Annotated in this window: 206 protein-coding genes, 2 tRNA genes, 1 pseudogene and 2 riboswitches (2 of these 211 running past the window's edge); of the genes and pseudogenes, 87 read left to right on the top strand and 122 right to left on the bottom strand. The window is 67.6% G+C overall.

Annotated features, from left to right (window positions below; genetic code table 11):
* Positions 1-2,543, top strand: partial view of a PAS domain-containing hybrid sensor histidine kinase/response regulator gene (locus GO999_RS01480; protein ID WP_211906495.1) — the 3' portion only. 442 nt of this gene lie to the left of the window's left edge; 2,543 of the gene's 2,985 nt are visible here — the last part of the coding sequence; its start codon lies off the left edge, out of view; its stop codon occupies positions 2,541-2,543.
* A gap of 254 nt (positions 2,544-2,797) precedes the next feature.
* On the opposite strand, the gene GO999_RS01475 is transcribed toward GO999_RS01480, so the two are convergent.
* Positions 2,798-3,619, bottom strand: a complete 822-nt coding sequence (locus tag GO999_RS01475; RefSeq protein ID WP_211906494.1) for a MerR family transcriptional regulator — start codon at positions 3,617-3,619, stop codon at positions 2,798-2,800.
* Here GO999_RS01475 and GO999_RS24575 point away from each other — a divergent pair.
* Positions 3,618-4,808 carry a hypothetical protein gene (locus GO999_RS24575; RefSeq protein ID WP_249215049.1) on the top strand — a complete coding sequence of 397 codons (1,191 nt, stop codon included), beginning with the start codon at positions 3,618-3,620 and terminating at the stop codon, positions 4,806-4,808. The two genes, GO999_RS01475 and GO999_RS24575, sit on opposite strands and share 2 nt — an antisense overlap.
* 22 nt (positions 4,809-4,830) lie before the next feature.
* On the opposite strand, the gene GO999_RS01465 is transcribed toward GO999_RS24575, so the two are convergent.
* Positions 4,831-5,244 carry a surface-adhesin E family protein gene (locus GO999_RS01465; RefSeq protein ID WP_011002976.1) on the bottom strand — a complete coding sequence of 138 codons (414 nt, stop codon included), beginning with the start codon at positions 5,242-5,244 and terminating at the stop codon, positions 4,831-4,833.
* Positions 5,245-5,418: 174 nt separating this feature from the next.
* The gene (locus tag GO999_RS01460; protein WP_011002977.1) at positions 5,419-6,303 is read right to left on the bottom strand and encodes a c-type cytochrome; all 885 of its coding nucleotides are present in this window, start codon (positions 6,301-6,303) and stop codon (positions 5,419-5,421) included.
* Between the two features lie 349 nt (positions 6,304-6,652).
* Here GO999_RS01460 and GO999_RS01455 point away from each other — a divergent pair.
* Positions 6,653-6,728: transfer RNA gene (locus GO999_RS01455), tRNA-Arg, on the top strand.
* Between the two features lie 642 nt (positions 6,729-7,370).
* Here GO999_RS01455 and GO999_RS01450 read toward each other — a convergent pair.
* A complete protein-coding gene (locus tag GO999_RS01450) occupies positions 7,371-7,709 on the bottom strand; it encodes a DUF1484 domain-containing protein (RefSeq protein ID WP_011002978.1) in 339 nt (112 codons plus the stop codon).
* A 770-nt stretch (positions 7,710-8,479) separates the two neighbouring features.
* On the opposite strand from GO999_RS01450, the gene GO999_RS01445 reads away from it, so the two are divergent.
* Positions 8,480-8,791: a high-potential iron-sulfur protein gene (locus GO999_RS01445; RefSeq protein WP_011002979.1), complete on the top strand. Its 312-nt coding sequence runs from the start codon at positions 8,480-8,482 to the stop codon at positions 8,789-8,791.
* 82 nt (positions 8,792-8,873) lie between these two features.
* Entirely contained in the window at positions 8,874-9,578 is a 705-nt protein-coding gene (gene kdpE / locus GO999_RS01440) for a two-component system response regulator KdpE (RefSeq protein ID WP_011002980.1), read from the top strand.
* Between the two features lie 3 nt (positions 9,579-9,581).
* Here the strand turns inward: kdpE and GO999_RS01435 are convergent, their stop codons facing one another.
* Positions 9,582-10,607: a Bug family tripartite tricarboxylate transporter substrate binding protein gene (locus GO999_RS01435; protein ID WP_016721987.1), complete on the bottom strand. Its 1,026-nt coding sequence runs from the start codon at positions 10,605-10,607 to the stop codon at positions 9,582-9,584.
* A 130-nt stretch (positions 10,608-10,737) separates the two neighbouring features.
* Positions 10,738-11,868 carry a porin gene (locus GO999_RS01430; RefSeq protein ID WP_011002982.1) on the bottom strand — a complete coding sequence of 377 codons (1,131 nt, stop codon included), beginning with the start codon at positions 11,866-11,868 and terminating at the stop codon, positions 10,738-10,740.
* 489 nt (positions 11,869-12,357) lie between these two features.
* On the opposite strand from GO999_RS01430, the gene GO999_RS01425 reads away from it, so the two are divergent.
* Entirely contained in the window at positions 12,358-12,636 is a 279-nt protein-coding gene (locus GO999_RS01425; protein ID WP_011002983.1) for a hypothetical protein, read from the top strand.
* A 172-nt stretch (positions 12,637-12,808) separates the two neighbouring features.
* On the opposite strand, the gene GO999_RS01420 is transcribed toward GO999_RS01425, so the two are convergent.
* A complete protein-coding gene (locus GO999_RS01420) occupies positions 12,809-14,119 on the bottom strand; it encodes a M20/M25/M40 family metallo-hydrolase (RefSeq protein ID WP_058908056.1) in 1,311 nt (436 codons plus the stop codon).
* A 197-nt stretch (positions 14,120-14,316) separates the two neighbouring features.
* Here GO999_RS01420 and GO999_RS01415 point away from each other — a divergent pair, with 197 nt between their 5' ends.
* Positions 14,317-15,111: a DUF1835 domain-containing protein gene (locus GO999_RS01415; RefSeq protein WP_011002985.1), complete on the top strand. Its 795-nt coding sequence runs from the start codon at positions 14,317-14,319 to the stop codon at positions 15,109-15,111.
* A gap of 304 nt (positions 15,112-15,415) precedes the next feature.
* Here GO999_RS01415 and GO999_RS24570 read toward each other — a convergent pair whose 3' ends face one another.
* Complete coding sequence (locus GO999_RS24570) at positions 15,416-15,676, bottom strand: hypothetical protein (RefSeq protein WP_249215048.1); 261 nt, start codon at positions 15,674-15,676, stop codon at positions 15,416-15,418.
* Here GO999_RS24570 and GO999_RS24565 point away from each other — a divergent pair.
* Positions 15,675-16,091: a hypothetical protein gene (locus GO999_RS24565; RefSeq protein ID WP_019718942.1), complete on the top strand. Its 417-nt coding sequence runs from the start codon at positions 15,675-15,677 to the stop codon at positions 16,089-16,091. The genes GO999_RS24570 and GO999_RS24565 overlap by 2 nt on opposite strands.
* A 21-nt stretch (positions 16,092-16,112) precedes the next feature.
* Here GO999_RS24565 and kefC read toward each other — a convergent pair whose 3' ends face one another.
* Entirely contained in the window at positions 16,113-18,011 is a 1,899-nt protein-coding gene (kefC, locus tag GO999_RS01405) for a glutathione-regulated potassium-efflux system protein KefC (protein ID WP_071507736.1), read from the bottom strand.
* Positions 18,012-18,044: 33 nt separating this feature from the next.
* Complete coding sequence (gene kefF / locus GO999_RS01400; protein WP_020425264.1) at positions 18,045-18,593, bottom strand: glutathione-regulated potassium-efflux system oxidoreductase KefF; 549 nt, start codon at positions 18,591-18,593, stop codon at positions 18,045-18,047.
* Between the two features lie 399 nt (positions 18,594-18,992).
* Between kefF and GO999_RS01395 the strand changes: the two genes are divergently transcribed.
* The 3 genes from GO999_RS01395 (at position 18,993) to GO999_RS01385 (ending at position 20,920) form a co-directional block, all read left to right on the top strand.
* Entirely contained in the window at positions 18,993-19,688 is a 696-nt protein-coding gene (locus GO999_RS01395) for a GNAT family N-acetyltransferase (RefSeq protein ID WP_011002989.1), read from the top strand.
* Between the two features lie 218 nt (positions 19,689-19,906).
* Entirely contained in the window at positions 19,907-20,395 is a 489-nt protein-coding gene (locus GO999_RS01390) for a cupin domain-containing protein (RefSeq protein ID WP_011002990.1), read from the top strand.
* Between the two features lie 129 nt (positions 20,396-20,524).
* Positions 20,525-20,920, top strand: coding sequence for an SgcJ/EcaC family oxidoreductase (locus GO999_RS01385; RefSeq protein ID WP_011002991.1), 396 nt, complete (start codon positions 20,525-20,527; stop codon positions 20,918-20,920).
* Between the two features lie 62 nt (positions 20,921-20,982).
* Here GO999_RS01385 and GO999_RS01380 read toward each other — a convergent pair whose 3' ends face one another.
* Complete coding sequence (locus GO999_RS01380) at positions 20,983-22,977, bottom strand: S8 family peptidase (protein ID WP_211906492.1); 1,995 nt, start codon at positions 22,975-22,977, stop codon at positions 20,983-20,985.
* Between the two features lie 330 nt (positions 22,978-23,307).
* Positions 23,308-23,796, bottom strand: a complete 489-nt coding sequence (locus tag GO999_RS01375; RefSeq protein ID WP_011002993.1) for an Lrp/AsnC family transcriptional regulator — start codon at positions 23,794-23,796, stop codon at positions 23,308-23,310.
* A gap of 160 nt (positions 23,797-23,956) precedes the next feature.
* Between GO999_RS01375 and hppD the strand changes: the two genes are divergently transcribed.
* Positions 23,957-25,060: a 4-hydroxyphenylpyruvate dioxygenase gene (gene hppD, locus GO999_RS01370; RefSeq protein ID WP_211906491.1), complete on the top strand. Its 1,104-nt coding sequence runs from the start codon at positions 23,957-23,959 to the stop codon at positions 25,058-25,060.
* A 90-nt stretch (positions 25,061-25,150) separates the two neighbouring features.
* Here hppD and GO999_RS01365 read toward each other — a convergent pair whose 3' ends face one another.
* Both GO999_RS01365 and GO999_RS01360 read right to left on the bottom strand, forming a co-directional pair.
* Entirely contained in the window at positions 25,151-25,735 is a 585-nt protein-coding gene (locus GO999_RS01365; protein ID WP_011002995.1) for an EF-hand domain-containing protein, read from the bottom strand.
* Between the two features lie 132 nt (positions 25,736-25,867).
* A complete protein-coding gene (locus GO999_RS01360; protein WP_020832927.1) occupies positions 25,868-26,554 on the bottom strand; it encodes a general secretion pathway protein GspC in 687 nt (228 codons plus the stop codon).
* A 172-nt stretch (positions 26,555-26,726) separates the two neighbouring features.
* On the opposite strand from GO999_RS01360, the gene gspG reads away from it, so the two are divergent.
* From gspG to GO999_RS01295, 13 genes are all read left to right on the top strand, one after another.
* Positions 26,727-27,197: a type II secretion system major pseudopilin GspG gene (gene gspG, locus GO999_RS01355; protein WP_011002997.1), complete on the top strand. Its 471-nt coding sequence runs from the start codon at positions 26,727-26,729 to the stop codon at positions 27,195-27,197.
* 36 nt (positions 27,198-27,233) lie between these two features.
* On the top strand, positions 27,234-27,731 hold the full coding sequence (locus GO999_RS01350) for a GspH/FimT family pseudopilin (RefSeq protein WP_011002998.1): 498 nt from the start codon (positions 27,234-27,236) through the stop codon (positions 27,729-27,731).
* Complete coding sequence (gspI, locus tag GO999_RS01345; RefSeq protein ID WP_019718950.1) at positions 27,728-28,135, top strand: type II secretion system minor pseudopilin GspI; 408 nt, start codon at positions 27,728-27,730, stop codon at positions 28,133-28,135. The genes GO999_RS01350 and gspI overlap by 4 nt, the downstream gene beginning before the upstream one ends.
* Complete coding sequence (locus GO999_RS01340; RefSeq protein WP_211906490.1) at positions 28,116-28,838, top strand: PulJ/GspJ family protein; 723 nt, start codon at positions 28,116-28,118, stop codon at positions 28,836-28,838. The genes gspI and GO999_RS01340 overlap by 20 nt, the downstream gene beginning before the upstream one ends.
* A gap of 1 nt (position 28,839) precedes the next feature.
* A complete protein-coding gene (gspK, locus tag GO999_RS01335) occupies positions 28,840-29,898 on the top strand; it encodes a type II secretion system minor pseudopilin GspK (RefSeq protein WP_011003001.1) in 1,059 nt (352 codons plus the stop codon).
* A gap of 141 nt (positions 29,899-30,039) precedes the next feature.
* The gene (gene gspL, locus GO999_RS01330) at positions 30,040-31,470 is read left to right on the top strand and encodes a type II secretion system protein GspL (RefSeq protein WP_211906489.1); all 1,431 of its coding nucleotides are present in this window, start codon (positions 30,040-30,042) and stop codon (positions 31,468-31,470) included.
* Between the two features lie 11 nt (positions 31,471-31,481).
* Positions 31,482-32,060 (top strand): type II secretion system protein M, encoded by a 579-nt coding sequence (locus GO999_RS01325; RefSeq protein ID WP_011003003.1) that lies wholly within the window; start codon positions 31,482-31,484, stop codon positions 32,058-32,060.
* Between the two features lie 3 nt (positions 32,061-32,063).
* Positions 32,064-32,915: a type II secretion system protein N gene (gene gspN / locus GO999_RS01320; RefSeq protein WP_058908063.1), complete on the top strand. Its 852-nt coding sequence runs from the start codon at positions 32,064-32,066 to the stop codon at positions 32,913-32,915.
* Between the two features lie 33 nt (positions 32,916-32,948).
* A complete protein-coding gene (gspD, locus tag GO999_RS01315) occupies positions 32,949-35,369 on the top strand; it encodes a type II secretion system secretin GspD (protein WP_021154965.1) in 2,421 nt (806 codons plus the stop codon).
* Between the two features lie 34 nt (positions 35,370-35,403).
* Positions 35,404-36,960, top strand: coding sequence for a type II secretion system ATPase GspE (gene gspE / locus GO999_RS01310; RefSeq protein WP_028853770.1), 1,557 nt, complete (start codon positions 35,404-35,406; stop codon positions 36,958-36,960).
* Position 36,961: 1 nt separating this feature from the next.
* Positions 36,962-38,173: a type II secretion system inner membrane protein GspF gene (gene gspF / locus GO999_RS01305; RefSeq protein WP_011003007.1), complete on the top strand. Its 1,212-nt coding sequence runs from the start codon at positions 36,962-36,964 to the stop codon at positions 38,171-38,173.
* Positions 38,174-38,480: 307 nt separating this feature from the next.
* The gene (locus GO999_RS01300; RefSeq protein ID WP_020832936.1) at positions 38,481-39,764 is read left to right on the top strand and encodes a hypothetical protein; all 1,284 of its coding nucleotides are present in this window, start codon (positions 38,481-38,483) and stop codon (positions 39,762-39,764) included.
* 75 nt (positions 39,765-39,839) lie between these two features.
* On the top strand, positions 39,840-41,126 hold the full coding sequence (locus tag GO999_RS01295; RefSeq protein WP_020371584.1) for a hypothetical protein: 1,287 nt from the start codon (positions 39,840-39,842) through the stop codon (positions 41,124-41,126).
* Between the two features lie 160 nt (positions 41,127-41,286).
* Here the strand turns inward: GO999_RS01295 and pdxR are convergent, their stop codons facing one another.
* Positions 41,287-42,753, bottom strand: coding sequence for a MocR-like pyridoxine biosynthesis transcription factor PdxR (pdxR, locus tag GO999_RS01290; RefSeq protein ID WP_211906488.1), 1,467 nt, complete (start codon positions 42,751-42,753; stop codon positions 41,287-41,289).
* Between the two features lie 96 nt (positions 42,754-42,849).
* Here pdxR and GO999_RS01285 point away from each other — a divergent pair, with 96 nt between their 5' ends.
* From GO999_RS01285 to GO999_RS01275, 3 genes are all read left to right on the top strand, one after another.
* Complete coding sequence (locus GO999_RS01285) at positions 42,850-43,533, top strand: pyridoxamine 5'-phosphate oxidase family protein (RefSeq protein WP_211906487.1); 684 nt, start codon at positions 42,850-42,852, stop codon at positions 43,531-43,533.
* Positions 43,534-43,626: 93 nt separating this feature from the next.
* Positions 43,627-43,857: a hypothetical protein gene (locus tag GO999_RS01280; RefSeq protein ID WP_016724403.1), complete on the top strand. Its 231-nt coding sequence runs from the start codon at positions 43,627-43,629 to the stop codon at positions 43,855-43,857.
* A 285-nt stretch (positions 43,858-44,142) separates the two neighbouring features.
* Positions 44,143-47,706, top strand: a complete 3,564-nt coding sequence (locus GO999_RS01275; protein ID WP_064047853.1) for an indolepyruvate ferredoxin oxidoreductase family protein — start codon at positions 44,143-44,145, stop codon at positions 47,704-47,706.
* A gap of 205 nt (positions 47,707-47,911) precedes the next feature.
* Here GO999_RS01275 and GO999_RS01270 read toward each other — a convergent pair.
* From GO999_RS01270 to exaC, 5 genes are all read right to left on the bottom strand, one after another.
* A protein-coding gene (locus tag GO999_RS01270; RefSeq protein WP_089190850.1) for an IS3 family transposase occupies positions 47,912-49,278 on the bottom strand; the annotation gives its coding sequence in 2 pieces (ribosomal slippage) (positions 47,912-48,804 and positions 48,804-49,278; 1,368 coding nt in all).
* 113 nt (positions 49,279-49,391) lie between these two features.
* The gene (gene sbcB / locus GO999_RS01265) at positions 49,392-50,861 is read right to left on the bottom strand and encodes an exodeoxyribonuclease I (protein ID WP_071012367.1); all 1,470 of its coding nucleotides are present in this window, start codon (positions 50,859-50,861) and stop codon (positions 49,392-49,394) included.
* A gap of 26 nt (positions 50,862-50,887) precedes the next feature.
* The gene (gene eutC / locus GO999_RS01260) at positions 50,888-51,700 is read right to left on the bottom strand and encodes an ethanolamine ammonia-lyase subunit EutC (RefSeq protein ID WP_211906486.1); all 813 of its coding nucleotides are present in this window, start codon (positions 51,698-51,700) and stop codon (positions 50,888-50,890) included.
* An 8-nt stretch (positions 51,701-51,708) separates the two neighbouring features.
* Positions 51,709-53,103, bottom strand: a complete 1,395-nt coding sequence (locus GO999_RS01255; protein WP_211906485.1) for an ethanolamine ammonia-lyase subunit EutB — start codon at positions 53,101-53,103, stop codon at positions 51,709-51,711.
* A gap of 83 nt (positions 53,104-53,186) precedes the next feature.
* The gene (exaC, locus tag GO999_RS01250) at positions 53,187-54,707 is read right to left on the bottom strand and encodes an acetaldehyde dehydrogenase ExaC (RefSeq protein WP_016724410.1); all 1,521 of its coding nucleotides are present in this window, start codon (positions 54,705-54,707) and stop codon (positions 53,187-53,189) included.
* 250 nt (positions 54,708-54,957) lie between these two features.
* Between exaC and GO999_RS01245 the strand changes: the two genes are divergently transcribed.
* From GO999_RS01245 to GO999_RS01215, 7 genes are all read left to right on the top strand, one after another.
* Positions 54,958-56,871 (top strand): sigma-54-dependent Fis family transcriptional regulator, encoded by a 1,914-nt coding sequence (locus GO999_RS01245; RefSeq protein ID WP_211906484.1) that lies wholly within the window; start codon positions 54,958-54,960, stop codon positions 56,869-56,871.
* A gap of 67 nt (positions 56,872-56,938) precedes the next feature.
* Positions 56,939-57,964, top strand: a complete 1,026-nt coding sequence (adhP, locus tag GO999_RS01240; RefSeq protein WP_011003020.1) for an alcohol dehydrogenase AdhP — start codon at positions 56,939-56,941, stop codon at positions 57,962-57,964.
* A 64-nt stretch (positions 57,965-58,028) separates the two neighbouring features.
* On the top strand, positions 58,029-59,024 hold the full coding sequence (locus GO999_RS01235; RefSeq protein WP_020832947.1) for a 2-hydroxyacid dehydrogenase: 996 nt from the start codon (positions 58,029-58,031) through the stop codon (positions 59,022-59,024).
* A 103-nt stretch (positions 59,025-59,127) separates the two neighbouring features.
* Complete coding sequence (locus GO999_RS01230; protein WP_019718969.1) at positions 59,128-59,757, top strand: helix-turn-helix domain-containing protein; 630 nt, start codon at positions 59,128-59,130, stop codon at positions 59,755-59,757.
* A gap of 79 nt (positions 59,758-59,836) precedes the next feature.
* Positions 59,837-60,385, top strand: a complete 549-nt coding sequence (locus GO999_RS01225) for a GNAT family N-acetyltransferase (RefSeq protein ID WP_016724414.1) — start codon at positions 59,837-59,839, stop codon at positions 60,383-60,385.
* A 190-nt stretch (positions 60,386-60,575) separates the two neighbouring features.
* A complete protein-coding gene (locus tag GO999_RS01220) occupies positions 60,576-61,829 on the top strand; it encodes an MFS transporter (RefSeq protein WP_211906483.1) in 1,254 nt (417 codons plus the stop codon).
* A gap of 221 nt (positions 61,830-62,050) precedes the next feature.
* Entirely contained in the window at positions 62,051-62,851 is an 801-nt protein-coding gene (locus GO999_RS01215; RefSeq protein ID WP_064478147.1) for a ferritin-like domain-containing protein, read from the top strand.
* 21 nt (positions 62,852-62,872) lie between these two features.
* Here GO999_RS01215 and GO999_RS01210 read toward each other — a convergent pair whose 3' ends face one another.
* From GO999_RS01210 to GO999_RS01200, 3 genes are all read right to left on the bottom strand, one after another.
* Positions 62,873-64,858 carry a methyl-accepting chemotaxis protein gene (locus tag GO999_RS01210; RefSeq protein ID WP_028853783.1) on the bottom strand — a complete coding sequence of 662 codons (1,986 nt, stop codon included), beginning with the start codon at positions 64,856-64,858 and terminating at the stop codon, positions 62,873-62,875.
* 121 nt (positions 64,859-64,979) lie between these two features.
* Complete coding sequence (locus tag GO999_RS01205; RefSeq protein ID WP_211906482.1) at positions 64,980-67,946, bottom strand: bifunctional glycoside hydrolase/polysaccharide deacetylase family protein; 2,967 nt, start codon at positions 67,944-67,946, stop codon at positions 64,980-64,982.
* A 335-nt stretch (positions 67,947-68,281) separates the two neighbouring features.
* On the bottom strand, positions 68,282-69,070 hold the full coding sequence (locus GO999_RS01200; protein WP_019718973.1) for an SDR family NAD(P)-dependent oxidoreductase: 789 nt from the start codon (positions 69,068-69,070) through the stop codon (positions 68,282-68,284).
* A 269-nt stretch (positions 69,071-69,339) separates the two neighbouring features.
* On the opposite strand from GO999_RS01200, the gene GO999_RS01195 reads away from it, so the two are divergent.
* Entirely contained in the window at positions 69,340-69,819 is a 480-nt protein-coding gene (locus GO999_RS01195; protein ID WP_011003029.1) for a MarR family winged helix-turn-helix transcriptional regulator, read from the top strand.
* A gap of 233 nt (positions 69,820-70,052) precedes the next feature.
* On the opposite strand, the gene GO999_RS01190 is transcribed toward GO999_RS01195, so the two are convergent.
* From GO999_RS01190 to GO999_RS01175, 4 genes are all read right to left on the bottom strand, one after another.
* Complete coding sequence (locus tag GO999_RS01190) at positions 70,053-70,244, bottom strand: hypothetical protein (protein WP_127592106.1); 192 nt, start codon at positions 70,242-70,244, stop codon at positions 70,053-70,055.
* A gap of 137 nt (positions 70,245-70,381) precedes the next feature.
* On the bottom strand, positions 70,382-71,413 hold the full coding sequence (locus tag GO999_RS01185) for a S1C family serine protease (protein WP_049800464.1): 1,032 nt from the start codon (positions 71,411-71,413) through the stop codon (positions 70,382-70,384).
* Positions 71,413-71,967: a hypothetical protein gene (locus GO999_RS01180; protein ID WP_019718975.1), complete on the bottom strand. Its 555-nt coding sequence runs from the start codon at positions 71,965-71,967 to the stop codon at positions 71,413-71,415. Before GO999_RS01180 ends, GO999_RS01185 begins: the two co-directional genes overlap by 1 nt.
* A 258-nt stretch (positions 71,968-72,225) precedes the next feature.
* Entirely contained in the window at positions 72,226-72,825 is a 600-nt protein-coding gene (locus tag GO999_RS01175; RefSeq protein WP_029240415.1) for an undecaprenyl-diphosphatase, read from the bottom strand.
* A gap of 315 nt (positions 72,826-73,140) precedes the next feature.
* On the opposite strand from GO999_RS01175, the gene GO999_RS01170 reads away from it, so the two are divergent.
* Positions 73,141-74,520 (top strand): sensor domain-containing diguanylate cyclase, encoded by a 1,380-nt coding sequence (locus GO999_RS01170; RefSeq protein ID WP_011003033.1) that lies wholly within the window; start codon positions 73,141-73,143, stop codon positions 74,518-74,520.
* A 53-nt stretch (positions 74,521-74,573) separates the two neighbouring features.
* Here GO999_RS01170 and GO999_RS01165 read toward each other — a convergent pair whose 3' ends face one another.
* The 4 genes from GO999_RS01165 to GO999_RS01150 form a co-directional block, all read right to left on the bottom strand.
* Complete coding sequence (locus GO999_RS01165; protein WP_011003034.1) at positions 74,574-75,479, bottom strand: DUF4123 domain-containing protein; 906 nt, start codon at positions 75,477-75,479, stop codon at positions 74,574-74,576.
* Positions 75,480-75,809: 330 nt separating this feature from the next.
* Positions 75,810-76,202 (bottom strand): hypothetical protein, encoded by a 393-nt coding sequence (locus GO999_RS01160; RefSeq protein WP_011003035.1) that lies wholly within the window; start codon positions 76,200-76,202, stop codon positions 75,810-75,812.
* A 127-nt stretch (positions 76,203-76,329) separates the two neighbouring features.
* A complete protein-coding gene (locus tag GO999_RS01155) occupies positions 76,330-77,478 on the bottom strand; it encodes an ABC transporter substrate-binding protein (protein WP_011003036.1) in 1,149 nt (382 codons plus the stop codon).
* Positions 77,478-77,921, bottom strand: coding sequence for a hypothetical protein (locus GO999_RS01150; RefSeq protein ID WP_173941460.1), 444 nt, complete (start codon positions 77,919-77,921; stop codon positions 77,478-77,480). Before GO999_RS01150 ends, GO999_RS01155 begins: the two co-directional genes overlap by 1 nt.
* A gap of 146 nt (positions 77,922-78,067) precedes the next feature.
* On the opposite strand from GO999_RS01150, the gene GO999_RS01145 reads away from it, so the two are divergent.
* The 3 genes from GO999_RS01145 (at position 78,068) to GO999_RS01135 (ending at position 82,747) form a co-directional block, all read left to right on the top strand.
* Positions 78,068-78,409, top strand: a complete 342-nt coding sequence (locus GO999_RS01145) for a helix-turn-helix domain-containing protein (RefSeq protein ID WP_011003038.1) — start codon at positions 78,068-78,070, stop codon at positions 78,407-78,409.
* Between the two features lie 1,043 nt (positions 78,410-79,452).
* Entirely contained in the window at positions 79,453-79,884 is a 432-nt protein-coding gene (locus tag GO999_RS01140) for a hypothetical protein (RefSeq protein ID WP_011003039.1), read from the top strand.
* Between the two features lie 739 nt (positions 79,885-80,623).
* Positions 80,624-82,747, top strand: a complete 2,124-nt coding sequence (locus tag GO999_RS01135) for a flavin monoamine oxidase family protein (protein WP_071507824.1) — start codon at positions 80,624-80,626, stop codon at positions 82,745-82,747.
* A 217-nt stretch (positions 82,748-82,964) separates the two neighbouring features.
* Here GO999_RS01135 and GO999_RS01130 read toward each other — a convergent pair whose 3' ends face one another.
* The 5 genes from GO999_RS01130 to GO999_RS01110 form a co-directional block, all read right to left on the bottom strand.
* The gene (locus tag GO999_RS01130; protein WP_071623932.1) at positions 82,965-83,807 is read right to left on the bottom strand and encodes an SDR family oxidoreductase; all 843 of its coding nucleotides are present in this window, start codon (positions 83,805-83,807) and stop codon (positions 82,965-82,967) included.
* Positions 83,804-85,492 (bottom strand): GTP 3',8-cyclase MoaA family protein, encoded by a 1,689-nt coding sequence (locus GO999_RS01125; protein WP_230076408.1) that lies wholly within the window; start codon positions 85,490-85,492, stop codon positions 83,804-83,806. The genes GO999_RS01130 and GO999_RS01125 overlap by 4 nt, the downstream gene beginning before the upstream one ends.
* Before the next feature lie 683 nt (positions 85,493-86,175).
* A complete protein-coding gene (locus GO999_RS01120; RefSeq protein ID WP_011003043.1) occupies positions 86,176-87,012 on the bottom strand; it encodes a c-type cytochrome in 837 nt (278 codons plus the stop codon).
* 436 nt (positions 87,013-87,448) lie between these two features.
* Entirely contained in the window at positions 87,449-88,627 is a 1,179-nt protein-coding gene (locus GO999_RS01115; protein WP_071507821.1) for a Vgb family protein, read from the bottom strand.
* Positions 88,628-89,214: 587 nt separating this feature from the next.
* Positions 89,215-89,421, bottom strand: coding sequence for a hypothetical protein (locus GO999_RS01110; protein ID WP_019718985.1), 207 nt, complete (start codon positions 89,419-89,421; stop codon positions 89,215-89,217).
* Between the two features lie 327 nt (positions 89,422-89,748).
* Between GO999_RS01110 and GO999_RS01105 the strand changes: the two genes are divergently transcribed.
* Positions 89,749-89,952, top strand: coding sequence for a cold-shock protein (locus tag GO999_RS01105; protein WP_011003045.1), 204 nt, complete (start codon positions 89,749-89,751; stop codon positions 89,950-89,952).
* Between the two features lie 174 nt (positions 89,953-90,126).
* On the opposite strand, the gene GO999_RS01100 is transcribed toward GO999_RS01105, so the two are convergent.
* Both GO999_RS01100 and GO999_RS01095 read right to left on the bottom strand, forming a co-directional pair.
* Positions 90,127-90,351, bottom strand: a complete 225-nt coding sequence (locus GO999_RS01100) for a hypothetical protein (protein ID WP_249215047.1) — start codon at positions 90,349-90,351, stop codon at positions 90,127-90,129.
* Between the two features lie 32 nt (positions 90,352-90,383).
* Positions 90,384-91,220: a class I SAM-dependent methyltransferase gene (locus GO999_RS01095; RefSeq protein ID WP_011003046.1), complete on the bottom strand. Its 837-nt coding sequence runs from the start codon at positions 91,218-91,220 to the stop codon at positions 90,384-90,386.
* A gap of 285 nt (positions 91,221-91,505) precedes the next feature.
* On the opposite strand from GO999_RS01095, the gene GO999_RS01090 reads away from it, so the two are divergent.
* Positions 91,506-92,783: a BaiN/RdsA family NAD(P)/FAD-dependent oxidoreductase gene (locus GO999_RS01090; protein WP_211906481.1), complete on the top strand. Its 1,278-nt coding sequence runs from the start codon at positions 91,506-91,508 to the stop codon at positions 92,781-92,783.
* A 40-nt stretch (positions 92,784-92,823) separates the two neighbouring features.
* Here the strand turns inward: GO999_RS01090 and GO999_RS01085 are convergent, their stop codons facing one another.
* The 3 genes from GO999_RS01085 to GO999_RS01075 all read right to left on the bottom strand — a co-directional run bounded on the left by GO999_RS01085 (position 92,824) and on the right by GO999_RS01075 (position 96,973).
* The gene (locus tag GO999_RS01085) at positions 92,824-93,954 is read right to left on the bottom strand and encodes a methyltransferase (RefSeq protein ID WP_197361427.1); all 1,131 of its coding nucleotides are present in this window, start codon (positions 93,952-93,954) and stop codon (positions 92,824-92,826) included.
* A 326-nt stretch (positions 93,955-94,280) separates the two neighbouring features.
* A complete protein-coding gene (locus GO999_RS01080) occupies positions 94,281-96,212 on the bottom strand; it encodes a sensor histidine kinase (protein WP_211906480.1) in 1,932 nt (643 codons plus the stop codon).
* Between the two features lie 65 nt (positions 96,213-96,277).
* Complete coding sequence (locus GO999_RS01075) at positions 96,278-96,973, bottom strand: response regulator (protein WP_011003050.1); 696 nt, start codon at positions 96,971-96,973, stop codon at positions 96,278-96,280.
* Between the two features lie 164 nt (positions 96,974-97,137).
* On the opposite strand from GO999_RS01075, the gene GO999_RS01070 reads away from it, so the two are divergent.
* The 5 genes from GO999_RS01070 to cysC all read left to right on the top strand — a co-directional run bounded on the left by GO999_RS01070 (position 97,138) and on the right by cysC (position 105,091).
* The gene (locus tag GO999_RS01070; protein WP_211906479.1) at positions 97,138-100,176 is read left to right on the top strand and encodes an autotransporter outer membrane beta-barrel domain-containing protein; all 3,039 of its coding nucleotides are present in this window, start codon (positions 97,138-97,140) and stop codon (positions 100,174-100,176) included.
* A gap of 162 nt (positions 100,177-100,338) precedes the next feature.
* A complete protein-coding gene (locus GO999_RS01065; RefSeq protein ID WP_165591108.1) occupies positions 100,339-102,441 on the top strand; it encodes a tetratricopeptide repeat-containing sulfotransferase family protein in 2,103 nt (700 codons plus the stop codon).
* Positions 102,438-103,601, top strand: coding sequence for a glycosyltransferase family 9 protein (locus GO999_RS01060; RefSeq protein ID WP_165591107.1), 1,164 nt, complete (start codon positions 102,438-102,440; stop codon positions 103,599-103,601). Before GO999_RS01065 ends, GO999_RS01060 begins: the two co-directional genes overlap by 4 nt.
* A gap of 12 nt (positions 103,602-103,613) precedes the next feature.
* Complete coding sequence (locus GO999_RS01055; protein WP_019718992.1) at positions 103,614-104,516, top strand: alpha/beta hydrolase family protein; 903 nt, start codon at positions 103,614-103,616, stop codon at positions 104,514-104,516.
* On the top strand, positions 104,513-105,091 hold the full coding sequence (gene cysC, locus GO999_RS01050; protein WP_011003055.1) for an adenylyl-sulfate kinase: 579 nt from the start codon (positions 104,513-104,515) through the stop codon (positions 105,089-105,091). The genes GO999_RS01055 and cysC overlap by 4 nt, the downstream gene beginning before the upstream one ends.
* A gap of 178 nt (positions 105,092-105,269) precedes the next feature.
* Here the strand turns inward: cysC and GO999_RS01045 are convergent, their stop codons facing one another.
* The 4 genes from GO999_RS01045 to GO999_RS01030 form a co-directional block, all read right to left on the bottom strand.
* A complete protein-coding gene (locus GO999_RS01045) occupies positions 105,270-106,973 on the bottom strand; it encodes a tetratricopeptide repeat protein (RefSeq protein WP_240924105.1) in 1,704 nt (567 codons plus the stop codon).
* A 606-nt stretch (positions 106,974-107,579) separates the two neighbouring features.
* Entirely contained in the window at positions 107,580-108,080 is a 501-nt protein-coding gene (locus GO999_RS01040; protein WP_071012418.1) for a hypothetical protein, read from the bottom strand.
* 372 nt (positions 108,081-108,452) lie between these two features.
* A complete protein-coding gene (locus GO999_RS01035; RefSeq protein ID WP_019718995.1) occupies positions 108,453-109,817 on the bottom strand; it encodes an amidohydrolase family protein in 1,365 nt (454 codons plus the stop codon).
* 320 nt (positions 109,818-110,137) lie between these two features.
* Positions 110,138-111,472, bottom strand: coding sequence for an aminotransferase-like domain-containing protein (locus GO999_RS01030; RefSeq protein WP_211906478.1), 1,335 nt, complete (start codon positions 111,470-111,472; stop codon positions 110,138-110,140).
* Positions 111,473-111,613: 141 nt separating this feature from the next.
* Here GO999_RS01030 and cynS point away from each other — a divergent pair, with 141 nt between their 5' ends.
* Genes cynS through GO999_RS01015 form a run of 3 tightly spaced genes read left to right on the top strand, consistent with a single transcriptional unit; the run spans position 111,614 to position 113,077 of the window.
* Positions 111,614-112,057: a cyanase gene (gene cynS / locus GO999_RS01025; RefSeq protein ID WP_016725375.1), complete on the top strand. Its 444-nt coding sequence runs from the start codon at positions 111,614-111,616 to the stop codon at positions 112,055-112,057.
* Positions 112,058-112,093: 36 nt separating this feature from the next.
* The gene (locus GO999_RS01020) at positions 112,094-112,711 is read left to right on the top strand and encodes a DJ-1/PfpI family protein (RefSeq protein ID WP_016725374.1); all 618 of its coding nucleotides are present in this window, start codon (positions 112,094-112,096) and stop codon (positions 112,709-112,711) included.
* A gap of 30 nt (positions 112,712-112,741) precedes the next feature.
* A complete protein-coding gene (locus GO999_RS01015) occupies positions 112,742-113,077 on the top strand; it encodes a cupin domain-containing protein (protein WP_211906477.1) in 336 nt (111 codons plus the stop codon).
* Positions 113,078-113,102: 25 nt separating this feature from the next.
* On the opposite strand, the gene GO999_RS01010 is transcribed toward GO999_RS01015, so the two are convergent.
* The 15 genes from GO999_RS01010 to GO999_RS00940 all read right to left on the bottom strand — a co-directional run bounded on the left by GO999_RS01010 (position 113,103) and on the right by GO999_RS00940 (position 123,828).
* A complete protein-coding gene (locus GO999_RS01010; RefSeq protein WP_211906476.1) occupies positions 113,103-113,927 on the bottom strand; it encodes an IS5 family transposase in 825 nt (274 codons plus the stop codon).
* Positions 113,928-114,130: 203 nt separating this feature from the next.
* Positions 114,131-114,206, bottom strand: a tRNA-Ala gene (locus GO999_RS01005).
* 37 nt (positions 114,207-114,243) lie between these two features.
* A complete protein-coding gene (soxB, locus tag GO999_RS01000) occupies positions 114,244-115,962 on the bottom strand; it encodes a thiosulfohydrolase SoxB (protein ID WP_211906475.1) in 1,719 nt (572 codons plus the stop codon).
* On the bottom strand, positions 115,959-116,477 hold the full coding sequence (locus GO999_RS00995; RefSeq protein ID WP_016722445.1) for a TlpA family protein disulfide reductase: 519 nt from the start codon (positions 116,475-116,477) through the stop codon (positions 115,959-115,961). The genes soxB and GO999_RS00995 overlap by 4 nt, the downstream gene beginning before the upstream one ends.
* An 8-nt stretch (positions 116,478-116,485) precedes the next feature.
* Entirely contained in the window at positions 116,486-117,139 is a 654-nt protein-coding gene (gene soxX, locus GO999_RS00990; RefSeq protein WP_016722444.1) for a sulfur oxidation c-type cytochrome SoxX, read from the bottom strand.
* Complete coding sequence (gene soxA, locus GO999_RS00985) at positions 117,136-117,948, bottom strand: sulfur oxidation c-type cytochrome SoxA (protein ID WP_249215046.1); 813 nt, start codon at positions 117,946-117,948, stop codon at positions 117,136-117,138. The genes soxX and soxA overlap by 4 nt, the downstream gene beginning before the upstream one ends.
* Before the next feature lie 21 nt (positions 117,949-117,969).
* Positions 117,970-118,428, bottom strand: a complete 459-nt coding sequence (locus tag GO999_RS00980) for a DsrE family protein (protein WP_011003142.1) — start codon at positions 118,426-118,428, stop codon at positions 117,970-117,972.
* A 10-nt stretch (positions 118,429-118,438) separates the two neighbouring features.
* Positions 118,439-118,750: a thiosulfate oxidation carrier complex protein SoxZ gene (soxZ, locus tag GO999_RS00975; RefSeq protein WP_211906474.1), complete on the bottom strand. Its 312-nt coding sequence runs from the start codon at positions 118,748-118,750 to the stop codon at positions 118,439-118,441.
* 19 nt (positions 118,751-118,769) lie between these two features.
* Positions 118,770-119,261, bottom strand: coding sequence for a thiosulfate oxidation carrier protein SoxY (gene soxY, locus GO999_RS00970; protein ID WP_016722440.1), 492 nt, complete (start codon positions 119,259-119,261; stop codon positions 118,770-118,772).
* Positions 119,262-119,269: 8 nt separating this feature from the next.
* The gene (locus GO999_RS00965; protein ID WP_211906473.1) at positions 119,270-119,617 is read right to left on the bottom strand and encodes a c-type cytochrome; all 348 of its coding nucleotides are present in this window, start codon (positions 119,615-119,617) and stop codon (positions 119,270-119,272) included.
* Positions 119,618-119,774: 157 nt separating this feature from the next.
* A complete protein-coding gene (locus GO999_RS00960) occupies positions 119,775-120,671 on the bottom strand; it encodes an EamA family transporter (protein WP_019717202.1) in 897 nt (298 codons plus the stop codon).
* 127 nt (positions 120,672-120,798) lie between these two features.
* Positions 120,799-122,094, bottom strand: coding sequence for an NAD(P)/FAD-dependent oxidoreductase (locus GO999_RS00955; RefSeq protein ID WP_211906472.1), 1,296 nt, complete (start codon positions 122,092-122,094; stop codon positions 120,799-120,801).
* A complete protein-coding gene (locus tag GO999_RS00950) occupies positions 122,091-122,441 on the bottom strand; it encodes a c-type cytochrome (protein WP_019717204.1) in 351 nt (116 codons plus the stop codon). The genes GO999_RS00955 and GO999_RS00950 overlap by 4 nt, the downstream gene beginning before the upstream one ends.
* A gap of 124 nt (positions 122,442-122,565) precedes the next feature.
* Positions 122,566-123,381 carry a BON domain-containing protein gene (locus GO999_RS00945; protein ID WP_019717205.1) on the bottom strand — a complete coding sequence of 272 codons (816 nt, stop codon included), beginning with the start codon at positions 123,379-123,381 and terminating at the stop codon, positions 122,566-122,568.
* A gap of 54 nt (positions 123,382-123,435) precedes the next feature.
* Positions 123,436-123,828 (bottom strand): YraN family protein, encoded by a 393-nt coding sequence (locus tag GO999_RS00940; protein ID WP_011003150.1) that lies wholly within the window; start codon positions 123,826-123,828, stop codon positions 123,436-123,438.
* 35 nt (positions 123,829-123,863) lie between these two features.
* Between GO999_RS00940 and rsmI the strand changes: the two genes are divergently transcribed.
* The gene (rsmI, locus tag GO999_RS00935; protein WP_021154659.1) at positions 123,864-124,766 is read left to right on the top strand and encodes a 16S rRNA (cytidine(1402)-2'-O)-methyltransferase; all 903 of its coding nucleotides are present in this window, start codon (positions 123,864-123,866) and stop codon (positions 124,764-124,766) included.
* On the opposite strand, the gene GO999_RS00930 is transcribed toward rsmI, so the two are convergent.
* Positions 124,763-125,467 (bottom strand): septal ring lytic transglycosylase RlpA family protein, encoded by a 705-nt coding sequence (locus GO999_RS00930; protein ID WP_011003152.1) that lies wholly within the window; start codon positions 125,465-125,467, stop codon positions 124,763-124,765. The genes rsmI and GO999_RS00930 overlap by 4 nt on opposite strands.
* Before the next feature lie 201 nt (positions 125,468-125,668).
* On the opposite strand from GO999_RS00930, the gene GO999_RS00925 reads away from it, so the two are divergent.
* From GO999_RS00925 to GO999_RS00915, 3 genes are all read left to right on the top strand, one after another.
* Positions 125,669-126,325, top strand: a complete 657-nt coding sequence (locus GO999_RS00925; protein WP_016722434.1) for an MBL fold metallo-hydrolase — start codon at positions 125,669-125,671, stop codon at positions 126,323-126,325.
* The gene (locus GO999_RS00920) at positions 126,322-127,002 is read left to right on the top strand and encodes a PolC-type DNA polymerase III domain-containing protein (RefSeq protein ID WP_011003154.1); all 681 of its coding nucleotides are present in this window, start codon (positions 126,322-126,324) and stop codon (positions 127,000-127,002) included. The genes GO999_RS00925 and GO999_RS00920 overlap by 4 nt, the downstream gene beginning before the upstream one ends.
* Before the next feature lie 274 nt (positions 127,003-127,276).
* A complete protein-coding gene (locus tag GO999_RS00915; protein WP_011003155.1) occupies positions 127,277-127,546 on the top strand; it encodes a hypothetical protein in 270 nt (89 codons plus the stop codon).
* Positions 127,547-127,662: 116 nt separating this feature from the next.
* Here GO999_RS00915 and arsC read toward each other — a convergent pair whose 3' ends face one another.
* Positions 127,663-128,019: an arsenate reductase (glutaredoxin) gene (gene arsC, locus GO999_RS00910; protein WP_211906471.1), complete on the bottom strand. Its 357-nt coding sequence runs from the start codon at positions 128,017-128,019 to the stop codon at positions 127,663-127,665.
* A 310-nt stretch (positions 128,020-128,329) separates the two neighbouring features.
* Here arsC and GO999_RS00905 point away from each other — a divergent pair, with 310 nt between their 5' ends.
* Positions 128,330-128,794: a type III effector protein gene (locus GO999_RS00905; protein WP_211906470.1), complete on the top strand. Its 465-nt coding sequence runs from the start codon at positions 128,330-128,332 to the stop codon at positions 128,792-128,794.
* A 4-nt stretch (positions 128,795-128,798) separates the two neighbouring features.
* On the opposite strand, the gene GO999_RS00900 is transcribed toward GO999_RS00905, so the two are convergent.
* From GO999_RS00900 to alc, 3 genes are read right to left on the bottom strand one after another with little or no spacing between them, the layout of a single operon-like run.
* On the bottom strand, positions 128,799-130,073 hold the full coding sequence (locus tag GO999_RS00900) for a M20/M25/M40 family metallo-hydrolase (RefSeq protein WP_016725579.1): 1,275 nt from the start codon (positions 130,071-130,073) through the stop codon (positions 128,799-128,801).
* A 19-nt stretch (positions 130,074-130,092) separates the two neighbouring features.
* On the bottom strand, positions 130,093-130,635 hold the full coding sequence (locus tag GO999_RS00895; RefSeq protein ID WP_016722429.1) for an ureidoglycolate lyase: 543 nt from the start codon (positions 130,633-130,635) through the stop codon (positions 130,093-130,095).
* Positions 130,632-131,642 (bottom strand): allantoicase, encoded by a 1,011-nt coding sequence (gene alc, locus GO999_RS00890; RefSeq protein ID WP_011003159.1) that lies wholly within the window; start codon positions 131,640-131,642, stop codon positions 130,632-130,634. Before alc ends, GO999_RS00895 begins: the two co-directional genes overlap by 4 nt.
* A gap of 313 nt (positions 131,643-131,955) precedes the next feature.
* On the opposite strand from alc, the gene GO999_RS00885 reads away from it, so the two are divergent.
* Genes GO999_RS00885 through GO999_RS00875 form a run of 3 tightly spaced genes read left to right on the top strand, consistent with a single transcriptional unit; the run spans position 131,956 to position 134,611 of the window.
* Positions 131,956-133,296, top strand: a complete 1,341-nt coding sequence (locus GO999_RS00885; RefSeq protein ID WP_016722428.1) for a C4-dicarboxylate transporter DctA — start codon at positions 131,956-131,958, stop codon at positions 133,294-133,296.
* 30 nt (positions 133,297-133,326) lie between these two features.
* A complete protein-coding gene (locus GO999_RS00880) occupies positions 133,327-134,016 on the top strand; it encodes a GntR family transcriptional regulator (protein WP_011003161.1) in 690 nt (229 codons plus the stop codon).
* Between the two features lie 7 nt (positions 134,017-134,023).
* Positions 134,024-134,611, top strand: coding sequence for an IMPACT family protein (locus GO999_RS00875; RefSeq protein ID WP_011003162.1), 588 nt, complete (start codon positions 134,024-134,026; stop codon positions 134,609-134,611).
* 40 nt (positions 134,612-134,651) lie between these two features.
* On the opposite strand, the gene relB is transcribed toward GO999_RS00875, so the two are convergent.
* From relB to GO999_RS00860, 3 genes are all read right to left on the bottom strand, one after another.
* A complete protein-coding gene (gene relB / locus GO999_RS00870; RefSeq protein ID WP_118871939.1) occupies positions 134,652-134,984 on the bottom strand; it encodes a type II toxin-antitoxin system RelB family anti-toxin in 333 nt (110 codons plus the stop codon).
* Positions 134,962-135,222, bottom strand: a complete 261-nt coding sequence (locus tag GO999_RS00865; RefSeq protein ID WP_011003164.1) for a type II toxin-antitoxin system RelE family toxin — start codon at positions 135,220-135,222, stop codon at positions 134,962-134,964. Before GO999_RS00865 ends, relB begins: the two co-directional genes overlap by 23 nt.
* Positions 135,223-135,349: 127 nt before the next feature.
* On the bottom strand, positions 135,350-136,261 hold the full coding sequence (locus tag GO999_RS00860; RefSeq protein ID WP_016725578.1) for a LysR family transcriptional regulator: 912 nt from the start codon (positions 136,259-136,261) through the stop codon (positions 135,350-135,352).
* 347 nt (positions 136,262-136,608) lie between these two features.
* Between GO999_RS00860 and gcl the strand changes: the two genes are divergently transcribed.
* The 3 genes from gcl to glxR all read left to right on the top strand — a co-directional run bounded on the left by gcl (position 136,609) and on the right by glxR (position 140,725).
* Positions 136,609-138,384, top strand: coding sequence for a glyoxylate carboligase (gene gcl / locus GO999_RS00855; RefSeq protein ID WP_019717210.1), 1,776 nt, complete (start codon positions 136,609-136,611; stop codon positions 138,382-138,384).
* A 29-nt stretch (positions 138,385-138,413) separates the two neighbouring features.
* On the top strand, positions 138,414-139,196 hold the full coding sequence (gene hyi / locus GO999_RS00850) for a hydroxypyruvate isomerase (RefSeq protein ID WP_011003167.1): 783 nt from the start codon (positions 138,414-138,416) through the stop codon (positions 139,194-139,196).
* A gap of 617 nt (positions 139,197-139,813) precedes the next feature.
* Entirely contained in the window at positions 139,814-140,725 is a 912-nt protein-coding gene (gene glxR / locus GO999_RS00845; protein ID WP_019717212.1) for a 2-hydroxy-3-oxopropionate reductase, read from the top strand.
* A 37-nt stretch (positions 140,726-140,762) separates the two neighbouring features.
* On the opposite strand, the gene hemN is transcribed toward glxR, so the two are convergent.
* Entirely contained in the window at positions 140,763-142,229 is a 1,467-nt protein-coding gene (gene hemN / locus GO999_RS00840; protein ID WP_016725558.1) for an oxygen-independent coproporphyrinogen III oxidase, read from the bottom strand.
* 244 nt (positions 142,230-142,473) lie between these two features.
* On the opposite strand from hemN, the gene GO999_RS00835 reads away from it, so the two are divergent.
* A complete protein-coding gene (locus tag GO999_RS00835) occupies positions 142,474-143,571 on the top strand; it encodes an ABC transporter substrate-binding protein (RefSeq protein ID WP_028861170.1) in 1,098 nt (365 codons plus the stop codon).
* 19 nt (positions 143,572-143,590) lie between these two features.
* On the opposite strand, the gene solI is transcribed toward GO999_RS00835, so the two are convergent.
* Positions 143,591-144,205 carry an acyl-homoserine-lactone synthase SolI gene (solI, locus tag GO999_RS00830; protein WP_211906469.1) on the bottom strand — a complete coding sequence of 205 codons (615 nt, stop codon included), beginning with the start codon at positions 144,203-144,205 and terminating at the stop codon, positions 143,591-143,593.
* 391 nt (positions 144,206-144,596) lie between these two features.
* Between solI and solR the strand changes: the two genes are divergently transcribed.
* Complete coding sequence (gene solR / locus GO999_RS00825; RefSeq protein ID WP_011003172.1) at positions 144,597-145,307, top strand: transcriptional activator protein SolR; 711 nt, start codon at positions 144,597-144,599, stop codon at positions 145,305-145,307.
* A gap of 23 nt (positions 145,308-145,330) precedes the next feature.
* Here solR and GO999_RS00820 read toward each other — a convergent pair whose 3' ends face one another.
* The 4 genes from GO999_RS00820 to GO999_RS00805 form a co-directional block, all read right to left on the bottom strand.
* Positions 145,331-145,870 (bottom strand): AidA/PixA family protein, encoded by a 540-nt coding sequence (locus GO999_RS00820; RefSeq protein ID WP_016722419.1) that lies wholly within the window; start codon positions 145,868-145,870, stop codon positions 145,331-145,333.
* Positions 145,871-145,975: 105 nt separating this feature from the next.
* Complete coding sequence (locus GO999_RS00815; protein ID WP_016722418.1) at positions 145,976-146,479, bottom strand: inclusion body family protein; 504 nt, start codon at positions 146,477-146,479, stop codon at positions 145,976-145,978.
* A 99-nt stretch (positions 146,480-146,578) separates the two neighbouring features.
* Positions 146,579-146,923 carry a fucose-binding lectin II gene (locus tag GO999_RS00810; protein ID WP_003270632.1) on the bottom strand — a complete coding sequence of 115 codons (345 nt, stop codon included), beginning with the start codon at positions 146,921-146,923 and terminating at the stop codon, positions 146,579-146,581.
* A gap of 305 nt (positions 146,924-147,228) precedes the next feature.
* Positions 147,229-149,346, bottom strand: coding sequence for a UvrD-helicase domain-containing protein (locus GO999_RS00805; protein ID WP_019717215.1), 2,118 nt, complete (start codon positions 149,344-149,346; stop codon positions 147,229-147,231).
* A 171-nt stretch (positions 149,347-149,517) separates the two neighbouring features.
* Here GO999_RS00805 and GO999_RS00800 point away from each other — a divergent pair, with 171 nt between their 5' ends.
* Both GO999_RS00800 and xopG read left to right on the top strand, forming a co-directional pair.
* Positions 149,518-149,799 (top strand): hypothetical protein, encoded by a 282-nt coding sequence (locus GO999_RS00800; protein WP_016725555.1) that lies wholly within the window; start codon positions 149,518-149,520, stop codon positions 149,797-149,799.
* Positions 149,763-150,317 (top strand): XopG/HopH/AvrPtoH family type III secretion system effector, encoded by a 555-nt coding sequence (gene xopG / locus GO999_RS00795; RefSeq protein ID WP_328517100.1) that lies wholly within the window; start codon positions 149,763-149,765, stop codon positions 150,315-150,317. Before GO999_RS00800 ends, xopG begins: the two co-directional genes overlap by 37 nt.
* A gap of 136 nt (positions 150,318-150,453) precedes the next feature.
* On the opposite strand, the gene GO999_RS00790 is transcribed toward xopG, so the two are convergent.
* Entirely contained in the window at positions 150,454-151,464 is a 1,011-nt protein-coding gene (locus GO999_RS00790) for an acyltransferase (RefSeq protein ID WP_016722415.1), read from the bottom strand.
* 474 nt (positions 151,465-151,938) lie between these two features.
* A riboswitch (glycine riboswitch) is annotated at positions 151,939-152,036 on the top strand.
* Between the two features lie 13 nt (positions 152,037-152,049).
* Positions 152,050-152,173: riboswitch (glycine riboswitch) on the top strand.
* 129 nt (positions 152,174-152,302) lie between these two features.
* Here GO999_RS00790 and gcvT point away from each other — a divergent pair.
* The 5 genes from gcvT (at position 152,303) to GO999_RS00765 (ending at position 161,154) form a co-directional block, all read left to right on the top strand.
* Positions 152,303-153,430, top strand: a complete 1,128-nt coding sequence (gene gcvT / locus GO999_RS00785; protein WP_016725552.1) for a glycine cleavage system aminomethyltransferase GcvT — start codon at positions 152,303-152,305, stop codon at positions 153,428-153,430.
* A 46-nt stretch (positions 153,431-153,476) separates the two neighbouring features.
* The gene (gene gcvH, locus GO999_RS00780; RefSeq protein WP_011003178.1) at positions 153,477-153,860 is read left to right on the top strand and encodes a glycine cleavage system protein GcvH; all 384 of its coding nucleotides are present in this window, start codon (positions 153,477-153,479) and stop codon (positions 153,858-153,860) included.
* A 63-nt stretch (positions 153,861-153,923) separates the two neighbouring features.
* Positions 153,924-156,872 carry an aminomethyl-transferring glycine dehydrogenase gene (gene gcvP, locus GO999_RS00775; protein ID WP_211906467.1) on the top strand — a complete coding sequence of 983 codons (2,949 nt, stop codon included), beginning with the start codon at positions 153,924-153,926 and terminating at the stop codon, positions 156,870-156,872.
* Positions 156,873-157,010: 138 nt separating this feature from the next.
* A complete protein-coding gene (locus GO999_RS00770) occupies positions 157,011-158,387 on the top strand; it encodes an L-serine ammonia-lyase (protein ID WP_019717220.1) in 1,377 nt (458 codons plus the stop codon).
* Between the two features lie 715 nt (positions 158,388-159,102).
* Positions 159,103-161,154: an OPT family oligopeptide transporter gene (locus tag GO999_RS00765; RefSeq protein WP_211906466.1), complete on the top strand. Its 2,052-nt coding sequence runs from the start codon at positions 159,103-159,105 to the stop codon at positions 161,152-161,154.
* Between the two features lie 163 nt (positions 161,155-161,317).
* On the opposite strand, the gene GO999_RS00760 is transcribed toward GO999_RS00765, so the two are convergent.
* The 7 genes from GO999_RS00760 to GO999_RS00730 form a co-directional block, all read right to left on the bottom strand.
* Positions 161,318-162,451 (bottom strand): YbdK family carboxylate-amine ligase, encoded by a 1,134-nt coding sequence (locus GO999_RS00760; protein ID WP_021154649.1) that lies wholly within the window; start codon positions 162,449-162,451, stop codon positions 161,318-161,320.
* A gap of 5 nt (positions 162,452-162,456) precedes the next feature.
* Positions 162,457-163,680: a cation:proton antiporter gene (locus tag GO999_RS00755; RefSeq protein ID WP_211906465.1), complete on the bottom strand. Its 1,224-nt coding sequence runs from the start codon at positions 163,678-163,680 to the stop codon at positions 162,457-162,459.
* A gap of 204 nt (positions 163,681-163,884) precedes the next feature.
* Complete coding sequence (locus GO999_RS00750; protein ID WP_011003184.1) at positions 163,885-165,018, bottom strand: branched-chain amino acid ABC transporter substrate-binding protein; 1,134 nt, start codon at positions 165,016-165,018, stop codon at positions 163,885-163,887.
* 129 nt (positions 165,019-165,147) lie between these two features.
* Positions 165,148-169,125, bottom strand: a complete 3,978-nt coding sequence (gene putA, locus GO999_RS00745; protein WP_211906464.1) for a trifunctional transcriptional regulator/proline dehydrogenase/L-glutamate gamma-semialdehyde dehydrogenase — start codon at positions 169,123-169,125, stop codon at positions 165,148-165,150.
* A gap of 161 nt (positions 169,126-169,286) precedes the next feature.
* A complete protein-coding gene (locus GO999_RS00740) occupies positions 169,287-171,593 on the bottom strand; it encodes a primosomal protein N' (RefSeq protein ID WP_211906463.1) in 2,307 nt (768 codons plus the stop codon).
* Between the two features lie 582 nt (positions 171,594-172,175).
* Complete coding sequence (gene hemE, locus GO999_RS00735; protein ID WP_011003187.1) at positions 172,176-173,270, bottom strand: uroporphyrinogen decarboxylase; 1,095 nt, start codon at positions 173,268-173,270, stop codon at positions 172,176-172,178.
* Positions 173,271-173,411: 141 nt separating this feature from the next.
* Positions 173,412-173,879: a cupin domain-containing protein gene (locus tag GO999_RS00730; RefSeq protein ID WP_011003188.1), complete on the bottom strand. Its 468-nt coding sequence runs from the start codon at positions 173,877-173,879 to the stop codon at positions 173,412-173,414.
* Between the two features lie 164 nt (positions 173,880-174,043).
* Here GO999_RS00730 and GO999_RS00725 point away from each other — a divergent pair, with 164 nt between their 5' ends.
* Both GO999_RS00725 and GO999_RS00720 read left to right on the top strand, forming a co-directional pair.
* A complete protein-coding gene (locus GO999_RS00725) occupies positions 174,044-174,391 on the top strand; it encodes a GFA family protein (RefSeq protein ID WP_011003189.1) in 348 nt (115 codons plus the stop codon).
* Positions 174,392-174,419: 28 nt separating this feature from the next.
* On the top strand, positions 174,420-174,800 hold the full coding sequence (locus GO999_RS00720) for a hypothetical protein (protein ID WP_019717224.1): 381 nt from the start codon (positions 174,420-174,422) through the stop codon (positions 174,798-174,800).
* Here GO999_RS00720 and GO999_RS00715 read toward each other — a convergent pair.
* Positions 174,797-176,596: a methyl-accepting chemotaxis protein gene (locus tag GO999_RS00715; RefSeq protein WP_043876687.1), complete on the bottom strand. Its 1,800-nt coding sequence runs from the start codon at positions 176,594-176,596 to the stop codon at positions 174,797-174,799. The two genes, GO999_RS00720 and GO999_RS00715, sit on opposite strands and share 4 nt — an antisense overlap.
* A 259-nt stretch (positions 176,597-176,855) precedes the next feature.
* Entirely contained in the window at positions 176,856-177,740 is an 885-nt protein-coding gene (locus tag GO999_RS00710) for a LysR family transcriptional regulator (RefSeq protein ID WP_028853832.1), read from the bottom strand.
* Between the two features lie 109 nt (positions 177,741-177,849).
* Between GO999_RS00710 and gstA the strand changes: the two genes are divergently transcribed.
* From gstA to GO999_RS00695, 3 genes are all read left to right on the top strand, one after another.
* Complete coding sequence (gene gstA / locus GO999_RS00705) at positions 177,850-178,458, top strand: glutathione transferase GstA (RefSeq protein ID WP_016722371.1); 609 nt, start codon at positions 177,850-177,852, stop codon at positions 178,456-178,458.
* A 253-nt stretch (positions 178,459-178,711) separates the two neighbouring features.
* On the top strand, positions 178,712-179,773 hold the full coding sequence (gene pstS, locus GO999_RS00700; protein WP_211906462.1) for a phosphate ABC transporter substrate-binding protein PstS: 1,062 nt from the start codon (positions 178,712-178,714) through the stop codon (positions 179,771-179,773).
* Between the two features lie 164 nt (positions 179,774-179,937).
* The gene (locus tag GO999_RS00695) at positions 179,938-180,135 is read left to right on the top strand and encodes a DUF3562 domain-containing protein (RefSeq protein ID WP_011003195.1); all 198 of its coding nucleotides are present in this window, start codon (positions 179,938-179,940) and stop codon (positions 180,133-180,135) included.
* 4 nt (positions 180,136-180,139) lie between these two features.
* Here the strand turns inward: GO999_RS00695 and GO999_RS00690 are convergent, their stop codons facing one another.
* The 3 genes from GO999_RS00690 to GO999_RS00680 are packed head-to-tail and all read right to left on the bottom strand — an operon-like array spanning position 180,140 to position 182,784.
* Positions 180,140-181,108 carry an alpha/beta hydrolase gene (locus GO999_RS00690; protein ID WP_019717227.1) on the bottom strand — a complete coding sequence of 323 codons (969 nt, stop codon included), beginning with the start codon at positions 181,106-181,108 and terminating at the stop codon, positions 180,140-180,142.
* A 56-nt stretch (positions 181,109-181,164) separates the two neighbouring features.
* On the bottom strand, positions 181,165-181,626 hold the full coding sequence (locus GO999_RS00685) for a CoA-binding protein (protein ID WP_011003197.1): 462 nt from the start codon (positions 181,624-181,626) through the stop codon (positions 181,165-181,167).
* 15 nt (positions 181,627-181,641) lie between these two features.
* The gene (locus GO999_RS00680; protein WP_019717228.1) at positions 181,642-182,784 is read right to left on the bottom strand and encodes an RsiV family protein; all 1,143 of its coding nucleotides are present in this window, start codon (positions 182,782-182,784) and stop codon (positions 181,642-181,644) included.
* 596 nt (positions 182,785-183,380) lie between these two features.
* On the opposite strand from GO999_RS00680, the gene GO999_RS00675 reads away from it, so the two are divergent.
* Entirely contained in the window at positions 183,381-185,747 is a 2,367-nt protein-coding gene (locus GO999_RS00675; RefSeq protein WP_118871934.1) for a DUF6600 domain-containing protein, read from the top strand.
* A 96-nt stretch (positions 185,748-185,843) separates the two neighbouring features.
* Here GO999_RS00675 and GO999_RS00670 read toward each other — a convergent pair whose 3' ends face one another.
* The 16 genes from GO999_RS00670 to GO999_RS00595 form a co-directional block, all read right to left on the bottom strand.
* A complete protein-coding gene (locus GO999_RS00670; RefSeq protein ID WP_011003200.1) occupies positions 185,844-186,257 on the bottom strand; it encodes a F0F1 ATP synthase subunit epsilon in 414 nt (137 codons plus the stop codon).
* 89 nt (positions 186,258-186,346) lie between these two features.
* The gene (gene atpD / locus GO999_RS00665; RefSeq protein WP_011003201.1) at positions 186,347-187,750 is read right to left on the bottom strand and encodes a F0F1 ATP synthase subunit beta; all 1,404 of its coding nucleotides are present in this window, start codon (positions 187,748-187,750) and stop codon (positions 186,347-186,349) included.
* 36 nt (positions 187,751-187,786) lie between these two features.
* A complete protein-coding gene (atpG, locus tag GO999_RS00660) occupies positions 187,787-188,662 on the bottom strand; it encodes a F0F1 ATP synthase subunit gamma (protein ID WP_011003202.1) in 876 nt (291 codons plus the stop codon).
* Positions 188,663-188,726: 64 nt separating this feature from the next.
* Positions 188,727-190,268 carry a F0F1 ATP synthase subunit alpha gene (gene atpA, locus GO999_RS00655; protein ID WP_011003203.1) on the bottom strand — a complete coding sequence of 514 codons (1,542 nt, stop codon included), beginning with the start codon at positions 190,266-190,268 and terminating at the stop codon, positions 188,727-188,729.
* Between the two features lie 71 nt (positions 190,269-190,339).
* Positions 190,340-190,876, bottom strand: coding sequence for a F0F1 ATP synthase subunit delta (locus tag GO999_RS00650; RefSeq protein WP_011003204.1), 537 nt, complete (start codon positions 190,874-190,876; stop codon positions 190,340-190,342).
* A gap of 2 nt (positions 190,877-190,878) precedes the next feature.
* Positions 190,879-191,349 carry a F0F1 ATP synthase subunit B gene (locus GO999_RS00645; protein ID WP_011003205.1) on the bottom strand — a complete coding sequence of 157 codons (471 nt, stop codon included), beginning with the start codon at positions 191,347-191,349 and terminating at the stop codon, positions 190,879-190,881.
* Between the two features lie 106 nt (positions 191,350-191,455).
* Positions 191,456-191,722 carry a F0F1 ATP synthase subunit C gene (atpE, locus tag GO999_RS00640; RefSeq protein ID WP_003262709.1) on the bottom strand — a complete coding sequence of 89 codons (267 nt, stop codon included), beginning with the start codon at positions 191,720-191,722 and terminating at the stop codon, positions 191,456-191,458.
* Between the two features lie 80 nt (positions 191,723-191,802).
* Positions 191,803-192,684 carry a F0F1 ATP synthase subunit A gene (gene atpB, locus GO999_RS00635; protein WP_028853836.1) on the bottom strand — a complete coding sequence of 294 codons (882 nt, stop codon included), beginning with the start codon at positions 192,682-192,684 and terminating at the stop codon, positions 191,803-191,805.
* 231 nt (positions 192,685-192,915) lie between these two features.
* Entirely contained in the window at positions 192,916-193,467 is a 552-nt protein-coding gene (locus GO999_RS00630) for an ATP synthase subunit I (protein WP_223259673.1), read from the bottom strand.
* A gap of 368 nt (positions 193,468-193,835) precedes the next feature.
* A complete protein-coding gene (locus GO999_RS00625; protein ID WP_011003208.1) occupies positions 193,836-194,747 on the bottom strand; it encodes a ParB/RepB/Spo0J family partition protein in 912 nt (303 codons plus the stop codon).
* 26 nt (positions 194,748-194,773) lie between these two features.
* Complete coding sequence (locus GO999_RS00620; RefSeq protein WP_011003209.1) at positions 194,774-195,559, bottom strand: ParA family protein; 786 nt, start codon at positions 195,557-195,559, stop codon at positions 194,774-194,776.
* Positions 195,560-195,599: 40 nt separating this feature from the next.
* A complete protein-coding gene (gene rsmG, locus GO999_RS00615; protein ID WP_211906751.1) occupies positions 195,600-196,271 on the bottom strand; it encodes a 16S rRNA (guanine(527)-N(7))-methyltransferase RsmG in 672 nt (223 codons plus the stop codon).
* A complete protein-coding gene (mnmG, locus tag GO999_RS00610) occupies positions 196,271-198,214 on the bottom strand; it encodes a tRNA uridine-5-carboxymethylaminomethyl(34) synthesis enzyme MnmG (RefSeq protein WP_016722365.1) in 1,944 nt (647 codons plus the stop codon). The genes rsmG and mnmG overlap by 1 nt, the downstream gene beginning before the upstream one ends.
* A 237-nt stretch (positions 198,215-198,451) precedes the next feature.
* The gene (locus tag GO999_RS00605; protein WP_167798323.1) at positions 198,452-199,600 is read right to left on the bottom strand and encodes an ABC transporter substrate-binding protein; all 1,149 of its coding nucleotides are present in this window, start codon (positions 199,598-199,600) and stop codon (positions 198,452-198,454) included.
* Positions 199,601-199,731: 131 nt separating this feature from the next.
* Positions 199,732-200,280, bottom strand: coding sequence for a hypothetical protein (locus tag GO999_RS00600; RefSeq protein WP_058907448.1), 549 nt, complete (start codon positions 200,278-200,280; stop codon positions 199,732-199,734).
* A gap of 59 nt (positions 200,281-200,339) precedes the next feature.
* On the bottom strand, positions 200,340-200,945 hold the full coding sequence (locus GO999_RS00595; RefSeq protein WP_019717238.1) for a short chain dehydrogenase: 606 nt from the start codon (positions 200,943-200,945) through the stop codon (positions 200,340-200,342).
* Between the two features lie 107 nt (positions 200,946-201,052).
* On the opposite strand from GO999_RS00595, the gene crgA reads away from it, so the two are divergent.
* Together crgA and GO999_RS00585 are read left to right on the top strand one after the other, a co-directional pair.
* Positions 201,053-201,949 carry a LysR family transcriptional regulator CrgA gene (gene crgA, locus GO999_RS00590; RefSeq protein ID WP_011003215.1) on the top strand — a complete coding sequence of 299 codons (897 nt, stop codon included), beginning with the start codon at positions 201,053-201,055 and terminating at the stop codon, positions 201,947-201,949.
* A 213-nt stretch (positions 201,950-202,162) separates the two neighbouring features.
* Positions 202,163-202,378, top strand: a complete 216-nt coding sequence (locus GO999_RS00585) for a DUF3820 family protein (RefSeq protein WP_011003216.1) — start codon at positions 202,163-202,165, stop codon at positions 202,376-202,378.
* A gap of 9 nt (positions 202,379-202,387) precedes the next feature.
* Here GO999_RS00585 and GO999_RS00580 read toward each other — a convergent pair whose 3' ends face one another.
* Positions 202,388-203,284, bottom strand: a complete 897-nt coding sequence (locus tag GO999_RS00580) for a LysR family transcriptional regulator (RefSeq protein WP_197361296.1) — start codon at positions 203,282-203,284, stop codon at positions 202,388-202,390.
* A 100-nt stretch (positions 203,285-203,384) separates the two neighbouring features.
* Between GO999_RS00580 and GO999_RS00575 the strand changes: the two genes are divergently transcribed.
* Positions 203,385-204,341 (top strand): SDR family oxidoreductase, encoded by a 957-nt coding sequence (locus tag GO999_RS00575; protein WP_019717240.1) that lies wholly within the window; start codon positions 203,385-203,387, stop codon positions 204,339-204,341.
* On the opposite strand, the pseudogene GO999_RS00570 reads toward GO999_RS00575, so the two are convergent.
* From GO999_RS00570 to GO999_RS00560, 3 genes and pseudogenes are all read right to left on the bottom strand, one after another.
* A pseudogene (locus GO999_RS00570) lies at positions 204,327-204,835 on the bottom strand (HD domain-containing protein). The gene GO999_RS00575 and the pseudogene GO999_RS00570 sit on opposite strands and share 15 nt — an antisense overlap.
* Before the next feature lie 100 nt (positions 204,836-204,935).
* Positions 204,936-205,694, bottom strand: coding sequence for a sulfite exporter TauE/SafE family protein (locus GO999_RS00565; protein WP_011003220.1), 759 nt, complete (start codon positions 205,692-205,694; stop codon positions 204,936-204,938).
* A gap of 39 nt (positions 205,695-205,733) precedes the next feature.
* Positions 205,734-206,177 carry a hypothetical protein gene (locus GO999_RS00560; RefSeq protein ID WP_211906461.1) on the bottom strand — a complete coding sequence of 148 codons (444 nt, stop codon included), beginning with the start codon at positions 206,175-206,177 and terminating at the stop codon, positions 205,734-205,736.
* Positions 206,178-206,296: 119 nt separating this feature from the next.
* Here GO999_RS00560 and GO999_RS00555 point away from each other — a divergent pair, with 119 nt between their 5' ends.
* A complete protein-coding gene (locus GO999_RS00555) occupies positions 206,297-206,515 on the top strand; it encodes a hypothetical protein (protein WP_011003222.1) in 219 nt (72 codons plus the stop codon).
* 257 nt (positions 206,516-206,772) lie between these two features.
* Here GO999_RS00555 and GO999_RS00550 read toward each other — a convergent pair whose 3' ends face one another.
* The 9 genes from GO999_RS00550 to GO999_RS00510 form a co-directional block, all read right to left on the bottom strand.
* Positions 206,773-207,759 carry a branched-chain amino acid ABC transporter permease gene (locus GO999_RS00550; RefSeq protein ID WP_011003223.1) on the bottom strand — a complete coding sequence of 329 codons (987 nt, stop codon included), beginning with the start codon at positions 207,757-207,759 and terminating at the stop codon, positions 206,773-206,775.
* 21 nt (positions 207,760-207,780) lie between these two features.
* Entirely contained in the window at positions 207,781-208,665 is an 885-nt protein-coding gene (locus GO999_RS00545) for a branched-chain amino acid ABC transporter permease (RefSeq protein WP_019717243.1), read from the bottom strand.
* A gap of 73 nt (positions 208,666-208,738) precedes the next feature.
* A complete protein-coding gene (locus tag GO999_RS00540) occupies positions 208,739-209,947 on the bottom strand; it encodes an ABC transporter substrate-binding protein (RefSeq protein WP_071014129.1) in 1,209 nt (402 codons plus the stop codon).
* A 65-nt stretch (positions 209,948-210,012) separates the two neighbouring features.
* Positions 210,013-210,753, bottom strand: a complete 741-nt coding sequence (locus GO999_RS00535) for an ABC transporter ATP-binding protein (protein WP_011003226.1) — start codon at positions 210,751-210,753, stop codon at positions 210,013-210,015.
* An 89-nt stretch (positions 210,754-210,842) separates the two neighbouring features.
* Entirely contained in the window at positions 210,843-211,613 is a 771-nt protein-coding gene (locus tag GO999_RS00530) for an ABC transporter ATP-binding protein (protein WP_011003227.1), read from the bottom strand.
* Positions 211,614-211,848: 235 nt separating this feature from the next.
* Positions 211,849-213,483, bottom strand: a complete 1,635-nt coding sequence (locus GO999_RS00525; protein ID WP_029240169.1) for a GMC family oxidoreductase — start codon at positions 213,481-213,483, stop codon at positions 211,849-211,851.
* A 64-nt stretch (positions 213,484-213,547) separates the two neighbouring features.
* On the bottom strand, positions 213,548-214,408 hold the full coding sequence (locus GO999_RS00520) for an alpha/beta hydrolase (protein ID WP_016722356.1): 861 nt from the start codon (positions 214,406-214,408) through the stop codon (positions 213,548-213,550).
* A gap of 56 nt (positions 214,409-214,464) precedes the next feature.
* Entirely contained in the window at positions 214,465-214,944 is a 480-nt protein-coding gene (gene cueR / locus GO999_RS00515) for a Cu(I)-responsive transcriptional regulator (protein WP_011003230.1), read from the bottom strand.
* Positions 214,941-217,187 carry a heavy metal translocating P-type ATPase gene (locus tag GO999_RS00510; protein ID WP_028853845.1) on the bottom strand — a complete coding sequence of 749 codons (2,247 nt, stop codon included), beginning with the start codon at positions 217,185-217,187 and terminating at the stop codon, positions 214,941-214,943. The genes cueR and GO999_RS00510 overlap by 4 nt, the downstream gene beginning before the upstream one ends.
* Before the next feature lie 149 nt (positions 217,188-217,336).
* On the opposite strand from GO999_RS00510, the gene GO999_RS00505 reads away from it, so the two are divergent.
* Positions 217,337-217,537, top strand: a complete 201-nt coding sequence (locus GO999_RS00505; RefSeq protein WP_011003232.1) for a heavy-metal-associated domain-containing protein — start codon at positions 217,337-217,339, stop codon at positions 217,535-217,537.
* Positions 217,538-217,601: 64 nt separating this feature from the next.
* On the opposite strand, the gene GO999_RS00500 is transcribed toward GO999_RS00505, so the two are convergent.
* The 4 genes from GO999_RS00500 to GO999_RS00485 all read right to left on the bottom strand — a co-directional run bounded on the left by GO999_RS00500 (position 217,602) and on the right by GO999_RS00485 (position 220,874).
* Entirely contained in the window at positions 217,602-218,327 is a 726-nt protein-coding gene (locus GO999_RS00500; protein ID WP_011003233.1) for an OmpW/AlkL family protein, read from the bottom strand.
* Positions 218,328-218,520: 193 nt separating this feature from the next.
* A complete protein-coding gene (locus tag GO999_RS00495; protein ID WP_071014848.1) occupies positions 218,521-219,525 on the bottom strand; it encodes a delta(1)-pyrroline-2-carboxylate reductase family protein in 1,005 nt (334 codons plus the stop codon).
* Positions 219,526-219,560: 35 nt separating this feature from the next.
* Positions 219,561-220,322, bottom strand: a complete 762-nt coding sequence (locus GO999_RS00490) for a lysoplasmalogenase (protein WP_028853847.1) — start codon at positions 220,320-220,322, stop codon at positions 219,561-219,563.
* Positions 220,323-220,397: 75 nt separating this feature from the next.
* The gene (locus GO999_RS00485; protein WP_011003236.1) at positions 220,398-220,874 is read right to left on the bottom strand and encodes an Lrp/AsnC family transcriptional regulator; all 477 of its coding nucleotides are present in this window, start codon (positions 220,872-220,874) and stop codon (positions 220,398-220,400) included.
* Positions 220,875-221,013: 139 nt separating this feature from the next.
* Here GO999_RS00485 and phhA point away from each other — a divergent pair, with 139 nt between their 5' ends.
* Together phhA and GO999_RS00475 are read left to right on the top strand one after the other, a co-directional pair.
* Positions 221,014-221,955, top strand: coding sequence for a phenylalanine 4-monooxygenase (phhA, locus tag GO999_RS00480; protein ID WP_211906460.1), 942 nt, complete (start codon positions 221,014-221,016; stop codon positions 221,953-221,955).
* 47 nt (positions 221,956-222,002) lie between these two features.
* Complete coding sequence (locus GO999_RS00475; protein WP_011003238.1) at positions 222,003-222,308, top strand: 4a-hydroxytetrahydrobiopterin dehydratase; 306 nt, start codon at positions 222,003-222,005, stop codon at positions 222,306-222,308.
* 15 nt (positions 222,309-222,323) lie between these two features.
* Here GO999_RS00475 and GO999_RS00470 read toward each other — a convergent pair whose 3' ends face one another.
* Together GO999_RS00470 and GO999_RS00465 are read right to left on the bottom strand one after the other, a co-directional pair.
* The gene (locus GO999_RS00470; RefSeq protein ID WP_011003239.1) at positions 222,324-222,551 is read right to left on the bottom strand and encodes a DUF3717 domain-containing protein; all 228 of its coding nucleotides are present in this window, start codon (positions 222,549-222,551) and stop codon (positions 222,324-222,326) included.
* 101 nt (positions 222,552-222,652) lie between these two features.
* On the bottom strand, positions 222,653-223,192 hold the full coding sequence (locus tag GO999_RS00465) for an SET domain-containing protein (RefSeq protein ID WP_020833118.1): 540 nt from the start codon (positions 223,190-223,192) through the stop codon (positions 222,653-222,655).
* A gap of 640 nt (positions 223,193-223,832) precedes the next feature.
* Between GO999_RS00465 and GO999_RS00460 the strand changes: the two genes are divergently transcribed.
* From GO999_RS00460 to GO999_RS00445, 4 genes are all read left to right on the top strand, one after another.
* Entirely contained in the window at positions 223,833-224,111 is a 279-nt protein-coding gene (locus tag GO999_RS00460; protein WP_011003241.1) for an HU family DNA-binding protein, read from the top strand.
* A 149-nt stretch (positions 224,112-224,260) separates the two neighbouring features.
* Positions 224,261-225,214, top strand: coding sequence for a DUF2272 domain-containing protein (locus tag GO999_RS00455; protein WP_211906459.1), 954 nt, complete (start codon positions 224,261-224,263; stop codon positions 225,212-225,214).
* A gap of 116 nt (positions 225,215-225,330) precedes the next feature.
* Positions 225,331-225,504, top strand: a complete 174-nt coding sequence (locus tag GO999_RS00450) for a hypothetical protein (RefSeq protein WP_019717252.1) — start codon at positions 225,331-225,333, stop codon at positions 225,502-225,504.
* Positions 225,504-225,703 carry the 5' end (the start) of a 2-dehydropantoate 2-reductase gene (locus GO999_RS00445; RefSeq protein ID WP_016722715.1) on the top strand. Its footprint extends 778 nt past the window's final position, so only the first 200 of its 978 coding nucleotides appear in the window; the start codon lies at positions 225,504-225,506; its stop codon lies beyond the right edge, outside the window. Before GO999_RS00450 ends, GO999_RS00445 begins: the two co-directional genes overlap by 1 nt.

Here is a 225,703-nt window from a genome sequence, read left to right as displayed (position 1 = left end):
GACACACCCCCGCGCATCTCGGATGGCGTTGCGCACACACGGCCGCACGCGCGCAGGACATCGACCGCCGCGCGACCGCTGCCGGCCAGGGCGCGTGCGAGGCACTGACCATCACGGCCGCAGACGGCCGCGAACGCCACGTCCTGTACTGGGTGGCGCCGGTCCACGGGCTCGATGGCCGACCGGGCGGCACGGTGGCATCGCTGATCGACATCGACGGGATCCGTGACGCGCAGGCGCCCGCCGAACAGCGGGCGCAGCGCCTGCATGAGCTCACCGAATCCCTGCCGGCGCTGGTGTGCCAGTTCGAGATGCGACCGGGCACGGCGGCGCGGGGCCGGATGCGCCATCTCGCCGGCAACGCCAGCGAGACGCTGGGTGCACCGGCCGGCAAGGCGCGGGGCCGCCTGCCCTCGCCCGCGCGGTTGGTCCATCGGGATGACCGCCAACGCATGCGCGGCACCGCGCTGCAATCCGCCGCGCAGCTCACGCTGCTCGATCAGCAGTTCCGGCACGGGAACGGCGACGGCCCGGTCCGCTGGCTACATATCCGTGCGCGTCCCCGTCGCGGAGCCGACGGATGCACGGTCTGGAACGGCTACCTGCGCGACGTCACCGCAGAGCGCGCGCAGGCCGATGCGCTGGTGTCGGCCAGGCAGGCGGCCGAATCCGCGCTGCGCGCCAAGGACCGCTTCCTGGCCACGATGAGCCACGAGATCCGCACCCCGATGAACGGCGTGCTCGGCCTGGTGGAACTGCTGCTGCAAACCCGGCTGGAACGCGAGCAGCAGCGGATGATGACACTAGTGCAAGAGTCGAGCCGGGCGCTGTTGCACGTCCTCGACGACATCCTCGACTACGCAAAGATCGAGGCCGGCCGCCTGTCCATCACGCCCGCGCCGACCGACCTGCGCGCACTGCTCGACAGCACGGTCGGCCTGCTGGCAAGCCGCGCCCATGAACGGTCGCTGGCGGTACGGGTGGACGTGGATGCAGCCGTGCCGGCCACGGTGTCGGTGGACGGTATGCGCCTGCGCCAGGTGCTGTCCAACCTCCTGTCCAATGCCATCAAGTTCACCGAACACGGCAGCGTGCGCCTCAGCGCCAAATGCATGGAAACGGCCGCCGACACGGTCCACCTCATCATCCGGGTCACCGACACCGGTATCGGCATTGCGCCGGAAGCCCAGGCCACGCTGTTCACGCCATTCGTACAGGCCGACAGCACCATCACACACCGCCAGTGCGGCACCGGCCTCGGTCTGGCCATCTCGCGCCAGCTCGCCCGGCTGATGGGCGGTTCGCTCGACATGGACAGCACGCCGAACGTCGGCACGACGCTCACGTTGCGACTGGAGGTGCCGGTCGTCGACGCACGCTATCGGCTGCCGCGCCTGGCGAGCGCAACGGTGCGCGTGGCCGTCGACGACGACACCTGCCGCCACGGGCTTGAGCAGTTTGCCGTCGCGGCCGGGTTGCGGGTCGTCCATACAGGCACTGCCGATCTCACTCTGGTCGACAGCGTACGCGTGCCAGCGGATGCGCCCCGCATCGTGCCCGTCACCGGAGACGCGCCCTACACCGGGCCCGGCCGCAGCATCCCGCGGCCGGAGGCCCTCAGCACCAATCCGCTGAACTGGCAGGCGTTCGTGCAGGCCTGCGATACCGCGCTCGCCCGGCCCGCCGATGGCCACGCCGCCAACGGCATGCCCAAGAGCCGCACCGTGCCGGAGCCGGCACCCGCTGCCGAAACCCCGGGCATGCACATCCTGGTCGCCGAAGACCACCCGATCAACCGCGAGCTGATCACCAGGCAACTGCGGCTGCTTGGCTACCGCGTAACCCTGGCCGAGGATGGTGCCGCCGCACTGCAGCGCCTGTGCGAGACCCGCTTCGACGCCCTGCTGACCGATTGCTGCATGCCGCGGCTGGATGGCTTCGATCTCGCCCGGCAAATCCGCCAGCGGGAACAGCAAGCGCCCGGCGGTCGACGCCTGCCGATCCTCGCCATCACGGCAACCACGCTGGCCGAGGAACACGCCCGCTGCCGCACGGTCGGCATGGATGGCTACGTGCTCAAGCCCACCACCCTGGCCACCCTGCAGGATGCCCTATCCAGGCTGGGGAACGCCGCAGTCTCGCCCGATGCGGCCAAGGCCCCGGCAACCGCGCCGGACAACGCGCTCGCGTTCCGCCTCGACGACCTGCGCCAGACCTTGGGCGATGGCCCTGCTGCCGTCAGCCTGATCCGCGTGTTCACCACCGCACTGGGAGACGACGCGAGGCAACTGGGCGGGTTGCTCGCCACGGCGGACCGCCCCGCCCTGCGCAAATGGACACACCGGACCGGTGGTGCACTGGCGCTGCTGCACCACACCGCCGTCGATGCCGAGATGTCAGCGTTCCGGCACGCCGTGCATAGCGCTGATGACACTGGGCTCCGGCAGGCCGGCGCCCGCATGCTGCAACTGCTCGCGCACCTGCAAGGCGTCATGCGGCTGGCCGAAACCCCCTCGCCGGGCACCGCCCCCACATGCCAATGACGGATTCACGAGCGCCATCCATTTCAAACGCATCCCGCGACACTTCTAGACAGGTTGTTCCAATCGCCCGCCTGCCCAAGCTGATCTCGGAGATCGAGGCCTATGCGGCGGCCAACGGCGAGGCGCCGTCGCCTTCGATCCGGCGCAAGCGGTCGACGGCAGCCGGCGCAGCCGGGTCCTGACCCGGCCCCCTACCGTGAAAGCAACGTAAAAATGGATGACGCGCGCCCCATGACCGGGCGCGCCAGGAGACACTAAGACCTGTTCGGGGGCCCGTTCGGTGCCGGCGGTTCGTGCAGATGCTCGATGACCTGCGCCACGCGCTCGCCCAGGTACTTGTTGGCGGCCAGCTCCAGCGCACGCATCAGCTCCACCTCGACCGCCACTACCGCCAGCGGCCGGATGCGCCAGATCACATCGACCAGCCGGGGCACGTCTTCCGGTGGCGGCAGCTGACCTTTCTCGTACTTGTCGAGCTCGCGCACAACCATGGAGACGAGGTCATCGGCAACGGCCTGCGTATGCGGACGGGCCCGCTCGATGATGTCGAGCACCTCCTCGAGCGGAAAGCCGGCCTGGGCCATCTGCGCGCCGGCCATCAGCAGCTTGGGATTGCGGGCCAGATAGCCGAGGCCGTCCGGCTCCAGCAGGCCGAGCCCGATGGCACGGGCCAGTGCCTGGCGCGAGATCGAGCACCCGAACAGCTTGGCCAGCGCCAGCAGCGAGAAATGCTTGGGGAACGCGTCCGACCACGGGCTACTGATGGCGGCTTCGAGCCCTAAGATGGAACGCAGGTCATGGCCTTCGACGAGGGCCTTGAGCAGTTCCTGGATGTTGGCGAGCGTGTAGCCGCGCGCCAGCAGATGATTGATCAGTTTGAGCCGGCCCAGATGTGCCTGCGTATAAATGCCGACGCGGCCGCGCCGCTCGGGCGGGTCGATCAGGCCGCGGTCCTGGTAGGAGCGGACGTTGCGGACAGTGGTGGCGGCCGCGCGCGCCAGTTCATCGATGGTGAACTCGCTCACGAGCGGAACAGCAGGCGGACCGGCATCGCCGGTTGGTTTGCGGGCAGGCATGCAAAAAATTCTACACGAGCGCTACGAGACGACCGCGCTGGCGGCCGGGCCATTCCGGCCGGGCACGGCGAGGAGACCGTCGATGTGCGAGCTGACCTTGCGTCAACGATTCTGGGCCATCCGGGTGGCGGGCGGGCTGTTCGCAGCTCTGTCGCTGCAGAGCTGCGCGAGTGCTGGTGACGAAACGGCCGGTGGCATCGCAGCAGCCAAGGCGAAGCAACTGGAGACGGCCCGTCAGCAGGCACGCGCGCCATTCTCCGCCGGCGAGATCGCCACGCGCGAGGTCCGACCCACCACGCTGCGCGACTCCGACCAGTCCGATACCATCGGCTACCTGCGCCACGTCGACTTCCGCTTCGACGGCGGCGTCGGCTTCCTGGTCAACCAGCTGACGCTGCGCCTGGTCCCGCGCCGGCCGGGCGATCCGGTCTGGCTCGACGACGTGTCGTCCTACGCGCTGCAGCCCGTCAGCGGTACGGTGCGCGTGACGGCCGACCACATGGCGGCGTTGTTCAATACGGTGGTGTTCGCGCGGGGTCCGGGCAACGATCCTCCCCTGCGCCGCTTTGCTTTCGCGCTCGACGACAGCACGCTGACGATGCACGCCGAGATGCGCCGCCGCGGCGCGTGGGTGTCGATCGAACTGCGCGGCCCGGTCATGCTGCGCGATCCGCAGACCCTCGTGTTCCATCCCAATGGCGTCAAGGTCCGCGGGCAGGACGCCGGCCCGCTGCTGGACGCCGCCCACATCGAGCTGGCCGACCTGCTGCCGGTCTCCACGCCGGCCGTGCAGTTGATCGGCAGCGAGATCGTCATGCACGTGCCCGCGCTGTTTCCACCCCCGGCGATCCAGCTGAAGCTGACCGCGATCCGCGTCGCGCACGACGGCCTGGCCATGCAGTTCGGCGACGGGGCCCCACCGCTGCCGCCGCTGGCCAACGCGGCCGACGCCCGGCACCCGGCACCCGGCACCCGGCACCCGTTCATCCTGTTCCGCGGCGGCGACGTCCGCTTCATGCGCTCAATGCCGATGAACACCCGCATCGACATCGTGGTCGCCGATCCCGCGCGGCCGTTCGTCTTCAACCTGTACCACTACCGCCGCGAGGCCGCCGCGCGCGGCATTACCCGCATGGACGCGGACGGTACGCTGCGCGTCGACCTCGCCCCGGTGCCGGCCGTGCAATAGGCCGGCGCGACGTTCCGGCCCGCTATTTCTTGCAGACGGCGCGCAGGATCGCCTCGCCCTCGGTACGTGGCACGACGGCCTCCCAGCTTGGCGCGTCGATGGTCTTGGCCAGCACCGTGCCGTGCTGGCCGTCCTGGATCAGCGCGCTGACCGGCAGGATGCGATCGTTCTTGCAGTCGTACACCGAAGTGCGCGAATCGTACTGGTAGGCCTTGCCGTCCGAGAGCTTGCGCGGCGCATCGTAGGCATCGCGCGTGGTGGCGCGCACGGTGCCGTCGGCATTGCGCTCGACGGAATCCTGGTCGAGGTAGAGCGTGCCGGCATTGTCAGCCAGCGGGGCAAGCTTCACCCAGTTGTCTGCGGCCAGCACCGGGAAACCAGCCATCATCAGGGCGACGGCCATCCAGCAGGCCACCATGGTTCGATCGTGTTGCATTGCCAACCTCCGTTCGCGTCGTCCAAGGCGCACGCGACCGCGGCGCCGCTCCGGCATCGCGTGCCGCACATCCGCACAGGGAATAGCAAGCGGCGTACCGCGGCGATCCCGCCCACCGTGCAGGCAACAAAAAGCCCGCTCGCGGCGGGCTTTCCTGGAGCGCGACGGGGCGCGTTACTTGGCAGCGGCAGCCATGAAATCGACGGCGGCCTTCACGTCGTCATCCGAACCGGCATAGGTGCCCTTCGGCGGCATGGCACCCTTGCCGTGCAGCGCGATATCGTACATCTTGGCCTTGCCCTCGGCGATGCGCGGCGCCCAGGCAGCCTTGTCGCCAAACTTGGGAGCACCGGCCACACCGGCGGCGTGGCACATCTGGCAGGTCGAGTCGTAGACCTTCTTGCCGATGTCGCCGGCGGCGGCTTGCGGCGCTGCCGCAGCGGCGGGCGCGGCCGGGGCTGCGACTGCGGGGGCCGCAGCAGGTGCGGCAGCCGGAGCCTCCGACGCCTGCGGTGCGGCCGCCGATGCCGGCGCCGCAGCACCGGCGGCCGGCGCGGGCGGTTCCTGCAGCTTGCCGCCGCCCGAATTGGCCATGTAGACGATCGCGCGCTCGATCTCGTAGTCGCTCACGTCATCCGGCGAGGTACCGCCGCGCGCGGGCATGCCACCCTTGCCGGCAAGCGCCACCTTGGTCAGGCCGTCCAGGCCTTGCGGCAGGCGCGATGCCCAGCTGGCCGCATCGCCAAACTTGGGCGCGCCGGCCACGCCCGCTGCGTGACAAGTCGCGCAGACTTCCTTGTAGAGTTGCTCCCCGGTCTTATAGACGTGCGGCGCGTTCACGTCCTTCAGCTCGAGATGCGCAACCGGCTTGATCCGATCATTGACGGCCTCTTCCGACATGCCGGAACTGCCCGCGCCCTCCTTGACACCAAGGCCGACATAGTTGGCCAGCAGGATGATGACGAGAATCGGAACAGCAAACGCGGCGATCACCGCGATGATCAGTTGCTTGGGGGTCTTGATCAGGGGCTCGTGTTCGTCGTGCTGCGCGTCGCTCATGCTCAACTCTCAGGATGGTGGAACCGCTCACAGCGACCGTCTGGACGCTACCGGCTTCAATCACGAGCATCGCCGGCAACGCGTGGGGCCGCGACGGAGGGCAGGAAGACCGTGCGATGCCGCCGCATGGGTCCGGACAGACCTGTCCCCGCATATTTTCTTGGCAAATATCGCGCGATTATAGCCGTAATGCCTGGCCGTTTGACACGCGGGAGAGCCCGTAGCATCACCCTTTCGACGTGGATCAAATCGGCGACGACGTGCACGCCGTCATCCGGACACGATGGACGGCCGCGGGCAAACACGCTATCCTATGCGACTTGCCTGCCGGCACGTTCTGTGCCGACTTGCGCCCGTAGCTCAATGGATAGAGTACTGCCCTCCGAAGGCAGGGGTTGCTGGTTCGATCCCAGCCGGGCGCGCCAAACCCTTCAAGGGTTTCCGCTGTTTCTGCGTCACCTCCCCTTTTTGTACGGCCGAAGACGGCCATGTCACCCCAAGCTGCGCCAGTGCCGGTGTCGTAAGCAACCGCATCCATTGCACGAGATGGCCCACCGGCAGGTGCGCATGGCACCCGCCGCACGCTCGCCACATTTCCCGACCACCCGACGCCTTGCTGACTTGCAACGGCTTGCCACGCTCCGCATGTCCGCATGCGATGCCGATCGGGCGGTTCGGCTGCACAGGAACATCCACGCCAGTGTCTTTCCAGGGAGGCCGCATCGTAAATGTTTACTTGTTTCTTTATGTATACAAATAGTAGTAATAAATAACACCCCATCCTTTCTGTGGGCAACGCCAGAAAACACTTTGATTTCAATAGCTTGCCGGATGTAAAACCGGATGGACGGCATGTGGTGTCGCGTGGATGGCGTTGATGGCTGGCTCCGCGACCGGTCGACAGGCCCGCAAGTTGTTCTGACGCCATCGACAGGCAGGCCACAAACAGCAAACAAGCTTTCCCGGTAGTTGCCCACAGCCGCAGGGCGAGTTATCCCCAATGCGGAAGCGGCCTACCCCGCGGAATTCACTGCGCGCCGGGTTTTCCGTCCGCTTCCGCGCGTTCCTCAGAGCATCTTCTGAACGTCGTTCAGTGATCGGTCCAGTTGCCTCTTCAGCGGCGCCAGCAGGCAATGCAGGCTGTGGCATTCCGCCGACCGCTCGCTCCGCAGATCCAGCAGTTGCAGGATGCCCGCGAGACCCGCGCTCACGTTCAGCAGTTGCGAACACGCCTGCTCCGTGGTCTCGCAGATCAGTTCGCTCACGACATCGAGTTGCCGCACGGCATCCGCGTCCGGTGCCTGCACGCGCTTACCGGCTTTCCCGGCCTGCGCGGCGAGCTGCGCGATGAGCTGGCGTTGGCGCACGAACGCCAGCAATTGCGGGGAACAGTTCGGCTCACGCATACCCAACCTCCGCAGGTGAGGGTGAGATGGCGGCGTCCAGCACGGCGGTACGGCGGATGGAAAATGCGACTCGCCCGGGACGAGCGCAGGCATCAGGCATAGCAGCCTCCTAGAACGGGGATGGAGGCCCGTCGCTCATTTCCACGTGAGGGTGGCGGGCCCGGCGGCGGGGGTGGAAAAACCGGCGTTCTAGGAAACCGGCCAGCACACGGCTGCCCCGCCCGGCCCGCCAGAGACTGCATGGGCGTGCGCGTGCACAACGGACAAAAAAAGCCGCGAGCGCGGCGTCCGCCTAGAACTCGTCGGGCTTCCACACCCGGTCACCGCTGTTTCGATGACGAGCCCATTCTTGGTGATCGGCCCGGAGGGTGTCAACCTGACGGCACAACAATTTACGACTGCGTGCGCCCGCTCATCCCGCATCCGCGGCGCATAGCGATGCGATTGCAGGTTTCCCTCCCCGAGACGGAGATCTGCAGGAACAGCTTGGGCACGCCGTCCGGGATCTCCCCGTCGACCGGGATGCCATAGCGGCGCAGCGCGTCGAGGTCCAGGCTGCGTCGTTTCGTGGTAACGCGTCGGCCCGACAAAGGCGACGCCGATGATGGAGAACATTGATGCGGCGCAGATGCCGCCCGCCCGGTGCTGTGCCAGAATGCATGAGCGGAAAACGGCGCACCGACGCCGTCCGCAGTCCCCGAAGCCTACCGGTGCTTGCACGGGCAAGCGTCGAGGACGACCAACAACACACTCCCACAAAGGAATCAGCAATGTCCAACCGTCGTCTATTCCTGAAGAGCATCCCCATCATGGCCGCCGCGGGCGCCGTCGGCATGGCGGGCCTGGCCCGCGCGGCGAATCCGATGGTCGCGGAGACCGATCCGCAGGCCGCCGCCCTCGGCTACAAGGCCGACACGACCAAGGTGGACCAGGCCAAGTATCCGAAACACGCCCCGGACCAGCACTGCGGCAATTGCGCGCTCTACCAGGGTGGCACGGCAGCCCAGGGCGGCTGCCCGCTGTTTGCCGGCAAGGACGTCGCAAACAAGGGCTGGTGCAGCGCCTGGGCGAAGAAAGCCTGAGCGCCGTCCACCCGCGCGGCAAGCGACAACGGACCCTGCGGGGTCCGTTGTCATTGGTGCGCCGGAAAGGGACGGATTTACAATGCGTGCCATGGCCTTCACCTTCACACCCACCGTCCTGGTCATCGATGACGAACCGCACATCCGGCGCTTCGTACGCGCGGCGTTGGAGGCCGAAGGCTGCGAGGTGTTCGAGGCCGACCGCGTCGCGCGCGGCCTGATCGAGGCCGGCACGCGGCAGCCCGATGCCGTGATCCTCGATCTCGGCCTGCCCGACGGCGATGGCATGTCGTTGATCCGCGACCTGCGCACGTGGACGGAAGTGCCGGTGCTGGTCCTGTCCGCCCGTGTCGACGAGCGCGACAAGATCGACGCCCTCGACGCCGGCGCCGATGACTACCTGACCAAACCCTTCGGCGTGGGCGAGCTGATCGCCCGCCTGCGCGTGCTGCTGCGCCGCCATGCCAAGCGCGGCGAAGACGGCGGCAGCATCATCGCCTTCGGCGACGTGCAGGTCGACCTGGCCCGCCGCCTGGTCAGCCGCAACGGCGAGCCGGTGCACCTGACGCCGATCGAATACCGCCTGCTGGCCGTGCTGCTCGGCCGGCGCGGCACCGTGATGACCCATCGCGAACTGCTGCGCGAGGTCTGGGGCCCGGCGCATTCGGACAGCAGCCACTACCTGCGCATCTACATGGGCCACCTGCGCCACAAGCTGGAGCGCGACCCGGCGCGCCCGCAGCACCTGCTGACCGAAGTCGGCGTCGGCTACCGCTTCGCCGCCTGAGCCTTACTGCTCCCGGATACCGGCCGCGTGCACGATGCGGCCGTTGCTGTCGTATTCCGCGCGGATGGCGGCGGTGAACTGCTCGGGCGTGCCGCCCACCGGCACCACCGAAGCCTGCGTGAGTCGATCGCGCAGGTCCGGCGCGGCCAGCGCCTTGTTGATCTCGGTGTTGAGCCGCGCAATGATCGGTGCGGGCGTCTTGGCGGGCGCGAACACGCCGAAGGTCGAGGCCATGTTCGCCTTGGCGTAACCCAGTTCGGCGAAGGTCGGCACCGTAGGCAGCGCATCGAGCCGGTGCGGTGCACCCACCGCCAGCGGCCGCAGCTTGCCGCTGCTGATGTGCTGCATCAGGGTCGGGCCGACGTTGGTCGACATCACCTCCACCTGCCCGCCCAGCGCGTCGGTCAGCTGCTGGCCGCCGCCCTTGTACGGAATCAGCGTGATGTCTACATGCGCCTGCACCTTGACCTGCTCCAGCGCCAGATGACCGACCGTGCCCATCCCCGAGGTCGACCAGCGGATCGTGCCCGGCTTGGCGCGCGACTGGGCCAGCATGTCGGCAAAGCTCTTGCCCGTGAAGGAAGACGTGCCCAGCAGGATCATCGGCGCGTACATGACGTTGACCACCGGCGCGATGTCCTTCTGCGGGTCATACGGCAGCTTGCCGAAGTGCGGATTGAGGGTAAGCGGGCTCACTGCGGAAAAGCCCAGCGTATAGCCGTCGGGCGCCGATTTGGCCACCGCATCCATGCCGATGCTGCCGCCGGCGCCGGCACGGTTCTCCACCACCACCGGCTGGCCGAGCTGGGCCGCCAGCTTCTCGCCCAGCGCGCGCGCGACGTTGTCCGAGATGCCCCCGGTCGGGTACGCGACGATGATGCGGATCGGCTTGGTGGGGTAGTCCTGTGCCAGGGCAGGCGCGGCGGACAGCAGTGGCGCGCCCAGGCATAGCAGCATGGCGGCCGCACTCAGGCGGCGACGGGTGGAGCGGACAGCGACAGCGGAAGTGACAATGGCGTCAGACGTCATGGCGCAATGGTGAGAGGTCAGCGGAAAACCAGCATTTTAGGCGGATGCCCGGGCCGGCACGCTTGGCGTACCCAAAGAAAAAGGCGCCCGAAAGGCGCCTTTTCCATTCCTGATCGAGAAACTGCGCCGATCAGAAGATGTGACGGATGCCTGCGCCCACACCGATTTGGTTGGTCTTGGCGTTGATGCCCGTGCCCGTGCCGCCCGGCTGTTCCGGAATGGCAGCGTTCTTGACCTTGTCGTAGGCCACGGTGCCGTACACCTGGGTACGCTTGGACAGCGAGTACTCGGCAAGCAGGACACCGGTGTAGCGCTTGCCGTCGTTGCCGGCGTCCAGCGCAGCGTTGCTGATGCTGTCGTAGTAGAACGCACCCGTCAGCGCCAGCGCCGGCGTGACCTGGTAGGTCAGGCCAGCCAGACCGATGTGGTCGCGACGCTTGGTGGCGCCCGGGGTCAGACCAGGACCCGATGCGTTGTTATACAGGTTCAGGCCAAAGGTGCTGCGGTCGCCCGCGCAGGTGCTGCTGTTCACGCAGCCCGTGTTATCGCTGCTGTCGATGTAGCCCGCGAACAGCTTGGCAGCACCAATGGTGTAGTTGCCGCCGATACCCCACACCTTCTGCTTGTTGCCGGCGGCGGTGGAATCCTGCTGTTGCTGGTAGAACGCGCCGATCAGGGCCGGGCCGAATTCATACGACACCGCGCCGCCCATGTAGCGGTTGTTTGCCGTGCTGCCGGCCTGCTCGCCGAAGCCGTAGCCCAGGCCAACGTACAGGCCGTTCCACTTGCCTTCGTACTTGAGCATGTTCGACACGCGCAGACCCGTCACGCCGTAGTAGAGCCACGAGTTTTCGTCGTAGTTGCCCACGCCCAGCGGGTCGAAGTTGCCGCCCATCGTGAAGCCGAAGTTGTATTGGCGGCCCATCGTCAGCGTGCCGTAGTCCTTGTTGGACAGGCCCACGAAGGATTGACGGTTGAACAACCCGCCGCTGTTGACGCGGCCGGTGTCCGGATCAAAGCCGCTTTCCAGCACGAACAGCGCCTTGTTGCCGCCACCCAGATCTTCCGAGCCTTTCAGACCCCAGCGGCTGTTGGACACCGCGCCGTTGTCCATACGCAGCAGGCTGTTGCCGGCTTGGTTCGCGTTGGTGGTGTAGTGAATGGTGGCATCGACAATGCCGTACAGCGTCACGCTCGATTGGGCGTAGGCCGAACCTGCGAACAGGGCGCCGACTGCAACCAGAATGGCAGACTTTTTCATGTGGGCTCGTTGAAAAGAAAGTGTGTCAAACGCCCGCTCCCGTGTGCATGAGGCGGGCTCCTCCAGATTTCCCGTGTTTCCTTGTTGGAAACGCCGGGGAAATTTAGCAAATGGCATTAAGTGCGGTAAAGCAATTCACAGAATGATTCGCCCAAGTGTGGTAAGCGCGCATCGTTCCTAATGCATCGCACCAAAACGGCCTCCGGCAAGGCTTGCCGCCTCGTTATGCCCTGCTGTGGTGCACAAAAATAAAGGCTGATTTGAAAAGCGGCGAGAATTAAACAAAAGGGTCGAGAAGCAATCCTGTTAAACCCTGAAATTGAGCGTCATTCACACCGGCTTGCATCGTTTCAGCGCTCACAACAAACCGTTCGTCGCACCACCGTGGATACGTCCGCCCCCCTGGCCTACGCTTCAGGCCGTGGCAGGGCATCGACAAGACCACGCACTCAGAACAGCACCGAAAATCCGTTGAAGAAGGAGTTCGCCATGCGACTCAGGCAGATTGGTATGGCCGCCCTGCTGACGGCGGGCGCCCTGGCGGCGGGCAGCGCATGGGCGCAGGCCGCACGCATCGAGGTGTTCGGCCAGGCGGCGCGGGAAGCACGTGATGTCTACAGCGATGGTGGGCGCACCGGTCGTTTCGATACCTACACCGAAGGTGCCCGCGCCCGTTTCGACCCCTATACCGAAGGCATGCGCAGCGACCCGGCCGGCCGCGCCCGCGAAGCCGGCGGCACGGTTTACGGCTACCCGGTGCCGAACTGATACGGTCACCGGTGGCGCGACTCAGGGCATCCTCAATTTCCCGCTCTTGGCCCGATCGAGCCCTGCCGGCGTTGCGCCGGCAGGGCTTTTTCATGGGAGCCGATCGCGGAGACTTGTCCGGCGTGATCGGCGGCGCGCATGGGCGGGCCCCGTGTGCCGCCTCGCCGCGATGTTACCGGGCGCCGCCCACGCGGTCGCGCGAGACGTCCATGATCATGCGCGACAGCAGATACAGGCGCGGCACGATGGAGTTCAGGTCGACATATTCCGCCTCGTTCGAGTGCGCGCCGGCGCCGGCCAGGCCGAAGCGCTCGAGAACCGGCGCCTGTGTCCTGGAGGCGGCGAATGCGGCGTCGGTGCCGCCGCCCTCCGCCTTGTCGTCGATCTCAAGCGACTTGCCGAGTTCGCCGTAGATCTTCTGCGCATGTTCGCCGAGACGATGCGACGCCGGCGTCGCCTCCAGCGGCGGCCGGCGGCGTTCGAACCGGACCGTGACCAGCGTATCGGGGATCAGCCGGGTCTTGATGCGCTCGTTGATGGTGTCTTCCAGCTTGTCGGCGTCGGCCGCGCGTAGCAGGCGCACATCGGCCTGGGCGCTCGCGGTGGCGGGGATCACGTTGCGGTTGGTGCCGGCCTGGGCCAGTGTCCAGTTGACCTTCAGCCCCGTCTGCGGGTTGGACAGGTCGCGCAGTTGCAGCACCTGGTGAGACAGTTCATACAGGGCGTTGCGGCCCTGCTCCGGTGCGCCGCCCGCATGGGATGCCTTGCCCTTCACATCCAGCAGGATCGCGCCGATGCCGCTGGTGGCAAGCGACAGCTTGTCGGTGCTGGCACGCGTGCCCTCGCACGAGAACACCGCATCCTGCTCGGCGCCCAGCTTGGCCAGCAGGGTGCGTGCGCCGGGCGAGCTGATCTCTTCGTCGCCGTTGATCAGCACGGTCAGCGTGCCGTACTGCTTGAAGCCGACCGACTGCAGGATGGACACCGTGTGCAGGATCACCGCCACGCCGTTCTTGTCGTCGGCAATGCCCAGACCGTAGGCGCGGTCGCCGTCGATGCGGAACGGCTGCTGCGCCAGCATGCCCTTGAGGTACACCGTGTCCATGTGCGCGATCAGCATGATGTTGCGCTTGCCCTCGCCCTTGAAGCGCGCCAGCACCATCTTGCCGATCTTCTCGGGGGTGTCGGCCATGCGGTAGGCGTGGTCGGTGGGGTCGACCAGCTTCACGTCACCGCCCAGCAGGCGCAGGCGGTCGGCGATCACGCCTGCGATCCTGTCCAGGCCCTCGAGGTCCCTGCTGCCCGATTCGATCGACACCAGCGTCTTCATGGTGTCGATCAGGGCCGGCTTCTCCTGCTGGGCGCGCTTGTAGATCTCGGCCGGCGGCACGGCGGCCGCCTGGCCCGCGGCCAGCGCGCCGGCCGCCACCAGCAAGGACAGCATGACCGGGCGCACTCCCCGCGCGAACGACGTGGCTCTCATGGAAGTTTCCTCACCTGTTCTCTTAGTTATGGTTTGCAACAAAGCACCGATTTTCGCACGGCGGCCCGGGGGCCATCGGCGGTGCCATCCCCTGTTCGGATGGGGATGCGCGGGAAGATGACGCACCTCAAATGGAATATCGGCCGTGCTGAGCAAAACGACAGCATGCCCCCTGCACAGTCGCTACAATTGCCGCCATGCAATACATCCATGTCGTCAACGGCGATGTCGCCGGCGCCGCGCTCAAGCAGGCGCTTGCCCAGGCCGGCCGCCCCGATTCCGTTGTGGTTCTGCGCGACGATCTCGCCGTCGGGCCGCTGGCCGACGTCGACGGCGTTGCCATGGCGCGCTCCGGTTTCTGGCAGCGCGTGGCGCCCAACAGCAATATCGATTTCGCCAGCGAGATGCACGGCGCGCTGGCGTCGCTGGCCGAGCTGCGCGAATCGACCACCGAAGTGGCGATCTGGCACGGCCAGAGCGCGTCGGACCAGCTGATGCTGCGCCGGGTGGCATTCCACCTGCACCAGGCGCCGCAGCGGATCAACGAAATCGGCATGGACGTGCGTGAGCTGGACCTGCCCGGCGCCCAAGGCGCGCTCACGACCATCGGCATGTATCCGGGCGCCCGGCTGGCCCGGCGCTTTTCCACGATCGCGCCGGTGTCGGTGCTGCGCATCGGCCGGCTGGCCTACGAATGGCAGCAGACCGTGCGCGAAAACGCCGACGTGCGCCTGTGGAAGGGCAACACCCTGGTGCCGGTGTCGTACGCCACCGTGGACGAAGTGATCCTGGAGCACGTGCCGACGGACTGGGCCTCCGCGCGCGACGTGGTCGCCAGCATCATGGGCGCCATCGACGGGCTGCTGGCCAGCGACTGGTTCGTGTTCTGGCGCTGCCGCGAACTGGTCGGCAGCGGGCAACTGCTGCTGCGCGGCGAGGCCGACTCGCTGACCACCTGCGAACTGCGTCGCAACGTCAGCGTCGCCGTCTGAGCCCGATCCGTTCAAGTCCGGCCGGCCCGGGCCGTTGAAGGAAGAAGTCCGGCGCGCCGGCGCGCTGCTTCACGCCCTCCTTCATTCTTCACCGACTCTCCTCATTGTGTGCCTTCAGGCCGATGCGCTTCGGCCGTCAATCCGGAAGCAACACCAACTATCCCGATCCGGGGGGACACATCGTGAGCATCTCATCTGTCAGCAGCAGCAGTTCGCTCTATACCAGCGCGATCCTGTCGTCGACCAGCACCAGTTCGACGTCTTCCACCAGTGACGCATCGAGCACGACGCCGGTGCGCCGCCATCATGGCGGCGGCGGTTTCATGCAGGCGATCGAGCAGGCGCTGAGCCAGCTTGGCTTGTCGACCTCGTCCACGTCGTCGACCTCGTCCGCTTCGTCGACCAACAGCACCAGCAGCACCAGCAGCACCAGCAGCACCACGGGCACCAGCAGCACGACCAGCGCCTCCGCGCCGCCGCCTCCGCCCGGCGGCATGCCGCCCCCGCCGCCCGGCGACGATGGCGACAGCGACGACAGCAGCAGCTCGACCGTCGGCCAGGACATGCAGAAGCTTACGCACGACCTGTTCTCCGCCCTGCAGAGCGCCAGCAGCAGCTCCACCTCCAGCAGCAGCGACAGCTCGTCGTCCAGCACCAGCAGTACCAGCAGCACGTCGGGCTACGGCTCCGACCTGGCATCGGGCCTGCAGAGCCTGATCTCGCAGCTCAAGAGCGGCGATACCTCGTCGTCGAGCAACAGCGCGCTGTCGACGCTGCAGTCGGACTTCCAGAAGCTGGTCAGCGACATGCAGGGCTCGGGCAGCAGTTCGAGCAGCGCCAGCACCACCGGCAGCACGTCTTCGTCGAGCAGTTCCAGCACGCCGTCGCTGACGGATTTCCTGGAAAAGCTGGCGCAGAGCGTGGCCGGTCAGTCGGCCTCGTCGATGGCGGTGGGCAGCAACATCAGCGTCTACGGCTGACACGCGGGCAGGCGCACGGGGTCAGCCCTCGTGCGCCGCCGGTGTCCCGGCGGCGTCGCCGTCGCCGGCATCCTGCGCATCCGCTCCGGCGGTGTGCGGGCCGCCTTCGCCCCAGGGCATGCCGCTCTCGCGCAGGCGCTTGCGCTGGAGCCGGTCGCGCCGGAACATCTCGGCCAGTTCCTCGCGGCCCTGCTGGGCGAGCGGCACCAGCTTCTTCTGGTCTCGGTAGACCGGGTAGAGCTGGTCCATCGAATTCAACGCATGGCGCCGGAAGGTCTGCGCCACGCGCAGTGCCTCGTAAGGCTCTTTGCCCAGGCCCTCCAGCACGTGCCGGGCCAGTGTCAGCGAACCCTCGAACATCTCCCGCTCGATCCCCTCGACCCCACGGTCGCGCAGCTGGTACACGTGCGACACGTTGCGTGCGCGCACGTAGAGCTTCAGGCGCGGAAAGCGCTCGCGCACGCGGTCGACCACTTCCAGGCTGGTCTCCATGTCGTCGATGGCGACCACCATGATGCGGGCCGTATCGGCGCCGGCTGTTTCCAGCAGGTCCATGCGCGTGGCATCGCCATAGAACACCTTGAAGCCGAAGCGCCGCACCATGTCGACCTGGTCGGGATCGTGGTCGAGCACGGTGGCGGTATAGCCCTGGCTGTACAGCAGGCGGCCGACGATCTGCCCGAAGCGGCCGAAGCCGGCGATGATGACCTCGTTGTCCTGGGGGCCGATGGCGTCCGGCGCGCGCGTCTTGCCGGCCATCAGGCGCGGCGCCAGGATCTTGTCGTGGAACAGCAGCAGCAACGGCGTGGCCGCCATCGACAGGGCCACCACCAGGTTCAGCGTGGCCGCCGTCTCCGCGCCCAGCACGTCGCCCGCCACGCCGGGGCCGAACACCACGAAGGCGAACTCGCCGCCCTGCGACAGCAGAAAGGCAAACAGCCATGCCTGTCCCCGCGCGATGCCGAAGCGCATCGCCAGCAGGCGCAGCGCGCCGATCTTCACCACCAGGAACACCGCCACCAGCAGCACCACCGCCAGCGGCTGGCGCATCAGCACACCGAAGTCGATCGACATGCCGACCGCGAGGAAGAACAGCCCGAGCAGCAGCCCCTTGAAGGGCTCGATATCGGTCTCCAGCGCGTGGCGGTATTCGGAATCGGCCAGCAGCACGCCGGCGATGAAGGCGCCCAGCGCCATCGACAGGCCCACGCTGTGCATCAGCAGCGCAATGCCTACCACCAGCAGCAGCGAGAACGAGGTGAACATCTCGCGCATGTTGGTGCGGGCGATCGCGCGCAGCACCGGCCGCAGCATGGTCCGCCCGCCGAAGATGACCGCCGCCACCACACCCACCGCCTTGGCCGCCGCCAGCCAGTGGTGACCGCCCGCGGTGTCGCCGGTGTCGGGCGCGAGCAGCGGCAGCAGCGCAATCATCGGGATGGCGGCAATGTCCTGGAACAGCAGGATGCCGAAGCTCGCCGTGCCGGCCGGCGTGCGCATCAGGTTGCGCTCGGCGAGCGTGGCCAGCGCGATGGCCGTGGACGACAGCGCCAGCCCGAGCCCCGCCACCACGGCCGCGCGCCATGGGTGGCCGACGGCCATCACCGCCAGCCCGACCGCCAGGGCGCAGACCACCAGCTGCAGCCCGCCGTAGCCGAAGATGCTGCGCCGCAGCGACCACAGACGCGCGGGCTCGAGCTCCAGCCCGATCACGAACATCATCAGCACGACGCCGAATTCGGAGAAATCCAGGATCGACTGCACATTGGTGATCAGCCGCAGACCCCACGGCCCGACGATCACCCCGGCCAACAGGTAGCCGAGCACCGAACCCAGTCCCAGTCGGCGTGCCAGGGGTACGACGGCCACCGCCGCAGCCAGGTAGATGACGAAATTGGCGAGCAGATCGTGCGATTGCATGGAGCGGAATCGAGAAGAAGGGTCAGGCCGGAATCAGGCGGGTACAGCCGCCAGCCATGGCTGCAGGCTGGCGCGTACCTGCTCGAGATGGGCATCGAGCACTTCGGGCGAGGCGTCGTCGGCGTCGTGCAGCACGTGCGGCGGCAGCCAGTGCATGCCGCACAGGGCGGCGGTCTGCTGCAAGGGCAACAGAAACAGGTCGAAGGCGTGGCCGTGGATGCCGTCCCGACTGTAGGCGTGCGCGCGGCCGCCGGTGGTCGCCAGCACCAGCATGTGCTTGCCTCGCAGGGCCGTGCCGCCCGGCCCGTAGGCCCAGCCCATCTCCAGCACGACATCCAGCCACTCCTTGAGCAGCGATGGCGTGGCATACCACTGCACCGGAAACTGGAGGACCACCAGGTCGGCGGCTTCCAGCGCCTGCTGCTCGGCGCGCGCGTCGATGTCGAACTCGGGGTAGTGCCAGTAGAGATCGTGCAGGGCCACGCCGGGCAGGCCGGCCAGCATGCGCGCCAGCGGCTTGTTGGCGCGCGAGCGGCGCGGCGCGGGATGCGCGTAGATCACGAGAATGCGCGGCGGATGCATGGGGATCGGGAAAGTCAGGAGGCGGTGCGTCTTGATGACGCATCTTCGCACGGCTATCGTGGCGCGGCGCGAGGGCGTGGATTGCCGGATCGGGTGGTGCATCGGCCTCACCGCCATTCTCAAGCGATCGGCACACCTCTTATTGTGCGACGCAGCATTTCCAGTTGCAGGAAAACGACAGGCCGGAGAACCGTGCCCGACTGCGATAAATCAATGATCCGATGGGAAAAACCAGCGGCAGGCTGACACCACGCTTACGGGCAATCCTCGATTGCCCTAAAATAGCATGATGCATTGCACAACACGCAAACACACCCGCTTGCGTGGACACGGGGTGCCGTCGGCGCCTCGTCTCATGATCCGCCGCCCACCGGGCTGGCACTGAAAGGAAACGCTGTCGTGAACCCGCTCGAACTGAGCAAGGCCATCGGCGTCGTCACCCAGGACGACATCGACAAGACCGAAGCGGCGCAAGGCTCGCCGCGAACCACCGTGCTGGTGCGCGAGCTCGCCGCGCATCATCGGTCGCGCCTGCTCAAGCACCTGCTCGCCCTGGGCGACGAGGACCGCCTGCTGCGCTTCGGCCAGGTGGTGGGCAATCACGTCATCGAAGCCTATGTCGACAGCATCGATTTCGACCACGACAAAGTGTTCGGCGTCTATGACGACCGCCTGACCCTGGTCGGCGTCGGCCACCTCGCTTACCTGCGCGACAACCCGCAGGGCCGGGTGGCGGAGTTCGGCGTGTCGGTGCTGGAGTCCGCGCGCGGCAAGGGCGTCGGCAGCGCGCTGTTCCAGCGGGCGGCCATGCACGGCCGCAACACCAAGGTGCGCACGCTCTATATGCACTGCCTGTCGCGCAACGCGGCCATGATGCACATCGCCAAGAAGGCCGGCATGCGCGTGCAGTACGCCTACGGCGAGGCCGATGCCTACCTGGAGCTGCCGCCGGCCGACACCATGAGCCTGCTGACCGAGGCGATCGACGGACAGGTCGCCGACCTCGACTACCTGCTCAAGCGCAACCTGCGCGACGTGCGCCGCTTCGGCCAACGCTTCTGGCGTTCGCTGCTGCCGCTTAAGCGCACCGTCTGATTCCGCGGCGCCTCTGCCCGCCGCCACCAAGCAAGACGCCCGGACTGTCCGGGCGTTTTTTTTCGTCCGCGCGACACATCGCCTGCCTAGAGCAATTGCGCGCTTGTCAGCCGCGCAGGCGCCTCCCCTACGATGATGACAAGGCACCGCTCGCCCTCCAGGGGTGGCCATCACCGTCGCCCGCGAGCCGATGCCGAGACAAGAAGAAGGAGACGACGATGAACACGCAATCCGTGCGGCTGCCGCTGCTGGCCGCGGCCGTGCTGCTGGGGGTGGGTGCCCTGCCCGCCATCGCCCAGGACACCGGCATGGGCGACACGGCGATGATCAATCCCGCCGGCATGAAATGGAGCGATGCGCCGCCCACGCTGCCCAAGGGCGCCAAGCTGGCCGTGCTGTACGGCGACCCCGGCAAGGACGGCCCCTTCGTCATCCGCATCAAGGCGCCGGCCGGCTACAGGGTCCCGCCGCACTGGCACACACAATCCGAAACCCTGACCGTGATCTCCGGCACGCTCTATCTGGGCGGCGGCGATGCAATGGACATGGGTGCAGCGCACGCGCTCAAGACCGGCGGTTTCCATTACCTGCCGGGCGGCGCGCATCATTTTGCGTTCACCAAGACGGCGACGGTGGTGCAGATCAACAGCACGGGGCCGCTGGATATCCACTACGTCGATCCGAAGGATGATCCGTCGAAGCCCTAGCCACCGTCAGCCGGCACGCATCGTGCGCGATTCGGGCTGGCTGTCATGCAGACTGGTCCGGGCGGACGGCCATCGAAGGCGACGTAGTACAGTGGCCGGCACCGCCCTCCACCACCGACCCAGATCGCCATGACCGACGACGAACGCGCCATCCGGGCCGTCGTGACCGACTGGCTCGCCGCCAGCCAGGCCGGCGACCTGCAGGCGGTCCTGAACCTGATGACGGACGATGTGGTCTTCCTCGTCCCCGGGCAGCCGCCCTTCGGCAAGCAGGCCTTCGCGGCCATGTCCGAGGGCATGAAGGCGGTGCGCATCGAGGGCACGAGCGACATCCAGGAGGTCCGGGTGTTCGGCGACGTGGCCTACCTGCGCAACCATCTGCGCATCACCATCACGCCACTGGGAGGCGGCCCCGCGATGCATCGGTCCGGCCCGGCCCTGTCGATCCTGCGCAAGGAGGCCGACGGGCGATGGCGGCTGGCGCGGGACGCCAACCTGGTGGTACCCGACCCGGAGCCGGCCTGAGGCCGGCGCGCCGGGCCGGTCACGCCGGCGGATTCACCCTCCGGCGCGTGACGGCAAAACGCTCATCGTCCCGGCGGATTGGCGAAGCGATACTGGTTCAGCGCCTGCCAGATCAGTTCGCGCAGCGCGCGCTCGGGCTGGACGAAGCCGGCGCCGGTGGCGTTGTCATGGCCGGGCGCATCCATATCCACGGCCGTCTTGCGCAGGGCGCTGTAGATCTGCTCCGGCGTAGCCTTGGGTACCGCCTGGCGCATCAATGCCGCCACGCCGGCGATGTGCGGCGCCGCGGCCGAAGTGCCGTAGAACTGATACGGATAGGCAGGGTAGTAGCGGCAGTTCAGGTTGTAGACGCCGAAGCCACGGTCGCCATCCTTGGCCTGGATGCCGAAAAACACCGAGCTCGCACCGTCCGGCCCGACCAGGTCCGGCTTGCCGTCGAGAACGGGGCGCGGCAGCGCGCGGCCGTCATTGTCGAACAGCATCAGGCCGCCGCCATGCGACGAGAAGCGCTCCAGCTGCGCGGTCTTGAGCGACGGATCGCACATCGGCGTCGCGAGGTAATTGGCTGCGCCGGTCGCGATCGCATTGGGCGAAAGGACATGGCCGAACAGGGCCGCATCCGCTGTGCCGAACTGGCCGATGACGATCCGGCTGGTCTGCAGACGGACACGCCGCGGCGCCGTGCCATCCACCAGGAAGACCTGGAGGGTGGCTTCCGGCTCGGTTCCCAGCAGCGTCCCCCATGCAATGGCCTGCTGGCCGATCACCGAGGCATCGGTGCAGCTGGGGTATGGCTCGCCGTCGAGCATGACGTTGAACGGCTTGCCGTTCTTGTCGGCCAGGCACACCTGGAGCGAGCTGGTGCTGTTGTCGAACGGCTGGTCCCAGTAAAGCTGGAGGCTGAACCGGTAGAAGCCGACGATCTGGCGCGTCGCCCGCACCGGGAGGGAGAACACCTGGCTGGCGCCCGAGGGGTCGAAGTTCAGCGGACGGCCGGGCGTGCCGGTGCCGTTCGGATCGATCGGCTGGTCGGCAAAGCGCGCGTTGTTGTTGATGTACGAGACAGGGGACGCTCCTACGCCATCGTTGCCGCCGGCGGTGAAGTACGCGATCCCGTGGTTCTTGACCACGTTGTCGATCGCCGCGCCGACAATCCCGGACTGGAAAGCGGGTTCATAGGAATATTGGAGGTCGTCAACGATGACCTGCGCGCCGCCGCCGGCAACGCCTTGGGCGTTGCTCTTGTTCTTCGGCAAGGCCAGCGTCTCGATGCCTTGCGCGAGATCGGCCATCCCCGCGCTCCCGGAATAGAAGACGATGTCCGCGCCCGGCGCCACGTCGTGGATGATCTCGGCCATGGCACGGCCTTCGTCCGTGCCGTCGGTGCAATCGCGCAGCTCCTTCACGATCCGGATGCGGCCGTTGCCCGGCAGCTCACCGCGTGCGATATCGTCCTCCATGGTGTCCTGGCGGCCGTTCTGTGCAACGTAGCGTGCATCCTGGTTGAGCTGGCTATTGCAGTTGAACGAATCCGAGATCAGGCCGACGGTAATGCCCTTGCCGGTCAGCTCGATGCCCAGGCCCTTCACCGCTTGCCGCAGCGAGCGGCTCAGCTGGGCGTAGTCGCCCTGGCCCTGGACCACGCCGGAGCGCGTGGACCGGCTCACCTTGCTGATGCGCTGGATCTGCTGAATGGCCGCGGCCTCGTCGATCTTCGCGAGGGGCAGGCAACCGCTGATGACGTTCCGATACACCGCGGCCGTCTGGAATCCCAGCCGCTCCAGCTGGGCGACAGCCTGCTGGGCATCGCCCTGCGTCATGACGTCGACGTCGACGCAGTTGCCGGAGCGGGCCACCACCGCCGAACTCTCGAGAATGCTGTTGGGAGCGGCCGTCGCGCGCGGCGCGGTATTGCGCCGCAGGCGAATCAACGCGCCGTCGAGCTTGGCGGCGTTGTGCTCCGCCCGCGCCTTCGGCGACAGGCCCGACGGGATGCCGTCGACCTTCGGCGCCGCCGAGCCGGCCGGCTTCGACGGCAGGACCTCGGACTGGGCCATCACACTGGCTGAAAATACGCTGGATAATGCAACGAATAATGCTGTTTTTAAAATCCTTGAATTCAACACCGAGGCGCTCCTGAATGGGGACGCCCCAATATAAGAGAGCAGGACTCCAGTGATAAGCCAGTTGAGTTTTATTGAACCGGAAAGCCATGCGGTATGCATGGGGTTGCAATAATCATCCGGTGTTTTTTATACCCAGAAGAAAAAGAAACCGGATTCGACTTTAAGCCGGCAGCCGCCCCCAAGGCCAGGGCAACGCATCCGCCCTCCGGGAGTGGCATCTTCAGCCAGGGCGTGCGGCGCTTACCGCCCCGGCGCGCCTCGTCAAACCACGACCGGCAACGCGGTCGTATCCTTGATCCGCTCCAGCGCGAAACTGCTCTTGACGTCGATCACCGCCGGATGCGCCAGCAGCTGGTCGCGGATGAAGCGGGCGAAGTGGTCCATGTCTTCGACGAACACCTTGAGCAGGTAGTCCATCTCGCCGGTCATGGCGTAGCAGGTGACGACCTCGGGCCAGGTGGCGACGGCGGCGCGGAAAATGTCGGAGGGCGCCTTGCCCTTGGGCGCGCCGCCCTGCTTCTCCAGCCGCACGTTGATGTAGGCCGACAGGCCCAGGCCGATCTTGCCCGGGTCGAGCAGCGCAGCGTACTGGCGGATCACGCCGCTTTCCTCCAGGCGGCGGATGCGGCGCAGGCAGGGGCTGGGCGACAGATTCACCCGCTCGGCGACCTCCAGGTTGGTGAGACGGCCATTGCTCTGGAGGACCTCCAGAATCTTGCGGTCGATCTTGTCCAGTTCCACCTTGCTCATTTTGTTGCTCCGCACCAAAACATTCGGCAATTTTCTTGCGCAAATTTAGCAAGGAGGGCACAACTTCGCAATTTTTGCGTGCGTGGACACTTCTACACTGCGTGGATCGTCCAAATCCTGAGCGCTGACCCCAGCGCCGCACCCCGCAGGAGGCTCCGCCATGTCATTCCCGCCTTGGGAAAACCCGATGGGCACCGCCGGCTTCGAGTTCATCGAATACGCCGCGCCGGACCCCGTCGCCATGGGCAAGCTGTTCGAGAAGATGGGCTTCAGCGCCATCGCGAAGCACCGCCACAAGAACGTGACGCTGTACCGCCAGGGCGGCATCAACTTCATCATCAACGCTGAAGCCGATTCGTTCGCGCAGCGCTTCGCGCGCCTTCACGGGCCGTCCATCTGCGCCATCGCCTTCCGCGTGCAGGACGCGGCCCTCGCCTACCAGCGCGCGCTGGAACTGGGCGCGTGGGGCTTCGACACCCACAGCGGCCCGATGGAGCTGAACATCCCGGCGATCAAGGGCATCGGCGATTCGCTGATCTACCTGGTGGACCGCTGGACCGGCAAGAACGGCGCCAAAGACGGCGACATCGGCAACATCAGTATCTACGACGTCGACTTCGTGCCCATTCCCGGCGCCAACCCGAACCCCATCGGGCACGGCCTGACCTACATCGACCACCTGACGCACAACGTCTACCGTGGTCGCATGAAGGAGTGGGCCGAGTTCTACGAACGCTTCTTCAACTTCCGCGAGATCCGCTATTTCGATATCGAGGGCCAGGTCACCGGCGTGAAGAGCAAGGCCATGACGAGCCCGTGCGGCAACATCCGCATTCCCATCAACGAGGAAGGGACGGAGAAGGCCGGCCAGATCCAGGAATACCTGGACATGTACCACGGCGAGGGCATCCAGCACATCGCGCTGGGCTCGACCGACCTGCACCGGACGGTGGACGCGCTGCGCGGCAACGGCATCAAGCTGCTGGACACCATCGACACGTACTACGAGCTGGTCGACAAGCGGATCCCCGGCCATGGCGAGAACGTGGCGGAGCTGAAGAAGCGCAAGATCCTGATCGACGGCGCGCCGAGCGACCTGCTGCTGCAGATCTTCTCGGAAAACCAGCTGGGCCCGATCTTCTTCGAGTTCATCCAGCGCAAGGGCAACCAGGGCTTCGGCGAGGGCAACTTCAAGGCGCTGTTCGAGTCGATCGAGCTCGACCAGATGCGCCGCGGCGTGCTGAAGGCGGATCAGCCGGCCTAAGGCCCGATCGCACCAGGCCCCGGCACGCTCCCATGAAAAACGCGACCCTCGGGTCGCGTTTTTTGTTGCGGGCGCCGGCCGATGCCGCGCTCATTCGCCCTTGGTAGCCGACGGGCCGCCCGGCGTGACCGCTGCGGCCGGTGTGCCGTGCTGTGCACGGTGGGCATCGTGGCGGGCCTTCATGAATGCGCGGATCTCATCTTCGGTGACCTTGCCGTCGTGGTTGGCGTCGATCTCGTCGAAATGCCTGGCGAGCTTGGGCAGGCCGGCCTGCATTTCTTCCCGGGTCAGCGCGCCGTCGCCGTTCTTGTCGGCGGCCTTGAACTTGGCATCCAGGCGCGCCTGCATCTTGCCGCGCATCTCGCCCGCGTGGGTCTTGTGCCAGGCAGCGAGCTCATCCTTGCTGATCTGGCCGTCGTGGTTGGTGTCGATCTCGTCGAAGTGGTCTTCCAGCCAGCGATGCCCCTTCGCCTCGTCGCGCGAGACCATGCCGTCGCCGTTGGTGTCCAGCTTTTTGAATCCGCTGCCGTGATGGTGCATCGGCGCGGCGGCCGAGGGGGCCGGGGCTCCGGCCGCCGGTGCGCTGGCGTCCTGTGCGCGGGCGCTCATGCCCGACATGGCCAGGAAGAGGGCCGAGGTGGCGAGGAAGGTTTGGACAACGCGCTTGTTGGTCATGCTCAGCTCCTTTCACATGCACTGTGTACGGGATTAGAACCCGAGGATGCGCGCGCATTGCCGTGTTTTACACGCTGTTACCGCATGACATGACTTGTAATACGCGCACGCCGCAACCGACAGGCGGACGGATCAGTGGTCCACGCCGTCGTCGGGGCCGACGCCCTTGCGCGCAGCGGCGGCCCCACGATGGCGCGGACCGGTGATGCCGAGCTGGGGCGCGTTCTGGGCATCATTGATGTTGGGCGGCGCCGGCGTGAGCGGCAGTGCGGCGCCCGGCATGGCGGTGTTGGCCGGATTGCCGACCATGGCGCTGGGCGGGGGCGGCGGCATGGCGGGGGTCGCCATCGGCGCGGCGGCGCCGGACGGCGGCAGCGGCTGCGGCGCATTGCGCGCGGCAGGCGAGACGCCGGCCACGGCGCTGGCCGGCAGCGCGATCTCCTGGCGCACGCCGTTGCGTTCGATCACCACCGCGCGGGCCTTGATCTCCACCAGCTTCAGACTGGGCGACAGCGCCTTGCCCGCGCGGATGGCCTGCGGCGGGCCGCCGTCGATCGACACGATGGCCGCGCCGCTGCCGTCGACCAGATCGGCCACCACGCCGGCGACCTGCACGTCGCGCGGACCGCTTTGCGGACCGCCGCCGAACAGCGTGACGGCAGCGCCGGTTTCCAGCGCTTCGGTCTGCGCCACGCGCGCTTCGCGCGGCACGCTCAGCGAGCGCAGCGACGACAGCGTCAGCACCCAGTGGGCCAGCAGCGCACAGAGGGCAGCGAACAGCACCAGGCTGAGCAGACGGGACGACTGTTGAACGGTCATGAAAGGCGGATCCACCGTGGGAATCTTCTGATTCTAGCTGCCCTTCATGCCGGATCGGTGAACACGATGGCTGCGCTTGGCTGATCGCCGGCCGGCAAGACCGCCCGACGGCAGCTATGGTCAAGTGTCGCGGCTATACTGTGCTCCCCCCTTTTCCACCCATCTCTCACCCATGATGCAAGGCCAACTCCGCACCCCCGTCCGCCAACGCGCCTTCGCCCGTCGCGCGGCACGCGGCTTCACGCTGATCGAGATCATGGTGGTGGTGGTGATTCTCGGCATCCTGGCCGCGCTGGTGGTCCCGAAGATCATGAGCCGGCCCGATGAGGCGCGCATCATCGCGGCCAAGCAGGACATCGCTTCCATCTCGCAGGCGCTCAAGCTGTACCGGCTGGACAACGGCCGCTACCCGACCACCGAGCAGGGCCTTGCCGCGCTGGTCACCAAGCCGACCACCGAGCCGGTCCCGAACAACTGGAAGGGCGGCGGCTATCTGGAACGCCTGCCGAAAGACCCGTGGGGCCACCCGTACCAGTACCTGAACCCGGGCGTGCGCGGCGAAGTCGACATCTTCAGCTACGGCGCCGACGGCCAGCCCGGCGGCACCGCCAACGATGCCGACATCGGCAACTGGGACAATTGATCGACTGACCGGCCGATCCCCATTTACACATCCGTCATGCAGCACCGCCCCGCTCCACATCGCGCAGCCCGCGTGCGCCGCGGCTTCACGTTGCTGGAACTGCTGGTGGTGGTGGTCATCATCGGCATCGTGCTGGGCGTGGTGGCGGTCAATGCCACGCCCAACCCGCGCTCGCAGCTGGCGGACGATGCGCAGAAGCTGGCACGCCTGATCGAGCTGGCCCAGGAAGAGGCGCAGCTCACCGCGCGCCCGGTGGCGTGGGAAGGCGACGCGCAGGGCTGGCGCTTTCTGGAGTCGACGCCCGGCGGCTGGCGCGTGATGACGCGCGACGTGCTGGCGCCCGGCCACTGGCGCCAGCCGATGGACAACGTGCAGATCGTGGCCGGTGCCGCCGCCGCGCCCGGTGCGCCGCAGCGCCTGGTGTTCGGCCGCGAGGCGATCGGGCTGCCGTGGCGCGTGGCGCTGTCGTCCCGGGGCGCGCGCATCGACGTGGTGTCCGACGGCGGCCCGCGCGTACTGACCGAGGCGCCATGAGCCGAGCCAGCCGAACCCGCCGGGCCGCGCGGCGGCATGGATTCACCCTGCTCGAAGTGCTGGTCGCGCTGACCATCGTGGCGGTCGCGCTCACCGCCACGATGCGCGCGATGGGCAGCATGACCGTCGCCAGCGAATCGCTGCAGACGCGCATGCTGGCCACCTGGAGCGCCGAAAACCATCTCGCCGGCCTGCGGCTCGCGCATGCGTATCCCGAACCCGGCACGCGCGGCTTCGCCTGCCCGCAGGGCGACGCCCAGCTGTGGTGCGAAGAGACGGTCGCGCCCACGCCCAATCCGGTATTCCGCCGGGTCGAGGTCGCGGTCTATGCCGATGCCGGCCGTGCCGTGCGCCTTGCCTGGCTGGTCACCCTGCTGCCCAACGATGCGCGCAATCTCTTCTGACCGCGTGCGCGGCTTCACCCTGCTCGAGCTGCTGGTGGCGATCACGCTGCTGGCGATCCTGGCCGTGCTGGCCTGGCGCGGGCTGGACAGCATGACGCGCACGCACGAAGCGCTGGCCCAGCGCGACGAGCGCATCGAGGCCCTGAAGACGGCCTATGCGCAGTTCGATGCCGACTGCACGCAACTGGCCGATCCGTCCACGCTGGCGCGCCCGCCGGTGGAGGTCGATGCCGACCGCGTGCTGCTGGTGCGCGACCGGCGCGACGACGGGCAGCCGCCGGCCTGGCAGGTGGTGCTGTATCGCGCCGTCAACGGACGGCTGGAGCGTTTGCAGAGCGCGCCCATCACCAATCGCAGCGACCTGCGCGGCGCGCTCGACAACCTGCGCCAGGGCGGCGCCAATGCGGCCGTCTACAAGCTGGCCGACGCGGTGGACGGCATCGCCGCCCGCGCCTGGATCGAGTCGGGCGGCTGGATGGACAACACCGGCGCCCTGTCGGCGGCGCTGTTCCCGGGCGGCAGCAACACCACCACGCTGGCGGAGCTGTCGTCGGCGTCCGCGGCCAGTGCATCGGCCGTCGCCGCCACCAGCGTGGTGGTGCCGGTGGCCACGGTGCGGGCCGTGGAGTTGGCGCTGCTGGTGCGCATGACACCGCAAGGCACGCCGCAGCGCTTTACGCGCATCTGCATGACGGGGCTCTGACATGATGCGACGCTCCCGCCCCGCCCTGCCCCGACAGCCACGCGGCGCCGCCGTGGTCACTGCCCTGCTGGTGGTGGCGCTGGCGGTGGTGATCGTCTCGGGCATGCTGTGGCGCCAGCAGGTGGAGATCCGCGCGGTGGAGAACCAGCGCCTGAAGGCGCAGGCCACGTGGATTGCCCGCGCCGGCATCGACTGGGCCCGGCTGATCCTGCGCGACGACCAGCGGCGCACCGGCGCGGTCGACCACCTGGGCGAAATCTGGGCGGTGCCGATCCAGGAGACCCGGCTGTCGGACTTTCTCGGCAGCTCGCTGCGCACCGATGGGGCGGGCGAGAGCTCCTACCTGTCCGGCCGCATCTTCGATGCCCAGGCGCGCTTCAACCTGATGAACCTGCTGACCCTGCAGACGCTGGGCACGCGCACCGTGGTCACCGGGCGCGACAAGGACGGCATCAAGGCGTACGCCCGGCTGCTGCAATCGCTCAACCTGGACCCCAGCCTCGCCGATGTGACAGCCACCTGGCTGGCGCGCATGCTGGGCGGCATCCAGTCGACCGAAGGCGGGCAAGGAGGACAAGGCGACAGCGGCGGCGGTGGCGGTGACAGCGGCAACGGTCCGCGCCCGCTGGACGACGTCGATGGCCTGCTCGCCATCCCCGGCTATACGGCGGATGCCGTGCGCGTGCTGCGGCCGTTCGCGATCGTGCTGCCCGCCCGCACCCTGATCAACGCCAACACCGCGCCGGCCGAGGTCCTGGCCGCCGTCATCCCCAGCCTGAGCCTGGACCGCGCCCGCGCGCTGGTGCAGGCGCGCGACCGCGCCTACTTCCGCAACGTCGGCGATGTCACCAACCAGCTGCGCGGCATCGCTCCCAATGCGGACAACACGGCCGTGGCCAACCTGCTGGACGTGCAGACCCACTACTTCCTGGTCTACGGCATGGCGCGCCATGAGCGCGCGCAGGCGGGCCAGGTGGCTCTTGTTTCACGCGGCGATCCGGTCAACAATAACGCCACCCGCATCGTCTGGGTCCGCCGCATCGACAACATTCCGTCATGAGGGCGGCACAATACCCCTCGCACGGACGTTGCGTACCCCCAGCCTTCGCCGTATTGTCATCCGCATCGTTCAGCATCGCGGGTTTTTGCGCAGTCCGGCATTCCCACTTGGTAGCGTTTTGACTCTGATTCGAGGAGCGGTTTGACGACCTCCCTGTACGTGCGCCTGCCGCACCGGCCCATCCAATCGCCCGAACGCTGGTCGCAGGGCGCGCTCGCGTCCGTGCCGTTCGCGCTGGTGCGCGAGGAAGGCGCACAGGGACCGCAGCGGATCCTGCGCGAAGGTGCCTCGCGCGTCGATGAACTGCCCGCCGCCGACCGGCTCGTGCTGATGCTGCCCGCCGCCGACGTGCTGCTGGTGCCGGCATCGGTGCCGCCGCTGGCACTGCCCAAGCTGCGCCTGGCCCTGCCCAACCTGGTGGAAGACCGGCTGGTGCAGGACGCGCAGCAATGCCATATCGCGCTCGGCCCGCGCCTGGGCACCGTGCCCGCGCACGGCTGGCGCGCGCCGCGCGAACCGCAAACGCGCGCGCTGATGATCGCCGACCGCGCCTGGATCCGCTTCGTGCTCGACAGCGTGGCGGGACACAAGCACCGCAGCTGCCATCTGCTGCCTGCGCAGCTGTGCCTGCCGCTTGAAGCGCCGGCGCCGGTCGCCGCCGTCGGCAATGCCGATGCCGCACAGGCGCACACCGAGCCCTCGCTCAAGCCGGTCGCCGCCGAAGCTGCCGAGGCGACGGCGCAAGCGCCGAGCCCGGCCACGGCCGCCATCACTACCATCGCGCTCGACGCAGCGCCGGCGTCCGACGCCGATGCGCTCCCCGCCGTCGACATCACCGTGCGCAGTGACCACGCCGACGGCTACGGCCTGCGCGTGCTGCCCGCGCACGTCGCCGACTGGCTGGCGATCGCCCCGGCGCCGGCGCGGCTGATGGTGTCGCCCGCCCTGCGCGAACTGGCACCGACGCTGTCCACCGACCCGGCCGCGGCCCGGTTGGACTGGGCGGTCTGGGCCGCGAGCGCCCGCGCCGCGCTGGCCGGCGGCGATGCCGACCTGTGCCAGTTCGACTTCGCGCATGGCGGCATCGCCGGCATGGACTGGAGCGCCTGGCGCCTGCCGATCGCGCTGGCCGTGCTGATCGCGGTCGCCCAGCTGATCGGCATGAACACGCAATGGCTGACGCTGCGCGCCGAGCAGAAGCGGCTGGATGCGGCGATGCGCACCCAGCTGCAGACGGCCTTCCCGAACACGCCGGTGATTCTCGATCCGCCCGCGCAGATGCGGCGCCAGGTCCAGCAACTGCGGCTGGCGGCCGGCAAGGCCGCGCCGGAAGACTTTCTGCCGCTGGCCGACCGCTTCGCCCAGGCGGCCGCCGGCCTCGCACCCGATGCCCTGCTGGCGCTGGATTACCACGGCCGCGCGCTGGTGGTGACGCTCAAGGAAGGCACCGACACCAACATGCTGCGCACGGCCGCCGCCACCGTCGGCCTGAAGATGGAGACCGCCGAAGCACCGCGCGGCGGCGAAGCGGCCGTGCCCGGCTCGCGCTGGACGGTCTCCATCGCGCAATAACGATCGCTCGTATGGCAACTTCCCCCAACGCTTCCAATGCCTCCGGCGGGCGCCGCCGGCTGCCCCGCATCGGCGTGCCCGACGCGCTGCGCGATGCCGTGGCCGCTTTCTGGATGCAGCGCGAGCCGCGCGAGCGCCGCATCCTGGCCGGCGGCGGCGCGATCCTGCTGCTGGTCATCGTCTATCTGCTGTTCTGGGAGCCGGCCTTCGAAGGCCGCCGGCGCATCGAAAAGGCGCTGCCCGAAATGCGCGGCCAGCTCGCCGAGATGGAAACGCTCGGCCAGGAAGCGCGCGAGCTGTCCGCCATTGCCGCCACGCCGGTGCCGCACGGCAACGACCTGCAGGACGCGCTCAACACCAGCCTGACCGCGCACGGACTGAAGGCCACGCGCATGGCCCTGTCCGGCGAGAGCGTGCAGGTGCAGCTCGACAAGGTTCCGTTCGGCGCGGTGGCCGAGTGGCTGCAGGAAGTGCGGCAGGCGCAGCGCATGAAGGTGATCGACGCCAGCATCCGCTACGTGGGCGCGACCGCGCTGGTGAACGTCACGGCAACGCTGCAAGGGCCGGGCGCCGGCGCCAGCGGCTACTGACGCGTGCCGGTGAGCATCGAAGCGCTGCCGCCGCTGCGCCTGCGACGGCGCGGGCCGGACGAAGACGAACGTGCGGGTCTGGGCTGGCGCATCGGCGCGGCCGCGGCCGCGTTAGCCGCGGTGGCCGTGACGGTGGTGGCGCAGTATCCGGCCGCATGGGCGGCCGAACGCGTGGCCGAGGCCACCGGCCACCGCGTGCTGCTGGCCGATGCCCAGGGCAGTCTCTGGCAAGGCAGCGCCACGCTGGCGCTGACCGCAGGCCCCGGCACCGCCGATGCGACGGTGCTGCCCGGGCGGCTGTCGTGGTCGCTGGATGCCTGGCCGCTGCTCACGGGCACGGTGCGCGCCCACCTGACGCACGACCGCGCGATGGCGCAGCCGGTCACGCTGGCGGTATCGCGCGACGGCTGGCAGGCCGATGCCGGGGCGATAACGCTGCCGGCCTCGCTGCTGGCGGGCATCGGTGCGCCGTTCAACACGCTCAGGCTGGACGGCCAGTTGCGCGCGCAATGGACGCCGCTGTCCGGCCGGTTCGGGCACGGCAAGGGCGCGCCGGACACGATGCAGGGCGCGCTGACCCTCATGCTCGAGCAGGTATCATCCAGCCTCAGCCGCGTGCGGCCGCTGGGCAGCTACCGCGCGGAGCTGGCATTCGGCGGCGCGGCGGGCGGACCGGCCCGGCTGACGCTGTCGACCCTCACCGGCCCGCTATCGCTGCAGGGCCAGGGAACGGTGGGCCGGGGTGCGCATTTTGACGGCGTGGCGCGTGCCACGCCGGAGTCGGAACCGCTGTTGATCGGGCTGCTGAGCCTGATGGGCCCGCGCGACGGCACGGGCTATCGCCTACGCTTTTGACCAGCCGGCGCACGCCACGCGGCGCCGGCATCCATGAACGACGAGACCATGCACAACGCCTCTTCCCGACACACCGTCCGCGCCATTGTCCTGGCATGCTGCGCAACGATGGTGGCCGGTTCGCTGCCCGTGACGCCCGCCTTTGCGGCCCCGCCCGCCAGCCAGGCACCGGCGGCGAGCAACCCCGGCGATGAAGTCTCGTTGAACTTCGTCAACGCTGACCTGGAGACCGTGGTCAAGGCGGTCGGCCAGGCCACCGGCAAGAACTTCATCGTCGATCCGCGCGTCAAGGGCACCGTCAACCTCGTCACCGAGAAGCCGGTGACGCGCGCGCAGGCGCTGGAGTCGCTGGGCTCGATCCTGCGCATGCAAGGCTACGCCATCGTGGAAGGCAACGGCTTCACCAAGGTGGTGCCCGAGGCCGACGCCAAGCTGCAGGGCTCGCCGACCAGCGTCGGCCCCGGCGGCGCGCGCGGCGGCGAGCAGGTGGTCACGCAGGTGTTCCGCCTGCAATACGAATCGGCCAACAACCTGGTGCCGGTGCTGCGGCCGATGATCGCGCCGAACAACACCATCACCGCCTACCCGGCCAACAACACGCTGGTCATCACCGACTACGCCGACAACCTGCGCCGCATCGCCCGCATCATCACCTCGATCGACAGCCCGGCGGCCGGCGAGACCGAGCTGATTGCGCTGAAGAACGCGGTGGCCATCGACGCGGCCGCGACGCTGCAGAAGCTGCTGGACCCGAGCGGCACGGCGGGCGGCGCGGGCGCCGGCGCGGCACTGGCCGACCCCAGCCTGCGCACCTCGGTGGTGGCCGAGCCGCGCTCGAACAGCGTGCTGGTGCGCGCCTCGAGCGCCGCGCGCATGGCGCAAGCCAAGCAGCTGCTGGCCAAGCTGGACGTGCCGGGCACGCGCCCGGGCAACATCTGGGTGGTGCCGCTGAAGAACGCCAACGCGGTGCAGCTGGCGACCACGCTGCGCGCCATCGTGGCGGCCGATGCCACGCTGTCGGCCTCGCAGTCCGGTGGCCCGGGCGGCCAGAGCGCGGCGCAGGGCGCGCAGGCGCAGCAGCCCGCCACCACCGGCACGCAGACCAGCCAGAACACGCAGACCGGCAGCTACGGCAGCAGCTCGGGCAGTAGCAGCAGCGGCATGGGCAGCGGCAACTCGTCGTTCCGCGCCTCGTTCGGCCAGAGCAACCTGCCGACCACCGGCGGCATCATCCAGGCCGACCCGGCCACCAATGCGCTGATCATCACGGCCAGCGAACCGGTGTACCGCAATCTGCGCACGGTGATCGACGACCTCGACGCGCGCCGCGCGCAGGTCTATATCGAATCGATGATCGTCGAGGTGACCTCCGACAAGGCGTCGCAGCTGGGCATCCAGTGGATGGTGGGCGCGGGCGGACCGAACACCTACGGCTTCGGCGGCACCAACTTCGGCAGCGGCGTGGGCAACATCCTGAACCTGGGCGTGATCGCGGCCACGGTGGGCAGCGGCGGCATCGGCAGCACGGCTGCGCAGACCGCCCTGGGCAGCATCACCGGCAGCAATGTGAGCGGCCTGAACGGCGGCAACTTCGGCGTGTTCAACAAGAACACGGGCCTGGGTGCGATCCTCTCCGCGCTGGGCTCCGACGGCTCGGTCAACGTGCTGTCGACGCCCAACCTGATCACGCTGGACAACGAAGAGGCCAAGATCCTGATCGGCCAGAACGTGCCGATCACCACCGGCTCGTATGCGCAGACCGGCAGTTCGGCATCCGTCACGCCGTTCCAGACCTTCGACCGCAAGGACGTGGGCATCACGCTGCGCGTCAAGCCGCAGATCACGGACGGCGGGATGGTGAAGATGCAGATCTTCCAGGAGTCGTCGGCGGTGGTGAACGGCACGCAGAACGCGACGCAGGGCCCGACCACCAACGTGCGCTCGATCGAGACCAACGTGATCGCCAACGACGGCCAGGTGATCGTGCTGGGCGGCCTGCTGGAAGACAATTACCAGGACAGCGAGCAGAAGGTGCCGGGCCTGGGCGACATTCCCGTGCTCGGGGCGCTGTTCCGCTCCGAGAGCAAGACGCGCAAGAAGACCAACCTGCTGGTGTTCCTGCGCCCGTACATCCTGCGCACGGCCGAGGCGACCGGCGCGCTGTCGGACAACCGCTACAACTACATGCGCGATGCGCAGCAGGGCTTCGTCTCGCCCAATGTGCTGCCGACCACCTCCGACCGCGATACGCCGGTGCTGCCGTCGCCCGAGTCGATGCGCCCGGCGCAGAGTTACGGCGATGTCTCGGTGGTGCCCAAGGGCCAGACCGGCGTGCAGGTGCCGCCCGGCGCACCGATGCCGCAGGGGACCACGCGCAGCGAGCCGCGCCTGCAGAACTTCGCGCCGCCCACCTCGGGCGGGTATGACGGCAACGCGCCGCGCAATGGCGGCTGAGACGATCCACGCGGCCGGAAAGGCGGTGAACATCATGGCAACGCAAGCTTCTTCCACTGACGCGCGCACGCTCGAGCCGCCGTCGCCCTCGGCGGTGCGGCTGGTGCCGTATGTGTTCGCGCGCGACGCCAGGCTGCTGGTGGCGCGGCAGGATGTCGACTCGCTCGAGGTGTGGGTCTGCCCCGAGACCTCGCGCGCCGCGCTGGCCGAGCTGGCCCGCGTGTTCGGCGCGCTGCGCCTGGTGAGCCTGGACGCCGCCGCGCTCTCCGCCGCCACGCAGACGGCCTACAACGCCCAGGACGGCAGCGCGGCCCAGGTGGTCGGCGAGGTCGAGGGCGAGGTGGACCTGTCGCGCCTGATGCAGGACATCCCGGCCGTGGAAGACCTGCTCGAATCGGAAGACGACGCGCCGATCATCCGCATGATCAACGCGCTGCTCACGCAGGCCGCACGCGAGGGCGCCTCGGACATCCACATCGAGCCGTTCGAGAACGCCTCGGTGGTGCGCTTCCGCGTGGACGGCACGCTGCGCGACGTGGTGCGCCCGAAGAAGGCGCTGCACGGCGCGCTGATCTCGCGCATCAAGATCATGGCGCAGCTCGACATCGCCGAGAAACGCCTGCCGCAGGACGGCCGCATCACGCTGCGCGTGGGCGGGCGACCGGTGGACGTGCGCGTCTCCACCCTGCCGACCGGCCACGGCGAGCGCGCGGTGCTGCGCCTGCTCGACAAGGAAGCCGGCCGGCTCGACCTCGGCAAGCTCGGCATGGGCGCCGGCACGCTGGGGCGCTTCGACCGCCTGATCAACCAGCCGCACGGCATCGTGCTCGTCACCGGCCCGACCGGCTCGGGCAAGACCACCACGCTGTATGCCGCGCTGTCGCGGCTCGATGCCAGCAGCACCAACATCATGACGGTGGAGGACCCGATCGAGTACGACCTGGACGGTATCGGCCAGACCCAGGTCAACGCGAAGATCGACATGACCTTCGCCAAGGCCCTGCGCGCCATCCTGCGGCAGGACCCGGACGTGGTGATGATCGGGGAGATCCGCGACCTGGAGACCGCGCAGATCGCGGTGCAGGCCTCGCTGACCGGCCACCTGGTGCTGGCGACGCTGCACACCAACGATTCGGCCTCGGCGGTCACGCGGCTGATCGACATGGGGATCGAGCCGTTCCTGCTGTCGTCGTCGCTGCTGGGCGTGCTGGCGCAGCGGCTGGTGCGGCGCCTGTGCGTGCACTGCCGCCGCGAGGAAGTGCTGGAGCTCACCCCCACCGAGATCGAGGCCGTGGCCGGCACGCCGCCCGCCGACGGCACCGCCGCCGCCGTGCCGACGCGCCGCTCGGTGTGGCACCACGTCGGCTGCGAGCACTGCGGCCAATCGGGCTACCAGGGCCGGACCGGCGTGTACGAGCTGCTGACGGTGACGCCCGAGATCCAGACCATGATCCACCGGCAGGCGCCCGAGTCCGAGATCAAGGCGCTCGCCATCGGCCAGGGCATGCATACCATGCGCGCGGATGCGCAGCGGTGGCTCGACGCGGGCGCGACGTCGCTGGAAGAGGTGCTGCGCGTGACGCGCGACTGATATGCCAGCCTTCCGCTACGAAGCCGCCGACGCCTCCGGCCGCACCGACCGCGGCGTCATCGAAGCCGACAGCGCCCGCCAGGCGCGCACCGCGCTGCGCGCCCGCGGGCTGACGCCGCTGGTGGTCGATGCGCTCGGTGCGCAGGCCGCCAAGCGCGCGGGCTCCCGTTTCGGCAAGCGGCTCTCGCCGCAGGAAAACGCCCTGGTGACGCGCCAGCTCGCCAGCCTGCTGGTCGCCGGCCTGCCGCTGGACGAAGCGCTGGCCGCGCTGGCCGACCAGGCCGAACGCCCCTATGTGCACGAGCTGCTGGCATCCATCCGCGCCGAGGTGGTGGGCGGCAGCTCGCTGTCGGTGGCGCTGGCGCAGCATCCGCGCGACTTTCCGGACATCTACCGCGCGCTGGTCTCGGCCGGCGAGCATTCGGGCAACCTGGGGCTGGTGCTGTCGCGCCTGGCCGACTACATCGAAAGCCGCAACGCGCTGACCTCCAAGATCAAGCTGGCCTTCACCTATCCGGCCATCGTCACGGTGGTGGCCTTCGCCATCGTGATCTTCCTGCTGTCGTACGTGGTGCCGCAGGTGGTGAGCGTGTTCGCCAACACCAAGCAGAAGCTGCCGACGCTGACCATCATCATGCTGTGGCTGTCGGATTTCGTGCGCAACTGGGGATGGCTGGCGGCGATCGTGCTGGCGGCGCTGGGGCTGCTGGTGCGCAAGCTGCTCCAGCAGCCGGCGCTGCGGCTGTCGTGGCATCGCTGGCTGCTGACCGCACCGCTGTTCGGCAAGCTGGTCCGCGGCTACAACACGGCGCGCTTTGCCAGCACGCTGGCCATCCTGAGCAGCGCCGGCGTGCCGATCCTGCGCGGCCTGCAGGCCGCCGGGGAAACGCTCAACAATGTCGCGCTCAAGACCAACGTCGAGGATGCGGCCACGCGTGTGCGGGAAGGCACGTCGCTGGCGCGGGCGCTGGCGGCGCAGAACCAGTTTCCGCCGGTGCTGGTGCACCTGATCCGCTCGGGCGAGGCGACCGGCAACCTGCCCGCCATGCTGGAGCGCGCGGCGCAGGGCGAGGCCCAGGAACTGGAGCGGCGCACGCTGTTCCTGACCGGGCTGCTCGAACCCGCGCTGATCCTGACGATGGGGGTGGTGGTGCTGCTGATCGTGCTGGCGGTGCTGATGCCGATCATCGAGATCAATCAGCTGGTGCACTGATGGGGGCCGTACCTGCTCCCAACGTCACGTCCGTCGGGGAACACGCCTCTGAGACGTTTCAAACAACAGGTCACGCCGAAAAATTGGGTGCGACCGGGACATCCGGCGATACCATGCTGCTCCCAAGGTGAGCGGATGCATAGCGGCGCGGATCATACCGCGCCCTGAGCTTCACAGCTGACCTGAAGACGCACTTCAACCGCCACGGTTCAACTTCAGCCTTTGTTGCTCAGGACTCCGCAGCACCCGCTCCGCCCCCGCGGGCGGGACATTTTATGCCCCCTCCTTTTGCCGGCGTGAATTCACAATGCACCATAACGCCATCGTCACTGGCGCTGATCCAGTGAATCCCAAACGCATTCAGCGCGCGCTCGTGCTGACAACGCTGTTTGTCGGGTTGCTGTTATGGAGGTCACCCGATCTTTTGATCCATCCACGCCTCTGGGCGGAGGAGGGCCGGTTCTATTACAACGGGCTGCAAAACGGTGCCTCGCCGCTGACCCTTGTTATCCGGGGCAATTATCAGATCGTCACCAATCTGATCTGTTATCTCGCAACCCTGGTACCGGCAGAATGGGCAGCCCACATCACGACCTATTGCAGTCTGCTCGTTGCGCTATGGTGCGTCGTCCTTTTCAGCAGGTTCTCGATCGAAAGCGGTTGGTCATTGGCCAGATCTGCAACGATCGTTGCGATCCTCGCTCTGCTCGCCCACGGGTACGAAGTCTATCTGAGCAGCACCAACACTCAGTGGCTGTGTGCGTTGTCCCTACTCTTCATCTGCCTCGGGCAGTGGAGTACCTTGCGAGGCCCTCGCAGGGTGCCTCTTTACGCGTGGGTTGCTGTCTGCGCACTCAGCGGCGTCCCTTCATCGGTCATGGCACCCGTGTTCCTGGTCAGGGGGGGCCTCTTCCGATCACCCCTCCATTTCCGCCTGGGACTCATACTTGCGGCCGGCACCGCGATCCAGGCGATCGTCATCTTTCTGCACCCGCACACGGACCGATCGTTTTCTCCGACCATGCTGCTGATGACCGCGCCGTGGCTTCTGCAGACAGTTGCGTCGCCGCTTTTCACGGCAGGCCAGACCGAGGGCCTTGCTGCTTTGCTCAAATCGCTGCAGAGCCCCTATGCCGTGGCCCTGGTGTATATCGTGCTGTCGTCAATTGCAGCATTTGCACTGGTGGCAAGTTACCGCGCAGCAAAAGATAAAGCAGTTGCGGTAGTGCTGATGATGGCGTGGATTATTATTCCGAGCATTCAGATTTTCGGTACATTGGGAAATCCCAATGAACTCGTTTCCGGCTGGAAACATGCACGTTACTTTTTCATCGGTGCCGTGTGCTTTGTCATGCTGCTTGGAATCATCGCCGACAGCGCCTTGCCCATTGTCCGATTGACGGCCTTATCGCTGCTGCTGACAACGCTGTGCGCCGGCATCCATCAAGTCGATCAAAGTGGATGGAACGCGCTCATGCTATATGGGCCATCGTGGCGCAGCGAGGTTGCCGCATGCGGTGGCCGCCGGCCATGCGTGGTCCAGCCGTGGCCCATCAGTGCCGAGTGGACGTTCGTACTTCATCACAGATAACCCCAGGATAATGGGGAAGCCTTGGTGCTGCTGACCGCGCTTACAATCCCCGCCCTCTTTTTTTCCAAACAAGCAATGCACCCTGACGCCGCCGCCGCCGACACGGCAAGACAGAAGCTGAGCCTGGATGAGCACAGGCCCCTTCTACTCGGGATCCTCTTCATCGGATTGCTGCTATGGCGATCGCCGAACCTTTTCCTCCACCCCCGTTTCTGGGCAGAAGAGGGACAGTTTTATTACAACGTGCTGCAAAGTGGCGATTCACCCCTGACCCTTGTCATGAGGGGCAACTATCAGCTCATCACCAATCTGATCTGCTATGTCGCGACCTTGGTGCCGACGGAATGGGCGGCGCATGTCACGACCTACGGTAGCCTGCTGGTCGCATCGTGGTGCATTGTCCTGTTCAGCAGGTTCTCAATCGAAAACGGTTGGCCGCTGACCCGAGCCGCGATGGCCGTTGCCATCCTTGCACTCTGTGCCCAGGGTTACGAGGTTTACCTCACCAGCACCAATGTTCAGTGGCTCTGTGCAGTGTCCCTGCTGTTCATCGGTATCACCTCGTGGGCTGACTTGCGAGGCACCCGGAAAGCGCTTCTCTATACGTGGGTTGCCATCTGCGCGCTCAGCGGGGTGCCCGCGTCGATCATGACACCGGTGTTTCTGGTAAAAGGGACGCTGCTCCGATCGGGTATCCATTTTCGCCTCGGGCTCATCCTGGCTGTCGGTACCGCGATCCAGGCGGCCATCATCATCCTGCACCCGCAGCCCGATCGTTTACTGTCTCCGACCGTGCTGACCATGACCGCACCGTGGCTGCTGCAGACGGTTGCTTCACCGATCTTCACTGGGGGTGGGACTGAACTCCTCGTTTTTTTCCTGCTCTGGCTGCAAAGCAATGCCGCCCTGGTATTGGCGTATGTCGTGCTCTTGTTGATCGCGGCATTTGCATTGGTGGCGAGTTATCGGGAAGCCAAGGACAAAACCACCGTAATCGTGCTCGCGCTGGTATGGATTCTCGTTCCCAGCATTCAGACGCTTGGTGCGCTGGGAGATACCCGTAAGCTCATTTCAGGCTGGATGCACGGACGCTATTTTTTCATTGGCGTGGTGTGTTTTGTCACCTTGCTCGGGATCGCGGCGAATCGGGCATCGCTTGCTATCCGGTTACCCGCCCTGTCGTTGCTGCTGATGGCGCTGTGCGCCGGCCTCTACCAAGCGCGTCATGGTGCCTGGAGGGGCACCATGCTCGAGGGTCCGTCGTGGAGTGAACAAGTTGCCGCATGCGAGGGTCGTCGCCCATGCCAGGTCCAGGCGTGGCCCGCCGGGCCCGGTTGGACGTTTCTGCTTCACCGCAAATGAGCCGAAGCGCACGCTCCCGTCGATTGACTGACCGGTGCTCGAACCCGCGCTGGTCCTGACGATGGGAATAGTGCTGCGGATCGTGCCGGCGGTGCTGATGCCGATCATCGAGATCAATCAGCTGGTGCACTGACGATTCCCTGCCTGGGCGGCGGCGGCATCATCCCGCCAGCGCTGCCTCGATCACCTGCCCGAGCTGCTGGACCAGCCGGTCCATCCGCCCGGCATCCACCGCGCCGTAGCCGAGCACCAGACCGTTGTAGGGGCCTTCGGTGCCCGGCAGGCAGAACCGCGACAGCGGCCGCAGCACCAGCCCGTGTGCTCGGCCTACGCGGCTGACCTCGGTATCCCGCACCGGCACGTCGAGCCGTGCCGACAGATGCATGCCGCCGGCCCCGCCGGACACGGTCAGCAGGCCGCGCAGCCGGCGTTCGAGCGCGCCTTGCAACGCGTCGCGCCGCTCCGCATACAGCCGCCGCATGCGCCGCAGGTGCCGCGTGAAATGCCCGGCGTCGATGAAGTCCGCCAGCGCGAGCTGCTCCGCCACCCGCCCGCGCAGCATCAGCGCGCCGGCCGTGCGCCGCAGCACTGGCGCCAGCGCGGGCGGCACCACCATGAAGCCGAGCCGCAGCGCCGGGAACATCACCTTGCTGAAGGTGCCGAGATAGATCACCGGCGCGTCTTCGGTCAATCCCTGCACCGCGGACAGCGGCGCGCCCTGGTGACGGAATTCGCTGTCGTAGTCGTCTTCGATGATCCACGCGCCGGCCGCGCGCGCCTGGGCCAGCAGCGCCAGCCGCCGCTCCAGGCTCATCACGGCGCCGAGCGGGTACTGGTGCGACGGCGTGATGTAGATCAGCCTGGGCGGACGGTCGCGCCAGTCCTCCTGCCGTGGCGCGAGCCCGTCGGCATCGACCGGGATCGGCGCCAGCCGCAGGTTGGCGGCCTGGAAGGCGTGGCGCGCGCCGCTGTAGCCGGGGTTTTCGATCCAGGCGGTGTCATCGGCATCGGCCAGGGTGCGGGCGCACAGGTCGAGGCTGTTCTGCGTGCCGTCGGTGATGAAAACCTGCCCGGCCTCGCAGCGCACGCCGCGCGAGACGCGCAGGTATTCGGCGATCGCCTGGCGCAGGGCAGCGTTGCCTTCGACCGGCATGTAGCCGAGCTGCGCCGGGCCGATGCTGCGCCAGGCGCGCTCCACGCAGCGCCGCCATTGCGCGAGCGGAAAGGCATCCAGCGCGGGCGTGCCGGGCAGGAAGGGCAGCGGATCGTCCATGCCGTCGCCGGGGCGTTCGATCCGGGCGACGCGCCGCGACAGGACGGGCGCATCGCCGGGCGTGGCGGCGGGCGACTGCTGCAGGCCCACGCGGGCGACCACCGTACCCTGCCGCCGCCCGACGACGAAACCCTCGGACGCCAGCCGTTCGTACGCATACAGCACCGAGTTGCGGGCCATGCTCAGCTCCTCGGCCAGCGTGCGCGACGCCAGCAACCGCGTGCCTTCCTCGAGCTTGCCGCTCAGGATGGCGGCGCGCAGGCAGGCGTACAGCCGATGCTGCTGGGGCATCCGGGCGATTGCCTCGCGGCCGGTCTCGCGTTCGTAGGTCGACAGCAGGACACCGTAGTCCATTGTGGCTCCATGAATCCATCATCGTGTGGGTCTACGCATGGTGCCATGGTTTTCCTATCGTCGAGGCATGCCATTGCCCGTGAGAGGAGCCCCACCATGACCCAGTCCGAGTCCACCCCCCCGTCCGCGCGCACCCGCGTGCGCCGTGTCGCCCAGCGCGGATGCTATGACCGCGCAACGCTCTACGCCATCATCGACGCGGCCTATGTGTGCCACCTCGCCTTTGCCGATGCGCAGGGCGTGCACTGCATCCCCACCGCGTGCTGGCGCGAGGGCGATCACCTCTACATCCACGGCTCCAACGGCAGCCGCATGCTGAAGCTGGCGGCCGACGGCGCGCAGGTGTGCGTGACCATCACGCACCTGGACGGCCTGGTGCTGGCGCGCTCCGCGTTCCACCATTCGATGAACTACCGCTCGGCCGTCATCTACGGCGCCTTCGAGGCGGTGGACGGCGCCGCCAAGGCCACCGCGCTCGACACCTTCGTCGACTTCATCGCCCCCGGCCGCGCGCGCGAGGTCCGCCCCGGCAATGCCACGGAACTGGCGGCGACCACCGTGCTGCGCATCCCGCTCGATGAGGCGGCCGCCAAGATCCGCACCGGCGGCCCCAAGGACGACGAAGCGGACCTGGGCCTGCCGGTCTGGGCCGGTGTGCTGCCGATGGCGCTGCAGCCCCTGTCCCCCATCGCGGATGCCGCGCCCGCCGGCACCCCCGGGTACGTGCGGCAGTGGCAGGCCGGCCCTCGCGAAACCGCCGTCGAGCCGATGGTGCCTTGACCACCGGCGTCGATGCCGCCTGGCCGCTACTCGGCGTGGTCGCGCTGATCTGGGGCCACCGACCGGGCCCCCGGCGACGGAAATGATGGCGACATGGACGCCCGCCTGCCGGCGCTGGAAACAGCGCTCCCCGAGATTGCCGACCGCCTCTCCAAGCCGGAGGCACGGTCCGAACAGTTCGCCGCGCGCGAAGACGTTGCCGCGTTGCGAGGCGAGCGCCTCAAGACCATCGGCGACCCGACCTGGAACCGCACCACCCTCACCTGCCTATTGGTTCGGTACAGCGCTGGCAGCGGCGGGAACGCTCACCGGCCGGCAGCCTGATCCATCCCCCGTGCGGGCTCGGTCGTTTTCCGGCACCGGCCGTGCATGCATCGCAGCATCGGCGCCGGGCGCCCCCCCGATGCGCCACGCCTGTGTCGGCGACGCCGCAACTCCGGGAAAACCCACCCCCAAAGTTGCTGCGTTGCACGGTGTTGGGAATAGCACGCGATGCTACGATGCCCGCTACCCCATGGCTGCCGGCCGGCTTCCACAAGAAGCGGCGCTGGCGGCACCAAAAGCGACCTGTTGTCGGCGATCCCGGCACACATACCCCACGGAGCACGCATGAATGCCCCTCTGAACGACGCGCTACGCCGCGCGCTCGAAACCGTTTCCCTGGACGACAAATACACGCTGGAGCGCGGCCGCATCTATATCAGCGGGACGCAGGCGCTGGTGCGGCTGCCGATGCTGCAGCAGGAGCGCGATCGCGCTGCGGGGCTGAACACCGCCGGCTTCATCTCCGGCTACCGCGGCTCGCCGCTGGGGGCGCTGGACCAGGCCTTGTGGAAGGCCAAGACGCATCTGTCCGGCCACGGCATCGTCTTCCAGGCGGGGCTCAATGAAGACCTGGCCGCCACGTCGGTCTGGGGCTCGCAGCAGGTCAACCTGTATCCGTCGGCCAGGTTCGACGGCGTGTTCGGCATGTGGTACGGCAAGGGGCCCGGCGTGGACCGCACCATCGACGTGTTCAAGCACGCCAACTCGGCCGGCTCGTCCGCGCACGGCGGGGTCCTGGTGCTGGCGGGTGACGATCATGCCTGCAAGTCCTCGACGCTGGCGCACCAGTCTGAGCACGTGTTCAAGGCAGCCGGCATTCCGGTGCTGTATCCGTCCAACGTGCAGGAGTATCTCGACTACGGCCTGCACGGCTGGGCGATGAGCCGCTACTCCGGCCTGTGGGTAGCGATGAAGTGCGTGACGGACGTGGTGGAATCGTCGGCCTCGGTCGATGTCGATCCGCACCGCGCCGAGATCGTGCTGCCCGAAGACTTCGTCATGCCGGCGGGCGGCCTGAACATCCGCTGGCCCGATCCGCCGCTGGTGCAGGAAGCCCGCCTGCTCGACTACAAGTGGTACGCGGGCCTGGCCTACGTGCGCGCCAACAAGCTCGACCGCGTGGTGCTCGATTCGCCGCAGGCGCGCTTCGGCATCATGACCGCCGGCAAGGCCTACCTGGACGTGCGCCAGGCGCTGGTCGACCTGGGCCTCGATGACGAGACCTGCCGCCGCATCGGCATCCGCCTGTACAAGGTCGGCTGCGTGTGGCCGCTGGAGGCGCACGGCGCACGCGCCTTCGCCGAAGGGCTGCAGGAAATCCTGGTGGTGGAAGAGAAGCGCCAGATCCTCGAATACCAGCTCAAGGAAGAGCTGTACAACTACCGCGACGACGTGCGTCCGCGCGTGTACGGCAAGTTCGACGAGCGCGACAACGCCGGCGGCGAATGGTCGGTGCCGATGGGCAACTGGCTGCTGCCGGCGCATTACGAGCTGTCCCCGGCGCTGATCGCGCGCGCCATTGCCACGCGGCTGGAGAAGTTCGAGCTGCCGTCGGACGTGCGCGCCCGCATCGAAGCGCGCATCGCCATCATCGACGCCAAGGAGAAGGCGCTGGCCAAGCCCCGCATCACCGCCGAGCGCAAGCCGTGGTTCTGCTCGGGCTGCCCGCACAACACGTCGACCAACGTGCCCGAGGGCTCGCGCGCGCTGGCCGGCATCGGCTGTCACTACATGACGGTGTGGATGGACCGCAGCACCAACACCTTCAGCCAGATGGGCGGCGAAGGCGTGGCGTGGATCGGCCAGATGCCGTTCTCGGGCGACAAGCACGTGTTCGCCAACCTGGGCGACGGCACGTACTACCACTCGGGCCTGCTGGCGATCCGCGCGTCGATTGCGGCCAAGGTCAACATCACCTACAAGCTGCTCTACAACGATGCGGTGGCCATGACCGGCGGCCAGCCGGTGGACGGCCCGCTGTCGGTGCCGCAAATTGCCGCGCAGGTGCATGCGGAAGGCACCTCGCGCATCGTCATCGTCACCGACGAGCCCGAGAAGTACAACGCCGCCATCCAACTGCCCGAAGGCGTGACAGTGCATCACCGCGACCGGCTCGACGCGATCCAGCGCGAGCTGCGCGAAGTCCAGGGCACCAGCGTGCTGATCTACGACCAGACCTGCGCCACCGAGAAGCGCCGCCGCCGCAAGCGCGGCACCATGGCCGACCCGGCGCGCCGCGCGTTCATCAACGACGCGGTATGCGAGGGCTGCGGCGACTGCTCGGTCAAGTCGAACTGCCTGTCGGTCGAGCCGCTGGACACGGAGCTGGGCACCAAGCGCAAGATCAACCAGTCGTCGTGCAACAAGGACTTCTCGTGCGTGGGCGGCTTCTGCCCGAGCTTCGTGACGGCCGAGGGCGCGCAGGTGCGCAAGCCGGAATCGCGCGGTGTGTCGACGGACAGCCTGCCGCTGCTGCCGCATCCCGACCTGCCCGCCATCCGGCGCGCGTACGGCGTGCTGGTGACCGGCGTGGGCGGCACCGGCGTGGTGACCATCGGCGGGCTGCTGGGCATGGCCGCGCACATCGAGGGCAAGGGCGTGACCGTGCTCGACATGGCGGGCCTGGCGCAGAAAGGCGGCGCGGTGCTCTCGCACGTGCAGATCGGCGAGCGGCCGGACACCATCCACGCCACGCGCATCGCCATGGGTGAGGCGGATCTCGTGATCGGCTGCGATGCCATCGTCTCGGCGTCGGACGAAGTGCTGTCCAAGGTGCAGTTCGGCCAGACGCGCGCCATCGTCAACAGCGCGGCAACGCCCACCGCCGATTTCATCAAGAACCCGAACTGGCGCTTCCCGGGCAGCTCGGCCGAGGCCGACATCCGCGCGGCCGTGGGCGATGCCTGCGCCTTCGAGGACGCCAGCGCGCTGGCCGTGCGCCTGCTGGGCGACGCGATCTACACCAACCCGCTGGTGCTGGGCTTTGCCTGGCAGAAGGGCTGGATTCCGCTGACGTACGATGCGCTGCTGCGCGCCATCGAGCTCAACGGCGTGTCGGTCGACAAGAACAAGACCGCCTTCGAATGGGGTCGCCACCTGGCACATGACCGCGAAGCCGTGCTGGCGCTGGCCGGCGAAGCCCCGCGCGCCAAGGCCGAGGTGATCGCCCTGCCCGCCACGCTGGACACGCTGATCGCCCGCCGCGTCGACCTGCTGACCGCCTACCAGAACGCCGCCTACGCCGACGCATTCCGCGTCGTGGTGGAACGCGTGCGCACGGCCGAGGCCGCCGTGGCCGGCGCCGGCCAGCCGCTGGCGCTGACCGAGGCCGTGGCGCGCAACCTGTCCAGGCTGATGGCGTACAAGGACGAATACGAAGTCGCCCGCCTGTACACCGACCCGGCCTTCCTCGACAAGCTGCGCGCCCAGTTCGACGGCGAGCCCGGCCGCGACTACCAGCTCAACTTCTGGCTCGCGCCGCCGCTGTGGGCCAAGCGCGACGAGAAAGGTCATCTGGTCAAGCAGCGCTTCGGCCCGAACACGATGCGCATCTTCAAGCTGCTCGCCAAGCTCAAGGGCCTGCGCGGCACCGCGCTCGACGTCTTCGGCAAGACCGAGGAACGCCGCACCGAGCGTGCGCTGATCGGTGAGTATCGCGCGCTGGTGGACGAGCTGGTGAGTGGGCTGTCGACGCAGAAGCTGGCGCTGGCGATTGATCTGGCGCGGCTGCCGGAAGACATCCGCGGCTTCGGCCATGTGAAGGAGGCCAATCTGGCCGCGGCGCGGGTGCGCTGGGGCAAGCTGCTGGCGCAGTGGCGCAATGCGGGTGCGGCGCAGCGGGCGGCTTGAGCGGCGCCGTAGTCCAAACGAAAACCGGAGGTCTTGGCCTCCGGTTTTTTTGTTGGCGAGCGGGCGTCGTCTTCGCTCAATCGTTTCAGGTCTTGCGCCTACTCCGCCTGGCCCCAACCAAAGCAGTCCGCGGGCGCTTGGCTCTGAGTCAACAACAAGGAAAAAGGCCGCTCCTGAACTGACCCCGTAAAGTTGGACGGGTAATTTAGGCGGCCAAGGGCTGAGTCCTGTATTGCACAGGGCTCAGCCCTTTTAGCTTGATCTTGATGCGCTCGTGATTGTAGTACCGGATGTATTCGGCAATGGCGCGTCGCAGTTGGTCGATGTCCGCGAAGCGCTCTAACCGGAAGCACTCTGACTTGAGTGTGCCGAAGAAGCTTTCCATTGCCGCATTGTCTAGGCAGTTGCCTTTGCGGGACATGCTCTGGCGCAGGCCTCGCGCGGCCAGTTTGCGACGATACGCTGCCATTTGATACGGCCAGCCTTGATCCGAATGCAGCATCGGCGTCTCGCACGGGCGCAGCTTGCGCAACGCCTTGTCGAGCATCTCCCGGATCAGCGTGTAATCAGGTCGTTCACTGGTTTGCCAGGCGACGATCTCTCCGTTGTACAGGTCCAGGACGGGCGACAGGTACAGCTTTTTGCCGCCGACGTTGAACTCCGTCACGTCCGTTACCCACTTCTCGTTCGGCTTGCTCGCCTCAAACTCGCGCTGTAGCAGATTGGGAGCAACCCGCCCGACTTGCCCGCGGTAAGAGCGGTATTTCTTCGGCCGCACGAGTGACTTCAACTGTAGCGCCGACATCAATCGCTGTACGGTCTTGTGATTCACCAACGTCCCTGCCCGACGGAGCGTCGCCGTGATCCGGCGGTAGCCATATCGGCCCTTGTGCTGGGCATAGATGTGCTGAATGCGCTCCTTGAGCGCGCCGTGACGATCCTCTGCCTGGCTTGTCGCCATCTGGTAGTAGTACGTGCTGCGTGCGAGATTCGCGGCCTTGAGCAAGCTCGACAATGAATGCCGCTCACGCAGCGCACTCACGACTTGCGCTTTTTCTTTGGTGCCTGCTGCTGTTTGGCACGCAGCAGGGCATCTAACTTTTTTAGGTACGCCACCTCCGCGCGCAAACACTCGTTCTCTTTGAGCAAATCCTCGCGCGAGCGCTCGTCTTGAGCCGGCTGCGCAGCGGGTTGGGGATCTTGCTTGGACTGGGACATGATGGGTGCCCCGCCTTTGCGGCGCGGCTGTAGGGCGTCGAAACCGCCCTCATGATACTGGCGGTCCCAGCGGCTGACGCCGCCAGCCTCACGCAAATCGAACACAGCGCTGACTTGCTGATAGGACAACTCGTCGCGCCACATGCGCTGCAGCACCGTCAGCTTGAACTCGGCGCTATACGCTTCATGCTTCTTGCGTAGTCCGGATTTCCCATGGCGCTGCCACGCGTTGATCCAGCGCCGGATCACAGAACGGCCTATCCCGTACTTCTGGCTCAGCCCTGCGGTCCCAACGGCCCCCCTCAAATACTCCTGAACTACTTGGCGCTTGAACGCCTCTTCATACTTCGCCATGAAAAACACCCCAAAGGTTGAACAGATGTCCAACTTTTGGGGTGCAGTTCATCCGACGTCAATCGGAGCGGCCTTTTTTGCCTTAACTGAACGGCATTAACCGCGACGCCCCTTTATTCCGGCGTCACCATCTCAGCGTAGTCGTACAGCGCCGAGAGGATGCCTTCGGCACGCGCATCGCCTTTATCCGCCGCCTCGGCCGCCAGTTGCTCGATGCGCTCGGCATAGGCATCCAGCGTCAGGTAGCCATCGCGGCCTTCGAAGAGACGCTCGGCGCGCAGCTGTTCCCACTGCTCGTGCTCGTCTTCCGTGAGCGTATCGGGGAAATTGCGTGCGCGGTAGCGGAACAGCAGTTCGGGCAGGCGCGCATCGGCGAAGTCCGGGTGCAGCTGCGCGAGCTGCTCGCCCGAAAGCGTGCGCAGTTCGTTGAGCGTGCGGCGGTCGTCATTGCCGACGAAGCCGCCGTAGAGATTCTGGTCCACGTCTTCGATCGGCTCCAGCTCGCGGGCGTAGACCTGGCGCCACGTTTCGCGCAGATCGGGCGCCCCTTGGGCGATACCGGCATGACGCTCGATGACCGCGAAGTCGATGCCCCAGCGCTCGGCCTGCGCGGGCTGCAGCGTCTTCAGGTTGCCGATGACGATGGGCGACTTGTTGATGTGGATCGACTTGATGGGCAAGCGCGTGGTGCCCTCGGTCAGATCGGCGCTGCGCGTGAACAGGCGCTCGCGGATGGTGTCAACGCCGAGGTCGAACAGCTCGGCCGGATCGCAGGCGAGGTCCCACACCAGCAGTTCGTTCTTGTTGGTCGGGTGCCAGCCCAGCGGCCACACTACCGCCAGGCAGCCCCGCTCCACGCCGTACATGCCCGAGACGTGCAGCAACGGCCGCGGCGCGTCGCCGATCTCGGCCAGCACGCGCTCCTTCTTGCGCAGCGCGAAGCAGAAATCGAACAGGCGGGGCTGCGCGGCGCGGACCCGCCGGGCCAGCGCGATGGTGGCCCGCACATCCGACAGCGCATCGTGTGCGGCTTCGTGCTGCAGGCCGTTGGCCTGCGACAGGTGCTCCAGCTTGAAGCTGGGCTTGCCGTCGCCGTTCTTCGGCCATTCGACGCCGTCCGGGCGCAGCGCCCAGGTGGTGCGCACCACATCGAGCAGATCCCATCGGCCGCACGTGTTCTGCCATTCGCGCGCATACGGATCGATCAGGTTGCGCCAGAACAGGTGGCGCGTGATCTCATCGTCGAAGCGGATGGAGTTATAGCCGACGCCGATGGTGCCGGGCGTGGCCAGCTCGCGCTCGATGGCCTGCGCGAAACGGTGCTCGGGGATACCCTGCCGGCGGCACTGCTGCGGCGTGATGCCGGTGATCAGGCACGACACCGGGTCGGGCAGCCAGTCGTTGGACGGCTGGCAGAACAGCTCGACCGGTTCGCCGATCTCGTTGAGCTCGGCGTCGGTACGGATGCCGGCGAACTGGGCCGGGCGATCGCGGCGCGGCACGGCGCCGAAGGTTTCGTAGTCGTGCCAGAAGAAGGTGTGGGTCACGGTCAGGCGGGTTGGGCATCGCAAAGATGCCGGCATGCTAACAGCCCTGCCGGCCGCGCCCGTCAATCGAGCAGGAAGTTGCGCCGGCCGGCCTCCAGCAGCGGCACCTCGGCGGCCTCCTTGAGCAGCACGCCGGAGCCCTGCCGCCGCCACGCCTCGCGCATCAGGTACAGCAGCTTGTGCGCGGCCGCGGCGTAGCCCAGGCCCTCCGGCCGCACGTTGGAGATGCAGTTGCGCGCCGCATCGGTCAGCCCCACCCTGGGCGCGTAGGTGAAATAGAGGCCGAGGCTGTCGGGCGAGCTCAGCCCCGGGCGCTCGCCGATCAGGATGGCCACCATGCGCGCGCCCAGCCGTTCGCCCACCTCGTCGGCCACCGCCACGCGGCCCTGTTCGACCAGCGCGATAGGCGCCATCGACCAGCCCCGCGCGCGCACGCCCTCAGCCACGCCGGCGATGAGCGGCGCGGCATGCCGATGCACCGCCAGCGCGGAGAGCCCGTCGGCGACCACCAGCGCGATATCGACACCGCCCGGATACGCGGCTGCGTGGTCCCCCAGCAACTGCGCGGACGGCGCATCGAGCTGGCGACCGAGGTCGGGGCGCTGCAGGTATTGGTCGCGGTCGCGCGCGGCGCTGTGCAGCAGCAGGGTCGCATGGCCCTGCGCGTGCAGTTGCGCCTGCAAGGCCGCGGGATCGAACGGCAGGTGCACCGCGTCGCGCGCCTGCGCATGCGCGGCCTGGAAGGCGAGCTGCGGCCGGGTCGGCAGGCTCACACCCGCGCGGCCCAGGGCGATGCGGGCGGGCGTCAGACGGCGCAGTGCCTGCCAGGGGTTCTGCGTCACGGTGGCGGGCGTGTCGTCGCGTTCGTCGGTCATCGCGCGCCTCATGCCAGTTGCGCCACCGCCCGGCGGAACGGATCGGGCAGGCCGTCGGCCAGGGCGATGCGGCCATCGCCCGCCGTGCAGATGCCCATGCGCGCGAGCCAATCCTCGAATTCCGGCGCGGGCCGCAGGCCGAGCACGCGGCGCACGTAGAGCGCATCGTGGAACGAGGTGGTCTGGTAGTTCAGCATCACGTCGTCGGAGCCGGGAATGCCCATGATGTAGTTGACTCCGGCCGCGCCCAGCAGCGTGAGCAGCGTGTCCATGTCGTCCTGGTCGGCCTCGGCGTGGTTGGTGTAGCAGATGTCGCAGCCCATCGGCACGCCGAGCAGCTTGCCGCAGAAGTGGTCCTCCAGCCCCGCGCGCAGGATCTGCTTGCCGTCGTACAGGTACTCCGGCCCGATGAAGCCGACCACGGTGTTGACCAGCAACGGCCGGAAGCGCCGCGCCACCGCGTAGGCACGCGCCTCGCAGGTCTGCTGGTCGACGCCGTGGTGCGCGTTGGCCGACAGCGCGCTGCCCTGGCCGGTCTCGAAATACATCACGTTGTCGCCCACGGTGCCGCGTTGCAGGCCAAGCGCCGCGTCGCGCGCCTCGTGCAGCAGCGCCAGGCTCACGCCAAAGCTCGCATTGGCCGCCTCGGTGCCGGCGATGGACTGGAACACGAGGTCCACCGGCATGCCGCGACGGATCGCTTCGAGGGTGGTCGTCACGTGCGTCAGCACGCAGGCCTGGGTGGGAATGTCGTAGCGCCGGATCACGGCGTCGAGCATCCCCAGCAGGTCGCAGATGGCAGCGGTGCTGTCGGACACCGGATTGACGCCGATCACCGCATCGCCGCTGCCGTACATCAGGCCGTCGAGCAGGCTGGCGGCAATGCCGGCCGGGTCGTCGGTCGGGTGGTTGGGCTGCAGGCGTGTGGCCATGCGCCCGCGCAAGCCGATGGTGTTGCGAAAGCGCGTGACCACGCGCGTCTTCTGCGCCACCAGGATCAGGTCCTGCACCCGCATCAGCTTGGACACCGCCGCCGCCATCTCGGGCGTCAGGCCCGGCGCCAGCGCGGCCAGCGCGGCTTCGTCCGCCGCATCGCCCAGCAGCCAGTCGCGGAAATCGCCGACGGTGAGGTGGCTGACCGGCGCGAAGGCGGCCGCATCGTGCATGTCGACGATCAGCCGGGTGACCTCGTCCGCCTCGTACGGGATGACGGCTTCATCGAGGAAGTGCCTCAGCGGGATCTCGGCCAGCGCCATCTGCGCCGCCACGCGCTCGGCCGCGCTGGCCGCCGCGATGCCGGCCAGCGCATCGCCGGAACGGGCCGGGCTGGCCTTGGCCAGCACGTCCCGCAGGTTGTCGAAGCGGTAGGTCTCGTGACCGAGGGTGTGGGAAAAGCGGGCCATGCCAAGCCTCCACCGGGATTCCGATCAAGGCTAGCACCGTTGGCACGGCGATGGTCGGCCGGCATGGCCCCGGCACCGCAGAATCAGAAAAAGCCGAGCGGCCGGGTGTCGTAGCTCACCAGCAGGTTCTTGGTCTGCTGGTAGTGGTCGAGCATCATCTTGTGGGTCTCGCGGCCCACGCCCGATTTCTTGTAGCCGCCGAAGGCCGCGTGCGCCGGGTACAGGTGGTAGCAGTTGGTCCACACGCGCCCGGCCTTGATGGCGCGGCCGACACGGTAGGCGCGGTTGATGTCGCGCGTCCACACGCCGGCGCCCAGGCCATACTCGGTGTCGTTGGCGATCTGGATGGCCTGCGCCTCGTCCTGGAAGGTCGTCACGGCGATCACCGGGCCGAAGATCTCTTCCTGGAACACGCGCATATTGTTGTGGCCCTTGAGCAGCGTCGGCTTGATGTAGTAGCCGTTGGCCAGCTTGCCCGACATGGCCTCGGCCTCGCCGCCCGCCAGGCATTCAGCGCCCTCTTCCCGCGCGATCTCGAGGTAGGTGCGGATCTTGTTGAACTGCTGCTCCGAGGCTTGCGCGCCGACCATGGTCTCGGTGTCGAGCGGGTCGCCGCGCTTGATGGCGGCCACCTTGGCCATCACCGCGTCCATGAAGCTGCCGTAGATCGACTCCTGCACCAGCGCGCGCGACGGGCACGTGCACACCTCGCCCTGGTTGAAGAAGCCCAGCACCAGCCCTTCGGCCGCCTTCTCGATGAAGCTCGGCTCGGCCTGCATGATGTCTTCGAAGTAGATGTTGGGCGACTTGCCGCCCAGCTCCACCGTCGACGGAATGATGTTCTCCGCCGCGCACTTCAGGATGTGTGAGCCCACCGGCGTCGAACCCGTGAAGGCGATCTTGGCGATGCGCTTGCTGGTGGCCAGCGCCTCGCCGGCTTCCTTGCCGAAGCCGTGCACCACGTTGAGCACGCCCGGCGGCAGCAGGTCGCCGATCAACTCCAGCAGCACGCAGATGCCCAGCGGCGTCTGCTCGGCCGGCTTGAGCACGATGCAGTTGCCGGCCGCCAGCGCGGGCGCCAGCTTCCACGCCGCCATCAGCAGCGGGAAGTTCCACGGGATGATCTGCCCGACCACGCCCAGCGGTTCGTGGATGTGATACGCCACGGTGTGCTCGTTGATCTCCGCCGCCGCGCCCTCCTGCGCGCGGATGCAGCCGGCGAAGTAGCGGAAGTGATCCGCCGCGAGCGGAATGTCCGCATTCAGCGTTTCGCGGATCGGCTTGCCGTTGTCCCAGGTCTCGGTCACGGCCAGCCGCTCCAGGTTCTGCTCGATGCGGTCGGCGATCTTCAGCAGGATCAGCGAACGGTCCTGCGCCGAGGTGCGGCCCCAGGCGTCGGCCGCGGCGTGGGCGGCGTCGAGCGCGCGGTCGATGTCCTCGGCGGTGGAGCGCGGGAATTCGGCGATGGCCTCGCCCGTCACCGGCGTGGTGTTGGTGAAGTACTGCCCCTTGACGGGCGGCACGAACCGGCCGCCGATGTAGTTGCCGTAGCGCGACTGGAACGAAACCACGGCGCCGGGCGTGCCGGGATGGGCGTAACGCATGGGTTGTCTCCTGATGGGATGGTGGCGGCGCCGGCGTCGTGCGTCGCGCCGGCGTCCGCACCGTCATTGCAAGGCCCGGGCCATGTCCGGCCGCCGCCGGCAAACCCGCATGCCGATGCGCCGGGGCGGGACAGGCCCCCGTTGCGCCGGGCCGAGCGGGTGTACCGGTTCCGATACGGTGTGCCGGGACACTGTGCTATGTTCAGGACACACGATCCGCCGACCACGGTGGGCGAAGGAGACAACTGCCATGCAGGATCACCGCATGTCGCATCACACCGGCCAGGTGCTGACCCTCGCGCAGCACGACGCGCCCATCTCGGGTCCGCTGTCCGGGCCGGCCGCCGATCCGTCCATCGCTCGCTCCTGGCTGCGCTGCCTGCACCAGCACGGCCTCGACCCCGCAAACGCCAGCGCGCCCGCCGTACTCGAAGCCGCCCGCATCCGCGAGCGCCGCGAGCAGCTGCAGCCGATGCTGCGCATCGCCGACGGCGAAATGCACAGCCTGCACCGGCAGCTGGCCGGCAACGGCCACGTGGTGGTGCTGACCGATGCCGACGGCGTGATCCTCGACTGCATCGCCGACCACGCGAAGCGCGCCCTGTTCCGGCAGGCCGGCCTGTGGTCCGGCGCCGACTGGAGCGAAGCCCGCGAAGGCACCAACGGCATCGGCACCTGCGCGGTCGAGCGGCAGGCGCTGACGATCTACCAGGACGAACACTTCCGCAGCCGCCACATCCGGCTGTCGTGCTCGGCCAGCCCCGTGTTCGATCCGCAGGGCAACCTGCTGGCGGTGCTGGATGTGTCGTCCATCCCGCACGAGCTGTCGCGGCAGGGGCAGTTCCATACCACCGCGCTGGTCAACCTCTCGGCCAAGGTGATCGAGGGCGGGTATTTTCTGCAGCATTTCGAGCGCGACTGGCTGCTGCGCTTCCATGCCCAGCCCGAATACGTCGGGCTGTTCAGCGAGGGCCTGCTGGCGGTGGGCGGCGACGGACGCATCCGCGCGGCCAACCAGAGCGCGCTGAACCTGCTGGGCCGCACACGCCAATCGCTGCTCGGGCAGCCGGTCGAGACCGTGTTCGACCTGACGGCCGACGCCCTGCTCGCGCGCGCCACCGACAGCGGCGGCGTGGCCTGGCCGCTGCACACGCATCAGGGTCGCCTGCTATTCGGCCTGCTGCGCGCGCCCCGCCCGCGCCCGACCGCCGACGCGGCCCCGGCCTCACCGCCCATGCCGGCCACGCCCGGCCTGTGCCTGCAGGCCGACGGCCTGCGCACCGACTTCCACCGCGCCCTGCGCGTGTTCGAGCACGACGTGCCGCTGCTGCTGCACGGCGAGACCGGCACCGGCAAGGAAGCCTTCGCCCGCGCCGTGCACCAGGCCAGCAGCCGCGCGACGCAGCCCTTCGTCGCCGTCAATTGCGCGGCGATTCCCGAGACGCTGATCGAGAGCGAGCTGTTCGGCTACCGCGGCGGCAGCTTCACCGGCGCGCGCCGGGAAGGCATGCGCGGCAAGCTGCAGCAGGCCGACGGCGGCACGCTGTTCCTCGACGAGATCGGCGACATGCCGCTGGCGCTGCAGAGCCGGCTGCTGCGCGTGCTGGAGGAGCGCGCCGTGGTGCCCATCGGCGGCGAGGCGCAGACGGTGGACGTGCGCATCGTCAGCGCCAGCCATCGCGACATGGAAGCGCGCGTACGCGACGGCCGCTTCCGCGAAGACCTGTACTACCGCCTCAACGGCCTGCGGATCACGCTGCCGCCGCTGCGCGAGCGTGCCGACAAGGCCGCGCTGCTGGCGCACGTGCTGGCCGAGGAATCGCGCGGCCGGCCGGCGCGGCTCGACGACGATGCGCGCGACGCCCTGCTCGCCCAGCCCTGGCCCGGCAACGTGCGCCAGCTGCGCAATGTGCTGCGCACGCTGGTGGCGCTGTCCGACGATGGGCGCATCCGCCTGCGCGACCTGCCGCCCGAACTGCGCCCACCGGCCACGGCATCCGCCGCCGCGCCCGCGCCGCTGGACAACGCCGAGAAGGCCGCGCTGCTCGCCGCGCTGCAAGCGCAGCAGTGGCGCATGACCCACGCCGCCGAGGCGCTGGGCATCAGCCGCAACACGCTGTACCGCAAGCTGCGCAAGCACGGCATCGCCCGCCCCGGCGGTTGACGCACGTCAACCCGGCCCGGCCGCGCATCGACAAGACTGGGGGCTCCCCAACTCCCGGAGATCCGCCATGGCCAGGTCGATGAAAGCCGCTGTCGTGCACGCGTTCGGCGAACCGCTGCGCATCGAGGACGTCCCGATCCCGACGCCGGGCCGCGGACAGATCCTCGTCAACATCCGGGCTTCCGGGGTCTGCCACACCGACCTGCACGCCGCCGACGGCGACTGGCCGGTCAAGCCGCGCCTGCCGTTCATCCCCGGGCACGAGGGCGTGGGCTTCGTGGCGGCGGTGGGCGAAGGCGTCACCGCCGTCAAGGAAGGCGACCGCGTGGGCGTGCCCTGGCTCTACACCGCCTGCGGCCACTGCGAACACTGCCTGGGCGGCTGGGAAACCCTGTGCCACGACCAGCAGAACACCGGCTACTCCGTCAACGGCGGCTACGCCGAATACGTGCTGGCCGACCCCAACTATGTCGGCCACCTGCCGGCGCAGGTCGGCTTCGAGGAGATCGCACCCATCCTGTGCGCGGGCGTGACGGTCTACAAGGGCATCCGCATGACCGACACCCGCCCCGGCCAGTGGATCGCCATCTCGGGCATCGGCGGGCTGGGGCATGTGGCGGTGCAGTATGCCGTCGCCATGGGGCTGCACGTGGTGGCGGTGGATGTCGCCCCCGAGAAGCTGGCGCTGGCGCGCGAACTGGGCGCCCGGCTGAGCGTCGATGCCTCGCAGCAGGACCCGGCCGCTGTCATCCAGAAGGAGGTGGGCGGCGTGCACGGCGTGCTGGTGACGGCGGTCTCGCGCAGCGCCTTCGCCCAGGCCCTGGGCATGGTGCGACGCGGCGGCACCGTCTCGCTCAACGGATTGCCGCCGGGCGACTTTCCGCTGCCGATCTTCTCGACCGTGCTCAACGGCATCACGGTGCGCGGCTCCATCGTCGGCACGCGGCGCGATCTGCAGGAGTCGCTGCAGTTCGCCGCCGAGGGGCAGGTGCGCGCGCACATCCATCGCGACCGGCTCGACAACATCAACCAGGTCCTCGCCGACCTGAAAGCCGGCAAGGTGGACGGCCGCATCGTCCTCTCGCTGGACTGAGCAGCACGCCGTCACGGGGTGCGGGTAAGCTGTGCCGCATCACCGGCTTCCCTCACCCACCGTCATGCGCATCCTCTTCTTCAGCAGCCACCGTTACGACGAAGACGCCTTCCGCGCCGCGCAGGCGCGCGGCGGCCACGGCTTCGAGCTGGTCTTCCAGCGCGCCCACCTGGACGTGCACACCGCGCCGCTGGCTGCCGGCTTCGAAGTGGTCTGCCCGTTCGTCAACGACTGCCTGGATGCCGGCGTGCTCGCCGTGCTGGCCGCGGGCGGCGCCCGGCTGATCGCGCTGCGCTCGGCCGGCTTCAACCATGTCGACCTGGCCGCGGCGCAGCGGCTGGGGCTGACGGTGGTGCGGGTGCCGGCGTATTCGCCGCACGCGGTGGCCGAGCACGCGGTCGGCATGATCCTCACGCTCAATCGGCGCCTGCACCGCGCCTGCAACCGCACCCGCGAGGGCGACTTCTCGCTCGACGGGCTGCTCGGCTTCGACCTGGCCGGCAAGACCGTCGGCGTGGTCGGCACCGGGCAGATCGGGCAGGTGTTCGCGCGCATCATGGCCGGCTTCGGCTGCCGGCTGCTGGCGTTCGATCCGTTTCCGCAGCCGGCGCTGGCGGCGCTCGGCGTGACCTACGTGCCGCTGCCGGCTCTGCTGGCGCAGTCCGACATCGTCAGCCTGCACTGCCCGCTCAACGCCGACACGCACCACCTGATCGACGCCGGCGCGCTTGCCAGCATGAAGACGGGCGCCATGCTGATCAACACCAGCCGCGGCGGGCTGGTCGACAGCCCCGCGCTGATCGACGCCCTCAAATCCGGCCAGCTCGGCCACCTCGGACTGGATGTTTATGAGGAAGAGGCCGACCTGTTCTTCGAGGACCGCTCCGCCGATGTGCTGCAGGACGACGTGCTGGCGCGCCTGCTGACCTTCCCCAATGTCATCGTGACCGCGCACCAGGCCTTCTTCACGCGCGAGGCGCTGGCGGGCATTGCCGACACCACGCTCGCCAACGTGGCGGCATGGGCAGCCGGCGCGCCCGCGAATGTGGTGAAGGCTTAGCCCGCACACGCACACTGAGACGTTCCGATCGCACGCACGGGCCACAAGCTGGCCGAGACGATCGTTGACGATCAAATCCAGTTTACTGGATAATGAATCCACTATGCCGGAATACGAAGACCACTCCACCGCCGACACCGATACCGGTGTCAACGAGCGCATCGCTCGCCGTGTACGCGACTTGCGGGCGGCGCGCGGCTACACGCTCGATGCGCTCGCCGCGCGCTGCGGCGTGAGCCGGTCCATGATTTCCCTGATCGAGCGCGGCGCGGCCAGCCCGACGGCGGTCGTGCTGGACAAGCTGGCGGCCGGGCTCGGCGTGTCACTGGCCAGCCTGTTCGGCGGCGAGCGCGAGGGCGTGCCCGCCCAGCCGCTGATGCGCCGCGCGCAACAGGCCCAGTGGCGCGACCCCGCGTCCGGCTACGTGCGGCGCAACCTCTCCCCGCCCGACTGGCCATCGCCCATCCAGCTGGTCGAAGTGAACTTCCCGGCCGGCGCGCGCGTGGCCTACGAAACGGGCGGGCGGGAGAACGCCATGCAGCAGCAGGTCTGGGTGATCGACGGACGCATCGACGTCATGCTCGGCAACCAGCGCCACGAACTTCACCCGGGCGACTGCCTGGCCATGCGGCTGGATCAGCCGCTGATTTTCAGCAACCCCACGTCCCAGGCGGCGCATTACGTCGTGGCCATTTGCGACGCGCCCGCCGTGGCCGGCGCGTGGAGTGCCTGATGGACGACGGGGAGCGCCACGTGATGTGTCGCTTCCGTTTCGCGCTTGCGTGACATTTTTCCAGCCAATAGGAGCCCGAATGAACGCCCCCGAATCGCAAGACGATGTGCGCCTGATCGACTGCACCGAGGCCGAGCATGCGTCCGCCATCCTCGAGATCCTGAACGAGGCCATCGTGAATTCGACGGCCCTGTACGACTACGTACCGCGCCCCCCGCAGGCCATGGCGACCTGGTTCGCCGCGAAGCGCGCGGGCGGTTTCCCGGTCGTGGGCGCGGTGGATGCCTCGGGCAAGCTGCTGGGCTTTGGCAGCTGGGGCACGTTCCGCGCGTTCCCCGCGTACAAGTACACGGTGGAGCACAGCGTCTACGTGCATCACGAATGCCGTGGCCGCCGACTGGGCGAGCGCCTGCTGCGTGAACTGATTCGGCGCGCGCAGGAGACACAGGTGCACGTCCTGGTGGGCTGCATCGACGCGGCCAATGCCGCGAGCATCGGTTTGCACACGCGGCTGGGATTCGTCCACGCCGGGACCATCCGGGAAGCCGGTTTCAAGTTCGGCCGCTGGCTGGATGCGGCGTTCTACCAGCTCAACCTGGAGATGCCCGCGCAGCCGGTGGACGGCTGATGGCTCCGCTGCCCGGTGCGGCGGACGTGCCGGTCCGCACCCGGTCAGGCCAGGCCAGCACGCGTCACCCGGACCGGCGGATGCCTGATCCCGCCGCCTCGTGCCGGCGAAAACGCGCGTACGGCAGCGCGCACCGTACACCCGGCCACGCCCACCCGCCACCGCGCCGCGGCGCGCTCCACCGTCCGCCATGACACCCATGCTCTCGCCGGACTCGCCCGATGGCCGGCGCCTCGTGCTGCTGCTCGGCCTCGCGCAGACGATCTCGTGGGGTACGCTGTACTTCGCCTTCACCGTCTTTCTCGCGCCGATGCACGACACGCTCGGCTGGACGCGGCCGTTCCTGGCAGGCGGGTTCTCGCTGGGGCTGCTGGTGTGGGCGCTGTGCTCGTTCCTGGTGGGCCGCACGCTGGAGCGCTGGCCGGCGCGCCGAGTGATGGGCACCGGTTCGGTGCTGGCGGCGGCCAGCCTGCTGGCCTGGTCGCGGGTCGGCGGCGAGACCGCCTTTCTGCTGCTGTGGCTGCCGATGGGCGTGGCCATGGCGACCACGCTGTACGACCCGGCCTTCGTCGTGCTGCGCCAGGCTTTCGGCGATGCCTACCAGCGCCCGATCGTCGGGCTCACACTGATCGCCGGGTTCGCCAGCACGATCGGCATCCCGCTGGCGCAATGGGGCGTGGCGCACGTCGGCTGGCGCCACACCCTGCAGGCGTTCGCGCTGCTGCACCTGCTCGTCTGCCTGCCGATCCACGCACGGCTGCGGGTCCGCCCGCCAGCCCGGGTGGTGGCCGGGTCCGCTGCCGCTGCTGCTGCGCCGGTCACGCCGTCGGCGTGGCGCATGGCCCTGCGCATGCCGGTGTTCTGGGCGGTGGTGCTGGCCTTCGTCGCCGTCAGCCTGATCGCGGCGGTGCTGGGCGCGCACCTGATTCCGCTGCTGAGCGAGAAAGGCGTGCCGACCGGCCGGCAGTTGGTGATCGCCGCGCTGATCGGCCCGGCCCAGGTACTGGGGCGGCTGGCGATGATGCGCCTGCGCGTTGCGCATCCGGTGCGCATCGCGCCGTTCACCTATGCGGCCATGGCGGCGGCGCTGGCGATGCTGGCGCTGTCCGGCGGGCCGCTGCTGCTGGCCGCGGCCGTGCTGTATGGCGCGGCCAACGGCATCAACACCATGCTGCGCGCCATCGCCATGCCAGAGCTGGTCTCGCGCGCCCAGTACGCCACCCTCAACGGCCTGATGATGACGCCCGTGCTGCTGGCCCAGGCCAGCGGGCCCTGGCTGGGCGCGCTGTTGTGGAAAGCCACCGGCGGCTACGCGGCGGTGGAATGGGCGATGGCGGCGGCGGCCCTGGTCGCCCTGGCAGCCTTCACCTATGGCCTGCGGCACGCCCCGGCCAGCGCGGTGCACGCCAACGCCGAGCCGCCGCATGTGACGCAGGCGCCGTGACGATCACGCCGCATTGACGGCGGAAGCCGGCAGCTCGGAACCTTTGTCGGCGCCGATGTGTCATTGAAACATGAGAGGTGCTGTCTCATTCTCATATCAGCAGCGGATGCCGCGTCGCCCCCTCCCTCGGGCGCGTTTCTTGCGGCTCCGCGAACGGAGGACGCGCCGTGTCACAGGCTCAATCGGAAACCCCGTCGGCAACCGAACAGCTACCTTGGACGATGGACGACATCGCCTACGGCAGCATCGACATCGCGCGCGTGCGCGACCACCGCATGCTGTTCTATCTCGTGACGAGCGCATCGTTCATCGAGAGCGGGTCCGATCTCTATGCGGGCAATCTGGCCCGGTACTTCGCGGACCGCCCCGAGACGGCCCACTGGCTCATCCACCACTGGGAGCACGAAGAGCTCCAGCATGGCCGGGCGCTGCGGCGCTACGTCGAGACCGTCTGGCCCGAATTCGACTGGGAGCGCGGCTACGCGCGCTTCTTCGCGGAATATTCCGTGACCTGCTCGATCGACCAGTTCGAACCGACGCAGGCGCTGGAAATGGTGGCGCGCTGCGTGGTCGAGACCGGCACCGCCACCTTCTACCGCGCCATCGCCCAGGCCGCCGCCGACGCCGCCGAGCCGGTGCTGTGCGATCTCGCCAGCCGCATCTCGATCGACGAGGTGCGGCACTACAAGCACTTCTACCGCTTCTTCCACGAGTGCAACACGCGCGAGGGCGTGGGCCGGGCACGCGTGCTCAGGGCGCTCGCCTCGCGCCTGCGCGAGATCAAGAACGAGGATGCGGCCATCGCCCTGCGCAACGTGCTGCGCATCGAGCGCAACCAGGAAGACGTGCCCGAGGCCGACGTGCGCGCGCTCAATTCACGGGTGAGCGCGCTGGTGCGCTCGCACCTGCCCATCGACATGGCCGCCAAGATGCTGCTCAAGCCGCTGCGGCTCAAGCCGGGCATCGAGCGCTCGATCCGGCCGCCGCTGGTGGCGCTGGTGCGGCGCGTGATGCTGCACTAGCGGCCCGCGCGCCGGCGCGGCTCAGGCCAGCCGGAACACATCCACCGCGCCGCGCAGTTCCTGGGCCTGCTGCCGCAGGCTCTCGGCCGCGGCGGCGGCTTCTTCCACCAGCGCGGCGTTCTGCTGCGTCACCTCATCCATCGAGGTCACCGCGCGGTTGACCTCCTCGATGCCCTGCGACTGCTCGCGCGAGGCGTGGCTGATCTCGCCCATGATGCCGGCGATGCGCTCGACCCGCGTGACGATGTCCTGCATGGCCTCGCCCGCGCCGCGCGCCGCTTCGTTGCCGGCCTGCACTTCCTGCACCGAGCGGCTGATCAGTTCCTTGATTTCCTTGGCGGCCGCCGCGCTGCGTTGCGCGAGGCTGCGCACCTCGCCGGCCACGACCGCGAAGCCGCGACCCTGTTCGCCCGCGCGGGCCGCCTCCACGGCGGCGTTCAGCGCCAGGATGTTGGTCTGGAAGGCGATGCCGTCGATGATGCCGGTGATGTCGGCAATCTTCTGCGCCGTCGTGTGGATGCCCGACATGGTGCCGACCAGCCGCGCCACCGTCCGGCCGCCCGCGTTGGCGGCCTCGCTGGCGGACTGCACCATGTCGTGCGCATGCTGAGCGCTGTCGGCGTTCTGGCGCACGGTGGCGGCCAGTTGCTCGATGCTGGAGGCGGTGCGCTCCAGGTTGCCAGCCTGCGCCTCGGTACGCGCCGACAGGTCGACGTTGCCGGCGGCGATCTGGCCGGTGCTCGAGGCGATGGTCGAGGCGCTCGCGCGCACCTTGTCGACAATGCCGCTCAGGCCGTCGCCCACGCCGTTGATGGCGTGCATCAGTTGGCCGATCTCGTCGCGGCGGGTGCCGGAGAAGCGGTGCGTCAGGTCGCCGGCGGCCACGCGCCGGGCCACGCCCGCCACCTCGGCCAGCGGCGCGCTGACCGCGCGGCGCAGCATCCAGTACAGGCCGCCCGCCAGCAACGCGCCCAGCGCCAGGCCGAGCAGCAGGAAGCGGTTGCGCGCCGAGACCAGGTCGGCCTCCAGCTCATCCACGTAGGCGGTGCCGGCAATCACCAGCTTCCAGTCCGGATACTGCGTGAACACGGTGAAGCGCGCGCGCGCCGGGCCGCCTTCGGTGTCGGCCAGCGTGTGGCGCAGGATGCCGTCCTTGCGCTCGATCATCTCGCGCACCCAGGCCAGGCCGTCGGCGTCCTTGGCATCCAGCAGGTTCTTGCCTTCGCGGCCCGGGTCGCGGTCGATCAGCACCTTGCCCTGGTCGGCGCCCGCCTTGCCGTCGATGACGAAGTAGCCGCCGGTCTTGCCGATGCCGTGCGAGCGGATCTTGTCCTTGAGCAGCGCCAGTTCCGCGCGCACGTCCACGCCCACGTACAGGGCGCCGACCACCTTGCCCGCGGCATCGCGCACCGGCTCGTACTTGCTCATGTAGGGCACGCCGAACAGCCATGCCAGCCCGCGGAACGACTCGCCCGCCATCAGCGCCCTGTAGCTCGGATGGGCGCGGTCGAGCAGCGTGCCGATGGCGCGCTCGCCGTTCTCTTTCTTGAGCGAGGTGGTCACGCGCACGAAATCGTCGCCGGTGCGGGCGAACACGGTGGCGATGGTGCCGCCGGTGCGGGCGAAGAACTTGTCGGGGACGGCGAAATCGAGGTTCATCGCCGTGTCGCCGCTCCTGAAGGTGGGCGTGGGCTTGCCGGCCACCGCCACGGTCTGCGCCGGGTCCACGCTGTACGGGCCGGGCGCCGCATCCGCGAAGGCGGTCAGGAAGCGGTCGGCCTCGGTGCGCATGGTGCCGTCGAACAGGGCGATCATGTCGCGCATGGCGGCTTCCTGGTCGCGCATGGCCGACTGCGCATGGTCTTCCAGCGTGCGCAGGCTGGATTGCGAGATCGCCAGCGCAAAGGCGCCGAACACCAGGACCAGGGCGGCCAGGCCGGCGACGGCCAGCCGGGAGCCCAGGCTGGTCGCGGATTGGGGGGCGTGCTGAGGGGCGGACGTTCGCATGGGGGCGTTTTCGGATGATCGTCGTTTGCACTAAAAACGGATCATCGGAAAAAAGCTTGAGCGCAAACGTTTTGCAATCCTCAAACTTTGTTGATCTTCGGAATTTCCCTGATTCCGGACATCACCGCCCGCATGCCAACTCCACATGCTGCGCCACCAGCCTGGCGGGATGACCCGGCCCCAGGTCGATCCGCCAGTCGTCGCCGTGCACGCCGGGCACCTCGCGGCCATCGACGGTGGCGCGGCAGCGCGCGGCATTGGCAAAGCGGATGAACGGCCGCACGTAGCCGGCCACGTCCACCGACACCGCGCGGCCGTCCGCGCTGCGCTGCCAGCGGGTCAGGCGGCCGCTGGCCTCGCGCACGTAGGGCAGCGCCTGCGGCCCGTCCTCCATCGCAAAGCGGGCCGAACCGCTCGCCAGGTGGATGTAGGTGCCGCCACCCGCCGCCGGGGCGAAGCCGGCCACGTCGCGCGCATCGGCCAGGCGCGGTACGCCGGCGCCGCTCCAGCGCACGGTGCGCAGATCGCCGTCGCCGCGCACCACCCAGGCGTCGCCGTCGCGCGCGACGGCGAAGTTGCGGAAATCCAGCACCTTGAGGATGTAGTCCGACGCGTAGACCGGCATGACCGGCTGCGTCAGCGCCCAGTCGTACACCTGCCGCAGCGCGGCGAGTGAGGCCACCTTGGTGCCGGAATACATGTGGTAGTAGATGCCGAGGGGCTTGAGGCGCAGCGGCCGGTCGGTCAGCTCGAAGGTCTCGATGGCGCGCGTGAAGCCGTAGTACGGGCCGTGCCACAGGTTGGTGTAGATGTTCTCGTTCTGCGCCGGCGCGAACACCTGGAACAGGCCGTCGCCCTTGTCCACGCCCAGCGGCGCCACCGCGGTCCAGCTCGGGTTGGTGCGCGTGATGTAGGTATCGCCGCCGTTCATGTTGAGCACGCCGGCCTCGACCGTCTTCTGCACGGCCACCGGCGGCACCTGGCCGTTGCCGCTCCACAGCAGCACGCGCACGGGCTTGCCCGGCGGCGCCAGCCGGGTGTTGATGTAGTGGATGGACCCGGCGATCTCGCGATCGAAGCTGAAGTGGTAGCGGGGGATGTTCAGGCCGTAGACGTCGCTGCCCACATCCTCCTGCGATGGCTGCGACGGCTGCAGCGCCTGCAGTGCTTGCAGTGACTCCAGCGATTGCAGCGGTGGCTGCGATTCCGATATCGGCACTGTCTGCGATGCCTGCGATGCCTGCGATGCCGCCGCGGTCTGCGCTGCCGGCGTGTCGAACGGCAGCGCGCGGTGGAAGGGGTGCGAGAAGGTGCGGTTGTTGGGCGCATCGACCCGGTGGTCATCGGTGCTCTCGCTCAGCGACGGCGCATCGACGGTGCGCAGCCAGTTGAACGGGTGCGAGAAGGTGTGGCTGGCCACCTCCACGTAAGGCTCGCTGAAGATGGTGCGGGCGACGGACTCCAGCTGCGGCGCCAGCTTGGGGTACATCCCCTCGGCGGACACCTCGCCCTCGATGATGGACACGGTGGTCGGCACCTTGTAGCGCGCCCAGATCTCGCGCAGCAGCGCCTGGCCGGCGAACTCGCCCGGCGGGAATTCCGTGCGCGAGGCAAAGCCGTCGCCGTCGATGTGCACGGTCATCAGGCGGCGGCCGTTTTCGGTGGTGGTGTCGGGCACCGGCATGGCGGGCAGCGCCAGCGCGCGCCGCAGGAAGTCCAGCGGCTGGATCACCCAGCGCGCCTGGTCCACCTCCGGCATGCGGAACACGCCGAACGGCCGCAGCACATAGCCGCCCCACGGCAGGATGGCGGCCGCGTCATAGGTATAGCGGCCCGACGACAGCCGCAGCAGCGGCTGCGCCTGCGGCAGGTCCGGGTCCACCCGCACGCCGACCGCATCGCGGCGCTCGGGGTGCGGCTGCAGCTCGAAGCCGACCATGGGGTCGCGCGAGACGATCGTCAGCGGCCCGGACGGCGTGCCCGGCACGGTCTTCAGCCCCAGCGACCGGGCCATCGCCGCGTCCATGGTCAGGCCGAACTGGTTGAACATCGCCACCCGCACGCCCGCCGCCACCGTGTGCTTGAGCCACGCGGCCCAGGCACCGGGCCGCGGCGCGTTGCCGTCGAACCAGGTGACGACGCCGGCATAGCGGTCGGGCGTGACCGTGGGCAGCGGCTTGTAGGCATCGGCGAATTCGACGCGGTAGCCGAGGTAGTTGATCGGCATGGCCAGGTAGAGCACGGCCGGCATGGTGTTGGCGCTGGTGCCGGGCTCCTGCGGCTCGATCAGCAGCACGCGGCGCGGCATCACTTCCAGGCGGCCGATGCCGATCATGTCGGCGGCCGGTGTGGTGGCGTAGCTGGTGACGCCGGCAGCACGCGCCACGCCGGCAGTCTCGCGCAGGCAGTCACGGCTGTAGCTGGCGCAGTAGTCGAGCGCGATGGCAGGCAGGCGGTATTGCTCGCCGATCCGGCGCAGCGTGGCGATGCGCGCGGCGCGGTCCGCATCGGACACCTCGCGCAGGCTCCCGGCATCATCGGCGCGCTCGCGCACCAGCCCGGGCGTGACCACGCCGGCCAGCTGCGGCGCGAGCGTGTCGAGCCAGGCGGTGCCGCCGGCCAGCAGCCTGGCCTCGGGCATGCGCGCACGCAGGGCCCGCACGAGCGCCGCGACGGCATCCCCGGCCTGCGGCGCGGACCGCTGCAGCGCATCGAGCCCGTCGAGCAGGAACCCCTTGTAGCCCTGCGCCAGCAGCGGCACGAACAGCCGCTCGACCGCGGTGTCCGGCCAGCCGTCGGCGTGCATGGCGTCCACCTGCGCGGCGAGGTCCACCCGCGCCAGCCACTGCGCGGCCGCCGGCTGGCGCGCGTCGAAACGCGCGGCGTGCGCGGGGTCCAGCACCACCCAGTCGAACGCCTGCAATTCCGGCACGGGCACGTCGCTGCCGTAGTAGACGGCGATCTGCGGCGCGGCCTGGGCGGGCGGTTCGGCCGCCTGGCAAGGCGCGCCGGCCAGCGTGGCAGCGGCACCCAGCCACACGATCCATCGCCATTGACGCCCGCCTGCCATCACCCACCCCACCCGCATGTTGATTTCCTCTTTATTTTTGGAGCGCAATTGTGTCCGGCTTTCATGCAAATGCAATGCCTGACCCGTGAACAAAACGAGGAATTGGGTGGACCGGTCGAACCCGGTTCCGATCACCACTATAGACAGCCGGCGGCGAGCCCCGCCCGGGGCGGCCGGCAAGTGGGGCACCTCCGGAGTTGCGGCGATGCGACAGTCCGCCTGCGGGAGCCGCTGCGGGTGTCACGGCAGGCGCCGGCGATGCGGCGAGCGGTCGGCCCCGGCGGCGCCGACCCGCGTCCGATACACACACGGGCAGCGGCGGAGCATGGACCGGCGCGCGGGCACGGCGGCGCTCAGAACGCCGACTTCACCACGCCGCCATCCACCCGCAGCGCGGCGCCCGTGGTGGCCGACGACAGCGGGCTGGCCACATAGGCGACCAGACTGGCGACCTCCTGCGGCGTGGCGAAGCGCTTGATCAGTGAGGTCGGCCGCGCGGTCTCGAAGAAGGCCTTCTCGAAGGCCTCGAAACCCTGGCCGCCCGACAGCTTGCGCGTGAAGGCCTCGACCCCTTCGGAGCGCGTCGGGCCGGGCAGCACGGCATTGACCGTCACGGCGGTGCCCGCGCACAGCTCGGCCAGCCCGCGCGACAGGCCGAGCAGTGCCGTCTTGGTCACACCGTAGTGGACCATCTCCGCCGGGATCTGCACCCCGCTCTCGCTGCTGATGAAGACGATGCGGCCCCAGTTCTGCGCCTTCATCCCCGGCAGGTAGGCACGCGACAGGCGCACGCCGCTCATCACGTTCACGTTGAAGAAGCGCAGCCATTCGGCATCGTCGATGTCCTCGAACGGTTTGGGGTCGAAGATGCCGAGGTTGTTGACCAGGATGTCCACCCGCGGGAAGCGCGCCGCCAGCGCCCGGGCCTGCGCGGGGTCGGACAGGTCGCCGGCGAAGGCTTCGGCATGGGCGCCGGGCACTTCGGCCAGCAGGCGGGACACCGCCTCGGCCACCGACGCATCGGTGCGGCCGTTGAGGATGACGCGGGCGCCCTCGGCGGCCAGCGCGACGGCGATGGCGTGGCCGATCCCTTTGGTGGAGCCGGTCACGAGAGCGAGCTTGTTCTGAAGGTGGAGGTCCATGGCATCAAAAACAGGAAGATGGAGGAGAGGCGACACGCCTGTCGCCGGCGGCGTTTCAAGCATGATACGAACGCCCCCGCCCGGTGGCTGCCGCAATCGTTTTGAGCCGCATCCGGCGCGGTTCGGCGGTCCCGGATCGGTATCGTCCCCGGCTTGACGGCCCAGGCAAGCGACGATTAGCCTGCGTTCAGGATCCGGCGATGCGCTTACGGGAGTGCACGGCGGACCCACATAAGCCGGATCACCGGCGCAGAACGGGGAGCACCACCATGAGCACCGAAGTCCAGACACCGCCCGAGGCAACCGACCAGGGCGCCTATCAACTCGACACCATGGATCGCGACACCAATGTCGGCCGGCTCGTCCACCGGGCCCGGCATGAGCTGGTGACGCACATCGACGCCGCCCTGGCGACGCTCGACCTGACCGCCGCGCAGTGGACCGTGGTCGTCTACCTGGCTGAAGACCTGGCCAACACGCCGGCCGAGCTGTCGCGGCTGCTGAACTACGATCCGGGCGCGATGACGCGGCTGATCGACCGGCTGGAGAAGAAGAACATCGTCAAGCGCGCGCCCAGCGATGCGGACCGGCGCTCGGTGGTGATCACGCTGACCGATCAGGGCCGCTCGCTGTATCCGGAGATCCGCCCGCTGATCGTCGACGTCCTGAACCATCTGCTGCGCGGGTTCACGCAGGCCGAGGTCAAGCAGTTGGAAAACCTCCTGCTGCGCGTGCTGCACAACGCATAGCGCCGACGCCCGCGCATACCGGGTGCGTGCCCGGCCTCCGGCGACGCCGGGATGGGATCGGGCACGCACCGGACGGCCGGCGGCCGCCATCGCGCAGCGCCTCGCCGAAGGCCGCCGGCGGGACGGCGCTCGCCTGCCCTTCCAGCGCGTGCCGGATCCTGAACCGCCCGGTATCGGTACGGAGGCCCAGCTTGCGGAAGATGCACCGCTTCTGCAAGCGGATGGCCTTGACGCTACGGGCGAACCTGCCCGCGATCCCGGTGACGGACAGGCCGTCCAGGCAGCACACCCACCTCGCGCTCACGCGGGCTCAGTCCCGGCCGGCGCGGCAGCGCCGACAGCCCCGCCACACCGTCCGCCAGCGCCGCGCTGATGCGCGTGCCGCCCGCCGCCATGCGGATGGCGCGCGCCCTGGTCCTTGCCAACAAACCCGCTCGCACATGCATTGCCAGCCCGACGGGCGCGCAGGGCGCCGACGCAGGACTTCGCCCGATTCATCACGCCCGATACGGGCAGCCCCCAGCCCGCGTTACCGCGCGTCCGGCCGGCGACGGGCAGCGGATTACCGGGCGGCGCCCGGACGCTCGCCGGTTCCCTCCACGGGCTCGACGACCGTGTTGTTGCGGGCGTAGACGCTGCAGTTCTGCCAGCGCTCCTGGCAGGCCGACAGGGCATAGAGCTCGGCGTTCTTCCCGGTCCAGTAGTAGTAGTGGTCACCGTCCGCGGCGACGAACGCCTTGGGCCACGTCTTCTGCAGATAGACGGAGAACCCGGTCTGCTGGTTGGGGCCGAGTTCCCCCTGGTGGCGGGGCGCCGGCGCGGGAGCCGGTGTGGGCGCCGCGCTCTGGGGCGCCGGCGTGGACGCGACCACGGCCGAGGCCGCGGCGGCGCGCGCAGCCAGCGCCTTCTGCGCCCGTGCCGGCACGTCGGCGATCCAGTCGGCGGGAATGGCGAAGTTCAGGTTCTGGCCCAGCGTCAGGACGACCTGGTGGTCCGTGATGCCGATCAGGCGGCCGTTGGCATCGAACAGCCCGCCGCCGCTGGAGCCCCGCGAGATGGCGGCCGAGGTCTGCACGCTCTTCAGGCGGCCGTCATCGTCGGTGCGCAGCGACGAGATCAGCCCTTCGCTGATGGTCAGCTCCAGCCCGAGCGGATTGCCGATCGCGTACACCTTCTGGCCCGTCACCAGCGCACTGCCCGGCGCCAGGGTCACGGGAGGATAGTGGAAATCGGCCACGCGCAGCTGGCACAGATCGCGCTCCACGTCCGGATACTGCAAGCGCGCGCCGAAATTGGCATTGCCGCGCTTGAGCCAGACCTGCTTGCCGCCACGCAGCACGTGGCAGTTAGTGATGACCACGCCATCGCCGATCACCACGGCGCTGCCCATCGACAGCCCCTTGCCGTCCGGCCCGATCACCCGGACCTCCCAGACGCTGGGCGACACTTTCTCGAAAATCTCGGCGGGCTCCAGCGCCGCGGCCTGCACGGCAACCAGGCCGCAGACGGCCGCAACGGCCAGACGGAGAGCGGATCGGAGAACAGGCCTGGCGGCGCCCTCAGATGGAAAACACGGACCGGTCGAGGGTGCCATCACATCAGGTCCTTCAGGTCGTTGAGCGTGGTGGCGCCGTCCGGTGAGCGCGTGTGGTCGCGCAGGCGGCCGATCTCCGCATCCGTCAGGGCCGGGCACGTGGCCTGCCCGCTCCATTGCCGATAGCGCGCGACGGCCGGCCGCCAGCGCCTGCCGTCGGTGGATTCCGTCAGCGCGGCACGGCAGGTGTGCTCGCCGTCCGGATACTGCGAGAGCAGCCGGTACCGGTGTCCCGTCTCGGGGACGAAGCTCACCGCCACCGCGCAGCGGTAGACCGAGCTGCCGTTGACACGCGCGTGATTGGCGGCCACGGTCGTCGGCACCTCGGCCAGCACGCGGACCGGCCGGACCGGGCTGTTGGAAGGGATCGCCACCCGCGCGCCGGCGCACATCTTCGCATCGTCGAAGACGAGCATGGCCGGCGCGCCGCCGGGCAACCGGACCAGCTCGACCGATGCCGTCCGCGCCTGCGGCGGCGGCTCGCTGTACGTTGTCGCGCAACCGGCCAGCCACAGCGCGCCCCCGACTCCCGCAGCGATCGTCCGGATCGTCATGCGTCCCCCTGCCTTTCTTTTGTTTGGTCTGCCCGATCGGCCACCGCGCGTCAAGACGGCGCGGGGCATCGCGCAAGTGTAACCAAAGGTCGGGCCGATAACGTACCGGCGCGCAAACGTTGCGTCCGCGCGTCGGCGGGCTTGCCGGCAGCCGCCGCGCGCGCAACCCAGGCCTCGCGGATCAGGAAAGCGGCGTGGATTCCGCGGCGCGGAACCCCGGTCCGGGACACCGGCCGCTGGCGGACGCTCCGCGGGCGGCTATCTGCGAACCCAGCCGCGGCGCACGCACGGCGCCAGCGCCACCGCGTGCACCGCCAGCGCCAGCCGGTGCAGCGGCTCGGACAGCGTGTGGGCAACCCGCCCGCTGCACAGCCAGGCGCTGAACGCCGCCACCGCCGCCGCGCCCGCCATGTCGAACGGATAGTGCACGCCCAGGTAGATGCGCGCCCACGCCATCGGCAAGCCCAGCAGCGCCAGCGCCACGCCCGCCCGGCGCAGGCGCGGATGCCACAGCAAGCTGAAGGCCACCGACCACAGCAGCGTCAGGTGATCGCTCGGAAACGAGGAATCCGCCACGTGCGCCAGCAGGTTGCGGCCCAGGCCGATGACGAACGGCCGGGGGTGGTCCCACGCCAGGCCGAAGCCCACATTGATCAGCAGCGCCAGGACGGCCGCGACCGCGGCCTGCAGCGCATGCCGGCGCGTCGACGGCTCGCCCCACAGCCAGCCGGCCACCAGCGCAAGCGGTGCCAGCCAGATGGCGTATTCGGCAAAGAACATGGCCAGCCGGACCGTCGCGGCAGCGGGCTCGGCCGGGGCGTTGATCCACAGGAACAGGGCGTGGTTGAGGGCTTCCATAGCGATTCCGGCAGGCGCGGACGGGTTTTCGTGGGTTCGGGAGGATTGACCGTTGGTCTGGCGGGCGACACCAGCGTTCCCGCCCGGACCGCGATCGGCTATCCGTACCCCGCCACGATAGGCGGGCAGACTTAGCGGGGGCACAGCCCGCAAAGGCTCCTTGCGTGCTCCATGAAGCACTCGCACGCGGCATAAGCTTCCGGGATTCGTTTGCCGTATCTATGATGAATGGCACGGCAGCGAACGGCCACACGCAGATCGCCATCCCAGGCGGACCGGCCGCGCATGCCACGCACATGACAAACCGGGGGCGGGATGGACAGTTTCCTGATACAGCAGGCTACGCAGAGGCAGGTGGTTGCCGCCGGAACCACCGCCCTCGTCATCGTTCTGATCCTGGCGACGATCGCTCCGCAGGCGGCCCATCCGCTGCCGGCCGTCAACCCGTTCATGCCGATGTGCGCGCTGACCGTGTTCACCACGGCCGGTATCGCCGCCTTCCTGCTGGGCGCACAGTTCATCGTCACGCGGCAGCCGATGCTGGGCGCGCTGGGCGGCGCCTACGCCTTCACCGCGCTGGCCGTGGCGCTGCAGCTGCTGATGTTTCCCGGGGTCTTTACGCCCACCGGCCTGTTCGGCGCCCATCCGGCCAGCGCCGGCTGGATGTGGGTGTTCTGGCACGGCGGCTTCCCGTTCTTCGTGACCCTGGCCCTGCTGGCACGGGAGCGCTTCAAGCCCGAAGCGGTGGATGCCACGCACATCGCGCGGTGGACATGGCTGCTGGTCGGCGGGCCGGTAGCCGTCGGGCTGCTGCTGTGCGGTCTCGTCCTCGCCGTCGACCTGCCGCCGGCGCTGGGGCCGGCGGACAGCAGCGAGGTCATCGGCCAGGCGACCTCGCGGGTCCTGTGGGCGCTGAATGTCGTCGCGCTGCTGCTGGTGCTGGCCAGGGGGCGCCTGCGCTCGGTGCTCGATCTGTGGCTGGCGATCGCCGCGCTGGCCTGCTTCACCGACACCAGCCTGAACCTGCTGAGCCCGAGCCGCTTCACCCTCGGCTGGTATGTGGCCCGCATCTTCAGCATGTTCGCGCCGGGCGTGCTGGTGTGCGTGCTGGTGTGGGAAGTCACGACGCTGTACCGCCGGCTGTTCGAAGCGCACGTCTCGCTGCAGCAACTGTCGACGCACGACGCGCTGACCGGCATCTACAACCGGAGCTACTTCAACGACCAGCTCCCGCGCGCGTTCGACGAGGCGCGGCGCAGGGGGCGCCCCTTCTCGCTGGTGATGATCGATGTCGACCACTTCAAGCGCTACAACGACACCTTCGGTCATCTCAAGGGCGATGGCTGCCTGGCGGCGGTCGCGTCCGCCCTGGAAGGCGTGATGCCCCGGCACACCGGCTTCATTGCCCGCTACGGCGGGGAGGAATTCGCCCTGGTGTTGCCTGACGCCGGCCCGCGCGACGCGCTGCTGCTGGCCGAAAGCGCCCGCGAGGCGGTGCTGCACCTGCGCCTCGAGGCGCCGGCCCCCTCCCGCTACGTGACCATCAGCGCGGGCTGCGCCACCGCCGCCCCCGGGTCGGCGGCCTCGCTGGACGCCCTGGTCGCAGCCGCTGACGCAACGCTCTACCGCGCCAAGGCCGCCGGCCGCAACCTGGTCGTCCCGGCCGAAACGGCGCCGCCGGCCCAACTGGCCTGAGCAGGCCGGCGCCGAGGGCGGCGCACCACGCTGTGCCCCGGCGCAAAACGTCGCTATCCGGCGCGCCCCGCAGGCAGGCCTCGCGCCGACAGCAGGTAGTCCCGCAGCGCGCCCGGTGCCCGCTGCAGCTCGCCCAGTACGGCCAGCAGCTCCGGCGCCTGCAGACCGGCCTCGCCGGTGGCGAGCGCATGGGAAGCCAGCAGCACGATATCCGGTGCGGCCTCGACGCGATGTGCCCGGGCCAGCGCGCGCGCCCGGGCCACCAGGCGGTAGATGGTCGCCTTGCCGATCCTGGGCAGGCTGCCCGGCGCCTGGCGCTCCATCAGGTCGAGGATGGCATCGGGCAAGGCGGCGTCGATCAGCCGGTCCACGTCGGATTGGGACAGGACCAGCGGCTGCGTGGAATACGCCGGGGGTTCGGCCCGCGACTCCGCCAGCCAGAGCGTCTCGAGCGTCCCTGCCCGGCCCACGTAGCACCAGTGCATCAGCGGTGCGGTCAGCCGCGCCCATGCGGCCGGATCCAGCGCCCCGGGCAGCGCCGAGAGCACGCGCGTGTCGGCAAAACGCAGCAGATGGCGCGCGCCCTCGTCGACCACCACCGGCTGCAGGCAAGGCAGCCACAGACGCACCAGCTCATCGGCGGATTTCCACGAGGCGAGAAAGCTCAGCATGGGCCGCCCCTGGCAGTGCGTGCCCAGCGCGGTCACCATGGCGTGCAAGTCGGCGCCGGTGCGGCGATCCAGCGGAACCAGATAAGGCGGCGCCGGCAACAGATCATGCAGCGTATTGGCGCGCCCGTAGAGCGGAACATGCCCGGCAGGCGAGACGAACGGCACGCCGTCCTGGTCGAATGCCCCATCGACCAGGGCGAACCAATGGACCTGCGGCGCGCCGAGGACGGTCTGCAGCAGGCCGTCCAGCCAGAGCGCGGGATCAAGGGATTCGACAGCAAAATACATGAGACACCCGATCAATCATGCTGACACGCCGGAAACAGAAACGCTCCGCACCGCATTGCGTGAACGACGTTCGCGCTGCATGTCGGTGAAATCGGTGGCGGTGTGCCCCGATTCGCGCGGCGCATGATTTTAAATAGGCGCCCCGTTAAAAACAATTTCCGTGCACGTAACTTAATATTCCGAATCGCCTTATTTTTGCGAAGTCAGATATTAGGCGCACGAAAATCATGCGATTCGTGGGTAGTGCCCCGATCACATGAAGAGAAAACCATCGAATTTGTGAATAATGAAATGAGCGTGCCGGAACGCCAGGTGACGTCCAGCAGACATTCAGTCCGGCTCTGCCGGCAACCGGGTGTATTCGACGGCCCCCCCGGGCAGCATCGTGAACTGCAAGGTGCTGCCCATGAAGGCGTCCGCACCGAGACCGCCATAGATCGAGTCGAGCAGCCAGGCGGCCATCGCCACCTGGATCGCGGCGTCATCGATGGCCGGGCCGAGCTCCTCGGCCTTCATGGCCCGGATCAGTTCTGTGCCGAAGAACGGCACCGCGCCGGCGGTCCACTCCATGCCCTTGCGCCGGGCCAGCGACTCGCGCGACTTGGCGATTTGAATGAGCCGTTCCCCGTTGATGCGGGTATCCGCCTCGAAAATCCGCTCCCAGTTATCGTCGAGCACGCGCGTTCTGATCAGGATGGTCCTGGCTGTTATTACTTGCGACATGTCATGCCTACCCTTTTCCATATCGGCACATCCAGCCGAATCCGGCCGTGAAAACGTATTGAGGGAAAAATGCTGTGGCGGAGACCCAGTGTATGAATTTCCGGCTCCGTTTGTCGCGCGTCAATTGTTAATTCATCAGCTGGCCCTCCCGCCCGACCACGCCGATCCCGACCGCCCGGGACCCCTCGTATTGCGACGGGCCATAATCCACTTCGAAACCGCCCAGGTCGAACGGCCCCCGGGTCTGCAGCGCGGTCCGCACCGCCTCGCCCGTGACCGGCCCGCGGATCCGGCGCAGCACCTCCACGAACAGCCGGGCCGAGGCGTAGCCCTCCAGGGCCTCGGCGGATCCGGCCAGATCGGGGCGACCGCCGCCGCGCATGTCCGCCACGAAGGCCCGCACCAACCGCGTGCGCCGCTCGCCGGGCGCCGGCATCGGCTGTGCGATGCGCACGCCGCGGGCCAACGCCACGCTCGAAGCACGGACCAGCGCCGGCGCCGACGGCGTGGAATCGGTCGCGATCAGCGCATGGCCGCCGCGTGCGCGGTAGGCGCGCAGGAAGCCGCCGATGCTGAGGCTGTCGGCAAAGATCAGGATCACGTCGGCGTCGGCACCGAGCACCTGTTCCGCCACGCGGTCCAGCGACGGCGTGTCCATCATGGGGACGGCAAACGGCAGATGCAGGACCGGCTGCAAACCACGTGTCCGTAGCGCCGCCGTGCTCGCGCGCATGCCGTCCTCGCCCGAGGCGTCGTCCCGGTACAGGATCGCCGCGCGCCGGCGGCCGGCCGCCAGCCCCTCGCGCACCATGCGGTCGGCTTCCGCCGCCAGGCCCGGCCGGAGATAGAAGACCCAGCGGTTGTCCGCAAACGCGCGTACGGGCGTCGACGACACCAGCGCGCCGATCACGGGGGTGCGGCTGGCCGCCAGCGCGCCGCTCTCGAGCAGCGCGAGCGTGCGCGCGGCGCCGTCGTAGTTCAGCAGCGCGGCAGGCCGGTGCTGGCGCAGCGTTTCCGCCGTGCGCCTGACCGAGGCCCCCAGACCACGCGGCGCGTTGACGGTCACGACCCGGATGACGTGGCCGTTGACACCATCGCCACGGCTGGCCTTGCGCAGATAGAGCGCCGCCGCATCGGCCGCGGCGCGGATGGGCGATCCGGCCTGGCCGGCGAACGGCAGCACCTGCGCCACCGTCACCACATCGGCGAGCCCCGCTCGGGGCATGAGCACCGCCGCGGCCATCAGCGCGGTCAGGCGCGGACGGACCGCCGCCATCACGCGCCGGAACGCCGGCGCCTGTGCGCGGCGAGCAGCGTGAAGATCATCCCCGCCAGCAGCACCGCCGCCGCCACGGCCCACGTCCGCCAGTCCCGCATCAGCGCGACCGAGGCGTCGAGCGCGCATTCGGCCGAGGCCGGATGCTTCTTCGCGAGCATGGCGACGGCCATCAGCGCCGAATGAATCAGCAGCAGGACGCCGAACGCGCGATGCGCCGCGGACCAATGCGCCAAGCCGCCCGGCGCGTAACGCCCCGTCGCCGGCGGCGCGGATATCGGCGCATCGCCGTGCCCCGCGTCGAACGGATCCGTTCCGGCCCCCGGCTGGGTGGCATCGCATTCGGTGGAGAACAGACGACTCGGGGCAGCGTTTCCGCTGTGTACTGCATCGCCCGGTTGCAACAAGGCCTTTCCTGGTGTCGTGCTGGCTTGGCACGGCATGGCAACCCTCCCTGTAGTATGAACTCGACAGCACAAGACAAATCAAAACCGACCGCGGCATCCACCGCGGGCAGGTCGTTCATTGTAGAATACAAACGACATGTTCTGTTGAATTTACAACGTCGAGAATGAGTCGTCGCCCGGGCATGCTGCCCGGCATGACCGCCAAGCGCACCGATCCCTCGACCAGCCGCCCCGCACCGATCCTGAGCGCCCTGGGCGAGCGCATCAAGCTGTGCCGGCATGCCGCCGACAAGTCGCAGGAAACCCTCGCCTTCGAAGCGCTCGTCGACCGGACCTACATCTCATCGATCGAGCGCGGCATCGCCAACCCGTCGATCGAAACGCTGGCCAACATCTGCTACGCGCTGAACGTCACCCTCGCCGAGCTGTTCGGGCCGATGGACGGCATCTCGCTCAAGCCCACCGGCACCCGGCGCGCCAACGCGGCGACACCGCCGGAAATCAAGCGCAGCCGGCTGCGGTAAGCCCCCACCACCGACAACCGTGTCGACGCCCGTCCCTTGCGCCACGGCGACAGGCGGCCCAATACCGCGCGAACCGTCCGTGCCCGATCACCGGGTCGCGTGGGCAGGCAATCCGGCTTGACGGCCGGCCATCTAGTGCGATTGCGTGAGCCGATTCTTCCTCTGCGGATCCGGTATCCGTCAACGTCCTTTCGACGCCATGGAAGAACGAGGCGGCTCGAACGTTCGGGCGATGCCATGTGCGGTCGGTGACTGCTGGCGGCTTGCCCGCCGGTCGAAGCCGAGCGGCAGCGTACATGGAAGTGGCCGCGCGGGGACCCTTCCCGCGCTTTCATGCCACAGAGGGGCTCACCAGAGCGCCCCGCTGTTTTGCTTCTGACTTATTTCTTTATGTATACAAATGGTAGTAGTAGATAACGATGCCCCATTTCTGTGGGTAACCATGGAAAACGCTTTGCCTTCAATGACTTGCTGAAAGCAAAACCCACCGGACAGCCTGTGCCGTCACGTGGATGGATACGACGGCCTGATCCACGGCCGTCGGCCAGCCCGCAAGTTGTTCCGGCACCATCGACAGGCGGACCACAGACGGCAAACAGGCTTTTCCGAAGGTTCTCCACAGCGGCTGGCCAAGTTATCCACATCGGCAGGCCGTCGCTAGGCTGACGCCGGATCGCTTCGCTGTTTCAGGCCATCACGCCGGTTGCATCGCACATCCGGCGCCAGTCGTTTGCCCGGTTTCATGCCAAGCATGCCGATTGGCGACGCGAACCTTCGCACGCCGCGTTGTCCGGTGCCGGCCGGCGGATCGCACTCACGGATGGCCGGCCAAGCGGTACGCCTCCCGGGCCCGCACACATTCTGTTACGAGACTGACCGGATTGTTTAACCGCATGCCCCATGAGCGATGTATTCTTCGCCGCGAGCCGGTTGACCCGGCACCGCCCTGGGGCGGCAAGCGGGTCAGTCAATCAACGCGATTCCGCCCGTCATCCGACGATGGACGCGGAATCCTGCATTCGGGAACCAGGAGAATTCGAACCATGTGGAACAAAATTGCCCCAGCCCTCATCGTGGCGCTTGCCGGCATGACGGCATTGCCGGCCGTGGCCGGTGATCTGAGCAACGCGCTCGGCGGCGCCCTGGGCGGTGCCGGTGGCGCCGCGGTGGGCGGTGCGCTCGGCGGGCAGACGGGCGCTGTGATCGGTGGCGCGATCGGTGGCGGCGCCGGCGGCGCGCTGACGTCGAACAGCCGTGATCGCAAGGGCGCGATCATCGGCGGCGCGATCGGCGGCGGCGTCGGCACCGCCGCAGGCAATGCCATGGGCGGCCGTACGGGCGGCATCGTCGGCGCGGCAGCCGGCGGTGGTGCCGGCGCGGCGCTGGGCGGCCATATCCAGCGCAGCTCGAATGCCGAGCCGGAGGGCGACGACCGCGGCTACCGCAAGCACGGCAAGCACCATCACCGGCACTGACGGGCTGGCCCGGTCGGCGGATTCATCGGCGCGATGGCGCGCGATGAACGACGCGCTGTGACCGGGCCATCGCCTTGCCGGGCCGTCCATGCGGCCCGGTGCCCAAGCGCTGGAACGGACCGGCGGCGCCGTACGCTTGTTCCGGCGCCATGCCTGCCAGGCCACAACCAATCCGGGGACCGAGCCCCGCCGCCGCCCAAAACGCGGTCTCCCTCGAACCCGTCATCAAGACCCATTCGCCCGCACGGGCCGTGTGGCACCCTTTAGCCACCGGCACCCTTCGGTTCGCGCGGCGCTGCCGCCAATCCCGACCGAATCCGACGACGCAGGTTCGCTCGCTGCGTTGACCGGCGATCGCCTCGCGCTTTCGCGACGGGGTTCCCGCCTTGGCCCGAGTCGCTCCGTCTCGCGGCACGGACGCGCTGTCCACCTGGTGCGCATCTGCGGCCGGCAACGGCGCGAAATTCCCCACACCTGCAGTCATCTGCCGGCCGCTTAACGAGGCCACAGGTGCTGTCGTCATCACGGGCAAGCCTCGGCGGACGGGCCCCGAGACGCATGGCGCGGAGGCCCGCCAGCTCAGCATCCCAGCCAAGTTGTCGCACCATGGCCCGCTTCATATAGTGAATCGGCCTTGGGCGCCCCGCTCGTCATCGCGTCATGATGGGTAGGATGCCCGCGCCTGCCGGACCGCAGTCCCCCGCTTCATTCACCGCAACATTCACGATGGAGAAGTGCCATGGGTATTACCGTCATGCCGGGCCTCACCAGCATGGAAAGCGATACGCGCACGCAGCGGATTTCGACAACGATCGGCCAGGCCAGGCTGAACGGCCGGTTCTATCGGCATCCCGATTCCGCATTGGTTTCGTATCCCGTCGCGGTCGACAATGTGCTCGGCGCGCTGCCGGATCGCGCCTACAACATCGCGATCGTCGGCGGCGGCGCGGCCGGGATCGCATCGCTGTACGAACTGTCGCGGCTCGCGAAGACACTCTCGGCCGGGACGATGACCGTCACGCTCTACGAATCCGATCCGGACAGTTTCCTCACCAGGCTTGAAGCCGGCACCCAGGCCATCAACGTGCGCGGGCTCAAGGCCGGACGCGTCTCCGCCGCCCGCGTCAACCAGAACGACACGGTGTACGAAGTCGGCGCGATGCGCTTTCCGGAAATCGCCGGGCTGACGTGGCACTACGCGAGTGTCGTGTACGGCGACGGCGCGCCGATCAAGGTGTTCCCGAATCCCGGCAAGGTGCCGACCGAATTCATGTTCGGCGACCGCATCGACCGCTACAGCGGCAGTGCGCCCGAGGACTGGCTGGACCGGGAATCGCCGGCGCGCAAGGTGTTTCTCGTGGTCGCGAGCGGGCTCGCCGGCGCGCCCGACAGCCAAACGCCCATCGCACTCTTTCCGATCGGCGGCCGCGATCCGGTGCAGGTCGCGCAGTTGCTGAAAAGCGAAACGGCCGGACCCGCGCAGCTGCGGGCCATTCAGGAGCGCGACTGGCCGGCCTTCATCGCGGCGCACGACGGCACCACGCTCGAAGCGGCCGTCCGGCGCATCGTGACGCGCGAGATCGGCAAGGGCGCCGCGAGCAGCCTGCCGCCGATCGCCGGCCTCGACCCGGCGGAGACGATCAACTACTACGTCGAGCTGTTCGGCCGCTTCGGTTTCGGCACGGGCGGGTTCAAGCCGCTGTTCAACATCTCGCTCGTCGAGATGATGCGGCTGATCCTGTGGGACTACTCGAACGAATACACGCTGCCCGTCGAGGAGAATGTCGAATTCATCGCTGGCCTGTATCAGAAAGCGCTTGAGCAGGGCGGCTCGCGCCTGACGGTCAATGTGCGCCGGGAGCGGGTCTCCGATGTCTGCCACTCCGACGCCGCGCGTGTCCGGCAGCCGTTCGTGGTTGCGTACGATCGGGCGGGCAAGCTTTCGGCGCCCAACTACGATTACGTTATCCTGGCCGCCCCGCAGGACCAGCTCGCCTTGGCGGTCAGCCGATCCGGATACGCGTTCGGGCCGGCCAGCCTCGTGCTGGGCGACGGCGCGCTGGGGCTGGGCACGATCACCATCCGGGACGCCCTCCCCGCGCTGCTGCTCAGCGATACCAGCTCGGCGCCGAACGCGCGCATCGTGACGGCACTGAACCAGCTCCACATGGTCCGGTCGTCCAAGGTCTTCGGCACCATCGAAACGGCGAGGCTCGATGAGCCGTTCGTGCCGCGCCTCAAGGGCCAGCCGATCAAGGCGGTCGTATCGGACTCCGGCCTCGCCGCCAGCTACGTGGTGCCCAGCCCCACGGAGCCGGGCGCGCCGCGCTATTCGAGCTTGCTCGCCAGCTACACGTGGGGCGACGACTCGACGCGGCTGCAGCACAACTTCGGCTACTACCCGCAGAATCCGCCGACGAGCGACGGAACCGCGACCGCCATGTTCAGGACGATGATCAACCGTGCCACGCGCAACGTGCGGGACCCGGCCGAGCCGGCGGCCGCGCCGGCCGTCTGGTGGTTTTCGCAACTGCTGAGCCGGGTTCGCGAACAAGACCGCTTCGTGTTCGACTGGACCACCAACGGCACGGCCGGCGGCTTCAAGCTCGACGGCACGGGCGATCACCATCAGAGCAATCTCTGCTTCCGGTATCACACGCATGCGCTCAACCCCAGGCTCGGGAATCGCTTCTTCCTCGCCAGCGATAGCTATAGCCATCTCGGTGGCTGGCTGGAAGGCGCGTTCATGAGTGCGATCAATGCGGTGGCCGGCCTGGTCGTGGCGGCCAATGGCGGCAATGCGGGGGCACTGAGCAACGCGGCACGCGATGTCGTCACGGGGTTGCGGCCCATCGCGCCGTAGGCTGCGCGGATGCGGATGATGTGAGCGGATCATCGATGCGCGGGCGTCATTGAGGCCCGCGCATCGATCGAGATACCCGGCGCCGGATCGTGGCGCCGTTCCAGGAAGAGACGGGATCAGGTGGCGAAACGCTCCTGATCAATGGCATGGGATGCCAACTCCACGCAACGATGTCAATTTCCCGACGGTTGCCGGACGCGCTTGCGCCGCGCCACGTTCATGCCGGCATGGCGTTTGGCATCCCGTCTGGCGCACACGTCAGCAATTGAATCCGCATACGCTGCAGCATGGTGGCGTAGGTCATGGTCGGCAGGCCCAGGCGAGACAGATGATCCGCCTCGATGCAGACCACTTCCCTGTCTCGATAGAGCGCTGCGCCTTTCACAAGCGTCGGGCCAAGCAGGTCATTGGCGATGTCGTACATTGTGCAACGCTTGTCCACCGTGACGGCCAGCCGACGGCCTTCGAAAGGCCGGCAAAGCAACTGACGAACGATCGCGATGACGTGTTCCGTGCATGTCGGCTGAAAGAGCCAGGCGTTGTCGTAGATTCTCGGCTTGCCGGTTTGAAAGCTCTCCAGCATCTTGTTGAATGGCCGACGACTGGCGCGATTGGGGCTGAGACCAAACGTCATCGACAACTGCACGATCTCGTGCCCCATCCTGACATGCTTGACATGTTCCTCCGCCGCCGACTTGCTTCTACCGTAAACAATCGAGGGATTGCTCGCGGCCAGCGTGGAAATGAACAACACTCGCGCGCCCACCTCATTCGCGGCTTGAACAACATTCAAGGTGCCTTCGGCATTCACCAGAAACGCGGCCTCCGGATTCGCCTCGCATACCGAGAGGTTGGCCATGGCTGCGGCGTGAATGATGACATCCGGCACCGTGGCGGCCACCACCCGTTTGACACAGTCGGCATCGGTGACATCCAGATACTGAAACAGTGAATTGGAGATGTCGCCTCGGGAGGTGCGAACGACATCGTGGCTACCGCTCAGCGCCACTGAAAGAAGCGCTCCAAGGTAGCCACGTGCTCCTGTAATGAGAACTTTCACGGGCGCGTTTCCGACATCTGCGGCGGAATCAATCTGGACAGTCCTTCATAGATGCGAACGCGCTGCAAGAGTTGCTCATCCAACAAGCGCTCCACTTCGTCAAGACAAGCAAGCTCCCGCTCATCCCACGAATGGATGTCGTACCAACCCCGCAGGATGCGTTTCAGCAATAGCCGCCATTGGTCCAGTTTCCGCCTATCCTGATCCGCATATCTGTCCGCAACCTCCACCAGGTGATCAGCATCCCCATTCCGGGCGAAATTCCGTATCGCCGCAGAAAAGGCGAAAAAACCAGCATCCGTCTCTTCAAACTGTTTGATAACGTCATATCCGGAAATCCGAAAGAGCGCTTGCAGATTCTCTTTGGGAAGCATCACCAGATCGATTAGTTCTTGCGGCCAGTTTTTTGCTTCCGATGCATCCATTCTACCGTCCGCCATATAGTCCTGTATTGCGCGAACCGAGTAGTAGAGCTTGACCGCATCCTCTTCAAGGAGCACCGGACTGGTGTAATCACGAATATTCACCGCCTTGGCTCGAATGCAGGCTTTGCGGCAAACCTCTTCAATGATGTCGAAGCGATATTGCAAACCCCGCTCGACCGTTGCCAACACGCCGGGATCGGACAGTGTTTTGTCCATGATGCTCGGGTAAGCGTCAGTGTCGATGTTAATGGATACATCCGGCATCTCGCTTTGCCAGCCGCCCGCCACGCGACCGTCGTAAATCACCAGCATGTCCGTGCCCAAACGACCGTCCGCATTGATTTGACAGGCTGTCAGGCCGTTTTCGTTAACATAGGCATCCTTCTCCCAGAGGCGAAGCCGCTTGGCAAGCAGGTCGGAATCCCGCAGATCAGCGGCCATATCGGAAAGCAACAGCTTTGCGAAGGTGATTTCAAAGCTGTAGCCAGACGGCATCCGGAATGTCACTGCCGCCTCGGTCACCTTCTCCCTGGCATGGATCGGAGATGTGCCGGAAACCACCACGGCGTCGATTCGCTTGCGCAATGCCTCGATAAGACCCTCCTCGCCTTCAATGCAGTGAAGCTGGAGGAAAAAGCCTGTCTGATGAGCGTAGCGAGCCTCGAATGCCCGGATCAGATTCAGGATGTAGCCAAAAGGATCCGTGGGATTTTCGGCCAGTTTTTCGGCATGATAGCTGTCAATGCTGACGCGAACACATACACGCCGGCGGGCCATCTTTGCACACCCCCTGCGATAGGCAATGTAAAGGTTTTCCAGGACCTTGAGTGCCTGCGACTCCTTTTTCGCCCAGAAGGCGCTGGTGACAAGCCATGTAATGTCTGCCGTGGATTCCTCGGCAATTTGATACATGAGATTCGGTTCGAGAAACCCTTCGCCACCACCCGAAACCAGTAAGTATCCGGTATTGGAGTCCGCAACCAGCCGCATCAACTTTCCGACCCGCTCCGGTGTCATGGTATTGAAGGCATTTTTCTTCTCCGCCATATTGGATGCAAACATGCAGTGGTCGCATCCCACATGACAGCGCGCGGTAATCAACGCACAGATAAAGCCGCGTCCCTCGAATTTAATCTTCGGCTTGACGTGTACGTGCTTCAAGATCAGCTTTCGCAGAGCACGCGGGCGTGTGAATGGATTGCATTCAACCTCGGCCGTGTCGAGATGTTTTCCCAATTCATTTGCTGAAATGTTTTCCATCACCCCCCCGCTTCGCGATGTATCAATATGATTTCTACGCTAGGCACTCCCCGGTCGCAATGAGAATATGGGAGAGAAATTGGGCCCGATTCTTTCTACCCAACCCTGCGCTCTTTCCGAAATGCCGAGGATTGGAGCCGGCAGGGACGATGCCGGCGCACGGCCGTACAAACGCTCTTGTGGCGCACGTCTGAAAATCCCCCGTCGCTTTGGCTCGCGCAAAGCAAGTCGTCAAAGCGTTGGCCTGTCAGCCGTATCCGATCGCCAGAACGGCTGCTCCAAGCCGTGCTTCAACGATTGGTTGCCGGCGGTTGTCGATCGTGGCATCCCGACGGATCGCCGCTCCCCGGGCGGATGCCGCGCCGCGGCCCGTGCCCACCTGCAGCACAAACAGAGAAAGGAGACGGATTTCGGCCCGAACACGCGAAAACGTGGTGTTGTGGTGGATGACCACCCACGGCACGACTGGCCGGAATCCCGCATCTCCCGGACGTCAGGGCAAGAAAAAGGGCCCGGAGAACATCCGGGCCCGTGTACTGGGTAGGGTGGAAGCGTTCGAGCGCGACAAAGCGTCGTGCGCGCCGGCCACCCAGCCGTTCAACGTCATCGTATCGACGGGACGGCTCAGGCTCGATGTGCCGCTGCCCTTCGCAATCCCGTGCGGTCAGCGCGCACAGTACGCGTTACTTTCCGACCTTGCGCGGCGCCATATGCTTCAGATACGCGATGATCAGATCGATCTCGCGATCGCTCAGATGATCCGGCGAGAAGGCCGGCATGGTCCGGGCGGGCCAGTCCCGGACCGAGGCCGGATTGCGGAGATAGCGATGCAATACGCCGGGCTGGAAGTACTCGGTCGGATTCATCGGCATGTTGAGGTCGGGGCCGACGGTTGCGCTGCCGGCATGGTTAAATGTGTGGCAGGCGAAACATTGCGTGATGAACAGGCTTTGGCCCGCGCGGACCCGATCGGTTGCCGGCAGCGCCGGATCGACGTTGAGCGCCGGCCATCGCGTGGCCGGGGACGGTTGCGTGGTGAGCTGCGCGACCTGGTAGGGCCATTGCTCGCTGCGCACGGACGCCGCGTCCTTGCCGATCCAGACCAGGTAGAACGGTCCCGCGCTGACCGGCTTGCCCGGCAGCTTCGGCCACGGATGCGCCGGGTCCTCGACGGCGAGCCATGCGACGGCACCCGCGGGGTTGCTGTTGCGCACGAGATCCATCGGCAGCTGCGCAGCGAAGCCGTCGGTCGCGCGGGCTTCGAGCACGCTGTCAGCGGGCACCACCGCACCGTCGAGCAGGTTGGGCAGCGGCACCGCGCGGTAAGTGGCCGACGTACCGTAGGCAACATCGCGCGGCACCTGGATCGTCGCCGCATCCGGGCGCGCCAGCAATGCCTGCTGCGTAAACGACCGGGTCTTGCCGCCGATCGTGAGTTCAACCTTGGGTTCGGCGGTCGCACCCTGTCCGATGACGCTGACCGTCAGCAGAAAAACCGCAAATAGCACGCGTTTCAACATGCGTTGTCCTTTATTTTTTTGTTCGAGCCGATGGCGGTGATTGGACCGCCGCGGCAGTGGGGAGAGATTCGCCGTCAGGCCGTCCGGCAGAAGAACGCGGAGGATCGCGGCGGCGAACGGTCGGCGCGTTCGCGCGCACCGCATGCGCAGCCGCGTCCGCAAGCCGATGACGGCACAGGGCCGCGAGGTGGGTACTCTATACCAGACAGGGATTGCGTCACGCTGCAAGGCGTTGCGCTGGCCGAGCGGCATGGCGAGGACGCGGTAGCCATGCGATGGCGCCCCGAGCGCGGCTTCCCAGGCCCGGATCGATGGTGCCTTGCCGCGAGATCAAAGCGCGAGGCGTTGGGAATGCGAACCGCTGGCGCACGAACGCTCCATGCCGGGGCTTGCCGGCATGGAGCGTCGACACATCAACGGGCCGGATCGGCGGCGCTCAGTGCCGCGTGTCCAGATAGCCGATCTTGGTCGTCACCGGCGCGAAGACACCGGCCTCGGTAAACCAGAGCAAGCCGGAGCGCGGGTCCAGCGCGATGTTGTAGTAGCCGCTGTTGGCCGACGGGATCATGTATTCCGTGATGCGCGCCTCGAAGGGATCGAGGCGGCCGATGAAGCCGGCGTCCGCCTCGAACCAGACGCGGCCATGCCGATCGACACGCATGTCTTCCGGCTCGGCCTTGGCGCTCGGGAGAGGATATTCGATCCAGCCCAGCGTCACGGACGGCTTGACCGCGTGGGCGCTGGGGGTGACCTGCGTCTTCGCGCCCGGCGTGCGCGCGGCCCGGATGGGCGACACCGATGCGGTCCGGCTGTCGGCCTTCAGCGCATTGGGCTGCACCACCTCATCGCTGTGCGGAGCGGCGAAGGGGTTGAGCAAGGCGATCGCATTGGCGTAGTACTCGGACACCCAGACCGACCCGTTGGCATTGGCCACCACGCCCGACGGCGTGCCGCCCAGCGTCGGCACCCTGTAGGTGCTGATCACGTTCGAATAGGGATTGAGACGGCGCACCTTGTTGGTACCGGCCGCGCCAATGCCATCGAAATTGCGCTCCACGAACCAGACATTGCCCCAGGGATCCAGGCTCAGCTGTTCCATGTTGTCGTCGGCATGCTCCAGCGTCACCGTCCACTCGGTGAACTCGCCATTCGGCGAGAGGCGACCGATGCCCGCGGTCTCGGTAAACCATTTGCTGCCGTCCGGGCCGACCTGGATAAAGAACGGCGATGCGCCGGACGGAATTGCGTAGGTCTCGACCGTCCCGGTGGCCGGGTCCAGATGCCCGATGGCGCGTGTCCCGCTGTCGGTAAACCAGATGCCGTCGTCCGCCACCTTGAGGATGAAAGGCTGACCCCCGTTGGGCACCGGGAATTCGGCCGAAGAGCCATCCGGGCGCAGCACGGCGATTTTTCCCGCCGTGGTTTCCGAGTACCACACGCTGCCGTCGCCGGCGACATCCACGCCCTGCGGCGAACTGGCGGCGGACGGCGTCGCGAATTCGCCGATCACGGCGTTGGCGCCCACCGCATTCGCGGCAGCCGAGGACGGGGCCGGCAGGCAGAGAAGGGCTGCGCCCACGATGGCCGGCGCGGCCAGGTACAGCAGGTGTTTCATCACATGGCTCCTTGTGAATCGTTCGGAATCGACCACCATTGGGGGGGAAGTGACGCACCCCAGACACATGATCGCAGCGTGTCCCGGGGGTGTCGGCTGGAGACGTGCATGGCGATCGGGGGAATACGCGGCAGCGTCATCGGATGACAGCACGGCGGTGCTTCGTGTTGTCCTCAATGATCGGTTACAGGCTGCATTTTCCTGGCGCGCGCGCTGCGCGGCTGCTTGCCGGGCGAAGACGTGGTGCCTGGGGGCGAAGTGGGGGTGTGGGGCGGTGTGGTAGGGCCGTCGGAGACGAAACCGGATGCGCGGCGGAACGCTTCGCGGCCTTCGGCGCACATCCCGCCTGTTCACGGGCAAGCGCCCGCGGTGACCTACGGGTCGTGGCGCTCAACTTCGATGGTCCGGCGCACGGTCTCAGGCATTCGCTTCATTCGGCGGCGAGGCTGGTGGCACGCACCAGAACCGGGCCAGGTCACGGCGCCATCGCCCACGGCGAGCAGCAGACCGGGATCGAGCGGGCCGAGCATGTTCATGTCCCCGCGAACCGCTCGCTGCTGTAGCGTGCTGCGGGCGTGCCGATCACGTTACCGTTGCCAACCTTGCTCCGGACCGTCCTTCTGGTCGCGATAGGTCCAGAACGTTCCGCAGGTCTGGCACACAAAGGTGCTGACGGTGATCGCCGCGGCCTTGGCTGGCTTGAGGCGTTGCGTATCCGTGATGCGCAGCAAGGCGTGCCCAGGCGCGCCGAGCTTGTGGAGTTCGATGGCCTGGCAAGCAGGGCAGAGAGTCATACCGCATTCCGTCCAGTGGGTAGGCCACTGTATCACGCTGGTGTATGGGAAAAAATCGCCGCCACTGGAGAGCCTCTGTCAGCAAGGCTGCACACAGCCAACGCGTGGACCTGAGGCACCGGACGTGCATCCCATCGCCGTTTCGCGATGTTTGTTGACAAGACCGCAACATACCTGTAAAAGGACCCTGCAGGATTTTCAAGCAGTAACCTCGAAGTATTAGGTGCTTGCCGACACGGCGCCACTTTTTTTCCTTGTTTCTTCCTTGATCGTCAGGCCTCGCCGGCGCTTTTGTTAGGCGAGAATTACTTTTTAAGGAATCCAAGCATGGAAACCGGTACCGTAAAGTGGTTCAACGAATCGAAGGGTTTTGGCTTCATCACGCCTGACGCGGGTGGAAACGATCTCTTCGCGCATTTCTCCGAAATTCAGGGCAGCGGCTTCAAAACGCTGCAAGAGGGCGAGAAGGTGCGTTACGTTGCTGGCGTCGGCCAAAAGGGCCCCGCAGCCACCAAGATCGAACGGATCTGATCCCGTCCTGACGCAAGTCGAATAAAAAAGCTCCGCAATGCGGAGCTTTTTTATTGGGGGTCATTCCTACCCAAGAAAATGGGAGAACACAGTCCGCACGGTTTCGGTCAGTGTTTTGCTGCCAGTTGGTCTATGACGGAAGCCGATGAAGCCATTGTTCCCGGGTGTCGGAAGCTAACGATGAGGTTGTTCAGGATATCCGCCCCACTTGAACGAACAACGGCGGCCCGTCTCCGTTCCGACCATCGCTCCGCCGAGTGTCTGCTTTTCGCTAACCGGCACACCGCCGCCGGTCATCTTCACGGTCGGCATTCCTTGCATCGAAGGGGCAAACTCGACTGCAGCATCCTTCGGGATCGTATGCGTCAGTTTTGCGATGGCAGGAGCAACGAGCTGCACGACGCATGACCGGGCGGTTCGGCTCGATTCCATCAAGCCGGCGCAAAGAAGCGCTCGCGCAGTTCTTCGAGGCCGAGCGTGCTGAGCACTTCAGCGAGCCGCTCAGTCGGACGCCGCCGAGGCAGGTCTTTGTACTGCGCAACGATCAGCTCGTTTTTCATCGAATGCTCCCAGCCGACGAGCTCCGTCACGCTCACCTGATAGCCGTGGGCTTCGAGCTGCAGGCAGCGCAGCACGTTTGTGACCTGGCTGCCGAATTCGCGCGTATGCAGCGGATGACGCCAGATTTCCGTCAACGCATTGCCGAGCGACTTGCCCTTGTTCCGGCGCAACACGCCGGCGACCTCCGCCTGGCAGCAGGGCACGAGCACGATGTACTGCGCATGCTTTTCGAGCGCGAAGCGGATCGCATCGTCGGTGGCGGTGTTGCACGCGTGCAGCGCGGTCACGACGTCGACGGCAGGCGGTAGGCGCTCCGACGTGATCGATTCCGCCACCGACACGTTCAGAAACGACATCCCCTTGAAGCCGAGCCGCGCCGCGAGCTCGGTCGACTTCGCCACGAGCGCTTCGCGCGTTTCGATGCCATAGATGTGCGAAGCACCGTCGCCGGGTTGCTCTTTGAAGAACAGGTCGTAGAGGATGAAGCCGAGGTACGACTTGCCCGCGCCGTGATCGACAAGCGATACATGTCCCTTCGCTTTCTGTACGTCGTCGAGCAGCGGCTCGATGAACTGGAACAGGTGATAGACCTGCTTCAGCTTGCGGCGGCTGTCCTGATTCATCTTGCCGTCGCGCGTCAGGATGTGCAGTTCCTTCAGCAACTCGATCGACTGGTTCGGGCGGATTTCGTGGGTTTTATTGGACATCGTCAAGGCCGCTTCGCGGCAAGTCGTACCGATACGTGCGGCAGCCTAGGGAAGAACGGAAACAATGGCGTCAGTTTACCGAAAAGCGTGTCGGGCCACGTCCGGTCGCCGCGTGTGAACGCAATGGGCAGCATGACTCATGTGCTTGAAGCCCGCCTTGTTCGTTTGCCCGAGCCAAGCCGGGATGGGACAATAGCGCCCCGCGCGTGCGTCCCAAGCGTCACCCGTTCCGCGTCATGACGCTCGTGGCGGGCGCCACAGCGTCCCTCTCTGATCCACCGCCGCATGTCCGAACCGCACAACGCTCCCCTGGTCGCCGTGATCGGCGCCGGCCCTGCCGGGCTGATGGCCGCCGAAGTCCTGTCTCGCGCAGGCGTGCGTGTCGAGGTGTTCGACTCCATGCCGTCGGCTGGCCGCAAGTTCCTGCTGGCGGGCATCGGCGGGATGAACATCACGCACTCGGAAGCGTTCGACGCGTTTCTCGGACGTTATCGTGCGCGCCGCGAGCAACTCGCGCCGCTCATCGACCGCTTCAGCCCCGACGCGCTGCGCGACTGGGTGCATGGGCTCGGGATCGAGACGTTCATCGGCAGTTCGGGCCGCGTGTTTCCGACCGACATGAAAGCGGCGCCGTTGCTGCGAGCGTGGCTGCATCGGCTACGCGAGGCCGGCGTGAAGTTGCATATGCGGCACCGGTGGGACGGTTGGAGCGCCGCACCGTCCGGTCAGGCCGATCAACCTGAGGCGCTGCGCTTCGAAACCCCTGACGGGGAGCGCCTCGTGCACGCCGACGCCGTGGTGCTTGCGATGGGCGGCGGCAGCTGGCCGCGCCTCGGCTCCGATGGCGCATGGGTGCCGCGCCTGGAAGCACGCGGCGTGCAAGTGCTGCCGCTCAAGCCCGCCAACTGCGGGTTCGACGCCGACTGGAGCGCGCATTTCCGGGAGCGCTTCGCGGGGCAGCCGGTGAAGTCCGTCGCGATCGGCGTCGCGTCCGGCGACGATGGCGCGCGGCAGTTCCGCCCGGGCGAGTTCCTCGTCACGCAGAGCGGCATCGAAGGCAGCCTGGTTTATGCGTTGTCCGCGCCGATCCGCGATGCACTCGAAGCCGGCGGCGAAATCACGATCTGGCTCGATCTGGCGCCCGGCTGGAGCGGGCAACGCGTCGCCGATGCGTTGATGCGGCCACGCGGCGCTCGCTCGATGTCGAGTCATCTGCAGAGCAAGTTGAATATCACGGGCGTGAAGCTCGGGCTGCTGCGCGAATGTCTGTCGAAAGACGCATTCGCCGATCTCGCGCAGCTTGCGCAAGCGATCAAGGCACTGCCGCTGCGGCTCACGCGCGCCCGGCCGATCGACGAAGCGATCAGCAGCGCGGGCGGCGTCGCGTTCGAAGCGCTCGATGCGAATCTGATGATCGCGCGCTTGCCCGGCGTGTTCTGCGCGGGCGAGATGCTCGATTGGGAAGCCCCGACGGGCGGCTACCTGCTGACGGCGTGTTTTGCGAGTGGAGCCGCCGCCGGGCACGGCGTGCTCGCGTATCTGGCAACGGCGGCGCGCGGATGAAGCGCTCGCTCAGACTTGCCGACAGGATGCATCGATTGCACTAGCGCGCTTTCAATCGCCACAACGACGTGACCTCGGCGGCGCGTGCCTGATAGAGCGGATCATTCGCATCCGACGCCTTCGGATGCTTCGGCTTGACGTCATCGCGGCCGACGACTTGCAGACCCGCCGCCTCGATCATCGCCAGCAGTGCATCCCGCGTGCGCAAGCCGAGATGCTCGGCGAAATCCGACAAGATCAGCCAGCCCTCGCCGCCCGGTTCGAGATGTGCGGCGAGACCGTCCAGAAAGCCTCGCAACATGCGGTTATCCGGGTCGTAGACGGCCCGTTCGATCGGCGAGCTTGGCCGTGCCGGAAGCCACGGCGGATTGCACACGATGAGCGGCGCGCGGCCCTCGGGAAAGAGATCGGCCTCGATGACTTCGACTTGGGATTGGAGCCCGAGGCGCGTCAGGTTTTCGTGGGCGCAGGCGAGCGCGCGCGCGTCCTGATCGGTGCCGACCACGCGCTTCACGCCGCGTTTCGCAAGAACGGCAGCGAGCACGCCGGTGCCCGTGCCGATGTCGAACGCCAGTGCTTGCGACGGCAGTGGCGCTTTCGCGACCAGATCGACATATTCGCCGCGCACCGGTGAAAAGACACCGTAATGCGGGTGAATGCGCGCGCCGCCCAGCGCTGGAATATCGACCCCCTTCTTGCGCCATTCATGCGCGCCGATCAGACCGAGCAGCTCCCTGAGCGATACGACCGAAGGTTCTTCGCCTGCGCCGTACGCTTCGGTGCAGGCTTCATGCACGTCGGGCGCCCGGCGCAAAGGGATCGTGTAGTCAGCGTCGAGTGGAATCAGCAGCATGCCGAGCGTGCGGGCGCGCTGCGATTGGGCCTGGCGATGGAGATTGAACGCGTCGACGGGTGAGGTTGCCGCCTTGGGCGGCTTGCGATCGGCGCGGCGGGACATCGCTTGCAGCAGTTGGCGCGCGTTCTGAAAGTCGCCGCGCCAGAGTATCGCGATGCCCTCGCACGCTTGGCGGTAGGCGGTGTCGGCCGTGATACGGTCATCGGCGACCGTGACGCGCTTGGGCGGCGGGGTGCCCGCTTCGGAGCGCCAACGGGCGGTGTGGGCGGTGGCGGTTTCGGCGTCGGTCCAACTGAGGGTGGGGTGATCGGTCACGGGGGCGAGTAGCGAAAAGCGGGGGAGCCATTGCGCGCGATCGGGAGCGCATCACGCGGGTTGTCGGCGACACGATACCGCTCTTTTGCGCGAATCGGGGGGCGGGGCGCTCTTTTGCGCAGTTCGATCACGGTGGTCGCGTGATCTTGCGAGTCATGCTCCCGTCCTGAACTGAATGGTACGGTCGGCCCGGCTGGCCTGCTCCGGCAGGGATTCGTCACGCGTTCGCCGCTCGTCTTCCTCCATCAAACCGCTGGAGCCGACGTCACGAGCCGCCGAGTCAATGCACGGTGCCGGCCTGCAATCGCAACGGAAGGGGGGTGTGGCTAGACATGCCGCTCCAACGGCAGCCAGAGCGTGAATTGTGTGCCTTCCGGCCCCGACGTCCAACGGACCGTACCGTCGATGGCCTGGGCGCGGCGCTGCAGGTTGCGCAGGCCGTTCCCCTTGCCCGCGGCGAGGGTTTTTTCGACATCGAAGCCCCGGCCGTTGTCTACGATGCTGACCAGCACACCGGTCGACTCCACCGCCGTTCCTACCCGGATCTCGCTCGCCTGCGTGTGGTGCAGGATGTTGGCAATGCTTTCCTGCACGATGCGCAGGATGTGCAGGGCACTGGAGGGGTCCAGCCAGGTGAGCGTCGGCAGCTTCCGGACTTCCCACAGCAAGGCGATGCCCGTGCCCTCCAGGCGCGGTTCCAGCCGGAAGCGCAGCGTGGCCAGCAACAGCAGCAGGTCGGCCTCCACCGGCTCCATCGAGTCGATGGTCAGCTTCAGATCGTCAAGGCAGCTCTTGAGGATTTGCGAGACCTTGGCATCGCTGACGGCCCCGCGCTCGACCGACCGGATGGCGCTGATCAGGGACGCACCGAGACCGTCGTGCATGTCCTGCATCAGGCGCTGCCGTTCCGCGCTGATCGCTTGCTGCCGCTCAGCGGCACGTAGCCGCTGATGGCTGCTTTCGAGTTCGGCTTCGCGGTGTTTGAGGCGCTGCGCGAGGTTCGCGTTGGTCAACTCGACCTCGCTGATGGCATGGACGTAGCGCCGGTACATCAGGATGCCGAAAATGCCGAACGTGATGGCATTGGTATAGGCCCCGAAATACCAGCCTTCCGGGCTGACGAAGTTGTTTTGCAGCAGCCAATCGGACACGCCCAGCAACGTACAGACGCTGACGCCGATCGCCACCAGTACGCCTTCATTGGACCGGCGCCAGGCGCTGATGCCGCCCACCAGCCCGACGGCCGCCCCCATGAGCGCTGCCATCGGATAAATCAGCGGGGTGACTTTCGGTGTGTTCGGCAGTACCGCCAGCCACGGCAGCGTCAGCACGCCGATCAGGCCGGTCACCCCGACCAGCGCCCGCGTAAACCATGTCAGCGCGCGGCCATGCAATTGGCGCAGAAAAAAGTGCACCACGGTGACCAGCCACAGCAGGGAATTGACCGTCAGCCAGGCGAACCCGTCATTGGCGATCGGCAAGTCCGCGTAGAAGTGCAGCCCCCGTAAAAACGAGGTGACAGCCAGATTGAAGAACAGTAGATAGCCCGTTTCGTGGCGGCGCTTGAACCAGACAAACAGGGCAAAAATGCCCACTGCCAGGAACGCCGCGCTGAGCATTCTCGGGAGCTCCTGCTGCAGCCATTGGCGTACGTGATAGCGCACCCGCAGCGTCTCGACGGGGCCCAGCCACAGCGAGGACAAGGCCACCTGGGTCCGCTCGGTATGCTCCAGGCGGATGAGGATTTCACGCACCGGCGCGTCGTCCGCATGCCGCTCCAGCACCACCCACAGCGGGGTCCGGGTACTGTTCCACAAGGGCCCCTGCTGCTGCGCCCGGTGCACCAGCTCGCCGTTGACATACACCGCGATGGTGCCGTCAGTCTTGACGCGAATGCCATACAACGCCAGCGGGCCGGAATGCGGGGGCAATGGGGGGACGGCGAGCCTGAGCCAGGTGGTCTGCCCGGCCGTGGTGATTGCGTTGGCATGGGCCTGACGCAACAGGGCGATGGGCAAGTCCAGGGGCAGCGCGACATGCCGCCATGCATTCGGCAAGCTGTGGCTGTCCAGCGTCGCCGACGGCGTCGTGAAACCCCGCGCATCGGTGACCTGCCACTCGGCCTGCGTCAGATGCAGGTTTGCTGCGGGGAATGACTCGCCATCGGCGTCCAGGTAGATGGCGCCCACAATGACGAGCAGCGCCATGGAAAAGACAAAGATTGCGTAGGCGGGAAGGTGTGTGGGGCGGTATCTCATGCGGCGCCGATATCGCCATGCTCGAAAAAGCCGGCTGTTCAGTAGGAAATGCGGGCAAGCCCTGCCTAGTCGGACAACAGCCCCAGCGTCCGGGCCTCATAAATGGCTTCGGCCTTGGAGGTGACCTTGAGCTTGCTGTAGATGCGCCGCACGAAGGTCCGCACCGTGAAATGGGACAACGCCATCAGCTTGGCGATCTCCTGCGCTGTGAAGCCCTTGGTGATCAGGTCCAGCACCTCTTTTTCACGCGCCGACAACAGGGGCGAAGACGCCGAAGCGGGCGCCTCGTCTGCCGCGCTGAGGGAGCCGCCTTGCCGGAAGCGCGCCAGGATCTGCCGGGCGATGAGCGGGCTGATCGGGCTGCCGCCGCTGGCGAGGCTGCGGATTTCGTCGAGGATTCTGGCCGCTGAGCTGTCCTTGAGCAGATAGCCGGCCGCGCCGACCTCGATCGAACGCATCACGTGGATTTCGTCGCCGAAATTGGTACTGACCATGATGCTGCAAGCGCTCCATTTCCGGGCGGCAGCTTCGATCACGTCGATGCCCGAGCCGTCAGGCAACCCAAGGTCGACCAGCAGCACATCCGCCGGCGCGCCATCGAGCAGCAGCAGGCCTTCGGCACGGGAGCCGGCGACGCCCGTCAAGTGCATATCCGGCGCGCACGCCAGGGCCTGGGTCAAGGCATCGAGAAAGCCGGAATCGTCCTCGACGATCGCGACGCGGATGGATGGCAGTTCCGGAGCGGTACTGGAGGGACACATGGACCGTCGTTCTAAGGGCGGCGGGGGGACGGCCCGTGTAGCGCATTTGTGCGACAGATGGGATCAAGCCCCGTGAATATACTCGGCGCGCTTGCAAAAAGGCAACACGAAAAAATGCAGGTGCGCCATCGCGCACCGCAACCAGGAACGGGGGAATTTTCAGCATGAATCAGCGCGCCCATTATCGGCCCAGGCAGACAGCCATGACGCTGGCCGTCGCGGCCCTGGCTGCGATGACGCAGATGCAGACGGCGGAGGCCGCAACCGTGAGCAGCCCCTTCGGGGGCATCTACGTCTGGAGCATTGGCGATCTTTCCGTCACATCGACCATTTCGGGCGGGGGGATCGGCGTGGCAGCCTTCGCCCTCGGTACCCTCGGCACGCTGAGCAACAGCGGCGTCATCAGCGGCGGCTACGGTTTCTACACCTCCGGCGCGGTAGCCGCGCTGCACAACGCGAGCGGCGGTACGATCAGCGGCACCGGCAACGACGGCGTCTTCAACACCAGCAACAGCACCATCGGGACGCTGACCAACGATGGGGCCATCAGCGGCGCCCACTACGGCGTTCTCAATTACTACGCCGCGACGATCAATACGCTGACGAACAGCGGTGCTATCACTGGCGGCGTTGTCAGCGGCAGCGGCAGCTGGGCCGGCATCGACAACGCCGGGTCGATCGGCACGCTGACCAACACCAGCAGCGGCACGATCAGCGCCACCGGCAACGCTTCCGGCGTGTACAACACATACATGATCGACACGCTGTCCAACAGCGGCCTGATCACCGCCGACTCGCGTGGCATCCTCAACAACGGCACGATCACCACGCTGATCAACAACAGCGGCGGCACCATCAGCCACAGCGGCTCCGCTTTCGGCGACGGCATCGACAACAACGGCGGCACGATCGGCACGCTCACCAACAGCGGGGTCATCAGCGCCGCCGGCAGCACCGGCTACGGCAACGGTATCGACAACAGCGGCACGATCACCGAGCTGACCAACAACAGCGGCGGCACCATCGCCGGCAACTACACCGGCCTCTACAACAGTGGCACGATCGGCACGCTGACCAACCATGGCGCCATCATCGGCGGCTACAGTGCCGGCGTCGCCAATGACGGCACCATCGGTACGCTGACCAACAGCGGCGTCATCACCGGTTCCAACAGCTACAGCGGCAACGATGGTTTCGGCGTCAAGAACTCGGGCACGATCACCTCGCTGACCAACGCCAGCAGCGGTACCATCAGCGGCACGGTGAGCGGCAGCGGCGCTGCCTACGGCGTCTTCAACGGCGGCACGATCGGCTCGCTCGCCAACAGCGGCCTGATCACCGGCAGCACCTACGCGCTGTTCAACGATACGGGCGGCACGCTCGGCCCCGTCACCAATGCGGGTGTGATCGCCGGCAACATCGGGAACCTGTCGAGCAACAACCTGAGCATCAGCGGGGGCACGGGCACGACCTTCGGCACGCTCACCGGCTACGGCGGCGGCGGCACCCTCGGCACCATCGACAATCCCAATTCGAGCGTGGTGTTCGCCTCGGGCAATCTGCTGCTCAACGACAACATCAACCTCGGCAGCGGCACCATCAACGCGGTGAACAACACCGGCTCGGCGGTGGTGCAGGTCAACCGGCCGGTGACCATCACCGGCAACTACAACCAGGGCAGCGGCGCGACGCTGCAGATCGGCGTTGCGGGCGGCGCCACCACGCAAGGCACCCTCGCCACGGACGCCGGCTACGGCCGGCTGGTCGTGACCGGCAATACGACGATTGCGCAGGGTTCGTCGATCACGCTGCAGTCCAACGGCTACGCCTTTGCTGCAGGGCAACGCTACGTGGTGGTGGACACGGCCGGCACGGCGACCTACAACGCGGGCAGCCTGCGGTATGCGATCAACGGCTATGCCTCCAACGTGACGGGCGCGGTCGTGGCCAACGGCGGCAACAGCGACCTGGTGCTGACCGTGGTCAGCGCGACGTCGCTGTCGTCGCCCGCGACGCCAAGCCCGACCACGAGCACAACCACCACCACAACCACAACGCAGAACCCGGCATCGATCGCCACCGTACCGAACGCGGTGGCCTCGCTCAATGGCCTGTTGAGCTACACCGGCATCAGCAGCCCCAATCTGCTGAATCTGTATAACGCCGCGCTGGGTTCCCTGAGCGAGGGGTCGACGGCAAGCGCCAACCAGATCGGCAAGCAACTGGGTGCGACCCAGACCGGGTGGGCGCCCGCTGCGCCGACATTCGATGCGCTGAACGTGGTGGGTGCGCACGTCAACACACTGCGCCTGGCGCAGGCGGCGGGCACAACGGGGGTGGCGACCGGCGACAGCCCGGCGTCGTGGGGCGTGTGGGGTCAGGCATTCGGCGGCCACGCCCAGCAGAACGAACGCGACCAGATCGATGGCTACAGCGCGAACTACGGCGGCTTGCTGATCGGCGCGGACCGTGAGATCAACGACCGCTGGCGCGCCGGCGGCGTGTTCAGCTACAGCAACACGGCGATCGACAACACCGGCGATACCTCGGGCAACTCCGCCCGTGTCAATGGCTACGGGCTGATCGGCTACGCGAGCTATACCGGCAACCCGTGGTACGTGAACCTCTCGGGCGCGGCAGTGCAGCAGCGATACGACACGAGCCGCCTGGTGAGCATGCAAGGCCTTTCGGGCACGGCCAGCGGGCATTTCAGCGGCCAGCAGTATGTGGCACGCACCGAGGCCGGGTATCCGCTGTCGGTGGGTAGCGTGACGCTCACGCCGCTGGCGAGCCTGACGTACAGCTACCTGACCCAGGACAGCTATACGGAGAACGGCGGTAACGGGGCCGCCCTGTCGGTGGGCTCCACGCATGTCGGCTCGGTCAAGAGCGGCCTGGGTGCCAAGCTGGAGAAAGGCTTCGCGACCCGCTACGGCCAGATCGTGCTGGAGGCGCGGGCACAGTGGATCCACGAGTACGACCATGCCAGGCAGGTGACGAGCGCAAGCTTTGCGGCGGACGCAACGGGCCAGACGGCGTTCACGACGGTGGGCATGACGCCGGTGTCGGACCTCGCGGATATCTCGCTGGGCGCGACGCTGCTGCGGGCGAACAACCTGAGCCTGTCCGCGCGCTACGAACTGCAGGCGGGCCGGGGCTTTGTTTCGCAGACGGGGAGCGTGCGCCTGCGGCAGCTGTTCTGATGCATCGGCGCTGAAGGATTGCAGTTGAAGGACCGCCGGATCGTCTACGCGTCTGTCTCCCGACAGTGCGCGTAGGCGATCCGGCGGTTTGCATGGCCCCTACCGCTGGCATGAACGTATAGCATCCCCACTTTTGTCTTTCCCGCTGGTTCCAGCGCCGCCATGTCACTCCCGCCCAGTCGCCCGGAAACCCTGAGCATCCCGGAAGCGCTCCACCGCGCCCACGCTCACTGGAGCGCCGGTCAGGCCGCCCAGGCGGAGCTGCTGTGCCAGCGCGTGCTGGCCGCCTGGCCCGGTCAGGCCGACGCGCTGCACCTGCTTGGCCTGATGGCGCATGCCTACGGCCATCTCGATCTCGCCATCGCTCACCTGCGCCAGGCTTGCTTGGCACCGCGCGCCCCAGCTGCCTATTCCAGCAATCTGGCCGAGATGTACCGCCAGAAGGGGTTGCTCGCCGAAGCGGAAGACGCGGCCCGCCGCGCGGTGGCCATGGACCCGGCGCTGGTGTCGGGCTGGAACAATCTGGGCATCGTGCTGCAAGAGGCGGGCAAGTTTGCGGAAAGCCTCGACTGCCTGGAGCGCGTGATCTTGCTCCAGCCCGACGGGGCGCCGGCGCACAACAATCTCGCCAACACGTTGAGGCGCCTGGAGCGTCTGGAGCGTGCGGAGTCTCACTACCGCCAGGCGCTGGAACTGGATCCGGCCTATGCCGAGGCACACAGCAACCTGGCATTCCTGCTGTCCGCCCAGGGCCGCCACGACGAAGCGGCCGCCGCTGCCCAGCACGCCATCGAACTCAGCCCGCGCCTGGTGGACGCCTATCTGAACCTGGCGGAGGCGGAAATGGGCCGCCACCGCCATGAGGCCGCCCTGCGGGTGCTGGATACGCTCTCGATCTTCGCCCCGCAGCATCCGGCCGCACTGACGGCGCGCGCGAACGTGCTCAAGCGTGTCGAACGCCTCGATGAGGCGCTCGCCGTTGCACGCCAGGCGGTGGTGCTGGCCCCCCGCAGCGCCGAGGCGCACCACGCGCTCGCGATGGCGCTCCAGACGCTCGGGCAAACCGACGAGGCGCTGCCGCATTTCGAGCAGGCGGCGCGGCTGCCCGGCGCGGTGGCCGAGGAAGCGCTGGTCGGGCGCGCCACCCTGCTGATGGAAGCGGGCCGCCGGGACGCGGCACGCGCCGCCTTCGACCAGGCGCTGGAGCAGTTTCCGGGCTCGGTGCAGGCACTGGCCGGCCGCGCCGATGCGCGGACCTTCACGGCCGGCGACCCCGACATCGCGGCGCTCGAAGCGTGCCTCGCCGAAGGCGAGCGTCGCTCGCTGCGCGACCGGATCTCGGCCCATTTCGCGCTCGGCAAGGCCTACCTCGACCTCCAGGATCCGGCGCGGGCCTTTCATCACCTCGACGCGGGCAACCGGCAGAAACGTTCGACCTTCACCTATGACGGCGCCGCGAGCCGCCGGTGGATGGAGCGCATCGCCGAAGCCTTTCCCCCGGAACGGCATGACCCGCTGCATGCCACCGGCGAGCCGTCAGCGTTGCCGGTGTTCATCGTCGGCATGCCGCGCTCGGGCACTACGTTGATCGAGCAGATCGTGTCGTCGCACCCGCAGGTCATGGGTGCCGGCGAACTGTCGGCCCTGCGCCTGGTGATCGAAGGCAGCGGCCTGTTCCCGGACGGCATGCAAGGGTTGGCAGGCGAGGCGCGCGGCGCGCTGTTCCGGCAGCTCGGACAGGCGTATCTGTCGCGCGTCGCGCCGCTCGCCCAGGGACGGGCGCGGCTGGTCGACAAGATGCCGAGCAATTTCCTGTACGCCGGGCTGATCCCGCTGATCCTGCCGGGGGCGCGCATCATCCATGCCCGCCGCGACCCGGTGGATACCTGCCTGTCCTGCTACACCAAGCTCTTCGCCGGCGAGCAGCAGTTCGCCTACGACCAGGCCGAACTGGGGGCGCTCTACCGCGGCTACGCGCGCCTGATGGCGCATTGGCGCGCAGTGTTGCCACCCGGCTGCTTCATCGAGGTTGACTACGAGGCCGTGGTGGATGACCTGGAAGGCGAGGCGCGGCGCTTGATCGATTTCCTGGACCTGCCATGGAACCCGGCCTGCCTGCACTTCCATGACAACCGCCGGGTGGTGCGCACCGCCAGCGTCAACCAGGTGCGGCAGCCGATCTACACAACCTCGAAGGGTCGCTGGCAGGCGTATGCCGACTATCTCGGCCCGCTGCTGGAGGCGCTTGGGGTCGAGGCGCCATGATGTCCGGCGCGCTGTCCGCGGTCCAGGCGATCGAGCACCAGGTCCGCCCGCTGCTCGCGGCCGGACGCTTCGAAGAAGCCGAAGCGCTGGTGCGCCCGCCGCTCGCCTCGGGCAGTGGGCCGCTCGTGCTATGGAAACTGCTGGCGGCGGCGCTCCGCCCGCAGGGACGCATCGCGGAAACGCGGGCCATCCAGGAGATGCTGGTGGCGCACGCGCCGGGCGACTTTCCGGCACGCTTCGATTTGTCCGAAACGCTGCTGCTGCTGGGCGAGTTCGAGCGCGGCTGGCGTGAATACCGCTACCGCTACAGTCTCGCGCACACGGCAGCCATCGAACGCAAGGTGCAGCGCCCGCGCTGGAGCGGCCAGCCCATCCCCGGCCAGACCCTGCTGATCCACGATGAGCAGGGCTTTGGCGATACCTTCCAGTTCCTGCGGATGGTGCCGTGGGCCAAGGCACGCAGCGGCGCGCGCGTGATCCTGGAGGTCAACGCGGAAACCCTGTCGCTCGCGCGGCGCAGCCCGGGTTTCGATCACATTGTCGCGCGCGGCAGCCTGCCGCCTCCGTTCGACGCGCATTGCGAGTTGATGAGCCTGCCGATGGCAATGGGGCTGAAGCCGTCGGATCTTCCCGGACCGGTTCCCTACCTGTCGGCCGACCCGCTGCGCATCGCCCAATGGCAGCAGCGGCTGGCAGGCCTGCCGCGACCGCTCGTCGCCCTGGTCTGGGCTGGCCGGCCGACGCACTTCAACGACGCGAACCGTTCGCTGACACTGGCCCGGCTCGCGCCGTTGGCGCACCCGGGCGCCACGTTCCTGTCGATCCAGAAAGGTCCGGCGGCGGCGCAGTCGGCAGACCCGCCGCCGGGCATGTCGCTCGTGCCGCTGAGCGACGATATCCGCGATTTCGAGGATACGGCGGCGATTCTCTCCATCGCCGACCTCCTGATCTCGGTCGATTCGGCGCCGGTGCATCTCGCCGGCGCGCTGGGGCGTCCGGTCTGGGTCATGCTGCCGTTCGTACCGGACTGGCGATGGCTGCTGGAGCGAACCGATACGCCGTGGTATCCGGGCATGCGTCTTTTCCGCCAGCACGCGCGCGGGAACTGGGACGGCGTGCTATCCGCCATGGCGGGCGAGCTTGCCCGTCTTGCCGCGTGAAGGCGCACGGCCATGCTGAAGCCGGTGTCGACGCGATCAGGAGCCAGGAACATTGCCGCCGGGCTGGCGGGCACCCTGCTGTTGATGAGCCTGATGAGCGGCTGCACGGTGCTCGACCGGAATGCCCGTGCCGAAGCGCAGGCCGCACCCGCCGGCCTGCACCGTGAACAGCTGGATACCGGCAGCTTTGTGCTGACCGCCTATTCGCGTATTGCCCGGCCCGATGCCCCGCTCGACCTCTATATCGAGGGTGACGGGCTGGCCTGGATTTCGCGCAGCGAGCCGTCGCTGGACCCGACACCACGCGAGGCGGTCGGCTTGGCGCTGGCGGCCGCGGACCCGGCCCCGAACGTCGCGTACGTGGCACGCCCCTGCCAATTCACGCCGATGGCGATGAATCCGCGGTGCGGCGTGCCGTACTGGACCGGCAAGCGCTTTGCGCCCGAGGCCGTGGCGTCGATCGACCAGGCCGTGAGCCACTTCGCGGCCAAGGTGCCGGGGCAACGCATCCATCTGATCGGCTATTCCGGCGGCGGTGCGCTGGCCGTGCTCGTGGCGGCACGCCGCACAGACGTCGCGTCGATCCGCACGGTAGCGGGCAATCTTGACCATGCGTTCGTCAATCGCCTGCACGACGTTTCATCGATGCCGCAATCGGAAAACGCGATCGATTTCGCGCAGCGGGTCGCGTCCATTCCACAGGTGCATTTCAGCGGAGCGGACGATACCGTGGTGCCGCCCATCGTCGCGCAGCGTTTTGTCGAGGCCACGGGCAAACGATGCGCACAGGCACGCACGGTTCCCGGCATCACGCACGGCGGCGACTGGAGCCGCTTGTGGCCCCGGCTGCTGGGCGTGACGCCAGTCTGCAGCGAGCCTTCCGGTGCCCACCAGGAACCCCAGGCAAAGGAATGACGCCCGCCCCTTCCACGCTGTGGCTGACGGGCCTGAGCGCAGCCGGCAAGACGACCCTCGCGCATGCGCTCGCAGAGGCGCTGACGGCCGCCGGCGCTGCCTGCCAGGTTCTTGATGGCGACGTGGTGCGCCAGGCATTGAGCCGCGACCTCGGCTTCTCCAGGGCCGACCGCAGCCAGAACATCCGGCGCGTGGCTGACCGGTGCCGGCAGCTCAATGATGCCGGGTCATGGGCCATCGCCGCCGTGATTTCGCCCTATCGGGCGGACCGCGAACAGGCGCGCCGGACAGTCGGCGAACCCAGGTTCTTCGAAATCCATCTGGCCACCCCGCTCACGGTATGCGAGCGGCGCGACCCGAAAGGTTTGTATCGCCGGGCCCGTGCGGGAGAGATCGCGCATTTCACCGGCATCAGCGATGCCTATGAAGTGCCGCAGCACCCCGATCTGCGGTTCGACACCGCGACACGGTCAGTGGCCGAGTGCGTGGACGCGACCATGGCATTGCTTGCGGCTGTAAGCGGCAATGTCATGACACTCAGTTCAGAATCTGTCTCGAACGCTGGATCGATCTGACCCGTGTAATGTTGGATGATGCGCGGGCGATTGATGCGAGAGGCCAATGCATGAGGGAAAGCCGCACGACCAGGCGGGTGCCCGACGCGACCGCGTTGGGGTAAGACGCTGATTCAGCGACTGCAGCCGGAGTGATGCACAACCACTTGCCCTGGCGCTCAGCACAGAGCGTCGTCCTTCAGATCTGGTTGAACCCGACGCGGGATAGCAGTTCAGAGAATCTGGGATCGAAGCGAACGCTGTCGAAGGTAGGTTCTGTCCTGAGCTCAATGAAGTCAGGACTGTGCTCATCGTAGGCTTTTTCCAGCCAGCCGAAGGTCTGCTCTTTGTCCCCGAGCGAACCAAACACTTTCGCCATGTTGTAGGGGTGGACGTAGTGCTGTTCGGATTCCGTCTCCAGCGCATCCACGATCTGCTGCATGGCGGCTCTCATGTCGGCGGCAGCATAGGTCTGGGCCAGCCCTGTCAGCGCCTCTGTGCTCCTCCCGGAAAGCGTTACAGCCTTCTGCATCTCCTCGATTGCGTCATGGAACAACTTCTGTTGCTGGTAAACCAATCCCAGCCTGAAGTGAAGCAGAAAGTGATTTGGATCGATTTCCAGGGCTTTATTGAGCTCTTCCCGTGCCTGGTCGTATCGCCGAGCAAGGTACAAGATGATGGCAACAGATGAATTCAGCACTGAATTCAACGGATCCATCTGTTGGGACTGCCTGACCCTGGCAATGGCGTCTTCGGCTCTGCCTGCCATCATGAGATATTCCGCGTACCAGTAGTAGGCGATCGCGTGTCCTGGATTCAGTTCAATGGCGCGCAGGAAATCCCGTTCCAGATCGACCCAATCCCAATCGTGCAAACGCACATGGGCCAGTGATGCATAAGCCTCACCCAAATCAGGCTCAATCTGCAGCGCTTTCCTGGCTGCCATTTTTGCTTGATGAAACGTTTCGCGCGCAGGGCTCACGCCGCGACATGCCAGCATCGTGTAAGCATCGGCCACGCCATCATAGGCGGCCGCAAAGTTCGGCTGGTATCCAATAGCGACCTGAAAATACTCAATGCTCTTTCGCATGCCTTCTTCGGTGCGCTTGGACCAGAAGTGTCGCCCCTTGACATACGCTTCGTGCGCCTGCGCATCAATGGCAGGCGTACGGTCTAAGCGCCCTTGCTCGTGCGGCGTGAGCTTGATCTCAATTTCGCGGGCAATTGCCTTGGCCACCTCGATCTGGAGTGCCAGGATGTCATGCCGGCTCCCCTCGTAGGTCTCGGCCCAAAGGTGCGTTTCGTCGCTGACCCGGATGAGCTGCGCCGCAACCCGCACCCGATCTCCGGCACGCCGGACGCTTCCCTCAAGCACGTGGGAAACCCCGAGGTCTTGGCCGATCTGATGAATGGTCTTGGTCGTGGATTTGTAGCGCATCGCCGAAGTCCGGGCGATTACACCCAGGCGCTCCGGGCTGAGCCGGGCAAGCTGGGTGATCATATCTTCAGTTAAGCCCTCACTGAAGTAATCATATTTGTCGCCGCCACCGAGACTTTCGAACGGAAGCACGACCAATATCACTCGCCCTTCTGATAGCCATGGATTATTTGGGAGCGGTAATGCTTCCGGTTTACTCGGTTCGCTTTCCACCAGCGCCCTGCCGTTAGGTTGCAAATGTCCCGCTCCATCCTCAGTGAGCGGCGGCCTTCCTGAGGCAGCAGTGACCGATCGGTGCCGGTTCCGATACAGCGCATCAGCCACAATGATTGCGATTCCAACAAAGACGATCACCGGCCGGGCATCGAGCGCCAAGCGCGACAAATGCCCCACCCTCTCTGGCGCCGCAATATAGCGGATGAGTCGAGCGATGAATTCCTGCGGCGCGAAGCCGGTGAGTGCCAAGAGGACACCCCCAATGAACCATTCGCTAACCCGCTCTCGCAACATCGCCCACAGGTGCCTCGGTATTCGCTGTGGGGTTCGTGCGTCTTTTTCATTTTCCATGTCGTCCCCGCATGGCGTCGTGTCGACTAGGCGTTACGGGCCCTGACGCGGCACAGGAAGTTGGGAGGTGGGCTAAGGCGTACACGCCGTCGCAATCTTCGCGCGGCGTTTTCTAGCCTACACAAACAGCGCTCATTGTTTCTGTGGCTAGAAACAGCGCTGCGCTGCGGCCTGCTAGTCGCCTTCAAGTGACTCGCACGATTCGTGCGCGCGGGAGGATCAAGAAGATTGCAATTCGTATCACGCCGACGTAGCTACATTGATCACTATCGGCTTTTCTCAGACGAAAATCTACGCACCACCGTGCGGGTGCCCCTGTGTACTGCTGGCCGTTGTCGTTCATCCCCGTCTGCGTGGTCGCTCCGTAGGCGTCGTAGCTGTAGTTCGTCACCGTCGCCTGCTCGGTGACCATCAGGATACTGCCCAGCACATCGGCAGCATATTGTGGGCGCTCGCACTGCTCTCGCGCACGTGAAAAATGGTGTTGCCGATTCGGCGGGATCGTCAAATTCCCATTAAGCCATCCCAGTATTGTTCCAATATGTTCGCTTCCTCTACCGAAAAACTGACTTTAAAAACCATATCGATCGGCACGGTCACATGCCATTTCTCATCGTTGCTCTCAACCTCCACTTCGCCGGATAGCCGAACATCGTTCTTTACGTCAGGCACATTCAACTGGAAGTACGAAAAGGAAATTACATTGCTCTGTCCTGCAACCGCTGCACCCGGCTGGCTGGCAAGCCTAAGAGAGCTGCCGGTCCGATTGTCGGAAAGCTCAAGGCGTGTGATGGTTGCTTTCCGGACATTTCCTTTCGATGTATTGAGATAAATAAAAAGCGTATACGGATTGCCAGTCACAACGAGCCGACGGCCCTCCTCATCGCGAGCAACCGCGGTGCCGACCAGCTCGGCACTCAAGTCGAGGTACGGAGTTTCTTGGCCATCGCTCACGTAGTTGTAGAACTCGTATCGCATCGAACAACCTGAGACCATCAGGGCCATCGCAAAACTCATTGCAAGTCGAATTCCTATTTGCATGAGAGCAGCTCCCTTCCTATCTATCTATTTGTTTTTGGCGCCGTGAGCCGACCCAAAAGAATAGCCGGTCATCAGGAGTGTTACCCAGCACGAGATATGGCAACACGTCGTATATCGTGTGTCCAAACGCATTCGATGGGCCGTAGTGATAGCTATCGTCCCTCTCTCAGGAGAACCGTTGGGCTTCTGAGATATGGTGGTGCAGTCGAGGACGCGAACTCGCGTCTGCTCTCTGAACTGGTGTCCGCTAATTTGCCCAATAGTCCGAGGTTGCCATGTCTCCCGAGCATGCCCGAAACGCAATCGTGTTGCCGATTGCCATTCGGCCGCTGCGGTTCAGCACGCTACGCGACCCCGCGCATGCTGCGGCGTATCGGTCCGGGACGAAGGCGCCATGACAGGCTGGCCACCGACGTACACCGCGCGGATTTGCTCGACGCCCGCCGCGAACACCAGTGCCGCATAGGGTTCCTTGTACGGCGTGAATTCGCTCGGATCCAGCAGCAGGAAATCGGCGTACTTGCCGACGGCCAGGCTGCCGATCCGATCCTGCAAATGCAGCACCTCGGCACTCCCGACCGTGTGCATGCGCAGCACGTCGTAGGGCGACAGCACGGCGGCTGACCGGTACATCGAGCGAATCTGGTACAGGCCCGCCCGCATGTTGGCGAAGGGATCGGCACGGTCGGCGCTGGCCTCGCCGTCCAGCCCCATCCCGATGCGCAGCCCCTGTTCGCGGTAGCGGACCACGTCCGCGGTGCCGGAGCCGAGCCGGCCGTTGGACAGCGGGTTCCACGTCATGGCTGCGCCGGTGCGGACCGCATCGGCCAGGATCTCCGGCGTGGTGTGGATGAAGTGCCCGAAGATCAGGTTCGGCCCGACCATGCCGGCCCGCTGCATCGACGCATAACGTGCACGCTCTGCCGGCGAACCGCTGGGCGACTCCAGGTAATGCTGCTGGTTCATCAGCCCGAATTCCCGCATGAACTGAGCCTCCGCGCGCGTCTGCTCCGGGGCATCGTAGTAGGCCCCCGCCCCTGCGATGGCGGTACCCAGATAGCGCTCGCGCTCCGGTTGCCCCGCAGCCCATTGCAGGAATTGGGCCGTGCGTGCGCGGGCGTCATCCACTGACCACTGGTCGCTGATCCTGCGGATGTTGAAACCGTGCACGACCCGGACGCCGGCGTCGAGCGCGCCGCGCAACTGACAGCGGTCGACGGTTCCGGACTTGTCGGCGCCGGTGAAGGTGAGGTTGAAGACAGTGGTGACGCCATGCCGGAGGTGATGCAAGCCGCCGCGCATCGTCAGGGCATACAGGTCACCGGCGCTCAGCCTGGGCGCCTCCTGTCCGTAGAGCTGGTCGAGCCAGCCCTCGAGGTTCTGGTCGGGCGCGATCCCCGCGAAGGCGCTTTGCCAAAGATGGCTGTGCGCCGACACGAAGCCGGGAAGCATCCACATCCCAGCGGCATCCACGCGCTTGGCCCCGGGCGCCAAATCCGTGCCCGCACCCGCACCGACCTCGAGGATGCGTCCATCGTGCCCCACAACCAGATGGCCGACGAACGGCGTTTGCTGGCCATCGGCCATGGTGAAAATCAGCGCGTTCTGCACGACGAGCCGTGCGCCCGCCAGCGTTGACGCCCACGCCTGCTGCCCGAGCAGCAGGAGCCATGCGCTCAGGGCCACGGCCAGGTAGCGCATCAGTTTTGACATGTTCGTTCCGGCAACGTCAAGCATGCTGACTCCCACACCCAGATTTCTCATATGACAAATATCCTCACGTCATTAACCTTCCAATGTTGCAACCATCACGCCCATGCCGGACATCCGGTGGGCTTGAGCCCCGTAGGCAAGGCATCACTTGGGGCCCGGCCATATCGGCGTGGTGTGCATCATGGAAATGGAACCGTCCAAGTTCAAGCGGATCGGCGCGTACCGGTGCCAAATAGGCGGGGGATTGAGGAAAATTGAGCGTGATATGCGTTAGCCGGGGCCACGCGCGTCGCGCCTGTTTTTGCCCATTAATACGAGTACGCGCCAACAACCCGCTTCACCTTTTCCAACGCGTCCTGGAGCGCGTCCAGCTCGACGGATCCGAGCGCCAGGCGGATCGCATGCGGCACGTGGACAGACGTTGCAAACGGCTCAGCGGTCGACACCGAGACGTGCTCGCGCATGAGCGCCATCGCGATCTGATCTGCTCGAACCTCTTCCCCCAATGGGAGCCAGAGAAAATAGGATGATGGATGACGGACGCATTGAAGCCCAGCCAGGACACGACTGGCCATGGATTGCCGAATTTCCGCATCGCGGCGCTTCTCTGCTTCAAGCCGGGTGACAGTCCCGTCGTCGAGCCACCCACAGGCAATCGCGGTCATCACGCCGGGCGTGTTCCAGGTGGTCGCCCTGATCGCTCGCTCGATCGCGGGCACCCATTGAGCAGGGGCCGCGACGAATCCGACGCGCAGCCCGGTGGCCACGCTCTTGGAAAGTCCCGAGACGTACACAGTCGTCTCAGGCGCGAGTGCGGCCAATGGCGCGGCGGCTTTCTCTGCGAGGAAGGCATAGGCCGCGTCTTCGATGATGAGAAGCCCGTACCTGCGCGCGATCGCGACCAACTGCTGCCGCCAGCGTGCGCTCATCACCCATCCCAGTGGGTTGTGCAGCGTCGGCATCGTATACACCGCACGCACCCGACGGCTTTTGCACAGCCGCTCCAGCGCGTCCAGGTCAGGCCCCTGGCTGGTTGCCGGAACCGATGCCAGCTCAAGGCGATGCGCTTCAGCCAGCACTTTGAAGCCCGGGTAGGTCAACGCATCGGCCGCGACCACGTCGCCGGGCTGCAGTAGGGCCATGACCGTCACCGCCAGCCCATGCTGCGCGCCGTTGACGATCAGCACCTGCTCCGCATCGACGGTCAGCCCCCGGCATGGGAGATGGCGCGCCACCGCAGCCCGCTCATGCTGGCGTCCACCATGAGGTTGGTAGCGCAGCAGAGCCTCCAAGTCACCGGAGGACGCGAGCTGGCGCAAAGCGGTTCGCAGCAACTCGGCCTGACCCGGCAGCGACGGATAGTTGAAGCTGAGATCCACCATCCCTGCGGCAACTGCGTGCTGGTCGATACCCAGGCCGGGAGGCAACGCGGTCTCCCGGACAAAAGTGCCCCGGCCGGCCTCCCCGCTGATTAGGCCCATGGCCTCGAGCTCCGCATAGACCCGCGTCGCGGTCACCAGGGCCAGGCCCTCCTTGGCAGCGAGTTGCCGGTGGGTCGGCAAGCGCGTACCCGGCGGCAAGCGCCCGGCGCGGATATCCGCCGCAAATGCGTCAACCAACTGTTTGTACCGGGCGTGAGCCATGCGGAGATGTATCCATGACAATAATTTGATTGTACTGATTGTCGGCCATATGATGTGTCGAAACAACCCGGTTCACGCAGGCAGACCGCAGCGTCATGAGCCATACGTGCTCCCGGCCCGGCATTGCTTGAAGGAGCTTTTATGAACCGCCTCACCGTTACCGAAAAGATCATTGCCGCCAAGGTGTCCTCGGGGATCAAGTGGTCAGACGTCGCCGCCAAGGTTGGACTCAGCAAGGAATGGGTCACCGCCGCCTGCTTAGGGCAAATGACGCTGAGCAAGGAGCAGGCGGACGTTCTCGCGAAGGTCTTCGGACTGACCGAAGAGGAAACCAAGTGGCTGACCATCACACCGTACAGAGGCTCCCTGCCTACGTCAGTCCCGACCGACCCGCTCATCTACCGCTTCTACGAACTTGTCAGCGTCTACGGCACCACCTTCAAGGAACTCATTCACGAAGCGTTCGGCGACGGCATCATGAGCGCCATCGACTTCCGGATGGACCTGCAGCGCGAGAACGATCCGAATGGCGACCGCGTGAACATCGTCATGAGCGGCAAGTTTCTCCCTTACAAGCCCTACTGATTTCCGCGAACCCTGATTGCACCTGAGACCCGCACCATGCATATCGCCATCCTCACCTTCGAGGGCTATAACGAACTCGACTCACTCATCGCGCTCGGTGTGCTCAACCGCGTCAAGAAACCGGGCTGGCGCGTATCCATCGCGTGCCCCACCGAGCGAGTTCGCTCGATGAACGGTGTCGTGATCGAATCGCAGGCCTCCCTGGAAGAGGCCAGCGCGGCCGATGCGGTCATCGTGGGCAGCGGCATGCAGACGCGCGAAGTCGTCGCCGACAAGGCGCTGATGGCACGGTTGCAACTCGACCCGTCACGGCAGCTGCTGGGGGCGCAGTGTTCCGGCACCCTCGTCCTGGCCAAGCTTGGACTGCTTGATGGTGTACCAGCATGTACCGACCTGATTACCAAGCCGTGGGTCCAGGAAGCGGGCATCGACGTACTGAACCAGGCTTTCTTTGCCCGGGGAAATGTCGCCACCGCCGGTGGTTGCCTGGCGTCGCACTATCTTGCGGCCTGGATCATCGCCCGCCTGGAGGGAAGCGAAGCAGCGGAAAGCGCGCTTCACTACGTTGCCCCGGTGGGAGAGAAAGACGACTACGTATCGCGAGGGATGCGGCACATCACACCGTACCTGCCCAGGGAACGGGCAACCGCTTGAGCCAACGCGTTTTAGACCAGGAGAAAGCAAATGAGTATTCATGTGTTCCAAGCCGCCACGCGTCAGCAACTCACCGATCTGAAGATCCCCGACACCATTGCGTTTCTTGATGACTTGGGATCATCCGGCCAGGAACATGCACCGATTACGGCCGGACTGTTTCGGATGGGTCAAGGACAGCCGATGCCCTATACCTACGCGTTCGATGAATTCAAGCTCATTCTTGAAGGCGAGATGACGGTCACCGAAGCGAGTGGGACGGTCCACGAACTGAAAGCTGGCGACCTGATCCAGTTCTCCGCCGGCACCAGGGTCAACTTCTCGTCGCGCTCCAGCGGCCTGGCGTTCTACGTTGCCCAGCGCTGATGCTCCTTAGAGCCCGTTTGGAAATTCAACGATGAGCGATTCTGCGCAGTAGCAAGCCGCTCATCGCGATATGAATCATGGCTTCCGAGACGTCCGCGCGCTGCTCGTAGTCGCGTACGAGTCGGCGCCAGCGAACCATCCACCCAAAGGTGCGCTCGACCACCCAGCGGCGCGGCAGAACGGCAAAGCCCGTTTGCTGCTCGTGCCGGCGCACCACCTCAACCACGAAGTCGAGGGTCGCGGCCCTGTCCATCAGCGCCGTGCGGTCGTAGGCGCCGTCTGCGAACAGGTGTTTCACACCCGGCCAGCGTTTCTTCACCGCTTCCAGCACCGCCAGCGCCCCCGTGCTATCGGCAATATCCGCCGACGTCAGGTTCACCATCAGCAGCCGTCCATCCGTGTCCACCGCGATATGCCGCTTGCGCCCGACGATTTTCTTGGCCGCGTCGTAGCCACGCTTGTCGGCCGAGGGCGCTTTGACTGTCTGGCTGTCGATGACGCCCGCACTCGGGCACGGCTGCCGCCCAGCCAACTCCCGGTCCAACATCAGCGCCACGTCGTGCAGCGTGCGGAACAGGAAGCGGCGCATGAGCCGACGAAACCACCAATACACGGTCTGCCACGGCGGGAAGTCATGGGGCAGCATGCGCCAGCCGCAGCCCGCCCGCACCAGGTACCGCAGCGCGTTGACCACCTCCCTCAAGTCGCACTCCCGACGCCGGCCTCGCACGGCCGCGCGTGGCAGCAGCGGCTGCACAGCGGCCCATTCGATATCCGTCAGGTCGCTCGGGTAACGCTTGGTCTTGCGAGCCAGCTTCGCCTCACGCTCTCGATCTTCTTTTTTCCACATCCCGCCTTTACACCACAACGGCGGGGAATTTTCAAACGGGCTCTGAGGACCGCAGAGAATAGAGAGGGGAGAGAGGCCGAAAACCGGCCCAAAACGGCGGAACGCGAGAGACCACGCTCCTGAGACAACTGCCCAGAATGGCGCCAACACAGGCCTTCCAGGCACAAAAAAGCCCAACGGAGAATCGTTGGGCTTCTGGAAATTGGTGGAGCGGAGGAGGATCGAACTCCCGACCTTCGCATTGCGAACGCGACGCTCTCCCAGCTGAGCTACCGCCCCAATAGACGCCGATTCTATCCGAATTCCCAGCCAGCCTTCAACCGCGCTCCGTGTCGATTCCGGGATTGCCCGCTACGCCGACGATGTGCGGTGTATTCAGCGGCCGGGCGGTCACTTCGTGCTGGTCGCGCAGCCAGTCGGCCAGCACGTCCCACACGGGGCGGCCGGCGGTGCGGCGGGCTTCGGCGGAGACGGCGGCCCAGCCGGCGACCTTGTAGCGGCGGTCAGCATCGAGCGGCTGGTCGTCCAGGCGCAGGTCGGTGATGCGGCGGCCGATGGGCTGGGTGGGGTCGATGGCGTAGCGCAGGCCGCCGGTACGCACCATGTCGCCGCCCTGCTGGTAGTACGGGTCGGGGTTGAACAGGTTGTCGGCCACGTCTTCCAGGATGGTCTTGATGGTGGCGCCGGTCATGTCGGTGAGCGTGGTGGCCGGGTAGGTGATGGCGGTCTGGGCCATCAGCGCTTCCAGGGTCAGCGGCTCGCCGGGCAGCAGCGTGGTGCCCCAGCGGAAGCCGGGCGAAAAGGCGATCTCGGCGCCCTGCGCCTGCATCAGGCCGTCGACGATGAGCTGGTCGAAGGTGCCGTTGAAGTTGCCGCGCCGGTACAGCAGGTCGCGGTTGACGGCGAGCACTTCGCCGAGCTTGTCCCGGTACGGGGCGCGCACGCGCTCGATCAGCGCGGCCATGGCCGGGTCGGGGGGCAGCAGGTCGGCGAAGACGGGCAGCAGCGTGTAGCGCAGGTCGCGCACGGTGCCGCCGCGCACGTCGAGGTCCAGCACGCCGACGAACTTGCCGTTGGAGCCGGCGTTGGTCACCAGCGTGGTGCCGCCGGGGTTGGATACGCGCACCGGCGCCGGCACCGCATCGTGCGTGTGGCCGCCGAGGATGGCGTCGATGCCGCGCACCCGCGAAGCCAGCTTCAGGTCGACGTCCATGCCGTTGTGCGACAGCAGCACGACCACCCGGGCGCCCTTGCCGCGCGCTTCGTCCACCCGCTCCTGCAGCCGCGCTTCCTGGATGCCGAAGGTCCAGTCCGGCGTGAAATCGGCCGGATGCGCGATGGGCGTGTACGGAAACGCCTGGCCGATGATGGCGACCGGCACGCCGTTCAGTTCGCGCAGCACGTAGGGGTCGAACACCGGGTCGCCGAAGTCGGCGGTCTGGATGTTCTGGGCGACGAAGGCGACCTTGTTTCTGAAGTCGTGGTCGACCACGTGGCGCACGCGCTCGGCGCCGTAGGTCAGCTCCCAGTGCGGCGTCATGACGTCCACGCCGAGCAGGAGCGCGGCGTCGATCATGTCCTGGCCGCGCGTCCACAGCGAGGTGGCCGAGCCCTGCCAGGTGTCGCCGCCGTCGAGCAGCAGCGCGTCCGGGCGCGTGGCGCGCAGGCGCTTGACGAGCGTGGCCAGGTGCGCGAAGCCGCCCATGCGGCCGAAACGGCGCGCCGCCTCGGTGAAGTCGAGCGCGGTGAAGGCGTGCGCCGCGCGCGAACCCGGCGCGATGCCGTAGCGCTCGAGCAGCGCGCGGCCGACCAGGTGCGGCGGCTGGCCGGTCCATTGCGCCACGCCCAGGTTGACGCTGGGCTCGCGGTATTCGATGGGCAGCAGCTGTGCGTGGCAGTCGGTGAAGTGCAGCAGGTGGACGTTGCCGAAGCGCGGCAGGTCGTAGCGGCTGGTGTCGGCGGCGCGGGCGTCGGTCAGGTGCAGGCCTGCGGCGGCGGCCACGGCCAGCGCCTGGACGAATTCGCGGCGGTTCATCGGGCCGGGGCCTGCGTGCCGTGGGCGTAGCGGGCCAGGTCGGCGATGTCGTCTTCGAGCATCTCGCCGGTTGCCTTCTGCACCACGCGGCCGTCGGCGTCGAGCACCAGCAGTTCGGGCAGCCCCTTGCGCGGGCCGGTGGCGGCGCACAGCGCGTCGGACTCCATCGTCACCGGGAAGGTGAAGCCGCGCTTGGCGATGTAGTCGCCGGCCAGCCGCGGGTTGGCGTCGATGCTGATGGTGAGCACGCGCAGGCCGGTGCCGCGCGTGGCGTCGTAGAGCTTCTGCAGGCGCGGGTTCTGCAGCGCGCAGTACGGGCACCACGATGCCCAGGTCGCGATGACGACCGGATGCCCGCGCCACGATTCGCTCGGCACGCGGGTGCCGTCGAGCAGTTGGAGGTCGGGCAGCGTGACGGCATCGCCGACCTCCACGGCGTGCGCGGCGCCGGCCGCCAGCGCCATCGGCACCAGCGTGGCCGCCAGCCAACCCCGGATCCGCCGCACCGTCCGCATCGTCGCCCCTACTGGTTGACCGGCGAGGCCGGGTCGAGCAGCAGCGCCATCACATCGCGGATCTGCTGCTCGGTCAGGATGCCCTTGTGCCCGAAGCGCGGCATGCTGGAGCACGCCGCGTACGCGTTGGAGTTGTAGATCTTGCCCCAGGTGTAGCGCAGGATCGCCTCCGAATCGCCGCGCAGCTTGCCGTACTGGTACAGCGACGGGCCGATGGTGCCGTACGACACTTCGTCTTTCGACAGCCGGTGGCAGGCATAGCAGTTGGCGCCGTTGACGGTACCGGCCGGATCGGAGAACTGCATGCCGCGGCCGCTCTGGGCGATCTGCTCGCCGGCCTTCCAGTCGCCGAGCCACTTGCCGTCCTGCGGGTAGCGGATGGTCTTGAGCTGGGCGTCCTGCAGCCGGGCGGCCACCTCGGCGGGCACGGTGCTGCGGTCGGCGTACTGGCTGCAGGTCTTCTGCACGTCGTCGCGCTCGGTCACGCCTTCCACCGTGGCCGGGCCCCTGGAGACGAAGCCGTCGCGGATCGCCCCGGCGAGCGCGGCATCGGCACGCGCGTCGGGCTTGGGCGGGGCGACGGCGGCGTCCGCCGCGTGTGCCGTGCCGGCCACGCAGGCCAGGGCGAGGATGAGGGTCGATCGGAACATGCGCGGCCTCATCGTTTGATCGACGGCGCGTCCATCTTGCCGCCGTTGGCGTTGCGGGCGAGGAACAGCTCGAGCGCCGTGATCACATCGGCGCCGTAGAGCGGTTCGGGAAAGCGCTGCTGGCGCAGGCAGTCGTACAGGCGGTGCTGCATGGTGCGCACCTCGCCTTGCGAGACGCGATAGCCGGGCCACGTCGTGTAGGCGGAGCGCGCGCCGTCGGCGGTCAACAGGTCGGGCAGCTCCTGCAGGCGGATACGCAGGCCGGGCTGCGCGTGGCAGGTGGCGCAGGCGAAGTCATAGGCGCCCGCGCGGTAGAAGAACATGCGGCGGCCCAGTTCGTAGGCGCGTTGCTCTTGCGCATGCGCGAGCGGGATGTCGATGGCCGCGCCGCGCGATTCCGAGGTGATGTATGCCACCAGCCGCTCGATCTCCGACGGCTTGCCGGGCGACGAGAACGGATTGGCGGAGGCCTCGTCCTTCGTCAGGCCCTGCAGCGTCATGCGGCAGTGCATCAGCCGCTGCTCGACGTCCATCACGCGGCCGGTGTCCTTGAAGTAGCGCGGCAGCCTGGCGTACGCGCCCTTCACCACGCCCGGGCCCAGGCCCAGATCGCAGGCTTCGAGCGAGGCCTGCTTGGGCCCGGCGGGCTTCTTCCAGAGTGCTTCGCCGGCGGCTTCCCACAGCTCGGCGGGATTGCCGTCGGCCAGCATCTGCCGGTACTGCGCGAGGGCGGCGGCGGTATTGTCCTTGCTGTCGTCCTGCGCCTGCGCCGTCAGGGCCATGCCCGCGGCCAGCGCGACGATCCCGAGCGTTCGTTTCACGTGCCCTCCTCTGTGTGCCGCCTACGGCTTGAGATAGGCAAAGCCTTCGTCCTGCTGCAGGCGGGTGACCTCCACCACACCGGCCGGCACCACCTTGGCCTCCAGCAGCAGCTTGTCTTCGGGCACCTTGAAGGCGGCCAGCGAGTTGTGGCACACGCGGAATTCCACGCCCATGCCGGCGAGCGCGGCGACCGGCGCGTCGAAGGGGCGGCCCTTGTCGTCCTTGGCGCCTTCGACGAGGAAGTCGATGCCCCGCCCCAGCGCCACCACCACGATGCGCGTGCCGGGCGCGCCGTTGAGGTGATTGCGCAGGTTGCCGATGGCGCGCACCGCCTGCTCGGTGCCTTCGCTGATCTGGTAGACCACCTTGTAGCGCCCGCCCGCGGCGCCGCGCGCCTGCCCGGCGGCCTGCGCCGACGCCTTGCCGGCTACGCCCAGCGCGGCCAGCGCGGCGGTCAGGCGGAAGAAACTGCGTCGCATGGGAGCCTCCTTATTGGATGGCGGCTTCGTCGGTACGCGTGTCGCCATGGTTGTCGACCCAGGTGACGCTCACCTTGTCGCCCTTGGCGGCGCCCTTGAACTTGAGGTTGAGGAACGGATCCTTCGACACGGCCGGACCGAACTGCGCGTCGAGCACGGTCTTGCCGTTGTGCTGCACCGTCACGTTGGTGATGTGCCAGGCCGGCACCACCTTGCCGGCGGCGTCCTTGCGCTGGCCGGTTTCCATGTCGTGCTTCATCAGGATCTTCACGTCGGTCACGCCGCCGTTTTCCGTGGCGCGGATGCGCATCGGGTCTGCCATGGTGTGCTCTCCTGTGTCCTCAGCCGCCGCAGCCGCCCAATGTCACTTTGACTTCCTTGCTCGCCAGCACCCACTTGCCGCCCGCGCGCACCGCCGCGTAGACCATCGAGGTCTGTCCCATCTTCACGCGCGTGTTGACGTACGGCTCGGTGCCGGCGGGGATGGCGAAGGTGGCGGCCAGCGTGTTCGGGTTCTTCTCGACCAGGATGGCGATCAGGTCCGTGCCCGGCAGCGAGCTGGTCACCACCAGTGGCACCACCGCGCCGTTCTCGGCGATGTCCGGGGCGTTGAACTGGATGCCCGCGCCGCCCTTGTCGACGGCGCCGCCACCCAGGCTCTTGAGCACGTCGCTCACACCCCTGGCGTCGAACGCGCTCTTGTTCCATTCGGCGGCCTGCGCCGGGGTGGCGAGGCCGGCGGAGACCAGCAGCGCCATCATGGCGCCCGCGCGCAGCACGTCGCGGCGGGTCGGGTTGATGGGGTCGGTCGCATGGTCTTGCATCGCGCGCATCCTCGCTTTCACTTGGCCGGGGCGCCTGCCAGCACCCAGTCGATCACAGTCTTCAGGTCAGCATCGCTGATCTTCGGGTTGGCCGGCATCGGGATCTGCCCCCAGACACCCAGGCCGCCCTGGCGCACCTTCTGCACGAGCTTGGCCTGGGCGCCGGCATCGCCCTTGTACTTGGCGGCGACATCCTGGTAGGACGGGCCGACCAGCCTGCGGTCGACGGCGTGGCAGCCGAGGCAGGCGTTCTGGCTGGCGATGGCCTGGGCACGGGCGGGGTCGATGGCGGCCTGCGCAGGCGCAGCGGACAGCGCCAAGCCGGCCAGCACGGCGCCGGCGGCGAGCGATGCGGCGAACTTCATGTGGTCTCCGGTGGGTGGGGCGGCCCGCATCGATGCGCGGGCGGCGGTGAGGCCGATATTGTGCCCGAATCCCGGCATCGGCCGATGCCGGCCATGCGGGCGGCACAACGCCCGGAGACGGCGCGGCGCGGGCGTTCCGGATGCCCCGGCCGGCGGATCAGACCAGCGCCAGCCGCGCTGCCAGCCGCCCGCCGAACACGTTCAGCAGCAGCCCCGCCATCACGACCGCGCCGCCCAGCCACTGGGCCGGCACCAGCCGCTCGCCCAGCAGCAGCGCCGCCGACACCAGCCCCACCACCGGCACCAGCAGCGTCAGGGGCGCGACCTGGCTGGCGGCGTAGCGCGCCAGCAGCCGGCTCCACAGGCTGTAGCCGAAGATGGTGGCGCCGAACGCCAGGTAGACGATCGCGCCGATGCTCGTCCCGCCGAGGTTGGCCAGGCTGTGCGCGATCTGCTGCGGCCCCTCCATCCAGTACGACAGCAGGAAGAACGGCACCGGCGGGATCAGCGCGCCCCACACCACCAGGCTGACCACGTTGACCGGCCCGATGCGCTTGGTGACGATGTTGCCGCTCGACCACGAGAGCGCCGCGCACAGTGTCAGCAGGAAGCCGGCGGTGGTCATGCCGGTCGCGGCCCCTGCGCCGCTCGTGCCGGCCACGCCGATCATGGCCAGCCCGCAGGCCGCCACCGCCATGCCGGCCAGGTGGTACCAGCGGATGGGCTCGCGCAGCACGACCGCCGCGATCGTCAGCGTAAAGAACGCCTGCGACTGCAGCACCAGGGACGCCAGCCCCGCCGGCATGCCCACGTACATGGCCGAGAACAGGAAGGCGAACTGGCCGAAACTGATGGTTGCACCGTAAGCAAGCAGCCACTTCAGTGCGATCTTCGGACGCGGCACGAACAGGATGGCCGGGAAGGCCACCAGCGCGAAGCGCAGCGCGCCGAGCAGCATCGGCGGCACGCCGTGCAGGCCGACCTTGATGATGACGAAGTTGACGCCCCACACCAGCACGACGGTGAGGGCCAGCAGCAGATCCTTGGGGGACATGGGCACATCCGGAAGAGAACAGCCGTCCAAGCGGCCTCATGTGGCACTTTAGGCGCCTGCCGGCACGGCGGCTTGCCCATTCTTGCGCATTGTTCATGCCGCTGCCGGACGGCCTGTCCGCTACCGCTCAGCCCAGCATGTCCGACCAGATCGCGCGGCTCCAGCCCTGCGCCAGGTTGCCTTCCGCCACCGAGGGCGCATCCGACAGCCCGCCCGCGCCCGGCACGGTCACCATGGTGCGTTCTGCGGTGTCGTAGCGGTGGACGGTCGCGACATGCATCGCCTCGTCGGGCGCGGTGAAGCTGTAGCAGGTGTTGGCATACAGCGGCGACGGATCGGGCGCGCGGCCGGCCAGCAGCGCCACCACCGCGGCGGCGGCCACCTTGCCATGCTGGTTGGCCATGTGGCCCGACTTGGGCATCAGCGGCGCGGTCTGGATGGCATCGCCGATCACGTGCACACCTGGCGCCACCTTCGATTCGAAGGTCAGGAAATCGACCTCGCACCAGCGCCCGTTGGCGGTCGCCAGCCCGGCGGCAACGGCGATCGCCCCGGCACGCTGCGGCGGGATCAGATTGACGACGTCGGCCTCGACGTCGTCCTGCACATCGAACTTGAGCACGCGGCCGGCCGCGTCGATGTCCACGGCGTTGTATTGCGGCCGGTATTCGATGTGGTCGGGGTAGCGCTGCGCCCATACGCGCTTGAACAACGCGCCCTTGGAGGTCACGTCGTCGTTGGCGTCGAGGATCAGCACGCGCGACGCGGGCCGGGCGCGCTGCAGCCAGTGGGCGATCAGGCAGGCGCGCTCGTAGGGCGCCGGCGGGCAGCGGTATGGCGCGAGCGGGATGCTGATCGCCACCACGCCGCCGTTGGGCATGGCCTCGAGCCGGTGGCGCAGCGCCAGCGTCTGGGCGCCGGCTTTCCATGCGTGCGGCGCCCGCGCGTCGGTGGCGGCGTCGGCCAGGCCGGGGATCGCGCCCGGCACGAAGTCGATGCCCGGCGACAGGATCAGCCGGTCGTAATCCAGCGTGCCGCCGCCGGCCAGGCGCACCTGCCGGGCGCCGATGTCGATGGCCGCGGCGCGGTCGCGTACCCAGCGCACGCCGTGGCGCGCGACCAGCGCGTCGTACGGCACCGTCAGCGAGGCGAGATCGCGGTCGCCCGACAGCACCAGGTTGGACAGCGGGCACGATACGAAGGCCGCGCCGGGTTCGACCAGCGTCACGTCGACGCGCCCGCCGGAGAACACGCGCACATATTTGGCCGCCGTCGCCCCGCCGTACCCGCCGCCGACCACCACCACCCGCGCATTGCGCATGCCCGGCAGCGAGGCGCAGGCCGCCAGCGGTCCGGCCAGCGCGGTCGCCCCGATGGCGCGCAGCGTGGCGCGCCGGTCCTTGCGAAAGATGGAGCCGCTCATGGCGCCTCCTTTGGCTGGCGCGACAGCCAGCCGGCAATGGCGGCGATCTGCGCATCGTCGTAGCCGCGCATCAGCTGGCCCATCACCGTGGACGGCCGCGTGCCGGCGCGGAGGGCCTGCAGCGTGCCGATCAGTTCGGCCTGAGGGCGGCCGGACAGCGGGGGCAGCGTTGGCGCGCTTCCCGTGGCGCCCGGCGCGGTATCGGCATGATGGCAGCTGGCACAGGACGCCGCCCAGGTGCGGATCTGCGCATTGGACGGCGGGGCATCGGCGGCATGCGTCACGGACGGAGCCGTGGACAGCGCCGCGAGCGAGGCCGCGGCAGCAAGTCGGTGGGCGACAGGCATGACAGGTGAGCGAAGTCACGGATGCGGCATACGCTAACACGCGGCGGTGCGCGGCATGCCGCGCGGCACACAATGCAACAAAAAACGCAGCGCGGCGGCTGCGTTTTCTGTGGAGCGATGCTGCTTACGGCAACTGCCGGCCCGGCGGCAGCGCCGGCAGCGTGGTCGGCGACACAGTCGCGCCCGCGCCGGGCTGGCCGGGCGAAGAAGAGGTCACCGGTGCCGGCGCCTGCGTGGCGGTCGGGGTGCCCTGCGGCGCCTGCGTGGCTTGCGATGCACCGGATGGGGTCGACGGGTTGGTCGACGAGGCGTTCGCGTCCAGGCGCTTGCGCTCGTCTTCGCTGACATAGTCGAACACCTTGACCACCTTGCCCACGCCGCCCACCGTGCGCGCGACCTCGGTGGCGTGCTCGCCCTCGGATTCGGTCACCACGCCCATCAGGTAGACGGCCTGCGCCTCCGTGGTCACCTTGATCGAGTTCCAGGGCAGCCCCTCGGTGCCGGCCAGCGCGGCCTTCACCTTGGTGGTCAGGTAGGTGTCGTTGGTGCGCGCGCCGAACGAGCTGAACTCGCCGATGGTCATCTCGTTGACCACCTCGCGGGCGTTCTCCAGTTTCTGCGCGTACTGGCCGATCTGCTGCTTGACCTGCTCGTCGCGGGCCTCGCCGGTCAGCAGCACCTTGCGGTTGTAGACCGTCACGTTCACGTGCGCCAGGCCGCTGTAGCGCGCGATCAGGGAGTTCTCGGCCTCCATCTGCAGGCCGCGGTCGATGGTCTGCGTGGCGGTCGGGCGGCGGTCGGTGGCCAGCGCCACACCGCCGGCCACGGCACCGGCAAACAGCGGGAAGCACGCCGTCAGCTGCGTGGCGGTGATGCCGGCCAGGGCGGCCAGCACGACGGTGCGCTTGAGACGGGCAGACGTGGGCAACGGGAGTTTCATGCTGTCCTTGTGGAGTCCGGAAGGGTTGGAGGAATCGGGTGAATCGGGTCCAGCTCAGGCTTCGACACCGAAGGCATCGCGCATCCATTCAATGCGCGTGCCGTCGATGGCGATGACATCGAAGCGGCAGGCCGGCACCTCGCCCGGATGGCCGGCGAGGAAATCCTCGGCCGCGGCGATCAGGCGGCGTTGCTTGGCCGGCGTCACGCTGGCGGCCGCGCCGCCGAAGCGCTGCGCCGACCGTGCCACGCGAGCGCGCACCTCGACGAACACCAGCGTACCGGCCACGTCGCGCATCACCAGGTCGATTTCGCCGGTCTTGCAGCGATAATTGCGGGCAATGACCGACAGCCCCCGCGCCTGCAGGTAGCGCAGCGCGCGGTCTTCGGCGGCCTCGCCCGTCGCGGCGGCGCCGGGCGGCGAAGGCGCGGGCTGCGGCGCGTGCATCTGCGGTTTGAATCGACTGACCAAGAGAAGTTCTCGTGAGTGATCCTGACTGGACCCTGCTGGCGCATGACCAGCACTATCCCGCCGGCGCATTATATGTGGTGGCCACCCCCATCGGGAACGCCGCCGACGTGTCGCTGCGCGCGCGGCACGTGCTCGGCCTGGCCGATGCGGTGGCCTGCGAAGACACGCGCAACACCGGCCAGTTGCTGCATCGACTGGGCCTGTCGCGGCCGCTGCTGGCGGCGCACGAGCACAACGAGCGCGAGGCGGCCGCCCGCATCGTGGAGCGCCTGGCGCGCGGCGAGCGCATCGCCTACGTGTCGGACGCCGGCACGCCGGGCGTGTCGGACCCGGGCGCGCGCATTGTCGAGGCCGTGCGCGCGGCCGGGCAGCGCGTGATTCCGCTGCCGGGCGCGAGCGCGGTGGTGACGGCGCTGTCCGCGGCGGGCGAGCTGCTGGAGACCTCCGCCGGCCAGTTCACCTTCGTCGGCTTTCTGCCGCCCAAGGCGGGCCAGCGCGATACGGCCATCCGCCAGTGGGCCGCGCACGGGCCGGCCTGGGTCCTGTACGAGGCGCCGCATCGCATCGACGCCACGCTGGCGGCGCTGGCGGCGCACCTGCCCGCGCGGCGCCTGCTGATCGGCCGCGAACTGACCAAGCTGTTCGAGCAGATCGTCGTGCTGCCGGCCGCCGAGGCGCCCGCCTGGCTGGCCGCCGACGCCTCGCACGGCAAGGGGGAGTTTGTATTGGTGGTGGAAGGCGCGGGCGCGCAGGAGGCGGCGCCCACCGCGCTGGCCGCGGACCAGGTGCTGCGTCTGCTGCTGGCCGAGCTGCCGGCCAAGCGCGCGGCCAAGCTGGCCGGGGCGATCACCGGCGCGCCGGTCGACGCGTTGTACCAGAGCGCGCTGGCGCTGAAAAACGACGAACGGGATTAGCGGCGCGCGCGGGCCCGGCGCTTGACCGCCTTCTTGCGCGGCGGCGCGGGTTCGTCGGCGCCCATGTCGGCGTCGCCGCTGTTGCTGGCGACGTCGGTCTGCGTCAGCTCGGGGCGCAGTGCCTCGACCTCGGCGCGCGACAGGCGGCGGATTTCCACCTGGGTCGAGCCGCGCCGGACGAAATCGAGCCGCTTGGCGGCGGCGTAGGACAGATCGATGATGCGCTTGCCGTGATACGGCCCGCGGTCGGTCACCTTGGCGACGACAACGCGGTCGTTGGACAGGTTGCGCACCAGCACCCAGCTCGACAGCGGCAGCGACGGATGCGCGACGGTGAAGGCGTTCATGTCGAAGCGCTCGCCGCTGGCGGTGCGCCGGCCGTGGAAGCCGCGGCCGTACCAGGACGCGAGACCGCGCTGCTCGAACGTGCCGAGGTCTGCGCGCAGGCCCGGCTCGGTATCGGCGGGTGCCATCTGCAGGCTGCTGGATTCCGGCATGCCGCGGAAGGCCAGCGTGCCCCAGGCATCGGGGTTGTCGCGCGTATCGGCCGGGTGCGCGGGGGCATTCGTGGCCGTGGCCGGCGGCTCGCCCGGTACGGCGGCACAGCCCGCCAGCACCACCAGGGTGGCGCCGTGCAGCAGCCAGGCACGCAGCGTGCGGCCGGCCGAAGGGCTGGGGAGCGGATGGGTGAGCTTGAGCATGGGCGCGAGTCTACCATGCTGTTTGCGACCGTCTATTTACATTTCCTATCAATTCGCTGCGATCACGCAGGCATCTTGCATCAACTTTGTAAAAGTTTTTCCCAGTGCCGTGCCGATGGCCCGCCAGCCCAGTGCCGGCGCGGGCTGGGGCCGATACAATCGGCCTGTTCCCTTATTGCACCGATGTGCACAAAAAACCACATGAAAGTCGTCGTCGTCCCGGTTACGCCGTTTGAACAGAACTGCACGCTGCTGATCGGCGACGACGGGCGCGCCGCCGTCACCGATCCCGGCGGCGACATCGATCGCATCCTGAGCGCGGCCCGCCAGCAAGGCGCCCGCATCGAAAAGATCCTGCTCACGCACGGCCACGTGGACCACTGCGCCGCCGCCGACGCCCTGCGCACCCAGCTCGGCGTACCCATCGAAGGGCCGCACAGGGACGAGGCGTTCTGGATCGACCAACTGCCGACGCAAAGCCAGCGCTTCGGCTTCCCGCCCGCCCGCGCCTTCGTGCCCGACCGCTGGCTGGACGACGGCGACACGGTGGAAGCCGCCGGCCGCACGCTCGAAGTGTTCCACTGCCCCGGCCACACGCCGGGCCACGTGGTCTTCTTCAGCCGGCCGGACCGCATCGCCATCGTCGGCGACGTGCTGTTCGCGGGCTCGATCGGCCGCACGGATTTTCCGCGCGGCAACCACGCGGACCTGATCCGCTCGATCCGTACCAAGCTGTGGCCGCTCGGCGACGATGTGACCTTCGTGCCGGGCCACGGCCCCGTTTCCACCTTCGGCGACGAGCGCGCGACCAATCCGTATGTCGCCGACCGCCTGTTCGCCGATGAGGGCACCGCATGAGCGACGACACCGCCGCGGACGCCGCCCCGGTCGACAAGCCCCGCCGCAAGCGCGGCAACCAGCCGCCCGACACCCGGCCGGAAATCTACGTCAGCACCGACATCGAGGCCGACGGGCCGATCCCCGGACCGCATTCGATGCTGAGCTTCGCCAGCGCGGCCTACCTCGCCGACAAGACGCTGGTGGGCACCTTCGAGGCCAACCTCGAAACGCTGCCGGGCGCCGAAGGGCATCCGATCCAGATGCAGTGGTGGGCGCAGCAGCCCGAGGCATGGGCCGCCTGCCGGCGCGACCTGGAGGCGCCCGAGGCGGCGCTGCCGCGCTACGTGGAATGGGTCGAGAGCCTGCCCGGCAAGCCGGTCTTCGTGGCCTTTCCGGCCGGCTTCGATTTCACCTTCATGTTCTGGTACATGATGCGGTTTGCCGGCCGCTCGCCGTTCGGCTGGGCGGCGCTCGACATCAAGACGCTGGCCTTTGCGCTGACCGGCCTGCCGTACCGGCGCAACGTCAAGGCGGCCTTTCCCGCGCAGTGGCACGACCCGCTGCCGCACACGCATATCGCGCTGGACGATGCGAAGGAGCAAGGTGCGCTCTTCTGCAACATGCTGGCCGAGCTGCGCCGCCGCGAGACGGAGCAGGCAACGCAGAAGGCCGCCGCGCAGCCCACGCAAGACTGAGCGCCGCGCGCATCACCCGCAAACCCAAGAACAGCGCGGCACCAGCGTCTTCCCTGCGTGACGCGCTCACCATGCGGCGCCGCAACTTGCGGGGTCCGCTACCCCGTTCTACGCTGGTGCTGTGCGAGGCGACCAGACGACTGTGCCAGCAGGCGCCGACATGCAAAGCCACTCGCATACGTCATTTGCATGCCGTATCGTCATCGGGCCGCACGTACTCCGACGCCGGTGCGTGCCGGCGTCGGTCATCACACGAACGGCGGGAGGAACAGCGATGCGATTTTCCCGTGACGCGTTAGATACGCACCATCTGCGGGCGATGACGGAGCGCTTGCATTGGCATCGCAGGACATCCGCCAAGGCGGTTTCGCTCGACGCGCGCGCGCATTCGCATCTGCACCGCGCCCGCGGCGACGAGAGCGACGATGCGGAAGTCATGAAGGTCACTGCGGTCTCGACCGCGGTGGCGCTGGCAGTGGTGCTGGTTGCCATGCTGGCGATCGGATTCGGGTCGGAACTGGCCCGATGGATGGGCCTGGAATGATCCGGTGCCCGTGCGCGTCTTGACGGACGCAGCCCCGGCCCTCGCGCAAGGCGAATGGCCACCCCTGAACGGCCTGTCCGGCGGAAGCCGGCAGGCCGTTCATCTTTGGCGGGGCCTTATTTCAGGAAGGCGTCCAGCGCCTCGGGCGTGCGGCCGATGATGGCGCGGCCGTCGCGCACCAGCACCGGGCGCTGCAGCAGCTTGGGATGGGCGGCGATGGCCTCGAGCAGCGCTTCGTCGGAGAGCGACGGATCGGCGAGGTTGAGCTGGGCGTACTCGTCTTCGTTCTCCCGCGCCAGCGCGCGGACCGGCGTGTCGAGCTGCTGCGCCAGCGCCTTCAGCTCGGCCAGCGTGGGCGGGGTCTTCAGGTAGTCGATGACATCGAGCGGCTCGCCGGCCTGGCCGGCGAAGGCTTCGGCGCGCTCCAGCGCGGCGCGGGACTTGGAGCAGCGGGGGTTGTGGTAGATGCGCATGGATGTTCGATGGAAGGTCAGGATGGATCGGGACGGCACGGGCGCCACCCGGTCTTGACGGGCAAGGCGCCCGGCGGTGTGCGGTGTGCGGTGTGCGGTGTGCGGTGACGGATGTTACCCGCACGGCGCCGGCGCGCGCTTCGTGATTCGGCACAGGCGGTTTCGCGGATGGACAACGCGCTTCGCCGGCGCGGCGAGTATTCCCCCGTGCGGTGCCATGTAGTGAAGGCAGCGCGGGGCGCGGCTCACATCGCCGGCCCGCGCGCTGTCCGCGTGCCATCACGCCCATGCACATGCTCATCCGCCCGACATGAAACGAATCGACGTCCACGCCATCCCGGAGCCCGCCCGGGAGCCGAGCGAGGCTCCCGCGTCCGCCCCGGTCATCGCACAACCGACCGATGCGACCCTGGCCCTGCTGGAAGCCGCCGTGCGCAAGCTGCTGCAGGAACTCAACGGCAACCCCGCGCCGGCGCGGCATGCGAAGAAGCGACGGCGGATCGGCCAGACCGAAGTGGCGGTGCTCGTGTTCGTGACGGAGCGCAAGAATGCGAACGGCCACAGCGAGTGGATCGTGGAGCGCGTGCGGCTGGGCGAGCGCGCGCTCGGCATGGACGTGCTCAGCAACGGCGGCGAGCTCGCCAGCCCGGGCAGCGCCGACATCGGCCCGGTGCAAGGCGATGGGGGCACCACCGGCACCGTGGCTGTCGTCGTGGAGCAGTATGCGTCGCGCACGACCGCGTCGGACGCCGGCACAACGACGCGGCCGGCCTGAGCGCTCAGCCGCCCAGCAGCGCCCCGACCGCGCAGCCCACGACCACGGTCGCGCCGCGCAGGTCGCTCAGCCGGAGGTTCTCGTCAGTGTTGTGGCCGCGGGCTTCCATCAGGGTGCGGGGGCCGGCGCCGTACAGCACGGTGGGCACGCCGCGCGCCGTGTAGTGGCGCGCATCGGTGTACAGCGGCACGCCGTGCACCGGCACGTCGCCGCCGAACACCGCCAGCGCCTGCTGCCGTAGGGCCGCGATCAGCGTCTGCACGCCCGGCAGCTCGGCCAGCGGCTCGGCGAGCAGGATGCGCTCGACCGACACCGCGATCCCCGGCCGCTCGCGCGCCGCGCGTTCGATCACGGCGCGCAGCTCGCCTTCGGCATCGCGCCCGGCCTCTTCCGGAATCATCCGCCGGTCGACACGGAACGTGACCCGATCCGGCACGACGTTGGTGTTGATGCCGCCCTGGATCAGGCCGACATTGAGCGTCGCATGGTCGATGCCCGGCACGGCGGACGTCCGCGTCGCCAGTTCGGCGCGGTAGGCGTACACGGCCTGCAGGATGTGCGTGGCGGCCTCGATGGCATCGAGGCCGGTGTGCGGCATGGCGGCATGCGCCTGCCGGCCGCGCACCGTGACCGCCGCGTGCAGACAGCCGTTGTGCGCCGAGGTGATGCCATGGGCAAACCCCGCCGAGATGGCGTAGTCGGGCCGGGTCAGCCCGTGGTCCAGCAGCCATTTCGGGCCGATGTGGCCGCCCGTTTCTTCGTCGTAGGTGAAGTGCAGCTCGACGGTGCCGTTGAGCCGGGCGCCGCGCCGCTCGGCTTCGATCAGCGCCAGCAGCGCCCACGTGTAGGTGGCGAAATCCGACTTGGAAACCGCCACGCCGCGGCCGAACATGGTCGGGCCGTGCTCGGTCTCGACGATCTCGCCGCCGTACGGGTCGTGCGTCCAGCCCAGGCCCGGCGGCACCACGTCGCCGTGCGCGTTCAGGGCGATGGTCGGCCCGCCCCGGCCGAAGGTGTGCCGCACGATCAGGTTGGTGGCGCTGACCATGCCGGCAGCAAGCACTTCAGCCTCGGGCACGGGATGCGCCTCGACCGCGAGGCCGAGCGCCTCGAGCAGCGCCCTGGCGCGCGCGGCATGCGGGGCGCAGTCGCCGGACGGATTGTCCGACGGCACCTTCACCAGTTCGCGCAGGAAGACGACCTGCTGCGCGTGCGCGGCCTCGACGAATGCGCGGATGTCCGCGTCGATCCCGCTGGCGGCGATGTCGGCCTGAGTCATGTCCGGGTTCCCGTTGCTGTCATTGCGGTTGTGCGGCGCGCAGGGCCGCTTCGGTCAGCCACACCGGCTCGGGCAGATCCTGCTCGTCGCAGTTGGGGCCCTCGCCGCCGCGGTCGACCACGATGAAATCGCTGACCACATCGAGCGCCAGCAGCGGGTGGTGCCACACGCCGCTCGCGTAGTTGACGCCCTGCCAGCCGCGCGTCACGAAGGCGCGCAGCCGGGCCGGGTCCAGTTCGCCGGCCGGGGCCACCACGATCAGGTAGGGCCGGTCGTTGAGCGGGATGAAGGCCTGGCTGCCGCGCGGATGCCGCTCCAGCATCGTCACCTCGAACGGCAGGGCGCGCGGCTGGCCGCGGAACAGGTTGATCAGCGCGCGGCCGCCCTCGCCCACCTCGACGTTGGCCAGGTCATGGAAGCGCGTGGTCGTGCCCTGGTTGATCGGGAACTGCCGGGCGCCCTCCAGTTCGATCACATCGCCGAACGGCGCGAAGGCTTCGCGCGTGAGCGGCTCGATCGCGAGCGCGGTCCGGGCCTCGGCGGCGGCGGTGTCGCGGCTCATTCGAGCGCTCCCCACAGGCGCAGGCGCGAGACGCCGCCGTCCGGGAACATGTTGAAGCGCACGTGGGTGACGGGGCCCAGATCAGCGAGCTCGGCCTCGTAGTAGTGCTGGTGGTCCATCTGCAGCTTCTGCTCGGGCAGCAGTGTCTGCCAGAACATGGCCTGCGTCTTGAGCGTGGCGTCGGTGCCGCCGGTCACGCGCGCGGCCTGGAGGGAGACGCGGTCGGCGAAGTTGCCCTTGAAGTGGGCGGTGTCGACTTCGATCTTGCGGATGCGGCCCGGGTGCGCCAGCGCGATGATGCACCAGTCGTTGCCCGGCTCGCGACGGCGGCGGGTTTCCCAGCCGTCGCCCATGTTGATGCCGCGGCCCGGCATCAGCAGGCTGGAAGCCAGCCCGAAGTGCTGGTTGTTGACCTCGACCACGTAGGCGCCGTTCTCCATCGCGGCCAGGTCGAACAGCGTGGCGCGGTCCGCGCCCTTCCAGTCGACCTGCGGCTGGCCATACACGCGCAGGCGCGCGATGCCGCCGTCCGGGTAGATGTTCACGCGCAGGTGGGTGTAGGCGTGGGTGCCGAACACGTCCAGATAGTGGTGGCTGTTGCCCTGCAGGGTGGTGGACGGAACGATCTCGGTCCACTGCGTGGCGTCGGTCGGCTCGCCGTGCGGCAGGTAGGCGGCGTCGATGGACGCGGCCGGCGGGAAGTTGCCGGTGAAGTGGCTGGTATCGATGTCCACGCCCTTGACCACGCCCGGCCGGGCCAGCTTGACGATGCAGTGGTCATAGCCGCCGTTGCGGCGGCGGCGCGTTTCCCAGCCGTCCATCCACTTGCCGTGGTCGTCGTACTTGCCGGGAATGAAGACGGCCGGCTCGGGGTTGAGCATGCGGTCCTTGGGCGCGAAGAATTCATCGGTCGCGAACGTGGCCACGGCGCCCAGGCGGGGGTCCGCCAGGTTCGGATAGCGGCGCGTGAAGTCGGGGGCGTTCGGATCGAGCGTAGGCATCGCCATGGAAGGCACTCCTTGGTATGGGTCTCGTGGATGTTATAGGGCGGGCCGCGTCGGACAAGCGTGCGACGGGCGGGCCGGCGTGCAGCATTTTATGGAGGCGGATGCGCGGGGCATCGCGGACTGCATGCACTGATCCTAGCACTGGATTCAATAATTGCATACAAAAATTGTATCGCCTATGATGCTGTCACCGTTCGACAATCCGCGCCGACAATCTGCTGCGGCGCATCGAGCGTGACAGAGCCTTTGGACCAATCGCGACAGACGGGCGGCCGGGGCTCGGACACCGTGCAAATCCAAAGGAGGATTCACCATGCAACGCTTCACGCGCCCGTTGTTCGGGCAGGTTTTGATCGCCCTCGCGCTGGGCATCGCGCTGGGCATCTGGGCGCCCGATTTCGCGCAGCACCTCAAGCCACTGGGTGACGGCTTTCTGAAACTCATCAAGATGCTGATCGCGCCGATCGTGTTCTCGGTGGTGGTGGTCGGCATCTGCGGCGCGGGCGAGCTCAAGAAGGTCGGGCGCGTGGGCGGCAAGGCCGTCATCTACTTCGAGGTCGTGACCACCATTGCGCTGGCGTTGGGCATCGCGCTGGCTTATGCATTCGGGCCCGGCCACGGCATGAACGTGGACCCGAAGACGCTCGATGCCTCGGCCATGTCGTCGTACATGACGACGGCCAAGCAGGTGGAGTCGAGCGGCGTGGCGGAATTCCTGCTCAAGCTGATTCCCGACACCTTCGTCAGCGGCTTCATGAAGGGCGACATCCTGCAGGTGCTGCTGGTGTCGATCCTGTTCGGCTGCGCGCTGTCGCTGCTGGGGGAGCGCACCAAGCCGCTGGTCGGCCTGATCGATCAGCTGTCCCACGTGCTGTTCCGCATGATGGCCGTGGTGATCCGCCTGGCGCCGCTGGGCGTGCTGGGCGCGGTGGCCTTCACGGTGGGCAAGTACGGCGCGGGGTCGCTCAAGCAGCTGGGTTTCCTGGTGCTGCTGTTCTACGCGGCGGTGGCGGTGTTCGTGGTGGTGGTGCTGGGCGGCATCCTGCGGCTGGCCGGGTTCAGCATCTTCAAGCTGATCCGCTTCCTGCGCGCCGAGCTGCTGGTGGTGCTGGGCACGGCCTCGTCCGATGCGGTGCTGCCCTCGGTCATGAACAAGCTGGAAAAGATGGGCATCAAGCGCTCGGTGGTGGGCCTGGTGATCCCGACCGGCTATTCGTTCAACCTCGACGCGTTCTCGATCTACCTGACGCTGGCCGCCGTATTCATCGCGCAGGCGACCAATACACCGCTGGCGCTGTCGGACCTGCTGCTGATCCTGGGCGTGGCGCTGATCACCTCCAAGGGGGCGCACGGCATCCCGGGCTCGGCCATCGTGATCCTGGCGGCGACGCTGTCGGTGATTCCCGCCATTCCGGCGATCGGCCTGGTGCTGGTGCTGTCGGTGGACTGGTTCATCGGCATCGCTCGCGCACTGGGCAACCTGCTCGGCAACTGCGTCGCGACGGTGGTGATCGCCGCCTGGGAAAAGGACATCGATCGCGCCCGGGCCAACGCGGTGCTCGACGGCAAGCTCGACATCATCGAGGAAGGCGAGGCGGCGGCGCGCGGCCATGGCATCCAGGTGCCGTCGGCGTCCACGCTGCCTCATGCCTGAGGCCGGGCGGACGGCGGTAAAATCGCGGTCATGACTGAAGAAACACAAGCCGCCGACCTTTCCTCCGAGGGCATTGCCGAAGACATCGCCCAGGCGATCGTCGCCCACCGGCTGCCCCCGGGCACCAAGCTGCGCGAAGAGGCGCTGGCGCGGGTGTACCACGTCAGCCGCACCAAGATCCGCGCGGCGCTGCTGATGCTGGCCAAGGACAAGCTGATCCGCATCGAGCCGGACCGCGGCGCCTTCGTCGCCAGGCCGGACGAGACCGAGGCGCGCGAGGTGTTCGCGGTGCGCCGCGTGCTGGAAGTGGCGCTGGCGCGCGAGTTCATCGCCCGCGCCACGCCCGCCGACTACGCGCGCCTGGAGCAGCACCTGGCCGAGGAGCACGAGGTCGCGGCCAGCACCGATGTCCCCCGCCGCAACCGGCTGATGGCCGACTTCCACCTGCTGATGGCCGACGTGGTCGGCAACAGCGTGCTCAAGGAAATGCTGCGCGAGCTGTCGGCGCGCAGCTCGGTCATCACGATGATGTACCAGTCCACCTACGACGCGGTACGCTCCTCGGAAGAGCACACCGCCTTCCTGGACGCCGCCAAGCGCGGCGACGTCGAAGGCGCCATCGCCCTGATGGAAGAGCACATGGCGCACACCGAGGCCTCGCTGCATTTCACGCTCACGCCCAGCGGCGAGACCGATCTCATCACCGCCCTGCTGGCCTGAGCGCGCGGTGCCGACCTACACCTTGCGCGCGCCGGTCAGGGCCGAGCTGGAGATCCGGAAAAGCCGCTTCATCGGGCTAGCCGTGCCGGTCGAGGACCGCGCCGCCGCCATGGACGTGATCGCCCGGCTGCGCGCCGAGCACCCCGCCGCCACGCACGTCTGCTGGGCCCTGCTGGCCGGCGGGCAATCCGGCATGTCGGACGACGGCGAGCCCTCCGGCACCGCCGGCCGGCCCATCCTCGAAGTGCTGCGCCATCACGATCTGGACGGCACGCTGGGCGCGGTGGTGCGCTACTTCGGCGGGGTCAAGCTGGGCGCCGGCGGGCTGGTGCGCGCCTACACCGACGCCATCGCCACCGCGCTGATGGGGGCGGAGCGCGTCGAGCGCATCGCCCGCACCACGCTCACGCTCGTCACCGACTATGCCGACGAGGCGCGCATCCGCCGCTGGATCGACGATGCTGGCTATGCGCTGGTCGATGCCGCCTACGATGCGGGCGTCACGCTGGCGGTGCGTCTGCCCGTGACGGACGAGGCCGCCGCGCGCACGACGCTGCGGGACCTGACGCAGGGGCGCGTGGTCATCCCGGACTGATGGCCCAGCCGTGCCGGCGCCGGGCCGCCATGCCGACGGCTCAGAAGTCGAGCTGCGCGGGCAGGATCCCCAGCGCGGCGGCGATCCTGTCGCGCGAGGCCTTGCGCAGCCGGTCGCTGCTTTCCTGCTGCGCGTAGGCCGGCTGCGAGATGCCCAGGCGCCCGGCGACCTCGGCCTGCGTCAGCCCCAGGTGTTCGCGCCAGGCGCGCACGGGTGTGGCGCCCTCCACCGTACGCTCGATGACGGCGTGGGGGATCAGGTTGCGGTCTTGCATGCGGCCGGCGATGTATTCCGCATACGGAATCACGACGAAGGCCGGCGCGCCGTCGGGGCCGTAGATCAGCTGCACGTTAGTGCCGGTAGGTGCGTTCATCGCGCTTGCTCACTTCCTGGATGTCTACGATACGAATCCCGTCGTCCCAATCGGAGAGGACACGGTAGTCGCCCACCCGCAGCCGGTAGCCATACCGGTGCTCCCGGAGCGCCCTGACCTGCCGGCAATGCGGCATGGCTTCCAACTGCCCGACCGCCTCCACCAGCACGCGCTGATGCTGCCGGTCGAGCTTGCGCAGCTGCCTGGCTGCCCAGGCCGTCCAGTGGATCGCGTTCATGCCGCGGCCCACGTGGATTCAATAAGTTTATGCGTTATGAGATAAGTTTTCATGCGATGGCGATGACCGCTGCTTTCCGGTCAACCATCGTTCCCGGCACGGCGCGCCGCGTCGATCGGACATCGCCTCAATCTGCGCGCGACCAGTACCCCGGCTGCGCGTAGATCGCCTTCAGGTGCTCGATGAAGAAGCGGATCTTGGCCGGCACCGGCCGCTGCTGCGGATAGACGGCGAGGATGTCGTAGCCGGGCAGCGCGTAGTCGTCCAGCACTGTCATCAGCGCGCCGGATTCCAGCTCGGGCTGGATCTCCCACGTCGAGCGCCAGCCCAGGCCCAGGCCCTCTCCCATCCAGCGGTGCAGCAGTTCGCCGTCGTTGCAGTCGAGATTGCCGCTGACCCGGACGGTGACCATCCTGCCGTTGTGCTGGAAATACCAGCCGCGCTGCTGGCCGCCCTGCAGGTTGAAGGCCAGGCAGTTGTGGCGCGACAGGTCGTCGAGGGTGCGCGGCACGCCGTGCCGGGCGAAGTAGTCGGGCGTGCCGCACACCACGCGCTGGTTCGACGCCAGGCGGATCGCCACGAAGTTCGGATCGATCGCCCCGCCGATGCGGATGCCGAGGTCGTAGCCCTCACGCACCAGGTCGACCACGCGGTCGGTCAGGTTGAACGACAGGCGCACGTCCGGGTTCGCGCGCAGGAAAGCGGGCGCGTGCGGCGCCACGTGCTTGCGCCCGAACGCGGCCGGCGCGGACACGATCAGGTGCCCTGTCGCCTTGTGCCGCCCTTCGGCGACCAGCAGTTCGGCACGGTCCAGTTCCGACAGGGCCTTCTTGCACTGCTCCATGAACACCGCGCCCTGCTCCGTCACGGCGATGCGGCGCGTCGAGCGGTGCAGCAGCTTGACGCCCAGGCGTGCCTCCAGCGCGTTGATGCGCCGGCCGATCATCACCGGGGTCACGTCCTGCGTCAGCGCGGCGGCCGCCATGCTGCCGTGCTCCACCACGGCGATGAAGGCCTCGATCTGCTTGAGCTTGTCCATTCCATCGTCCGAGTCTGCAATGTCCGGACATTGTAGGAACGATTCGGTACCCGAATGATGGTTTCCGGCCCGGTATCACGCCGGCGGCATGGCGGACATGCGGTCGGGCCATGTGGACGGTACGTGGGCATGGGCCCCGATTGCTGCGGTGCGGGAAGGGGCCCACGCATGGCGTCGCGATGCGCGGCGCCGGCGCGATCCCGGCTTCCGGATTGCTGCGCCACGGCATCGTATTCGATACGTAGCGTTCGCAATCAACTGACCAAAACTGCGTTTATCCGTATCCGCATGCGGGAATAGGATCAGTTCCAACCGATTCCCACCCATCCCCCTCCCGGAGACACACCATGCCGAAGATGAGAGCGATCGACGCCGCCGTTGCGGTGCTGGAGCAGGAAGGCATTACCACGGCCTTCGGCGTGCCCGGCGCCGCCATCAACCCGCTGTATTCGGCGCTGCGCCGCGCCGGCAGCATCGACCACGTGCTGGCCCGCCATGTCGAGGGCGCCTCGCACATGGCCGAGGGCTACACCCGTGCCGAGCCGGGCAACATCGGCGTGTGCATCGGCACCTCGGGGCCGGCCGGCACCGACATGATCACCGGCCTGTATTCGGCCTGGGCGGACTCGATTCCCATCCTCTGCATCACCGGCCAGGCGCCGCGCGCGCGGCTGTACAAGGAAGACTTCCAGGCCGTCGACATCGAGTCGATCGCCAAGCCGGTCACCAAGTGGGCCGTGACGGTGCGCGAGCCGGCGTTGGTGCCGCGCGTGTTCCAGCAGGCCTTCCACCTGATGCGCTCGGGCCGGCCGGGGCCGGTGCTGATCGACCTGCCGTTCGACGTGCAGGTCGCCGAGATCGAGTTCGACCCCGACACCTACGCCCCGCTGCCCGTCTACAAGCCCGCCGCCACGCGCGCCCAGGCCGAACGTGCCATCGCGATGCTGTGCGCGGCCGAGCGCCCGCTGCTGGTGTGCGGCGGCGGCGTCATCAACGCCGACGCGGCCCGGCTGATGGCCGAGTTCGCCGAGCTGGTGAACGTGCCGGTGGTGCCCACGCTGATGGGCTGGGGCGTGCTCGCCGACGATCACCCGCTCAACGCCGGCATGGTCGGCCTGCAGACCTCGCACCGCTACGGCAACGCCAACCTGCTCGCCTCGGACTTCGTGTTCGGCATCGGCAACCGCTGGGCCAACCGCCATACCGGCAGCATCGACGTCTACACGAAGGGCCGCACGTTCATCCACGTGGATATCGAGCCCACGCAGATCGGCCGCGTGTTCGGCCCGGACCTGGGCATCGTGTCGGATGCGAAGGCCGCGCTGGAGCGGTTCATTGACGTGGCGCGCGAGTGGAAGGCCGCCGGCAAGCTGCCGTGCCGCCGTGCCTGGAACGCCGACGTGCAGAAGCGCAAGCGCACCCTGCTGCGCCGCTCGGATTTCGATGACGAGCCGATCAAGCCGCAGCGCGTGTACCGCGAGATGAACCGGTACTTCCCGCGCGACGTCCGCTACGTGAGCACGATCGGCCTGTCGCAGATCGCCGCCGCGCAGTTCCTGTCGGTCAACCAGCCGCGCCACTGGATCAACTGCGGCCAGGCCGGCCCGCTGGGCTGGACGATCCCCGCCGCGATCGGCGTGAAGGTGGCCTCGCCCGGCAGCGACGTGGTGGCCATCTCGGGCGACTACGACTTCCAGTTCATGATCGAAGAGCTGGCCGTGGCCGCGCAGTTCAAGGTGCCCTACATCCACGTGGTGGTGAACAACGCCTACCTGGGCCTGATCCGCCAGGCGCAGCGCAACTTCGACATGGACTACTGCGTGCAGCTCGCCTTCGACAACGTCAACGCGCCCGGGCTCGACGGCTACGGCGTGGACCACGTCAAGGTGGTCGAGGGGCTGGGTTGCAAGGCCCTGCGCGTGTTCAGGCCGCAGGACATCGCGCCCGCCTTCGCGCAGGCCCGCCTGCTGATGGCCGAGCACTCGGTGCCGGTGGTGGTGGAGGTGATCCTGGAGCGCGTGACCAACATCGCCATGGGCACCGAGATCGACAACGTGGTCGAGTTCGACACGCCCCTCGACCTGCAAGACACGCTGGACGAAGCCGAAGGCGCCACCACCTGAGCACACGCACCACAGACACGGAGACCGACATGCCGAAGCTGGCTGCCAACCTGACCATGCTGTTCAACGAACACGCCTTCCTCGAGCGCTTCGAAGCCGCCGCGCGCGCGGGCTTCCGCGGTGTGGAGTTCCTGTTCCCCTACGCCTGCCACGCCGACCAGATCGCCGATCGGCTGCACCGCTTCCAGCTCGACCTGGTGCTGCACAACCTGCCTGCCGGCCACTGGGATGCCGGCGAACGCGGCATCGCCGTGCTGCCCGACCGCGTGGGCGAGTTCCAGGACGGCGTGGGCGAGGCGATCCGGTACGCCAAGGTGCTGGGCGTGCGGCAACTCAACTGCCTGGCGGGCATCCGCCCCGAATCGGTGAGCGAGGATGTGGCGCGCCGCACGCTGGTCGACAACCTGACGTTCGCGGCCAAGGCACTGGCGGCCGAGCAGATCGATCTGCTGATCGAGCCGATCAACACCTTCGATCTGCCCGGCTTCTATCTGTGCCGCACGCAGCAGGCACTGGACCTGATCGCCGACGTGGGCGCGGACAACCTGTTCGTGCAGTACGACATTTATCACATGCAGCGGATGGAGGGCGAGGTGGCCAACACGCTGCGCCGTCATCTCGACCGCATCCGCCATGTGCAGTTGGCGGACACCCCCGGGCGCAATGAGCCCGGCACCGGCGAGATCAACTACCCGTTCCTGTTCCGATGGCTGGATGAGATTGGCTACGACGGCTGGGTTGGATGTGAGTACAAACCCAAGGCTGGGACGGTTGAGGGGCTGGGCTGGAGGTCGGCTTACAAGGTTGCTTGATGGGGTGGTCGCCATTGTTTGGCTTTGGTGGTGCATCCCTGGTTTCGTCCCCCGCCGAAGCCGGGCTTAGTGGTGCAACCCTTGTTTCATCCCCTGGCGGGGCTGACCTACTTTCTTTGTCTTGCCAAAGAAAGTAGGCAAAGAAAGGCGCGCCCGATGCGGCGAAAGCCTCCTTGAATTTGTGTTGCAGGGAGGGGAGGCAAACTCGCTTCGCTCAGACAGCCTCCCCTCTTTTTCCTCCCTGCAACACAAATTCAAGGCGCCGCATAGGGCAAGGGAAAAGCAAACCATCTGACACGAGACGTACCACCAAGATTGGCTTTGGCGTTTGCCTATGAGTACCGACGGTTTGGCCGTTCCTGCCCTAGATGGCGCCTTGAATTTTTGTGACGGGGAGGAAAAAGGAAGGGGGCTGTTTGAGCGCAGCGAGTTTGCCCCCTTCCCCTCCCCGTCACAAAAATTCAAGGGGAAGTCGCCATCTCGGGCGCGCCTTTCTTTGCTTACTTTCTTTGGCAAGACAAAGAAAGTGAGTCGGCCCCGGCAGGGGACGAAACAAGGGATGGACCACCACGGCCCACCCCAATACTCAACCGACATCAACCAAGGAGCCCCTCACCATGGCAACCTCCCTCAACCTCGGCTTCATCGGCCTCGGCATCATGGGCGCCCCCATGGCCGGCCACCTGCGCGCCGCCGGCCACACGCTGTTCGTGCACGACGTCAATCCGGCCCCGGCCGCGCTGGTGGACGCGGGCGTGACGGTCTGCACCAGCGCGGAGGAAGTCGCCAAGCGCGCCGACATCGTGTTCATCATGGTCCCCGACACGCCGCATGTGGAAGCGGTGCTGTTCGGCGAGAAGGGCGTGGCCAAGGCGCTCAAGGATGCAGGCAAGGCCGCCGCGGCCGGCAGGATCGTCGTCGACATGAGCTCGATCTCGCCGATCGCCACCAAGGACTTCGCCGCGCGCATCAACAAGCTGGGTGCGCAGTATCTGGACGCGCCGGTGTCCGGCGGCGAGGTGGGCGCACGGGCCGCGTCGCTGACGATCATGGTCGGCGGCGCGCAGGCCGCGTTCGAGCGCGTGCTGCCGCTGTTCCAGCGCATGGGCAAGCACATCACGCTGGTGGGCGGCAACGGCGACGGCCAGACCACCAAGGTGGCCAACCAGATCATCGTGGCGCTGAACATCCAGGCGGTGTCGGAGGCGCTGCTATTCGCCTCCAAGGCGGGTGCCGATCCGGCCAGGGTGCGCGAGGCGCTGATGGGCGGCTTCGCGGCGTCGCGCATCCTGGAGGTGCACGGCGACCGCATGGTCAAGCGCACCTTCGACCCGGGTTTCCGCATCGAACTGCACCAGAAGGACCTGAACCTGGCCCTGCAAGGCGCGAAGGCGCTGGGCGTGGCGCTGCCCAACACCGCCACCGCCCAGGAGCTGTTCAACACCTGCGCGGCCAACGGCCTGGGCAAGCAGGATCACTCGGCGCTGTGCCGCGCGATCGAGATCATGTCGAACCACGCGATCGCCTGAGCCGCGCGGCCGAGGCAGCGGCTTCCGGCCCGGGCGCTCAGACGACCTTGGAGTAGCGCGGGACGCCGCCCACAGTCGGCACCTGCACGTGGACCGCGTGCAGGTGCGCATCGAACACCATGGCGATGCGCCGCACCAGCAGCCGCCCCTGCGGCGTGATGACGATGCGCTCGTCGCCCACCTTCACCAGGCCAGCATCTTCGAGCGGCGCCAGCGCGGTCAGCTCACTGGCGAAGCTCTGCCGGAAGTTCAGCCCGTGGCGGGTGCCGAACAAGCGCATGTCCAGCTCGAAGCCGCACATCAGTTCGCCGATCAGGGCACGGCGCACATGGTCGTCCGGCGTCAGGGTCAGGCCGCGCAGCACCGGCAGCTCGCCCGCGTCGATACGCGCGTAATAGGCATCGAGCTCTTTTTCGTTCTGCGCATAGACATCGCCGACGCGGCTGATGGCGGACATGCCGAAGGCCAGCAGGTCGCAATCGGCGTGCGTGGAATAGCCCTGGAAGTTGCGCTGCAACCGCCCTTCGCGCTGCGCGATGGCGAGCGCGTCGTCGGGCCGCGCGAAGTGGTCCATGCCGATGTAGACGTAGCCGGCGGCCACCAGCCGCTCCACCGTCATCGCCAGCAGGTCGAGCTTCTCGTCGGCGCTCGGCAGCGCGAGCGCGTCGATGCGGCGCTGCGGCTTGAACAGGTGCGGCAGGTGCGCGTAGCTGTAGACGGACAGGCGGTCGGGCGCCATCTCCAGCACCCGGTCCAGCGTGGCGTTGAAGGTTGCGGTGTGCTGGTGCGGCAGGCCATAGATCAGGTCGAAGCTGATCGACTCGAAGCCGAGCCGGCGCGCGGAATCGACCACGCGGCGCGTCTGTTCCACGCTCTGGACGCGGTGGATGGCGCGCTGCACGTCGGCGTCGAAATCCTGGATGCCGAGGCTCGCGCGGTTGAAGCCCAGGCCGGCCAGCACCTCCAGCGTGGCGTCGCTGGCGTGGCGCGGATCGAGCTCGACGGAGATTTCCGCATCGGAGGTCAGGGCGAAGTGCTCGCGCGTGGCGGCCATCACATCGCGCATCTCGTCGTGCGACAGGAAGGTGGGCGTGCCGCCGCCCCAGTGCAGCTGGGTCGCCTGGCGCAGCGGGCCGATGTGCCGGGCGACCATCGCCATCTCGCGCGCCAGTGCGCCGATGTAGCGCGCGCTGCGGGTGTGGTCCTTGGTCACGACCTTGTTGCAGCCGCAGTAGTAGCAGAGGTTGGCGCAGAACGGCAGGTGCACGTACAGCGACAGCGGCGCATGCAGCGCGGGCGCGATGGCGGCGCGCCGATGCAGGGCGTCCAGGTAGGTATCGGTGCCGAAGCCCGTGTGGAAGCGGTCTGCCGTCGGGTACGACGTGTAGCGCGGGCCGTGTGTGTCGAAGCGCTGCGCCAGCGCGCGCACCTGCGGCGCGGACCAGCGGAACGGCGCATCGTTGGCGGCCGCGGCATCGGCGGCCGGCTGGGCGAAGGGGAACATGATCGTGGGGTGCGATGGGGATGGTTCATCGTAAGTCCGGGGCCCGGGCGTCGCGTTGACATGCATCAACGTCGATCGATGCATGGCGCGGCGCGCGGATCCAACCGATCTCCACGCCGGTGGGTGTCCGGCGTCACGGCGATGTCACAGACGCGGCCCTACCATCGCCGATCGGCGCCAGCCCGCCCGCACGGCGGCCAACAAGAACAACCGGCGCCATCGAACCATCCTTGGGGGGAGCGAGATGTGGAAGACACGGGTACGCGGCGGTCTGCGCACATTGCACTGCGCGGTCGCCATGGTGGCGTTGACGGCACATGCGCAGAGCGGCCCGCCGCTGGTGGTCGGCCAGCTGACCGAGCGCGGCGGGGCGCAGGCGGATTTCGCGCGCGATTTCATGGCCGGCGCCAAGGTGGCCTTCGATGCCGCCAACCAGGCGGGCGGCATCCGTGGCCGGCGCATCACGCTGGTCCGCCGTGAAGTCGACGTGGCCGAGGCCGTCCCGCAGGCCGTCGAGCTGATCGAGCGTGACCATGTGGAAGTGCTGTTCGGCGTCAGCGAGCGGCTGCTGAGCGCGCTGGCGGCCACGCCCGAGATCGTGCGGCGCGATGTGCCGCTGCTGGCGCCGCTGTCGGGCGCCGCCTCCAGCGCAGGCAATGTCTGGTTCACCCGGCCCGATTACGACAGCGAGATCGTCGCCGCGCACAACCGGCTGCGCCAGTTCGGCATGCGGCGCATCGCGCTGGTGACGGCCGCGAGCTTCGATCCGCAACTCGGCGCGCGCCTGCGCAGCGCCCTGGCCAGCGACGACAGCGCCGAAACGCTCGACCTCTACACGCTCACCGGCGACCCCGGCGACCTGGCCGCCCGCATCGCGCCGACCAAGCCCACCGCCGTCATCGTTGCCGGCGATACGCTCGCCTACGCCAGCGTGGGCCGCGCCCTGGCGCAACGCGGGTGGTACGGGTTCCTGGTCGGGCTGTCGTCGGTCAATCCGCAGGTGGCGCGCGAAATCCTGGGCAACGGCTACAGCGGCGGCATGCTGCTCGCGCAGACCGTACCCAACCCGGCCGGCGGCGGCCTGAAGATCACGCGCGAGCACATCGCGCGGATGAAGCAGTTCCTGGACGAGCCGCCCTCCACCGCGACGCTGTCGGGCTACATCGCGGCCAGCTTCCTGATCCAGGCGATCAGCGCCGCGGGCGGCAAGGCGAGCGGCCCGGAACTGCGGCGGGCGCTGCAGACGCGCGTCGATCTCGGCGGGTTTACGCTGGACTTCACAAAGGGAAACCGGGGCAGCGCGTTCGTGGACCTGAACTACATCCAGGGCACCTCCAACTGAACACCGGCGTGCGCCGGGCCTACTGCAATGCCGGGCCCGGCACGACGAACGCGCCCGGGATGCCCAGCGCGGCACAGGTCGACGCGTCGATGTCGATCCAGCACGCCACGACCGGCCGGCCGCCGATGCAGCGCACCGGGCCGGCATGATGGGCCCGCACGCCGATGCGGCGGAACAGCCGGACCATGCTGACAAAGGTCACGCCGATCAGTCGCCGCGCCCCGCGCTGCGCCGCGCATTGCACCACGGAAGCGAGCATCGGCCGTACGGCCCAGTCCGGTCGCGCGCCCCGCGCGCGGGACGCGCCGGAACGCGCCGCGAAGCGCGAGAGCTCCCACACCCTCGGCGACTCCGGCGCCGGCACGCCGCGCATCAGCAGCGGCGCGAACACGTCCTTGAGCAGATAGGGCCGCGTGGTCGGCAGCAGGCGCGCGCAGCCGCAGATGGCCCCGTCCGCATCGCGGGCGACAACATAGACCGTGTCGTCGCGGTCGTATTGGTCGCGCTCGAACCTGCCGTCGGCCATGGGCAACTGCCAGCCGAGCTGCCCGACGAAGATCTGGTGGCGATAGTGCGCAAGCGCCGCATCGACGGCTTCGGGCAGCCGCTCGCCGCCGTGAATGAATGTCCGCATTGTCTCCTCGATTTTTTTCGGAGCGGATTACAACGCACCGGCCCGGGGCCGATAACTGTCAAGATTGACAGGGTGCGATGCGCACCCGCGGCGGCGATCGCGTAGCCTCGGGGTCGCATCGTGCCGCGGATTTGAAGGACCCGTCGACATTGCTTATAAAGGCTCTAGCGCAACGTCTCGCACGACCGTTCGCATGCCCGGCGCTCACGGTCACAAGAAGAAAAGCGGAATTTGCCGCGCCCCAGGAACACGGACGCAGGCCGCCTGCCGGCGGCCGGTCCAGTCGCCATCGAAGCATCATCTGGATGTCCTCCCCCGATCGATACGGAGCGATACCGAAGCGCGGTACGGTTCGAGCACGGGCTGTTCACAGTGGCATGCGGGGGCTCCCATGGGACCAGGCTTCCAGGACGCGTATCACGCGTTCCATACGGCGCAGGACGAGCGCCAGCTTTTTCGGCAGATCGCATCCGTCGTCCGGCAGCTCGGCTTTGACTACTGCTGCTACGGCATCCGCGTGCCCTTGCCGGTCTCCAAGCCCGCTGTCGCCATCTTCGATACGTATCCGGCAGGCTGGATGGAGCACTACCAGGCCAGCGGCTTCCTGGAGATCGATCCGACCGTGCGCACCGGCGCAAGCAGCAGCGATCTGATCATCTGGCCGGTGTCCATCCGTGATGAGGCCGCGCGGCTATGGTCGGATGCGCGCGATTTCGGCCTGAACATCGGCGTCGCGCGCTCGAGCTGGACGGCGCACGGCGCGTTCGGCCTGCTGACGCTGGCGCGCCGCGCCGATCCGCTCACGGCGGCCGAGCTTGAGCAGCTGTCGGCCACCACCAACTGGCTGGCCAACCTGGCGCACGCGCTGATGAGCCCGTTCCTGATGCCCAAGCTGGTGCCCGAATCCAGCGCGGCGCTGACCGCGCGCGAGCGCGAAGTGCTGTGCTGGACAGGCGAAGGCAAGACCGCCTACGAGATCGGACAGATCCTCCGCATCTCCGAGCGCACGGTCAATTTCCACGTCAACAACGTACTGCTGAAGCTGGCGGCCACCAACAAGGTGCAGGCGGTGGTCAAGGCGATCGCCATCGGACTGATCTAGCGCCCGTCGGGCGCAGGGGCGCGTCAGGCGGCGAAATCGATGGCCAGTTGCCAGCGGAAGCATCCGAGCACGTTGGCTTCGCGATCGAGGAGGGTCGCATCGATGCGGGCCTCGACCGGCTCGTGGGCAAGCACCTGCATTTGCCAGAAGGCGTCGGTCGCGCGATGGCGTGCCGGGTGCGGCTGTTCACCCAACTGCGGCACCAAGGCTTCCGCGTGGGAATTGACCACGGGCTGCGGATCGGACAGCGCCCGGGCGCCGGACAGCTGGAGGGATGTCACCAGCACCGCATGCTCGGTCAGCAACGATGGCGTGGCGGCGCGGATGCGCACCAGCGCACCGATGGGCGCGCACACCGTCAACCGGCCACTGTTGGGCGCGGTCGGCGCGCCGGCTCCCGGTGCGAAGGCATAGCAGCATTGCGCGCCGACCGGTGTCGGGGCATCCGGTGTGCGGCTGGCCTCGGGATGGCTCGACAGCAATGTCACGGCATCGAAGATGAGCATCACATCGACCACGCGCACCGGCGCATCGGGATGGGAAGGCGATTGCGGAGTGGACATCTTCGTTGATCGGTCGGTATCGGCGGCATGGGACGCCGCTGGCAGCGCCCCATGTATCGGGACGGCGCGCGGGCACCGAAGGCCCGCGCGCCCCGGAGCCTGGACTCAGGCGTTGCGGATGCTGATGAACGGGTCCCACTGGTAGCAACCGCACAGGTTGCCGGCACGATCGTAGATCGAGAAGCAGAAGTGATACGTCACGCGTCCGGTCTTGCGCGTCGTGCAGTTCCAGAAGTAGTTCCAGATGGTTTCCTTCTTGGGCTTGGTCGGCTCCGACGGATTCGGCACCGGCACGGTCACCTGCGCGTCGATCGGCGTCGGCGGCGTGATCAGATCGCCCCCGGCGGTCGGGATGAACTTGTAGAAGATGACGCTGTATTCGAAACCGAGCGATAGCGAGGTCTCGCGCCAGCGGATCACGTCACCGACGGCCGCGGCGATATCCAGCTCGCCACCCGCCTGGCCGCTCACGACCTGGCCCTGCGTGACGATCATGTAGATGTACCGGAAATCGATGAGCGGGGGGGCGGCCATGCTGTTGTTCTTGCCGTACCGGGCGAGGATCGCCTCGGTATCGATATTGACCATCACATCGGTAATGCGAGACATGGGAACTCCTGCAGAAGGAATGGGATGCGGTCCGACGCGCGCACGCGGAAAGCGGGCCGAACCGAGGCGATCGCCTGTAGTGCAAGCCGCAAGAACCGATCAGCCCAGCGGCCAGTTCAGCACGGCGATGCCGTCGTTGTAGTCGTTGTCGGTGCCGTCTTCCGAGCCCACCATCGCGAAGTTCAGCTTGTTGGCCAGGATGGTCTGGTTCGACACGAGATCGGACGGCTTGCCGTTGACCGACACCTGGATCTTGATCGCGCCGCTGCCCGAGTTGAGCACCTGGCTGCCGAGCAGCTTGTCGCTCGTGCCGGAGCCGGTGAACGTTGCCTTCACGACGTTGTCGACCAGGACCTGGATGGTCTGGGTGTTCGCTGCATTTGCAAATGCCGTCACACCGAAGCTGGTGTTGGCGGGAAGCGTGAATACACCTTGCTGAGCCATAGCGAGTGAATCTCCGAAAGTCGTGTGGTCTGCACTGGCCGAAGCGGCCGCCGGTGGGTGGCGCGCTTCGGGACGGCCGGCAGAATGCGGCACCGTCACAGTCCGTGCGATGCGCGGCGCTGTCGTGCAGGTACTCTAAGTTTCGGGATGTGGTCCCTGTAGCTGTCAGCGCTGACAGGTGCGCGATTGCACGCTGGCATGCTTAGAACGTTGGCTTGGAACGTTGTGATGCGCGTGCGCGGGGATGCGGCCCGGGAGCGCTCGGGCCGGGGCGGCGCACCCTTGCCGGGCGCGGCTTGCGCGGGTTACGCCGCGGTCTTCTTTGCGGCCAGCAGGCCCTTGAGCGCCCCGAGGCGGTCCTTCGGCGACATGGCGGGCATGGTGTCTTCCGGGGTCGGGCCGGCGTCGTCGCCCAGCTTCATCTCGGCGATGAAGCGTGACGGTTCGCACACCACGGTCTCTCGCGCGCGCTTGCGCCTCTTGCACCAGGTGATATGCAGGCTGCGCTGGGCGCGGGTGATGCCGACGTACATGAGGCGGCGTTCTTCCTCGATCTTCTCGTCGGTCAGGTCGTCGTCTTCGCGGCAGTGGGGCAGGATGCCCTCTTCCACGCCCACCAGGAACACGTGCGGATACTCCAGGCCCTTGCTCGCATGCAGCGTGGACAGGCGCACCGCGTCCGGGTCCTCCTCCTTGCCTTCGAGCATGCTGATGAGCGCGATGGTCTGCGTGAGCTCCAGCAGGTTCTTGCCGGTATCCATCAGGCCGTCGGCGTTGTCGTAACCGGTGGCCTCCTCGGCTTCGAGGTTCTCCGGCTTGGTGCCCTTGCGCTTGAGCCAGTCGAGGAACTCCAGCACGTTGGTCCACTTGTTCTGGGCCTGGCGCTCGTCGTAGGTGTCGTACAGGTAGGCCTCGTAGTGGATGCCGCCCATCATCTCGTCGAGCAGCGTGCTGGCCGGCTCGCGCGCGGCGCGGTCCGACAGGCGGACGATGAATTCGCAGAACACCCGCAGCGGCTCCAGCTGGCGCGGCGCCAGCTTGGCCTCGATGCCGCCCATCATCGCCGCCTCGAACAGCGATACCTTGGCCTGCCCCGCGAACGCGCCGAGTACCTCCAGCGTCGCGTTGCCCACGCCGCGCTTGGGCGTGGTGACGGCGCGGATGAAGGCGGGATCGTCGTCGGCGTTGGCGATCAGGCGCAGGTAGGCGCACAGGTCCTTGATCTCGGCCTTGTCGAAGAAGCTCTGGCCGCCCGAGAGCACATACGGAATGCGCTCGCGCCGCAGGATCTGCTCGAACAGCCGCGCCTGGAAATTGCCGCGGTACAGGATGGCGTAGTCGCGGAACTGCGCGCGCCGCTCGAACTTGTGCGCGGAGAGCTTGAACACCACGCTCTCGGCCTCGTGCTCCTCATCGTTGGCGCCCGACACGTTGATCGCATCGCCCATGCCGTGCTCGCTCCACAGCGTTTTTTCGAACAGCTTGGGGTTCTGCGCGATCACCGCGTTGGCGGCGTTCAGGATGCGCACGGTGGAACGGTAGTTCTGTTCCAGCTTGATGACCTTCAGGCTGGGGAAATCGGTCTGCAGCAGCTTGAGGTTGTCCAGCGTCGCGCCGCGCCAGCCGTAGATCGCCTGGTCGTCGTCGCCCACCGCCGTGAAGGCCGGCGCGCGCAGGTGCGAGCCGCCGGCCAGCAGCTTGAGCAACTGGTACTGGCAGGCGTTGGTGTCCTGGTATTCGTCGACGAGGAAGTAGCGCAGGCGGTTCTGCCACTTCAGGCGCACGTCTTCGTTGCGCGCGAACAGCTCGGCCGGGATGCGGATCAGATCGTCGAAATCCACCGCCTGGTAGGCATGCAGCGTGGCGACGTAGTTGCGGTAGACCAGCGCGGCCTGGTGGTCATCGGCGCTGTTGTTGGCGATGGCCTCGGCGATGGCGGCTTCCGGATCGACGAGACCGTTCTTCCACAGCGAGATCGCGCTCTGCACACGGCGGATCAGCTGCTTGTCCGTCGTCGCCAGCTGCTCCTGGATCAGGCCGAAGCAATCGTCCGAATCCATGATCGAGAAGCGCGGCTTCAGGCCCACGTGCTCGGCCTCCGCGCGCAGGATCTGCACGCCCAGCGAGTGGAAGGTACACACCGTCAGCTGCTTGATGGGGATGCGCTTGCCGTCCTCGCGCGTCTTGCCGTCCATCAGCTTGGCCACGCGCTCCTGCATTTCCTTGGCCGCCTTGTTGGTGAAGGTGACGGCGGCGATGTGGCGCGGCTCGAAGCCCTTGTCCAGGATCAGGTGCGCGATCTTCTGCGTGATCACCCGGGTCTTGCCGGAGCCCGCGCCCGCCAGCACCAAGCACGGACCATCGAGGTAGTGCACACCTTCGGATTGGGCAGCATTGAGCCCGTGGGCAAGACCGGAAGACATGGGGATCAGCAGGCGGGATGACGGTGAGGCGGGGTGGGATGGTAGCACGGGCAATCCGGGCCCGACGGGGTGGCCGAGCCGCGCATTGCGCCGCCTGATGCGGGAAATCGCCCCCGTGTGCGCGGCAGTCGACAGGACGTGCCTGCCCCCTGGTTTGCCGCCGGGTCCGGTATGCCCGCGCACCCGGTCCGGCACGGCGACGATTCGCTCGCGGGCGAACCTTCGGGACAGGGCTCCTCCCTTCGCATGCGGCCGCGCAACGGCATGCCCGACCCGCTGACCTACACCCTCTTTCCACTCTCCTTCGACACGCACATGCCGATCGAAACCAGATATACCAACATCTACGTGCAGTCCCTCGTCAACACGCCGGCGGCGCTGGAGACGCCAAGCAGGACGCACATCAAGCGCTCGACATCATCAACTCGCGCCAGGCCGGTAACCAGTTGCTGAGTGAGCTCAGCGAGCTGTGCCGGGCACGGCGGCACAAGATCACCGTACAGGAGCTGGAGTCGGACGGGGAACCTCGCTCGCGGCCCGTGCTCTCTAGGCACCAGATCGAGCAGCACGCACCGAGGACGTTCAGAGAAAACCGCGACAAAGCCTGTGAACTGGCAGAAAAGTACGACGGCTGGCTCGGCAGGAAGCCCGGCGAGGGCGCCAGCGTCATCGTCGATTGGTCGATGGACCACAGCAGCATGACCTTCAGCGCGAGCGGCTCGCCGACCGGCACCGGCCCGAGCCATGTCGACAAGATTTCCCAGCTGGCCCATGAACTGATCCATGCAAAGCACATGGTGGCCGGCACATGGAAAGGCCGGTGGGGCGATGACAGGGACCCGAAAACATCCGCCGGCAAAGAGGAACTGAGAGCGGTCGGCCTCGGCAAGTACGAATATGCCAAGACCGGCGAGCCATCGGAGAACGCCATCCGGGACGAGCACGGGCTGCCACTGCGGCGCAAATACTGAGGCGGCGCGGCCCGGCGCTCGTGCCGGGCGGCTGCGGTTGCGCGCAGTGACACGGCGTGCGCAGGCTCGCCGGACGCCGGCCGAAGAAAGCGATAGGTGCGGCCGCTCCTGCCGGATGGCGCAGAGCGGCCCCGATCTAGATCACCCGCTTCAGATAGGGCACCTTTCGCAACACGAGCGCAACCATCAGGGAGCCGCCGAATATCAGCACCGAGAGGACCGGCACGGAGAGCAAGGGATAATAATCCTTCGCCTTGAAATAAAAAAACCGGACCGACTCCAGGAACACCGGGTGCACCAGATAGATGCCAAGCGTCAGGGCAGACACCACACCCAGTCGCTCGGCAACCGGCTCGCTGAAACTGAGCGATTTCAGCAGCCACATCAACGCGATGGACATCGGTATGACCGAGATGCTGAGATAGCCATAGAAATAGAGGCCTCTGTCAAGCCCTTGCCTGTGGGCCAGAAAATAGCACCCCACCGCCGTCAGAAAAACCGATGCGACAAACACCATCAGGGAAACAAGTTTCCCGCCATCCCGTTTGCTGGTGGCAATCAGGTGCCCGCAGATGAAATAGGGCACGTAGGGGAGAAACCAGAATAGGAAAACCTCGCCATCATCGTCGGAGAACGCGCCATACAGCTCATCCAGGGCGGAAAAGAAGAACATCACGGCGACAAAGAACCACAGCTCGCTTCGCTTGGAATGCCTGACCAGCGTCCGGATCAGCGGGGTAAATAAATACAGGCCGACGATCATGAACAGGAACCACATGTGGTAGTGGGGCTTCCCTCTCGCCACGCTCTTCACGGCCTCCGCCAAGCCGAATTCCGCTCCCGAGAACCTGGCCTTGATGGCATTCCAGAAGATAAAGGCAATCGTCCAGAACATCAGGGGCAGCACGATTCTCTTGACCCGCCGCCTGTAGAAGGCGGCCGCGTTTTCCACCCGGCTTTCATCCAGCAGCAACGCGCCGCTGATCATGACGAAAACCGGCACGCACCAGCGAACCAGCGAGTCATAGATATTTCCGTGCCACCAGGTCAACGAACCAAAATCCGCTTCAGTCACAACGGATGCCGATATGTGCAGAAAGACAACCGCAAAGATGGAAATCACTCTCGCCGCGTCAAGCCAAGCCATCTAATCTCCCTTTTTTAAAATCATCACTCATTGTGGAAGGCGCCGAAGTCAGTGTAGTAACCCACATTTCCAAGCGCATCCCGCAACATAAAATGAGACCGAGAAGGCGCCGGCGAGCAAAAATCAAATCACAAGGTGGCGGAATGAATTCAATGGATATGAAAATTATGAAATGGTCATGGCGTCATTTTGAAAGGCATTATCATGAATAACCCTGATATCTGGCTTCCGTGCTCGTGAAAATCAGGCGCTCGCCGGCTTGCGTGATCCAATCCGTGCCGTTCGGACAGAGCGGGGGGCGCCTCGCCATTCGGCGCCATACCTTGGTGCGGCCCCGATGTTTCGAACCCCGCTGTGCCCTCTTCAACCGTTTCCGTCTTGTCCGCATATCGCTGCCGGCCTGCGACCGGCGCGGCAAGGCCGGAACCGCGCCCCGCCCCAATTGACAATCCCTCCCCCCTTCCGTACATTCCGGCCATCCATCCGGGAGAGCGCGTCGGCCGCATACGGCCAGTCGCCGCCGAAGGGGTAGCACCCGAAAACTCTCAGGCATCCAGGACCGGGTGGATCGGCTGGGCATGCGTCCGGCCGCACTCTGGAGAGCGGCGCCGCGCCACCATCGCGGGCGCCCACCGAAGGGGCTCACGGAACCGTCGCACGCGTTGTGCCGCTTCCCAATCTCTCAGGTACCAAGGACAGAGGGGCCACCCGCGCAGCATGATCTTCATGGCGTCACCATGAGGCGTCAGGCTGCGCGGGTGGCCTTTTTGCTTTTTGGCCCCGAACCACACGCGCCGCGCGCCCAGGCCACCTGGCGGCGCTCCTGCCGAGAGATTCCATGACGCTCCAACACACGCCGCTCAATGCCATCCACCGCTCGCTGGGCGCCCGCATGGTCGACTTTGGCGGCTGGGACATGCCGGTCAACTACGGCTCCCAGATCGAGGAACATCACGCCGTGCGCCGCGATGCCGGCATCTTCGACGTCTCGCACATGTGCGTGGTCGACCTGACCGGTGCGCGGGTGCGCGATTTCCTGCGCGGGCTGCTCGCCAACAACATCGACAAGCTGCAGACCCCGGGCAAGGCGCTCTACACCTGCATGCTCAACCCCAAGGGCGGCGTGATCGATGACCTGATCGTCTATTTCTTCCGCGAGGACTGGTTCCGCCTGGTGGTCAACGCCGGCACCGCGCCGACCGACATTGCATGGATCGTGGCGCAGAACGCCGCCGCCGGCACGGGCGTGGCCATCACGCCGCGCCGCTCCGACAACAACGCGGGCGCGGAACCCCTCGGCATCGTGGCCGTGCAGGGCCCGAACGCGCGCGCCAAGGCCTACGCCGCCTTGCCGGGCACGCAGGCGGTGGGCGAGGCGCTCAAGCCGTTCAACGCGGGCTTCGCCACCATCGACGGCGTGGGCGAGATCATGGTCGCGCGCACCGGCTACACGGGGGAAGACGGCTTCGAGCTGGTGGTGCCCGCCGCGCAGATCGCCGGCGTCTGGGAGCGCCTGCTGCAGGCCGGCGTGCGCCCCTGCGGCCTGGGCGCACGCGACACGCTGCGCCTGGAAGCCGGCATGAACCTCTACGGCCAGGACATGGACGAGCACGTCTCGCCGCTGGACGCGGGCCTGGCCTGGACGGTCGACCTGCAAAGCGAGCGCGACTTCAACGGCAAGGCGGCGCTCGCCGCCAACGGCCAGCGCGACCAGTTCGTCGGCCTGCTGCTGCGCGACAAGGGCGGCGTGCTGCGCGCCCACCAGAAAGTCATCACGGCCGCCGGTGACGGCGAAATCACCAGCGGCACCTTCAGCCCCAGCCTGTCGCAGTCGATCGCGCTGGCGCGCCTGCCCAAGGACGTGGCCATCGGCGCGGACGTGCAGGTCGAGATCCGCGACCGCAGGCTGACCGCGACTGTGGTTAAACTGCCGTTCGTGCGCAATGGCAAGGCGCTGGTCAGCTGAATCCCGAATTCGAACCCATCCTCATCCTTCTTCCGGAGAACCCTTCATGAGCAACACGCCCGTAGAGCTGAAGTACACCGAATCCCACGAGTGGGTCCGCACGGAGGCCGACGGCACGCTGACCATCGGCATCACCGACCTGGCGCAGGAGCAGCTCGGCGACATCGTCTTCCTGGAGCTGCCGGACACCGGCCGCCAGGTCAAGCAGGGTGAAGCGATTGCCGTGGTGGAGTCGGTCAAGGCCGCCTCCGACATCTACGCGCCGGTGTCGGGCGAAGTGATCGCCAGCAACGCCGATGCCACCGAGTCGCCCGAGTCGGTCAATGAAGACGCCTATGACGCCTGGCTGTTCAAGATCAAGCCGGCCAACGCCGACGACGTGAACGCCCTGCTGTCGGCCGACCAGTACCAAGCCAAAGCCGGGGCGTAAGCCTCGCCCCGCACCGGCGCGCCCGACCCGCGCGCCGGCCTGATCGTTTTACGAGCCCTTGCCATGAACGCTCCGCACCCCGCTTCCGCGGCCCTGACCCAGACCCTCGCCGCACGCCCCACCCTGGCCGAGCTGGAGGCGCGCGACGCCTTCGCCGAACGCCACATCGGCCCGTCGCCCGATGAGCAGGCCGCGATGCTTGCGACCCTCGGCTACGCTAGCCGCGCCGCGCTGATCGACGCCGTGATCCCGCCCGCCATCCGCCGCCAGGACGGCATGCCGCTGGGCGAGTTCACCCAGCCGCTGACGGAAGAAGCGGCGCTGGCCAAGCTGCGCGGCATCGCCGGCCAGAACCGCGTGGTCAGGAGCCTGATCGGCCAGGGCTACTACGGCACCCATACGCCGGGCGTGATCCTGCGCAACATTCTCGAGAACCCGGCCTGGTACACCGCCTACACGCCCTACCAGCCCGAGATCTCGCAAGGCCGCCTGGAAGCGATGCTGAACTTCCAGCAGATGGTGATGGACCTGACGGCGATGGATATCGCCAACGCGTCGATGCTCGACGAAGCCACCGCCGCCGCCGAAGCGATGACGCTGCTGCAGCGCGTGGGCAAGCACCCGTCCAACGTCTTCTTCGTGGCTGACGACGTGCTGCCGCAGACGCTGGACGTGGTGCGCACGCGCGCCGAGCCGATCGGCGTACAGGTCGTGACCGGTCCGGCCGCCGACGCCGCCAAGCACAACGCCTTCGGCGTGCTGCTGCAGTATCCGGGCACCGGCGGCGCGCTGCTGGGTGGGCTGTCGACGTACCAGGCGCTGACCGACGCCGTGCACGCTGCCGGCGGCCTGGTCGTTGCCGCGGCCGACCTGCTGGCGCTGACGCTGCTGGCCGCTCCGGGCGAATGGGGCGCCGACGTGGTGATCGGCAACACGCAGCGCTTCGGCGTGCCGTTCGGCTTCGGCGGCCCGCACGCCGGCTACATGGCCGTGCGCGATGCGTTCAAGCGCTCGATGCCCGGCCGCCTGGTGGGCGTGACGGTCGATGCGCAGGGCAACCCGGCCTACCGCCTCGCGCTGCAGACGCGCGAGCAGCACATCCGCCGCGAGAAGGCCACCTCCAATATCTGCACCGCGCAGGTGCTGCTGGGCGTGATGGCGTCGATGTACGCCGTCTACCACGGCCCGCAGGGCCTCAAGCGCATCGCCCAGCGCGTGCACCGCCTGACCGCCACGCTGGCCGCCGGCCTGCGCCAGATCGGCTACACGCTGGAGGCCGGTGCCTTCTTCGACACGCTGACCGTCGCCACCGGCCCGCGCACCGCCAACCTGCACATCGCCGCGCAGGCGCACGGGTTCAACCTGCGCCAGATCGATGACGGCCGCCTGGGCGTCTCGCTGGACGAGACCGTCACGCGCGCCGAAGTGGTGGCGCTGTGGGAGATCTTCGCGCACGCCGCCCATGCGAGCGCACCGAATTTCGACCAGGTCGAGGCCAGCATCGCCGATGCCTTCCCCGCCTCGCTGGCGCGCCAGAGCGCGTACCTGACGCACCCCGTCTTCAACGCGCACCACTCCGAACACGAAATGCTGCGCTACCTGCGCAGCCTGGCCGACAAGGACCTGGCGCTGGACCGCACCATGATCCCACTCGGCTCGTGCACGATGAAGCTCAACGCCACCGCCGAGATGCTGCCGGTGACGTGGCCCGAGTTTGCCAACATCCACCCGTTCGCGCCGGCCGACCAGACCGTGGGCTACCGCGAGATGATCGACCAGCTCGAGCAGATGCTGTGCGCCGCCACCGGCTATGCGGCCGTGAGCCTGCAGCCGAACGCCGGCTCGCAGGGCGAGTACGCCGGCCTGCTGATCATCCACGCCTACCACGCCAGCCGTGGCGAGAGCCATCGCGACGTGTGCCTGATCCCGTCGTCCGCGCACGGCACCAACCCGGCCTCGGCACAGATGGCCGGCATGAAGGTGGTGGTGGTCGCGTGCGACGAGCGCGGCAACGTGGACCTGGCCGACCTGGAAAAGAAGGCGGCCGAGCACAGCGCCAACCTGGCGGCCATCATGATCACCTACCCGTCCACGCACGGCGTGTTCGAGGAAGGCGTCAAGCGCGTCTGCGAGATCGTGCACAGCCACGGCGGCCAGGTGTACGTGGACGGCGCCAACATGAACGCCATGGTCGGCACCGCCGCGCCGGGCCACTTCGGCGGCGACGTGTCGCACCTGAACCTGCACAAGACGTTCTGCATTCCGCACGGCGGCGGCGGCCCGGGCGTGGGCCCGGTGGCGGTGGGCGCGCACCTCGCGCCGTTCCTGCCCGGCCGCGCGGCCTCGGGCGAAGACGCCAGCAAGAACATCGGCGCGGTGTCGGCGGCCCCGTTCGGCTCCGCGTCGATCCTGCCGATCTCGTGGATGTACATCGCCATGATGGGCGCGGCCGGCCTGACCGCCGCCACCGAGGCGGCCATCCTGTCGGCCAATTACGTGGCCCGCCGCCTCTCGCCGTACTACCCGGTGCTGTACACCGGCGCGCACGGCCTGGTGGCGCACGAGTGCATTCTCGACATCCGCCCGCTGCAGAAGGAGTCGGGCATCAGCAACGAAGACATCGCCAAGCGCCTGATGGACTTCGGCTTCCACGCGCCGACCATGAGTTTCCCGGTGCCGGGCACGCTGATGATCGAGCCGACCGAGAGCGAGCCCAAGGTGGAACTCGACCGCTTCATCGACGCGATGATCGCCATCCGCGGCGAAGTCGACAAGGTGATCTCGGGCGCGTTCGACCGCGAAGACAACCCGCTCAAGCACGCGCCGCACACCGCCCAGGTGGTGATGGCCGACGACTGGTCGCACCGGTACACGCGCGAGCAGGCCGCCTACCCGGTGGCCTCGCTGCGCACGCGCAAGTACTGGCCGCCGGTCGGCCGCGCCGACAACGTCTACGGCGACCGCAACCTGTTCTGCGCCTGCGTGCCGATGAGCGAGTACGCGCAGGACTGACCCGGCGACACCGGGCGCGGCATGCGCCGCGTCCACCGACGGCCGCCTCGTACCCCGGGGCGGCCGTTTTCATCTGAGAACCCCGTGCGCGGGCGGCCACAAGCCCACCCGCGCCACCACGCCTCCGGAGCCCCACCCATGGCTGTTTCTGTTTTCGACCTCTTCAAGATCGGCATCGGCCCGTCCAGCTCGCACACGGTCGGCCCGATGCGCGCCGCGCTGATGTTCGCCTCCGGCCTGGAGGCCGATGGCCTGATGCCGCAAATCGCCAGCGTGCGCGTCGAACTGTATGGCTCGCTCGGCGCCACCGGCAAGGGCCACGGCACCGACCGCGGCGTCATCCTCGGCCTGATGGGCGAGGCGCCCGACACCATCGATCCCGACACCATCGACGCCAAGCTGGCCGCGCTGCGCCAGTCGCAATCGCTGTCGCTGCTGGGCCGCCACGCGGTGCGCTTCACCGAGAAGGAGCACATTGCCTTCTACCGCCGCGAGGCCATGGCCGAGCATCCCAACGGCATGAAGTTCCACGCCTTCGACGCGGCCGGCGAGCGGCTGCGTGAGGCGCGCTACCTGTCGGTGGGCGGCGGCTTCGTCGTCACGGCGGGCGCGCCCAACACGCAGGTCCTGAGCGCGCACGACCAGCTGCCCCACCCGTTTCGCAGCGGCCGCGAACTGCTGGCGATGTGCGAATCGACGGGCAAGTCCATCGCCCGGCTGATGCTCGAAAACGAACTGACCTGGCGCAGCGAGGCCGAAGTGCGCGCCGGCCTGCTCAACATCTGGCACGTGATGCAGGCCTGCGTGGCGCGCGGCTGCCGCACCGAGGGCGAGCTGCCCGGGCCCTTCCACGTGCGCCGCCGCGCCGCCGAGCTGTACGCGCGGCTGACCGGCCAGGCCGAGCGCACGCTGTCCGACCCGCTGTCGGTCATCGACTGGGTCAACCTGTACGCCATCGCCGTCAACGAAGAGAACGCCGCGGGTGGGCGCGTGGTCACGGCCCCCACCAACGGCGCGGCCGGCATCATCCCTGCCGTGCTGCACTACTACGACCGCTTCGTGCCCGGCGCCAATGACAACGGCGTGGTCGATTTCCTGCTGACCGCCGGCGCAATCGGCATGCTCTACAAGATGAACGCCTCCATCTCCGGCGCCGAGGTCGGCTGCCAGGGCGAAGTGGGCGTGGCCTGCTCGATGGCCGCGGGCGCGCTGGCCGCCGTGCTGGGCGGCACGCCCGCGCAGGCCGAGAACGCCGCCGAGATCGGCATGGAGCACAACCTCGGGCTGACCTGCGACCCGGTCGGCGGGCTGGTGCAGATCCCGTGCATCGAGCGCAACGCGATGGCCTCCGTGAAAGCCGTCAATGCGGCGCGCATGGCGCTGCGCGGCGACGGCACGCACTATGTCTCGCTCGACTCCGTCATCAAAACGATGCGGGAGACGGGGGCCGACATGAAAACCAAATACAAGGAAACGGCCCGGGGGGGATTGGCGGTGAATATCGTCGAGTGTTGAGGGCGGGCTTTTACGGTTCGTTTTTTTTTGCTGGTTGGTTCTTCTTTTTTGGGGGCATCCCGGGTTTCGTCCCCTGCCGGGGCTGGGCTTGGTGGTGCATCCCTTGTTTCATCCCCTGCCGGGGCCGACTCACTTTCTTTGTCTTGCCAAAGAAAGTAAGCAAAGAAAGGCGCGCCCGATGCGGCGACCCCCTCCTTGAATTTGTGTTGCAGGGAGGGAGAGGGGGCAAACTCGCTTCGCTCAGACAGCCCCCTCTCTTTTTCCTCCCTGCAACACAAATTCAAGGCGCCGCATAGGTCAAGGGAAAAGCAAACCATCTGACACGAGACGTACCACCAAGATTGGCTTTGGCGTTTGCCTATGAGTACCGACGGTTTGGCCGTTCCTGCCCTAGATGACGCCTTGAATTTTTGTGACGGGGAGGGAAAAGGAAGGGGGCCTGTCTGAGCGAAGCGAGTTTGCCCCCTTCCCCTCCCCGTCACAAAAATTCAAGGGGATGTCGCCATCTCGGGCGCGCCTTTCTTTGCTTACTTTCTTTGGCAAGACAAAGAAAGTGAGTCGGCCCCGGCAGGGGACGAAACAAGGGATGGACCACCAAGCCCCACCCCGCCAGGGGCCGAAACACGGGATGCACCACCAACACCCAAACACCTCCCCAAACACCTTCCTATAATCCCCGCCACCCTCCCCCAACAAAAAAGAAGGCGCTCGCAGCATGCAATCCTTCCATCCCCCCAGGCACCTCCCGGCAGCCACGCTGCCCGAGCTGACACTGCGCGGCATGCTCCTCGGCGCGGTCATCACGGTGATCTTCACGGCGTCGAACGTGTACCTGGGCCTGAAGGTCGGCCTGACGTTCTCGTCGGCGATTCCGGCGGCGGTGATTTCGATGGCGGTGCTGCGCGCCATCGGCGGCACGAACATCCTCGAGAACAACATGGTGCAGACGCAGGCCTCGGCGGCAGGCACGCTGTCGTCGGTGATCTTCATCCTGCCGGGGCTGGTGATGATCGGGCACTGGCAAGGCTTTCCGTTCTGGCTGACGTTTGGCGTCTGCGTGGCGGGCGGCATGCTGGGGGTGGTGTTCACCATCCCGCTGCGCCATGCGATGGTGGTGGAGACCGACCTGCCCTACCCCGAAGGCGTGGCGGCAGCGGAGATCCTGCGCGCGGGCAGCGGCCATGCGACCGACGACGGCGCGCCCGATGACGATGCCGTGCCCGCCGCGAGCGGCCTGCACGACATCGCCACCGGCGGCGTGGTGGCGGCGGTGGTCGCGTTTGCCACCAGCGGCCTGCGCGTGCTGGGCGAAGGCGCGAACTGGTGGCTCTCGGCCGGCGCGGCGGTGGTGCGGCTGCCGCTGGGCTTCTCGACGGCGCTGCTCGGCGCCGGCTACCTGATCGGCGTGGTGGCGGGGCTGGCGATGCTGGTCGGGCTCGTCATCGCCTGGGGCATCGCGGTGCCGTACCTGACGGCGATCACGCCGATGCCGGCCGGCAAGCCGCTGTCGGCGTTCGGCCTGGACGTGTGGCGCACGCAGGTGCGCTTCATCGGCGCGGGCGTGATCGCGGTGGCGGCGGTGTGGACGCTGGCCACGCTGATCGGCCCGGTGGTGCGCGGCGTGCAGCGTTCGTTCGGCAGCCTGCGTCCGCAGTCCGGCGCGCTGCCGCGCACCGACCAGGACATGGCCCCGCGCTGGATCCTGCTGGTCTCGCTGGCGATGGTGGTGGCGCTCGTCATCACCTTTGCCGCGTTCCTGGCGCCGGCCACGCTGTCGCCAGGAACACGCTGGCTGCTGGTGGCGTGCGCGGTGCTGTTCGCGGTGGTGTTCGGCTTCCTGGTGGCCGCGGCGTGCGGCTACATGGCCGGGCTGGTGGGCTCGTCGACGAGCCCGATCTCGGGCGTGGGCATCATCGCCATCACGCTGGTGTCGCTCCTGCTGCTGGCGGTCGGCGCGGATCGCGGCCTGCCCGGCTCGCCCGAGGCCGGCAGGCTGGGCATCGCGCTGGCGATCTTCACCACCACCGCGGTGCTCGCGGTCGCGACCATCTCCAACGACAACCTGCAGGACCTGAAGACCGGCTGGCTGGTGGGCGCCACGCCGTGGCGCCAGCAGGTGGCCCTGCTGATCGGCTGCGTGGCCGGCGCGGTGGTGATCTCGCCGGTGCTGGAGCTGCTGTACAACGCATACGGCTTCCCCGGCGCGTTGCCCCGCCCCGGCATGGATGCCGCGCAGGCACTGTCCGCGCCGCAGGCGACGCTGATGACGGCGATCGCCACCGGCATCTTCACGCACCAGCTGCAGTGGACCATGGTGAGCGCCGGCATCGTCATCGGCATCGCCCTGATCGTGATCGACTGGGCGCTCAAGCAGCGCGGCGGCGTGGCGCGACTGCCGGTGCTGGCGGTGGGCATCGGCATCTACCTGCCGCCGACGGTGAGCGCGCCGCTGGTGGTCGGCGCGGTGCTGGCGTGGGCCATCGACAAGATGCTCGCCAAGCGCGCGCGGGCGGCCGGCGTGTCGTTCGCGCGCTATGCCGAGGTGCCCAGCCGCCACGGCGTGCTGCTGGCCTCGGGCCTGATCGTCGGCGAGAGCCTGGTGGGGGTGCTGATGGCCGCCATCATCGGCGCCAGCGGCAGGGACGCGCCGCTGGCGCTCGTGGGCGCCTCGTTCGAAGGCACGGCCCAGTGGCTTGGGCTGGCCGTGTTCGCCGCGGTGTGCTGGGCGTTCGCGCGCCGCGTGCTGGCGGTGCGTCCGATGCCGTGATGTGGATGCGGGCGCCGCGGCGTCCGGCAGCGCACGCGATGATCGGCACCATCGGCATCGAAGGCACCGGCGCGACTCCGATCCGCCTGCGCGGGAGGCCGCCATCAGGCGCGAGCAGCGGCCGGACCCGGCCCGCATGCGGCGCCGGCCGAGCGCCCGCAGCCTACGCGGGCAGCGACGCCACCTGCGCCCAGCGTCCGCAGCCGCGCCGCACGGTCTCGTGCAGGTTGCGGGTCTCGCCCTCGGTGGCGCGGATCCACTCCGCGTCGCTGTCGCGCCGCTCCACCACTTCGCGCACCATGTCGAGCGCGCCTTCGGAGGCCAGCGCCTCCGCGTGCGGTGCGAGCAGCTTGCTGGTCTCCAGGATGTGGTCGGCCAGGGCGCCGCGCTGCCCGCTGGCCGGATCGACGTATTCGCCCGCCAGCCCGAAGCGGCAGGCCTGGAAGCGGTTGAAAGTGTAGACCAGGTAATCGTCCTCGGTGGGCACGAACGGCCGGTCGAGCAGCAGCCAGCGGCCCAGCGCCTGGATGTAGGCGGCCACGGCGGCGGCGCGCTCCACCGTCAGAGGGGTATCCATCACGCGGACTTCGATGGTGCCGAATTCGGGCTTGGGGCGGATGTCCCAGTAAAAGTCCTTCATGCTCTCGATCACGCCGGTGGCGCGCATCTTCTCGAAGTACGCGACAAAGGCATCCCACGTGAGCACGAACGGCGCGCGGCCCGACATCGGGAAGGCACTCACCGAATTCAGGCGCGCCGAGGCGAACCCGGTATCCACCCCCTGCACGAACGGCGAGGACGCGGCCAGCGCGATGAAGTGCGGCACGTAGCGCGACATGGCGTGCAGCAGGTACAGCGCATCGTCGGGGCTGGGGCAGCCCAGGTGCACGTGCTGGCCGAACACGGTGAACTGCTTGGCGAGATAGCCGTACAGCTCCGAGATGTACTGGTAGCGCGGCGAGGCCGAGATGGTGCGCTGGCTCCATTGCTGGAACGGATGCGTGCCGCCGCCGCAGATGCCGATGTTGAGCGGCACCGCCGCCTCGACCATGCGGTCGCGGATCTCGCGCATCTGCCACAGCGCTTCGTCGTGGCTGTGGCAGATGCCGGTGGCAATCTCGATCATCGACTCGGTGATCTCCGGCTTGATGTCGCCGGGCGTCTCCTTGCCCCTGAGCATGCGCAGCAGGTCGGCCGAGGCGGACGCGAGGTCATAGTCGTGCCGATTGACGAGTTGCAGCTCCAGCTCCACGCCGAAGGTCAGCGCCTCGGATTTGGCGAACGGTTCGAGGGACATGAGGGTCAACGCCTCCCTTCTTCCTGCCGCACCTCGCCCGCCCAGCGCAACGCGCGCGTGGTCAGGATCGGTGCGGCGATCTGCTGGATGGCCAGCGTGCACAGGATGATGGCCGACAGCGGCGCGCCGGTCAGCGGGTACAGCGCGGCGGTATCGTGCATCAGCAGCCAGGACAGCCCCGACATCGGCCCGAGCGCCAGGCCCAGCGACACGCTTTGCCGCATCGACAGGCCCGAGAACGAACCCAGCAGCGTCGTCCCGGCCAGCTTGGCAACGAAGCGCGCCAGCACCAGCACCACCGCCGCCATGCCGCCGATCATCCAGTCCGACGCCCGCAGCGGCAGGCCCAGCGACACGATCATCACCACGATCAGAATGCTGCCCGCGCTGCCGAAATGCGTCGGCCACACACTCGGATGGGCGTCCTGATGCTTGAACACCACGCCCGCCAGCAGCAACGTGAGCGGCACCGACAGCTTGAGCAGCTTGGTCAGCGCCAGCGTGAACAGCACCAGGCCCACCAGCACCAGGAAGGCGTAGTGGTCGTCGCCCGCCATGCGGTGATACAGCGCGTGGCCGGCCTTGCCCGTCACCCATGCCAGCAGCACCGACCCCACCAGCAGATACAGCGGATGCAGCAGCGCCGCGCCCCAGTGGCCGTATTCGCTGTGCAGCCAGCCGGCCGTGAGCGGCACCAGGACGCCGGCATAGATACTGTTGAGCGCGCCCAGCGACAGCAGGCGCTCGGTCACCTGTCCTTCGGCGCGCAGCTCGTTCTTCAACTGCAGCAGCACCGTCGGCGATGTGGCCACGGCGATCGCGCCGGCCGCCACGGCCACCGGCACCGCCACGCCGATGGCCTGCAGCAGCCAGGTCACCAGGCCCCAGGTCAGCAGGCTCTCGAACGCGCTGGTCAGCAGCAGCCAGCGGTTGGCGCGCAGCCAGTCGAACGAGAGCCGGTGCCCGAGCTCGAACAGCGCCAGCGCGAGCGCCATCTCGATCAGGATGTGCGTCTCGCCGAGCATGTCGGCGTCGATCAGCGGCCGGCCCAGCACGCCCGCCGCCAGCCCCGCCACCGCATAGCCGACGATGCGCGGCAGCTTGAGCGCCACGCGGGCGAACTCGCCGCACAGCGCCGCGCCGACCAGCGCCAGCCCGATCCAGAAGAGACCGCCGGGAGCCGTGGGCCAGGAAGGAAAAAGATCGTGAAGTCCTGTCATGGCCGACATGGTACCCGAAGCACCCGGCGCAAAAAGTCAGTCAAGCACTGACATCTGATGGCTGCCAGTTACAGGGTGTTTGCGTCGAGATAACGGCGGTTTGACGAAAAAGAAACCCGGCCGCCTCGGTGGCGGCGGGCTGCCGCGATGCGCGCGGCCAAAGAAAAACCGCCCCGGAGGGCGGTCTTCCATGCTGCGGACTACGCGGCCGGCTTACTTGCCGCCCACGCTTTCGAGCGGCACCCACTTGCCGCCAGTGACCTTGTAGACGGTGATGCCGCCGTCCTTGAGGTCGCCCTTGTCGTCGTAGGCGTAGTGCTTGGCGGTGACGCCCTGCGCGTTGGTGGCGGCCAGGATCGGCAGGTACTTGCTCGGGTCGGACGAACCGGCGGCGACCATCGCCTTCATCAGGGCCATCGCGCCGTCGTAGGCGTACGGCGAGTACGTCTGCACCGTCGAGCCGAAACGCTTCTCGTAGCGCTGCTTGTAGCCCGCGCCGCCCGGCATCTGCTCCAGCGGCAGGCCGGCCAGCGAGCACACCACGCCTTCGGCGGCCGGTGCGCCGGCCAGCTTGATGAAGTCGTCGGTCTTGGACATTTCGCCCGACATCAGCGTCGCCTTCATGCCCAGCTCGCGCATCTGCTTGACCAGCGGAGCCGACTGGCCTTCGGCGCCGCCGTAGAACACGGCGTCCGGGTTCTTGCTCTTGATCTGCGTGAGGATCGCCTTGAAGTCGCTGGCCTTGTCGTTGGTGTACTCCCGACGCACGATGGTGGCGCCGGCGGCCTTGGCGGCCTTCTCGAACTCGTCGGCCAGGCCCTGGCCATAGGCCGTGCGGTCATCGACGATGGCGAGGTTCTTGTAGCCCAGCTTCTTGACGGCGAAGGTGCCGACCACCGAACCCTGCTGGGTGTCGGAGGTCATCATGCGGAAGGTGGTCTTGTAGCCCTGCTTCGTGTATTCCGGGGCGGTCGCCATGGCGATCTGCGCGATGCCGGCCTGGTTGTACACACGCGAGGCCGGGATGCTGGTGCCCGAGTTGAAGTGGCCGACCATGCCCTTGATGCCACCGTCCACCAGCTTCTGCGCGACGGTGGTGCCGGTCTTCGGATCGGCCTGGTCGTCTTCCGACACCAGCTGGAATTTCACATCCTTGCCGGCGATCTTCGGCTTGGTGGCGTTGAACTCTTCGATGGCCAGGGTCACGCCGTTCTGCATGTCCTTGCCGTACTGGGCCTGGGCGCCGGTCATCGGCGCGGCGAAACCCAGCTTGATGACTTCCTGAGCCGATGCCGCGCTGCCCAGCGCACACAGCGCCGCTGCCACCCACAGTTGCTTCAATTTCATTTGTGCATCTCCCATTCAAACGCAATTTGGAACCATGGCGCGACGGGATCGCCGCCGCCCTCCTCCCGCTTCGCGCCCCGCCCCCACCTGTCATGGAGGCGGCGCAGCGAATCCTGCTCGTGCGCCCCGTCAGCCGATGGTCATCAGGCTGGCGTTGCCACCCGCCGCGGCCGTGTTGACCGACAGCGAACGCTCGATCAGCAGGCGCTCCAACGCCAGCCCCTGTCCGCCGTGCGGCAAGCCCTGCACGCCGACGATCGGACCGGCACGGCGCGCCAGCCCTTCGCACAGGGCGCGCAGGTGATCCGAATCGCCGTGGTGCAGCACCGCGTCGAACGCCGCGTCTTCCAGCGACGCCACTGTCCGGACGCGCGATTGTACTGCCGACGGCAGCGTACGCAGCACCTCGGCGATGGCAGGGTTTTCCTGCACGACCGCCTCGCTGCCCACGGCCAGCACGGCCGCCAGCTGACGCAGCCAGTCGGCCGGATCGGCCGCCACGCACAGCACCGCGTCGCGCGGCAGCAGCATATAGGTGTTGCGCTCGCCGGTCGGGCCCGGCAGCGTCAGAACCGCGCCGGTGGCCGTGGCCGCCGCCAGGCGGTCGCACAGCGCGGCCAGCCCGGGCGACTGCCGGCGCGCCCAGTCACGCAGCGCGTCGAACGGCACCAGCAGCGCGCGGCGCTCCTCGGTCTCGACGTCGGTGCCGGCGCCCGCGGTCAACTCCAGCGCCGTGCGCATCGCGTCCTGCGGGCAGGTCGACAGCAGGCGCAGCAGATACAGCGAGCCGCCCGCCTTCGGGCCGGTGCCCGACAGGCCCTCGCCGCCGAACGGCTGCACGCCGACCACCGCGCCGACGATATTGCGGTTCACGTACAGGTTGCCCACCCGCGCACGCTCGACGATGTGCGCGATGGTCTCGTCGATGCGGGTGTGGATGCCCAGCGTCAGGCCGTAGCCCGTGCCGTTGATCTGCTCGATGAGCCGGGTGAGGCCGGCGTTGTCGGCTGTGCGCTTCCAGCGGACCACGTGCAGCACCGGCCCGAAGATCTCGCGCGTCAGGTCCGACAGGCTGTCGAGTTCGATCACCGTCGGCGGCACGAAGGTGCCGTGGGCGCAGGCAGCCGGCGCGGGCGCCTGGTGCACGCGCCGGCCCTTGGCGCGCATCCCTTCGATATGGCCGACGATGTTGTCGCGCGCCTCGGCGTCGATCACCGGGCCGACGTCAGTGGACAGGCGATCGGGATTGCCCATCGCCAACTCGGCCATGCCGCCCTTGAGCATCGCCAGCACGCGGTCGGCCACATCGTCCTGCAGGCACAGCACGCGCAGGGCCGAGCAGCGCTGCCCGGCGGAATCGAAGGCGGACGACAGCACATCGGCCACCACCTGCTCGGCCAGAGCCGACGAATCGACGATCATCGCGTTCTGGCCGCCGGTCTCGGCGATCAGCGGGATCGGTGCGCCGTTGGCATCCAGGCGGCCGGCCAGCGTGCGCTGCAGGATGCGCGCCACCTCGGTCGAGCCGGTGAACATCACGCCCTTGGTGCGCGCATCCTTCACCAGCGCGGCCCCGACGGTCTCGCCGCGGCCCGGCAGCAGCTGCACCGCGCCGGCCGGCACGCCGGCCTCGCGCAGGATGCGCACGGCCTGTGCGGCGATCAGCGGGGTCTGCTCGGCGGGCTTGGCCAGCACCGGGTTGCCGGCGGCCAGCGCCGCGCTCACCTGGCCGGTGAAGATCGCCAGCGGGAAGTTCCACGGGCTGATGCAGACCACCGGGCCCAGCGGGCGGTGCGTGTCGCTGGAGAACCCGCCACGCACCTGCGCCGCGTAGTAGCGCAGGAAGTCCACCGCCTCGCGCACTTCGGCGATCGCGTTGGACAGCGTCTTGCCCGCCTCGCGGATGATCAGGCCCATCAGGTGCTGCATCTCGCCTTCCATCAGGTCGGCGGCGCGATCGAGCAGCGCGGCACGCGCTTCGGGCAGCGTGGCTTGCCAGATCGGGGCGGCGGCGGCGGCGGCCGACAGCGCGGCATCGACGTCGGCTTCAGTGGCTTCGGTCACGTGGCCGACCACGTCGCGCAGGTCCGACGGGTTGCGCACCGGTTGCGGCGTGCCACCGGTGTATGGCGCATCGCCGATGGTCGGTTCAGCGGCCCAGACCGAGCTGGTACCGGCCAGCAGCGCAGACGACAACGACGCCAGCCGATGCTCGTTCGCCAGATCGATCCCTGCCGAATTGGCACGCACATCACCATAGAGATTGCGCGGCAACGGAATTTTCGGATGCGGCAGGCCGAGCGCGCCTTCCTCGGCGTGCATGTTCTCCACCACCGCCACCGGATCGGCGACGAGTTCGTCCAGCGGAATCGACTCGTCCGCGATGCGGTTGACGAACGAGGTGTTGGCGCCGTTCTCCAGCAGGCGGCGCACCAGGTAGGCCAGCAGCGTCTCGTGCGTGCCGACCGGCGCGTAGATGCGGCACGGCCGGTTGAGCTTGCCCGGCTTGTTGCCGACCACCTGCTCGTACAGCGGCTCGCCCATGCCGTGCAGGCACTGGAATTCGTACTGGCCGGGGTAATAGTTCTGCCCGGCCATGTGATAGATGGCCGCCAGCGTATGGGCGTTGTGCGTGGCGAACTGCGGGAACACGGCATCGGGCGCGGCCAGCAGCTTGCGTGCGCAGGCCAGGTACGACACGTCGGTGTAGACCTTGCGCGTATAGACCGGATAGCCCTCCAGGCCGTCGACCTGGGCGCGCTTGATCTCGCTGTCCCAGTAGGCGCCCTTGACCAGGCGAATCATCAGGCGGTGCTTGCTGCGGCGCGCCAGGTCGATGAGGTAGTCGAGCACGAACGGGCAGCGCTTCTGGTAGCCCTGCACCACGAAGCCGATGCCGTTCCAGCCGGCCAGCTCGGGCGCGAAGCACAAGCGCTCGAGCAGATCGAGCGACAGCTCCAGGCGGTCGGCTTCTTCCGCATCGATGTTGATGCCGATGTCGTACTCGCGGGCCAGCATGGCCAGGCCCTTCACGCGCGGATACAGCTCATTGATGGCGCGGTCGTACTGGGCGCGGCTGTAGCGCGGGTGCAGCGCCGACAGCTTGATCGAGATGCCCGGCCCCTCATAGATGCCGCGCCCGCCCGAAGCCTGGCCGATCGCGCGGATGGCCTGCTCGTACGACGCGAGGTAGCGCTGGGCATCCTCTTCCGTCATGGCGGCTTCGCCGAGCATGTCGTAGGAGTAGCGGAAGCCTTCGGCCTCGTACTTGCGGGCGTTGGCCAGCGCTTCGGAAATGGTCTCGCCGGTGACGAACTGCTCGCCCATCAGGCGCATCGCCATGTCGACGCCCTTGCGGATCAGCGGCTCGCCGCGCTTGCCGATGATGCGCGTGAGCGCCTTCGACAGTCCGGCCTCGTTGTGCGTGGCCACCAGCTTGCCCGTCAGCAGCAGGCCCCAGGTGGCGGCGTTGACGAACAACGACGGGCTCTGGCCCAGGTGCGACTGCCAGTTGCCGCTGCTGATCTTGTCGCGGATCAGCGCATCGCGCGTGGCCTTGTCGGGAATGCGCAGCAGTGCCTCGGCCAGGCACATCAGCGCCACGCCCTCCTGGCTCGACAGGGAGAACTCTTGAATCAGACCTTGCACCAGACCTTCGCGGCCGGTGCCGACCTTTTGCGTACGGAGCTTGCCGGCAAGGTCGCGGGCAAGTTGCTTGGCCTCGGAGGCCAGCGCGCCCGGCAGGCGGGCCTGCTCCAGCAGCATCGGGATCGCCTCGGTTTCCGGCCGGCGGTAGGCGGCCGTGATGGCGGCGCGCAGCACCGACTGCGGCTGCACGCTCTGCGCGAATTCGAGGAAGGGTTGCACCACGGCCTCGGTGCCATCGGCATCGGCCATGTCCGCGACGGCTGCGGCGGCGGACGGGAGGCCATCCGCCGCCGGGCCGCCCACATCATTCGGCAGCTGCCCCCGCTCCACTTGGTCCAGATAGGTGAAGATCGCCTGCTTGATCAGCCAGTGCGGTGTGCGGTCAATGGACTGGGCCGCGCGCTTGAGGCGTTCGCGCGAAGCATCGTCCAGCTTGACCCCGAGGGTGGTCGTAGCCATGAGGGTTCCTTTGCTGAGCTGCCTTGCCTGCTTGTGGCCGGCAAACCGAACGGATCATACGCCCGGCCGCTCGCGGGGTGCAACTCAGTAGAACCCCTTGGTTCAGGGCATCGGATTTTTGGTGCAACCGCACATGACGCACCCCGCACCGGAAGTGGCGATCAGATCCGCAGCGGGTCGATCTCGAGCTGCCAGCGCACGCCCTTGACCGTCCGGCCGATGTCGCCAAACCCGTCGGTCCAGGTGGCCAGCAGCCGCTGCAGGGCGGCGCGCGAAGCGCTCTCAAGCAGCAGTTGGGCGCGTTCGCGGTTGGCCAGGCGCACCATGGTCATGGGCACCGGATCGTGCAGTTGCACCGGCAGGCCCTGGGCTTCGGCCACGGCCTGCCCGGCCGCGCGCGCGGCGCCGAGGAATTCCAGCGCGCGCGCCAACTCGCGGTGTTCGGCGGTCAGCAGCGCCTGGTAGGCGAACGGCGGCAGGCAGGCCTGCTTGCGCTCGCGCAGCAGCTGGCGCGCGAAGCCGGCGTAATCGTGCCGCACCAGCGCCAGCAGGGCGGGGGCATCCGGGTAGCGGGTCTGGATCAGCACTTCGCCCGCCAGCCCGGCGCGGCCGGCGCGCCCGGCCACCTGCATCAGCGAGGCGAACAGGTGCTCGCCGGCACGGAAGTCGTGGCTGAACAGGGACGCATCGGGCGCCACCACGCCCACCAGCGTCACGCGCTGGAAGTCATGCCCCTTGGCGACCATCTGCGTGCCGATCAGGATATCGACGGCCCCTTCGTGCACGGTGTCGAACAGCGCCTCGGCGCTGCCCTTGCGGCGGGTGGAGTCGGCGTCGATGCGCGCCACGCGCGCCTGCGGAAACAGCGCGCCGAGGGTCTCCTCGATGCGCTGCGTGCCGCGCCCCAGCGGCGCGATGTCGACGTTGCCGCAGTCCGGGCAATGGTGCGGGATGCGCGATTCGTAGCCGCAGTGGTGGCAGCGCAGCCGGTGCTCCGGCTTGTGCAGCACCAGATATGCCGAGCAGCGCGGGCAGCCCGACAACCAGCCGCAGGCGTCGCACGCCAGCACCGGCGCGTAGCCACGGCGGTTGAGGAACAGCAGGCTCTGCTCGCCGCGCGCCAGGCGCCCGGCAACGGCATCGAGCAGCGGCCTGGACAGCCCGTCGCGGATCTCCCGGCCCGCGCGGCGCTCCAGCGTCAGGTCGATCAGCGAGACGCGCGGCAGCACCGCATCGGCCTGCGCGCGCTGCGACAGCACCAGGCGCGCGGTGGTGCCCTGCTCGGCGCGCCACCAGGTCTCCAGCGACGGCGTGGCCGACCCGAGCACGACCGGGATGCCGCGCTGCTTGGCCCGCCACAGCGCCAGATCGCGCGCGGAATAGCGCAGGCCCTCTTGCTGCTTATAGGACGTGTCGTGCTCCTCGTCGACGAGGATCAGCGCGAGGTGCGGCAGCGAGGCCAGCATCGCCAGCCGCGTGCCGAGCACGATGCGCGCCTCGCCGCGATGCGCCGCCAGCCAGTTCAGCGCGCGCGGCTGCTCGGCCAGGCCGCTGTGCAGCGCGGCCAGCGGCACGCCGGGGAAGCGCGCCGCAATGCGCGCCTCCAGCTGCGGCGTCAGGTTGATCTCGGGCACCAGCATCAGCACCTGCGCGGCCGGATCGCGCGCGAGGGCATCGGCGATGGCGTGCAGGTAGACCTCGGTCTTACCGCTGCCGGTGACCCCGTACAGCAGGAACGGCGCGAAACCGCCGCCCGCCCCGGCCTGCGCGATGGCTTCGACGGCCGCGGCCTGCTCGGCATTGAGCGCCGGCGCGACGGACGCCGGCGGCAGATCGCGCGGCACCGGCAGCAACGGCCTGGGACGCAGTTCCGCCCCGACCCAGCCCACCGCGGCCCAATCGCGCAGCTTGGCCGTCGCCTGCCCGTGCAGCGCGACAGCGGCGCTGGCGGACAGTTCGCCGTCGCCCGTCAGCGCTTCGGCCAGGCGCATCGCCCCGGCCGCCCGCCGGGGGATGCTGTCGAGCAAGGCGGCGCGCGCCGGCTCGCGCATCACGTAGACGGTCTCGGTGGCGTGGCGGGCCAGGCTATCCCAGCTGCCGGGCGTACGCCACAACGGCGGCAGCGCCGGCAGCGTCACTTCACCCAGCGCCCGGTGGTAGTAGCCCGCGGCGAATTCGGCCAGCGCGCGCCATTCGGCATCCAGCGGCGGCACCCAGTCGAGCACGCGCTCGACATCGCGCAGGCGGTCTGCCGGCACCTCGGTGGTGCCGGCGGTCTCCACCACCAGCGCCACCACGCGCCGGCTGCCGAACGGCACCACCACCAGCTGGCCCGGCACGACCGGCTGCGCGCAGCGATAGTCGAATACGGCATCCAGCGGCGTATCGATCACCATCCGCGCAATGGCGCCCGCGCGCGCTGCCTGGGCAACGGCGGGCGGAGCGGCATCAACACGGGTAGCGGTCATGCGTGGGACAGGCGGTGAATTGCACAGGATTTGTTGCGAAGCAGCGGCGCCCAGCGCACCCGGAAAAGCGATCCGCCGGCCCCACCGCGAACGTGACGCCTGCACCGCGCCCCGCCCGAACCTCAAGTATCACTTGAGGTTTGTGGCTTGGCGCCCTGATCGGCGTCCGTTTTTTCCGGCTATCCACACAGGCTGTGGATAACTTTGTTGAAAAGTCGCCGGCAGCGCCCGCGAAGGCCGGAGGATCAAGCCTTTTTCTAGCTTGCCCGATTTCCGCGCACACAACTTTATCGTATAAAAATCAAACACTTATGCGACGAATACAGAAGCCGGCTCCTGCTGCGCCGCGAAAAATGCCAGCCGCGACAGCTTTGTGCATAAGTCAAGTCTTGACATCGGGGTTGCGCACAAAAAGGTGCGAAATATTTCGCTTGACAGGGTTTCCAGGCGCCGGCGCGCCGCGTACACGCGAGTGGCCGCTCACCGCGTCTGCACCAGAGTGGCGAACCGCCGCTCCGTTGCATCGGCCCGCTGCACCAAGGGCCGGCCATTCAAACGCTATCGCACCGCAACATTCCGTTGCTACGGCAAGCGGGTCCGCAGCGCGCGACTGAAGGTGTGCACTTCGTCCACCAGCACCGCCACCGACTCCGGCGGCGTGAACTGCGAGATGCCGTGACCGAGGTTGAACACATGGCCATCGCTGTCGCCGCCGGCGGCATAGTCCTCCAGCACCCGGCGCACCTGCGCGCGGATGGCATCCGGCTCGGCGAACAGCACGGTCGGGTCGAGGTTGCCCTGCAGCGCCACCCGGCCGCCGGTGCGCACGCGCGCCAGCTGCAGGTTGACCGTCCAGTCCACGCCCAGCGCATCGGCGCCGGTCTGGGCCATCGATTCGAGCCACAGCCCGCCGCCCTTGGTGAACAGGATCACCGGCACACGCTGGCCGTCCGCGCCGGCGCGCAGGCCTTCCACCACGCGCGCCATATAGGCCAGCGAAAACGTCTGGTAGATGCCGTCGGCCAGCGCGCCGCCCCAGGTGTCGAACACCATCACGGCCTGGGCGCCGGCGTCGATCTGCGCGTTCAGGTAGTCGATCACGGCGGCCGCGTTGATTTCCAGGATGCGGTGCATCAGGTCCGGGCGCGCGTAGAGCATCGACTTGACGGTGCGGAAGTCGTCCGAGCCGCCGCCTTCGACCATGTAGCAGGCCAGCGTCCACGGGCTGCCCGAGAAGCCGATCAGCGGCACGCGCTGGCGGCCGTCCTGCACCAGCGCGCGGCGGATTTCCGACACCGCATCGAAGACGTATTGCAGCGAGGCCATGTCGGGCACCGACAGCGCGGCCACGTCCGCCTCGGAGCGCACCGGTCGCGCGAAGCGCGGACCTTCGCCCTGCTCGAACGACAGCCCCAGGCCCATCGCATCGGGCACGGTCAGGATGTCGGAGAACAGGATGGCGGCATCCAGCGGATAGCGGTCCAGCGGCTGCAGCGTCACCTCGGTGGCATAGGCCGGCGACTTGGCCAGGCCCAGGAAGCTGCCGGCGCGCGCGCGCGTGGCGTTGTACTCGGGCAGGTAGCGGCCCGCCTGGCGCATCAGCCACAGCGGCGTGTATTCGGTGGGCTGGCGGCGCAGGGCACGCAGGAAGGTGTCGTTGGCGAGCGGTGCGGACATGGCGGCGGGATCGAAACGAAGGCCGCCATTGTACGGGATGGGGGATCGGCGGCCGGACGGCCACGCGCGCGCCGCGCCGCGCGGCTGCGCGCCGGAGTGCCCCGAACGCCGCCCGTGACGCACACGGCTCGCGCCATCCCCTCAGGGGACTTTCTGGGTATCCCCCGAGCGCTGCGGCGGCAGCTTGATCGCCATCGCCCTGAAGTCCGCGCTGGTCGCCAGCGTCCCGTGCACGACGCCGCGCGGGATCACGATCAGGTCGCCCGCGTGCACCTCGCGCGGCCCGTTGTCGAGCCACACGGTGGCGGTGCCGGCCATCACGTACTGGATCTCGTCGGAATAGGCATGCGTGTGCTTGACGACGGTGCCGGCCTGGATGCCCACGGTCCCGCTGGCGGTCGCCACCAGCCCCCTGGTGCGCAGCGTCCCCATGTCGGGCACGATGGGGCCGATGTCGGCGGCGGTCATGGCGCCCATGTCGATGATCTGCGGGGCGAGCGGCGGCGCGGCCGCCGGTGCCGAAGCCTGCGCCCATGCCCCCGGACACATTGCCGACGCGGCCACGACACCCGCGGCCCGCAGCCATCCCAGACAGCGCTTGCGATGCATGCTCCCCTCCTCCGTGGTCAGTGGTCATGGCCGCCATCCGGCGCGGCGCATCGGAGCCGATTGTCGCATCGCCACGCATGGCGGCAGACCTAGGGCGAATCCCGAGGCGCGGCGCACGATTCCGCCTATAGTGTCCGGGCACGACCTTCACCAGGAGCCCCGCCATGACGCACAAGGGAAGCTGCCACTGCGGACGCATCGCCTTCGAGGTCGACGGCGAGCCGGGCAGCGCGATGGCCTGCAACTGCTCGATCTGCCAGCGCAAGGGCTCGCTGCTGTGGTTCGTGCCGCGCGAGCACCTGCACCTGCTCACGCCGGACGAGAACGCCAGCACCTACACCTTCAACAAGCACGTGATCCGGCATCGCTTCTGCCCGGTGTGCGGCATGCACCCCTACGGCGAAGGCACCGGTGCCGACGGCAAGGCCATGGTGGCCATCAACATCCGCTGCCTGGAAGACATCGACCTGGCGGCGGTGCCGGTCACGCAGTTCGACGGACGATCACGCTGAGCCCGCCGGCGCTCCGCGCGGCACCACCATGCAAGTCGTCTTCCGTACGCCCTTCTTCCGGCCCATCGACGGCGAAGACCGCGAGACCAACCCCGGTGTCTACGGCAAAGCGCTGGCCCGCTGGCTGGCCGAGGCCCTCGCCGCGCGCGGCATCACCGCGCACGACGTGATCCCGGAAGACTTCGGCTGGGTGGTGATGGTCTCGCGCGACCCGTGCCTGCTGTGGTACGGCTGCGGCAACGTCGAGGGCAGCACGGACACCTGGGCGATCTTCCCGGTCGCGGAGCCGTCCGTGCTGCAGCGGCTGTTCCACCGCGTGGATGTCGACACGGAAGCCGGCCGCCTGGAGGTGCACCTGCGGGCGCTGGTGCCGACCATTCCGCAGGTGACCGACGTGGTCTGGCGCTAGCCCCCGCGCAGCCGGAACAGCCCAACCGTGCGCGCCAGCCCATGCGCCTGCTCGTTGAGCATCGACGAGGCAGCGGTCGATTGCTCCACCAGCGCGGCGTTCTGCTGCGTGGCCTGATCCATCTCGGCGACGCTGCGATCGATCTGGCTGATGCCCGCGCTCTGCTCGTGCATGGCGCCATCGATCTCGCCGATGATGCGGCTGACGCGCTGGATGCCTTCCACGATCTCGCGCATCGTCGCGCCAGCGGCATCGACGCGCTCGGCGCCGGCCTTGACGCTGGCTTCCGAGGCCTGGATGAGCGCCTTGATCTCGCGCGCGGCGGCGGCGCTGCGCTGCGCCAGCGTGCGCACCTCGCCGGCCACCACGGCAAAGCCGCGGCCGTTCTCGCCAGCGCGGGCGGCCTCCACCGCGGCGTTGAGCGCGAGGATGTTGGTCTGGAACGCAATGCTGTCGATCACGCCGATGATCTCGCTGATGCGCGACGACGACTGCGCGATCGCGTCCATCGTGCTGACCGCACCCGACACCACCTCGCCGCCGCGCACGGCCGCCTCGCTGGCCTCGCCCGCGAGGCGCGTGGCCTGCACTGCGGCCTCGGCGGAGTTCTTCACGCTGGTGGTCAGCTCGGTGAGTGCGGCCGAGGTTTCCTGCAGGTTGCTCGCCGACGTCTCCGTGCGCAGCGACAGGTCGCGGTTGCCCATCTCGATCTCGCCGGTGGCGGACTTCATGTTTTCGACGCTGGCGCGCACCTCCAGCAGCACCTCGCCGATCTTGTCGATGAAGGTGTTGAACGATGCGGAGATCTGCGCCACCTCATCGTTGCCGACCACCGGCAGCCGATGCGTCAGGTCGCCGCCGCCGGAGCCGATGGTGTCCATCGCATCGCGCACCTGCGACAGCCGGCGGAACGACTGCGCGGTGAAGAACGCCGCGATGCCTACCGCCGCCAGCGTCAGCAGCACCATCGCCACCCCCAGCGCGCGCGCCACGCTGCGCAGGCCGGCGGTGGCCTCAGCCTTGTCCAGCGCGATCACCAGATACCAGTCGGTGCCCTGCACCGCCTGCGCCTTGAGCAGCTTGGCGGCACCGGCCAGCTCCACTTCCAGCGGCGCGGTCGCCTTGGCCAGCGACGTCAGCGCATCCGGCGTCAGCGCGGCCGACACCTCCGTCACCGGCTTGAGCATCAGCTTGGCATCGGGATGCGCGATCACCTGGCCGTCGCGCGCCACCACGAAGGCCAGGCTCGACGGCGTCGGATGCACCGCCGCCACCACTTCGCGCACGCCGTCCAGCGGCACCGCGCCGCTCAGCGCGCCGGTCGCCGCGCCGTTGCGCATCAGCGGCGCGGCGAACGATACGTACGGCACGCCGGTCGACGCATCGCCGTAAGGCTTGGTGACGGTCGGCTTGCCGGCGGCGATGGCCGACTTGTACCAGGGGCGGGCGGTCGGATCGTAGTCCTTGGGCGTGCCGGCGCTGGTGGAGAAGAACGTCTTGTCGGTCCAGCCGACGGTGGTGATCGGGAAGCCATCGGCATCGCCCATGTGCTTGACCAGGCCATGCGGATCGCCGTACTCCACCGCCTCCGCCGTCGCCTTCACGGCCTGGGCCTTGGCTGTCACCCACTTGTCGATGGCCAGCGTGTTGCCGCTGGCGATGGCCGTCAGGTTCTGATCGATGGATGCCAGCGTGCTGGCGCGCACGATGGCGTACGTGGCGGCCCCCGACAGCGCGAGCGCACCGATCACGGTGGCCGAAGAGATGACGAGGATGCGGGTGCGGAGAGAGGACATCGTGATTCTTTTCTTTGAGGTTGGAGACGAATCAGACTGCGTACCGCGATGACGACACCGCACTCCGGCGACAGCCGGCCGGAATGCGCACGTGGAAAAAGCTACGGCAGGGGAGCGGGGAACTTGAGATGACTCACGCAATTGGCCCCCCACCCATGCGAGGGGCAGATGGCCTGGCCCAGCGTTGTTCGCATGCCCGGGCTCATCAAGTCAGCAAAGAACAGGGCACGACGGCGTGAATGCCATCGTGCCGCCCCGCTCACGGCAGCCGCAGCACCTGCGCCAGATGCCCATACACCGTCGCGATCCGCCGCAGGTGCCGCGACTCCGGATGCATCAGCAGCCATAGCTCAGTCTGGCCGGCATACAGCACACCGAGCAGCGGCACCAGGTCGCTACGCATGTCAGCCAGGAAAACCGGCAGGATGCCCACCCCCAGGCCCAACCCGACCATTTCCATCACCGTCTGAAGGCTGTTGACGCGGTACGCCGGCACCGCCTTGGGAACATGGCGCTTGCGCCAGACCACGGAAGGGTGATCGGGAATCGCGTCATCCACGCCGATCCACGGCGCGCGGCCGGCCTCCACGTCGGCGTAGTGCTGGAAGGCACTGCCCCTGCCCGCGTACAGCCCCACGCGGACCGGGCCGATCTGCTTGCCCACGAGATGCGGCGGCGGGCGCCGCGTGGCGCGCACGGCAATGTCGGCGTCGCGCCGGGTCAGGCTCGCCAGTTCGTTGCCGACGTGCAGGTCATAGACCAGGCCCGGATGCTGCGCATGCAGCGCCATGAGCGCGGGCGCGACCAGGCCATGCAGGATGGTGTCGGTGGTGGTGATGCGCACCGTGCCCGCGACCGGGTCCGGCGCCATGTTGGCCGCCGAGCGCGCCGCCTCCAGCGCCGCTTCCACCTGCTCCGCCCGCTCGGCCAGCGACTGCGCCAACTCGTTGGCCAGATACCCGGTGCGCGAGCGCGCGAACAGGGCCTGCCCCAGCCCGCGCTCGATCCGCTGCAGTGAGCGGAACACGGTGGAGGCGTCCACGCCCAGCCGCTCGCCCGCCGCCGCCAGCGTGCCGGTGCGCGCCATCGCCAGCACGACTTCCAGGTCGGCCGCGCTCAGCCGGTATTGCGTTTGCGCATGCATGGTTTTCTTTCATGCCTATTTCGTTGGCGTGAGCGCAATCCTACAGTGGCTTCACCGATGGCGCTGCCGCCGGCAGCCCCGGCTTTCCCCTCCATTCACGCCCACGATCATGAAGCTCTACTACGCTCCCGGTGCCTGCTCGCTCGCCGTCCACATCGCCCTGCGCGAGGTGGGCGTGCCGTTCGATCTCGCCGCCGTCGACCTGGCCCAGCACACCACGGCGGACGGCGGCGACTTCTACGCCGTTGCACCGCGCGGCTACGTACCGGTGCTCGAACTCGCCGATGGCTCCCGCCATACCGAAGGCGCGGCGCTGCTGCAGCACGTGGCCGACCTCGATCCGTCACAAGCGCTGATCGGCGCGCCGGGCTCGCCGCGCCGGCTGGCGGTCGTGCAATGGCTGACGTTCGTCAGCACCGAACTGCACAAGGTCTTCAGCCCGTGGCTGTGGCACAAGGAGACGGCGGAATCCACGCGCCAATGGGTCAAGGACAGGCTGGCCGCGCGCTTTGCCGAACTGGAAGCCCTGTTCGCCCGGCAACCCTGGCTCGCCGGCGACTACAGCGTGGCCGATGCCTATGCCTTCACCGTCATCAACTGGGCCAACCTGCTGGCACTGCCGCTGACGCCCTACCCGAACCTGAAGGCCTACCTGGAACGCGTGGCCGCACGGCCGAAGGTGCAGGAGGCGCTGCGGGCGGAGGGGCTGGCAAAGTAAGCACGGCGGCCAACGCGCCGTGCAATACGCTTGGGCACGCCGACCATCAGCGTGCCCGAGCGCCTCCGGCGAAGGCGATGTCACCCCGCACAAAAGAGGCGATCTCACCTCTTTTTACATTTAACGTTTGCGGAACGTCTTACAACACTCCGCCTTGCGGGAAACCCGACCCCACGCGCGCTGTCATCGGAGCCCCGTTACAATCCGGGGCTTCACTCCAGCCGCCGGCGCGTTTTCCGCAGGCAGTTTCCCCATGTTCAAGCACGCAGTCCTGGCCCTGGCGATGGTCGCCTCGGGCTTGCCCGTTCTCGCGCGGGCGGAAATCCTCGGCGCGGGATCGACCGCCGCGGCACCGGTCTACCGCATCTGGTCGGCGGGCTACGCCGCCGCCTCGGGCACGACGCTCAAGTACGACGCGGTGGGCTCGGGAGAGGGCCTCAAGCGCATCCGCGCGGGCACGGTGGATTTCGGCGCATCGGATGTGCCGCTGTCGTCGGCCGATGCGGCCAAGGCCGGGCTGGTGTGCGTGCCATCGGTGGTGACGGGGGCGGTCCCCTTCGTCAATCTGCCGGGCATGCCGCACGGCCAGTTGCGGCTCACGGGCGAGGTGCTGGCGCGCATCTTCCTCGGCAAGGTCGAGACCTGGGACGCGCCCGAACTGCACGCGCTCAATCCCGGCCTGGCGCTGCCCAGGCTGAAGATCCACCCCGTGGTGCGCGCCGACGGCTCGGGCACGACCTATCACTTCACCGACTACCTGAGCGCCGTCAGCGCAGACTGGAAAGCCGCCTACGGCACCAAGTCGACCCTCGCCTGGCCGGCCGACTTCACCGCCGCCAAGGGCAGCGGCGACGTGGTCAAGGCGGTACAGGCCACGCCCGGCGCCATCGGCTACGTCGACTACAACTACGTCCTCGACAACGACCTGAACGCGGTGCAGTTGCGCAATGCCACCGGCCATTTCGTCAGCGCCCAGGTCAGCGGCTTCCGCGATGCGGTGCTGCAGAGCGCCTGGAACCGCAAGGGCGACTTCACCGCGCCGCTCGTGAACCTGCCCGGCCCCGACACCTGGCCGATCACCATGGGCACCTTCATCATCGTGCCGGCCGTGAGCGCCAACGGCGCGCGCACGCTGGACGCGCTCAAGTTCCTGACCTGGGGCTACTTCCACGGTGACGAGCTGGCCGCCCGCGCCAAGTTCGTGCCGCTGCCCGAGCGCGTCCAGGCGATCGCGTACCGGGAACTGGCGCGCGTGACCGATACCGCCGGCACCACCATCGGACTGCAGAGCATGCCCGCGAACTGGGCCAAATAGGACGTGGCGCCTGATGCACTTCCGGCGCGGCAACCGCACCGGTTTGATGCAGCGCAGGATGATTTGCAACAGCGCTAGACAGTTCCGACACGTTTCCTATAGTGGTCACGCGCCGCGCATCCGACGCCGCGCGCCACCGCCATTGCAAGCACGGGGAAGCTGTCATGGGCACCGCCATATCCGACCAGAACGAGCAGATCGACAAGATCGTGCAGGACACCGGCGCACCGGCCGATCTCGTCCGCCAGACCTATCTGGAAACGATGCGCACGCTCGCCTCCGAGGCCCGCGTACACGATTACCTCTCGCTGTTCGTCACACGCCGCGTGCTGGCGAGGTTCCGGGTACGCCCTCCGCACTGACGCATCAGCCGGCGGCATCCCCCCCGATCATTCCCACGAAAGCGTGCGCCGCACGGCGCATCCATTCGCGTGCCCGCTCCGCTTCGGGCTGCAGGCGCGCAAAGCCGTGGGTCATGCCCGAAGCCTCGATCGTGACGACTTGGGCACCGTGCTGCACCAGGTGGTCGGCGTAGGCCAGGCCATCGTCGCGCAGCACGTCGTGCGCGGCCACGATCACCACCGTGTCGGGCGGCAGGTGAGCGGGCGGATCGGCCATCAGGAAGAGGCGCGCATCCTGCTCGGCCAGCGGCCGATCGAGCGCCGCCTCGCCGATGAACTGCGCCCAGTACCAGCGCATTTCGTCGCGCGTCAGGCCCGGGCCCTGCGCAAAGGCGCTGTAGCTCTCGCTGCCGAAGGCCGGCATGGTAGCGGGACAGACCAGCAGCTGCGCCGTCACGAGGCCCGGCCGCACCCTGTCGTGCACCGCTTGCGCGGCCTGCGCCGCCAGATGCCCGCCCGCGCTGTCCCCGCCCACGGCCAGGAAATCCGGATCGAGCGACAGATGCAACCGCTGCTCCGCCAGGTAAGCCAGCGCATCGCGCGCATCGTCGGTGGGCGCCGGAAACGGATGCTCAGGCGCGAGGCGATAGTCGACGCTGATCACCGCGCAGCCGGTATCGGCCGCCAGCAGCGCGCACATCAGGCGGTGCGTGGTGCGCGCGGCCCCCACCATCCAGCCTTCGCCATGGAACCACACCAGCAGGCGCGGACGCTGCACGCTGCGCGGCCGGAACATCACCGCATCGAGCGTGCGGCCCGGCAGCGGCAGGGTCAGGTCCGACGCCTCGATCCCCTCGGGATCCGGCCGCGCCAAGACCTCGGCGACGGCCGCGAAGCGTGCGCGCCGGGCCAGCGCGTCGGCCGGCAGCGGCAAGGCGCCGAACCGTTCGGCAAGGCGTTGGTGGAACTGCAGGATCTGGGGATCGACGGCCATGGCGGGGATAGACGTTGCGCAGAGCGCCGAAGTGTAGCGCGGGACGCCGCGCGCGCTCAGCCCCGCTCGCCGAGACCGAGGCGCCAGTGCTCGATCTTGGTACAGCGGTCCTGCACGGCTGGAATGCCCGCCGCGCGCGCCACCGCCATCGCCTCATCGTTGACGATGCCCAGCTGCACCCAGATGCCGCCCACGCCCAGGGCCGCCGCTTCACGCACCACCGGCAGCACGTGTTCGGCGCGGCGGAAGATGTCGACCAGGTCGATGCGCCGCCCGGCGGCGGCCAGCGTGGTGGCGGCCTCGGCGAGCGTCGCGAAGCACGGCTCGCCGAGCACATCCTCGCCCGCGTGCTGCGGGTTCACGGGCACGATCCGGTAGCCGGCCTGCTGCAGATAGCGCGCCACGTCGTAGCTGGGCCGCGTCGGCCGCGGCGACAGCCCGACCACGGCGATGGTCTTGCCGGACAGCAGCCGGCGCATGAGCGTCTGCTCGTCGACGTAGGAAGGATTGGCGGACATGGATGACGTTCGGTTTCAGGCGGACGGACGCCGGCACGCGGCACCGAGATCGTCGATGCGCACCGCCGCGCGGAACGCACCCCACGCATACGGCCCGACCTCGTACGGGCCGTAGTGCACGACGATGCGGTCTCCCTGCAGGGTAAACGGAAACGTGGCACTGCGCAGATCCTTCTCCTTCAGGATGCCGCGCACGGCATCGGGTGCGCCCTCGCGCCTGAGCGCATTGACCACCTGCGTGTTGAAGCTCTGCAGGCATGCGGCGCTCGGGTTCAGCACATCGGCCAGCGTGATCGGCTGGAAGCCCTGTGGCCCGCGCCGCCAGTTGCCCGCCGTGAAGCCGTAGTTGCCGTGCGCGCCGCCGCTGTAGGCCCACACCATGCGCAGCAGGCTGACGGTCTCGCCCAGTCCCACCATGCTGATCTGGATCACGCATTCGATGTCGTCGGCGTCGCAGCGGCCGATGCGCAGGGATTGCACCAGCGCGTCCACCGCCGCGTCGCCGGTCACGGGATAGCGTTCGGTCATCCGGGCCGGGCCGGACGTGCCGCTCACCTCCAGGTAGCGGGCGGCGCGCTTGAGGGTGAAGGGCTGGGCGCGGCCGCCGTCGCTCCATGTGCCGGCGGCGGTCGCGCCGTCGGCGGAGACCGTGCCGGACAGCGTACCGCCCTCGCGGGTGACGGGCTGGCCGTCGCTGTCGAGGCCATCCGCACGCTCGCGCCACACGAAGCGCCGGTCGGGCGCGTTGCGGCCCTCGAGGCTCCACAGCGCGCGGCCCTGCGGACGGTCGTCGTACGCCTCGCCGGTGAGGGTATCGGCGATGGGGTCCTTGTCCTGTACCTGCGCCTTGGGACCGGGCTCGTAGACGCTGAGCCAGACATTCCAGCCCGGGCTGTCGCCGCCCTTGCCGACCGCACCCTGCCAGAACGTGCCGGCATGACGCTCGCGCCCCTCGCGGGATTTTGCAAGGGCGGCCGTTGGCGCGGATGCAACGGGCGCAGCGGAGGCCGGCGCACTCGCCGACGCGGCAGGCGGCGCCGACGCCGCTTCCGACGCGGCATGGGCGGTGCCGGCGTCCCACATGATCACCATCAACGTAACAAAAACGCCGGCTGCGGCCGACAACTGCGCGCTCCCGCGCACGGCATGCCCGCGCATGCATCCTCCTCGCTCACCAAACACCCAGACTAGGACATCGTTCCCGGATCCGCCTGCGCACAGGCGACAGCAGCCATGCGACAGATCAATGGGACTCCGCGCGTGATGCGGGCGTTCCCCGAGCGCTTTCTTCAAGCGGTTTTGCCATCACACGGAGGGCGTTTTACAGCGCTTGCATTCGATTGCAATCCGACACATTTTGTTACGCCCCGGGGGGGCCCTTGTCACCCACAATGCCTTCGCACCCGACGTGTTTGTGTCCAATTGTTGTGCGCTGTCGCGGCCAGATCGGCTCGCCAGGCGACGGCCTCCAGACATCGACGCACGGCGCTGTGCGCAGGTTACCCCTCCCTTTCGAATTGACCCCTCGAAGGGATTTCCCGTCCGCGCGGCGCTCCCCGGCCCGCGCGTTTTTTTTCGTCCGCGCGCACTGCCGCGGTTCGTCAGCACCAGCCCTTCTCCAGCCCTCCCCGACGCCCGTACGCCGCATCGCGACGAAACACGCGCTTACAAAAGCACGTCCCCCTACCGTCCGCCGCTGCGTTTAATAAAGGCATCCGGACGATGCGTGTCGTCATCAAGAACGAGGGCCCATCATGACTATCACCTCCTGCCGTACCGACCGTCTCTCCGGCCTGCGGCTGCCACGCGTCCTGCGGGCAGCGAGTCTCGCCGCCGTCCTGCTGGTGTGCGGCACGCAAGCCGCGCTGGCCACCGACCCTGCCTCGCGCGTGGCGCGCCTGTCGGACTTCTCCGGCGCCGTCAGCTTCGCACCCGCGGGCTCCGATGACTGGGCCGCCGCCACGCTCAACCGCCCCTTCACCACCGGCGATCGCCTGTGGTCCGACCAGGGCGGCCGCACCGAACTCCACGTCGGCTCCACCGCGCTGCGCCTTGGCCAGAACACCGGCGCCACGCTGGTCGACCTGGACAACCGCACCACGCAGGTCAAGCTCACGCAGGGCGCGCTGTCGGTACGCGTGCGCGCGCTGCCGCCGGATCAGATCGTGGAAATCGATACGCCCAACCTGGCCTTCCAGGTCCAGGCACCCGGTGAATACCGGCTCGACGTCGCGCCGGATGGCTCGACCACCACGGTGACCGTCTGGCGCGGCAACGGCACGGTCTACGGCGACGATCGCTCGGCGCCGCTGGCCGCCGGCCAGCAGGTCCGCTTCGGCGGCACTGACCTGGCGGAAGCCGGGGGCACCGACTATCCCGGCCGCGACGCGTTCGATCGCTGGGCCGAAGCGCGCGATGCGCACGAGGATGCCTCGGTCTCCGCGCGCTATGTCGGCCGCGAAATGACCGGCTACGAAGCGCTGGACGAGTACGGCACGTGGCGCGAGGAAGACGGCTACGGCGCGGTGTGGGTACCGCATGCCGTGCCGGTCGGCTGGGCGCCGTATCGCACCGGCCATTGGGCCTGGATCGCCCCATGGGGCTGGACCTGGGTCGACGATGCGCCATGGGGCTTCGCGCCGTTCCACTATGGCCGCTGGGCCTACGTGGGCACGACGTGGTGCTGGGTGCCGGGCCCCGTGGTGCCGCGGCCGGTCTACGCCCCCGCGCTGGTCGCCTTCGTGGGGGGCGGTGGCGGCGGCGGCGTGAGCTGGGGCATCAACATCTCGATCGGCTCGCCGGGCGTGGCGTGGTTTCCGCTCGCGCCGGGCGAAGCGTATCGCCCCGTCTACGCAGCCAGTCCGACCTACGTGACCAACATCAACCGCACGGTGGTGGTCAACAACGTCACGGTCAACAAGACCATCATCAACAACGTGACCAACGTCAACCGCGTCACGTACATCAACGCCAACAACCCGGCCGCACTGACGGCGGTGCCTGCCAAGACCTTCGTCAGCGGCCGGCCGGTCGGCCCGGCAATGACGACCTTGCGGCCCGAACAGATGCGCGCGCAGCTGACGCATGCGCAGTTCGTCTCGACACCGGCGCTGGCCCCCGTCAAGACCAGCCTGGTCGGTGCGGCCGCCGCCAGCGGACCGCATCCGCAGCCGCCGACGCAGGTCTTCTCGCGGCAGGCCCTCGCCGTGCGTGCGCCGCAGACTCCGGCGGGTGGGCACGATCCGCTGGCCGAGCGCTTCCGCTCGCAGGGCGGCGCGCTGCCCGGCACGGGGCCGGCTTGGGTGGGCGGCAATGCCTCGCGGGTCGGCCCCGCGCGCGGTCCTGCCAATGTGGGGACGCAGCCGATGCCGGCCGCCGCGCAAGCCGCGGGCTTGCGGCTGACACGCGCCACGCCGGCCGAGATGCCGCGTCCGGGCAATGAGCCCGTGCCCGGCGTTCCGCACGGTCCCAATACACCGGCCACCCCGGGTGGCCCGGGCAATCCGCAGGCACACGGTGCACCGGCCTCACCCGCTCCGCAGGCACTGATGGCGCCCGCAGCGCCGGGTACGACCACCCGACCCGGGCAGCAGTCTGGCGCCATGCCGATGCCGGAACATCGCGGCGAAGCGCGTCGGGGGCCGGATGTGCCTGCGCAAGCCGTGCATGCGCCACCGCAGGGGCCGGCGGGCACGACGACGCGTCCGCCGCAGCCCGAAAGCATGCCGGGCACCCCACGCGAGGAACGTCGGCCGATGCCTTCGGCGCAACAAGAGCGTCCGCGCAGCGAGCCGCCGGCACAGGCTCGCCCCGAGCCGCAACCGCACCCGGCGCCACTCCCGGTACCGCATCAGCCCGAAGCGCGCATCGAAGCACCTCGCCCGATGCCGCAGCCGCACCCGGTGGAGATACGCCCGCCGCAACCCCAGCCACAACCTCAGCCGCACGTGGTCGAAATGCGTCCACCGCAGCCGCAACCTCAGCCGCGTCCGGAGGTACGCCCACCGCAGCCGCCGCAGCCACCCCAACCGCGCGTGGAGCACCATGAGGCGGCCCCGGCCCAGCCGCACCCGCAGGCTGGCCACAACGAAGCACAGCAGCGCGACACTGACCACCGTTGAACGCTCGCGGCAACAGCAGGCAATAAAAAAGCAGCCCGATCGGGCTGCTTTCTTTTGGGGCCGTACCGATCCGAAATCGAACCGGCGCGAATCCGCTCAGCGCTTGCGGCGCAGGCGCGCGATCGCTGCCAGCTGCGCAGTCGCCACGGCCAGCTCACCTTGCGCACGGGCCAGATCCAGGTCGCTGCTCTGGTTCTGCAGCGCCTCTTCGGCCGCACGCTTGGCTTCGTTCGCCTTGGCTTCGTCCAGGTCGTGGCCACGGATCGCGGTGTCAGCCAGCACGGTGACGTGCTTGGGCTGCACTTCGAGAATGCCACCGGCGACAAAGACGAACTCTTCGCCAGCTTCGGTCTCGATGCGCACGGCGCCCGGCTTGATGCGCGTGATCAGCGGCGTGTGGCCGGGCAGGATGCCCAGTTCGCCCGCTTCGCCCGGCAGTGCCACGAACTTGGCGTCGCCGGAGAAGATCTCCTGCTCGGCGCTGACGACGTCTACATGAATGGTTGCCATCTCGATTCCTTTGCTCAGAAAAGCGGCTTCCCGCAGATGTCAGGAAGCCCGTGCCGGCCCCGGCTCGCGCGCGGGGCCAGACCTCGCTCTTACTGGAGCTTCTTGGCCTTCTCGAAGGCCTCGTCGATCGAGCCGACCATGTAGAACGCCTGCTCCGGCAGGTGATCGCACTCGCCGTCCACCAGCATCTTGAAGCCGCGGATGGTTTCCTTCAGCGGCACGTACTTGCCCGGCGAACCCGTGAACACTTCGGCCACGTGGAACGGCTGCGACAGGAAACGCTGGATCTTACGGGCGCGGCCCACGGCCAGCTTGTCTTCCGGCGACAGTTCGTCCATGCCCAGAATCGCGATGATGTCGCGCAGTTCCTTGTAGCGCTGCAGGGTCTGCTGCACGCGGCGGGCCACTTCGTAGTGTTCCGTACCGACGATTTGCGGATCCAGCTGACGCGAGGTCGAGTCGAGCGGATCGACGGCGGGGTAGATACCCAGCGCGGCGATGTCACGCGACAGCACGACGGTCGAGTCCAGGTGCAGGAAGGTCGTAGCGGGCGACGGATCGGTCAAGTCATCCGCAGGCACGTACACGGCCTGGATCGACGTGATCGAACCGGTCTTGGTCGACGTGATGCGCTCCTGCAGCTTGCCCATTTCTTCAGCCAGCGTCGGCTGATAGCCCACGGCGGAAGGCATCCGGCCCAGCAGTGCCGACACTTCGGTACCGGCCAGCGTGTAGCGGTAGATGTTGTCGACGAAGAACAGGATGTCGCGGCCTTCGTCACGGAAGCGCTCGGCCATGGTCAGGCCGGTCAGCGCCACGCGCAGACGGTTGCCCGGCGGCTCGTTCATCTGGCCGAACACCATGGCCACCTTGTCGAGCACGTTGGAGTCCTTCATTTCGTGGTAGAAGTCGTTGCCCTCACGGGTACGCTCGCCCACGCCAGCAAACACCGACAAGCCCGAGTGCTGCTTGGCGATGTTGTTGATCAGCTCCATCATGTTCACGGTCTTGCCGACGCCGGCGCCACCGAACAGACCCACCTTGCCGCCCTTGGCGAACGGGCAGACCAGGTCGATCACCTTGATGCCGGTTTCCAGCAGGTCCACCGACGGCGACAGTTCGTCGAACTTCGGGGCCTTCTGGTGAATCGCGCGCTTTTCATCGGCGGCGATCGGACCGGCTTCGTCGATCGGGCGACCCAGCACGTCCATGATGCGGCCCAGCGTGCCATGGCCGACGGGCACCGAGATCGGCGCGCCAGTGTTCGACACCGGCATGCCGCGGCGCAGGCCGTCCGACGAACCCAGCGCAATGGTACGCACCACGCCGTCGCCCAGCTGTTGTTGCACTTCGAAGCTCAGGCCCTTCTCGGCGAACGACGCTTCGCCGCTGTCCTGCAGCACGAGCGCGTCGTAGACCTTGGGCATCGCGTCGCGCGGGAACTGGATGTCCACCACGGCGCCGATGCACTGCACAATCGTTCCGATACTCATCTGTATCTCCAATAACTTAAATCTTTGCCGTGGGCGTCAAACCGCCGCTGCGCCGCCGACGATCTCGGACAGCTCCTTCGTGATCGCTGCCTGGCGGGTCTTGTTGTAGACCAGTTGCAGCTCGCCGATCACGTTCTTGGCATTGTCCGAGGCCGCCTTCATCGCCACCATCCGGGCCGACTGCTCGGAGGCCATGTTCTCGGCCACCGCCTGGTACACCAGCGCTTCCACGTAGCGGATCAGCAGTTCGTCCACCACCGTCTGCGCGTCCGGCTCGTAGATGTAGTCCCACGAGTAGGCCTGCTTCTCGGCTGCGGTCTGCGTCAGCTTGTCGGCCGTGAGCGGCAGCAGCTGCTCGACCACCGGCTCCTGCCTCATCGTGTTGATGAAGCGGGTGTACGCCAGGTACACGGCATCGATCTCGCCGGCCGTGAACGCGTCGAGCTGGACCTTGATCGCACCGATCAGCTTTTCCAGATGCGGCGTGTCGCCCAGGTGCACCACGTTCGAGACGACCTTCGCGCCGATGCGGCCCAGGAACTGCATGCCCTTGGAACCGATGGCGGTCGCCTGCGACTCGACACCCTTGTTCTGCAGGTCGCGCAGCTGGTTGGTGACGGCACGCAGCACGTTGGTGTTCAGGCCACCGCACAGGCCCTTGTCCGTCGTCACCACGATCAGGCCGGCGCGCTTGACGTCGCGCTTGACCATGAACGGGTGCTGATACTCCGGATTGGCCTGCGCCATGTGCGCAGCCACGTTGCGGATCTTCTCGGCATACGGCCGGGCGCTGCGCATCCGTTCCTGCGCGCGGCGCATCTTGGACGCGGCGACCATTTCCATCGCCTTGGTGATCTTGCGCGTGTTCTGCACGCTCTTGATCTTGGTTCGGATTTCTTTCGTTCCGGCCATTTCTATCTCTCCGTTCAGACCTGGCCACGCAGGCTAAGCGTGACCAGTTCCGGGAATGACGCGGTTAGAACGCGGCGGACTTCTTGAAATCCTCGATCGCGGCACGCAGGGCGGCCTCATCGTCCTTCGACAGATCCTTCGTGTCTTCGATACGGTTGATGAGGTCGGCGTACTTCGTCTTCAGCTGGTCGTGCAGGCCCTTTTCGAAAGCCAGGATGTCCTTCACGTCCACGTTGTCGAGGAAGCCATTGTTGGCTGCGTACAGCGACGCGGCCAGCTGCCACACTTGCAGCGGCTGGTATTGCGGCTGCTTGAGCAGTTCGGTCACGCGGCGGCCGCGCTCGAGCTGCTTGCGGGTCGCCTCGTCCAGGTCGGAAGCGAACTGCGCGAACGCAGCCAGCTCACGGTACTGGGCCAGGTCGGTACGGATACCGCCGGACAGCTTCTTGACGACCTTGGTCTGCGCAGCGCCACCCACACGCGACACCGAGATACCGGCGTTGATGGCGGGGCGGATACCGGCGTTGAACAGGTCGGTTTCCAGGAAGATCTGGCCGTCGGTAATCGAGATCACGTTGGTCGGCACGAACGCGGACACGTCGCCGGCCTGCGTTTCGATCACGGGCAGTGCGGTCAGCGAACCGGTCTTGCCCTTGACTTCACCGTTGGTGATCTTCTCGATGTGCTCGGCGTTCACACGGGCAGCACGCTCCAGCAGGCGCGAGTGCAGGTAGAACACGTCGCCCGGGTAGGCTTCACGGCCCGGCGGACGGCGCAGCAGCAGCGAGACTTGACGGTAAGCCCAAGCTTGCTTGGTCAGATCGTCATAAACGATCAGGGCGTCTTCACCGCGGTCGCGGAAGTATTCGCCCATCGTGCAGCCGGCGTAGGCCGACAGGTACTGCATGGCAGCCGAGTCGGAAGCGGCGGCAGCCACCACGATCGTGTATTCCAGCGCGCCGTGCTCTTCCAGCTTGCGCACCACGTTGGCGATCGTCGAGGCCTTCTGGCCGATTGCCACGTACACGCAGAAGATGCCCTTGCCCTTCTGGTTGATGATGGCGTCGACTGCGACGGCGGTCTTGCCGGTCTGGCGGTCGCCAATGATCAGCTCACGCTGGCCACGGCCGATCGGCACCATCGCGTCGATCGACTTCAGGCCGGTTTGCACCGGCTGGCTCACCGACTGACGTGCGATCACGCCCGGGGCGACCTTCTCGATCACGTCCGTTTTCTTGGCGTTGATCGGGCCCTTGCCGTCGATCGGCTGGCCCAGCGCGTTGACCACGCGACCGAGCAGTTCAGGGCCGACCGGCACTTCCAGGATGCGGCCCGTGCACTTGACTTCGTTGCCTTCGGAAATGTGCTCGTAGTCACCCAGCACCACGGCGCCGACGGAGTCGCGCTCGAGGTTCAGCGCGAGGCCGAACGTGTTGCCCGGGAATTCCAGCATTTCGCCCTGCATCACGCCCGACAGGCCGTGAATGCGGCAGATGCCGTCCGTCACGGAGATGACCGTGCCGGTGTTCTTTGCGTCAGCGCCAGCCTTCAAGCCCTCGATACGGGTCTTGATCAGGTCGCTGATCTCGGAGGGGTTCAGTTGCATCGAATGCTCCTAATTCTTCAATCTGTCCGCGGGCGATATCGTCGATTTCGTCCGAACCTCGCGGAACAGCATTACGCGGCGGTGAGCGCAGACTGCATCTGCGCCAGGCGCGCGCGCACCGAGGTGTCGAGCACTTCATCGCCCACCTGCACACGCACACCGCCGATCAGCGAAGGATCGACCGTCACGTGCGGTTGCAGCTTCTTGCCGAACTTGCGTTCGAGCGTGGCGACCAGATCGGTCAGGGGCGCGCCCTCGAGCGGGAACGCACTGGTGATCTCGACGTCGGCGGCGCCTTCGCTGGCATTCCGCAGCACATGGAATTGCGCGGCAATTTCCGGCAGCAGCGAAAGACGCTTGTTGGCGACCAGCAGGCCAACCAGTTCCTTCGCTTCATGCGACACCGGAGATTTCAGCGCCGACAGGAAGATCCCCGCCACATCGGCTTTGGAGAGCTTCGGATCATCGGCGACTGCCTTCATGTCGGGCACGGCGGCGATTTGCCCCATCTCCGACACGAGCTCAGACCATGCACCCAGATTGCCGGCCTTCGCCACGCGGAACAGCGCCTCTGCGTACGGACGGGCAACGGTTGCGAGTTCTGCCATGATTACAGCTCAGCCTTGAGTTGAGTGAGCAGATCGGCGTGGACCTGCGCATTGACTTCACGCTTGAGGATCTGCTCGGCGCCCTTGACGGCCAGCACGGCGACCTGGTCGCGCAGCGATTCACGCACGCGCACGGCCTGCTGTTCGGCTTCCGCCTTGGCCTGCGCGACGATGCGCGCGGCTTCGGCCTGGGCGTTCTGCTTGATCTCGTCAGCGGTCATCTGGGCACGCTTCTCGGCGTCCGCGATGCGCTGCGCGCCTTCGGTGCGCGCTTCGGTCAGTGCCTGCTCGACCCGCTTGTTGGCCAGCTCCAGCTCGGCCTTGCCCTTATCGGCAGCAGCCAAGCCATCGGCGATTTTCTTCGCGCGTTCGTCGAGCGCCTTCACCAGGGGCGGCCAAATGAACTTGGCAACAACCCACCACAGGATGAAGAACACGACCATCTGCGCGACGAGTGTGGCGTTCAGGTTCATGGTGTGTTCCTTTCGGTATTGAGACTACGGATCAATGCACGAAGCGGCGAGGGTCACGCGGTGCGTTGTCCCAGGCCGCTTCCGGCATCATGCAGACCGAAAAGAATTACTTGATGACCGACAGCAGCGGGTTGGCGAACGCGAACAGCATGGCCACGCCCACGCCGATCAGGAATGCCGCGTCGATCAGGCCAGCCAGCAGGAACATCTTGGTTTGCAGCGGGTTCATCAGCTCGGGCTGACGTGCGCAGGCTTCGATGTACTTGCCGCCCATCAGTGCGATGCCGAGGCAGGCGCCGATGGCACCCAGGCCGATGATGATGCCGATACCGATGGCGGTCAGACCTTGGATGTTGGCGAGAAATGCTTGCATGATGACTCCCTTTTTACGTGAAAGACGAAGAACTTAGAACTTGGAAAAACCTAACGGAACCGGAGAACCTGAACCGCAACTTAATGGTGGTCATGTGCCTGGCCGATATACACCAGCGTCAGCATCATGAAGATGAAGGCTTGCAGCAGCACGATCAGGATGTGGAAGATCGCCCACGCTGCACCGGCCACCACGTGACCCACGAAACCCAGCGCCGAGAAATCGGCACCGAACGTCCAGATCGAGCCAAGCAGCGCGATCAGCAGGAACACCAGCTCGCCCGCGTACATGTTGCCGAACAACCGCATGCCCAGCGACACAGCCTTGGCGAGGAATTCGATGATGTTGAGGATCAGGTTGAACGGCGCGAGGTACCACTTGGCGCCGAACGGAGCCGACAGCAGCTCGTGCACAAAGCCGCCCGCGCCCTTGATCTTGAAGCTGTAGTAGATCATCAGCAGCAGCACGGCGAAGGACATGCCAAAGGTGCCGTTCAGATCCGCCGTGGCCACCGCGCGGTGGTGCGGCACGTGCAGGCCGAAAGACTCCAGCAGGTGGTTGATACCAAAGACCCAGTCCACCGGGATCAAATCGACCGCGTTCATCAGCGTGACCCACACGAACACCATCAGCGCCAGCGGCGCGATCCAGGTGCGGTCACCGTGGATGATGCCCTTGGCCTGGTCATCGACCATCTCGACGACGAGCTCGACGAAGGCCTGGAAGCGGCCCGGCACGCCGGCGGTGACACGGCGCGCGGCCATGCCCAGGAAGATCAGGCCGATCGCACCCATCAGCACCGACCAGAACATGGTGTCCCAGTTGATGACGGAGAAGTCGACGATCGACGTCTGCTTGCCACCGATGCTATTGAAATTCTGCAAGTGCTCCGCGATATACGCGGAAGGCGTGAGAGCGTGCTCGGCGGCGTGGCCGGCGGCTTCTGCGACTTCTGTTGCCATGATGACCCAGTCCAATATTGCGAAACATTCTTCGCGGTACATTCCGGCTCGCGCGCGATTCGACCAGGTTGCCCTGGAGATCGCGGACTGCACGCGGCCCGAACGCACCACCTTATTTGATCGGGGTGTCAGCGCAGTGAACCGGTGCCGGCTGGTGCTTCAGCCACCCGGGTTCCCGCCGTGTTCCGACACATCCCGCTTGCCTGCCGCATGGCCGCAGGCTAAGGCCGGTCACCGCAATGCGAAACCGACCCAGTACATCTTGAGCGCCAGGATCAGGGTGATCAGCAAGGGCGCCCAATGCAGGCCCTTGAAGGTCACGACCACGACCACCAGCAGCGCGACGGTGCCAAGCACCTTGATCGCTTCGCCCACCACCAGCCGGGCGATGGACTCGAAACCCCGCGCCTTCGACAGCCGCAGCGCGAACCAGGCCGAAGGCACCACGCAGACGCCGCCGCCCAGCAGGGCCGACAACGCCGCCTCGCCCGCCGATGCAGCCCCCGTGCCCGCGAGCCAGCTGCCGACATACCATCCGAGCGCACACAGCAGTGTGATGGCCACCTGGCCGAGCACGATGGAGAATGGCGTGACACGCGAGGCCCGCAAGGCCTTCTCGCCGAACAGGGCGACCGCTTCGTCATGCGAAAGCGCATGCACCGGCGGCCCCGCCTCCTCCGCGTCTTCGGCATCCCAGTCCCGCTTCGGAGCCGGCACCGGCCTGGACCGGGCGTCTTCCGACGAAGCTTGGGAATCGGGCCGTTGCCGCTCGGTTGGCTGCATGGAAGAAGCGTCTTTCATCATGCCGCACCGCTTTGGGTCAGGCGGATTTGAAACCGCACGATTTTACGAGACATGACAGTCACCAGTCAACGCGCGAACCGAACGGTCGTGCGGGCGCCTTCGACTGCACTTGCAGCGGCGCGTTCCGTTCGCGGCGCGCAATGAGGTGCTGCTACCGGAACACCGGACGCATCCGGCCACCGGACATTCTGACGATTTCATGATGGCGACCACCACGCGCACCGTCGATGACGCGCGAGGCAATCACACGCATCCGGCGCACCCCGACGCCCGCAAATGGCGCCGCGACGGGCATTGCCGAACCCGCGACAAGCTGTTGCAGGCGCGATACACCAAGGCAGCCGACGTCAGGCGACAGCTTCGTCGGCCCCGTCCGGACGCAGACGGGCCAGCAACCCGTCGAACTCGTCGAGGCTGCCGAACTGCACCGTCAACTGACCGCGCCCCTTGGCGGCAAGCTTGATCTGCACGGGCAACCCCAGCATGTCGGCCAGTTCTTCTTCCAGCCGGGCAACGTCGCGTCCGTTCTGGCCGTTCTTCTGCCGCTGCGATTTCAGCTCGAACGGCTTGAGCGTCGAGGCGACCAGCTTCTCCGTCTCGCGCACCGACAGGCGCTTGTTGATGATCTGGTTAGCCAATGTGATCTGTGAGGCACCATCGACCGCAAGCAGCGTGCGCGCATGGCCCATGTCGAGATCGCCGGCCATCAGCATGGTCTGCACCGGCTGGGCCAGGTTCAGCAGACGCAGCAGGTTCGACACCGCGCTGCGCGAACGGCCGAGCGATTCGGCGGCCTGCTCGTGCGTGAACTGGAATTCACGAATCAGGCGAGCAATGCCCTGCGCCTCTTCCAGCGGGTTCAGGTCTTCCCGCTGAATATTCTCGATCAGCGCCATGGCGGCGGCGGCCTCGTCCGGCACGTCCTTCACCAGCACCGGCACTTCGGTCAGGCCGGCCAGGCGCGACGCCCGGAAGCGGCGCTCGCCGGCGATGATCTCGTACTTCTGCGCGGCGCCGTCCGAGTCCACCTTGCGCACCAGGATCGGCTGCATCAGCCCCTGCGCACGGATGCTGGCGGCCAGCTCCTGCAGCGCGCCCTCGTCCATGCGCGTGCGCGGCTGGTACTTGCCGGGCTGCATCTGTTCGAGCTTCAGCACCGTCGGCGCGCCGTCCTGCCTGGCCACCTCGACAATCTCGGCGGGACTGCCCAGCAGCGCCTCGAGGCCGCGGCCCAGTCCCTTCTTCTTCAACGTGCTCATCCGTGTTCCCCTCGCGATGCCCGGCCTCAGGCCGGTTGGTCGGCCATCTGGCGCACGCGCGCGATCATCTCCGCGCCGAAATCCAGGTACGCCTTGGCACCCTTCGATGCGGAATCGAACGCCACGCCCGGCATGCCATAGGACGGCGCCTCGGCCAAGCGCACATTGCGCGGGATCACCGTCTTGAAGACCTTGTCACCGAAATGCGACTCCAGCTGCGCCGACACCTGCTGCTGCAGCGTCACGCGCGGATCGAACATCACGCGCAGCAAGCCGATCACCTTGAGATCCCGGTTCAGGTTGGCATGGACCTGCTTGATGGTGTTGACCAGGTCGGACAGCCCTTCCAGCGCGAAGTACTCGCACTGCATCGGCACGATGACGCCGTGCGCGGCGCACAGGCCGTTCAGCGTCAGCAGCGACAGGGCCGGCGGGCAATCGATCAGCACGAAGTCATAGTCATCGGCCACCTCGGCCAGGGCGCGCTTGAGGCGGGTCTCGCGATGGTCGAGATCGACCAGCTCGACTTCAGCCCCGGCCAGATCGCGGTTGGCCGGCAGCACATCGTAGCGGCCGGACTCCGAACGCTGGCGCGCCTGGGGAATCGTCGCCAGCCCGACCAGCACCTGGTAGACGCTCATCTCCAGGGTGTGCTTGTCGATGCCGGAACCCATCGAGGCATTGCCCTGCGGATCGAGGTCGACCAGCAGCACACGCTGCCCTTGTGCGGCCAGCCCCGCCGCGAGATTCACCGTGGTGGTGGTCTTGCCGACCCCACCCTTCTGGTTGGCGATCACGAAAATATTCGACATGAATCCTCTGCGGTGAATGACTCGGACTTCGCTTGTGCGCTCACGCCGACGGCGCGAGGATGACCAGGTGGCGCTCGGCCGGCAGCCCCGGAACCGTCAAACGCTCGATCGACTCGACCGCCCACCCTTCGGGCAGCCGGACAATTTCGGCGTCCGGGCGCACGCCTTTCATGGCGACCATGCGCCCGCCCGGCGCCAGCAGATGGCCAGCCAACCGCACAAAGTCGTTCAGCTCGGCAAATGCGCGCGAAGTGATGACACCATAGCCGACGGCATCGGCCAGTTTTTCCACGTGGCCCCAGTGCGACTGGGCATTCGTCAGGCCCAGCTCTGCGCGGCATTGCGTCAAGAACGCGGTCTTCTTCTGCACGATGTCGACCATGGTGACGCCGATGTCGGGGCACGCGATCGCCAGCGGAATGCCGGGCAGGCCACCGCCGGAACCGACATCCAGCACACGCGACGCCTCGGGCTGCACGCGGCGCACCAGTTCCGCGATACGCGGAACGGCCGCCAGCGAATCCAGCAGATGATGCGTCAGCATGTCGCCGGCATCACGGATCGCGGTCAGGTTGTAGACGCGATTCCACTTGGCGAGCAGCACTTGGTACGCCAGCAGGCGATCCAGTTGCATGCCCTCGAGCGGCAGGCCGAGCGCGCGCGCGCCGGCTTCCAGTTCCGACCGGGTGTCGGCCAGCGCGGTGTTCGCCATCAAGCGGCCTCGCCTTCGGAACGCGGGCCGACCTTGCCGCGCAGCACACCCTTCTTCAGGTGCACCAGCAGCAGCGACACGGCCGCGGGCGTGATGCCGGAGATGCGCGATGCCTGGCCGATCGTTTCAGGCTTGTGCTGCGCCAGCTTCTGCTGGACTTCGATCGACAGCCCACGCACCTGCTTGTAGTCGAAATCGGCCGGCAGCCGGGTGTTCTCGTTGGCACCCAGGCGCTCGACTTCGTCCGCCTGGCGGGCAATGTAGCCGTGGTATTTGATGCCGATCTCGATCTGCTCGCGAATCTGTTCGGCCAGCAGCGGCTCATCGGCCAGCGGAGCGTCGGGCGCATACTTGCCGCCCTGCATGCCCATCAGCGATTCGTATGTCACGTTCGGGCGGCGCAGCAGATCGGCCAGCGAGTATTCGCGCTCGATTCCCTTGCCCAGCACCGGTTCCGCATCGGCTGCGGGAAGGATCGCCGGGTTCACCCAAGTCGACTTCAGGCGCTCTGTTTCACGTGAAACAGCATCGCGCTTGCGGTTGAATGCATCCCAGCGGGCATCGTCGACCACACCAAGATCGCGCCCCGCCTCGGTCAGGCGCATGTCAGCGTTGTCCTCGCGCAGGCTCAGGCGGAATTCGGCGCGGCTGGTGAACATGCGGTACGGCTCCGTCACGCCGCGCGTGATCAGGTCGTCGACCAGCACGCCCAGATAGGCCTGGTCGCGGCGCGGCGTCCAGGCTGCCTTGCCCTGCACTTGCAAACCGGCGTTGATACCAGCCAGCAACCCCTGGGCAGCGGCCTCCTCGTAGCCAGTCGTGCCATTGATCTGGCCGGCGAAGAACAGGCCGCCGATCGCCTTGGACTCCAGCGAAGCCTTCAGCCCGCGCGGATCGAAATAGTCGTATTCGATGGCGTAGCCGGGCCGCAGGATGTGGGCATGTTCGAGACCGCGCATCGAGTGGATCAGGTCCAGCTGCACGTCGAACGGCAGGCTCGTCGATACGCCGTTCGGGTAGAACTCGTTGGTGGTCAGCCCTTCCGGCTCCAGAAAGATCTGGTGGCTGTCCTTGCTGGCAAAGCGGTGGATCTTGTCTTCGATGCTCGGGCAGTAGCGCGGCCCGACCCCTTCGATCACGCCGGTGTACATCGGCGAACGGTCCAGCCCGGCGCGGATGATGTCGTGCGTGCGCTCGTTAGTGTGCGTCACCCAGCACGGCACCTGGCGAGGATGCATGTCGGTGCGACCGAGGAAAGAGAACACCGGCACGGGATCGAGGTCCCCGGGCTGCGCTTCCAGCACCGAGAAGTCGATGGTGCGCCCGTCGATGCGGGGCGGCGTGCCGGTCTTCAGGCGCCCCTGCGGCAGCTTCAGTTCTTTCAGGCGCGCCGACAGCGACACCGCCGCCGGATCGCCCGCGCGGCCGCCAGTGTAATTGTTCAGGCCGACGTGAATCTTGCCGTCGAGGAAGGTCCCGGCCGTGAGCACCACCGCGCGTGCGCGAAACCGCACGCCGACCTGGGTGACGGCACCGACCACGCGATCGCCCTCCACCAGCAGATCTTCCACGGCCTGCTGGAACAGCATCAGGTTCGGCTGGTTTTCCAGGCGATGGCGGATGGCGGCTTTGTACAGCACGCGGTCCGCCTGGGCACGGGTGGCGCGCACGGCCGGCCCCTTGCTGGAATTGAGGATGCGGAACTGGATGCCACCCTCGTCGGTGGCCAGTGCCATGGCACCACCCAGCGCATCGACTTCCTTGACCAGGTGCCCCTTACCGATGCCGCCGATGGACGGGTTGCAACTCATCTGCCCCAAGGTCTCGATGTTGTGCGTCAGCAGCAGGGTCTGGCAGCCCATGCGTGCCGCCGCCAAGGCGGCCTCGGTGCCGGCGTGTCCGCCGCCCACCACGATCACATCGAATTCAACTGGATACAGCATGGCTTCCTCCTCGCTTGGAGGCATCGAGAAAATTGGGGAAGCGGAATTATAAGTCGTCCACCTACCCCACTGTTCGACGCGGGACGGTTCTGGACAAAATTCTCCCAATTCCGACGTTTCACGTGAAACAGACGCCGCCCCGATGTCGCGTAGATGTTTCACGTGAAACGGCCACACCAAGAAAAACGCACGGCGCGAACCGTGCGTTTCTCGTGTGGAACAGCAGCCGAGGCTACGTCAGTTCTGCAGCTTCCACTTGCCGCCCTGGATCTCCACCATCACGCGCGACCGCTGGTCGAGGCCGAGGTGATCCTTGGCGTTCATGTTCATCACGCCATGCGAGATGGCCAGATTGGTCGTCGTCTCCAGCGCGTCACGCAGGCCCTTGCGGAAGGCCGGCGTACCGGGCTGCCCTTTCTTGAGCGCCGCGGGCATCGCGTTCGCCAGCAGCAGACCGGCATCCCACATGTGGCCGCCAAACGTCGAGACCTGGCCGCCGAACGCTTTCTCGTATGCGACCTTGTAGGCCAGCGCCGGCTTCTTGACCGGGTTGCTGTCGGGCAGCTGCTCGGCGACGAGGATCGGGCCGGCGGGCAGGAAGGTACCTTCGCAGTCCTTGGCGCACACGCGCAGGAAGTCGGCATTGGCCACGCCGTGGGTCTGGTACAGCTTGCCCTTATAGCCGCGCTCCTTGAGCGCACGCTGGGGCAACGCGGCCGGCGTGCCGGAGCCGGCGATCAGCACCGCGTCCGGCTTGGCGGCCATGATCTTCAGCACCTGCCCCGTCACCGAGGTATCGGTGCGCGCGAAGCGCTCGTTGGCGACGAGCTGCAGCTTGCGCAACGTCGCCACCTTGTCGAACTCCTGTGCCCACGAGTCGCCGTAGGCATCGGCAAAGCCGATCAGCGCGACCGTCTTCACACCATGGTTGGCCATGTGCTCGGCAATAGCGGTCGCCATGTGCGAATCGTTCTGCGGGGTCTTGAAGACCCACGCGCGCTTGGCGTCCATCGGCTCGACGATGCGCGCGGACGCCGCCAGCGAGATCATCGGCGTCTCGCTCTCTGCCGCCACGTCCACCATCGCCAGCGAGGTCGGCGTGATGGTGGAGCCGATCACCAGATCGACCTTGTCTTCGGTGATCAGCTTGCGCGTGTTCTTGACGGCAGTGGTGGTGTCGGAGGCATCGTCCAGCACGATGTATTCGATCTTCTTGCCGGCGATCTCCTTGGGCAGCAGCGACACCGTGTTCTTCTCCGGAATCCCCAGCGATGCCCCCGGCCCGGTGGCCGACACCGTGACGCCGACCTTCACCTGGGCGAACGCCGTGCTTGCCAGGAATGCCGTCGCGGCCAGTGCGATGCGGGTTGCGCGCGAAACCTTCATGCCTTCTCCTGCAGTGTGCGGGCGGAAACTGCACCGCATTGGATTGACCGACCGAGGGGTCGGGAGTCCGAGGAGTCTAGGGGGAGTCACCCCGGGCGGGCAAGGGGGTGATACCCGGTGAAGCGGCCTTGCTAAGACGGCTGCTCAGGCCGCGCCAACTCGCGCTCGTCGCAATCGGGTTCCGTGTCGTAGCCGAGGTAGTAGTAATAATGCCGAAGGCGGCGACCGTCGCCGTCGAGCATCAGGTGGACACCTTCGGACGACGCACATTGCGTGAGCCGGTATACCCGCCGGCGCCACGTGAACCGGGTGCCGGACGCCATGGCGGATGCGCTCACCGGAGCTTGCGCCGGCACGGCGATACCAAGCGCCATCCCGGTTTTGGCACCCTTGAGCGGCGTCAGCGCATGCCACGACAGCGCTTCCCTATCGCGACTGAACTCGCGATTGCCGTGGCGCGCCTGCTGTGGACCCACGGCATAGCAGCAGCGATACGTGCCCTCCAGCGTCACGACACCCACCGGTCCGTTCACCGTCTTGCCCGTGGGGACCGCGATCCACGCGTCCCCGTCATTGAGCTCCACCGCACCGACCATCGGGACCGGCACCACGCCATCTTTCGCCCCGGCGCCTGCGCACACCAAGGCACCCATCATCATCGCCAGCGGCCACTGCCTCACGTCTCGCTCCAGCAGTCGGGACCGCTGGAGCTTAACCGACCTGCACACCGGTCGCCCGGTCAGCCGACCCGATAGACCCGCCCGCTCTGTACCCCTTCCACGCTGCGCCGATATGCCATCGCGGCGCGCGCCGCCGGCACGCTTTCGAAGCCGGGAAAGAACGGGCCGTACACCGCCATCGATTCGGTCAGCACGGTCGGGCTGACGGCGTTGATGCGGATGCCTCGCGGCAACTCGCAGGCGGCCGCCCGCACGAAGCCTTCGACGCCGGCATTCACCGCGGTCGCGTTGGCGCCCTGCGCGATCGGCTCCTGGCCGACGATACCGGTGGTCAGCGTGATCGAGCCGCCGTCGTTCAGGTGGTGCTGGCCGACCAACGCAAGCCGCACCTGCCCGAGCAGCTTGTCTTGCAGGCCGAGGTTGAAATCCGCGGCGCTCATTCGCGTGAGTGGGCCGAAGAACAGGTTGCCGGCCGTGGAGACGATGGCGTCCACGCGGCCGAGCTTGGCGAAGAGCGCCGCCACGCTGTCGGCGTTGGTGATGTCGACCTGGTGATCGCCTCGCGTGCGACCGACGCGGATGACCTCATGCGCCCCGCCCTGCTCCAGTTCGGCCGTCACGGCACGGCCGATGGTGCCGCTGGCACCGATCACGATGATTTTCATGTTGCGCTCCTTTGCGAATCAGTTTGGAATGACACGCATTGTTGGCCGAACCCACAGAGCGATAAAGCCGTGGTAACTTTGTCTATTCCTAATCAACAGTTCGGAATATGGACAAGCTGCGCAGCATGGAGACCTTCGTCGCCGTGGTGGATGCCGGCAGCTTCACCGAGGCGGCGATGCAGCTGGAGATGTCGGCGGTGATGGTCGGCAAGTACGTGCGCGAGCTGGAAACACGGCTGGGGGCGCGGCTGCTGCAGCGCAGCACACGCCGCCAGAGCCTGACCGACGCCGGCCGCGTGTTCTATGAAGACGCCAAGCGCGTGCTGGAACAGGTACGCTGGGCCGAGACCTCGGTCGAGCGGCTGCGCGCGCAGCCCTCCGGCACGCTGCGGGTCAGCGCGCCCACCACCTTCGGCGCCTGCGTGATCGCGCCGCTGACGGCGACCTTCCAGCAGGCCCATCCGCAGGTGCGCGTGGAGCTGGACCTGAGCAACCGCATGGTCGACCTGGCGGACGAAGGCTTCGACCTCGCCGTGCGCATCGGCGCGCTGGGCGATGCCGACCTGGTGGCGAAACCGCTGTGCGCGTACCGGATGGTCATCAGCGCCTCGCCCGACTATCTCGCGCGCCACGGCCGGCCCGAAACGCCGGCCGACCTGCCGGCCCATCGCTGCCTGTCCCACATGGTGTGGAACAGCCGCAATGCGTGGCAGCTGTCCGGCTGGGATGGCACGACATCCTGGCGCGACGATCCGGCCTTCAGCTGCAACGACGGCCACGGCCTGCGGATGGCCGCGATCGCCGGTGCGGGGCTGCTGCTGCAGCCGGAGGTGCTGGTGGCCGAGGACCTGGCGAGCGGCCGGCTGGTGCGCGTGCTGCAGACGTATGCGCCGCAGCCGCGGCCGATCCATCTCGTGTATCGGCAAGATCGGCGGCCTTTGCCGAAGTTAACGGCTTTTACGGCGCATTTGCTGGAGCAGGTACCCGCAAGAGGACTGACCTAGCGCAGCGGCAATACGAACTGTGCCGGCGAGTGCTCCTCCTAGGCCAACGCCGGATCTCGGCTAAGCTAGCGGCCTCGGCTTTCCTCTAGGAGGATCGTGATACGACGCCGCTCGGGTATCGCTGCACGACCCTTGATGACCCCACAGCCACTCACGCTGCCAATTCCGCCTTGGCGAATCCATCCGCCTTCAGCTCGGCACCCTTGCTTCGCCATGACCCCCGAAGACCTCCAGCGCCTCGTCACCACCCCCATGCCCTTCGGCAAATACAAGGGCCGTCTGATCGCCGACCTGCCGGGCCATTACCTGAACTGGTTCGCGCGCGAGGGTTTTCCGCCGGGGCAGATCGGGCGGCTGCTGGCGCTGATGCAGGAGCTGGACCACAACGGCCTGAAAGGCCTGCTCGACCCCCTGCGGCAACGCGGGTGAACCGGCCGCTCAATCACCGTTGACATAACGGAGCAGCCCCGCCGCCAGCGCTTCGAAGACCACGCGACAGCGCGGACTCTCGCGCAGGTCTTCGTGCATGGCGAGCCAGGTGTCGAGCACGGGCGCCACGTCGTCGGCGAACAGCCGGACCAGGTCGGGATCGCGCCGCGCCAGCCCGACCTGGCAGATACCAATGCCGAAGCCCGCGCGCAACGCGGCCAACCCGGCCAGATCGCTGTCGGTGCGCAGCGCGAAGCGGTCGCGGCGCATCCACGGGACCTGCCCCTTCATGCCGCGGATGAAGGCGGTCTCCTTGTCGTAGCCGATCAATGCGTGGCCGGCCAGGTCGTCGAGCGTGGCCGGCGTGCCGCGACGCTCGAGGTAGCGGCGATGCGCGTGCACCCCCAGCTCGATGCCGCCGATGTGCCGCGCGACCAGCACGCCCTGGCTGGGACGCTGCATCCGCACGGCGATGTCGGCGTCGCGGCGCAGCAGATCTTCGAGGCGGTTGCTGGGCACCAGTTCGAGGATGAGGCCGGGATAGGCGGCGTGCAGATCGGCGAGGATGGCGGGCAGCACTTCCGCCGTCACCACTTCGCTGGCGGTGATGCGCACCGTGCCGCGTACGCCTTCTCCCTGGCTGGAGGCGGCACGCAGCAGCGCTGCGCTGGTCGACTCCAGCGATTCCGCATAGGGCCGCAGCGCCAGCGCCGCCTCGGTCGGACTCAAGCCCTGCTGGGTGCGGATGAACAGCGCGAAGCCGAGCGCACGCTCCAGCGCATCGACATGGCGGCCGGCGGTGGGCTGGGTCAGCCCCAGCGCGCGCGCCGCGCCCGACAGCGAACCTTCCCGCACGACGGCGAGAAACGTCCGATACAGCTCCCAGCCCGGTTCCGGATTCATCATACAAAATCGTATAACCGATCCATCATCATCAACAATTCCATGGAATGGTACGCCCATCCAGAATGCCTCCATCGCAACGCGCATCGACTGGAGAACAGCCATGGAACAGACAACACGGACCGCCCTGGTGCTGGGCGCCACGGGTGGCATCGGCGGGGAGATGGCGCGTCGACTGACGGCGCACGGATGGCGGGTGCGCGCCCTGCACCGCAACCCGGACGCGCTCGCGCGCCGCGACCCGGCGTTCGAATGGGTGCGCGGCGATGCGATGGTCCGCGACGATGTGGTCGCCGCGGCGCGGGGTGCCGCCGTCATCGTCCATGCCGTCAATCCGCCGGGCTACCGCAACTGGGCCGGGCTGGTGCTGCCGATGATCGACCACACCATCGCCGCCGCCCGTGTTTGCGGCGCGCGCGTGGTGCTGCCGGGCACGGTGTACAACTTCGGGCCGGATGCGTTTCCGGTGCTGTGCGAGACCTCGGCGCAGCAACCGCTCACCCGCAAGGGACAACTCCGCGCGGAGCTGGAACGCCGGCTGCGGGCCGCAGCCGACGACGGCGTGCGCAGCCTGATCGTGCGCGCGGGCGACTTCTTCGGGCCCGATGCCGGCAACAACTGGTTTGCCGGCGGCCTGGTACGGCCGGGGCAGGCGGTGCGTACCGTCACCTACCCGGGCGCGCACGGCATCGGCCACCAGTGGGCCTACATTCCCGACGTGGCCGAAACCATGCTGCGCCTGCTCGAACAGGACGACCGCCTGCCCGCCTTCGCGGTCTTCCACATGCGCGGTCACTGGGATGCGGATGGCACGCAGATGACGGAGGCGATCCGCCGCGCGGTCGGCCGGCCCATCCGTACGCGCCGCTTTCCGTGGTGGGCGCTACCGCTGATGGCGCCATTCTCGGTGCTCATGCGCGAACTGCGCGAGATGCGCTATCTGTGGCGGCAGCCGATCCGCATGGACAACGCGAAACTGGTCCGGACGCTGGGTGCCGAGCCGCACACGCCCTGGGACGACGCGGTGCGCGCCACGCTGCGCGGGCTACGCTGCCGTTGACACGCGGGCCACCACGGCCAGGAAATGGGACCGGCCGGGCGTGGGGCAGCCGGCCACCTTGGCGCGATCGTCCCAGCAGCGCATCGTCTGCGTACGGGCGACGCTGAAAAGCCGCGGCCTCGTCGGCGGAAAAGACGCCACCCTGCAGCACAAGGCTGCGCACCGAATCGGCCGACGGGCATGCGTGGTCGCTCGCATCGGTGGCGCACAGGCAACGCTTGGCGTCCACGTACAAGCAGATCGGTTCAAGCCCGGCATCGGGAAAGCGCGCGCAGGAACGGCAACGCGAAATACTGGTGCTGGTTGTCGATGCCGCGTCCGCTAGGCGTTTCGCCTTGCCGGTTCAGCAGGTGGCCGAGGTCGTGCAGCGGCGCGGCGGTAACGAGCACAGCCGTCTGCGGGGCATGCTCACGCTGCGTGACGGGCTTGCCACTGTAGGCGATGTCGCCATGGCGATCAAACAGCGTGCGGATATCGTCGCGGCTCAGCGCCATGGTCACCTCCCGAAGCCCAGCTTAGCCGGCGGCTGCGGCAGCGCCATGACCGGATGTGCGGATCGCCAGCCCGGCGTGCGTCCGGAGACCCGCAGGCAGGTCAGCGCAGGAAAGCGTCGTAAGCGGTCTTCAGGATCAGCGCCAGCACCACGGCGATGAACATCTTGCGCACGAAGCGGCTACCGTGCTTGAGCGCCAGGTAGCTGCCCGCCTGGTTGCCGAGCACATTGGCCACCGCCATTACCAGGCCCAGCTGCCACCACACGTGCCCCTTGCTCGCCAGCAGCAGCAAGGCCGCCACGTTGGTCGCCAGGTTGACGATCTTGGTGGATGCGGAAGCATGCAGGAAGTCGTAGCCGAACACCCGCACGAACACGATCATCAGGAAGCTGCCGGTGCCCGGGCCGAACACGCCGTCGTAGAAGCCGATGATGGCGCCGGCCAGCAGCGCCACCCCACGCTCGCGCCAGCCGGCGAGGCTGGGCGCATGCTCGGCGCCGAGATCCTTCTTGGCGACGGTGTAGACCAGCAGCAGCACCAGCACGAAGGGCAGCGCGCGACGCAGCGGTTCGGCGGGGATGTGCGTGAGCGCCCAGGCCCCCAGCAGCGAGCACAGGAACGCCGTCACCACCGCCGGCGCCGTCGCGCCCCAATAGATGCGCACCGTGCGGCCATAGCGCGCCGCCGCCGTGGCGGTGCCGGACATCGAGGCGAGCTTGTTGGTGCCGATCAGCGTGGCCGGCGCGAGATTGGGATACGCGGAGAACAGCGCGGGAATCTGCACCAGGCCGCCGCCACCGGCCACGGCATCGATCAGGCCGGCCAGAAAGCCGGCCACGGCGAGCAATACGAAATCCATCAGGAAACCAACGGGAACAGGACAGGACAGCGGATGCGGCTAGCCCAGCGACTTCGGCGTCGGGCGCTCGGCGCGCAGCCAGCACCCGCCGGCCTCCGGCACGAAGCCGAGCGCGGCGGCATCGGCGGCGGACAGTGCGGCGGGCGGCAGCAGGACGTGGAGTATGCCATGCGCGCGGGCGTACTCGCCCACCGCGGCGAGCGCAGCATCGCGCGTGCGCGGCCCGCCGCCGAATACCTGCACGCCGGCTGGCAGCCATGCCACCAGCCCGCCCAGCACCAGGTGCGGCACCAGCGCGACCGGCGCCACGCCCACAAGCGACGCCCCCTCCTCGACCAGCAGGCACGGATGCTGGCTCGGATGGCCGAGCAGCGCGTCGACGGCGTGCGCCAGCTGGAGCGGCGCGGCAGCGCAGGCACCGGCCAGCGCCGACAGCAGGCGGGCGCGGTCTTCCGGATGGGCAAGGCGGGTGGATGGCGGCATGGTCGGCTCGGGCGAAGGCGCCATTGTCATGCAGCGGCCGCATGGATGTCGACGCCGAATGCATTTCTCTTGTCGCTCGGCGCCGGCCAGAATGGGACACGTCTCCGAGGAGCCCCGCCATGGCCGACCCCACCCGCGCCCTGACCCTGCAGCTGCTGCAATCGCTGGCCGAACGGCCGCGGCCCTACGCGGAGGTGCTGGAAACTTGGCGGACCTCATGCCCGCGGCTGTCGATCTGGGAGGATGCATGCATCGACGGGCTGGTGGACTGCGCGCCCGATACGCACCTGGTGACCGTCAGCGCCCGGGGCCGGGCCCTGCTGGCGGCTGGCGCCTGACGGACGGCGCCACCGGCGCCACCAAAACGAAAAGCCCTGCCGGGGATCACCCGGCAGGGCCTCTGTTTTATTTGGGCATCTCCACCTACACGGTGTGTGCCATCGTCTCCTCGCTCCCGCCTCATTATTTCGTGCGAAAACCGTAACGAGACTGTAAAAGATGCACCGCAATGCAGCAACTAGAGCAAACCCTTACAGTGCATCGCGCACCAAGTTCGCCCATCTGAGCGACTTTTACATCTCATCTGCGCGGCAACTCAACGCTTCAGCCAGGGCACCCTGGCGGCGATCTCGCCCATGATGCCACGGCGGAAGGTCAGCACGCAGATCACGAAGATCGCCCCGGTGACCGTGGTCACCGATTCGCCCAGCACGTTGAAGCCGTCCATGCCGGTCGCGCCGGCCAGAAAGGCGCCGAGATCGCCCAGCTTGTTCTCCAGCGCGATCACCAGCGCCGCGCCCAGGATCGGGCCGGACAGGATGCCCAGGCCGCCCACCAGCGTCATCAGGATCACCGAGCCCGACATTGCCCAGTGCACGTCGGTCAGCGTCTCGAAGCCCAGCACCAGCGTCTTGAGCGCGCCGGCCAGCCCCGACAGCGCCGCCGACAGCACGAAGGCCAGCAGCTTGAAGCGGTCGGTATCGTAGCCCAGCGAGATCGCGCGCGGCTCGTTTTCCTTGATGGCCTTGAGGATCTGGCCGAATGGTGAATGGATGGTCCGCACGATCAGCAGAAAGGCCACCACCACCACGGCCAGGACGAAGTAGTACAGCGTCAGGTCGGACGACAGGTCCAGCATGCCGAGCAGCTTGCCGCGCGGCACGCCCTGCAGGCCGTCCTCGCCGCCGGTGAACGGCGCCTGCAGGCAGAAGAAATAGAACATCTGCGCCAGCGCCAGGGTGATCATCGCGAAATAGATGCCCTGGCGGCGGATCGCCAGCAGCCCCACCACCAGGCCGATCAGCGCCCCCGCCGCGGTGCCGGCGATCAGGCCCAGCTCGGGCGTCAGGTTCAGGTCCCGCATCAGGTAGCCGGCCACGTAGCCCGCGCCGCCGAAGAAGGCGGCGTGCCCGAACGACAGCAGCCCGGTATAGCCGAGCAGCAGGTTGAAGGCCGAAGCGAACAGCGCGAAGCACAGCAGCTTGGCGACGAACACCGGGTACGCCCCCGCCAGCGGCGCGACGATCAGCGCCGCCAGCAGCAAGCCGTACAGGATGAACTTGAAGGAGGACGAGTGGTTCATGTTGGCCGCGTCGCTTGTCTCTTATTTCTCTCTGCCGAACAGGCCCGCCGGGCGCACCAGCAACACCAGCGCCATGATCACGAACACCACGGTGGACGAGGCCTGCGGATAGACCACCTTGGTCAGCCCCTCGATCACGCCCAGCCCCAGGCCGGTGACGATCGAGCCGAGGATCGACCCCATGCCGCCGATCACCACCACCGCGAACACGGTGATGATCATGTTCTGCCCCATCAGCGGCGAGATCTGGATCACGGGCGCGGCCAGCACGCCGGCGAACGCCGCCAGCGCCACGCCGAAGCCATAGGTGAGCGTGACCATCAGCGGCACATTGACGCCGAAGGCCTCGACCAGCTTGGGGTTCTCGGTGCCGGCGCGCAGGTAGGCACCCAGCTTGGTCTTCTCGATCATGAACCAGGTGGCGAAGCACACCGTCAGCGACGCCACCACCACCCAGGCCCGATAGTTGGGCAGCACCATGAAGCCGAGATCGGTGGCGCCGGACAGCAGCTCGGGCGTCGAATACGGCAGGCCCGACACACCGTAGACGGCACGGAACACGCCTTCGATGACCAGCGTCACGCCCAGCGTCAGCAGCAGCCCGTAGAGGTGGTCGAGCTTGTAGATGAAGCGCAGCATGGTGCGTTCGATCACCACGCCCACCACGCCGACCGCGAGCGGCGCGGCCACCAGCATCACCCAGTACGGCAGGTCGAGATACGACAGGCCCATCCAGGTGAGCACGGCGCCCAGCATGAACAGCGCGCCGTGCGCGAAATTGATGACGTTGAGCAGCCCGAAGATGACCGCAAGGCCCAGGCTCAGCATCGCGTAGAAGGAACCGTTGACCAGGCCCAGCAGCAGCTGGCTGAGCATGGCCGGTAGCGGAACGCCGAAGATTTCCATCACGTATCGGGAAAAAGAGACCGTTGCCGGCGCCGCCCGGCACGCGCCGGACGACACCGGATGGCTTGCCGCCTTACTTCTTGAGCAGCGGGCACTTCGACTCGGCCGGCGTGGTGAACGCCTGGTCGCCCGGAATGGTCGCCACGATCTTCATGTAGTCCCACGGCTTCTTCGACTCGGCCGGGGTCTTCACCTGCATCAGATACATGTCGTGGACATAGCGGCCATCGGCGCGGATCGCGCCCTTGGAGAAGAAGTCGTTGAGCTGCGTCTTCTTCAACTGCGCGATCACCTTGTCCGGGTCATCCGTGCCGGCCGCGGCCACCGCCTTGATGTAGTTCGACACGGCCGAGTAGTCGGCGGCCTGCAGGCTGCTCGGCATCTTCTTCATCTTGGAGAAGTACCGGGTGGCGAACTTGCGGGTGGCGTCGTTCATGTCCCAGTACCAGCTGTCGGTCATCAGCAGGCCCTCGGCGGTCTGCAGGCCGAGGCTGTGCACGTCGTTGATGAACATCAGCAGGCCGGCGATCTTCATCGTCTTGGTGATGCCGAACTCCTTGGCCGCCTTGATCGAGTTGATGGTGTCGCCGCCCGCGTTGGCCAGCCCCAGGATCTGCGCCTTGGACGCCTGCGCCTGCAGCAGGTACGACGAGAAGTCCGAGGCCGACAGCGGATGCTTGACCGAGCCCACCACCGTGCCGCCGTTGGCCTTGACCACGGCGGCGGTATCGTTCTCCAGCGAATGGCCGAAGGCGTAGTCGGCGGTCAGGAAGAACCACGACTTGCCGCCCTGCTTGACCACCGCGCTGCCGGTGCCCTTGGCCAGCGCCACCGTGTCGTACGCGTAGTGGATGGTGTACGGCGTGCACTCCTCGTTGGTCAGGCGGGCCGTGCCGGCGCCGATGCCGATGAAGACGCGCTTCTTCTCCGCCGCCACCTTGCTCATCGCCAGCGAGGTGGCCGAGTTTGTGCCGCCCAGCAGCATGTCGATGCCCTGCTGGTCCATCCACTCGCGGGCCTTGGAGGCGGCGATGTCGGCCTTGTTCTGGTGGTCGGCCGTGACCAGTTCGATCGGCTTGCCGAGCACCTTGCCACCCGCATCCTCGATCGCCATCTTGACCGCCTCGACGCCGCCCTGCCCGTCGATGTCGGCATACAGGCCGGAGAGATCGGTGATGTAGCCGATCTTCACCTTGTCGCCCGAGACCTGGGCATGCGCGCCGGATGCCGCAAGGCCCAGTCCTGCCGCCATCAGTGCACCAGCCAGCTTCTTGAGTGTCATCGTCTTGTCTCCTGTGTCGTGCGCGCCGGACGGATCACGCCCCGCGCAAAGGTCAAGCAAAGCGATCAAACGCCGAGCAGCTCGTGCAGTATCGGCATCTTGTCCTGCAGCTGGGCCGCCTCGAAACGCTCGACGATGCGGCCGTGTTCCATCACGTAGAAGCGGTCGGCCAGCGGCGCCGCGAAGCGGAAGTTCTGCTCCACCATCACCACCGTGTAGCCGCGCTTCTTGAGCATCAGGATCATGCGGGCCAGCGCCTGCACGATCACCGGCGCCAGGCCCTCGGAGATCTCGTCGAGCAGCAGCAGGTTGGCCCCCGTACGCAGGATGCGCCCGACCGCCAGCATCTGCTGCTCGCCGCCCGACAGGCGCGTGCCCTGGCTGTTGCGGCGCTCCTTCAGGTTGGGAAACATCTCGTAGATCTCGGCCACGCTCATGCCCGCGTTGCCGCGCGTGGCCACCTGGCCCTTGAGCACCGGCGGCAGCAGCAGGTTCTCCTCGCACGACAGGCTGGCGAAGATGCCGCGCTCCTCCGGGCAATAGCCGATGCCGCAATGGGCGATGCGGTGCGTGGGCAGGCCGATGGTCTCGACACCCTGGCCGGCATCGTCGTGCACGACGATGGACCCCTTGCGCGTGCCGACCAAGCCCATGATGGCGCGCAGCGTGGTGGTGCGGCCCGCGCCGTTGCGGCCGAGCAGCGTGACGACCTCGCCGCGGTTCACGGTCAGGTCGACGCCGTGCAGGATGTGCGACTCGCCGTACCAAGCGTGCAGGTCCTTGATCTGGAGCGCGGGCGTGCTCATGCGGTGTTCTCGTGGGTCCGGGTCAAACATTCGATGACGCATGCGGTGGCGTGCCGTGCCCCCCGCCGCGCCGATGGCCGCGGGCGGCGTCAGTGGCCTTCCAGCGCCGCATCGGCGGTGCCCATGTAGGCCTCCATCACCTGCGGGTTCTTCGAGACGTCTTCGTACGGGCCCTCGGCCAGGATCTGGCCGCGCTGCAGCACCGTGATCTTGTCGGCGATGGACGACACCACGTTCATGTTGTGCTCGACCATCAGGATCGTGCGGCCCTCGGCCACGCGCTGGATCAGTTCGGTCACGCGGTCCACGTCTTCGTGGCCCATGCCCTGCGTCGGCTCGTCGAGCAGCATCAGCTCGGGCTCCATCGCCAGCGTGGTGGCGATCTCCAGCGCGCGCTTGCGGCCATAGGGCAGCTCCACCGTCACCGTGCCGGCGAACGGCGTGAGGCCCACCTGGTCGAGCAGCTGCATGGCCCGGTCGTTGAGCACCGCCAGCGTCTTCTCGCTGCGCCAGAAGGCATAGGCCGTGCCGAGCTGGCGCTGCAGCCCGATGCGAACGTTTTCCAGCACGGACAGGTGCGGAAACACGGCGGAGATCTGGAACGAGCGGATCACGCCCCGGCGCGCGATCTGCGCCGGCCGCTCCGGCGTGATGTCGACGCCGTTGAACAGGATGGTGCCGCGCGTGGGCACCAGGAATTTGGTCAGCAGGTTGAAGCAGGTGGTCTTGCCGGCGCCGTTCGGGCCGATCAGGGCGTGGATGGAACCGCGCCGCACGCGGAGGTTGACGTCGGACACGGCGGTGAAGCCCTTGAAGGCCTTGGTGAGTCCTCGCGTCTCGAGAATGATGTCCTGCGCCATGATTCCCAGCTGTCTCCCGCCGTCTTCTTATATAGCGAATGATTGTCGACGGCTGCTGCGTCGCAAAACATCGGGGTTTGTACCGAGGTGCCTGAGCCCCGGCTTGCGGCCGCCAACCCGCGCCGGCATTGAATTTGCGGCCCGCCGAAGGGCTTACGTAGAGTTACGTACCGGGACCTCGCCGAGGGCCCATCCATATGACACGGCCGTCATGTCACGGCCGTGTCGAAGCCCGTCAGGCCGGCACGGCCTCGCCCCGCGCGCGGGCCCGCCGCGCCGCGCGGATCATCTCGCCGGCCTTCTCCGCGATCATGATGGTCGGCGAGTTGGTGTTGCCGGAGGTGATGGTCGGCATGACGGATGCGTCGACCACGCGCAGGCCCTCGATGCCGCGTACCCGCAGCTGCGCGTCGACCACCGCGCCGGCGTCGTCCGCCCGGCCCATGCGGCAGGTGCCGACCGGGTGGAAGATGGTCGTGCCGATATCGCCGGCGGCGCGCGCGAGGTCTTCGTCGGTCTGGAGCGCGGCGCCGGGCAGATATTCCTCCGGCCGGTACCTGGCCAGCGCCGGCTGCGACACGATGCGGCGCGTCAGGCGCAGCGAAGCGGCAGCGACCTTGCGGTCGGCGTCCGTCGACAGATAGTTGGGCGCGATGACCGGCGCGGCGAACGGATCGGCCGAGGCGAGATGCACCGTGCCGCGCGAGGTCGGCCGCAGGTTGCAGACGCTGGCCGTGAACGCATTGAAGGCGTGCAGCGGATCGCCGAACTTGTCGAGCGACAGCGGCTGCACGTGGTACTCCACATCCGGCCGCGCCACGGACGGATCGGACCGGGCGAACGCGCCCAGCTGCGACGGCGCCATGCTCATCGGCCCGCTCCGGTTGAAGGCGTACTGCATGCCGATCATGGCCTTGCCCCACCAGCTGGCGGCGCGCGTATTGAGCGTCGGCACGCCGTGCACCTTGATCACGCTGCGCAGTTGCAGGTGGTCCTGCAGGTTCTCGCCGACGCCGGGCAGCGCGCAGCGCACGGCGATACCCAGTGCCTGCAGCCGCTGCGGCTGCCCGATGCCCGACAGCTCCAGCAGCTGCGGCGAGTTGACCGCGCCCGCCGACAGCACGACCTCTTCGCGCGCGGCCGCCGCGTAGTCCTGCCCCGCACCGCGATACGTCACGCCCGTGCAGCGCCTGCCGTCGAAGGTCAGCGCCCGCACCAGCGCCCCGGTCACGATGGTCAGGTTCGGCCGCAGCGACGCCGGCCGCAGGAACCCCTTGGCCGTGTTCCAGCGGATGCCACGCTTCTGGTTGACCTCGAAGTAGCCCACGCCGAAGTTGTCGCCGCGGTTGAAATCCTCCGTGCGCGGAATGCCGGCCTGCACCGCCGCCTCGATGAAGCTCTCCAGAATCTGCCAGTGCAGCCGCTGCGGCTCCACCCGCCATTCGCCGCCGGCGCCGTGCCAGGCGTCGGCACCGCCGTGGTAATGCTCCGAGGCCTTGAAGAACGGCAGCACCGCGTCCCACCTCCACGAATCGTCACCGGTCAACGCCGCCCAGCCGTCGTAGTCCTCGCGCTGGCCGCGCATGTAGATCATCCCGTTGATCGACGAGCAGCCGCCCAGCACGCGGCCGCGCGGATACCCCAGCGAACGGCCGTTCAGGCCCGGCTCGGCCTGCGTGCGATACAGCCAGTCAGTGCGCGGGTTGCCGATGCAATACAGGTAGCCGACGGGGATGTGGATCCAGTGATAGTCGTCCTTGCCGCCGGCCTCCAACAGCAGCACCGACACTTCCGGATCCAGCGTCAGGCGATTGGCCAGGACGCAGCCCGCCGAGCCCGCGCCGATGATGATGTAGTCGTAGGTCTCCATGTCTCCTGCCTGCTCTTGGGTGTTTTGTTCTTGTCCGATCGCCGGTGGCCCGGCCCCCCCGGGCTCAGATCCGCCCGGCCAGCCACGCCCGCATCGTCCCGAACGCTTCACCGCGCATCGGCTCGGCCTCGTTGAACAGCTCGTGATACGCGGTCTCGAACCAGGCCAGCGTGCGCAGGTCCTCCGGCGCGCCGGCGCAGAAATCCCGGCTGCCCGAAGGATCGACGATGGTGTCCGCCCCGCCCGCCAGCAGCAACATGGGCGCCTCCAGCCGGGGCGCGTCCTGCTGCGCCTGGGTGATGGCGTTGAGCATGAACGCCAGCACCGATGCGCTGATGGTCTTCTGCACCTGCGGATCCGCCCGATACGCGGCGCCCACCGACGGATCATGCGACAGCCTGGCAGGATCGACGGGATTGGGCACCGGCAGCTTCGGCGCCAGCGCGCTGAGCAGCCCGCGCACGGCATTGGCGCCGGGCGGCAGCTTGAGCCGCAGCGCCGGCGACGACAGCAGCACGCCGCGCACCGGCCGCACGCGCGCGGTGGCGAAGCGCGCGACGATCAGCCCGCCCATGCTGTGGCCGAGCACGAACGGCATCTCGTTCCACTCGGCGACGACGGCATCGAGAATTTCCGCGAGATCGGTGAGGTAGTTGTCGGGCGCGTCGAGCGCCATGCGCGGGCCGCCGCTCCTGCCGTGGCCGCGCAGATCGAAGGCGCGCACGCGCAGGCCGAGCTCGCACAGCACCTGCGCCACATGCGGATACCGGCCGCTGTGCTCGGCCATGCCATGCACGAGGATGACGGTGCCGCGGGGCTCACCCGCCTCGGGCGCCGGCAGCCAGGTCCGCACAAACAGCTCGGTGCCGTCCTTCATCCGCTGGCGCGTCTCCAGCGCATCGACCGTGGCGGGGGCTTGCGTCATGGGCGTCTCCTCGTTGGGTTGCCTGATTGTGGCATAGACGCCGCGCGCCGCGATGGTCAGCCGTGTCGGTCCGGATCGGGCAGCGCTGCATCGCAGCAGGGCGAAGCCTCCCCGGCCACGCCCTCGAGGATCGGGCAGTCCGGGCGGTCGTCGCCGTGGCAGGCGTCGGCGAGCGTCACCAGCGTATCGCGCATGCCTTGCAGTTCGCGGATGCGCGCGTCGAGGTCGGCCACGTGGCGCAGCGTGATGGCCTTCACGTCGGCGCTGGCGCGCGCGCGGTCGTGCCACAGCGAGAGCAGCGTGCGAATCTCTTCGAGCGAAAACCCGAGCGAACGCGCCCGGTGGATGAACCGCAGCACGTGCAGCGCGCGCGGATCATAGACCCGGTAGTTGCCCTCGGTGCGCGGGCTGGGCGGCAGCAGGCCGATGCGCTCGTAGTAGCGGATCATCTTGGCCGACACGCCGCTGGCCCTGGCCGCCTCGCCGATGTTGACGGGGCCGTCTTGCGATGCATCGTTCAGGTCGGCACGGGTCATGCGCGGTCTCCCCCGGCGGTGGCGGTTTCCCAGCGCGGGTGCCAGCGCCGCAGCATCAGCGCGTTGGTGACGACGCTCACGCTGGAGAACGCCATCGCCGCGCCGGCAAAGGTGGGCGACAGCAGCCCGAAGGCCGCCAGCGGAATCCCCACCACGTTGTAGACGAACGCCCAGAACAGGTTCTGGCGGATCTTGGCCACCGTGCGCTGCGACAGGTCGAGCGCGGCCGGCACCAGGCGCGGCTCGCCGCGCATCAGCGTGATGCCGGCGGCCTGCATGGCGACATCGGTGCCGGTGGCCATGGCGATGCCGACATCGGCCGCGGCCAGCGCGGGCGCGTCGTTGATGCCGTCGCCGACCATCGCCACCACGTGGCCGCCGCGCTGCCATGCCGTCACCCGCGCGGCCTTGTCCTGCGGCAGCACCTGCGCGGCCACCGTCTCGATGCCGAGCGCCTCGGCCACGCCGCGCGCGGCGCCGGCGTTGTCGCCCGTCACCAGCGCGGTGCGGATGCCGCGGCGGCGCAGTTCGGCCACCGCCTCCCGCGCCCCCGGCTTGAGCGCATCGCCGAACGCAATCAGGCCGCGCAGCTGCGCCGGGCCGCCCGCTTCGGCCCGCGCCAGCCAGGAGACGGTCTGGCCCTGCGCCTCCAGCGCATCGGCACGTGCCTGCAGGCGGGTGCGATCGAGTTGCAGCTCGTCCATCCAGCGCGCATTGCCGAGCGCCAGCACCGCGCCGTCCACGACACCGCGCACGCCCCGGCCGGCCAGGACTTCGGGCGATTGTGCCGGCGCGACACCACGGCCGCGCGCCGATGCATGGTCGCGCGTGGCCTGCGCCAGCGGGTGCGTGTGCTCGGCCTGCAGCGCGGCGAGCTGGTCGAGCACGGCGTCCGCGTCGATGCCCGGCGCCGCTTCCACCGCCACCACGCGCGGCTGGCCGAGCGTCAGCGTGCCGGTCTTGTCGAACACCACGAAGTCCACCTGCTGCGCGCGCTCCAGCGCCTGCGCATCGGCGATCAGGATGCCGCGCCGCGCGCCGGCCCCGGTCCCGGCCATGACGGCCGACGGCGTCGCCAGCCCCAGCGCGCACGGACAGGCGATCACCAGCACCGCCACCGCATTGACGATGGCGCTCTCCCACCCGGCCCCCGCGATCATCCAGCCGGCCAGCGTCACCAGCGCGGCCACCAGCACGGCCGGCACGAAGATCGCGCTGACACGGTCCACCAGCTGCTGGATCGGCGGCTTGGCGGCCTGCGCATCCTCGACCAGGCGGATGATGCGCGAGAGCATGGTGTCCGCGCCGATGGCCGTGGTGCGCACCAGCAGCACGCCATCGGTGGCGATGGCGCCGGCCGTCACGTGGTCACCCGCGCGCTTCGGCACGGGCAGGCTCTCACCGGTCAGCATCGACTGATCGACATGGCTGGCGCCCTCCACCACCGTGCCGTCGACGGCAATGCGCTCGCCCGCGCGCACCGACACCGCATCGCCCACGCGAACCCGGGCGATGGGCACGTCCCGCAGCGTGCCGTCGGCACCGCGCACGCGGGCGGTGTCGGGCCGCAGCGCCTGCAGCGCGCGGATGGCCTGGGCGGTCTGCCGCTTGGCGCGCGCCTCCAGCCACTTGCCCAGCCGCACCAGCGTGATGACGACCGCGGCGCTCTCGAAGTACAGGTGCGGCATGTCGCCCGCATCGGCACGCCACCACAGCCACAGCGACAGTCCGTAGGCCGCGGAGGTGCCCAGCGCCACCAGCAGGTCCATGTTGCCGGCCCCCGCGCGCAGCGCCTTCCAGCCGGCCCGGTAGAAACGCGCGCCGATCACGCACTGCACCGGCGTCGCCAGCAGCCATTGCAGCCACGCCGGCAGCATCCACCCGGCCCCCAGCCAGCCGGCCACCATCGGTGCCACCAGCGGCAGCGACAATGCCGCCGATACCCACACGGGGCCGGGGCCGTCCCAGAAACCCGGCGCGGCGCCGGGCGGCTCGGCCGCCGTTTCGTCCGACGCGACGCGCGCTTCATAGCCGGCCGCCACCACCGCCGCGACCAGCGCATCGCCGCTGACGGCGGCGCCCCGCTGGACGCGCGCGCGTTCGGTGGCGAGATTGACACTGGCCTGCGTCACCCCGGGCACCGCGCGCAGCGCGCGTTCGACCCGGCCGGCGCAGGCGGCACAGGTCATCCCCTCGATTTCCAGGTCGAGCGAAGCAGCATCGGCAAGGCTGGCGGCAGTCATGGGCAACAGGTCGGATGGATGGAAGATGGCATCAACCTAGACCTTCCCATATTAGGAAGGTCAAGCGCATCTTACGCTTGCGTTTCCCATGGTGGGAAGGTTCATACTGCCGCTGTGTACCCTTCTTCCCTCTTTCCTTGGAGCCGAACATGACGACGTTTTCCGTTGAAGGCATGAGCTGCGGCCACTGCGTCGCCGCCGTCACCCGCGCCGTGCAGCAGATCGATGCCACCGCCCAGGTGCAGGTGGACCTGTCCAGCCAGACCGTTGCGGTGCGCAGCGGCGCGGGCACGGATGCCCTGCGCCAGGCCATCGAGCAGGCCGGCTATCCGGTCAAGGCTGTTGCCTGAGCCGTCGGGCCAATAAAAAAAGGCGTGCCGCCATGGCACGCCTTTTTTGTGGGCGCGGCGCCGCTCAGAAACGGTAGCCGACCGACAGGAAGGTCACGATCGGGTTGATCTTGATCTTCGCTTCGGTCACGGCATGCTGGCCGTTGGCCAGCGTGGTATCGATCTTGGCCGTGGTCTTCAGCGGCAGGTACGACACCGACAGGCCAAGGAACCAGTCCTTGGTGATGGCGTACGTGGCGCCCGCGCTCACCACCGGGTTGAGCGAGCTGTCGGTCGACACGGTGCTCGTGCTCGGGAAGCCGTTGCCCAGCACCTGGGTCTGGAACGCGCTGTTGGTGATCTTCTCGTCGGTGAACCAGGTGTAGTTCAGGCCTGCGCCGACATAGGGACGGAACTTGCTGTCCGCGCCGCCGAAATACCACTTGGCCAGCACGGTCGGGCTCCATTGCTTGGCCGAGCCGATCTGGCCGTAGCGCGCGAAGGAATCGGTGCCCTCGATCTTGTGGCGCGGCGGGATGCCGCCGACCAGTTCGACCGCCAGGTTGTCGGTGAAGAAGTGCGTGAAGGCGAGGCCGAGCGTATCGGCGTCCTTGATCTTGGCGCCCGTGTTCGGTACCGACCGGTTGAGCGGCACACCACCCACGCTGTCGATCTGCAGCGGGTCGCTCGAGCTGTTCGGCATGACGCGGAACCAGCCGAGGCTGACGATGTTGCTCCCCGCGCTTTGGGCGTGGGCAGCAGTGGCAAGGATCATCCCGGCGGCGGCCGCCAGTGCTTTTTTATAGGCCATGTCTGTGGTTGCTCCTGTAAGAGATGCATGCGGCGCAAACGATACCGGTGCATTCTAAGTCTCCTCCCAGGCGGAGGGATGGCCATTATCCCGCTTGGTTGCCTTGGCCCAGAACCTTTTTTATAGAGGTTTCCTGTTACAGGCACCCCGATCGTGAGGCCTGTAGCACACCTTTGCGCGGGATGCTGCGTTTTCAAACGGGTGGCGCCTTCGACAGCGCCAGGGCGCATGCGGCCAAGTCCCACAAGGCACTGCCCACGCTTTTGAACACCACCGGCACCCCCGGCGCGGCCTGCGCGCCGATGTCGGGCGCCGCATCGATGCACTGTTGTAACGGCCGTACACACGACCAGGGCACGCCCGCCTGCAGCAGGTCGCCCGCTTCGGCATCGAGGTCGGTCAGGGTATCGGCAAAGAGCCGGTCCGACGCGGCAGCCTGCATGCACAGCCGCGGCGGCAGTTCGGCCATCTCGGGACGAAACGCGCCGACCGCCGCAATGAAGTGCTGCGCGCGCCAGACCTGGCCCACGCCCGCCGTGCCCGATTCCGCCAGGTCCGGCAGGACCGGCTGGGTGGAGGGTGTGGCCGTGATCACCAGCGGCGCGTAAGGCAGCACGATGCGCGCCGCCTGGGCCATGCCCGCTGCATCGCCCGCGGCCACCGCGGTCGCCTCCAGGCCGAGCTTGCGCGCATGGGCGGCCAGCGCCTCGGCGTTGGCCTCGGTCCGGGTGACGATGGTGACGCGCCGCGTGCCGAGCCCCATGCGGAACGCTTCCAGATGCGCGCGCGCCTGCGCCCCGGCCCCGATCAGCAGCAGGTCGCCGGCGGGCTCCGGCGCCAGCAGCCGCGCGGCCAGCAGCGAGACCGCGGCTGTGCGATGCGCCGTCACGGTCGGGCCGTCGAGCAACAAGCGGCGCACGCCGGTCGCCGCATCCATCACCACCACCTCGCCATGGATGGCGGGCAGCCCATGCGCGGCGTTGTGCGGATGCACGGTGATCATCTTGGTGATGGCGATCTCGGCATTGGACGCCGGCATCAGCAGCAGGCTGCCCGGCCCGGGCACCGGCATCACCAGCCGCGCCGGCGCCTGGGCACGGCCCGCGCGCGCGTCGCGCAGCACCTGCGCGATGGCATCGGCCAGGGCGGCATACGGCAAGCGCGCCGCCGTGGCAGTCGCGTCCAGGGTCTGCAGCATGACAGCTCCGTCGGGAGGGAAAAGACAGCGGCAGCTTACGCCGAGGCGGCCGGCATGGTGCGGCGCGGCGGCGGCGCGCGGCGGGTCAGCAGGCCAGCGGTGATCAGCAGCTGGGCGGCGGCATAGCTCCACCAGATCGCCAGCTCGTAGTCGTTGAACGGAAACACAAAGACACTGATGCCGATCATCGCGTCGGAGGCGGCGAAGGCCACGGCACCCCAGGCGGTCAGCGGCCCGGGCAGCCGCGCGAGCAACGCCGCGCAGACCATGGCCGACAGGACGATCACGTAGGCGACCACCGGTCCGCTCAGTACGCCCAGGCCCGGCCAGTACCAGTTCAGCATGCCGATCGCCACGCCCAGTGTCGCGCCCACGCCGATCAGCCGCAGCGGCGAACACGCGCCGCGCAGCGTCACCAGCACGCGCAGATAGCACAGATGGGCGAACAGGAACGACGCCAAGCCGGCGACGAAGGCAATCCGCAGCCCCGGCAGCGCCAGCAGGAGATCGCCCAGCGCGCAGAACAGCAAGGCGCCGATCAGCCAGCGGCGCTCGCGCGGCATCTCGTGCAACGACGCCGCGCGGGCCAGCAGCAGCGCCATCAGCATCTTCCACAGCGGCTGGGCGACGATGCGGCCGGCCAGCGGCGTGCCGGGCCCCACCTCCACGGCCACCATGGTCAGCATGCCGCCATAGGTCACGCCGGCCACCGCGGCCGCCACCCACCACGCGCGCACCCGTGCCGGCATGCCGTAGCCGCCCGCACGCGCCGGCTGCGTGGTGTGACCTTCGACCATCGTCGTCTCCCCCTTCAATGACGGATGCAGCGTGACACGTCGCGCACCCTCGCGCAAGGCATCGGCCGGACCAGCCTACCCGCCCAGGTGAGCCAACGGCAGAGCGCCGTCGCGCTTGAGTGCCGTCAGCACGATATTGGAGCGGACATTGTCCACGCCCGGCACCCGCATCAGCTTGCGCATCACGAATTCCGACAGCGCCGGCAGGTCCGGCACGACCACGCGCAGCATGTAGTCGGCATCGCCGGCCACCGAATAGCACTCCTGGACGGCATCGAGCAGCAGGATCTCTTCGCGGAACCGCTCGACGATGGCATCGCCGTGATGGGCGAGCTTGACGCTGGCGAAAACGGTCACGCCCAGGCCCAGCCCCGTCGGCGACAGGATCACGCGGTAGCCCTCGATGATCCGTTCCGCCTCCAGCCGCGCGAGCCGGCGCCCGACCTGGCTGGCCGACAGATGGACCTGCTCCGAGAGCTGCTGGTGGGTCGCACGGCCGTCGCGCTGAAGGGCGGCAAGCAGGGCCAGATCAAAGGGATCGAGAGAAATCATGCAAATCTCCTGCGAAGATAAGCAGGATTTTGCATGAAATCTGCAAACAACGCGCGAATGGCGCCGGTTTTGCGGTCAATCCGCGCGGCCCCGCCCCTACACTGGCGAATTCCGATCGCCCCCGACCAGGATATCCATCATGGCCATCGCCACCCCCACCAGCGCAGCCCCCACCCCGGCCCCGGCCGGCTTCACCGGCACCCTGACCGACAAGCTCCGCGAGCAGTTCGCCGAAGGCCTCGACGGCCAGACGCTGCGCCCGGACTTCACGATGGAACAGCCTGTCCACCGCTACACCGCCGCCGACCACGCCACCTGGCGCACGCTGTACGACCGCCAGGAAGCCCTGCTCCCGGGACGCGCCTGCGATGAATTCCTGCAAGGCCTGTCCACGCTGGGCATGAGCCGCGAAGGCGTGCCATCGTTCGACCGGCTCAACGAAACGCTGATGCGCGCCACCGGCTGGCAGATCGTGGCCGTGCCCGGCCTGGTGCCGGACGAAGTCTTCTTCGAGCACCTCGCCAACCGCCGCTTCCCGGCCAGCTGGTGGATGCGCCGTCCCGACCAGCTCGACTACCTGCAGGAGCCGGACGGCTTCCACGACATCTTTGGCCACGTGCCGCTGCTGATCAACCCGGTCTTCGCCGACTACATGCAGGCCTATGGCCAGGGCGGCCTGAAGGCGGCGCGCCTGGGTGCGCTCGACATGCTGGCGCGGCTGTACTGGTACACGGTGGAGTTCGGCCTGATCCGCACGCCGGCCGGCCTGCGCATCTACGGCGCGGGCATCGTGTCGAGCAAGAGCGAGTCGGTCTACGCGCTGGATTCGGCCAGCCCCAACCGCATCGGCTTCGACGTGCACCGCATCATGCGCACGCGCTACCGCATCGACACCTTCCAGAAGACCTACTTCGTGATCGACAGCTTCGAGCAACTGTTCGACGCCACCGGCCCGGACTTCACGCCGCTGTACGAGGCACTCGGCACGCTGCCGACCTTCGGCGCCGGCGACGTGGCGGACGGCGACGCCGTACTCAACGCCGGCACCCGCGAGGGCTGGGCCGACACGGCGGATATCTGAGCGCTGGCTATACTGCGCGCATTCCCATCCGCCATCGACCCGAGACCATGATGCCGACTCTCAATGACGAACAACGCAAGGCCCTGTTTGCCGAACTGCCGGGCTGGTCGCTGCAGAACGACCGCGATGCGATCCACAAGCGCTTCACCTTCACCGACTTCAACGCCGCGTTCGGCTTCATGACGCGCGTGGCGCTCAAGGCCGAGCAGGTGAATCACCATCCGGAGTGGTTCAATGTGTGGAATCGCGTGGACATCACGCTGTCCACGCACGATGCCAACGGCCTCACGCACCGCGATGCGGATCTCGCGCGCTTCATCGAGCAGGCCGCGCAGCTGACCGGCGCCAAGTAAGCCGATCCGGTTTCCCTACGCGCCCGTTGCGGCGCGCCACGCCTCGAACGCCGCCCGCGCTTTTTCGCTCAGCTGTTCCGGAGCGATGCGGGTGGCGCCTTGTACGATCATCAGCGCATACGGTTTGGCCAGTGCCGAAGCTTCGGCACACAGCCGCAATTCGTCGCCCTGCGAGGGCGAACGGGCACGCCAGTAATTGATGGCGGCCTCCAGGTCGGTGATCGTGAGCAGGGCATCGGTCATGCGGGCATTGTAGCGCCGCGCCCGAGGCCAGGCCCACCGCCTCCTTTCACCACACCATGCGCATCCTGCTGATGACCGGTGCCTGAACGGTGACCGGCGTCCTACTGCTTCTTTTCCTTCTTCTCGGGCGGCGCGAGCATGGTGCCGCGACACTTCTTCGCGCCGCAATGGCAGGCGAACTGTGCCTTGAGCGCCTTGGTCTGGCGCCCTTCGATCACCAGCCCGTAGTCGTAGAACAGCTCCTCGCCCGCGTCGATATCGCGCAGCGCGTGGATGAAGACACGGCCGTCCTTCTCGCGCGCCTCGCAGTTCGGCTTGCAGGCGTGGTTGATCCAGCGCGCGCGATTGCCGCCGTACTTGGCGTCGATCACGCTGCCGTCTTCCAGGCTGAAATAGAAGGTGTGGTTGGGGTCGTCCGGATCATGCGGGTGACGGCGCAACGCTTCCTTCCACGAAATGTGCTCGCCCTTGTATTCGATGATCTTTTTGCCCTTGGCGATCGCCGCCACCGCGTAGACGCCGCGTCCGTGCACACCCGATTCTCGCACGGCGATGCGGTCGCGGCGGCGCAGTCCGGCCGCTTCGGGCGGGGTCGGCTGATGAGCGTCCGGGTCTTTGGCGGCAGCGGAAGAGCGTGGCATGGGGCAGCGGAGGAAAGGCAGGAACATCGGTCAGCGAAGCCGTGAGCCTACACCAAAAGCATGGCATCCCGACACGTCGTCCCCGCCCTGCCGCGCGGCTCCGCCAGGCCGCCAATGTGGATAACTCGGCCGGCAACTGTGGATAACTATCGGGAAAGCCTGTTCGCTGTCTGTGGCTGTCCTGTCGATGGCGCTGGAACAACTGGCGGACCTGTCGACAGGTCGTGGATCGGGCAGGTGGATTCATCCACGGGCGGGCACATGCTGTCCGGTGGGTTTTGCATACAATAAACGCTTGAAACCAAAGCGCTTTTTCCGGTTATCCACAGAAAAGGCACGGCGTTTACTACTACTACTATTTGTATACATAAAGAAAAAGGTAAACCCATCGATCGACTGCCGTCGATCCCATCCATTGCGAGCCATCCGATCCGGAACAAACTCCCCATACCGTGGAACCCGATGTGATGGGACCGCCTCCCGATGCAGCAGCCATGCGGGTTTGCGGAACCCGCGGACAGCGTACGGTTACAAAGCTCACGTGCCGGCGCTGAACGCATGCCGGTATCATGTCGCCCTTGGAGCCGTCCCCCTGGAGGCTCTGATGTGTGTTTCATCTACTCTTGAAGGGAGTCAAGCAATGACGAAAACCGAACTGATCGACGCCATCGCCAGCGGCGTAGACGGTCTGACCAAAGCCAAGGCAGAACAGGCACTGAACGTGACGCTGCAGGCCATCATGGAATCCGTTGGCAACGGTGATACGGTCAGCCTGATCGGCTTTGGCACCTTCAGCCAGGGCGAGCGCGCCGAGCGCATGGCACGCAACCCGCGCACCGGCGAAGAAATCAAGGTGGAAGCCGCCAAGACCGTCAAGTTCAAGGCCGGTCAGAAATTCAAGGACGCCGTCAACGCCTGAGCATTGACGACCCAGGCGCAGCCGGCTCGCCGGACCTGACGCCGACGACGTGGCATGCTACTGCGTGCGTGAGTGATCCGCGGCATTGGCGTACCACGTCGCAGGGCCAGCGACGCCGAGGCCCGATCACCGCATCGCCTCCTCCCTCCATGTCTCGCCCGTTTCCGCGCATCCCGCGCATCGCCCTTTCCCTGCTGTTGATGGCTCCGCTGGTCTGGTTCGCCGGCTGTACCACGCCGCCCGCGCGTCCGCAGGCCGAGCCGTTGCCCGACAACGAAGTGGTTGCCACGCGCCCCGGCGCGACACCGCGCGAGAGGATGATCGAGATCGCGCTGACGGAATGGGACCGCTGGGGACGCCAGGAGGTACGCGTCGGCCGCGATGACACCTACTGCGTCACGGGGGGCGGCTTCCCCGATCAGCCGCCCGGCCGGTGGCTGGTGCTCGGCGAACCCGCTGCTTCGCCGAGCGATGACGATGCCGGCAGCGGCAGCGACATGCCCGCCGACAAGCCGCAGGCAACCGTACCCGGCGCTGCCCTCGCTGCGCCCGCCGCCTGCCTGCGCTATCCCGATGGCTCCGGCGGCGAAGCCACCGCGCGCGGCTGCATGCTGGCCAAGCGATACTGGGGCATCGTCGGCAAGGAGCCGACCTGCCAGCAGCTGACCACGGGCGGATGGGCCTGGTCGGCCGTGTTCATCTCCTGGATCATGCGCAAGGCCGGCCTGCAGAACGATCAGTTCCTGACCGGCGCCACCCACGCCGAATACGTGACCGACGCGCGTGACCGCCTGCTCAGGCATGCCGCATTTGCGCTCGAGCGCACGCCGGCCGTGCCGCGCCCGGGCGACCTGATCTGCTCCGCGCGCGGGGCCGACCGTTTCATGTCGGATCCGGCCGAGATCCGTTCGGGCATGACGCCCATGCATTGCGACCTCGTGGTCGAGGTCGATCCGCTGCGGCACGAGGTCAAGTCGATCGGCGGCAACGTGCAGCAGTCGGCATCGATGAGCATCACCGAGCTCAACGACGCCAACCAGCTCGACCCCTACACGAACTCGGTGATGCAGTGGTTCGTGATCCTGCGCAACCAGCTGCCCTGACAGGCCCCGGACGGCCGGCGGATCGCAGCGCGCCGGCACGCCGACATCGAGGCGTAAGGCTCACGGTAGTACGTAGTACCGGCGCCCCATCTTTGACCGTCTTCGGAGTGGCATGCATGGCGACGGGCCGGCGCTGGGAATTGCTGGGTCGGCTATGCGCCGGGCGCAAGCGCGATCCGCTACAGTTCAACGCGGACCCCGATGCGGGCGAGGCTGCGCTCGCGGCACAGCTCCGCGCGGCCGCATCGATCTACCCCGTCGTTCGTGGCCCTTCCTTTGGGATCGACTGATGACACGCATCTGTATCGTGGGCGCCGGCGCGGTCGGCGGCTATCTGGGCGCTCGGCTGGCGCAGGCCGGCGAGGCTGTCAACGTGCTGGCGCGCGGCGCCACGCTGCAAGCGCTGCAGACCGTCGGTCTGTGCCTGACCGAAGATGGCGTCACGCACACGCTGCCCGTCCATGCAACGGATACTGCCGCAGCGCTTGG

It is taken from the genome of Ralstonia nicotianae, assembly GCF_018243235.1.
In the GTDB taxonomy this organism is placed as follows: domain Bacteria; phylum Pseudomonadota; class Gammaproteobacteria; order Burkholderiales; family Burkholderiaceae; genus Ralstonia; species Ralstonia nicotianae.
This window is presented reverse-complemented; position numbering and strand designations above follow the sequence as displayed.

Excerpts from the sequence above, each read along its gene's own strand:
- GO999_RS24575 (WP_249215049.1), top strand. The coding sequence starts at position 3,618 with ATGCAAAAAATTCTACACGAGCGCTACGAGACGACCGCGCTGGCGGCC.
- GO999_RS01475 (WP_211906494.1), bottom strand. The coding sequence starts at position 3,619 with ATGCCTGCCCGCAAACCAACCGGCGATGCCGGTCCGCCTGCTGTTCCG.
- GO999_RS01465 (WP_011002976.1), bottom strand. The coding sequence starts at position 5,244 with ATGCAACACGATCGAACCATGGTGGCCTGCTGGATGGCCGTCGCCCTG.
- GO999_RS01460 (WP_011002977.1), bottom strand. The coding sequence starts at position 6,303 with ATGAGCGACGCGCAGCACGACGAACACGAGCCCCTGATCAAGACCCCC.
- GO999_RS01450 (WP_011002978.1), bottom strand. The coding sequence starts at position 7,709 with ATGCGTGAGCCGAACTGTTCCCCGCAATTGCTGGCGTTCGTGCGCCAA.
- GO999_RS01445 (WP_011002979.1), top strand. The coding sequence starts at position 8,480 with ATGTCCAACCGTCGTCTATTCCTGAAGAGCATCCCCATCATGGCCGCC.
- kdpE (WP_011002980.1), top strand. The coding sequence starts at position 8,874 with ATGCGTGCCATGGCCTTCACCTTCACACCCACCGTCCTGGTCATCGAT.
- GO999_RS01435 (WP_016721987.1), bottom strand. The coding sequence starts at position 10,607 with ATGACGTCTGACGCCATTGTCACTTCCGCTGTCGCTGTCCGCTCCACC.
- GO999_RS01430 (WP_011002982.1), bottom strand. The coding sequence starts at position 11,868 with ATGAAAAAGTCTGCCATTCTGGTTGCAGTCGGCGCCCTGTTCGCAGGT.
- GO999_RS01425 (WP_011002983.1), top strand. The coding sequence starts at position 12,358 with ATGCGACTCAGGCAGATTGGTATGGCCGCCCTGCTGACGGCGGGCGCC.
- GO999_RS01420 (WP_058908056.1), bottom strand. The coding sequence starts at position 14,119 with ATGAGAGCCACGTCGTTCGCGCGGGGAGTGCGCCCGGTCATGCTGTCC.
- GO999_RS01415 (WP_011002985.1), top strand. The coding sequence starts at position 14,317 with ATGCAATACATCCATGTCGTCAACGGCGATGTCGCCGGCGCCGCGCTC.
- GO999_RS24565 (WP_019718942.1), top strand. The coding sequence starts at position 15,675 with ATGCAGAAGCTTACGCACGACCTGTTCTCCGCCCTGCAGAGCGCCAGC.
- GO999_RS24570 (WP_249215048.1), bottom strand. The coding sequence starts at position 15,676 with ATGTCCTGGCCGACGGTCGAGCTGCTGCTGTCGTCGCTGTCGCCATCG.
- kefC (WP_071507736.1), bottom strand. The coding sequence starts at position 18,011 with ATGCAATCGCACGATCTGCTCGCCAATTTCGTCATCTACCTGGCTGCG.
- kefF (WP_020425264.1), bottom strand. The coding sequence starts at position 18,593 with ATGCATCCGCCGCGCATTCTCGTGATCTACGCGCATCCCGCGCCGCGC.
- GO999_RS01390 (WP_011002990.1), top strand. The coding sequence starts at position 19,907 with ATGAACACGCAATCCGTGCGGCTGCCGCTGCTGGCCGCGGCCGTGCTG.
- GO999_RS01385 (WP_011002991.1), top strand. The coding sequence starts at position 20,525 with ATGACCGACGACGAACGCGCCATCCGGGCCGTCGTGACCGACTGGCTC.
- GO999_RS01380 (WP_211906492.1), bottom strand. The coding sequence starts at position 22,977 with ATGGCCCAGTCCGAGGTCCTGCCGTCGAAGCCGGCCGGCTCGGCGGCG.
- GO999_RS01375 (WP_011002993.1), bottom strand. The coding sequence starts at position 23,796 with ATGAGCAAGGTGGAACTGGACAAGATCGACCGCAAGATTCTGGAGGTC.
- hppD (WP_211906491.1), top strand. The coding sequence starts at position 23,957 with ATGTCATTCCCGCCTTGGGAAAACCCGATGGGCACCGCCGGCTTCGAG.
- GO999_RS01365 (WP_011002995.1), bottom strand. The coding sequence starts at position 25,735 with ATGACCAACAAGCGCGTTGTCCAAACCTTCCTCGCCACCTCGGCCCTC.
- GO999_RS01360 (WP_020832927.1), bottom strand. The coding sequence starts at position 26,554 with ATGACCGTTCAACAGTCGTCCCGTCTGCTCAGCCTGGTGCTGTTCGCT.
- gspG (WP_011002997.1), top strand. The coding sequence starts at position 26,727 with ATGATGCAAGGCCAACTCCGCACCCCCGTCCGCCAACGCGCCTTCGCC.
- GO999_RS01350 (WP_011002998.1), top strand. The coding sequence starts at position 27,234 with ATGCAGCACCGCCCCGCTCCACATCGCGCAGCCCGCGTGCGCCGCGGC.
- gspI (WP_019718950.1), top strand. The coding sequence starts at position 27,728 with ATGAGCCGAGCCAGCCGAACCCGCCGGGCCGCGCGGCGGCATGGATTC.
- GO999_RS01340 (WP_211906490.1), top strand. The coding sequence starts at position 28,116 with ATGCGCGCAATCTCTTCTGACCGCGTGCGCGGCTTCACCCTGCTCGAG.
- gspK (WP_011003001.1), top strand. The coding sequence starts at position 28,840 with ATGATGCGACGCTCCCGCCCCGCCCTGCCCCGACAGCCACGCGGCGCC.
- GO999_RS01325 (WP_011003003.1), top strand. The coding sequence starts at position 31,482 with ATGGCAACTTCCCCCAACGCTTCCAATGCCTCCGGCGGGCGCCGCCGG.
- gspD (WP_021154965.1), top strand. The coding sequence starts at position 32,949 with ATGAACGACGAGACCATGCACAACGCCTCTTCCCGACACACCGTCCGC.
- gspE (WP_028853770.1), top strand. The coding sequence starts at position 35,404 with ATGGCAACGCAAGCTTCTTCCACTGACGCGCGCACGCTCGAGCCGCCG.
- gspF (WP_011003007.1), top strand. The coding sequence starts at position 36,962 with ATGCCAGCCTTCCGCTACGAAGCCGCCGACGCCTCCGGCCGCACCGAC.
- GO999_RS01300 (WP_020832936.1), top strand. The coding sequence starts at position 38,481 with ATGCACCATAACGCCATCGTCACTGGCGCTGATCCAGTGAATCCCAAA.
- GO999_RS01295 (WP_020371584.1), top strand. The coding sequence starts at position 39,840 with ATGCACCCTGACGCCGCCGCCGCCGACACGGCAAGACAGAAGCTGAGC.
- pdxR (WP_211906488.1), bottom strand. The coding sequence starts at position 42,753 with ATGGACTACGGTGTCCTGCTGTCGACCTACGAACGCGAGACCGGCCGC.
- GO999_RS01285 (WP_211906487.1), top strand. The coding sequence starts at position 42,850 with ATGACCCAGTCCGAGTCCACCCCCCCGTCCGCGCGCACCCGCGTGCGC.
- GO999_RS01280 (WP_016724403.1), top strand. The coding sequence starts at position 43,627 with ATGGACGCCCGCCTGCCGGCGCTGGAAACAGCGCTCCCCGAGATTGCC.
- GO999_RS01275 (WP_064047853.1), top strand. The coding sequence starts at position 44,143 with ATGAATGCCCCTCTGAACGACGCGCTACGCCGCGCGCTCGAAACCGTT.
- sbcB (WP_071012367.1), bottom strand. The coding sequence starts at position 50,861 with ATGCCGGCATCTTTGCGATGCCCAACCCGCCTGACCGTGACCCACACC.
- eutC (WP_211906486.1), bottom strand. The coding sequence starts at position 51,700 with ATGACCGACGAACGCGACGACACGCCCGCCACCGTGACGCAGAACCCC.
- GO999_RS01255 (WP_211906485.1), bottom strand. The coding sequence starts at position 53,103 with ATGGCCCGCTTTTCCCACACCCTCGGTCACGAGACCTACCGCTTCGAC.
- exaC (WP_016724410.1), bottom strand. The coding sequence starts at position 54,707 with ATGCGTTACGCCCATCCCGGCACGCCCGGCGCCGTGGTTTCGTTCCAG.
- GO999_RS01245 (WP_211906484.1), top strand. The coding sequence starts at position 54,958 with ATGCAGGATCACCGCATGTCGCATCACACCGGCCAGGTGCTGACCCTC.
- adhP (WP_011003020.1), top strand. The coding sequence starts at position 56,939 with ATGGCCAGGTCGATGAAAGCCGCTGTCGTGCACGCGTTCGGCGAACCG.
- GO999_RS01235 (WP_020832947.1), top strand. The coding sequence starts at position 58,029 with ATGCGCATCCTCTTCTTCAGCAGCCACCGTTACGACGAAGACGCCTTC.
- GO999_RS01230 (WP_019718969.1), top strand. The coding sequence starts at position 59,128 with ATGCCGGAATACGAAGACCACTCCACCGCCGACACCGATACCGGTGTC.
- GO999_RS01225 (WP_016724414.1), top strand. The coding sequence starts at position 59,837 with ATGAACGCCCCCGAATCGCAAGACGATGTGCGCCTGATCGACTGCACC.
- GO999_RS01220 (WP_211906483.1), top strand. The coding sequence starts at position 60,576 with ATGACACCCATGCTCTCGCCGGACTCGCCCGATGGCCGGCGCCTCGTG.
- GO999_RS01215 (WP_064478147.1), top strand. The coding sequence starts at position 62,051 with ATGGACGACATCGCCTACGGCAGCATCGACATCGCGCGCGTGCGCGAC.
- GO999_RS01210 (WP_028853783.1), bottom strand. The coding sequence starts at position 64,858 with ATGCGAACGTCCGCCCCTCAGCACGCCCCCCAATCCGCGACCAGCCTG.
- GO999_RS01205 (WP_211906482.1), bottom strand. The coding sequence starts at position 67,946 with ATGCGGGTGGGGTGGGTGATGGCAGGCGGGCGTCAATGGCGATGGATC.
- GO999_RS01200 (WP_019718973.1), bottom strand. The coding sequence starts at position 69,070 with ATGGACCTCCACCTTCAGAACAAGCTCGCTCTCGTGACCGGCTCCACC.
- GO999_RS01195 (WP_011003029.1), top strand. The coding sequence starts at position 69,340 with ATGAGCACCGAAGTCCAGACACCGCCCGAGGCAACCGACCAGGGCGCC.
- GO999_RS01185 (WP_049800464.1), bottom strand. The coding sequence starts at position 71,413 with ATGGCACCCTCGACCGGTCCGTGTTTTCCATCTGAGGGCGCCGCCAGG.
- GO999_RS01180 (WP_019718975.1), bottom strand. The coding sequence starts at position 71,967 with ATGACGATCCGGACGATCGCTGCGGGAGTCGGGGGCGCGCTGTGGCTG.
- GO999_RS01175 (WP_029240415.1), bottom strand. The coding sequence starts at position 72,825 with ATGGAAGCCCTCAACCACGCCCTGTTCCTGTGGATCAACGCCCCGGCC.
- GO999_RS01170 (WP_011003033.1), top strand. The coding sequence starts at position 73,141 with ATGGACAGTTTCCTGATACAGCAGGCTACGCAGAGGCAGGTGGTTGCC.
- GO999_RS01165 (WP_011003034.1), bottom strand. The coding sequence starts at position 75,479 with ATGTATTTTGCTGTCGAATCCCTTGATCCCGCGCTCTGGCTGGACGGC.
- GO999_RS01160 (WP_011003035.1), bottom strand. The coding sequence starts at position 76,202 with ATGTCGCAAGTAATAACAGCCAGGACCATCCTGATCAGAACGCGCGTG.
- GO999_RS01155 (WP_011003036.1), bottom strand. The coding sequence starts at position 77,478 with ATGGCGGCGGTCCGTCCGCGCCTGACCGCGCTGATGGCCGCGGCGGTG.
- GO999_RS01150 (WP_173941460.1), bottom strand. The coding sequence starts at position 77,921 with ATGCCGTGCCAAGCCAGCACGACACCAGGAAAGGCCTTGTTGCAACCG.
- GO999_RS01145 (WP_011003038.1), top strand. The coding sequence starts at position 78,068 with ATGCTGCCCGGCATGACCGCCAAGCGCACCGATCCCTCGACCAGCCGC.
- GO999_RS01140 (WP_011003039.1), top strand. The coding sequence starts at position 79,453 with ATGTGGAACAAAATTGCCCCAGCCCTCATCGTGGCGCTTGCCGGCATG.
- GO999_RS01135 (WP_071507824.1), top strand. The coding sequence starts at position 80,624 with ATGGGTATTACCGTCATGCCGGGCCTCACCAGCATGGAAAGCGATACG.
- GO999_RS01125 (WP_230076408.1), bottom strand. The coding sequence starts at position 85,492 with ATGGAAAACATTTCAGCAAATGAATTGGGAAAACATCTCGACACGGCC.
- GO999_RS01120 (WP_011003043.1), bottom strand. The coding sequence starts at position 87,012 with ATGTTGAAACGCGTGCTATTTGCGGTTTTTCTGCTGACGGTCAGCGTC.
- GO999_RS01115 (WP_071507821.1), bottom strand. The coding sequence starts at position 88,627 with ATGAAACACCTGCTGTACCTGGCCGCGCCGGCCATCGTGGGCGCAGCC.
- GO999_RS01110 (WP_019718985.1), bottom strand. The coding sequence starts at position 89,421 with ATGACTCTCTGCCCTGCTTGCCAGGCCATCGAACTCCACAAGCTCGGC.
- GO999_RS01105 (WP_011003045.1), top strand. The coding sequence starts at position 89,749 with ATGGAAACCGGTACCGTAAAGTGGTTCAACGAATCGAAGGGTTTTGGC.
- GO999_RS01095 (WP_011003046.1), bottom strand. The coding sequence starts at position 91,220 with ATGTCCAATAAAACCCACGAAATCCGCCCGAACCAGTCGATCGAGTTG.
- GO999_RS01090 (WP_211906481.1), top strand. The coding sequence starts at position 91,506 with ATGTCCGAACCGCACAACGCTCCCCTGGTCGCCGTGATCGGCGCCGGC.
- GO999_RS01080 (WP_211906480.1), bottom strand. The coding sequence starts at position 96,212 with ATGAGATACCGCCCCACACACCTTCCCGCCTACGCAATCTTTGTCTTT.
- GO999_RS01075 (WP_011003050.1), bottom strand. The coding sequence starts at position 96,973 with ATGTGTCCCTCCAGTACCGCTCCGGAACTGCCATCCATCCGCGTCGCG.
- GO999_RS01070 (WP_211906479.1), top strand. The coding sequence starts at position 97,138 with ATGAATCAGCGCGCCCATTATCGGCCCAGGCAGACAGCCATGACGCTG.
- GO999_RS01065 (WP_165591108.1), top strand. The coding sequence starts at position 100,339 with ATGTCACTCCCGCCCAGTCGCCCGGAAACCCTGAGCATCCCGGAAGCG.
- GO999_RS01060 (WP_165591107.1), top strand. The coding sequence starts at position 102,438 with ATGATGTCCGGCGCGCTGTCCGCGGTCCAGGCGATCGAGCACCAGGTC.
- GO999_RS01055 (WP_019718992.1), top strand. The coding sequence starts at position 103,614 with ATGCTGAAGCCGGTGTCGACGCGATCAGGAGCCAGGAACATTGCCGCC.
- cysC (WP_011003055.1), top strand. The coding sequence starts at position 104,513 with ATGACGCCCGCCCCTTCCACGCTGTGGCTGACGGGCCTGAGCGCAGCC.
- GO999_RS01040 (WP_071012418.1), bottom strand. The coding sequence starts at position 108,080 with ATGGCCCTGATGGTCTCAGGTTGTTCGATGCGATACGAGTTCTACAAC.
- GO999_RS01035 (WP_019718995.1), bottom strand. The coding sequence starts at position 109,817 with ATGCGCTACCTGGCCGTGGCCCTGAGCGCATGGCTCCTGCTGCTCGGG.
- GO999_RS01030 (WP_211906478.1), bottom strand. The coding sequence starts at position 111,472 with ATGGCTCACGCCCGGTACAAACAGTTGGTTGACGCATTTGCGGCGGAT.
- cynS (WP_016725375.1), top strand. The coding sequence starts at position 111,614 with ATGAACCGCCTCACCGTTACCGAAAAGATCATTGCCGCCAAGGTGTCC.
- GO999_RS01020 (WP_016725374.1), top strand. The coding sequence starts at position 112,094 with ATGCATATCGCCATCCTCACCTTCGAGGGCTATAACGAACTCGACTCA.
- GO999_RS01015 (WP_211906477.1), top strand. The coding sequence starts at position 112,742 with ATGAGTATTCATGTGTTCCAAGCCGCCACGCGTCAGCAACTCACCGAT.
- GO999_RS01010 (WP_211906476.1), bottom strand. The coding sequence starts at position 113,927 with ATGTGGAAAAAAGAAGATCGAGAGCGTGAGGCGAAGCTGGCTCGCAAG.
- soxB (WP_211906475.1), bottom strand. The coding sequence starts at position 115,962 with ATGAACCGCCGCGAATTCGTCCAGGCGCTGGCCGTGGCCGCCGCCGCA.
- GO999_RS00995 (WP_016722445.1), bottom strand. The coding sequence starts at position 116,477 with ATGCGGACGGTGCGGCGGATCCGGGGTTGGCTGGCGGCCACGCTGGTG.
- soxX (WP_016722444.1), bottom strand. The coding sequence starts at position 117,139 with ATGAGGCCGCGCATGTTCCGATCGACCCTCATCCTCGCCCTGGCCTGC.
- GO999_RS00980 (WP_011003142.1), bottom strand. The coding sequence starts at position 118,428 with ATGCGACGCAGTTTCTTCCGCCTGACCGCCGCGCTGGCCGCGCTGGGC.
- soxZ (WP_211906474.1), bottom strand. The coding sequence starts at position 118,750 with ATGGCAGACCCGATGCGCATCCGCGCCACGGAAAACGGCGGCGTGACC.
- soxY (WP_016722440.1), bottom strand. The coding sequence starts at position 119,261 with ATGCGCGCGATGCAAGACCATGCGACCGACCCCATCAACCCGACCCGC.
- GO999_RS00965 (WP_211906473.1), bottom strand. The coding sequence starts at position 119,617 with ATGAAGTTCGCCGCATCGCTCGCCGCCGGCGCCGTGCTGGCCGGCTTG.
- GO999_RS00960 (WP_019717202.1), bottom strand. The coding sequence starts at position 120,671 with ATGTCCCCCAAGGATCTGCTGCTGGCCCTCACCGTCGTGCTGGTGTGG.
- GO999_RS00955 (WP_211906472.1), bottom strand. The coding sequence starts at position 122,094 with ATGAGCGGCTCCATCTTTCGCAAGGACCGGCGCGCCACGCTGCGCGCC.
- GO999_RS00950 (WP_019717204.1), bottom strand. The coding sequence starts at position 122,441 with ATGCCTGTCGCCCACCGACTTGCTGCCGCGGCCTCGCTCGCGGCGCTG.
- GO999_RS00945 (WP_019717205.1), bottom strand. The coding sequence starts at position 123,381 with ATGAAACTCCCGTTGCCCACGTCTGCCCGTCTCAAGCGCACCGTCGTG.
- GO999_RS00940 (WP_011003150.1), bottom strand. The coding sequence starts at position 123,828 with ATGCACGCGCCGCAGCCCGCGCCTTCGCCGCCCGGCGCCGCCGCGACG.
- GO999_RS00930 (WP_011003152.1), bottom strand. The coding sequence starts at position 125,467 with ATGCTCAAGCTCACCCATCCGCTCCCCAGCCCTTCGGCCGGCCGCACG.
- GO999_RS00925 (WP_016722434.1), top strand. The coding sequence starts at position 125,669 with ATGAAAGTCGTCGTCGTCCCGGTTACGCCGTTTGAACAGAACTGCACG.
- GO999_RS00920 (WP_011003154.1), top strand. The coding sequence starts at position 126,322 with ATGAGCGACGACACCGCCGCGGACGCCGCCCCGGTCGACAAGCCCCGC.
- GO999_RS00915 (WP_011003155.1), top strand. The coding sequence starts at position 127,277 with ATGCGATTTTCCCGTGACGCGTTAGATACGCACCATCTGCGGGCGATG.
- arsC (WP_211906471.1), bottom strand. The coding sequence starts at position 128,019 with ATGCGCATCTACCACAACCCCCGCTGCTCCAAGTCCCGCGCCGCGCTG.
- GO999_RS00905 (WP_211906470.1), top strand. The coding sequence starts at position 128,330 with ATGAAACGAATCGACGTCCACGCCATCCCGGAGCCCGCCCGGGAGCCG.
- GO999_RS00900 (WP_016725579.1), bottom strand. The coding sequence starts at position 130,073 with ATGACTCAGGCCGACATCGCCGCCAGCGGGATCGACGCGGACATCCGC.
- GO999_RS00895 (WP_016722429.1), bottom strand. The coding sequence starts at position 130,635 with ATGAGCCGCGACACCGCCGCCGCCGAGGCCCGGACCGCGCTCGCGATC.
- alc (WP_011003159.1), bottom strand. The coding sequence starts at position 131,642 with ATGGCGATGCCTACGCTCGATCCGAACGCCCCCGACTTCACGCGCCGC.
- GO999_RS00885 (WP_016722428.1), top strand. The coding sequence starts at position 131,956 with ATGCAACGCTTCACGCGCCCGTTGTTCGGGCAGGTTTTGATCGCCCTC.
- GO999_RS00880 (WP_011003161.1), top strand. The coding sequence starts at position 133,327 with ATGACTGAAGAAACACAAGCCGCCGACCTTTCCTCCGAGGGCATTGCC.
- relB (WP_118871939.1), bottom strand. The coding sequence starts at position 134,984 with ATGAACGCACCTACCGGCACTAACGTGCAGCTGATCTACGGCCCCGAC.
- GO999_RS00865 (WP_011003164.1), bottom strand. The coding sequence starts at position 135,222 with ATGAACGCGATCCACTGGACGGCCTGGGCAGCCAGGCAGCTGCGCAAG.
- GO999_RS00860 (WP_016725578.1), bottom strand. The coding sequence starts at position 136,261 with ATGGACAAGCTCAAGCAGATCGAGGCCTTCATCGCCGTGGTGGAGCAC.
- gcl (WP_019717210.1), top strand. The coding sequence starts at position 136,609 with ATGCCGAAGATGAGAGCGATCGACGCCGCCGTTGCGGTGCTGGAGCAG.
- hyi (WP_011003167.1), top strand. The coding sequence starts at position 138,414 with ATGCCGAAGCTGGCTGCCAACCTGACCATGCTGTTCAACGAACACGCC.
- glxR (WP_019717212.1), top strand. The coding sequence starts at position 139,814 with ATGGCAACCTCCCTCAACCTCGGCTTCATCGGCCTCGGCATCATGGGC.
- hemN (WP_016725558.1), bottom strand. The coding sequence starts at position 142,229 with ATGTTCCCCTTCGCCCAGCCGGCCGCCGATGCCGCGGCCGCCAACGAT.
- GO999_RS00835 (WP_028861170.1), top strand. The coding sequence starts at position 142,474 with ATGTGGAAGACACGGGTACGCGGCGGTCTGCGCACATTGCACTGCGCG.
- solI (WP_211906469.1), bottom strand. The coding sequence starts at position 144,205 with ATGCGGACATTCATTCACGGCGGCGAGCGGCTGCCCGAAGCCGTCGAT.
- solR (WP_011003172.1), top strand. The coding sequence starts at position 144,597 with ATGGGACCAGGCTTCCAGGACGCGTATCACGCGTTCCATACGGCGCAG.
- GO999_RS00820 (WP_016722419.1), bottom strand. The coding sequence starts at position 145,870 with ATGTCCACTCCGCAATCGCCTTCCCATCCCGATGCGCCGGTGCGCGTG.
- GO999_RS00815 (WP_016722418.1), bottom strand. The coding sequence starts at position 146,479 with ATGTCTCGCATTACCGATGTGATGGTCAATATCGATACCGAGGCGATC.
- GO999_RS00810 (WP_003270632.1), bottom strand. The coding sequence starts at position 146,923 with ATGGCTCAGCAAGGTGTATTCACGCTTCCCGCCAACACCAGCTTCGGT.
- GO999_RS00805 (WP_019717215.1), bottom strand. The coding sequence starts at position 149,346 with ATGTCTTCCGGTCTTGCCCACGGGCTCAATGCTGCCCAATCCGAAGGT.
- GO999_RS00800 (WP_016725555.1), top strand. The coding sequence starts at position 149,518 with ATGCCCGCGCACCCGGTCCGGCACGGCGACGATTCGCTCGCGGGCGAA.
- GO999_RS00790 (WP_016722415.1), bottom strand. The coding sequence starts at position 151,464 with ATGGCTTGGCTTGACGCGGCGAGAGTGATTTCCATCTTTGCGGTTGTC.
- gcvT (WP_016725552.1), top strand. The coding sequence starts at position 152,303 with ATGACGCTCCAACACACGCCGCTCAATGCCATCCACCGCTCGCTGGGC.
- gcvH (WP_011003178.1), top strand. The coding sequence starts at position 153,477 with ATGAGCAACACGCCCGTAGAGCTGAAGTACACCGAATCCCACGAGTGG.
- gcvP (WP_211906467.1), top strand. The coding sequence starts at position 153,924 with ATGAACGCTCCGCACCCCGCTTCCGCGGCCCTGACCCAGACCCTCGCC.
- GO999_RS00770 (WP_019717220.1), top strand. The coding sequence starts at position 157,011 with ATGGCTGTTTCTGTTTTCGACCTCTTCAAGATCGGCATCGGCCCGTCC.
- GO999_RS00765 (WP_211906466.1), top strand. The coding sequence starts at position 159,103 with ATGCAATCCTTCCATCCCCCCAGGCACCTCCCGGCAGCCACGCTGCCC.
- GO999_RS00760 (WP_021154649.1), bottom strand. The coding sequence starts at position 162,451 with ATGTCCCTCGAACCGTTCGCCAAATCCGAGGCGCTGACCTTCGGCGTG.
- GO999_RS00755 (WP_211906465.1), bottom strand. The coding sequence starts at position 163,680 with ATGTCGGCCATGACAGGACTTCACGATCTTTTTCCTTCCTGGCCCACG.
- GO999_RS00750 (WP_011003184.1), bottom strand. The coding sequence starts at position 165,018 with ATGAAATTGAAGCAACTGTGGGTGGCAGCGGCGCTGTGTGCGCTGGGC.
- putA (WP_211906464.1), bottom strand. The coding sequence starts at position 169,125 with ATGGCTACGACCACCCTCGGGGTCAAGCTGGACGATGCTTCGCGCGAA.
- GO999_RS00740 (WP_211906463.1), bottom strand. The coding sequence starts at position 171,593 with ATGACCGCTACCCGTGTTGATGCCGCTCCGCCCGCCGTTGCCCAGGCA.
- hemE (WP_011003187.1), bottom strand. The coding sequence starts at position 173,270 with ATGTCCGCACCGCTCGCCAACGACACCTTCCTGCGTGCCCTGCGCCGC.
- GO999_RS00730 (WP_011003188.1), bottom strand. The coding sequence starts at position 173,879 with ATGCATCGCAAGCGCTGTCTGGGATGGCTGCGGGCCGCGGGTGTCGTG.
- GO999_RS00725 (WP_011003189.1), top strand. The coding sequence starts at position 174,044 with ATGACGCACAAGGGAAGCTGCCACTGCGGACGCATCGCCTTCGAGGTC.
- GO999_RS00720 (WP_019717224.1), top strand. The coding sequence starts at position 174,420 with ATGCAAGTCGTCTTCCGTACGCCCTTCTTCCGGCCCATCGACGGCGAA.
- GO999_RS00715 (WP_043876687.1), bottom strand. The coding sequence starts at position 176,596 with ATGTCCTCTCTCCGCACCCGCATCCTCGTCATCTCTTCGGCCACCGTG.
- GO999_RS00710 (WP_028853832.1), bottom strand. The coding sequence starts at position 177,740 with ATGCATGCGCAAACGCAATACCGGCTGAGCGCGGCCGACCTGGAAGTC.
- gstA (WP_016722371.1), top strand. The coding sequence starts at position 177,850 with ATGAAGCTCTACTACGCTCCCGGTGCCTGCTCGCTCGCCGTCCACATC.
- pstS (WP_211906462.1), top strand. The coding sequence starts at position 178,712 with ATGTTCAAGCACGCAGTCCTGGCCCTGGCGATGGTCGCCTCGGGCTTG.
- GO999_RS00695 (WP_011003195.1), top strand. The coding sequence starts at position 179,938 with ATGGGCACCGCCATATCCGACCAGAACGAGCAGATCGACAAGATCGTG.
- GO999_RS00690 (WP_019717227.1), bottom strand. The coding sequence starts at position 181,108 with ATGGCCGTCGATCCCCAGATCCTGCAGTTCCACCAACGCCTTGCCGAA.
- GO999_RS00685 (WP_011003197.1), bottom strand. The coding sequence starts at position 181,626 with ATGTCCGCCAATCCTTCCTACGTCGACGAGCAGACGCTCATGCGCCGG.
- GO999_RS00680 (WP_019717228.1), bottom strand. The coding sequence starts at position 182,784 with ATGCGCGGGCATGCCGTGCGCGGGAGCGCGCAGTTGTCGGCCGCAGCC.
- GO999_RS00675 (WP_118871934.1), top strand. The coding sequence starts at position 183,381 with ATGACTATCACCTCCTGCCGTACCGACCGTCTCTCCGGCCTGCGGCTG.
- GO999_RS00670 (WP_011003200.1), bottom strand. The coding sequence starts at position 186,257 with ATGGCAACCATTCATGTAGACGTCGTCAGCGCCGAGCAGGAGATCTTC.
- atpD (WP_011003201.1), bottom strand. The coding sequence starts at position 187,750 with ATGAGTATCGGAACGATTGTGCAGTGCATCGGCGCCGTGGTGGACATC.
- atpG (WP_011003202.1), bottom strand. The coding sequence starts at position 188,662 with ATGGCCGGAACGAAAGAAATCCGAACCAAGATCAAGAGCGTGCAGAAC.
- atpA (WP_011003203.1), bottom strand. The coding sequence starts at position 190,268 with ATGCAACTGAACCCCTCCGAGATCAGCGACCTGATCAAGACCCGTATC.
- GO999_RS00650 (WP_011003204.1), bottom strand. The coding sequence starts at position 190,876 with ATGGCAGAACTCGCAACCGTTGCCCGTCCGTACGCAGAGGCGCTGTTC.
- GO999_RS00645 (WP_011003205.1), bottom strand. The coding sequence starts at position 191,349 with ATGAACCTGAACGCCACACTCGTCGCGCAGATGGTCGTGTTCTTCATC.
- atpE (WP_003262709.1), bottom strand. The coding sequence starts at position 191,722 with ATGCAAGCATTTCTCGCCAACATCCAAGGTCTGACCGCCATCGGTATC.
- atpB (WP_028853836.1), bottom strand. The coding sequence starts at position 192,684 with ATGGCAACAGAAGTCGCAGAAGCCGCCGGCCACGCCGCCGAGCACGCT.
- GO999_RS00630 (WP_223259673.1), bottom strand. The coding sequence starts at position 193,467 with ATGCAGCCAACCGAGCGGCAACGGCCCGATTCCCAAGCTTCGTCGGAA.
- GO999_RS00625 (WP_011003208.1), bottom strand. The coding sequence starts at position 194,747 with ATGAGCACGTTGAAGAAGAAGGGACTGGGCCGCGGCCTCGAGGCGCTG.
- GO999_RS00620 (WP_011003209.1), bottom strand. The coding sequence starts at position 195,559 with ATGTCGAATATTTTCGTGATCGCCAACCAGAAGGGTGGGGTCGGCAAG.
- rsmG (WP_211906751.1), bottom strand. The coding sequence starts at position 196,271 with ATGGCGAACACCGCGCTGGCCGACACCCGGTCGGAACTGGAAGCCGGC.
- mnmG (WP_016722365.1), bottom strand. The coding sequence starts at position 198,214 with ATGCTGTATCCAGTTGAATTCGATGTGATCGTGGTGGGCGGCGGACAC.
- GO999_RS00605 (WP_167798323.1), bottom strand. The coding sequence starts at position 199,600 with ATGAAGGTTTCGCGCGCAACCCGCATCGCACTGGCCGCGACGGCATTC.
- GO999_RS00595 (WP_019717238.1), bottom strand. The coding sequence starts at position 200,945 with ATGAAAATCATCGTGATCGGTGCCAGCGGCACCATCGGCCGTGCCGTG.
- crgA (WP_011003215.1), top strand. The coding sequence starts at position 201,053 with ATGGACAAGCTGCGCAGCATGGAGACCTTCGTCGCCGTGGTGGATGCC.
- GO999_RS00585 (WP_011003216.1), top strand. The coding sequence starts at position 202,163 with ATGACCCCCGAAGACCTCCAGCGCCTCGTCACCACCCCCATGCCCTTC.
- GO999_RS00580 (WP_197361296.1), bottom strand. The coding sequence starts at position 203,284 with ATGATGAATCCGGAACCGGGCTGGGAGCTGTATCGGACGTTTCTCGCC.
- GO999_RS00575 (WP_019717240.1), top strand. The coding sequence starts at position 203,385 with ATGGAACAGACAACACGGACCGCCCTGGTGCTGGGCGCCACGGGTGGC.
- GO999_RS00565 (WP_011003220.1), bottom strand. The coding sequence starts at position 205,694 with ATGGATTTCGTATTGCTCGCCGTGGCCGGCTTTCTGGCCGGCCTGATC.
- GO999_RS00560 (WP_211906461.1), bottom strand. The coding sequence starts at position 206,177 with ATGCCGCCATCCACCCGCCTTGCCCATCCGGAAGACCGCGCCCGCCTG.
- GO999_RS00555 (WP_011003222.1), top strand. The coding sequence starts at position 206,297 with ATGGCCGACCCCACCCGCGCCCTGACCCTGCAGCTGCTGCAATCGCTG.
- GO999_RS00550 (WP_011003223.1), bottom strand. The coding sequence starts at position 207,759 with ATGAACCACTCGTCCTCCTTCAAGTTCATCCTGTACGGCTTGCTGCTG.
- GO999_RS00545 (WP_019717243.1), bottom strand. The coding sequence starts at position 208,665 with ATGGAAATCTTCGGCGTTCCGCTACCGGCCATGCTCAGCCAGCTGCTG.
- GO999_RS00540 (WP_071014129.1), bottom strand. The coding sequence starts at position 209,947 with ATGACACTCAAGAAGCTGGCTGGTGCACTGATGGCGGCAGGACTGGGC.
- GO999_RS00535 (WP_011003226.1), bottom strand. The coding sequence starts at position 210,753 with ATGAGCACGCCCGCGCTCCAGATCAAGGACCTGCACGCTTGGTACGGC.
- GO999_RS00530 (WP_011003227.1), bottom strand. The coding sequence starts at position 211,613 with ATGGCGCAGGACATCATTCTCGAGACGCGAGGACTCACCAAGGCCTTC.
- GO999_RS00525 (WP_029240169.1), bottom strand. The coding sequence starts at position 213,483 with ATGGAGACCTACGACTACATCATCATCGGCGCGGGCTCGGCGGGCTGC.
- GO999_RS00520 (WP_016722356.1), bottom strand. The coding sequence starts at position 214,408 with ATGACGCAAGCCCCCGCCACGGTCGATGCGCTGGAGACGCGCCAGCGG.
- cueR (WP_011003230.1), bottom strand. The coding sequence starts at position 214,944 with ATGACCCGTGCCGACCTGAACGATGCATCGCAAGACGGCCCCGTCAAC.
- GO999_RS00510 (WP_028853845.1), bottom strand. The coding sequence starts at position 217,187 with ATGACTGCCGCCAGCCTTGCCGATGCTGCTTCGCTCGACCTGGAAATC.
- GO999_RS00505 (WP_011003232.1), top strand. The coding sequence starts at position 217,337 with ATGACGACGTTTTCCGTTGAAGGCATGAGCTGCGGCCACTGCGTCGCC.
- GO999_RS00500 (WP_011003233.1), bottom strand. The coding sequence starts at position 218,327 with ATGGCCTATAAAAAAGCACTGGCGGCCGCCGCCGGGATGATCCTTGCC.
- GO999_RS00495 (WP_071014848.1), bottom strand. The coding sequence starts at position 219,525 with ATGCTGCAGACCCTGGACGCGACTGCCACGGCGGCGCGCTTGCCGTAT.
- GO999_RS00490 (WP_028853847.1), bottom strand. The coding sequence starts at position 220,322 with ATGGTCGAAGGTCACACCACGCAGCCGGCGCGTGCGGGCGGCTACGGC.
- GO999_RS00485 (WP_011003236.1), bottom strand. The coding sequence starts at position 220,874 with ATGATTTCTCTCGATCCCTTTGATCTGGCCCTGCTTGCCGCCCTTCAG.
- phhA (WP_211906460.1), top strand. The coding sequence starts at position 221,014 with ATGGCCATCGCCACCCCCACCAGCGCAGCCCCCACCCCGGCCCCGGCC.
- GO999_RS00475 (WP_011003238.1), top strand. The coding sequence starts at position 222,003 with ATGATGCCGACTCTCAATGACGAACAACGCAAGGCCCTGTTTGCCGAA.
- GO999_RS00470 (WP_011003239.1), bottom strand. The coding sequence starts at position 222,551 with ATGACCGATGCCCTGCTCACGATCACCGACCTGGAGGCCGCCATCAAT.
- GO999_RS00465 (WP_020833118.1), bottom strand. The coding sequence starts at position 223,192 with ATGCCACGCTCTTCCGCTGCCGCCAAAGACCCGGACGCTCATCAGCCG.
- GO999_RS00460 (WP_011003241.1), top strand. The coding sequence starts at position 223,833 with ATGACGAAAACCGAACTGATCGACGCCATCGCCAGCGGCGTAGACGGT.
- GO999_RS00455 (WP_211906459.1), top strand. The coding sequence starts at position 224,261 with ATGTCTCGCCCGTTTCCGCGCATCCCGCGCATCGCCCTTTCCCTGCTG.
- GO999_RS00450 (WP_019717252.1), top strand. The coding sequence starts at position 225,331 with ATGGCGACGGGCCGGCGCTGGGAATTGCTGGGTCGGCTATGCGCCGGG.